Annotated in this window: 199 protein-coding genes, 1 tRNA gene, 1 pseudogene and 2 riboswitches (2 of these 203 cut by a window edge); of the genes and pseudogenes, 134 read left to right on the top strand and 67 right to left on the bottom strand. The window is 46.8% G+C overall.

The genetic code is table 11. The features are described from left to right. The 7 genes from ACZ5NB_RS12430 to ACZ5NB_RS12400 form a co-directional block, all read right to left on the bottom strand. Positions 1-461, bottom strand: partial view of an RNA polymerase factor sigma-54 gene (locus ACZ5NB_RS12430; RefSeq protein WP_460233941.1) — the 5' end (the start) only. It extends 1,096 nt beyond the left edge of the window; only the first 461 of its 1,557 coding nucleotides appear in the window; the start codon lies at positions 459-461; its stop codon lies beyond the left edge, outside the window. Between the two features lie 309 nt (positions 462-770). Next, entirely contained in the window at positions 771-1,496 is a 726-nt protein-coding gene (gene lptB / locus ACZ5NB_RS12425; protein ID WP_460233939.1) for an LPS export ABC transporter ATP-binding protein, read from the bottom strand. A 3-nt stretch (positions 1,497-1,499) separates the two neighbouring features. After that, on the bottom strand, positions 1,500-2,033 hold the full coding sequence (lptA, locus tag ACZ5NB_RS12420; RefSeq protein ID WP_460233937.1) for a lipopolysaccharide transport periplasmic protein LptA: 534 nt from the start codon (positions 2,031-2,033) through the stop codon (positions 1,500-1,502). A gap of 11 nt (positions 2,034-2,044) precedes the next feature. Continuing rightward, the gene (lptC, locus tag ACZ5NB_RS12415; RefSeq protein WP_460233936.1) at positions 2,045-2,713 is read right to left on the bottom strand and encodes an LPS export ABC transporter periplasmic protein LptC; all 669 of its coding nucleotides are present in this window, start codon (positions 2,711-2,713) and stop codon (positions 2,045-2,047) included. Between the two features lie 29 nt (positions 2,714-2,742). Continuing rightward, a complete protein-coding gene (locus ACZ5NB_RS12410; protein ID WP_460233935.1) occupies positions 2,743-3,285 on the bottom strand; it encodes a KdsC family phosphatase in 543 nt (180 codons plus the stop codon). A 3-nt stretch (positions 3,286-3,288) separates the two neighbouring features. Continuing rightward, entirely contained in the window at positions 3,289-4,257 is a 969-nt protein-coding gene (locus ACZ5NB_RS12405) for a KpsF/GutQ family sugar-phosphate isomerase (RefSeq protein WP_460233934.1), read from the bottom strand. A gap of 153 nt (positions 4,258-4,410) precedes the next feature. Next, positions 4,411-5,379, bottom strand: a complete 969-nt coding sequence (locus ACZ5NB_RS12400; protein ID WP_460233933.1) for a calcium/sodium antiporter — start codon at positions 5,377-5,379, stop codon at positions 4,411-4,413. A 223-nt stretch (positions 5,380-5,602) separates the two neighbouring features. Between ACZ5NB_RS12400 and ACZ5NB_RS12395 the strand changes: the two genes are divergently transcribed. From ACZ5NB_RS12395 to hisD, 5 genes are all read left to right on the top strand, one after another. Further along, positions 5,603-6,262 carry an MlaC/ttg2D family ABC transporter substrate-binding protein gene (locus ACZ5NB_RS12395; protein ID WP_460233932.1) on the top strand — a complete coding sequence of 220 codons (660 nt, stop codon included), beginning with the start codon at positions 5,603-5,605 and terminating at the stop codon, positions 6,260-6,262. A gap of 125 nt (positions 6,263-6,387) precedes the next feature. Continuing rightward, the gene (locus ACZ5NB_RS12390; RefSeq protein WP_460233931.1) at positions 6,388-6,630 is read left to right on the top strand and encodes a BolA family protein; all 243 of its coding nucleotides are present in this window, start codon (positions 6,388-6,390) and stop codon (positions 6,628-6,630) included. Positions 6,631-6,746: 116 nt separating this feature from the next. Beyond that, on the top strand, positions 6,747-8,009 hold the full coding sequence (gene murA, locus ACZ5NB_RS12385; RefSeq protein WP_460233930.1) for a UDP-N-acetylglucosamine 1-carboxyvinyltransferase: 1,263 nt from the start codon (positions 6,747-6,749) through the stop codon (positions 8,007-8,009). Between the two features lie 26 nt (positions 8,010-8,035). Next, on the top strand, positions 8,036-8,671 hold the full coding sequence (gene hisG / locus ACZ5NB_RS12380) for an ATP phosphoribosyltransferase (protein WP_460233929.1): 636 nt from the start codon (positions 8,036-8,038) through the stop codon (positions 8,669-8,671). A 33-nt stretch (positions 8,672-8,704) separates the two neighbouring features. Next, on the top strand, positions 8,705-10,015 hold the full coding sequence (hisD, locus tag ACZ5NB_RS12375) for a histidinol dehydrogenase (RefSeq protein ID WP_460239080.1): 1,311 nt from the start codon (positions 8,705-8,707) through the stop codon (positions 10,013-10,015). 14 nt (positions 10,016-10,029) lie between these two features. Here hisD and ACZ5NB_RS12370 read toward each other — a convergent pair whose 3' ends face one another. Both ACZ5NB_RS12370 and ACZ5NB_RS12365 read right to left on the bottom strand, forming a co-directional pair. Continuing rightward, the gene (locus tag ACZ5NB_RS12370) at positions 10,030-11,241 is read right to left on the bottom strand and encodes a S1C family serine protease (RefSeq protein ID WP_460239079.1); all 1,212 of its coding nucleotides are present in this window, start codon (positions 11,239-11,241) and stop codon (positions 10,030-10,032) included. 45 nt (positions 11,242-11,286) lie between these two features. Continuing rightward, positions 11,287-11,823, bottom strand: coding sequence for a Z-ring associated ZapG family protein (locus ACZ5NB_RS12365; protein ID WP_460239078.1), 537 nt, complete (start codon positions 11,821-11,823; stop codon positions 11,287-11,289). Positions 11,824-12,089: 266 nt separating this feature from the next. Between ACZ5NB_RS12365 and zapE the strand changes: the two genes are divergently transcribed. The 7 genes from zapE (at position 12,090) to ACZ5NB_RS12330 (ending at position 18,397) form a co-directional block, all read left to right on the top strand. Next, on the top strand, positions 12,090-13,199 hold the full coding sequence (gene zapE / locus ACZ5NB_RS12360; RefSeq protein ID WP_460239077.1) for a cell division protein ZapE: 1,110 nt from the start codon (positions 12,090-12,092) through the stop codon (positions 13,197-13,199). A gap of 151 nt (positions 13,200-13,350) precedes the next feature. After that, positions 13,351-13,779 carry a 50S ribosomal protein L13 gene (rplM, locus tag ACZ5NB_RS12355; RefSeq protein ID WP_460239076.1) on the top strand — a complete coding sequence of 143 codons (429 nt, stop codon included), beginning with the start codon at positions 13,351-13,353 and terminating at the stop codon, positions 13,777-13,779. Positions 13,780-13,802: 23 nt separating this feature from the next. Then, positions 13,803-14,192 carry a 30S ribosomal protein S9 gene (gene rpsI, locus ACZ5NB_RS12350; RefSeq protein ID WP_460233923.1) on the top strand — a complete coding sequence of 130 codons (390 nt, stop codon included), beginning with the start codon at positions 13,803-13,805 and terminating at the stop codon, positions 14,190-14,192. A gap of 254 nt (positions 14,193-14,446) precedes the next feature. Continuing rightward, entirely contained in the window at positions 14,447-15,049 is a 603-nt protein-coding gene (petA, locus tag ACZ5NB_RS12345) for a ubiquinol-cytochrome c reductase iron-sulfur subunit (protein ID WP_460233922.1), read from the top strand. Next, the gene (locus ACZ5NB_RS12340) at positions 15,046-17,118 is read left to right on the top strand and encodes a ubiquinol-cytochrome c reductase (protein ID WP_460239075.1); all 2,073 of its coding nucleotides are present in this window, start codon (positions 15,046-15,048) and stop codon (positions 17,116-17,118) included. The genes petA and ACZ5NB_RS12340 overlap by 4 nt, the downstream gene beginning before the upstream one ends. A 135-nt stretch (positions 17,119-17,253) precedes the next feature. After that, positions 17,254-17,892 (top strand): stringent starvation protein SspA, encoded by a 639-nt coding sequence (sspA, locus tag ACZ5NB_RS12335; RefSeq protein WP_460233920.1) that lies wholly within the window; start codon positions 17,254-17,256, stop codon positions 17,890-17,892. A 94-nt stretch (positions 17,893-17,986) separates the two neighbouring features. Further along, positions 17,987-18,397 carry a ClpXP protease specificity-enhancing factor gene (locus ACZ5NB_RS12330; RefSeq protein ID WP_460233919.1) on the top strand — a complete coding sequence of 137 codons (411 nt, stop codon included), beginning with the start codon at positions 17,987-17,989 and terminating at the stop codon, positions 18,395-18,397. Between the two features lie 164 nt (positions 18,398-18,561). Here ACZ5NB_RS12330 and ACZ5NB_RS12325 read toward each other — a convergent pair whose 3' ends face one another. From ACZ5NB_RS12325 to ACZ5NB_RS12295, 7 genes are all read right to left on the bottom strand, one after another. After that, positions 18,562-20,517 (bottom strand): M48 family metallopeptidase, encoded by a 1,956-nt coding sequence (locus ACZ5NB_RS12325; protein ID WP_460239074.1) that lies wholly within the window; start codon positions 20,515-20,517, stop codon positions 18,562-18,564. 13 nt (positions 20,518-20,530) lie between these two features. Then, a complete protein-coding gene (locus tag ACZ5NB_RS12320; protein ID WP_460239073.1) occupies positions 20,531-21,127 on the bottom strand; it encodes a LemA family protein in 597 nt (198 codons plus the stop codon). Positions 21,128-21,246: 119 nt separating this feature from the next. Next, the gene (ppc, locus tag ACZ5NB_RS12315; RefSeq protein WP_460239072.1) at positions 21,247-23,916 is read right to left on the bottom strand and encodes a phosphoenolpyruvate carboxylase; all 2,670 of its coding nucleotides are present in this window, start codon (positions 23,914-23,916) and stop codon (positions 21,247-21,249) included. A 139-nt stretch (positions 23,917-24,055) separates the two neighbouring features. Further along, positions 24,056-24,631 carry a BON domain-containing protein gene (locus tag ACZ5NB_RS12310; RefSeq protein WP_460239071.1) on the bottom strand — a complete coding sequence of 192 codons (576 nt, stop codon included), beginning with the start codon at positions 24,629-24,631 and terminating at the stop codon, positions 24,056-24,058. Beyond that, complete coding sequence (locus ACZ5NB_RS12305; RefSeq protein WP_460233914.1) at positions 24,628-25,218, bottom strand: SIS domain-containing protein; 591 nt, start codon at positions 25,216-25,218, stop codon at positions 24,628-24,630. The genes ACZ5NB_RS12310 and ACZ5NB_RS12305 overlap by 4 nt, the downstream gene beginning before the upstream one ends. Before the next feature lie 60 nt (positions 25,219-25,278). Then, on the bottom strand, positions 25,279-25,701 hold the full coding sequence (locus ACZ5NB_RS12300; protein WP_460239070.1) for a YraN family protein: 423 nt from the start codon (positions 25,699-25,701) through the stop codon (positions 25,279-25,281). After that, on the bottom strand, positions 25,685-27,571 hold the full coding sequence (locus ACZ5NB_RS12295; RefSeq protein WP_460239069.1) for a penicillin-binding protein activator: 1,887 nt from the start codon (positions 27,569-27,571) through the stop codon (positions 25,685-25,687). Before ACZ5NB_RS12295 ends, ACZ5NB_RS12300 begins: the two co-directional genes overlap by 17 nt. A gap of 37 nt (positions 27,572-27,608) precedes the next feature. Here ACZ5NB_RS12295 and rsmI point away from each other — a divergent pair, with 37 nt between their 5' ends. Both rsmI and ACZ5NB_RS12285 read left to right on the top strand, forming a co-directional pair. Beyond that, positions 27,609-28,457: a 16S rRNA (cytidine(1402)-2'-O)-methyltransferase gene (gene rsmI, locus ACZ5NB_RS12290; protein WP_460239068.1), complete on the top strand. Its 849-nt coding sequence runs from the start codon at positions 27,609-27,611 to the stop codon at positions 28,455-28,457. A gap of 24 nt (positions 28,458-28,481) precedes the next feature. Next, complete coding sequence (locus tag ACZ5NB_RS12285; protein WP_460233910.1) at positions 28,482-29,273, top strand: SDR family NAD(P)-dependent oxidoreductase; 792 nt, start codon at positions 28,482-28,484, stop codon at positions 29,271-29,273. 85 nt (positions 29,274-29,358) lie between these two features. Here the strand turns inward: ACZ5NB_RS12285 and ACZ5NB_RS12280 are convergent, their stop codons facing one another. After that, positions 29,359-30,273 carry a DMT family transporter gene (locus tag ACZ5NB_RS12280; RefSeq protein WP_460239067.1) on the bottom strand — a complete coding sequence of 305 codons (915 nt, stop codon included), beginning with the start codon at positions 30,271-30,273 and terminating at the stop codon, positions 29,359-29,361. Between the two features lie 274 nt (positions 30,274-30,547). On the opposite strand from ACZ5NB_RS12280, the gene ACZ5NB_RS12275 reads away from it, so the two are divergent. The 4 genes from ACZ5NB_RS12275 to ACZ5NB_RS12260 all read left to right on the top strand — a co-directional run bounded on the left by ACZ5NB_RS12275 (position 30,548) and on the right by ACZ5NB_RS12260 (position 35,495). Further along, on the top strand, positions 30,548-31,453 hold the full coding sequence (locus ACZ5NB_RS12275; protein WP_460239066.1) for a phosphoribulokinase: 906 nt from the start codon (positions 30,548-30,550) through the stop codon (positions 31,451-31,453). Positions 31,454-31,456: 3 nt separating this feature from the next. Continuing rightward, positions 31,457-32,389: an HAD-IIB family hydrolase gene (locus ACZ5NB_RS12270; protein ID WP_460239065.1), complete on the top strand. Its 933-nt coding sequence runs from the start codon at positions 31,457-31,459 to the stop codon at positions 32,387-32,389. 84 nt (positions 32,390-32,473) lie between these two features. Beyond that, a complete protein-coding gene (locus tag ACZ5NB_RS12265; RefSeq protein ID WP_460239064.1) occupies positions 32,474-33,700 on the top strand; it encodes a glycosyltransferase family protein in 1,227 nt (408 codons plus the stop codon). A gap of 52 nt (positions 33,701-33,752) precedes the next feature. Continuing rightward, positions 33,753-35,495: a sugar phosphorylase gene (locus ACZ5NB_RS12260; protein ID WP_460239063.1), complete on the top strand. Its 1,743-nt coding sequence runs from the start codon at positions 33,753-33,755 to the stop codon at positions 35,493-35,495. Between the two features lie 43 nt (positions 35,496-35,538). Here the strand turns inward: ACZ5NB_RS12260 and ACZ5NB_RS12255 are convergent, their stop codons facing one another. Next, positions 35,539-36,798, bottom strand: coding sequence for an acyl-CoA dehydrogenase family protein (locus tag ACZ5NB_RS12255; protein ID WP_460233904.1), 1,260 nt, complete (start codon positions 36,796-36,798; stop codon positions 35,539-35,541). A 237-nt stretch (positions 36,799-37,035) separates the two neighbouring features. Here ACZ5NB_RS12255 and ACZ5NB_RS12250 point away from each other — a divergent pair, with 237 nt between their 5' ends. Next, on the top strand, positions 37,036-37,524 hold the full coding sequence (locus tag ACZ5NB_RS12250) for a PGPGW domain-containing protein (protein WP_460233903.1): 489 nt from the start codon (positions 37,036-37,038) through the stop codon (positions 37,522-37,524). On the opposite strand, the gene ACZ5NB_RS12245 is transcribed toward ACZ5NB_RS12250, so the two are convergent. The 6 genes from ACZ5NB_RS12245 to xseA all read right to left on the bottom strand — a co-directional run bounded on the left by ACZ5NB_RS12245 (position 37,499) and on the right by xseA (position 42,947). Further along, entirely contained in the window at positions 37,499-38,629 is a 1,131-nt protein-coding gene (locus tag ACZ5NB_RS12245; RefSeq protein WP_460233902.1) for a tRNA-queuosine alpha-mannosyltransferase domain-containing protein, read from the bottom strand. The genes ACZ5NB_RS12250 and ACZ5NB_RS12245 overlap by 26 nt on opposite strands. A gap of 26 nt (positions 38,630-38,655) precedes the next feature. Then, the gene (locus ACZ5NB_RS12240) at positions 38,656-39,063 is read right to left on the bottom strand and encodes a hypothetical protein (RefSeq protein ID WP_460233901.1); all 408 of its coding nucleotides are present in this window, start codon (positions 39,061-39,063) and stop codon (positions 38,656-38,658) included. A 26-nt stretch (positions 39,064-39,089) separates the two neighbouring features. Then, the gene (locus ACZ5NB_RS12235; protein ID WP_460233900.1) at positions 39,090-39,899 is read right to left on the bottom strand and encodes a thiazole synthase; all 810 of its coding nucleotides are present in this window, start codon (positions 39,897-39,899) and stop codon (positions 39,090-39,092) included. 42 nt (positions 39,900-39,941) lie between these two features. Next, positions 39,942-40,145, bottom strand: coding sequence for a sulfur carrier protein ThiS (gene thiS / locus ACZ5NB_RS12230; RefSeq protein ID WP_460233899.1), 204 nt, complete (start codon positions 40,143-40,145; stop codon positions 39,942-39,944). Between the two features lie 9 nt (positions 40,146-40,154). After that, entirely contained in the window at positions 40,155-41,279 is a 1,125-nt protein-coding gene (thiO, locus tag ACZ5NB_RS12225) for a glycine oxidase ThiO (protein ID WP_460233898.1), read from the bottom strand. Further along, positions 41,268-41,391: riboswitch (TPP riboswitch) on the bottom strand. It overlaps the preceding gene by 12 nt. Before the next feature lie 146 nt (positions 41,392-41,537). Then, complete coding sequence (gene xseA, locus ACZ5NB_RS12220) at positions 41,538-42,947, bottom strand: exodeoxyribonuclease VII large subunit (RefSeq protein ID WP_460233897.1); 1,410 nt, start codon at positions 42,945-42,947, stop codon at positions 41,538-41,540. Between the two features lie 122 nt (positions 42,948-43,069). Here xseA and ACZ5NB_RS12215 point away from each other — a divergent pair, with 122 nt between their 5' ends. Next, positions 43,070-43,492 (top strand): TM2 domain-containing protein, encoded by a 423-nt coding sequence (locus tag ACZ5NB_RS12215; protein ID WP_460233896.1) that lies wholly within the window; start codon positions 43,070-43,072, stop codon positions 43,490-43,492. A 148-nt stretch (positions 43,493-43,640) separates the two neighbouring features. Next, positions 43,641-44,819 carry a DUF3089 domain-containing protein gene (locus ACZ5NB_RS12210; RefSeq protein ID WP_460233895.1) on the top strand — a complete coding sequence of 393 codons (1,179 nt, stop codon included), beginning with the start codon at positions 43,641-43,643 and terminating at the stop codon, positions 44,817-44,819. 129 nt (positions 44,820-44,948) lie between these two features. On the opposite strand, the gene ACZ5NB_RS12205 is transcribed toward ACZ5NB_RS12210, so the two are convergent. The 4 genes from ACZ5NB_RS12205 to ACZ5NB_RS12190 all read right to left on the bottom strand — a co-directional run bounded on the left by ACZ5NB_RS12205 (position 44,949) and on the right by ACZ5NB_RS12190 (position 49,537). After that, positions 44,949-46,160 carry an alginate export family protein gene (locus ACZ5NB_RS12205; RefSeq protein WP_460233894.1) on the bottom strand — a complete coding sequence of 404 codons (1,212 nt, stop codon included), beginning with the start codon at positions 46,158-46,160 and terminating at the stop codon, positions 44,949-44,951. 30 nt (positions 46,161-46,190) lie between these two features. After that, positions 46,191-47,045 (bottom strand): ABC transporter ATP-binding protein, encoded by an 855-nt coding sequence (locus tag ACZ5NB_RS12200; protein WP_460234012.1) that lies wholly within the window; start codon positions 47,043-47,045, stop codon positions 46,191-46,193. 46 nt (positions 47,046-47,091) lie between these two features. Next, positions 47,092-48,087 carry an ABC transporter permease gene (locus ACZ5NB_RS12195; protein ID WP_460233893.1) on the bottom strand — a complete coding sequence of 332 codons (996 nt, stop codon included), beginning with the start codon at positions 48,085-48,087 and terminating at the stop codon, positions 47,092-47,094. Between the two features lie 79 nt (positions 48,088-48,166). Then, positions 48,167-49,537: a CmpA/NrtA family ABC transporter substrate-binding protein gene (locus ACZ5NB_RS12190; protein WP_460234011.1), complete on the bottom strand. Its 1,371-nt coding sequence runs from the start codon at positions 49,535-49,537 to the stop codon at positions 48,167-48,169. 556 nt (positions 49,538-50,093) lie between these two features. Here ACZ5NB_RS12190 and ACZ5NB_RS12185 point away from each other — a divergent pair. Together ACZ5NB_RS12185 and ACZ5NB_RS12180 are read left to right on the top strand one after the other, a co-directional pair. Beyond that, a complete protein-coding gene (locus tag ACZ5NB_RS12185; protein WP_460233892.1) occupies positions 50,094-50,960 on the top strand; it encodes a class I SAM-dependent methyltransferase in 867 nt (288 codons plus the stop codon). A gap of 205 nt (positions 50,961-51,165) precedes the next feature. After that, on the top strand, positions 51,166-52,776 hold the full coding sequence (locus ACZ5NB_RS12180) for an ABC-F family ATPase (protein ID WP_460233891.1): 1,611 nt from the start codon (positions 51,166-51,168) through the stop codon (positions 52,774-52,776). Between the two features lie 746 nt (positions 52,777-53,522). On the opposite strand, the gene ACZ5NB_RS12175 is transcribed toward ACZ5NB_RS12180, so the two are convergent. Together ACZ5NB_RS12175 and ACZ5NB_RS12170 are read right to left on the bottom strand one after the other, a co-directional pair. Then, positions 53,523-53,828, bottom strand: a complete 306-nt coding sequence (locus tag ACZ5NB_RS12175) for a chaperone modulator CbpM (RefSeq protein WP_460233890.1) — start codon at positions 53,826-53,828, stop codon at positions 53,523-53,525. 14 nt (positions 53,829-53,842) lie between these two features. Beyond that, the gene (locus tag ACZ5NB_RS12170) at positions 53,843-54,823 is read right to left on the bottom strand and encodes a DnaJ C-terminal domain-containing protein (protein ID WP_460233889.1); all 981 of its coding nucleotides are present in this window, start codon (positions 54,821-54,823) and stop codon (positions 53,843-53,845) included. A gap of 181 nt (positions 54,824-55,004) precedes the next feature. On the opposite strand from ACZ5NB_RS12170, the gene ACZ5NB_RS12165 reads away from it, so the two are divergent. Further along, entirely contained in the window at positions 55,005-55,460 is a 456-nt protein-coding gene (locus ACZ5NB_RS12165) for a CopD family protein (protein ID WP_460233888.1), read from the top strand. Positions 55,461-55,852: 392 nt separating this feature from the next. Here the strand turns inward: ACZ5NB_RS12165 and ACZ5NB_RS12160 are convergent, their stop codons facing one another. Genes ACZ5NB_RS12160 through ACZ5NB_RS12150 form a run of 3 tightly spaced genes read right to left on the bottom strand, consistent with a single transcriptional unit; the run spans position 55,853 to position 57,658 of the window. Next, positions 55,853-56,200: a hypothetical protein gene (locus ACZ5NB_RS12160; RefSeq protein WP_460233887.1), complete on the bottom strand. Its 348-nt coding sequence runs from the start codon at positions 56,198-56,200 to the stop codon at positions 55,853-55,855. A 5-nt stretch (positions 56,201-56,205) separates the two neighbouring features. Further along, positions 56,206-56,568, bottom strand: a complete 363-nt coding sequence (locus tag ACZ5NB_RS12155; protein ID WP_460233886.1) for a hypothetical protein — start codon at positions 56,566-56,568, stop codon at positions 56,206-56,208. A gap of 4 nt (positions 56,569-56,572) precedes the next feature. Continuing rightward, complete coding sequence (locus ACZ5NB_RS12150; RefSeq protein WP_460233885.1) at positions 56,573-57,658, bottom strand: hypothetical protein; 1,086 nt, start codon at positions 57,656-57,658, stop codon at positions 56,573-56,575. Positions 57,659-58,034: 376 nt separating this feature from the next. Between ACZ5NB_RS12150 and ACZ5NB_RS12145 the strand changes: the two genes are divergently transcribed. The 8 genes from ACZ5NB_RS12145 to ACZ5NB_RS12110 all read left to right on the top strand — a co-directional run bounded on the left by ACZ5NB_RS12145 (position 58,035) and on the right by ACZ5NB_RS12110 (position 72,714). Continuing rightward, a complete protein-coding gene (locus tag ACZ5NB_RS12145; RefSeq protein ID WP_460233884.1) occupies positions 58,035-58,943 on the top strand; it encodes a restriction endonuclease in 909 nt (302 codons plus the stop codon). Positions 58,944-59,031: 88 nt separating this feature from the next. Then, the gene (locus ACZ5NB_RS12140) at positions 59,032-61,617 is read left to right on the top strand and encodes a type I restriction-modification system subunit M (protein ID WP_460233883.1); all 2,586 of its coding nucleotides are present in this window, start codon (positions 59,032-59,034) and stop codon (positions 61,615-61,617) included. Further along, entirely contained in the window at positions 61,610-62,947 is a 1,338-nt protein-coding gene (locus ACZ5NB_RS12135) for a restriction endonuclease subunit S (protein ID WP_460233882.1), read from the top strand. Before ACZ5NB_RS12140 ends, ACZ5NB_RS12135 begins: the two co-directional genes overlap by 8 nt. An 11-nt stretch (positions 62,948-62,958) precedes the next feature. Further along, entirely contained in the window at positions 62,959-65,319 is a 2,361-nt protein-coding gene (locus tag ACZ5NB_RS12130) for an AAA family ATPase (RefSeq protein WP_460233881.1), read from the top strand. Positions 65,320-65,331: 12 nt separating this feature from the next. Further along, positions 65,332-68,682: a type I restriction endonuclease subunit R gene (locus ACZ5NB_RS12125; protein ID WP_464107550.1), complete on the top strand. Its 3,351-nt coding sequence runs from the start codon at positions 65,332-65,334 to the stop codon at positions 68,680-68,682. Further along, a complete protein-coding gene (locus ACZ5NB_RS12120; RefSeq protein WP_460233879.1) occupies positions 68,679-69,374 on the top strand; it encodes a M48 family metallopeptidase in 696 nt (231 codons plus the stop codon). Before ACZ5NB_RS12125 ends, ACZ5NB_RS12120 begins: the two co-directional genes overlap by 4 nt. Before the next feature lie 1,192 nt (positions 69,375-70,566). Then, positions 70,567-71,775: a Fic family protein gene (locus tag ACZ5NB_RS12115; protein ID WP_460233878.1), complete on the top strand. Its 1,209-nt coding sequence runs from the start codon at positions 70,567-70,569 to the stop codon at positions 71,773-71,775. A gap of 183 nt (positions 71,776-71,958) precedes the next feature. Beyond that, complete coding sequence (locus ACZ5NB_RS12110) at positions 71,959-72,714, top strand: class I SAM-dependent DNA methyltransferase (RefSeq protein WP_460233877.1); 756 nt, start codon at positions 71,959-71,961, stop codon at positions 72,712-72,714. A 95-nt stretch (positions 72,715-72,809) separates the two neighbouring features. Here ACZ5NB_RS12110 and ACZ5NB_RS12105 read toward each other — a convergent pair whose 3' ends face one another. Next, the gene (locus ACZ5NB_RS12105; RefSeq protein WP_460233876.1) at positions 72,810-73,220 is read right to left on the bottom strand and encodes a hypothetical protein; all 411 of its coding nucleotides are present in this window, start codon (positions 73,218-73,220) and stop codon (positions 72,810-72,812) included. A gap of 252 nt (positions 73,221-73,472) precedes the next feature. Here ACZ5NB_RS12105 and ACZ5NB_RS12100 point away from each other — a divergent pair, with 252 nt between their 5' ends. The 5 genes from ACZ5NB_RS12100 to ACZ5NB_RS12080 all read left to right on the top strand — a co-directional run bounded on the left by ACZ5NB_RS12100 (position 73,473) and on the right by ACZ5NB_RS12080 (position 78,297). Beyond that, complete coding sequence (locus ACZ5NB_RS12100) at positions 73,473-74,009, top strand: hypothetical protein (RefSeq protein ID WP_460233875.1); 537 nt, start codon at positions 73,473-73,475, stop codon at positions 74,007-74,009. Between the two features lie 127 nt (positions 74,010-74,136). Beyond that, on the top strand, positions 74,137-74,412 hold the full coding sequence (locus tag ACZ5NB_RS12095) for a hypothetical protein (RefSeq protein ID WP_460233874.1): 276 nt from the start codon (positions 74,137-74,139) through the stop codon (positions 74,410-74,412). Between the two features lie 306 nt (positions 74,413-74,718). Further along, positions 74,719-75,483, top strand: a complete 765-nt coding sequence (locus tag ACZ5NB_RS12090) for a hypothetical protein (RefSeq protein ID WP_460233873.1) — start codon at positions 74,719-74,721, stop codon at positions 75,481-75,483. A 90-nt stretch (positions 75,484-75,573) separates the two neighbouring features. Continuing rightward, entirely contained in the window at positions 75,574-76,368 is a 795-nt protein-coding gene (locus tag ACZ5NB_RS12085) for an SDR family NAD(P)-dependent oxidoreductase (RefSeq protein WP_460233872.1), read from the top strand. A gap of 24 nt (positions 76,369-76,392) precedes the next feature. Further along, complete coding sequence (locus ACZ5NB_RS12080) at positions 76,393-78,297, top strand: alpha/beta hydrolase family protein (protein WP_464107549.1); 1,905 nt, start codon at positions 76,393-76,395, stop codon at positions 78,295-78,297. A 117-nt stretch (positions 78,298-78,414) separates the two neighbouring features. On the opposite strand, the gene ACZ5NB_RS12075 is transcribed toward ACZ5NB_RS12080, so the two are convergent. Beyond that, entirely contained in the window at positions 78,415-80,274 is a 1,860-nt protein-coding gene (locus tag ACZ5NB_RS12075; protein WP_460233870.1) for a carboxylesterase/lipase family protein, read from the bottom strand. Between the two features lie 300 nt (positions 80,275-80,574). On the opposite strand from ACZ5NB_RS12075, the gene ACZ5NB_RS12070 reads away from it, so the two are divergent. The 6 genes and pseudogenes from ACZ5NB_RS12070 to ACZ5NB_RS12045 all read left to right on the top strand — a co-directional run. Next, positions 80,575-80,733 (top strand): hypothetical protein, encoded by a 159-nt coding sequence (locus tag ACZ5NB_RS12070; RefSeq protein ID WP_460233869.1) that lies wholly within the window; start codon positions 80,575-80,577, stop codon positions 80,731-80,733. A gap of 29 nt (positions 80,734-80,762) precedes the next feature. Continuing rightward, positions 80,763-81,371, top strand: coding sequence for a hypothetical protein (locus ACZ5NB_RS12065; protein ID WP_460233868.1), 609 nt, complete (start codon positions 80,763-80,765; stop codon positions 81,369-81,371). A 373-nt stretch (positions 81,372-81,744) separates the two neighbouring features. Then, the gene (locus tag ACZ5NB_RS12060) at positions 81,745-82,761 is read left to right on the top strand and encodes an NADP-dependent oxidoreductase (protein WP_460233867.1); all 1,017 of its coding nucleotides are present in this window, start codon (positions 81,745-81,747) and stop codon (positions 82,759-82,761) included. Positions 82,762-82,903: 142 nt separating this feature from the next. Then, positions 82,904-83,743: a VOC family protein gene (locus ACZ5NB_RS12055; RefSeq protein WP_460233866.1), complete on the top strand. Its 840-nt coding sequence runs from the start codon at positions 82,904-82,906 to the stop codon at positions 83,741-83,743. Positions 83,744-84,225: 482 nt separating this feature from the next. Next, a complete protein-coding gene (locus tag ACZ5NB_RS12050) occupies positions 84,226-84,768 on the top strand; it encodes a PAS domain-containing protein (protein ID WP_460233865.1) in 543 nt (180 codons plus the stop codon). Positions 84,769-85,457: 689 nt separating this feature from the next. Then, positions 85,458-86,105: pseudogene (locus ACZ5NB_RS12045) on the top strand (methyl-accepting chemotaxis protein); the annotation flags it as partial. A gap of 341 nt (positions 86,106-86,446) precedes the next feature. Here the strand turns inward: ACZ5NB_RS12045 and fusA are convergent. Further along, positions 86,447-88,531, bottom strand: a complete 2,085-nt coding sequence (fusA, locus tag ACZ5NB_RS12040) for an elongation factor G (RefSeq protein WP_460233864.1) — start codon at positions 88,529-88,531, stop codon at positions 86,447-86,449. 635 nt (positions 88,532-89,166) lie between these two features. Here fusA and ACZ5NB_RS12035 point away from each other — a divergent pair. Continuing rightward, positions 89,167-89,781: a peroxiredoxin family protein gene (locus ACZ5NB_RS12035; RefSeq protein WP_460233863.1), complete on the top strand. Its 615-nt coding sequence runs from the start codon at positions 89,167-89,169 to the stop codon at positions 89,779-89,781. A 42-nt stretch (positions 89,782-89,823) separates the two neighbouring features. Next, a riboswitch (SAM riboswitch) is annotated at positions 89,824-89,899 on the top strand. Between the two features lie 101 nt (positions 89,900-90,000). Next, positions 90,001-90,924, top strand: a complete 924-nt coding sequence (locus ACZ5NB_RS12030; RefSeq protein ID WP_460233862.1) for a homoserine O-succinyltransferase — start codon at positions 90,001-90,003, stop codon at positions 90,922-90,924. A 57-nt stretch (positions 90,925-90,981) separates the two neighbouring features. Here ACZ5NB_RS12030 and ACZ5NB_RS12025 read toward each other — a convergent pair whose 3' ends face one another. Then, positions 90,982-93,240, bottom strand: a complete 2,259-nt coding sequence (locus ACZ5NB_RS12025) for a TonB-dependent receptor (RefSeq protein WP_460233861.1) — start codon at positions 93,238-93,240, stop codon at positions 90,982-90,984. 149 nt (positions 93,241-93,389) lie between these two features. On the opposite strand from ACZ5NB_RS12025, the gene ACZ5NB_RS12020 reads away from it, so the two are divergent. The 6 genes from ACZ5NB_RS12020 (at position 93,390) to ACZ5NB_RS11995 (ending at position 100,601) form a co-directional block, all read left to right on the top strand. Beyond that, positions 93,390-93,671: a hypothetical protein gene (locus ACZ5NB_RS12020; protein ID WP_460233860.1), complete on the top strand. Its 282-nt coding sequence runs from the start codon at positions 93,390-93,392 to the stop codon at positions 93,669-93,671. Between the two features lie 4 nt (positions 93,672-93,675). Further along, positions 93,676-95,346, top strand: coding sequence for a PepSY-associated TM helix domain-containing protein (locus ACZ5NB_RS12015; RefSeq protein ID WP_460233859.1), 1,671 nt, complete (start codon positions 93,676-93,678; stop codon positions 95,344-95,346). Further along, complete coding sequence (locus ACZ5NB_RS12010; RefSeq protein ID WP_460233858.1) at positions 95,343-95,600, top strand: hypothetical protein; 258 nt, start codon at positions 95,343-95,345, stop codon at positions 95,598-95,600. Before ACZ5NB_RS12015 ends, ACZ5NB_RS12010 begins: the two co-directional genes overlap by 4 nt. 118 nt (positions 95,601-95,718) lie before the next feature. After that, on the top strand, positions 95,719-96,813 hold the full coding sequence (locus tag ACZ5NB_RS12005) for an AraC family transcriptional regulator (protein WP_460233857.1): 1,095 nt from the start codon (positions 95,719-95,721) through the stop codon (positions 96,811-96,813). A 164-nt stretch (positions 96,814-96,977) separates the two neighbouring features. After that, entirely contained in the window at positions 96,978-99,326 is a 2,349-nt protein-coding gene (locus tag ACZ5NB_RS12000; protein WP_460233856.1) for a TonB-dependent receptor, read from the top strand. A gap of 105 nt (positions 99,327-99,431) precedes the next feature. Further along, positions 99,432-100,601: an alpha/beta fold hydrolase gene (locus tag ACZ5NB_RS11995; RefSeq protein ID WP_460233855.1), complete on the top strand. Its 1,170-nt coding sequence runs from the start codon at positions 99,432-99,434 to the stop codon at positions 100,599-100,601. Between the two features lie 482 nt (positions 100,602-101,083). Here the strand turns inward: ACZ5NB_RS11995 and ACZ5NB_RS11990 are convergent, their stop codons facing one another. From ACZ5NB_RS11990 to ACZ5NB_RS11975, 4 genes are all read right to left on the bottom strand, one after another. Continuing rightward, entirely contained in the window at positions 101,084-102,439 is a 1,356-nt protein-coding gene (locus tag ACZ5NB_RS11990) for an NAD(P)(+) transhydrogenase (Re/Si-specific) subunit beta (protein ID WP_460233854.1), read from the bottom strand. Beyond that, positions 102,439-102,732 carry an NAD(P) transhydrogenase subunit alpha part 2 gene (locus ACZ5NB_RS11985; protein ID WP_460233853.1) on the bottom strand — a complete coding sequence of 98 codons (294 nt, stop codon included), beginning with the start codon at positions 102,730-102,732 and terminating at the stop codon, positions 102,439-102,441. Before ACZ5NB_RS11985 ends, ACZ5NB_RS11990 begins: the two co-directional genes overlap by 1 nt. After that, positions 102,732-103,880, bottom strand: coding sequence for a Re/Si-specific NAD(P)(+) transhydrogenase subunit alpha (locus ACZ5NB_RS11980; protein WP_460234010.1), 1,149 nt, complete (start codon positions 103,878-103,880; stop codon positions 102,732-102,734). Before ACZ5NB_RS11980 ends, ACZ5NB_RS11985 begins: the two co-directional genes overlap by 1 nt. 488 nt (positions 103,881-104,368) lie before the next feature. Continuing rightward, a complete protein-coding gene (locus tag ACZ5NB_RS11975) occupies positions 104,369-107,848 on the bottom strand; it encodes an acyl-[ACP]--phospholipid O-acyltransferase (RefSeq protein WP_464107548.1) in 3,480 nt (1,159 codons plus the stop codon). 155 nt (positions 107,849-108,003) lie between these two features. On the opposite strand from ACZ5NB_RS11975, the gene ACZ5NB_RS11970 reads away from it, so the two are divergent. From ACZ5NB_RS11970 to ACZ5NB_RS11930, 9 genes are all read left to right on the top strand, one after another. Continuing rightward, positions 108,004-108,741, top strand: a complete 738-nt coding sequence (locus ACZ5NB_RS11970) for a helix-turn-helix domain-containing protein (RefSeq protein WP_460233851.1) — start codon at positions 108,004-108,006, stop codon at positions 108,739-108,741. A 252-nt stretch (positions 108,742-108,993) separates the two neighbouring features. Next, on the top strand, positions 108,994-110,355 hold the full coding sequence (locus ACZ5NB_RS11965; RefSeq protein WP_460233850.1) for an acyltransferase family protein: 1,362 nt from the start codon (positions 108,994-108,996) through the stop codon (positions 110,353-110,355). 55 nt (positions 110,356-110,410) lie between these two features. Continuing rightward, positions 110,411-110,908 carry a PaaI family thioesterase gene (locus tag ACZ5NB_RS11960; RefSeq protein ID WP_460233849.1) on the top strand — a complete coding sequence of 166 codons (498 nt, stop codon included), beginning with the start codon at positions 110,411-110,413 and terminating at the stop codon, positions 110,906-110,908. Continuing rightward, entirely contained in the window at positions 110,905-111,375 is a 471-nt protein-coding gene (locus ACZ5NB_RS11955) for a PaaI family thioesterase (protein WP_460233848.1), read from the top strand. Before ACZ5NB_RS11960 ends, ACZ5NB_RS11955 begins: the two co-directional genes overlap by 4 nt. 196 nt (positions 111,376-111,571) lie before the next feature. Beyond that, entirely contained in the window at positions 111,572-113,488 is a 1,917-nt protein-coding gene (gene htpG / locus ACZ5NB_RS11950) for a molecular chaperone HtpG (protein ID WP_460233847.1), read from the top strand. A 156-nt stretch (positions 113,489-113,644) separates the two neighbouring features. Then, positions 113,645-114,664 carry an NAD(P)H-dependent glycerol-3-phosphate dehydrogenase gene (locus ACZ5NB_RS11945; RefSeq protein ID WP_460233846.1) on the top strand — a complete coding sequence of 340 codons (1,020 nt, stop codon included), beginning with the start codon at positions 113,645-113,647 and terminating at the stop codon, positions 114,662-114,664. Between the two features lie 12 nt (positions 114,665-114,676). Further along, positions 114,677-115,126: a phosphohistidine phosphatase SixA gene (gene sixA / locus ACZ5NB_RS11940; protein WP_460233845.1), complete on the top strand. Its 450-nt coding sequence runs from the start codon at positions 114,677-114,679 to the stop codon at positions 115,124-115,126. Between the two features lie 44 nt (positions 115,127-115,170). Then, positions 115,171-116,031, top strand: coding sequence for an alpha/beta fold hydrolase (locus ACZ5NB_RS11935; protein WP_460233844.1), 861 nt, complete (start codon positions 115,171-115,173; stop codon positions 116,029-116,031). A gap of 28 nt (positions 116,032-116,059) precedes the next feature. Beyond that, positions 116,060-117,019, top strand: a complete 960-nt coding sequence (locus tag ACZ5NB_RS11930) for a DUF4892 domain-containing protein (RefSeq protein WP_460233843.1) — start codon at positions 116,060-116,062, stop codon at positions 117,017-117,019. A 64-nt stretch (positions 117,020-117,083) separates the two neighbouring features. Here the strand turns inward: ACZ5NB_RS11930 and folE are convergent, their stop codons facing one another. Continuing rightward, complete coding sequence (folE, locus tag ACZ5NB_RS11925) at positions 117,084-117,626, bottom strand: GTP cyclohydrolase I FolE (protein ID WP_460233842.1); 543 nt, start codon at positions 117,624-117,626, stop codon at positions 117,084-117,086. Positions 117,627-117,780: 154 nt separating this feature from the next. Here folE and prmB point away from each other — a divergent pair, with 154 nt between their 5' ends. Together prmB and aroC are read left to right on the top strand one after the other, a co-directional pair. Further along, positions 117,781-118,680 carry a 50S ribosomal protein L3 N(5)-glutamine methyltransferase gene (gene prmB / locus ACZ5NB_RS11920; RefSeq protein WP_460233841.1) on the top strand — a complete coding sequence of 300 codons (900 nt, stop codon included), beginning with the start codon at positions 117,781-117,783 and terminating at the stop codon, positions 118,678-118,680. Between the two features lie 142 nt (positions 118,681-118,822). Then, complete coding sequence (aroC, locus tag ACZ5NB_RS11915) at positions 118,823-119,920, top strand: chorismate synthase (protein ID WP_460233840.1); 1,098 nt, start codon at positions 118,823-118,825, stop codon at positions 119,918-119,920. 207 nt (positions 119,921-120,127) lie between these two features. Here aroC and ACZ5NB_RS11910 read toward each other — a convergent pair whose 3' ends face one another. Continuing rightward, positions 120,128-120,760 carry a flavin reductase family protein gene (locus ACZ5NB_RS11910; RefSeq protein WP_464107547.1) on the bottom strand — a complete coding sequence of 211 codons (633 nt, stop codon included), beginning with the start codon at positions 120,758-120,760 and terminating at the stop codon, positions 120,128-120,130. A gap of 124 nt (positions 120,761-120,884) precedes the next feature. Continuing rightward, a complete protein-coding gene (locus tag ACZ5NB_RS11905) occupies positions 120,885-121,244 on the bottom strand; it encodes a c-type cytochrome (protein ID WP_460233837.1) in 360 nt (119 codons plus the stop codon). A gap of 305 nt (positions 121,245-121,549) precedes the next feature. On the opposite strand from ACZ5NB_RS11905, the gene ACZ5NB_RS11900 reads away from it, so the two are divergent. From ACZ5NB_RS11900 to ACZ5NB_RS11860, 9 genes are all read left to right on the top strand, one after another. After that, the gene (locus ACZ5NB_RS11900; RefSeq protein ID WP_460233836.1) at positions 121,550-122,047 is read left to right on the top strand and encodes a thiol-disulfide oxidoreductase DCC family protein; all 498 of its coding nucleotides are present in this window, start codon (positions 121,550-121,552) and stop codon (positions 122,045-122,047) included. Continuing rightward, complete coding sequence (locus ACZ5NB_RS11895; RefSeq protein ID WP_460233835.1) at positions 122,044-122,775, top strand: SDR family NAD(P)-dependent oxidoreductase; 732 nt, start codon at positions 122,044-122,046, stop codon at positions 122,773-122,775. Before ACZ5NB_RS11900 ends, ACZ5NB_RS11895 begins: the two co-directional genes overlap by 4 nt. Before the next feature lie 673 nt (positions 122,776-123,448). Further along, positions 123,449-124,795, top strand: coding sequence for a CE1 family esterase (locus ACZ5NB_RS11890; RefSeq protein WP_460233834.1), 1,347 nt, complete (start codon positions 123,449-123,451; stop codon positions 124,793-124,795). Between the two features lie 82 nt (positions 124,796-124,877). Continuing rightward, a complete protein-coding gene (locus ACZ5NB_RS11885) occupies positions 124,878-126,572 on the top strand; it encodes a carboxypeptidase-like regulatory domain-containing protein (RefSeq protein WP_460233833.1) in 1,695 nt (564 codons plus the stop codon). 263 nt (positions 126,573-126,835) lie between these two features. Beyond that, positions 126,836-127,516 (top strand): response regulator transcription factor, encoded by a 681-nt coding sequence (locus ACZ5NB_RS11880; protein ID WP_460233832.1) that lies wholly within the window; start codon positions 126,836-126,838, stop codon positions 127,514-127,516. Further along, positions 127,491-128,945 carry a FecR family protein gene (locus ACZ5NB_RS11875; protein ID WP_460233831.1) on the top strand — a complete coding sequence of 485 codons (1,455 nt, stop codon included), beginning with the start codon at positions 127,491-127,493 and terminating at the stop codon, positions 128,943-128,945. Before ACZ5NB_RS11880 ends, ACZ5NB_RS11875 begins: the two co-directional genes overlap by 26 nt. A gap of 106 nt (positions 128,946-129,051) precedes the next feature. After that, positions 129,052-131,817 (top strand): CHASE2 domain-containing protein, encoded by a 2,766-nt coding sequence (locus ACZ5NB_RS11870; protein ID WP_460233830.1) that lies wholly within the window; start codon positions 129,052-129,054, stop codon positions 131,815-131,817. A 283-nt stretch (positions 131,818-132,100) separates the two neighbouring features. Further along, the gene (locus ACZ5NB_RS11865) at positions 132,101-133,258 is read left to right on the top strand and encodes an OmpA family protein (RefSeq protein ID WP_460233829.1); all 1,158 of its coding nucleotides are present in this window, start codon (positions 132,101-132,103) and stop codon (positions 133,256-133,258) included. Positions 133,259-133,291: 33 nt separating this feature from the next. Then, positions 133,292-134,113, top strand: a complete 822-nt coding sequence (locus ACZ5NB_RS11860) for a mechanosensitive ion channel family protein (protein ID WP_460233828.1) — start codon at positions 133,292-133,294, stop codon at positions 134,111-134,113. 158 nt (positions 134,114-134,271) lie between these two features. Here the strand turns inward: ACZ5NB_RS11860 and ACZ5NB_RS11855 are convergent, their stop codons facing one another. After that, on the bottom strand, positions 134,272-135,684 hold the full coding sequence (locus tag ACZ5NB_RS11855; protein WP_460233827.1) for an aldehyde dehydrogenase family protein: 1,413 nt from the start codon (positions 135,682-135,684) through the stop codon (positions 134,272-134,274). A gap of 188 nt (positions 135,685-135,872) precedes the next feature. Further along, a complete protein-coding gene (locus ACZ5NB_RS11850; protein ID WP_460233826.1) occupies positions 135,873-136,598 on the bottom strand; it encodes a hypothetical protein in 726 nt (241 codons plus the stop codon). A 435-nt stretch (positions 136,599-137,033) separates the two neighbouring features. Between ACZ5NB_RS11850 and ACZ5NB_RS11845 the strand changes: the two genes are divergently transcribed. Beyond that, positions 137,034-138,320: a poly(ethylene terephthalate) hydrolase family protein gene (locus ACZ5NB_RS11845; protein WP_460233825.1), complete on the top strand. Its 1,287-nt coding sequence runs from the start codon at positions 137,034-137,036 to the stop codon at positions 138,318-138,320. Positions 138,321-138,375: 55 nt separating this feature from the next. On the opposite strand, the gene ACZ5NB_RS11840 is transcribed toward ACZ5NB_RS11845, so the two are convergent. Continuing rightward, complete coding sequence (locus tag ACZ5NB_RS11840; protein WP_460233824.1) at positions 138,376-139,101, bottom strand: helix-turn-helix domain-containing protein; 726 nt, start codon at positions 139,099-139,101, stop codon at positions 138,376-138,378. Between the two features lie 141 nt (positions 139,102-139,242). On the opposite strand from ACZ5NB_RS11840, the gene ACZ5NB_RS11835 reads away from it, so the two are divergent. Together ACZ5NB_RS11835 and ACZ5NB_RS11830 are read left to right on the top strand one after the other, a co-directional pair. After that, positions 139,243-139,902: a PspA/IM30 family protein gene (locus ACZ5NB_RS11835; RefSeq protein WP_460233823.1), complete on the top strand. Its 660-nt coding sequence runs from the start codon at positions 139,243-139,245 to the stop codon at positions 139,900-139,902. Between the two features lie 2 nt (positions 139,903-139,904). Next, positions 139,905-141,230, top strand: a complete 1,326-nt coding sequence (locus tag ACZ5NB_RS11830; protein ID WP_460233822.1) for a hypothetical protein — start codon at positions 139,905-139,907, stop codon at positions 141,228-141,230. A 77-nt stretch (positions 141,231-141,307) separates the two neighbouring features. Here the strand turns inward: ACZ5NB_RS11830 and ACZ5NB_RS11825 are convergent, their stop codons facing one another. After that, complete coding sequence (locus ACZ5NB_RS11825) at positions 141,308-142,078, bottom strand: TIGR04219 family outer membrane beta-barrel protein (RefSeq protein ID WP_460233821.1); 771 nt, start codon at positions 142,076-142,078, stop codon at positions 141,308-141,310. Positions 142,079-142,216: 138 nt separating this feature from the next. Continuing rightward, positions 142,217-143,104 carry a LysR family transcriptional regulator gene (locus tag ACZ5NB_RS11820; RefSeq protein ID WP_460233820.1) on the bottom strand — a complete coding sequence of 296 codons (888 nt, stop codon included), beginning with the start codon at positions 143,102-143,104 and terminating at the stop codon, positions 142,217-142,219. Between the two features lie 168 nt (positions 143,105-143,272). Here ACZ5NB_RS11820 and leuC point away from each other — a divergent pair, with 168 nt between their 5' ends. Together leuC and leuD are read left to right on the top strand one after the other, a co-directional pair. After that, positions 143,273-144,694 carry a 3-isopropylmalate dehydratase large subunit gene (gene leuC / locus ACZ5NB_RS11815; RefSeq protein WP_460233819.1) on the top strand — a complete coding sequence of 474 codons (1,422 nt, stop codon included), beginning with the start codon at positions 143,273-143,275 and terminating at the stop codon, positions 144,692-144,694. A gap of 27 nt (positions 144,695-144,721) precedes the next feature. Continuing rightward, positions 144,722-145,360 carry a 3-isopropylmalate dehydratase small subunit gene (gene leuD / locus ACZ5NB_RS11810; RefSeq protein ID WP_460233818.1) on the top strand — a complete coding sequence of 213 codons (639 nt, stop codon included), beginning with the start codon at positions 144,722-144,724 and terminating at the stop codon, positions 145,358-145,360. Positions 145,361-145,420: 60 nt separating this feature from the next. Here the strand turns inward: leuD and ACZ5NB_RS11805 are convergent, their stop codons facing one another. Continuing rightward, positions 145,421-149,464: a response regulator gene (locus ACZ5NB_RS11805; protein WP_460233817.1), complete on the bottom strand. Its 4,044-nt coding sequence runs from the start codon at positions 149,462-149,464 to the stop codon at positions 145,421-145,423. A gap of 59 nt (positions 149,465-149,523) precedes the next feature. Here ACZ5NB_RS11805 and ACZ5NB_RS11800 point away from each other — a divergent pair, with 59 nt between their 5' ends. Next, positions 149,524-150,051 (top strand): GFA family protein, encoded by a 528-nt coding sequence (locus ACZ5NB_RS11800; RefSeq protein WP_460233816.1) that lies wholly within the window; start codon positions 149,524-149,526, stop codon positions 150,049-150,051. Between the two features lie 10 nt (positions 150,052-150,061). Here the strand turns inward: ACZ5NB_RS11800 and ACZ5NB_RS11795 are convergent, their stop codons facing one another. Next, positions 150,062-150,658: a response regulator gene (locus ACZ5NB_RS11795; protein ID WP_460233815.1), complete on the bottom strand. Its 597-nt coding sequence runs from the start codon at positions 150,656-150,658 to the stop codon at positions 150,062-150,064. A gap of 182 nt (positions 150,659-150,840) precedes the next feature. Between ACZ5NB_RS11795 and arfB the strand changes: the two genes are divergently transcribed. After that, the gene (gene arfB, locus ACZ5NB_RS11790; protein ID WP_460233814.1) at positions 150,841-151,257 is read left to right on the top strand and encodes an alternative ribosome rescue aminoacyl-tRNA hydrolase ArfB; all 417 of its coding nucleotides are present in this window, start codon (positions 150,841-150,843) and stop codon (positions 151,255-151,257) included. Positions 151,258-151,335: 78 nt separating this feature from the next. Here arfB and ACZ5NB_RS11785 read toward each other — a convergent pair whose 3' ends face one another. Beyond that, complete coding sequence (locus tag ACZ5NB_RS11785; protein ID WP_460233813.1) at positions 151,336-153,009, bottom strand: CocE/NonD family hydrolase; 1,674 nt, start codon at positions 153,007-153,009, stop codon at positions 151,336-151,338. Positions 153,010-153,444: 435 nt separating this feature from the next. Here ACZ5NB_RS11785 and ACZ5NB_RS11780 point away from each other — a divergent pair, with 435 nt between their 5' ends. Next, positions 153,445-154,665, top strand: coding sequence for a lytic murein transglycosylase (locus ACZ5NB_RS11780; protein WP_460233812.1), 1,221 nt, complete (start codon positions 153,445-153,447; stop codon positions 154,663-154,665). Here ACZ5NB_RS11780 and ACZ5NB_RS11775 read toward each other — a convergent pair. After that, complete coding sequence (locus tag ACZ5NB_RS11775; protein ID WP_464107945.1) at positions 154,662-155,195, bottom strand: NUDIX domain-containing protein; 534 nt, start codon at positions 155,193-155,195, stop codon at positions 154,662-154,664. The genes ACZ5NB_RS11780 and ACZ5NB_RS11775 overlap by 4 nt on opposite strands. A gap of 194 nt (positions 155,196-155,389) precedes the next feature. Between ACZ5NB_RS11775 and ACZ5NB_RS11770 the strand changes: the two genes are divergently transcribed. Next, complete coding sequence (locus ACZ5NB_RS11770) at positions 155,390-157,585, top strand: YgiQ family radical SAM protein (protein ID WP_460233811.1); 2,196 nt, start codon at positions 155,390-155,392, stop codon at positions 157,583-157,585. Between the two features lie 32 nt (positions 157,586-157,617). Here ACZ5NB_RS11770 and ACZ5NB_RS11765 read toward each other — a convergent pair whose 3' ends face one another. Then, the gene (locus tag ACZ5NB_RS11765) at positions 157,618-159,090 is read right to left on the bottom strand and encodes a DEAD/DEAH box helicase (protein WP_460233810.1); all 1,473 of its coding nucleotides are present in this window, start codon (positions 159,088-159,090) and stop codon (positions 157,618-157,620) included. Between the two features lie 292 nt (positions 159,091-159,382). Next, positions 159,383-160,849 carry a MocR-like pyridoxine biosynthesis transcription factor PdxR gene (pdxR, locus tag ACZ5NB_RS11760; protein WP_460233809.1) on the bottom strand — a complete coding sequence of 489 codons (1,467 nt, stop codon included), beginning with the start codon at positions 160,847-160,849 and terminating at the stop codon, positions 159,383-159,385. 121 nt (positions 160,850-160,970) lie between these two features. Between pdxR and ACZ5NB_RS11755 the strand changes: the two genes are divergently transcribed. Further along, entirely contained in the window at positions 160,971-161,615 is a 645-nt protein-coding gene (locus ACZ5NB_RS11755) for a pyridoxamine 5'-phosphate oxidase family protein (protein WP_460233808.1), read from the top strand. A gap of 93 nt (positions 161,616-161,708) precedes the next feature. Here ACZ5NB_RS11755 and ACZ5NB_RS11750 read toward each other — a convergent pair whose 3' ends face one another. Further along, positions 161,709-162,149: a VOC family protein gene (locus tag ACZ5NB_RS11750; RefSeq protein WP_460233807.1), complete on the bottom strand. Its 441-nt coding sequence runs from the start codon at positions 162,147-162,149 to the stop codon at positions 161,709-161,711. Positions 162,150-162,231: 82 nt separating this feature from the next. After that, positions 162,232-163,683, bottom strand: a complete 1,452-nt coding sequence (locus ACZ5NB_RS11745; RefSeq protein ID WP_460233806.1) for a hypothetical protein — start codon at positions 163,681-163,683, stop codon at positions 162,232-162,234. A 266-nt stretch (positions 163,684-163,949) separates the two neighbouring features. Between ACZ5NB_RS11745 and prfB the strand changes: the two genes are divergently transcribed. The 3 genes from prfB (at position 163,950) to ung (ending at position 167,318) form a co-directional block, all read left to right on the top strand. Beyond that, positions 163,950-165,045, top strand: a protein-coding gene (prfB, locus tag ACZ5NB_RS11740; protein WP_460233805.1) for a peptide chain release factor 2 whose coding sequence is annotated in 2 segments (ribosomal slippage) — positions 163,950-164,021 and positions 164,023-165,045 — 1,095 coding nt in all. Because the reading frame shifts where the segments join, the coding sequence is not laid out codon by codon here. Positions 165,046-165,084: 39 nt separating this feature from the next. Next, entirely contained in the window at positions 165,085-166,587 is a 1,503-nt protein-coding gene (gene lysS / locus ACZ5NB_RS11735; RefSeq protein WP_460233804.1) for a lysine--tRNA ligase, read from the top strand. A gap of 17 nt (positions 166,588-166,604) precedes the next feature. Continuing rightward, a complete protein-coding gene (ung, locus tag ACZ5NB_RS11730) occupies positions 166,605-167,318 on the top strand; it encodes a uracil-DNA glycosylase (RefSeq protein ID WP_460233803.1) in 714 nt (237 codons plus the stop codon). Between the two features lie 24 nt (positions 167,319-167,342). On the opposite strand, the gene ACZ5NB_RS11725 is transcribed toward ung, so the two are convergent. Beyond that, a complete protein-coding gene (locus tag ACZ5NB_RS11725) occupies positions 167,343-168,182 on the bottom strand; it encodes an HDOD domain-containing protein (protein WP_460233802.1) in 840 nt (279 codons plus the stop codon). Between the two features lie 125 nt (positions 168,183-168,307). Next, a complete protein-coding gene (ygfZ, locus tag ACZ5NB_RS11720) occupies positions 168,308-169,348 on the bottom strand; it encodes a CAF17-like 4Fe-4S cluster assembly/insertion protein YgfZ (protein ID WP_460233801.1) in 1,041 nt (346 codons plus the stop codon). A gap of 142 nt (positions 169,349-169,490) precedes the next feature. Between ygfZ and ACZ5NB_RS11715 the strand changes: the two genes are divergently transcribed. Together ACZ5NB_RS11715 and ACZ5NB_RS11710 are read left to right on the top strand one after the other, a co-directional pair. After that, entirely contained in the window at positions 169,491-169,757 is a 267-nt protein-coding gene (locus ACZ5NB_RS11715) for an FAD assembly factor SdhE (protein WP_460233800.1), read from the top strand. Beyond that, positions 169,735-170,136, top strand: a complete 402-nt coding sequence (locus tag ACZ5NB_RS11710; protein WP_460233799.1) for a protein YgfX — start codon at positions 169,735-169,737, stop codon at positions 170,134-170,136. The genes ACZ5NB_RS11715 and ACZ5NB_RS11710 overlap by 23 nt, the downstream gene beginning before the upstream one ends. A 14-nt stretch (positions 170,137-170,150) precedes the next feature. On the opposite strand, the gene nadB is transcribed toward ACZ5NB_RS11710, so the two are convergent. Continuing rightward, positions 170,151-171,767, bottom strand: a complete 1,617-nt coding sequence (gene nadB, locus ACZ5NB_RS11705; RefSeq protein WP_460233798.1) for an L-aspartate oxidase — start codon at positions 171,765-171,767, stop codon at positions 170,151-170,153. 452 nt (positions 171,768-172,219) lie between these two features. On the opposite strand from nadB, the gene rpoE reads away from it, so the two are divergent. The 11 genes from rpoE to recO all read left to right on the top strand — a co-directional run bounded on the left by rpoE (position 172,220) and on the right by recO (position 182,415). Continuing rightward, positions 172,220-172,822 carry an RNA polymerase sigma factor RpoE gene (rpoE, locus tag ACZ5NB_RS11700; protein WP_460234008.1) on the top strand — a complete coding sequence of 201 codons (603 nt, stop codon included), beginning with the start codon at positions 172,220-172,222 and terminating at the stop codon, positions 172,820-172,822. Between the two features lie 198 nt (positions 172,823-173,020). Then, on the top strand, positions 173,021-173,767 hold the full coding sequence (locus tag ACZ5NB_RS11695) for a sigma-E factor negative regulatory protein (RefSeq protein ID WP_460233797.1): 747 nt from the start codon (positions 173,021-173,023) through the stop codon (positions 173,765-173,767). 52 nt (positions 173,768-173,819) lie between these two features. Next, positions 173,820-174,776 carry a MucB/RseB C-terminal domain-containing protein gene (locus ACZ5NB_RS11690; RefSeq protein ID WP_460233796.1) on the top strand — a complete coding sequence of 319 codons (957 nt, stop codon included), beginning with the start codon at positions 173,820-173,822 and terminating at the stop codon, positions 174,774-174,776. Between the two features lie 22 nt (positions 174,777-174,798). Beyond that, entirely contained in the window at positions 174,799-175,266 is a 468-nt protein-coding gene (locus ACZ5NB_RS11685) for a SoxR reducing system RseC family protein (RefSeq protein ID WP_460233795.1), read from the top strand. Positions 175,267-175,380: 114 nt separating this feature from the next. Continuing rightward, the gene (locus ACZ5NB_RS11680; protein ID WP_460233794.1) at positions 175,381-176,769 is read left to right on the top strand and encodes a DegQ family serine endoprotease; all 1,389 of its coding nucleotides are present in this window, start codon (positions 175,381-175,383) and stop codon (positions 176,767-176,769) included. Positions 176,770-176,936: 167 nt separating this feature from the next. After that, the gene (gene lepA / locus ACZ5NB_RS11675; protein WP_460233793.1) at positions 176,937-178,736 is read left to right on the top strand and encodes a translation elongation factor 4; all 1,800 of its coding nucleotides are present in this window, start codon (positions 176,937-176,939) and stop codon (positions 178,734-178,736) included. Positions 178,737-178,771: 35 nt separating this feature from the next. Further along, positions 178,772-179,641, top strand: a complete 870-nt coding sequence (gene lepB / locus ACZ5NB_RS11670; protein ID WP_460233792.1) for a signal peptidase I — start codon at positions 178,772-178,774, stop codon at positions 179,639-179,641. A gap of 17 nt (positions 179,642-179,658) precedes the next feature. Further along, positions 179,659-180,096 carry a DUF4845 domain-containing protein gene (locus ACZ5NB_RS11665; RefSeq protein WP_460233791.1) on the top strand — a complete coding sequence of 146 codons (438 nt, stop codon included), beginning with the start codon at positions 179,659-179,661 and terminating at the stop codon, positions 180,094-180,096. After that, entirely contained in the window at positions 180,089-180,766 is a 678-nt protein-coding gene (gene rnc / locus ACZ5NB_RS11660) for a ribonuclease III (protein WP_460233790.1), read from the top strand. Before ACZ5NB_RS11665 ends, rnc begins: the two co-directional genes overlap by 8 nt. Continuing rightward, positions 180,763-181,662 (top strand): GTPase Era, encoded by a 900-nt coding sequence (gene era, locus ACZ5NB_RS11655; RefSeq protein WP_460233789.1) that lies wholly within the window; start codon positions 180,763-180,765, stop codon positions 181,660-181,662. The genes rnc and era overlap by 4 nt, the downstream gene beginning before the upstream one ends. 39 nt (positions 181,663-181,701) lie before the next feature. Then, positions 181,702-182,415 carry a DNA repair protein RecO gene (recO, locus tag ACZ5NB_RS11650; RefSeq protein WP_460233788.1) on the top strand — a complete coding sequence of 238 codons (714 nt, stop codon included), beginning with the start codon at positions 181,702-181,704 and terminating at the stop codon, positions 182,413-182,415. Between the two features lie 10 nt (positions 182,416-182,425). Here recO and ACZ5NB_RS11645 read toward each other — a convergent pair whose 3' ends face one another. After that, entirely contained in the window at positions 182,426-185,239 is a 2,814-nt protein-coding gene (locus tag ACZ5NB_RS11645) for a response regulator (RefSeq protein ID WP_460233787.1), read from the bottom strand. 353 nt (positions 185,240-185,592) lie between these two features. Between ACZ5NB_RS11645 and cysM the strand changes: the two genes are divergently transcribed. Genes cysM through mazG form a run of 3 tightly spaced genes read left to right on the top strand, consistent with a single transcriptional unit; the run spans position 185,593 to position 189,592 of the window. Further along, positions 185,593-186,483 (top strand): cysteine synthase CysM, encoded by an 891-nt coding sequence (cysM, locus tag ACZ5NB_RS11640; protein WP_460233786.1) that lies wholly within the window; start codon positions 185,593-185,595, stop codon positions 186,481-186,483. Positions 186,484-186,503: 20 nt separating this feature from the next. Next, positions 186,504-188,741, top strand: a complete 2,238-nt coding sequence (relA, locus tag ACZ5NB_RS11635; protein ID WP_460233785.1) for a GTP diphosphokinase — start codon at positions 186,504-186,506, stop codon at positions 188,739-188,741. A 35-nt stretch (positions 188,742-188,776) separates the two neighbouring features. Further along, positions 188,777-189,592, top strand: coding sequence for a nucleoside triphosphate pyrophosphohydrolase (mazG, locus tag ACZ5NB_RS11630; RefSeq protein ID WP_460233784.1), 816 nt, complete (start codon positions 188,777-188,779; stop codon positions 189,590-189,592). Positions 189,593-189,714: 122 nt separating this feature from the next. On the opposite strand, the gene ACZ5NB_RS11625 is transcribed toward mazG, so the two are convergent. Further along, positions 189,715-190,575 carry a coiled-coil domain-containing protein gene (locus tag ACZ5NB_RS11625; protein WP_460233783.1) on the bottom strand — a complete coding sequence of 287 codons (861 nt, stop codon included), beginning with the start codon at positions 190,573-190,575 and terminating at the stop codon, positions 189,715-189,717. A gap of 208 nt (positions 190,576-190,783) precedes the next feature. On the opposite strand from ACZ5NB_RS11625, the gene adk reads away from it, so the two are divergent. From adk to ACZ5NB_RS11570, 11 genes are all read left to right on the top strand, one after another. Next, positions 190,784-191,437 carry an adenylate kinase gene (adk, locus tag ACZ5NB_RS11620; protein ID WP_460233782.1) on the top strand — a complete coding sequence of 218 codons (654 nt, stop codon included), beginning with the start codon at positions 190,784-190,786 and terminating at the stop codon, positions 191,435-191,437. 1,182 nt (positions 191,438-192,619) lie between these two features. Further along, complete coding sequence (locus tag ACZ5NB_RS11615) at positions 192,620-193,546, top strand: hypothetical protein (protein WP_460233781.1); 927 nt, start codon at positions 192,620-192,622, stop codon at positions 193,544-193,546. Between the two features lie 189 nt (positions 193,547-193,735). Continuing rightward, complete coding sequence (gene tsaB / locus ACZ5NB_RS11610; RefSeq protein WP_460233780.1) at positions 193,736-194,473, top strand: tRNA (adenosine(37)-N6)-threonylcarbamoyltransferase complex dimerization subunit type 1 TsaB; 738 nt, start codon at positions 193,736-193,738, stop codon at positions 194,471-194,473. A gap of 66 nt (positions 194,474-194,539) precedes the next feature. After that, positions 194,540-195,343 (top strand): undecaprenyl-diphosphate phosphatase, encoded by an 804-nt coding sequence (locus ACZ5NB_RS11605; RefSeq protein ID WP_460233779.1) that lies wholly within the window; start codon positions 194,540-194,542, stop codon positions 195,341-195,343. 12 nt (positions 195,344-195,355) lie between these two features. After that, positions 195,356-196,228 carry an NAD(P)-dependent oxidoreductase gene (locus tag ACZ5NB_RS11600; protein WP_460233778.1) on the top strand — a complete coding sequence of 291 codons (873 nt, stop codon included), beginning with the start codon at positions 195,356-195,358 and terminating at the stop codon, positions 196,226-196,228. A gap of 6 nt (positions 196,229-196,234) precedes the next feature. Beyond that, positions 196,235-197,551, top strand: a complete 1,317-nt coding sequence (locus tag ACZ5NB_RS11595; RefSeq protein ID WP_460233777.1) for a M18 family aminopeptidase — start codon at positions 196,235-196,237, stop codon at positions 197,549-197,551. A gap of 89 nt (positions 197,552-197,640) precedes the next feature. After that, on the top strand, positions 197,641-198,693 hold the full coding sequence (locus ACZ5NB_RS11590) for a cyclic nucleotide-binding domain-containing protein (protein ID WP_460233776.1): 1,053 nt from the start codon (positions 197,641-197,643) through the stop codon (positions 198,691-198,693). Positions 198,694-198,837: 144 nt separating this feature from the next. Continuing rightward, the gene (locus ACZ5NB_RS11585; protein ID WP_460233775.1) at positions 198,838-199,842 is read left to right on the top strand and encodes a tryptophan--tRNA ligase; all 1,005 of its coding nucleotides are present in this window, start codon (positions 198,838-198,840) and stop codon (positions 199,840-199,842) included. 196 nt (positions 199,843-200,038) lie between these two features. Further along, a complete protein-coding gene (locus tag ACZ5NB_RS11580; RefSeq protein ID WP_460233774.1) occupies positions 200,039-201,202 on the top strand; it encodes a methyl-accepting chemotaxis protein in 1,164 nt (387 codons plus the stop codon). 59 nt (positions 201,203-201,261) lie between these two features. Beyond that, positions 201,262-201,567, top strand: coding sequence for an STAS domain-containing protein (locus tag ACZ5NB_RS11575; RefSeq protein ID WP_460233773.1), 306 nt, complete (start codon positions 201,262-201,264; stop codon positions 201,565-201,567). Between the two features lie 53 nt (positions 201,568-201,620). Then, the gene (locus ACZ5NB_RS11570; RefSeq protein ID WP_460233772.1) at positions 201,621-203,285 is read left to right on the top strand and encodes a SpoIIE family protein phosphatase; all 1,665 of its coding nucleotides are present in this window, start codon (positions 201,621-201,623) and stop codon (positions 203,283-203,285) included. Here the strand turns inward: ACZ5NB_RS11570 and ACZ5NB_RS11565 are convergent. Beyond that, positions 203,260-203,913, bottom strand: coding sequence for a flagellar brake protein (locus tag ACZ5NB_RS11565; RefSeq protein WP_460233771.1), 654 nt, complete (start codon positions 203,911-203,913; stop codon positions 203,260-203,262). The two genes, ACZ5NB_RS11570 and ACZ5NB_RS11565, sit on opposite strands and share 26 nt — an antisense overlap. Positions 203,914-204,429: 516 nt before the next feature. Between ACZ5NB_RS11565 and ttcA the strand changes: the two genes are divergently transcribed. From ttcA to ACZ5NB_RS11530, 7 genes are all read left to right on the top strand, one after another. Continuing rightward, entirely contained in the window at positions 204,430-205,377 is a 948-nt protein-coding gene (ttcA, locus tag ACZ5NB_RS11560; RefSeq protein WP_460233770.1) for a tRNA 2-thiocytidine(32) synthetase TtcA, read from the top strand. A gap of 43 nt (positions 205,378-205,420) precedes the next feature. Then, positions 205,421-205,789 carry a hypothetical protein gene (locus ACZ5NB_RS11555; RefSeq protein ID WP_460233769.1) on the top strand — a complete coding sequence of 123 codons (369 nt, stop codon included), beginning with the start codon at positions 205,421-205,423 and terminating at the stop codon, positions 205,787-205,789. A gap of 161 nt (positions 205,790-205,950) precedes the next feature. After that, positions 205,951-206,328: a hypothetical protein gene (locus ACZ5NB_RS11550; RefSeq protein WP_460233768.1), complete on the top strand. Its 378-nt coding sequence runs from the start codon at positions 205,951-205,953 to the stop codon at positions 206,326-206,328. 197 nt (positions 206,329-206,525) lie between these two features. After that, positions 206,526-207,068 (top strand): O-acetyl-ADP-ribose deacetylase, encoded by a 543-nt coding sequence (locus tag ACZ5NB_RS11545; protein WP_460233767.1) that lies wholly within the window; start codon positions 206,526-206,528, stop codon positions 207,066-207,068. Then, positions 207,041-208,135, top strand: a complete 1,095-nt coding sequence (ald, locus tag ACZ5NB_RS11540; protein WP_460233766.1) for an alanine dehydrogenase — start codon at positions 207,041-207,043, stop codon at positions 208,133-208,135. Before ACZ5NB_RS11545 ends, ald begins: the two co-directional genes overlap by 28 nt. Before the next feature lie 93 nt (positions 208,136-208,228). Next, positions 208,229-209,473 (top strand): MFS transporter, encoded by a 1,245-nt coding sequence (locus ACZ5NB_RS11535; RefSeq protein ID WP_460233765.1) that lies wholly within the window; start codon positions 208,229-208,231, stop codon positions 209,471-209,473. A gap of 185 nt (positions 209,474-209,658) precedes the next feature. Further along, on the top strand, positions 209,659-211,239 hold the full coding sequence (locus ACZ5NB_RS11530) for an AMP-binding protein (protein ID WP_460233764.1): 1,581 nt from the start codon (positions 209,659-209,661) through the stop codon (positions 211,237-211,239). A gap of 137 nt (positions 211,240-211,376) precedes the next feature. Here the strand turns inward: ACZ5NB_RS11530 and ACZ5NB_RS11525 are convergent. Beyond that, positions 211,377-211,453, bottom strand: a tRNA-Arg gene (locus ACZ5NB_RS11525). Positions 211,454-211,685: 232 nt separating this feature from the next. Between ACZ5NB_RS11525 and arsS the strand changes: the two genes are divergently transcribed. From arsS to ACZ5NB_RS11510, 3 genes are all read left to right on the top strand, one after another. Continuing rightward, on the top strand, positions 211,686-212,699 hold the full coding sequence (arsS, locus tag ACZ5NB_RS11520; RefSeq protein ID WP_460233763.1) for an arsenosugar biosynthesis radical SAM (seleno)protein ArsS: 1,014 nt from the start codon (positions 211,686-211,688) through the stop codon (positions 212,697-212,699). Between the two features lie 62 nt (positions 212,700-212,761). Next, positions 212,762-213,454 (top strand): TIGR04283 family arsenosugar biosynthesis glycosyltransferase, encoded by a 693-nt coding sequence (locus tag ACZ5NB_RS11515; RefSeq protein ID WP_460233762.1) that lies wholly within the window; start codon positions 212,762-212,764, stop codon positions 213,452-213,454. Then, a complete protein-coding gene (locus ACZ5NB_RS11510; protein WP_464107546.1) occupies positions 213,455-214,123 on the top strand; it encodes a TIGR04282 family arsenosugar biosynthesis glycosyltransferase in 669 nt (222 codons plus the stop codon). Between the two features lie 91 nt (positions 214,124-214,214). On the opposite strand, the gene ACZ5NB_RS11505 is transcribed toward ACZ5NB_RS11510, so the two are convergent. From ACZ5NB_RS11505 to flgA, 3 genes are all read right to left on the bottom strand, one after another. After that, positions 214,215-214,703 (bottom strand): flagella synthesis protein FlgN, encoded by a 489-nt coding sequence (locus ACZ5NB_RS11505; RefSeq protein ID WP_460233760.1) that lies wholly within the window; start codon positions 214,701-214,703, stop codon positions 214,215-214,217. A 120-nt stretch (positions 214,704-214,823) separates the two neighbouring features. Continuing rightward, positions 214,824-215,138, bottom strand: a complete 315-nt coding sequence (gene flgM, locus ACZ5NB_RS11500; protein ID WP_460233759.1) for a flagellar biosynthesis anti-sigma factor FlgM — start codon at positions 215,136-215,138, stop codon at positions 214,824-214,826. 145 nt (positions 215,139-215,283) lie between these two features. Then, positions 215,284-216,066 carry a flagellar basal body P-ring formation chaperone FlgA gene (gene flgA, locus ACZ5NB_RS11495; RefSeq protein ID WP_460233758.1) on the bottom strand — a complete coding sequence of 261 codons (783 nt, stop codon included), beginning with the start codon at positions 216,064-216,066 and terminating at the stop codon, positions 215,284-215,286. Between the two features lie 200 nt (positions 216,067-216,266). On the opposite strand from flgA, the gene ACZ5NB_RS11490 reads away from it, so the two are divergent. The 13 genes from ACZ5NB_RS11490 to flgL all read left to right on the top strand — a co-directional run. Next, positions 216,267-217,226, top strand: a complete 960-nt coding sequence (locus ACZ5NB_RS11490) for a chemotaxis protein CheV (RefSeq protein WP_460233757.1) — start codon at positions 216,267-216,269, stop codon at positions 217,224-217,226. Positions 217,227-217,263: 37 nt separating this feature from the next. Then, positions 217,264-218,115 (top strand): CheR family methyltransferase, encoded by an 852-nt coding sequence (locus tag ACZ5NB_RS11485; protein WP_460233756.1) that lies wholly within the window; start codon positions 217,264-217,266, stop codon positions 218,113-218,115. A gap of 259 nt (positions 218,116-218,374) precedes the next feature. Then, positions 218,375-218,782 carry a flagellar basal body rod protein FlgB gene (gene flgB / locus ACZ5NB_RS11480; protein ID WP_460233755.1) on the top strand — a complete coding sequence of 136 codons (408 nt, stop codon included), beginning with the start codon at positions 218,375-218,377 and terminating at the stop codon, positions 218,780-218,782. 2 nt (positions 218,783-218,784) lie between these two features. Beyond that, the gene (flgC, locus tag ACZ5NB_RS11475; protein ID WP_460233754.1) at positions 218,785-219,216 is read left to right on the top strand and encodes a flagellar basal body rod protein FlgC; all 432 of its coding nucleotides are present in this window, start codon (positions 218,785-218,787) and stop codon (positions 219,214-219,216) included. 57 nt (positions 219,217-219,273) lie between these two features. After that, a complete protein-coding gene (locus ACZ5NB_RS11470) occupies positions 219,274-219,984 on the top strand; it encodes a flagellar hook assembly protein FlgD (RefSeq protein ID WP_460233753.1) in 711 nt (236 codons plus the stop codon). Positions 219,985-220,033: 49 nt separating this feature from the next. Beyond that, entirely contained in the window at positions 220,034-222,382 is a 2,349-nt protein-coding gene (locus ACZ5NB_RS11465; protein WP_464107545.1) for a flagellar hook-basal body complex protein, read from the top strand. Positions 222,383-222,551: 169 nt separating this feature from the next. Next, entirely contained in the window at positions 222,552-223,295 is a 744-nt protein-coding gene (locus ACZ5NB_RS11460; RefSeq protein ID WP_460233751.1) for a flagellar basal body rod protein FlgF, read from the top strand. A 79-nt stretch (positions 223,296-223,374) separates the two neighbouring features. After that, on the top strand, positions 223,375-224,160 hold the full coding sequence (gene flgG, locus ACZ5NB_RS11455) for a flagellar basal-body rod protein FlgG (protein ID WP_460233750.1): 786 nt from the start codon (positions 223,375-223,377) through the stop codon (positions 224,158-224,160). An 80-nt stretch (positions 224,161-224,240) separates the two neighbouring features. Further along, positions 224,241-224,912, top strand: coding sequence for a flagellar basal body L-ring protein FlgH (gene flgH / locus ACZ5NB_RS11450; RefSeq protein WP_460233749.1), 672 nt, complete (start codon positions 224,241-224,243; stop codon positions 224,910-224,912). 11 nt (positions 224,913-224,923) lie between these two features. Continuing rightward, positions 224,924-226,060, top strand: a complete 1,137-nt coding sequence (locus tag ACZ5NB_RS11445) for a flagellar basal body P-ring protein FlgI (RefSeq protein WP_460233748.1) — start codon at positions 224,924-224,926, stop codon at positions 226,058-226,060. Between the two features lie 17 nt (positions 226,061-226,077). Beyond that, positions 226,078-227,079, top strand: coding sequence for a flagellar assembly peptidoglycan hydrolase FlgJ (flgJ, locus tag ACZ5NB_RS11440; protein WP_460233747.1), 1,002 nt, complete (start codon positions 226,078-226,080; stop codon positions 227,077-227,079). A gap of 5 nt (positions 227,080-227,084) precedes the next feature. Next, on the top strand, positions 227,085-229,820 hold the full coding sequence (flgK, locus tag ACZ5NB_RS11435; RefSeq protein ID WP_464107544.1) for a flagellar hook-associated protein FlgK: 2,736 nt from the start codon (positions 227,085-227,087) through the stop codon (positions 229,818-229,820). Between the two features lie 10 nt (positions 229,821-229,830). After that, on the top strand, positions 229,831-230,686 hold the 5' portion of the coding sequence (flgL, locus tag ACZ5NB_RS11430; RefSeq protein WP_460233745.1) for a flagellar hook-associated protein FlgL. 749 nt of this gene lie beyond the right edge of the window; 856 of the gene's 1,605 nt are visible here — the first part of the coding sequence; it begins with the start codon at positions 229,831-229,833; its stop codon lies off the right edge, out of view.

The raw sequence follows: 230,686 nt of genomic DNA, 5'->3' as shown, positions 1-230,686 counted from the left end.
GTACGCCGGGAGTCGTAATCGTAGTCTTCGTCTTCAGGGCCACTAGCGACAGGGCCTGTTGACGGTTGGTAGATATCGTCCCAACTGGTATCGACTGGAAGTTCATTGGGGATTTCATTATTCCAGTCTGACTCAGGGTAATCTTGCGAGTCATCACTTGAATTGGGTGCGCTATTCTCGAAATTATCGTTGTTATAAAGGTCTTGAGGGTCATTGGCGGAGTCGCCATCGGATGTACTGGTTGCTTCGCTGGTATTCTCCGAATTTGAATCAGTATCACCGCTGCCTCCATCCGAACCTGAATCATCTTCAGATATCTCCAACATTGGATTGGAATCTAGCGCATCTTGGATCTCTTGCTGTAAATCCAAGGTGGACAGTTGCAGAAGCTTAATTGCTTGCTGCAATTGCGGTGTCATTGTGAGCTGTTGGCCCAGCTTAAGTTGAAGCGATTGTTTCATAGATGACGGCGACTGCGTTGCACTTTAACTTGCCAAGCACAACTTCGGTTTGATAGTGCGAGCGTTGACAAGATCTTGTTGCTCAACCGTGAGACTTGGCTTTCCCTTAATTTACATCAGCTAAATTGTCTAGAAAGGATGTGCCAATTTGGAACCCCTGACTAAGTGTAGACAGGCTACCGCGACGCGGCAATCTTGACAAGCAATGTTTATGCCTGTGGTCAAAAAATCGCTTATTTAATGAAAATTGGTTTGTAAAAAACGCGGTTAATAGCGAATTAGACGTTGACTTGAGGCGTGTCGATAGGCCTATAGACGAAAATGTTCGCCCAGATAAACTTTGCGAACTTTCTGGTTGTTCAGAACTTGTTCGGGGCTACCCGACTCGATGATATGACCTTCACTAACAATGAAAGCGCGCTCGCAAATATCGAGCGTTTCTCTTACATTGTGATCGGTAATGAGCACGCCGATACCGCGTTCTTTTAGGTGAGTGATGATGCCTTTGATGTCGTTAACGGATATTGGGTCAACGCCCGCGAAGGGTTCGTCCAACAAAATAAAGGCAGGATCAGTGGCTAACGCTCGCGCAATTTCCACTCGACGGCGTTCGCCGCCTGATAACGCCATGCCTAGGCTGTCGCGTAAGTGGGTGATATTGAACTCGACTAACAATTCCTCCATTTTGTGGAGGCGCTGTTTACGATTGAGTTGGGGGCGCGTCTCGAGAATACTGAGAATATTGTCAGCGACCGATAACTTGCGAAAAACCGAAGCCTCTTGAGGTAAATAGCCTATGCCCGCTTTAGCGCGATCATGCATAGCAAATTGAGTAATATTGAGGTCGTCGATGAAGATCTCGCCACGCAAAGGTTTAATCAGGCCTGCGATCATATAAAAACAGGTTGTTTTCCCTGCACCGTTTGGGCCGAGTAAGCCGACTACCTCTCGAGCAGATACAGACACCGAAACATCTGAAACCACATCTCTCCCTTTATAGCGCTTAGCAAGGTTTTCGGCACGAAGAGTGGACATTGGCTACTCCGCTTTATTGTTAGATGGCGGTTGTTCGTCACTCGCGCCACGGTTGCGCGGAGGGCTAACCAGTTTGATAGTGTCGTCGCCGGCTTCTGCTTCTACCAGGGAGCTACTGACATCGTAGAACAGCTTGGCTGCGGTGATGGTTGTACCGCTTTGCTCAAATACAGCGTTACCTGAAATTAAAACTTGCTCGCTGCCCACTCGGTACTCAATGTGGTTACCCTTAACCGTTATTACGCCTTGATCGCTTGATGGCTGCTGTTGCAGTGTGGCAGGTTCGCCAATGGCAATAATTTTGTTGGGGTTATTGATGTTGCCGTGCGCGGTCAATTCGTCTGACATGATTTTCAGTGAGCCCTGAGTGACGACGACGTTCTTAGAATAAGTGGCGACCTCATTCGCAGTATCAATGCGCATACGGCCTTGCATTTCGATATCAATCTCTTGGTCTTTATCTGTTGGTAGCGCCAGCACTGGCTGGGCGATGAGCCAAAGGCTCAGTGCCATAAATGTTTGATGAAGACGGCACATTAGGTCAATCCTTACTCAGTTTCGGGTGACTGTGATGGGGTCACAGCCTCGTTTGGTTGGCCTGGCATGGTGGGCGTTGATTGTAACAGTTCACCGTGTGTTGGTGGCTCATGCTTCCCCTTAACCTTGGATAAGAGCGTGAACACTTGTTGTTTGAAATCAACTTCCATTCCTAGGCCACTGTAAACGGCTCTGGGGTAGCGGATGATAACAGTTTTATCCGATTCGGCTAATTGGCGATTTGGAAAAAGCGATATGCTCGGTGCGGTAATACGAGTTTCACCGTCTTCCAGAGATTGCCACGCGTTGACATTGGTACTTAGCTCAAGCTTTTCGCCGTTTTCAGTGGCCCTACCTTGCTCAGCGCTCAAGTGCCATGGAGTGGCATCGGCCTTATAAAAATAAAATCGCGGATTTTGAATGGCAGTGAAATCTTTCGGGCTAGGTTTATTGAGGTTTGCTTGGAAATGTTGAGCTTCGCTGGCCTCGAATTTGTGAGCGAGTTTGCCGCTATCATCAAATTGCAGTGTTTCGATCCCACTTATAAAAAACGTCGGGAATTGCTGCGCTTTTTCGCTACTCGCTAGTGGGGTTGGCAGCTTTTTGGGTGTGTATTCGACGACGAATACGACAAAAGCAATTGATATAAAGAGCGCAACCGGGATCCAATTTTTTTTCATAGCAAGCTGTTTATTTTGTGGTCGCTAAGTTATTGGAGGAACTTGTTGAGTGCATCTTCATAGGTTCCTTGCGCTTTCATAATGATGTCGCAAGCTTCTCGCACCGCGCCGTCACCACCTCGGTATTGGCTCTGCCAATCAACGCGTTGTTTAATTTCTTCATGGGCATTAGTGACCGTAAAACTCAAGCCGACCGCTTGCATAGCAATCAAATCCGGATAGTCGTCACCCATAAAGGCGATGTTGTCTAAAGCGATGTTGGCTTCTTGTGCGATTTTTGTGACCGATTCGCGCTTGTTTTTGGATCCCTGGATGACAAAAGCAATGTCTAAGTCCCTAGCGCGACGCGCAACTAATTCGCTCTTGCGACCGGTCACTATGCCTACTTTGACTCCGCTGTCTTGTAGTAGGCGAATGCCTTGGCCGTCTAGAATATTAAACGCTTTGAGCTCTTCGCCTTGGTTGCCGAAATACAGTTTGCCATCGGTAAGAATGCCATCGACGTCCAGAAGCAGCAATTTGATTTGTCGTAGTTTTTCAGTTGTTTGAGCAGGTAGTGCAGAAGAATTCATAGGTCAAATGACGCCCGCGCGCAGAATATCGTGTAGGTGAATGATGCCAACTGGGTGTTGATTTTCCTCGACCACCAGCGCAGTAATTTTTTTGTCTTCCATTATGCCAAGTGCTTCTGCCGCGAGCATATGGCGTTCAACGGTTTTCGGTGAACTGTTCATAATGTCGCATATTGCCAGTCTGTTAATATCTTGTTTTTTATCGACAGCGCGGCGTAAATCGCCATCGGTGAAAATACCAAGAAGATCGCCTTCATCATCGACGATGGTAGTCAGTCCTAGGCCTTTTTCGGTCATGACAACCAAAGCCTCCGGAACAGAAACCCCACGGTGAACTTGGGGAATTTGTTCGCCGCTGTGCATTAAGTCTTCAACCATCACCAATAGCTTGCGGCCTAGAGCGCCGCCAGGGTGCGAGAATGCAAAATCTTCGGCCGTAAACCCGCGGGCCTCGAGCAGCGCGATAGCTAATGCATCACCCATGACCAATGTTGCAGTGGTGCTCGAAGTCGGGGCTAAATCTAAAGGGCAAGCTTCTGATGCTACGCTGATATCGAGATGATAGTTTGCTGCCTTTCCCAGAGGGGAGTCGGCTTTGCCGGACATGCTTATTAAAGGCACACCCATTCGTTTTAATAGTGGCAGTAGCGTGACTATTTCTGCAGAGCTACCTGAATTTGAAATTGCTATCACGACATCGTTTTTAGTGATCATGCCCAGGTCACCATGGCTGGCTTCTCCTGGGTGGACAAAAAAAGCGGGTGTGCCAGTGCTGGCTAAGGTTGCGGCGATTTTGCTGCCGATGTGGTGAGACTTGCCCATTCCTGTAACAACGACCCGGCCTTGGCAATCTAGTATTGCATTGCAAGCGTGATAAAACTGCTCGTCAATTCGATCGGCTAGAGCAGCAATGGCTTTGGTTTCGATGTCGATAGTGCGTTTAGCGACGCTTATGCAATCTAGTTTATCCATTCGGATTCCGTTGAGTGATTGGCTTTGCAATACCTGTTAGGTAAGCAGCTTGGGCCTTTGTTCCGGGTCGCGATAGGTTACCCGCTAGCGACCCTTGATCGTGGCGCATGCTATAACGTTAGGCGGTAAAAGTCAGCACAGCGCCAAGACTTGTTAAGAGTTGAAAAGCAACACGTAGTATCCGATGTAACTCAACAGTAATAGTGATCCAATCAATTTACCCAGATGGCCGTGCTCACGTTTGCCTTTGAGCTTGAAGTCGATGACTACCGCTACAAACAGGAAAAGTGTTAGGCCTAGCATCATCAGGTAGTCGCGAGTGAATACAGAGGCTTCCATTGCTTCCAAGCCAACAATCCCTGGGATCGACATCACCGTCAGAATATTGAATAGATTAGAGCCGACAATGTTGCCGAGCGCGATGTCATGATGGCCCTTGATCGCGCTCACTACTGATGCGGCTAATTCTGGCAGGCTGGTACCCACAGCGACGACGGTCAAGCCTATCACCAGCGAACTTACCCCGAAGTGGGTGGCGATGCGCGTTGCCCCGTAAACAAGCGCATCTGAACTAGCGATTAGCAGCACCAGCCCGATGACAAACCATATGGCGGCTGCCGCATTATTCATGTTGGGGATGTCTTCATCCTCTGCGTCTTCTGGATGAGACTTTTTGTAACGGATCATTGCGTAGATGATAGGAATGATGAGCACGATCAACACCGCGCCTTCCCATAGTACTAATTGCCGATCATAAAGAAATACACCGGCTAGCAAGGTCACAAGCAGCAGCGCTGGAAACTCTTGGGTAAGAATGTGCTTTTGAATGGGGATGGCTGCGATTAGCGCGGTAATTGATAGAACCAGCCCGATATTGGCGATGTTTGAGCCGAGAGCATTTCCGACAGCCAGGGCTCCTTCGCCGTCCAGCGATGCGTTGACAGAGACCAAAATCTCTGGCGCAGAGGTTCCAAGGGATACGATCGTCAAGCCAATCACGAGCTTGGATATTCCGAAATTCGAGGCGATGGCGGCGCTACCTGCAACAAAGCGGTCTGCACTCCAAACTAAGCCTGCGATACCAAGAATGACTGCTAGCCAAGCGTAGACTAGTTCGCTCATAGAGTAACCCGTGATGATTTTGTGAATGGTGAAGCGGCTTCGTTCCGCAAAGGGGGCGCAAATGGTATAGTGCGGCCCGCAAAAAGTCAGCAATATCTCGATAAATGCGCGTTGGTGGGTAAAACTTATCCCGAGCAGAAGCCTCTAAAGCGACTAATGAGAGACGAGCTATAGAGGTCTGCACTCGCACTGGAAATTCGTGAGCTAATCAAAGGAGCCACACATGATATTACTTGAAGCTAAAAAATCATTACGTGCTGATATGTACGTCAACCGAGTTGCGTCTCTACTCAGTGCAGTTATGGCCGTGTTTATGCTGGCATTGGGCGCAGCAACAGTCCATGCGGAGAGTGCATCAACGGCGCATGTTCTAGCGGAAGATGTCAAAAATGACCTTATTGCCGTGATCAAGAAGAAAGAATCGTTAGAGCAAGAAGGTGGCCCAGAAAAATACTACGCCGAGATCGAGGCTGTGTTAGTGCCAGTGGTTGATTTTGGCTACATCTCGCGAGGGGTGATGGGGAAATACGTCAAATCGGCCTCGGATTCGCAAAAAGCCTCGTTTGCTAAGACCTTTCAGCAGGGTTTGGTGACAACTTATGGTAAAGGGTTGGCCGGATATGCTGACCATGACATCCAGGTATTACCCCCGGAAGGTGATGTGACAGGCAAGCGCTCTTTAAGCGTCGTATTGCGTGTACAAGGTGGTGATACCACGAATATTCTGTCGTTCTCTATGAAGCAAAACCGCGATAAAGAATGGAAGATTACCAATATGATTCTTAATGGAATTAATTTGGGTAAAACGTTCCGCAATCAGTTTGATCAGGCAATGCAAAAATCCGGTAATCTCGATCAAGTGATTGCTGATTGGCGGGTATAAGCTGCTGCAATGGCAGTCGCACATAGGCGCATGGCGTTCACTAGGGTAAAATACCGCGACTGCCAGCATTGGCTTCAACCGTAGTCGAGAGACAACTTAATAGATTTAATTAATGAGGCCCAATTGTGGAATCTTCTGAAATACAAGAATTGTTGGAAAATCAAATACCTGGCTGTCGCGCACAGGTGGAGACAGACGGCTCCCATGTGAACGTGATGATTGTCAGCACGGCATTTGAGGGCCTAAATACGCTCAAAAAGCAGCAGTTAGTCTACGGTGCGTTTGGTGATTTAATCTCCAATGGCACTATCCATGCCGTTCATATGAAGACCTATACCCCCGCCGAATGGCAAGCCGAACACGCATAACTCCGCGTGACATCAAGTATTAGTTCACCTAGCTGATCCCACAGATATTTGCACCCAGCGTCTTTTTTCATGGACGATATTGGCTAGTGGCATAGTAAACGCAAAATAGGATTTCAATGGATAAGTTAATTATTACCGGCGGCGGCCCTTTAAACGGCGAAGTATGGATTTCCGGCGCTAAAAACTCGGGCCTCCCCATTTTGGCTGCGAGCTTGTTGGCCGATGGTCCAATGCACGTCTGCAACCTGCCTCATCTCAATGACATCACCACGATGCTAGCGCTGCTGCGCTGCATGGGTGTTAGCGTGACGATTCACGAAAAAATGCGTGTAGAAATTGACCCTACGACGATCACCGATTTTTCGGCACCGTACGATCTTGTAAAAACAATGCGTGCGTCGATCTTGGTTTTGGGACCGCTATTGTCGAGGTTTGGGACTGCCAATGTGTCATTCCCTGGTGGTTGTGCGATTGGTAGCCGCCCGGTAGATATTCACCTTCGCGGATTGGAAGCGATGGGCGCAACTATCGAAGTTGATTCCGGCTATATACGAGCAACCAGTAAAGGTCGTTTAAAAGGTGCCCATATATTTATGGATACCGTCACGGTTGGCGGCACCGAAAACCTAATGATGGCTGCTGTGTTAGCTGAAGGGAAAACGACACTTGAAAATGCCGCGCGAGAGCCGGAAGTCGTTGATTTGGCAAACTGCCTAGTGGCCATGGGAGCCAATATCGAAGGTATCGGTAGTGCGACGCTGGTAATTCATGGCGTAGAGCGACTTCACGCTACGGAATACGCGGTGATGTCTGACCGGATTGAGACGGGTACGTTTCTTACTGCCGCCGCAGCCTCACGCGGGCGCGTTATGCTAAAGGGCACACGAGAAGATATTCTGGAAGCGGTTTTGTTAAAGCTTGAAGAAGCCGGAGCCCATATTAATACTGGGCCTGATTGGATTGAGCTTGATATGAAGGGAAACCGTCCTAAAGCGGTAAACCTTAAAACAGCACCGTATCCTGCGTTCCCCACCGATATGCAAGCTCAGTTTACTGCAATGAACGCGGTGGCCGAAGGCACCGGTGCTGTGACTGAAACGATTTTCGAAAATCGCCTAATCCAGGTTAACGAGCTGAACCGGATGGGTGCAAATATTACGCTGGAAGGCAATACGGCAATTGTTAAAGGTGTTGAGTCGTTAAAGGGTGCGCCGGTTATGGCAACGGATCTGCGTGCGTCAGCTAGTCTTGTGATTGCTGGTATGATCGCACAAGGTGAAACCATCGTTGATCGTATCTATCATATTGATCGCGGTTACGAATGTATTGAAGAGAAATTACAATTGTTGGGTGCGAACATTCGTCGCGTTCCAGACTAATCTCAGCAAAAACTTACGAAGAAGAGATGGAAAAGTTAATCATCGCGCTCACTAAGGGGCGCATTCTTAAAGAGACCTTGCCGATTCTTGCCAAAGCAGGTATCGAGCCGGTCGAAGATATTTCTAAAAGTCGCAAATTAATTTTTCCGACTAACCTGCCGCACGTCAGCCTGGTTGTTTTGCGCGGTAGTGATGTAGCTACCTATGTTGAATTTGGTGCGGCTGATATAGGCGTTTCCGGCAAGGACACATTATTAGAGCATGGTGCTAACGGTATTTATGAGCCCTTAGATTTGGGTATCGCAAAATGCCGCTTGATGACAGCGGGCATAAAAGGTAAGTCGTTACCGCACGGACGAATCAAAGTGGCGACTAAGTATGTCAATGTGGCTAAGCAATACTACGCTGCTCAAGGTCGTCAAGCCGATATTATTAAGCTCTATGGCGCGATGGAGCTGGCTCCGATCATGCATTTGGCTGATGAAATTGTCGACATTGTTGATACTGGAAACACGCTAAAAGCGAATGGTTTGGAGCCGCGAGATCATATAGCGGATATTAGTTCGAGAATTATCGTCAACAAGGCATCCATGAAAACCAAGCACAGCCAAATTCAAACGTTACTTGAGGCGTTTGAGTCTGCCGTTGGGTCAAATGCCTAGCTAGGTTGTCTATATCCTTTGCTGGAAAACTTTATGTCACCATCTTCCATGATTAAGCGCCTCTCCACGGCCGACGCGGATTTCGATTCGCAATTATCAGAACTAGTTTCATTCGACGACAGCGTTGCGGATGAGGTAGAGCAGACGGTAAAAAATATTATTGCCGATGTTAAAACACGTGGCGACCAAGCCGTCGTTGAATACACCAATCGTTTTGATCGTATGAGTGCAACGTCTGTCGCCGATTTAGTGATCGGATCTGCAGAGCTGCAGGCTGCCTTATCTCGAATCCCCGCGGATATGCGCTCCGCCTTAGAACAGGCAGCTGCCAGAATAGAAACCTACCATCAACACCAAGTCGCCAGTACGTGGCAGTACACAGAAGATGATGGAACTATTCTCGGCCAAAAAGTAACGCCGATGGATCGCGTAGGTTTGTACGTTCCCGGGGGTAAGGCTGCATATCCATCATCGGTTCTAATGAACGCAATGCCTGCTAAAGTTGCCGGAGTAAAAGAAGTCGTCTTAGTTTCACCGACACCAGATGATGTCATTAACGACGCTGTGCTTGCGGCGGCCGCGATTGCTGGTATTGATAAGGTGGTCCGTGTTGGTGGTGCGCAGGCGGTTGCCGCATTGGCTTATGGGACAGAAACAATTCCGCGAGTAGATAAAATTGTTGGCCCAGGAAATATTTTTGTGGCGACAGCGAAGCGTCAGGTGTTTGGCCAAGTAGCGATCGACATGATTGCCGGTCCGTCAGAAATATTAGTGATTTGCGACGGAAATACCGATCCTGACTGGATAGCGATGGATCTTTGTTCGCAAGCTGAGCATGATGAAATCGCCCAAGCAATATTAATTTCTCCCGATGCGGGCTATCTCGATCGTGTCCAGGCCAGCCTAGAAAAACTAATTCCGGACTTGCAGCGCAGTACTATCGCCGCACAGTCGTTAGCTGCTCGTGGTGCACTCATTAAAGTTGCGGATTTGGACGAAGCGATTCAACTGAGTAATCGCATTGCGCCGGAGCATTTAGAATTGTCGATAGAAAATCCGGACGCGGCCTTAGAAAAAATCACCCATGCTGGCGCCATTTTTATGGGACGTTATACACCGGAAGCTTTAGGTGACTACTGCGCTGGGCCGAACCACGTGCTGCCGACCTCAGGTACGGCACGATTTAGCTCGCCGCTAGGGGTTTACGATTTTCAAAAGCGTTCTTCAATTATTAATTGCTCACCGGCCGGAGCATCAGAGTTAGCTAAAGTAGCCTCTGTGCTTGCAAGGGGGGAGTCGCTTGAGGCGCACGCTCGCTCGGCGGAATATCGGATTAAAAGCTAGTTGCTTTCAATTAATTATTTGGCGTTTGCGGCTTGGTCGCTCGACTCTCGGGTTGTGGTCAAATTGGCAACGCCAAGTGTTACAAGTACAACCCCTGGCTGGCCATTTCTCCATACTTCAATTTCAACTGAATCCCCAGGCTTGCCTTTAGCAATCTCTCTTGCCATTAAGCTGCCATCTTCCTCAAACGGCTGACTATTTACGCGTGTTATTACATCACCAGGCAGAATCCCGGCGATGTGAGCGGGTGATTCTTGGTCGATTCGCGTTACGATCAATCCATTGGTAAAGCTTAACCCTAGAGAGCGCGCCATTTTGGGGGTGAGTGGTCTGGCGCGGACACCTAAGTAGCCATGCACAGATTTGTTGAACTCGATAATATCGTTGAGAATCTCGACGGCTGTATTGGCAGGAATGGCAAATCCGATACCAATAGACTCACCGGACTGGCTACCGATAATCGCAGTGTTGATACCAAGCAAGTTCCCGTAGACGTCTACCAATGCACCGCCTGAGTTTCCAGGATTAATGGCCGCGTCAGTTTGGATGTAAGATTGAACACCGTCGCGCGTTTTGCCTAAGCGTCCGGTTGCACTAATAATGCCTTGCGTCACTGATTGGCCGAAACCAAATGGATTGCCAATCGCGAGCACGACATCGCCCACCTGGATCTGCTCTGGGTAACCAATGTTGATCGGGGTGAGGTCCTCCAAGTCTATTTTTAACACCGCTAGATCGGTATCGGTGTCCGCACCGATTGCGGTGGCGGCTACTTGGCGGCCATCTTGAAGAAAGACAAAATATTCATCTGCGCCACTGATAACGTGGTGGTTAGTGAGAATGTATCCCTCATTGCTCACAATAACGCCAGAGCCCATAGACGATAATATCCGGCGCTGCTCGGGTGGCTCGGAGAAATTGAAGTACTGACGGAAAATTGGGTCATCCAACAGTGGGTGGCGTGGTCTTGGCTTGGTTGTGTAGATGTTCACTACAGCCGGCGCTGCGCGGTTTACGGCGTCAGCATAGCTAACAGGGCCTGTAACGCCATAGGAGGGCGTGAGGGGTTGCTGAGGAGTTAGAGTCGCTGCAGGCTGGCTTGCGTCGTTGTGTTGGTGCGTGAAAAACCAGTCCGGTTTTGCCAATATGATGAAAATAGCGACTAACAATCCGCCAGCAACAGGCCAAGCGGAAAACTCGACGAAGCGCTTAAGAAACTTAGGCATAGTGTTGCTCTGATGCAGGGAAATAGAATGTGCTCAACAATTTAGCTATGCCTTCTCTGTTTCGTTGCTTTTAGTTTCTTCATTGTCAGTTGAGGAAGTGTGCGCACTGGCGACATCTTTTTCCTGCTCTGATGGCTCGGCCTCAGCGGTTGCTTCTGCATCATCTGCAGCGCGACTTAGGTCTCTGCTGGGGTCGCTACTGGGGCCGCTATTTGGGTTGGAGGCTTCATCGCCAGATGGGGCCGGTGGTGGGCTGTCAGCTGAGGCAGGTTCATTGTTGTTGGTCTCTAAAAATTGCTGTCCTACAGCGGGAGACGTCAGCTTAATGGCGCTCTGTGCTAGGTGGTCGTGCACGTCTTTATAGCTTGCTGTGAGTTTGTTGACTCGTTTTGCCGTTTCAGCAAAAGTGTCGGTGACTTCTGCCTGGTAGTCTTTGAGTTCCTGTTGTGCTTGTTTGAGCTGTTCCTCCAATAGTTTTCGCTGAGTACTGGATGGCCCAACTCGCTGGCTTAACAGCGCGCCGACAACCCCGCCAGCGATGAAGGCGAATAGCAGTAAAAACACAACAGTTCCTATACTCACAAGGTGCTCCTTAATTGACTGCGATAGGTGGCGTTACGGGTAGATTGTCATTGCAATGCCGTGGGTTGTTGGACCGTATTATACGAGATCTGGGGTAACTCTAAACCATTCGTCGTCGCAGATTGGTGAATTTTCCTGTTGCCACAAGTCTTGCTCAAAAATCAGCGAGCAGCTAAAGTGCGCGCCGTCTGCAGGCAACAAGACGGGCGTGAGCTGACTAGTTTGCCGTTCCCTTTTTGATCGCTCAGAAATAGATGGTTCCACTTATGTCACAATCACCGCTTGAACGCTACCACGAGGACTTAGCGCGGCCTGGCTTTCAGCGTGACCCTGTTCAAGCAATGGTGGTGGAGCATCTGCAAGATCTTTATGACAGGCTATTGCAAGCGCCACCTCCGGTGACAGGCTTTCGCCGTTGGTTGGGTAATTGGTCGGGGCGAAATGTCTCATCTCCTGTGCAAGGGTTGTATTTGTGGGGAGGGGTAGGTCGAGGCAAGACCTATTTAATGGACACCTTTTACGACAGTTTGCCGTTTGAAGACAAAATGCGAGCGCACTTTCACCGGTTTATGCGGCGTGTGCACCAGGAGCTGAAGTCGTTAGCGGGAGAGCAGGACCCGTTAAAGCAAGTGGCGGAACGCCTTAGTCGGGAAACGCGTATCATTTGTTTCGACGAATTCTTTGTCTCGGATATAACTGATGCAATGTTGCTGGCGACCTTGTTGCAGGAGCTCTTTGCAAGAGGTGTGGCGCTGGTTGCAACCTCAAATATAGCGCCAGAAGGGCTCTATAAAGATGGCTTGCAGCGTGTGCGCTTTTTACCGGCAATTGATTTGCTTCAGCAGCACACCAAAGTTGTACATGTCGATAGTGCGACAGATTATCGCTTGCGCGCCCTTGAACAGGCCGAGTTGTATCATGCGCCTTTGGATGAAGATGCAGATCAGAGCTTGATGCGGAGCTTCGTTAGCCTGGTACCAGAGCATGCTGATATCGCTGAGCATACGTCTCTGGATGTTGAGGGGCGGCCCATTGTGGCTCGACAGGAGGCCGAGGATGTCGTTTGGTTCGACTTTCTGGCGATTTGCGACGGCCCTCGCTCGCAAAACGACTATATTGAGATAGCGCGGGAGTATCACGCAGTGGTTGTCTCTGGCGTCCCTCAGTTCAGTGCAAAGATCGATGATCAGGCGCGGCGGTTTATCAATCTTGTCGATGAATTCTATGATCGCAACGTCAAGCTAGTGCTTTCTGCTGCTGTACCATTAGCGGATTTGTATCAAGGAGGCAGATTGGCTTTTGAGTTTGAGCGTACGGTGAGTCGCTTGCTAGAGATGCAGAGTCATGAGTATCTGGCACGACCACATAGACCCTAATAATTTATAGGCTTGTCCCCAGACGTGAGTGCGTTGAGCGTGTTCCCTAAATACCTGTGAAATAACGTATTTAGTCCTTGAAAACCATGAACCGCTTATGTAGTATTCGCGCTCTTTTGTGGGAAGGCCCCATTCGTAAGGCAGAATTATCATGAAAACCATCAGTGCTAAGCCTGAAACCGTCAAACGAGACTGGTTCATAGTCGATGCCGCAGGTAAAACTCTCGGCCGTATGGCTGCAGAAATTGCAAGCCGTTTACGTGGCAAGCATAAGCCTGAATATACGCCGCACGTAGACACTGGCGATTACATCGTTGTAATCAACGCCAAGCAAGTCCGTGTGACTGGTAATAAGGCAAATGACAAAATGTATCACCGCCACACTGGTTACCCAGGTGGTTTGAAATCGATTAACTTTAACGACTTGGTTGATAAAGCGCCTGAGCGTGTTATCCAATCAGCGGTAAAAGGCATGCTTCCGAAAGGACCGCTTGGCCGCGCGATGTTCAAGAAGTTAAAAATTTATGCTGGTAGCGAGCATCCGCATGCTGCGCAGCAACCACAAGAACTCAACATCTAGTCACTGACAGCGAAAGGGTCACCATGGCAGATCAACATTACGGCACTGGCCGTCGCAAAACGTCGACAGCTCGTGTATTCATCCAGCAAGGTGCTGGTGCAATTAGCATTAACGGTCGTTCACTAGACGATTACTTCGGTCGTGAAGTAGCGCGTATGATCGTTCGTCAACCACTTGAACTGCTCGATATGACTGAGAAGTTCGACATCAAAGTGACGGTTAAAGGTGGCGGTAGCTTCGGTCAAGCCGGTGCAATTCGTCATGGTTTGACGCGTGCATTGATGGCATACGACGAAAGCTTGCGCCCAGAGTTGCGTCAGGCTGGTTACGTGACTCGTGACGCTCGTGAAGTTGAGCGTAAGAAAGTGGGTCTTCGTAAAGCACGTAAGCGTCCACAGTTCTCAAAACGTTAATACGTTATTTACCCTATTGGTATGCAAAAGCTTCAAGCGCCCAGGCCTATGTCAGGCTGGGCGCTTTTTTGTGCCTAAAATTTGTGCCGCAGAGATAAAAAACTGACTACTGACAAGGGTTTACCTTGTCTCTTGGTGTCATTTTCTTTAACATGTTGCGGCTTTTTTTGGGGATATTTCCGTATTTCGGCAAGTTTCCGAAAGTCGGATGTTAGGTTATCTATATTTCATCGCTGTAATGGGAGAGCAACGTCATGAGTAATGACGGCATCAACAACCAGCGCCGCCGCTTCCTTACCGTGGGTACCTCAGTTGTAGGTGCTGCCGGTGTAGTTGGGGTCGCTGTGCCATTTGTGGGTTCTTGGAACCCAAGCGCGAAGGCGCGAGCTGCTGGTGCGCCAGTAAAAGTTAATATCAGCAAACTTGAGGCCGATTCGATGATGACGGTCGAATGGCGGGGTTTCCCGGTATTTATCGTTCGACGTTCGGCGGCAGCACTTGAAAACATTACAAAAATGAATGAACAAGTCGCTGATCCACAGTCCGCTGCAGCTGATAGTAAGCAGCCAACCTACGCGACCAACGAATATCGCTCTACCAAACCTGAAATCATGGTGTTTAAGGCCATCTGTACTCACCTTGGGTGTGTGCCTCAGTACTGGGATATCAACTTCCCAGGTGCTGGTGATGATTGGCTTGGTGGTTTCTTCTGCCCATGTCACGGTTCGAAGTTTGATTTAGCCGGACGTGTATTCAAAAGCGTACCTGCGCCTTCTAACCTAGAAGTCCCTCCTTATCGTTACGAAAGCGACAACGTGATTGTCATTGGTGAAGATCCAGAGGGGGCAAGCGCATGAGTAAGTGGCTTTTAGATTTATGGGGTTGGGTGGATGCCCGTTTACCTGTGCAACGTGCATGGGATACCCACATGGCGAAATACTACGCTCCGAAGAACTTTAATTTCTGGTATCTCTTCGGCGTTCTTTCTCTTCTTGTTCTTGTAAACCAACTACTGACTGGTATTTGGTTGACCATGAACTTCGAACCTTCAGCTGAAGGCGCGTTTGCTTCTGTTGAATACATCATGCGTGATGTGCCTTATGGTGACATCTTGCGCTATATGCATTCCACGGGAGCCTCGGCGTTCTTCATTGTTGTCTACATGCATATGTTCCGCGGCCTAATGTACGGTTCGTACCGTGCGCCACGTGAATTGCTGTGGATCTTCGGTATGTTCATTTATGTTGCGCTGATGGCCGAAGCCTTCTTCGGTTACGTATTGCCTTGGGGCAACATGTCATACTGGGGTGCACAGGTAATTGTGAACTTGCTAGCAGCGATTCCTGTTGTCGGTGAAGATTTAGCGATCTGGTTCCGTGGAGACTTCTTGATCTCTGGTGCGACCCTTAACCGCTTCTTCGCGCTTCACGTTGTGGCTCTGCCAATCGTGTTGATCATCCTTGTGTTCTTGCACATCTTGGCATTGCACGAAGTGGGTTCAAATAACCCAGACGGTATCGAAATTAAGAAGAACAAAGACGAAAACGGTATTCCTAAAGATGGTATTCCGTTCTTCCCATACTACTTGCCAGTACATGACTTGGTAGGTGTTGCGGTCTTCTTGTTGGCGTTCTCCTATGTGATGTTCTTCGTGCCTGAATTCGGTGGTTTCTTCATTGAGTACGCTAACTTCGAGCAAGCGAACCCGCTTAAAACGCCTGAGCACATTGCACCGGTTTGGTATTTCACACCGTTCTACTCGATGTTGCGTGCAGTAACTTTTGACATCGGTCCTTTGAACTCTAAGTTCCTAGGTTTCGTTGTTATGGGTGCCGCCATTGCTATCTTGTTCGTATTGCCATGGCTAGATCGCAGTAAAGTGAAATCAATCCGTTACAAAGGTTGGTTCAGCCGAATTGCTCTGATCGTATTTGCATCTGCTTTCGTTATTTTGGGCGTGCTAGGTGTGAAGTCACCCACTGCAGAGCGTTCAGCGTTAGCGCAGATTTGTACCGTGATTTACTTTGCTTACTTCATTGGTATGCCATTCTGGACAAGTCGTGAGAAGACATTGCCTGAGCCAGAGCGCGTGCGCATGAAAGGATTGCCTCTGCCCATCGTGTGGGCTGGCGTAGCGCTCTTCGCTGTATTGGTGTTCTTACCATTGAAAGCTGTAGGCGCGGAAAGTGCTTACGCGTGTGGCACCATTCCTTGTGATGAGTTTGAAGCAAACTTCGATGATAAAGCGTCATTGCAGCGAGGTGCTAAGTGGTACGACAACTACTGCTTTGGTTGCCACTCATTGAAGTACTCTCGTTACGAGCGTGTCGCGGATGATTTAGAGATTCCACATGAAATCATGATGGATACGTTGGTTCCTGACGACCTGAGCACTAACGAAACAGGTAAAATTGGTAACTTGATGGACATAGCCATGCCTGCTGATAAAGCGAAAGCATGGTTTGGTGCAACACCACCCGATTTAACCCTAGAAGCTCGTCTACGTCGCCCTGAGTGGTTGTATACTTACCTTCGTAACTTTTACAAGGACGACAGCCGAGCGACTGGTGTAAATAATCGTGTTTTTGACAAGGTTGCTATGCCTCATGTCATGGTCGAATTGCAGGGCCTCCTAGAGTGCGCTCCTGGTCCCCAAGTGGATTCTCATGGCAAACCTGTGCGTGATGAGAATGGTGAGCCAGTCACTACATCTTGTGGAACCTTGGCGGCTGGCGGGGAAAAAGGCTCGTTAAGCACTGAAGAATTTGATCAAGCGATATATGACCTTGTGAACTACATGGTCTACGTCGCCGAGCCAGGTGCAGCAAACCGTAAGCATACTGGTGTTTACGTCCTGCTCTTCTTGGGCGTATTTCTAATATTCACGTTGTTGCTTAATCGTGAATACTGGCGCGATCTTCACTAAGTTTTGTCGACCAAATATAGCGAAATAGCGAAAGTGGAAAAATAGTTACCCACTTGAACCAAGGCGGCCTCCAGTGATGGAGTGTCGCCTTTTGTCTCTCAACTCTCCATTGGTTTTTGTTAAAAGGTGATCTACATGAGTGGTGCCGTCACTAAGCGCTCTTCAATGACTTATTTTTCAGATGGACGCGATCATTACAGTCATCGCGTCCGAATAGTGCTAGCGGAAAAAGGCGTCTCGGTCGATATTATCGATGTAGATCCTAAAGATACGCCAGAAGAGTTATCGGAGTTGAATCCGTATAATTCGCTGCCAACGCTAGTTGATCGTGAGTTGGTGCTTTATGAGTCGAAGGTAATGATGGAGTACTTGGACGAACGCTTTCCGCACCCTCCATTACTTCCCGTTTACCCTGTAGCCCGTGCTCAAAGCCGTTTGTGGATGCACCGTATCGAAAAGGATTGGTGCCCATTGGTTGATATTATCATTAACGGTAAAAGCAAAGAGGCCGTCGATAAAGCGCGCAAAGAACTCCAGGATAGCCTGGTTACTATCGCGCCAATTTTCCAAGAAATGCCTTATTTCATGAGCGAAGAATTTACCATTGTGGATTGTTGCTTAGCACCGATTTTGTGGCGCTTAGAAAGCCTGGGAATTCGTTTGCCCTCTAGCAAACAGACCAAGCCGCTAGAAGCATACATGGAGCGCATGTTTGCGAGAGAGGCTTTTCAAGAGAGCCTAACGGAATATGAAAGAGAGATGCGTTTAGTTTAAATAATTGAACTAATGGCATAAAACGTAGGGTAGTGCGGTTTTAGCGCTACTCTACTCCTCCCACCGTCTGATGTTACTTTGGGTACCTCTTAACATGTCAATGACTTCCAGTCGCCCCTACATGATCCGCGCGCTTTACGAGTGGATAGTCGACAACAAAAACACCCCGTATTTGTTGGTTGATGCAATGGCTGATGGAGTGGCTGTTCCGCAAGATTTCGTCAATAAAGACGGTCAAATTGTTCTCAATATCGCACCGAGTGCAGTTCGTGATTTGTTGTTAAGCAACGAAAGCGTCACGTTTAATGCAAGATTTGGTGGTGTACCTACCGATATTTTTGTTCCTTGCCATGCCGTGCTGGGCATCTACGCGCGTGAAAACGGTCAAGGTATGATCTTTGAGCCAGAAACCAACCCCGCTCCCGAACCTCCCAATAATGATAATGATCCAGGGCCGACTAGACCGCTAACTAGCAAGCGTCCATCGTTAAAAGTAGTGAAGTAACTTTCGCTGCGCTCAATTCAAAGTTAGATCCCACGGAAACTGCCAATAAATGGTTGGCTGTTCGGAATGGCTGTGGCCTGTTGATTAAAGCAAGCCATGTGTTAGAGCTGTCCGCTTCGGGTGAAGCAGTGCCCAATAGGCGAATGACGACCTGGTGCATTTCGCTATGCGAGTCTTTGCCCTTCAAGAATTGGCGGAATAGGGCAGTCTAAGCTATCGGCGATTGCGCGGAATAGTTCTGCTTCGGTGGCCGTGACTGATTTATCGTGACTGATGCATGCCGCAAGTGCTTTCAGTAATAATGGTTTATGTAACGGCTTGAGTTGGCTCAAGTCGCCTAGAACGCGGTCCAAATATGATAGTTTGATGAAGTCTTTGGACATCATCGTACGCTTACCGAAGGACAATTCCTGCATCGCTGAACTGAAGGCTGCATCTGCAGTTTCTTTGCTGTCATGGCCGGCTTGGGCAACCAGAGACAATAATATTCGAATTTCTTCGTCCATTTGATGGATGGCTTTACTTCCCGTTTTTCGTGACACTTCTTCCACATTGTGCGTTACGATGCGATACAAACTCCACTCAAATAAGTCGACCTTTTTGTCACTGCGAATCAGCCTCACAAGGTTTTCTTTAAAGGTTTTATATTGCGCGTCACTCAGTTGTTTAAGTGCTGGCAAGCACAAATCTAAAAGTGGCAACCAATGTTCTTTTGACAACCTACCAATGGACTCCGCCATGTGACGGATTAGCTTAAAGACATCGCGGTCGGCGTGCTGGCTTATTTCGCTCAACTGTTGTTGCATCATGAGCATGTCGCTCTTATCGAGCAGTAAGCAATACACAATGGCTCGGGCTGAATAGGGATCGTGCGTGGCGGCGTGCAAATCTTCTGGGATACTGTTCAGTAAGTCCCGCGCATAATCGAAGTGGGCTTCACTGGGTTGACCTATGGATTCTAAAGCGCTGGGGTTAATGGCTGGGGTGTCTGTCTGTAACGTAGTGGTTTGCGGTGTTGTCTCTCCTGCAAATTGGCTAGTAGCTGCGTTGCTTGTATGCGACTGATCGATCTCGACTCTGGGAAAGCGACCAGGCCAATTTGGCTCGATGCGTTTTATGCGATCTGACAAGGGGGGGTGAGTCGCCATTAGGGCGTTGAAACCGGTTTTGATCCCTTGCCCAAATAGCATGTGACTAAATTCGGAGGCGTGGGCGGAATGCAGTTGTGAGCCTGCTGAATAGCCGCCGATCTTTTTCAGCGCGCCCGCAATACCTTGTGGGTTACGAGTGAATTGGACGGCGGAGGCATCGGCTAAATATTCTCGCTGACGACTAACCGCGGCTTTAATAATGTTGCCAAAAAAAGTGCCCGCATATCCAAGAACAATTAAGGCGAGACCTACGAACATGAGCCCGCCTGCACCTTTATTGCGAGAGCTGCGCATCGAGCTATAGGCAGTGCTGCGCATTAAAAAATAGCCTATTAAACCAATCACCAAAATACCGTGGAGCAGCCCTACTAACCGGATATTTAAGCGCATGTCGCCATGAAGAACGTGACTAAATTCATGAGCGATCACCCCTTGTAACTCATCGCGACTGAGTAACTGGATACAGCCTCTAGTCACACCAATAACGGCATCCTGGGGTTTAAACCCTGCTGCAAAAGCATTGATGGCATCTTCTTCTAGTAAATAAACGGGTGGCACTGGTGTGCCAGATGCTATCGCCATTTCCTCGACAACGTTTAACACTTTGCGTTCGTCAGCATCTCGCGTATTGATATTGAGCAAGCGGCCGCCCATGGCTTCCGCCACTTTTTTTCCACCACCACTTAACTGAGCAATTTTATACAGTGAGCCAAGCGCTACAACGCTACCAACACCGAATGTAATATAGGCGAGTAATTCTACCGAAAGGATTTGCTGGGCAATGGAAAAAATACTGGCGTTTTGTTCAAAGGCAACGATGGCTGTATCGGAGCGAAACTGGAAGTAGTAAATGAGAACCACAAAAACGGCCGTGGTCAGTAGAATTAAGCCAATGATCGCGAGACCGAGCCCACCGACCAACAGCAACGTATTGCGCTTGGCAGTATCCTGGTGTTGAAAGAAGTTCATGGACGATCAATCGTTAAAAGCTAATTTTAGGAGCGGCCTGAATTTCTTTGCTGTCTTCAAATTCCAATAGGCTAGCATCTTCACTGTGGCCAAAAATACCGGCGAACATGACGGGCGGGAACGTTTGTTTATAGGTGTTGTAGGCAGTCACAGCGTCGTTAAAAGCTTGTCTAGAAAACGCGACTTTGTTTTCAGCTGATGTGAGCTCTTCCGAGAGCTGCATCATGTTTTGATTGGCTTTGAGGTCAGGATAGGCTTCCATGACTACGTTCAGCCGACCTAATGCATTGGACAATACGCTTTCGGCCCCAGCTAATAAGTCCATCGCTGGTTTACTACCAGGCTCCGCCGAGGCCGCCTTTAATCCATCGGATGCGGCATTGCGCGCATTTATGACGGCTTCCAGGGTTTCACGTTCATGGGAGAGGTAGCCTTTTGCGGTTTCGACCAAATTGGGAATAAGGTCGTAACGTCGTTTGAGTTGCACTTCGATTTGTGCGAACGCATTTTGAAAACGATTCTTTAAGCTGACCAATTGGTTGTAAATCGCAATGACATAGAAAATGATGGCTGCAATGATTACCAATGTCACAATTGTCGATATATCCATTCTTCACTCCCAGCAAGCAGGCACAAGACCCCGCGCAGTAAGATTATTATAATTTGCCACCCGTGTGTCACATCTAGGAGCAGCTCTGAGTGTACCTCAAAATTCGTCTATCGTCTGGCTTAGCCGGTATTTCTGAGACCTGCAGCGATACCGGCAATGGTAACCATGAGTGCTTTTTCCACATCGGAACTGGTTTGATTTCGGTCGCGCTCAAGGAGCTCAACTTGCAATAAGTTGAGCGGATCAATATACGTGTTGCGTAATTTTAGCGACTCTTTTAACCAAGGTAGGTCTTGGAGTAGGTTTTCGTCGTTAGCAATAGATAGGGTTAACTCAATATCCCGTTGCAGTCTCGCGCGAAGCGTTTCGCCCAGCGGCTGCAACTCTTTGCTGACTAATAGCGCGTCGTAATAGGCTGCGAGCGCCGAATCCGTTTTCGCGTACACCATTTCGAGCATACTAATGCGCGTAGAGAAAAACGGCCATTGCTGACACATGGCTTCTAGCTGTGGCTTTTGACCATCGCTAATGAGCTGTTCTAACGCTTCTCCCGCGCCTAGCCATGCAGGAAGCATCAAGCGATTTTGCGACCAGGCGAAACTCCAGGGGATCGCACGTAAGCTTTCGACGCCGCCATCGGCTCGACGTTTGGCAGGGCGGGAGCCTAACGGAAGCTTACTGAGTTCTTGGATGGGCGTAGCGGAACGGAAGTAATCTAAGAACTCCGGTGTATCGAAGACCAATTGCCGATACTGTTTAGCTGAAAGCTCGGCTAGCTGATCAACGATGTCACGCCAGTCTTGTTGCGGCTCTGGCGGTGGGTTGAGATTGGATTCAAGAATAGCGTTGGTATAGAGGTTAAACGTGGTCATGGCCTTTTGAGGCAGACCAAGCTTGAACCGAATCATCTCACCTTGCTCGGTGACCCTTAACCCATTTTCCAAAGACCCTGGTGGCTGCGATAGCAATGCGGCGTGAGCGGGAGCGCCACCGCGGCCCGTTGTGCCGCCGCGGCCATGGAACAGCATCGGTTGGACACCCTCCTCGCGGCAGACGCTAATAATGGCTTCCTGGGCACGATATTGCGCCCAGGAAGCGGCCATGACGCCAGCATCTTTGGAGGAATCCGAATAGCCGATCATAATCATGTGTTTGTTGTCGATAGCATCGCGATAGACCGGTATCGACAGGATTTCCCGCATCGTATCCGCCGCATTGTTTAAGTCGTCTAAGGTTTCGAAGAGCGGGGCGATGGGTAATGCCGGGCACTCAAACTCTTTCAGTAATAGTTGTACTGCGAGGACATCTGAGCCGCGCTTTGCCATCGAAATAATGTACGCACCCAGGGCTTCTTGCGGCTGCTTGGCGATAGTGGCAAAGGTGTCGAGTACTTCTTGCACATCGGCTGAGGGTCGCCAATGGCGTGGAATGAGCGGGCGTTTGTTATTTAATTCTTGAGTTAAAAATTTAACACGCTCTGTTTCTTGCCAATCGCCGTAGTCTCCCAGCTCCAAATATCGAGTAAGTTCAGCGAATACTTGGCTGTGCCTGCTACTTTCTTGGCGAATATCTAAGCGAACTAGATGGCTTCCAAAACACTTCACACGACGTAATGTATCGCGGAGTGAGCCATCGGCAATATTGCCCATATTGCATTGTTGCAGCGACTGATAGCATAAGTGCAAGGGCTGCCAAAGTTCGTCGCTTGATTCAATAATGGGAAGACCTGATGCCTCTCGACCTTTTATTAAGTCGTCCATTGTACCGAGAGTATTTTGTAATTTTCCTCGAAGTTCGCGCAAGGCAGCGCGATACGGTTCTTTTACATCGCCGACGATAGCACGCAGCTCGGCTGAACACTGATGCATGGAAAGCTCTGACATTAATAGATTGATATCGGACAAGAATAAGTCTGCTGACTTCCAGCGCGCGAGGCGGATGACTTCTTCTGTGACGACGGCTGTAACGTTTGGATTTCCGTCGCGGTCGCCGCCCATCCATGAGGTAATACCAATAGGCGCATAATCGATCGGTAATTGATAATTGAGCTGTTGTGCAACGACTCCGCTTATGTGATTGATAAAAGTTGGAATGGCTTCCCACAAACTATTTTCAATTACCGCGAAGCCCCATACGGCTTCATCGACAGGTGTCGGCTTCTCTGTGCGGATTTCGTCGGTGTGCCACCATTGTGCGATGAGTTGCTCAATTTGGCTGTACAATTTTTGGCGAGCACTATCATCCAGTTTGCGGGTTTCTAGCTCGTGAAGACAATGATAAATACGGTTTTGCTTTTCAATAAGCGTTCGTCGAGTTACTTCCGTTGGGTGCGCGGTCAAGACAAGTTCGAGCCAGAGTTTATCGATTGCCGCACTAATATTTGCGGTGGCAACGCCGCTTTCCTTTAATTGGATAATTTGTTCGCTGATGGAGCTAAAGTCTTTGCTGTCGCTGGTGACGGTATTGCTGGAATAAAGTTGCTCAGCGATATTGGCAAGGTTGAGAAATTGGTTAAAGGCACGAGCAACAAGAATGAGTTTTTCTTGAGGAAGGCCGTGTAGATAGGCGATTAATTCTTGACGCTTATTTTTTTCGCTGTCGTCAGATTCGGCGAGGCGAGAGGATTTTGCGAGTTGACGGATGTGCTCCACACAATCCAATAAATCCTGGCCATGTGCATTCCCGATCACTCTGCCAAGCACTCGGCCAAGTAAGTCTATACAGGATTTTAAAGCGGAGTCATGTGATTGATCTGCGTCGGTAGATAAGCGGCTATTGCTATTTTGCACGTTAAGCTCCCATCAATGGTGATGCGCTCCTATAGTAACTGCCAGCAAAGAGGCTGGCTATAGAGGCAGGGTAGATAAAGATGGGATGCAAAGATGTTGCCACCCAGTCGTGAGTGGCAAGAAATTAGAGGGATAGGCCCTAGTCTGTGTATTCGATAGCCAGAACAACCTTTTGTACGCCGCCTGTTTCGCTTGCAATGCGTGCAGCGTGCTCCGCTTCGGCGCGTGGCAGCATGCCCATGAAATAGACCTTGGAATTTTCGGTAATGACTTCCACACGGTTAGAGCGAACATCATCACTGGCGGCGAGTTTGGTTTTGACCTTACTTGTAATCCAAGCGTCATTCACCGTAGAGAAAAAGCCAACGGGGGCTGCGATTTCAAGCTCGTTGTGTACTTGCCGAACAGTGGTCATCTTAGCGACCGTTTTACCCGCAAGCTCTCGCATTTCAGTGTTTTTAACCTGGCCTGTGAGCAAAACCACACGATTATAGCTGTGAACACTAATGGGTGAATCTTCAAGTAAGGGGTGTACGTTGTTTAGGTTTACGGCGGCAATCGTCTCGATCTGAGAATCGTCAATGGACGTGCCAAAGGTTCGGCGGTCTGGGTCTAAATCAATAGGTTCATCAGTGGTCGCACTAATAATAGATGTGCAGCCTGTGACACCTAAAAGGGCGCTTAACAGCAAAACGTAAGTAAATTTGCTTTTCATTCGTGTGAAGTTCCAAATAATTGATAATCGATTAAGTCACAAAGGCACAGTAAGCACAGAAGATGAATTTCCAAAATTTGGAATATGGCCTCTGCCGGTGCACGCAACTCAATGTCGTTAACATCCAAGAGCGTCGCAATGTCTCCACCTTCTTCGGCAGTCAGTGCAATAACCGCCATTTCACGATCATGTGCTGCGGCGACTGCTTGAATTAAATTGCTCGCATTGCCATTGTTAGAGACGAGTAACAGTACGTCCCCAGGTTGACCGATTGCACGAACCTGTTTTGCAAACACATCGTTATAGCTACTGTCACTAGCGATGGCTGATACAACTGCACTATCGCCCATTAAATTGATGGCGGGTAGCGCAGGGCGCTCATGTTGAAACCGGTTGAGCAAATTTCCAACAAATATATCGCCTAACGCTGCACAATTACCGTTACCGGCGACGAGTATCTTTCGCTCGTTAAGCAATGCACTTACCAACAGTTCACTGGCATCGACAATAAAAGGCGTTAAGAGTTCACCGGCCTGCATCTTACTTTCGATACTTTGGTGAATTATTTGAATAATTCTTTCTTGCATGATGGGGACAACGATTACCTATTGAGAATGTCGGTGCGAGAGGTGGTCCTCACTGAGACATTAAAATGCATTTTTAATCCAATCAATTTCGTGCTTGCTTCTTCCTTGTGATTCGTTAGTGAGTTGATTAATTCCTACCACGTCGAATCGGCAAGGGACTTTATCTGTGATTTGATGTTGCTGCAAATACTGCTGAGCGGCTTTGATCAATTTATTCTGTTTCCGAAAATCAACCGTCTCACTGGCCGAACCAAAGCCATGCTGTTTGCGAAAGCGCACTTCAACAAACACTAGGCACTCGGCGTCTTGCATAATCAAGTCTATCTCGCCGCCTTGTGCGCGATAATTTTTTTCGACTAGTTTAAGTCCGTGCGAAAGCAAATACTTAGCCGCTTGCTGTTCTGCATGCTCTCCTTTAATAAGGTGACCTTGCTTGACTGGTTTAGATCCAGAGAGTTTAAAGCGCTCAGTCCACGTAGGCATCGGATACAACTTTGGGTAGTGGTGTGGCTACACCATTGACGATTTGAACCCATTCTTGTTCTCGAGCGATTTGCCTTTCTGGGTTTAAGCGTAGTACACCCGTTGCGCCGTAAAAGCGTGCGCTCTCTACCTCTTCAAGTTGCTTAACTCGCGGCGATAGTCGGTAGGCGTCGACGCCGATAGCATAAAATTGTTGATACGCAGGGCTTGGGTTCACCGAAGACTTGACGCTTCGTGCAACGGCGCTGTAGTTGTCGAAAAACCAGGGTAGGGTAGTAAAACGAATCCCGTTGAGGTCATTATTGTGTTCTTTATCTTGTGTGCCGCTGAATATGTGGCGAGTTGCGTAGACTGGAACGTTAGAGGCAAAGTGAAAGTTTAGCGTAGGCTTCAATAGTTGGGCTTCACTCGGGCGCGCCATCATAAAAATTAAATCGATGTCTTGGCGGCGGCGAGGCTCTTCGAACTTTATATTGCCCCCCAATAAGCGGCGGATATCACGAGCGCGGCGTTCGCTATCCGACACCAGCAAAGAATCTTTAACAACGTCTTGATAATCGGCTTGATCCGCAAAGTAACTGCGCTGCACGACCTGCCCACCTAACTGGTTCCACTGGTAGGCAAATGTGTCCGCAGCACGCTGTCCGGTTTCGGTTTGTTGTACCAACACCATGGCATTGCGGTGGCCCTCAACCCAAGCGCGCTGTGCAATTTGTCGGGCTTCGTCTTCCACCGGTAAGCCAAACTGGTATAGCTTGGTAGGAAATCCATAGGCGCTATCAACAACGTTCAGTGCAAGTGTGGGCACGGGTAAATCAAGGCGAAGATTGAGCTCTTGAACATTCTCTTTCAGCAGAGGCCCGATGATTAACTCAGCACCGTCTTGCACTGCCAGGTCGTAGATGTCGTTGATCGGTTGAGCGTGAGTATCAAAAATCCGTACCTCTGGAGTAAAGCTCGAACGGCCGTTGGCTGTGTAGTAGGCGGCCATAAATCCATCGCGTACGGCTTGCCCTGTGTTCCCATACGGACCACTGAGCGGTAACAGAAGGCCAATGACTTTAGGGCGCTCGGCAACGAGCTGCTTGAGGAGATTCAAATCGCTAGGCAGTGACTGGCTGGCGGGATGGTTGGGCCACTGCTGCTCCCAGCGTTGGATAGTGTGCAGTTGTGCACTGATATCATCATCGTTGTTTTTACTGATGGCCGCTAGGGTGTACCAACCCTGTGCAATGGGGTCGGTGGACTCCAGACTGAGGCGCTCTAGTTCGTCTTGTGGTACCGCCATCAAACTTTGCCAAATTGCATTTTGATTAGCGACCCGCTCTTCATCACTTAGTGCTAAGAGACTGAGGTTGATACGTTCATTGACACTATCGGTCGAATCCCCCAGCAGAGCGAACAACTCGGCTCTGCGTTCGCGTAATGTCTGTACAAACTCAGGGTTGAGGTTAACCCACTGTTGTTCGATGCGAGGGTTGGTTAAAATGCGTTGAGCTAAAAAGTACGCCGCGTCGTCGATGGTAATGCGGCTATACATCAGGGTGTAATCGACGAAGTCAGCATCAAAAAGAATATCTGAGTCGATGGAGCCTAGGATATTGCGAGCCCAGTCATCTTCTCCGGCGTCAACGAGTAACCTAGCGGCCTGTAAATAACGTTGATCGCGTTCGGGTGAGTCGAGCGATTGGGCCTCCGTCATCAGTTGGCCGACCTTCTCGCTGACCTCTGCAGTTAAGGCTTGGTCTTTCCCGTCTTGCGGTCGAACCTGGGACGACCCGCATCCCCACAGTCCAAACAGAGTACAGGTGGTAATTAGGGTGAGAATAACAGAACGCATGAAAATCGGAGAACGGTGACCACTTGGCATGATGTACAACAATCCGCGCTATATAAGATGATTTGATATGAATAAGCAAAAACTTGGCACGCTCTATGTCGTTGCCACGCCTATCGGTAACTTGGCCGATATGGTACCTCGAGCGGTAGAAACTCTACAACTGGTGCAATTAATAGCTGCCGAGGATACGCGGCACAGCAAACGATTAATGGAACACTTTCACATTTCTACGCCGATGGTTGCCTATCACGACCATAATGAGCAGGAGAGTACTAAAGGCTTATTAAAGCGTCTCGCTGAGGGTGATAGCATTGCGTTGATCTCTGATGCAGGGACGCCACTAGTCTCCGATCCTGGGTATCGATTAGTACGCGCGGCGCGGCAAGCAGGCATCCCCGTTGTCCCCATTCCTGGTGCTTGTGCGGCGATTACAGCACTATCGGTTGCGGGTGTTCCATCAGACAAATTCAGCTTTGAAGGCTTCTTGCCCAACAAGTCAACTCAACGTATTGCGGTATTTGAGGCGCTGGTTAATCACACCCATACATTAATTTTTTATGAGGCGCCGCACCGTTTGCTCGATTGTCTGCGTGATCTACAGACAGTGTTTGGTGAGGAGCGCGAAATAGTGTTAGCGCGTGAACTAACCAAAACCTATGAGACGGTTGTCGATGGTTCTGTAGCGGACTTAATTGACTTTGTAAGCCAAGACAATAACCAGCAAAAGGGTGAAATCGTGCTGGTTGTGCGTGGGTCGTCCCGTGAAAAACAAGACGATGTTTCGATTGAAGCTCAACGGGTGCTTAATATCCTCGGTGACTTACCACCAAAGAAAGCAGCGGCTTATACGGCAGAGATAACGGGTGTTAACAAAAAGATGTTGTATCAATGGTTGGTCGACAATAAAAATGCGTGAAAATAAATTGATTAGGAGTCACAGATGGGCAGACTAAACAGCAAGGTAGCCGTGATTACCGGAGGCACGAGTGGTATCGGTGAGGCGACTGCAGAATTGTTTGTAAAAGAAGGTTGCAAGGTTGTCTTAACCGGTCGATCGCGAGAAAAAGGCGAAGCGCTTGCGAATAAGCTAGGTGAGAATGCGCGTTACTACGCCATGGACGTCACCAAAGAAGAAGAGATCGCTTCAGCATTTCAATTTGCCTGCGATACATTCGGGCAGTTGGATATAGTCTTCAACAATGCCGGTGCTTCTCGTGCGTCAACGCTCGAGACCATCACCAAGGACGATATTCAATTTGGAGTCGATACCTTGTTATCCAGCGTTATTCTTGGGATTAAGCATGCTATCCCTTATTTAAAAGACAACGGTGGGAGCATTATTAACAATGCGAGTATCGCGGGACACCGCTATCGGCAAGGTAACCTTTTGTATTCGGGGTTGAAAGCTGCGGTAGCGCATTACTCACGTTTGGCCGGCGTTGAACTAGGCCCACTCAATATTCGGGTCAATTGTATTTCTCCTGGCGCAATCGCGACGCCAATTTTTTGGGGCGGTTCGCAACGGGCGAACACCATGAGCGAAGAAGAAAACGCAACTAAGTTGAAAAAGTTACAAGATAATTTAGCGAATGCTACACCCTTGCCAAGTGCTGGTTTGGCAATTGATATTGCCAATGGCGCATTATTTTTAGCGAGCGAAGAAGGACGTTTTATTAACAGCCACGATTTAGTCATTGATGGTGGGCGGATTGCCATGTTTAACGAAGGCTAAGCTTAACGAGGGCTAAATTTAACGAAGGCTAATTTTTTTGGAATTAGTCGAGAGAGGCGAATAACGAATAGGCGGTGGGGTTGCTCTATTTTCTAAACAGAGCCGTCGACATAGAGCCAAACACCACCATCGCTGCGCCGAGAAGCGCGATGAAATTCAGTGGCTCAACAGGAAGGTATCCCGGCGCCCACCGTTCTAACAGCCACATAAACGAGATCGTAAAGATCGGTTGCAATGCCAATATAGCGCTAACACGAGATGCCTCCCAATGGTTTAGGGCTTCGGCAAAACAGCCATAGGCGATAAGGGTGTTGGCGCAGCTGAGCACCAGTAAAGTGAGGCCCAATGCGCTAAGGGAACTCACTGAGCCAGGTGCCGCAAACGGCAAGAGCACAGCGGTACCTGCAAGGTAGATAAATAAATTGATGTTCGCGGAGGGTAAACTTTGTAGTGCTCGTTTTTGCGCTAGTGCATAGATTGCCCAAGTAATAGACGCAACCAGTATCCACAACATGCCAAGACCGTAGCTACTTATTCCTCCCCATAACTCTCCTAAGCGCTGGTTGAAAAATAATAGTATTCCTGCGACAAACACTAATACCCCCAGCCACTGCATGCCGCTAAGGCGTTCACGATAAATAACTACGCCGCCCAAGAGTAGTAGCATCGGCGCGCACTGAATCAATACCTGAGAGCTGCTTGCAGTTATCCTATCAAGCCCAAAAATGTAGGACACATAGTTTGATAGCAGGCCAAAGATGCAAAGTGCAACCAGTGCGAGCGGCAACCGTCGTAGCAAGAGAGGGTTCACAAGGCGTCGTTTGTGGCTGAGGAAGAGTGCGAGAAGCAGGCCGGCTAGTGAGAAGCGAAACCAGGTGGTGGTGATAGGGTCAAGCTCGTCGAGCAAGCCTTTTAAAATCAGTGGCAGTGTTGCCCAGGTGACACTAGCAATCAGAGACAACAGCAGCCCATATTGCCACCGCTTCGAGTCATTTTGCATGGTTTAGCGCTCCCCTTAAAAGGCGATTCTAGCGGTATTTTTCAGCTAACAACAAGCGCCGCAAGCATAGAAGCAGAAAACGGCCCCCAATTTGCAACGCTCTAACTCGGGACTTGGCGACCCGGCCGGCGCACGCCAAATGGCGGCTGCGCGAGGTCTCTATATTTCTGGCTTCGCGCTATATTGGCGAGTAGTGGGATGAGAAGTAATCAGTGCTGCGCTATAGTGGTGCGCAATGGCGAGGCACTTAGAATCGAAAACATAGGATTTTTACATGGGTGACGTTAATGAACAGGCGGTGATTCGTTCATTCATTGCGCAGGAGAAAGTGCCCGATAGCTTTCACGACACTATTCGCCAGTGGTATCTCCCTCTAGTTAATGACCTCGTTGGAAAAGTGAGGTCGGGGCACTTGTCCTGCATCGGCGTGAGTGGCTGCCAAGGGAGCGGCAAATCGACTCTGGCAGGATTCATGTCGACGATGCTAGCGGATGTTCATCAGCTACGTGTTGTCTCTATATCCATGGATGATGTTTATCTAACGCGAGCCGAGCGGCAAGCGCTGGGTTCACGCGTACACCCACTGTTAGCCACGCGCGGAGTCCCTGGAACTCACGATGTGGCATTAGCGTTAGCGACCCTCAACGCATTGCAGCAGAGTGGCGAAGTAAAAATCCCTCGTTTTGATAAATCGAGTGATGACCGTGTGGCTGAGGCGCAATGGGATAGGGTGAGAGCGCCAGTAGATTTAGTCATTTTTGAAGGGTGGTGCCTCGGCACTCCAGCCCAACCTGAGGAGGCGCTGAGTCACCCGGTGAACCCGTTAGAACAGGTTGAAGATCAAGACGGCACCTGGCGAGGTTACGTCAATCGATGTTTGAGCGATGAATATGCGGAATGGTTTAATGCATTGCAGTACTTAATATTCTTAAAGGCACCCAATTTCGACGCGGTTTATCGTTGGCGAGGTCGTCAAGAAGATAAATTACGGCAAAAGCTAGTCGAGCAATCGGTTGATTCAAAATCAACCAAGGTAATGGATGAATCGCAACTATCGCGCTTCATTCAACATTACGAGCGTCTAACATGCCATAGTTTGCAGGAGCTACCGAGTATTGCCGATGTCATTTTTGAATTGAATGAAGAACAAATGATCGAACGTTGCCTGCGAAAGCAGTAGCGTATGATGGTATGCTCTATACCCATAACGACAACATACTCGATCAACACCATAGGCAAGTTAGTGGAAGTAAAAAACCAATCCAACGCTGGAAATAATAATGGGACGACAAGTCCCTTGTCTGGAGACTGGGTAATTGTCTCAGACCTGGACGGTACTCTCCTGGATCACCACACATACTCACATGCGGCGATAGATAACCTATTAAAGCGATTAGATACGGCACATGTGCCTGTTGTATTCAACAGCAGCAAGACGCGACCTGAAATGCTGGTGCTACGCGAAGCCATGCATAATCAGCACCCATTCATTGTTGAAAATGGTTCAGCTATTTTTTTTCCCGAAGATTACTTTTCTACCGATTTACCCAGCACGAGCCTTGTCGATGGTTACCGTTGCTTGGTACTAGGTGCAACACGCAATGATGTTTTAGCCTTCCTCGAAAACGATGCAAATCAATATGGGCAAGCCTATCTAAGTTTCGCGAAAGCCAGTGTCGCAGATATTGTTGAGGCCACTGGGTTGTCAGAACAGCAAGCCTCGCAAGCGAAACAGCGAGAGTTTTCAGAGCCTTTGCTTTGGCAGGGAAGCGATGAAGAAAAACAAGCGTTTATAAAACGTGCCGAAGACGCGGGATTTAATACTTTGCAAGGAGGGCGTTTTTTGCATGTGATTGGACAGACCGACAAAGGCAAAGCAACACAGCGTTTAGTCCTTGAATATCAGCAACAAGCCAAAAAAGAATACAGGCTGTTAGCATCTGGTGATAGCCCTAATGATATTGACATGCTTGCTGTAGCGGATATTGCTGTTGTCGTAAAATCCCCGGTTCAAAAAGCGCCAACCTTTGAATGCAAAGGCGAAATCCTATACAGCGATGCTGAAGGGCCGGAGGGTTGGCGAGAAGTTGTTGAGCCACTATTTCAAGAGAGATGAGGCATGCGAGCTGTCATCAAGGTGATACAGACCCACTGTACGCTGGCGACGCATGAATAATATAACGACGAAGAGGACCTCAAAGTGACTGATTTTTTTCAAAATGGCGATGTGACAACATTGCACAATTTATCCAACAGACCTCTAGAAGACTTAGAAAGTGAATTGCTAGGCTTTTCTAAAAAACGCACTATGTCATTGCTGCTTCCGTCTCTGTATTCAGAGCTACAGGGAGAGGCAATGCCCAAAATCATCGGTGAATTAAAGCAGGTTCCCTATCTTAATGAGATAGTGATTGGTCTGGATCGAGCCGATGAATCGGAGTATCGACGTGCACTGCAATACTTCAAAGAGTTGCCGCAACATCATCGAGTCCTATGGAACGATGGACCGCGTTTACGCGCGCTCGATCAAAAACTTAAAGATCTGGGCCTTGAGCCCAAGCAGATGGGAAAGGGGCGAAACGTTTGGTATTGCCTCGGTTATATTTTAGCTTCTGGTCGTGGAGAAGCTGTTGCCTTACACGACTGCGATATTGTTACCTATAATCGCGAGCTATTAGCGCGTCTTATTTATCCTGTGGCTAACCCCAATTTTAACTATGAATTTTGTAAAGGCTATTACTCACGTGTAGCCGATGGCAAAATTAATGGTCGCGTTTGCCGTCTGCTTGTATCGCCTCTCATTAGAACCTTAAAGAAAATCTACGGTTCTAGTGACTATTTGGATTATATGGATAGTTTTCGCTATGCGCTTGCGGGCGAATTTTCTTTTAGACGCGATGTGATTAACGACCTAAGAATACCCAGTGATTGGGGATTGGAAATTGGTGTGCTTTCTGAAATGCATCGCAATTATTCCACGAATAGACTTTGCCAAGTGGATATCGCTCACACCTATGATCACAAACACCAGGATATTTCATTGGGCGATGACAGTGGTGGTTTATCGAAAATGTCCATTGATATCGCGAAGTCATTCTTCAGAAAGCTGGCGACACAAGGTGTGGTATTTTCGTCGGAAACATTTAGAAGTATAAAAGCAACTTATTTTCGAGTGGCGTTGGACTTTGTAGAAACGTATCGAAACGATGCGCAAATTAATGGTTTGGCGTTTGATATACACAAAGAAGAGCAAGCGGTTGAATTATTTGCTAGCAATTTGGTGAAAGCAGGGCAGGCGTTCCTCGATAACCCAATGGAAACGCCGTTTATCCCACACTGGAACCGAATACAGAGCGCAATACCTACCTTTTTGGATGATTTATATGAGGCGGTAGAACTAGATTACCAAGAGTTTAGTCAGGGCTAGGCTGCTTGTAAGCCAAGCTAACGTGTTATGACGGTTTAACGAGGTAAACGTAGTGTCAGAACTTTCTCCCTTAGATTTGCTCAAGCAACGTATTGTCGATCATTTGGTGTCGGTTTATCCAGACGAAAATATCGATGAGATTGCTGAACGCCTTATTGCAACCATGCGTCTTGATCAGGCAGTTGAAACCGTATCGCCATTCAAAAATTTATGGGATGAGTCTGATATTTTTGTTATCACCTACGGCAATAGTATTGTCCGCGAAGGTGAGTACCCGCTACATACCTTGCACCATTTTTTAAAAACCCATTTCACTATGCTTGTTAATAGCGTGCATATCTTGCCGTTCTTTCCCTACTCAAGCGATGATGGGTTTGCGGTGATTGATTATAAACAGGTTGATAAGCAACTAGGTGATTGGAATGATATTCTAAAAATTAGTACGGATTTTCATTTGATGGCGGATCTTGTCATCAATCATTGTTCCAGTGAGCACGAATGGTTCAAAAACTTTAAGGCTGGAAGCGCTCCAGGGAAAGAGTATTTTTATACGGCGGAGCCCTGTGCTGAATTGCAAGACGTGGTTAGGCCACGGACCAGCCCGTTACTGCTTCCGGTCGAAACGCCCGATGGAGTGCAATTTGTTTGGTGTACATTTGGGCATGATCAAGTCGATTTAGACTTCACAAATCCCGACGTACTGCTAGAAATTGTGGATATTATTCGGCTGTACCTGGATATGGGGGTGAGAATATTTAGGCTTGATGCGGTGGCGTTTTTATGGAAAACGATTGGTACAAATTGCATTAATCTGCCGCAAACTCATGAAATAATCCGACTTTTACGCACGTTAATCGAGCACGCTAAACCGAATACCGTCATCATTACGGAAACCAATATTCCCAATCGCGAGAATTTGTCCTACTTTGGCAACGCCAACGAAGCTCACTGTATTTATAATTTTTCACTGCCACCACTGCTTGTTAATGCGTTGGTGTCGGGTGATTGCCGCCATCTAAAAAATTGGTTGATGAGCATGCCGCCAGCACAAAACGGCACGACCTATTTCAACTTCATTGCATCCCACGACGGCATCGGGCTGAGACCCGCAGAAGGTGTACTGGGTGATGAAGAACTGAATACGCTCATCGATTGTATGCAGAATTTCGGCGGAAAAATTTCTTGGCGCGCTTTAGATGACAACACCAAGAAACCGTATGAAATTAATATTTCTCTGTTTGATGCCATGAAGGGTACATTAGCCGGGCCGGATGAGTATCAGCTGGTTCGCTACATTTGTGCCCACGCAATTATGTTGGCGTTGGAAGGGATTCCTGCGTTTTATATTCACAGCCTAGTGGGCTCTACAAACGATGATGAGCGGGTCAACGAGCACGGTCACAATAGAGCTATCAATCGTCGTCAGTGGCGTGAAGAAGAGTTAAATGATGCGCTAGCTGACCAAGAGTCGCACCATCATCAAGTATTCAATCGTTTGAAGCGACTGATTAAAATCCGTCGAGGCCAACCCGCTTTTCATCCCAATGCGACTCAATTTACCCTGCATTTGGGTGATGAGATTTTCGCGTTTTGGCGTCAGAGCATGGATCGTCGTCAAAGTATTTTTTGTCTAAACAATGTCAGTGATAAAACCCAAAAGGTGATGTTGTCTGCGATCAATTTAATTGGCACAGACGATTGGAAAGATATCATCAGTGATACCACCTTTGATGACATGACAGGGTCCATTGAGCTAGCACCTTATCAAACCATGTGGATTACCAACCGTTGGTAAGTAAGCTTTAGCATGTGTTTTACGGCGATACAGGAAATATTACTTATTCGAAGTCGGCGTCAAATGTAAAATAGTGGGAAAGTTGCCCATGATTGTCTTTTGCCCGCTTTATTTCCTGTCGCGCAATGACCTTGAGGTGTGTTTCATCTGGACCATCGAGAAATTGCAAAGCGCGTCCCCAGGTCCACAGAGAGCTCAACGGCGTATCATTAGATAACCCCATCGCGCCAAATACTTGCATAGCTCTATCAACGATACGTGTTTGCATTTGCGCGACCACAACTTTAATTGCCGAGACATCCACACGAGCTTCTTTATTCCCGTAGGTATCTAACTTCCAGGCAGCTTGGAGTACCAATAAGCGCGCTTGATCAATCTCGAGGCGGGCATGAGCAATCCAATCAGCAACGTTCGCATTTTCGTAAAGATATTTTCCAAACGAACGACGTTCTATGGCTCTTTCGGCCATCAATTCGAGTGCAAGCTCACACTGTCCTATTGAACGCATACAGTGATGGATTCGACCTGGGCCCAAACGTGCTTGGGCCATAGCAAACCCTTCACCTTCTTCGCCAATTAAATGGCTGGCGGGCACACGCACATTTCGAAACAGTAGCTCACAATGCCCCTCTGGTGAGTGCTGATGCATGATCGGGATGTTACGAACCACTTTGAGACCTTCGGCGTCCATGGGCACAATGATCATACTGTGTTTGTGGTGTTTATCAGCGTCGATGCTGTCGTCCGATACACCCAGTACAATGGCGAATTTACACAATGGGTGATTTGGCCCAGTGATAAACCACTTGCGGCCATTGATGACGTAGTCGTCTCCGTCGCGTTGGATTAAGGTTTGGATATTCGTTGCATCTGACGAGGCAACATCCGGTTCACTCATGGCGAAACAGGAGCGAATTTCGCCTTCGAGTAAAGGATTCAAGTACTGCTCTTTTTGGTCGGCACTGCCAAACTTATGCAGTAATTCCATATTGCCGGTATCAGGAGCAGAACAGTTAAAAACCTCAGACGCCCAGTGCACTCGCCCCATTGTTTCCGCCAGAGGGGCATAATCGAGGTTACTCAATCGTGTGCCCGGTTGATCATCCTGGAGTTCCGGTAGGAACATATTCCACAAGCCTTCCCACTTAGCCAGTGCCTTCAAATCATTGATTAGCGTGAGTGGGTATTGTCCGTCGTTAACCTCTCTGTGCCACTGTTGATTATGTGGCAGCACATAATCATCCATGAATTGGCGTACTTTGTTGCGAAGCTCGTTTACTTCGGGTGATACAGCGAAATCCATTACTTCTCCTTGAAAAAACGCCGTGAGATGAGGCTAACTATCGGAATGTATACCAGTGCATCATCATAACCCAACACCATTTGACTGTACTGATTTATATCAAGGGCTGATAACTATAAAGATAGTTTATTTCTCAAGCATATTTTTACCCCTTGCGCTCCATGGCGCTAATGGGCCCAGGTGGTCGGTTTCCCAATGGTATACTGGCCGTTTAGATTACAGTGTAACGATCTGCGTATGCCTACCCCATTGTTTTCATCGTTTAGGCAGTCTGCCGTGGCTCTATGGCAGTCGATCTATGATGCGCAAGTTGCAGACCCTGACGTGTTTCTATTAGTAGGCGCTGTGCTTGGCGGAGTCTCCATAGCGTTGTTCGTTGTTACATTACTGCTAGTACCCTGGTTGATCATCCGAATCCCTGCTGACTACTTTATGTTGCCCGGAGCTTCAAGATCTGCATTGGTCGGAAACCATCCGTTGCTCCAACTTCTCTTTAAGCTGCTGCGCAATTTATTGGGGCTGTGCCTCGTGTTAGTCGGGGCCGTGCTGCTATTTTTACCGGGGCAGGGTTTGCTGACCATCTTGCTTGGTATTGTGGTCAGTGATTTTCCTGGAAAGCATCGCTTCGTGACGTGGTTGGTAAAAAAACCATCGGTTCGGCGACCAATGAATTGGTTACGACAGCGGGCTGACAAAGAACCTATCGTGTTTGAAGACACGCACTAAAAAGCGCTTTATATTGAGGCGTCAAGGTATCGACCAACACAGCGTTGCATTGAGGGCTAGAAAACCGCGGCAGCTCGTTGCGATGCCACTGTGCATAAATTGATGTCATTAACTCAGCAGCGGACTCAGCCTCTTGTATTTTCGCGCGGCCTATCTTGCCGAATCCATCAAAATAGCGATTGCTCTCTGGAATAAACTCTCTATAGGCTAAGCGATTAGGTACGATTGGCCAGCAGCCACTGAGGCACGCTTCTAAAACCGATAATCCCTGAAAATCATGCAGGGCCGTTGATAAAACGGCATGTGTTTTTTGCAAAAGTGATAGATAGCCATGACGATTTTCAATATAGCCACATTGTCCCAGCCAATCACGTTCTTTTAAACATTCTAAAACATTCGTCATAGACTTCGGGGTTTGCCGAAACGCTTGGCCAACAATATGAAACGTTAGGTCAAGTTCAGATGGCAGCTTTTGTAAGCAAGCCAATAGCTGATCAACGCCTTTGTCATATTCCCAGCGGTGGTTCCAAACAATACTAAAACGCGTGGCGCTAGAGCATTGCGGTGAATCCGGGTGAGTGATATCGCGGATTGGAACCGCAACAACATGCGATTTATCACGGATTAATGGAACGAGATTATTTGGTACATGATCGGGGAGCTTCTTTAAGAGCTGTGTGGCACCGTCGAGAAAACTAGCTCGATTGTATTCACTATTAAATACAACGCAGTCAGCGGCGAGGGCGGTATACAGGTTTAAGATTTGCGGTTCAACTTGCTGTCCCTGCTGATTACTGGAAAGAGGGTAGGCAAACTGGTTTTCATGAAAGTAAACCAATGTCGGTATGCGAGCGATGGCGGGCACCAAACCGCGAAGAGCGCTTAAGTCTACCATCGAGGTGGCCACGATTAAGTCATAGTGTTGCTCGAGGGTATCACGTTCGTTATAGGCCCAACTCAAACTATTACCGCGAATTCGCCAACTAAAATAGCGTGGCGGTAAACTCAACACAGTCCAATGGTCGTTTGGAAACATGTTTAGAAGAGAGTCAATCCAATACTGATGGCTGCGTGCGGTATACGCGGAAAGTAAGAGGATTTTCATAGCGATGTGTTTAGCATGCTCTACGCTTAGAGTGCACCACAGGCCCAACCCAACTCTTCTAATCGTTCTGCCATCTCATTCGCCTTTTTCTCGCAGTAGCCGATGGTGTTAATGGCAGACCACAAAGTCTGTTCCGTACCAGGGGCTTCTGTGTCTTTGTAATATTTTACTGAGCAAGGAAGCGGTGATGGTGTATTGGAGTATTCAACTTCAACCCGTCGTTCTAAATTACGGAGATGACACTGATAGCGGACAGGAGCTGATACTGGCTGATCAGCTCGTGTTCTTGCGGTTAGCGCGTCGTTGCTTGCTGATTGCTCAGCAGAAATAATCGCCTCCGGTGTTGCTAGCTTTTCTTCATCAGAAAGTTGTGCGATAGCTAATGGGCAAAAGATATAAAGAGGGCACAGAAAAACATACATTATTTTGCGCATGGCTACCTTCCATAACAGAGTGAGCGTTATTTTTTATGATGCCAAAAAGGTTGGCCAATGGTTGGTGTTGATGCAACCGCCGTCTGCCGAGTGAGCATCAAACCTGAGCGATATGCGGCTCTGCCCGCTTCAATAGCTTGCGCAAAAGCCACAGCCATTTTTGCCGGTTGATGTGATTTTGCTACAGCGGTATTTAATAGCACGGCATCGAATCCCATTTCCATCGCCTCACACGCTTGCGACGGCGCACCAATACCCGCATCCACAATCAGTGGGACATCCGCTAATCGCTCGCGTAGTGTGCGTAAATTATATTTATTGGCTAGACCCAGCCCCGTACCAATCGGCGCACCCCAGGGCATAATCACTTCGCAACCCGTATCGATCAATCGTTGGCACAGCACTAAATCGTCGGTGCAATAAGGCAGTACTTTAAATCCTCGCTTGATAAGGTCAGAGGCCGCTTCCACCAAATTAAATGGATCCGGCTGGAGGTTGTAATCGTCACCAATCACTTCTAACTTGAGCCAGTCCGTTTCAAACAGTTCGCGTGACATTTCTGCTGTGGTGATTGCTTCCTTGGCGGACTTACATCCCGCCGTGTTGGGCAACAACTTTTTTCCCGTGTCGCGAATCATTTGCCAGAATTGATCACCGCTATTGGACCCGGGTGATTGTCGCCTTAGGCCGAGAGTGATGATGTTGCAATTAGAATCGTGAATTGCATCGAGTAACGATTGTGGCGAAGGGTATTGCGCGGTGCCGAGTAGCAAGCGGCTAGAAAACGTTTCGCCATAGAGCGAAAGGGGATCGGCAGCCGGTTCAATGTGCGTCATAGTTAGACCGTTTTTAAAGGGTTCAGTTAACAGAAGTGCTGTTTAGCCACCACCGACGGCGGCGACGATATCAACTTCATCTTGGTGTTGTAAGGTGACGTTAGCGTATTCAGAACGAGGAACAAATTCGCCATTAATGGCCACTGCACATTTTTTTTGCTCGTATCCCCATTGCTCTAGCGCTTGCTGTAAAACAGTTGCAGGCGCAAGGGTAATGCAGTCGTTGTTCAAGCTAATTTCAATCATAGTAAGATGTCACGCTGCTTTAGTATTAGCAAACTCGGCGATTTCTTTTAATACCTGTTGGACTATGACCGGCGCGAGTAGATATCCGTGTCGGTAGAGACCATTGGCGCTGATCATATTACCTTTTCGCTCAACGCGAGGCAGGTTGTCCCGGTAAGCCGGGCGCAAGTTTACATCGGTTTTTATGACCCGCGCTTCCGCAAAGGCTGGATGGATCGTATAAAGCGCACTGGAAAGTTCTAATGTGGATTGCAAGCTGATCGGCGAAGTATCTTCACTCTCAATTTCAGTCGCGCCGATAATAAATTGATGATTAGGTTTTGGGACAACATACAATTTATAGCGGGGGTGGCATAATCGCACGGCATGGGTTAGAGAAATCTCATCAGTCTCGACCCACATGACTTCACCGCGCACTCCACGAATGCTTTGGGAATCAGTGGTGTGTGTGCGAGCGCCTGTGCCACGGCAATCGATAATGACGCTAAAATTATCCACCTGAAAGGGTGACGTGTTATTTGGGCCTGATACATCGATAGCACAGTTCTCTATGCATTCACCGCCGAGCGATTGAATGCGATCCAACAATGCATCGAGTAAATGGTGATTGTCGAGAAACGCTTCATCAGGTAGCAGCAAGCCTTGCTGAAAATGGTTGAGCTGAGGTTCACATTGCTCAATAGCCTGGTGGTCTAGCCATTGGCTGTGATCGTCCTCGCCTAAGTGAAAGCCGAGGTCTCGTTTAAATTGCTGAAGTTCATTGATATCAGCCGGATGCGCTACAACTAAACTACCCGTGGCGTGATAAGCAATTGGGTTTTTAGTTGTGTCGTTCAAGGATTCAATCCATCGTGGCCAAAGCAGTAGCGATGTCATCCCGGCGTCGTAAATCGATCGTTCTGATACAACGACTTCACTCAGCGGTGAAATCATCGCGGCAGCGGTGAACGCGGCAGCACGCGGTTGACTAGATGAGGTGGTGAAACGATCACGATCGAACAGTGTAACCTTGTGGCCCGCCTCCAATAATTGCCAGGCAAGTAAACGGCCAAGCAAACCTGCGCCGACAATTGCAATAGGCTTTGAAAACGCTAAGTCAGTGGGTAAGGTTGAGTCAATCGACACGTGTGTCATCTTGTTTCCTACGCAGGTACTAGCCTGATCAGGTGCGACGGGTTCGCTCGGTTGCGATCTCAGCCCTTTCTGGTCTCGACTAGCGATATGAAGGGCGCCCCGACAAGAATAATAAATTAATCGTTTGCTTAAAAAGATTCCGTGTTGCTGGCGTCGCGGCCAAAAGCCCAATACCGCAACAGTTGGATATTACAAGCAGACGGCTAGTCTACTCAGGAACCTACTTGCCATCAATATGCTCACTGAGAGGCAAATAGCCTACGGTTTTTCTTCAAAGGGTGCCGTTAGCGATTCATAGTGGTGCTTTACGGCGTCGACGGTCATTGAGACTTCGCCTTTCGCGAGCTTGGCTTCTACACGATGCCCTGGTTTGAGTGTTGTGGCATCTTTTACGATGCTACCTTTCTGGTTGCGTAATACGCTGTAACCTCGGTGCATCGTATTCAGGGGGCTCACCAGGTGAAGTAATTCTGCTTGTTGCGTAAAACGGTGCTGAGCACTCTCCACATGATGGCTGATCTGGCGCTGTGCTCTCCTGTTTAATTGACTAAGCAAGGTTTGCATCTCTCTAACTCGCGCTGTGGGGTTTAAATGCCGTTGCCGAGTATGCAATGCCGCGAAGCGCGACTGAGCACGATGTTGTTGAAACAGCATCGCTTTTTTCAAACGCATTTCGAGGTTATCGAGATGTTGCGCGCGGGACTGAATACGCTCACCCGGATGCCGCAGCCGCTTACGCAAGCTGCTAATTTTATCCTTCGCGCGAGCAAATTGACGCTGAGCCGCTTGGCCTAATACGATGCTATAGCCAACAAATGTTCGCTGTAACTCCAGTCGGTCAGGAGACAGTAATTCGGCGGCAGCTGATGGAGTCGCCGCGCGCGCATCGGCGACAAAGTCACTAATCGTGACGTCTACTTCATGTCCAACGGCACTCACGATGGGGATATAGCTGTCGAAAACCGCGCGAGCGACAATTTCTTCGTTAAAAGGCCAGAGGTCTTCTAAGGACCCGCCGCCGCGAGTCAGGAGTAACACATCGAACATGTCCGCACGATTGGCTAATGCAATAGCGTTGGCAATGAGTTGCGCGGCGCCTTCTCCTTGGACAGGCACAGGGATCACAGTCACAGGAATCGCAGGAAAGCGCCGTTTCAGTACACTCAACACGTCACGTATAGCGGCGCCGGTGGGTGATGTGATGACGCCGATATGTCGGGGCAGGTCTGGTAGAGGCTGTTTATACTCTTCATCAAATAGACCTTCTTTGCTGAGCTTGGCTTTCAGCGCCTCAAATGCGCGCTGCAAAACACCGAAGCCCGCTTCCTCGATGTGTTCAACGATTAATTGGTAGTCACCACGCCCTTCATAAAGGCTGACTCTCGCCCGCAACACAACTTGTTGGCCCTGTTCGGGTTTAAATCGCACCAAACCATTGCGGTTGCGGAACATGGCACAGCGCACCTGCGCATTCTGGTCTTTAAGCGTGAAATACCAGTGTCCTGAGGAGGGGCGCGCGAAATTAGAAATTTCACCTTCCACCCACAACAGAGATAAGTGGGTTTCCAGCAACTGGCGCGCTTTGCGATTGAGCTGGGTGACACTCAGAACATCGCGGTCATTGCTATTAGTTGTCGAAGGCGAAGTATTGGCGTAAGGCTTTGTCATGGCCTGCATTCTAAGAGTGTGCTTTCAGAGATGAAAGGGCAGCGGCGGGAAATTTTTACAGTTGCTTACGTGGCATACCCGTATACTCTCGTCAATTCGTTCCCAAATAAGGAGAGATGAGCATGTCAGGCGTTACGCAGCAACAGTATCAACGAGAAACACACTCAGTTCTATTGGGGTATATCGCTTGGATCTTCGGCTTTATGGGGTGCCACCGCTTTTATTTTGGCAAGCCTGTAACCGGGACGATATGGTTTTTTACCTTTGGGTTGCTGGGTATAGGGTGGATTATCGATTTATTTTTAGTACCCGGTATGGCGAATGATGCAGATCGCCGATTTGTCGATGGCAAATTGGATTACAACATTGCCTGGCTTTTGCTCATTTTTCTTGGGGTGTTTGGGGTTCATCGGTTATATATGGGCAAATGGGTAACAGGCATCATCTATTTCTTTACGCTGGGGCTGTTTGGTATCGGCTGGTTATGGGACTTGTGGACGCTTAACAGCCAAATTGATGACATTAACTACTGTAGCGCCCATTAATTAGACAGTGAGGCGCTCTAGCTGAGCCAAACTCGTTAATTAATGTTTGGATTTCCCGCCGCCGGGCCGCTTGGGTTAATCTATGCCCCGCTCAAAAATCAATGCGACAATATGTTTGCAAATAATATAAAACCTCAGGGGGATCACTATGCTACGCCAACTTAAGCAATGGACACCAATACTTGCGGCGGGCTTAACCGCCACTTTTCTGAGTCAATCGACCATGTCGGCACAGTCTGCTGAAGCGACGGATTACAGTAAAGTGGACAACTGGCTTTGTCACCCAGAAAACAATGCCGATGCCTGCGATAGAGACTTAACCACTACCGTCATCGCGGCTGACGGTTCGACGAGCATTGAAAAATTTACTGAGAATGCGTCACCCGAGATCGACTGTTTCTACGTTTACCCAACAACCTCTATGGATGAGACTGGAAACAGCGACCTAATTCCTGGCGAAAAAGCGGAAATTATCACTGCCTATCTTCAAGTGTCTCGTTTGCGCGCTCAGTGCCGAATTTTTGCGCCCATGTATCGGCAGATCACGGTGCCGGGACTGCGTGGCATGATGAGCGGAAAACCAATTCCCATGGATCGCTCTCTGACTTACAAAGACGTGCTTGGTGCTTGGCAACATTACCTTGAGAACGAAAACAACGGCCGAGGCTTTATCATTATTGGTCACTCCCAAGGTGCTGGCTTATTAAACCGATTAATTGCCGCTGAGATAGATGGTAAGCCGATTCAAAAACAATTGGTTAGTGCCGTATTAGCAGGGCAGTCAATTACAGTGCCTGAAGGTAAAAAAGTGGGTGGGGCGTTCAAACACATTCCCGTTTGCGAAAGCCAAGATCAAATTGGATGTGTTGTCGCCATCCAAAGTTATCGTAATCGAATTCCCCCGCCCGCCAATGGCATGTTCGGCCGTGGCGGCAATGGTCGCGAAGCACTGTGTGTAAATCCTGCGGCGCCCGCTGGTGGCAAAACCGAGTTGCACGCCTACCTTTCTACCTTCGGTGAAATCACTGAAAGTTTCGCGCCATACAAACCTTGGACATCAACAGGTACTGAAATTACCACACCGTTTGTGAGCTTGCCCGGTAAACTATTTGGCGAATGCGTGAAACGCGGTGATTTCTCATACCTCGAGCTGACGATTGAAAATGAAGACGGCGATGTTCGCACGAGCGATATCACCGGTGACCTCATTAGTGGTATAGACAATAAATTAAACCCAGCCTGGGGTTTACACTTGATCGATATGAGCTTAGTCATGGGTGATTTAATGGAGATGGTTGATCAACAAATTGAGTCTTACAAAAAATAGCCTCAGTTGATTTAAACCTAAAAGCCCGCCATCAACAATGGCGGGCTTTTTTATTGCGAGGGTTTTTGATGGTCGAAAAAAAAAGCGCCATGCGGCGCTTTTTCATTAGAGAGAATCCGGGATCAAGGATTACCACTTCATGTTGAACCAAACCCAGATTTTGTCCGCGTCAACCTTTCCTGCGGCGGCATCACCTGCATCATAGGCTGCATACTTAAAGCCTAATACATAGTTTTTGTTGATTGCCCAAACAGCACTGGCATTGAGTTCGTCACCGAGATCGTCAATAGCTGGTGTGGCATCGTCTGCTTCGTAGTCGTGCAAAGCTAAGGTTAAAGCAACTGGACCTGCCTTGCCGCCAACACTGAGATAAGTATCAACCAAGCCTTGCGCAGGAGTTCCCAAGAATTGGTCTGCCCAACCGTTGAACTTGTGCAAAGTCGCTAACGGAGTAGAAAAACCGTACATACCATCGTCACTACCCAAGGTCTCTTGGCCTAGTTTCACTGTGACGGGCATGATCTTTGCGCCAAACTCAATTTTGCTGTAGTCCGCTTCATAGTCTACAGCGGCTTCAGAATCTTGAGTGGCTAATTCTAAAGAGTACAAGAATTTGATATCTCCACCGACAGCGCCGTCAAAACTTACACCCAAAGTGTCAAGCGCATTATCAGTATCGTTATCGACTTCAAGCATGTAGTTGTAAACAACGACTTTACCGATTGGCGTTTTGTAAGAAACATTGAGCAAAATATCTTTTGCGTCAACATCAGCCGCTTCAGCAAAAATACGATTTCGTTGTGTGATGTATCCAGCTTTGATGGACAGGTCGTCGATAGGGGTAATGTCAACAGTTAAACCATCGAATGTCTGGCGATCTTGTCTCCAGCCAACGTGGCCCACATGGCGCTGACCATCTAAGGCGATAACTTGGCGACCGCCTTTAACTGCAACGATATCGTTCTTGTATTGAATAAACGCTTGGTCAAGCTCAGTCGTTTGTGGGTCTGCAATGACAGAGTATTGGCCTGGTTTAAAACCGGTTGGTCCGACGGTGTAATCATCAATGGCCGCAACCGAGCGAGAATCTTCCATTTCTAATAGGCCTGAGAATCCACCTAGCGAACCACTCTTGTAGGTCAGGCGAGTGCGAACAGTTAATGCATCTGCATCATCCGTTGGGTTGTCTTGTTCTACGGTTTCGTAACGTAAACGGATGTCACCTGTTGTCGTGCCAGCCTTTAGCGCATCAATTAAAGAATCGGCCATGACTGGTTGCGCAACAAGCCCTGCTGCGATTAACAAAGGGCTTCCCCAAGTGGTGAGTGTTTTCGCTTTCATAGTTGGATTACTCCTAATGGTTCAAAATAATTATGCAGCGTTGTTCGCCTGCACAGGTTTTGACTGACTTGATTGTGAAGATTTAGTGGAAATGTTTTCGACTTTGCGTTGTTTTTCGTACAAAAACTTAAGCACGCAAGAACGGTAATGGTTGTAGGTTGGATCTTGAGCTAACTCTAGTCGATCACGAGGACGCTCTAATTCAATATCCAAGATCTCGCCGATGGTAGCGGCAGGGCCGTTCGTCATCATGACAATACGATCAGATAGCAAGACAGCCTCGTCAACATCATGCGTAATCATGATGACGGTGTTGTTGAGCTCTGCTTGTATTTCCATCAATGAATCTTGCATATGTGCCCGAGTTAACGCGTCCAGTGCCCCAAATGGTTCGTCCATTAATAAAATTTCTGGTTGCATTGATAGAGCGCGGGCGATGCCAACACGTTGTTTCATACCACCTGATATTTCATCAGGTCGCTTGTGCATAGCATGATCCATATGAACCAGTTTTAAGTTATGTTCAACCCACTCTTTAATTTCAGCTTTTGATTTAGATTTCCCAAATACCTGCTTAACCGCTAGCTCAACGTTTTCATAGGCACTTAACCAAGGTAATAGCGAGTGGTTTTGGAAAACGACGGCTCTTTCTGGACCCGGTTCAGTTACCTCTTTACCGTTGAGGATAACGCCGCCACGTGACGCCTGGTACAGTCCAGCGACAATATTCAAAACGGTCGATTTACCACAGCCTGAGTGTCCAATCAGTGAAACGAATTCACCCTCAGAAATTTTTAGATCCACTTCCTTTAAGGCTGTAAATTCGCCTTTAGGGGTAGGGAATACCATATCAACTTGACTAATATTTAATTTTGCTTCGCTCATCATTCTTCTCCGGTCTAAATACGTATTGGTTTATTTCGTGAGTTGATTAGTTTGCTGTCGATTTATCCCAGGAGAAAAATCGTTGTAGCAACAACATACCTCTATCGAGCAAGAAACCAATAAGGCCGATGACGATAACGGCAGCCATAATTCTTGCTAAAGAATCGGAGCTACCATTTTGGAACTCATCCCAGACGAATTTTCCGAGGCCTGGGTTTTGTGCGAGCATTTCTGCCGCGATTAATACCATCCATGCGATACCTAGTGATAAGCGCATACCGGTGAAAATCATGGGTACAGATGCAGGGAGTACAATTTTTTGGACATGCTTTAGCGCTGGAAGGCGAAGTACTCGGCTAACGTTAACCAGGTCTGAATCAATGCCAGCGACGCCCACCGACGTGTTGATAACCATTGGCCACAAGCAACATAGAGTTACGGTAATCATTGAGTTAATAAATGATTTCGCAACAATTGGGTCCGCCGACGTATAAAGCGCGCTCACTACCATGGTGACCAGAGGTAACCACGCTAAAGGAGAAACTGGTTTGAATGTTTGGATGATTGGATTGATCGCGCTATTGATGGTTTTGCTTAAACCAACAACGATGCCTAGCGGAATACCTAAAATGGCAGCCAGTATAAAGCCGCTCATAACCGTCACTAAGCTGGTAATGATTTGGTCGAGAAAGGTTTCTTTACCTGTGTAGTCTCGAATCCTTGGTTCATAGCTGGGATCTTTTGCTGCACGCGCTGCGTTGCGTTTCTCTTGGCGTTCGTAGAACTTGTCTGCTTTTTCTCGTTCTGCAACGTGTTCATCGTACAGTGAGCCAAATTGTTCTGACACTGCAGCAGGCCCTGGGAACTTACCAAGTGATGTGTCAATGTTTTGAGCCACCGCAGCCCAAAGCAATAAAAACAGAGAAATACCGATAATAGGAAGAGTGATTGCTTTGAGGGGGCCGATTGCCGTCCCCAGAAAGTTAGTCACAGATTCCGCAATAACCGACTCCGATTTAGCCGCTGTTGCAGATTGACTCATGTGATACTCCAAATTTTACAAACGTTTTTACAATATGAGTGGAAGACAATTCTACGAATTGTCTTCCTTTGACTATGGATTAAAGCTTGTCGCCTTCTTTCAAACCAATTTTCATTGAGTTGATGTAAGCGTTTGGCTTGGTACCGTCGTAAGTGATGCCATCGATGAATTCAGTTTGTGGTGCTTTGAATCCGTCTTCGGTTGCAAAGTTAGGGAACTCGTCAGCGCTAAACGTTAGGTCTAGGTCGTAGCCAAGCTCATCTGAATCACCTTTGATTAAAGATTTAGCAGCAACTTCATAGATATCTGGGCGATAAATTTTCTTCGCAGTCTCTTTGTACCAAGCATCTGACTTGTCTTCAGAGATTTGGCCCCAGCGACGCATTTGAGTGAGGTACCAAATGGCATCCGAGTAGAAGGGGTAAGTTGCGTTGTAGCGGAAGAACACGTTGAAGTCGGGGACTTCACGCTTGTCGCCTTTCTCGTACTCGAAAGTACCGGTCATGCTGTTTGCGATAACATCGTAGTCAGCACCAACATAGTTAGGTTGTGAAAGGAATTTCACAGCCGCAGGGCGGTTAGCGTTGTTGTTGTCATCCAGCCATTTAGCAGCACGAATTAATGCACGCGTTAAGCGGATAGTAGTATTTGGATATTTTTCAGCGAATTCAGCCGTAATACCGAATACTTTCTCTGGGTTGTTTTTCCAGATTTCGTAGTCAGTAATCACTGGAACACCGATACCTTTAAATACTGCTTGTTGGTTCCATGGCTCACCTACGCAGTAACCGTAAATCGTACCTGCTTCTAACGTTGCTGGCATTTGTGGTGGAGGAGTAACCGAAAGAAGCGCTTCTGCATCGATCAAACCAGACGTATCACCTTTGTGTGGTGCGTAGTAACCGGGGTGAATACCGCCAGCCGCTAACCAGTAACGCAACTCATAGTTATGCGTTGAAACCGGGAATACCATACCCATGTTGAAAGGCTTACCTTCAGCCTTGTATTTTTCAACAACAGGCTTTAAGTAATCAGCTTTAATTGGGTGAACAGGCTTGCCGTCGGGTTGTTTAGGGATGTGAGCTTTCATTTGCTCCCACACTTCATTTGAAACCGTGATGCCGTTGCCGTTCAGGTCCATAGAGAAAGGGGTGATAATGTGTGCTTCTGTCCCGAAACCGATCGTTGCGGCGATAGGTTGACCGGCAAGCATATGTGCACCGTCCAGTGTGCCGTCGATGACACCGTTTAATAGAACCTTCCAGTTGGCTTGTGCTTCGATCGTTACATAAAGGCCTTCGTCTTCGAAGTAACCGTTTTCATAGGCAATGGCAATAGGTGCCATATCGGTCAATTTAATAAAACCGAACTTGAGCTCTTCCTTTTCTGGATAACCCAATTCTTCCGCTGCGGATGAAGTTGCGAATCCAAAAACAGCGGCTGTTGCCATTGCAGTAGAGATAGCCGTTTTTCGAATTCGACTAAGTGTTGATTGTTTCTTCATTGGTTCCCCCAATAATTGGTTCGGAATTAACAGAGCAAGTCGCGATAACTTGCAGGGTTAATAGCAACCGGTGTGCCAACTGAAGAAAAAAAATATCAACCCCGCCATTTCTCTACTTTTTGTTTTTATCTGGTGCAAAAATGATTTGATCGCACCAATAACGATGGTTTATTGGTCGTTTATCTGTCCCCAAAGAGTGCAAAAAGGGGGTGTGTAAAAATTTGGTGCAGCGGCGATTTAGCAAAAACGATTATTGTGGCGTCCAAGATGTGGCAGGAGAAATATTTTTGGTTCGATTGCGGTGCATTACGCTCATATGCAGTGCATATCTGGGTGAATTTAGGCGGTAAGGGAGCGTGGAGCAATGAAGCGCTCCTCAAGCGACTTCAGACTATCCGTGGTATGCTGGCGACCTTTTGAGTCCTTCATGCTTAGCCCTCTCTCCAGCGAATCGCCCCCCATTCAATGCTGCTTGCGATACTTCGCCAGCCTGGACGGGCTGATGAGTCAAGTGCCGAGCCGCCGAATTTTCCATGGCCGCGGTGGCTGCTACCCCGGTTGGGAGGGCTTGGTGATCGACAACTTTCACCCCCTAATATTGGTTACGCTGTTTGACGATACGCCTACGGGATTTGATCAAACACTAATGGATGCCATCGTAGGAGAGGCGCAGAGGTCCGGCTTCACATCGATACTCGTGCAGCGCAGGCACATAAAAGGTAGCCCGATTGCCTGCATATGGGGAGAGAAACCCACCAGTGGCTTCGCTATCCGAGGGGAACAGCTTTACGGGTTGAACTTTGAACAGCAAAACGTCGGGTTTTTCTTGGATATGGAGCCAGGGCGGCAATGGCTCGAGTCCCGCGCCGAAGGGGAGCGGGTACTGAACCTCTTCTCATACACCTGTGCGTTTTCTGTTGTGGCGGCCGCCGCAGGAGCCCAAAGCGTCTTGAACGTCGATATGAGTAGTCGTGCGTTATCCATCGGTCGGGAGAACCATCGCGTGAATAACCTGGCGTCGGCAGATATTCGCTACCAAGCGCTGGATATTCTTAAATCGTGGGGCCGGATCCGTAAGGCAGGCCCCTATGATCTGATCGTCGTCGACCCGCCGAGCAACCAAAAAGGCAGTTTCAAGGCAGAACGAGACTATATAAAGGTAGTAAGACGATTAGATGAGTTGAGTGCGCCAGGCGCAAAGGCTTTACTCTGCCTCAATGCTCCTCACTTGGGGCCACAATTTCTTCTCGACATCGTTGCTGAGGCCGCACCGAATTGGCGATTTGTGGAAAGGTTAGCCAACAGCCCGGATTTTCCAGATGTATCGGAAGAGGGGAGTTTGAAAGTGATGGTGTTTGAGAGGGGGTAGTGTTTGGTAGGGGATAGTAAAGCGTTTTGAAACCTATTAGCCCTAGTTGCATCTGATACTCGCTCGGTAAATCTCACTCCGAAGAGGCTGTAGTAAATGTCCACGTTAGCTCGACCTCAAGACCTAGAGTCCGTATAGTACGCGGCCCCGCGTCTAGCGTTCTGTTCTTTATTCTTCCCTATTGATTTAACTCATTTGGTGCACCTTGATTACAACCGCAAACATTACCATGCAATTTGGCGCGAAGCCGCTGTTCGAAAATATTTCCGTTAAGTTTGGCGGAGGCAACCGCTACGGCTTAATTGGCGCCAATGGCTGCGGTAAATCCACGTTCATGAAAATACTCGATGGCTCTTTAACGCCGTCGGCAGGCAATGTCTCTATCACGCCCAATGAGCGAATCGGCAAATTGAGCCAGGACCAATTCGCGTTTGAAGAATTCAGCGTGATTGATACCGTCATCATGGGCCACACCGAATTATGGGCCGTGAAGCAAGAGCGTGACCGCATCTATTCATTGCCGGAAATGTCCGAAGAAGACGGCATGAAAGTCGCTGACCTGGAAGTCCAGTTCGCTGAAATGGATGGCTACACCGCAGAAAACCGCGCTGGGGAAATTCTTATTGGTGCCGGTATTGAAGTAGATTGCCATTTCGGCCCCATGAGTGAAATCGCTCCCGGCCGCAAGCTACGTGTATTGTTAGCCCAAGCGCTGTTTTCAGACCCCGATATTCTGCTGTTGGATGAACCGACCAACAACCTCGACATCAACACCATTCGCTGGTTGGAAACGGTACTCAACGAACGTAAAAGCACCATGGTGATTATTTCCCATGACCGCCACTTCCTAAATGCCGTCTGTACGCACATGGCTGATATCGACTACGGCGAGCTTCGTGTGTATCCCGGCAATTACGACGACTTTATGCGCGCTGCGACACAAGCCCAAGAAAGGCTGCACAGCGAGAACGCGAAAAAATCGGCCCAAATAGCCGACTTGCAACAATTTGTCAGCCGCTTCTCGGCAAACGCATCCAAAGCAAAACAGGCCACATCGCGAGCCAAACAACTCGAAAAAATCAAACTCGAAGACATTAAAGCCTCTAGCCGACAATCGCCCTATATTCGTTTTAAGCAAGATAAAAAACTGCATCGCCAAGCGCTAATTCTCGAAAACGTCGGCCACGGTTTTGAAGGCGAAAGCTTGTTTGCCAAAGGCAACCTGATTCTCGATGCTGGGTCACGCTTAGCAATACTCGGCGAGAACGGTGCCGGTAAAACAACTCTATTGCGCTGTTTGATGGATCAGCTTGCGATTAACGAAGGCGTTATTAAATGGTCAGAAAACGCAACCCTCGGTTATTGCCCGCAAGACAGTACCCAAGATTTTAACGTCGACCTCACCTTATTTGAATGGATGAGCCAATGGCGCAAACCCAATCACGATGATCAAATCGTCCGCGCGACGCTAGGCCGTTTATTATTTTCTTCCGATGACTTTTTGAAAAAAGTGAAAGTTTGCTCCGGTGGGGAGAAAAACCGATTGTTATTCGGCAAGCTCATGATGCAAGACACCAACGTACTCATCATGGACGAACCCACCAACCACCTAGACATGGAATCCATCGAAGCACTTAACCTCGCACTAGAGCATTACGAAGGCACACTCATCTTCGTCTCCCACGATCGTGAATTCGTCTCATCGCTAGCCAATAATATTATTGAAATTAAAGATAAAACCCTGATTAATTTCCAAGGTACTTACGACGAATATCTGTCGAGCCAGGAAATGGCGGCGGCCAGTGCGAGAAATTAGTTGATAGCGTTTGGCAGGGTGGGTTAAAGTTTTGGGTTTAGCATTAAGCTCAAAAAAATTTGCGGCGGTTGGCCGCAACAAGTCACTTTTTTCACTTCTCAGAGTGTTTTTCCAGTGATTGACTGGGGCAACCGACTTCTTTTTGCTTGTCCAAAAAGAAGTAGGCAAGAAAAACGACATCCCACATTGGGTCGATTTTAAAAACAATCGACTTCCCTCACTTCGCAAAAATTATTCAAGGTCGCTATGACGCTACGTCCTGTAGCGGCATAGCTACAAATTTGAACGGATCAAATTTGGGCAACTTCGTTGGTCGAAGGCCGAGGTACACGACGTACCGAGTCAAATCGTACATCGTGTACGATTTACCTAAATAATTGTTGCTGCATTCGGCCTACTGTAAGGGAAAATAAGGGCAAACCAAGTGGAACTCATAGGGAAATTAGGCTCTGTTGCCTTTTAATCTGTTCTTTTGTTTCCCCTTGGAAACCGCTGAATGGGAATGAATTTATTCAGGTAAATTGCGTAGGACGTGCAATCTAGCTCTGAAGGTACAGGAAGTATCATCAGAGCGGCCTCAATCAATTTATTGCAATGAAGGAAGCACAGCTTGTTTGCTGGGCCGGTTTATGGGGCACCCTTCTTTTTGCTTCCTTTTACTTGGGTGAGCAAGAAAAAGGAAGTTGTTTCGGTCAACACCGACACAAATAAACTCACCATCGGCGGATGCCGATTCATTCCGACTCTCATTCAACTTCAAATCTTGAAAGCCTTTGCTTCAGCATTGCAATTTCCTCTCGTAATTGGTCGCGTTCTTCTAATAACTGCAAAACAAACCCTATCGTCTGCCATTCAATATCTAGGTCGCGATGTAGTCGCACGGCGCGACGGGTGAGGCTGACGTGGTGTGCCGAGAACAACCAATTGTCGGGCGTAGTACCGTGTGGCTGAATGACGCCATGCTCGATCAAATCTATCAGCATCTCTCGAGTAAGGTCCGCCGTATCGCAGAGCTCATGAATCGTAATATCTAAATGAATGTGATCAGTCATGGTTAGCTCCGCGTTTAATTCCAATCGGCTCGTGGGTTTTCTGTATTGTGTTTAGCCAGCGCTTCCCACGCTTCTTTTGTGGCATCACTGGTGGTTTTCGGCATAACAACATTCAACACAGCAATCAAATCTCCACGGCCCGTTTTGTGGGGTAAGCCTTTCCCTTTAATGCGTAAACGCTGACCCGACTGGCTATTGGCAGCGACGGTTAACTGAATTTTCCCTTCAAGTGTGGGTACAGTAACCTTCGCTCCCAGGGCTGCTTCCCACGGCAAAAGCGGCACGGTAATAATCAGATTGTGTCCTTCCACGTCGAACTGTGGGTGGGGGACCAAGCGAATTTTTAAAAACAAATCACCACTGGGCCCGTCGCCAACACCTTGTGCGCCTTGGCCCTTGAGCCGAATCACTTCACCATCGGCTACACCGGTTGGGATTTTCACGTTTAACGTTTTCTTCACATCCTCCAAGCGCTGGCCGTCGACACTGTAATGCGGAAGTTTGTAAGAAATCTGCTGCGCGCCTTCCTTAAGAGTATCCTCCAAGAATATCGGCATTTCTAACTCGATATCGCGCCCACGACTACTATAACGACTTCGATTGGGCCCTTGCTGGCCCCCTTGCTGCCTAAAGCCGCCGCCAAAAATGTTCTCGAAAAACTCTGAAAAATCACCTTCGTAATAATTGCCGCCGCCAGCACCAGCGCCGCTAAAGTCAAAGCCACCAGCACCGCCACCGGGCTGCCAACCAGGAGGGGGTTGAAAACCACCACCTTGGGTACCGTACTGGCGAATTTCATCATACTCGGCGCGCTTCTTAGCATCACCCAGTACCTCGTAGGCTTCGGTAACTTCTTTAAACTTATCCTCAGCGTCGTGTTCTTCGCTCACGTCTGGGTGATACTTACGTGCCAGCTTACGATAAGCTGTCTTGATCGCTTTCGTATCCGCATTGTCATCAACACCAAGGGTCTTGTAATAGTCTTTAAATTCCATAGGTTTCCCCACGATCAGTCGGAATCTAGCCGCATTCACCACGCGCTAGATAGGTTACTCCAAGTTAAAGATGCGGACTAGCGAGAGAGAATCAAGAGAATGATTCAAATCAATAGAAAAGAATGGGACACTGCGTTTAACTATCGTGAACGTCAAAGACTAGCCACTACCAGGAGGCTACATGCCTATAGCTCTCACTCTCCACTTACTAAGCGCCGTCGTCTGGGTGGGCGGCATGTTCTTCGCGTATATGGCACTGCGCCCAGTCGCTGCCGAACTGTTAGAGCCACCCATACGCCTCCAGTTATGGAGCAAGGTATTCAGTAAATTCTTTTTCTGGGTAACCATTGCCGTCGTCGTACTGCTAGCCACCGGCTTCTGGATGATATTCGGCTTTTACGGCGGCATGGCAAACACGCGGCCGTACGTCCATATCATGATGCTGCTTGGTTTATTCATGATGGCCATCTACGGTCATGTGTTTTTTGCACACTACAAACGGCTAAGCAAAGCCGTCGCCGAAGAGAACTGGCCAGAAGGTGGCAAGCAACTGGGGAAAATTCGTATTTTAATTGCGGTGAATTTGGTGTTGGGGTTGGTTGTGGTGGCAGTCGCTGGGGGAGGGAGGTTTTTTTAAGCAGTCTTGACTGCTAGCAAGTTCATTTTTCTTGCTCGCCCAAGAAAAACAGAACCAAAAAGACAAATCTGTCAGGAACAAGATTTGGGCAGCCGCGTTTTGTGCTGGTCGAAGACTGAGCTACACGGATGTAGCGAATCCATGGCGCCTCACAAACCGGCCTTCGGCTTCCCTCACTTCAGATTAATTTTCCCTAGGTCGTTCTGAATCGACGTCATGTCTCATCATCGCTACAAATTTGATTGGATCAAATTTGGGCAGCTGTGTTTCAAGCTGGTCGAAGACCGAACCACAGGATGTGGTGAGTCCATTTTTACGTCCTGTAAAAATGCCTTAGAAATTAATCCTCCGCGCGGCGGTTTGTAAGGGGGGTAAAATGCCGCTAAAAAATCTCAAATGAGTTTTGTTGTCACTAAATAGAGGTAAGCGATATAGGCCAATAAGCCTAGAACAATGAGGCTTGCTAAGAATAAGCCAATAGCCCAGTTTCGTCTCTTATTGGAATAGAAAGAAAAAACTGCACAGCCAGCGGTAGCAAGTGCAGCAATAGAGCTTGATGCAGGTGTAAAGAGAAAATCTAAAAACTTCGAACCAAGAATAGGGCTCTGCTCACCAAGGTATGCTTCCGTTGCTGCTTCGAATACTGCTGAGAATTGAAGCCCGGTCGCCAGTAACAGACCTGATAAAACAAAACTAACGATTAATAGATAAAATAAAATATTTTTAGCGAATGAAGTCATACCTACTATTTAGAATACTTTGCCAGCTCTTCGTAATATACTTTCAAGTCAGGGCATAAAAAAGGGCTGCCAATTACCGCAGAAATATTTTCCACCAAGGTCGAATACATGGTGTCAACATCAACGCCGACCTTAGTGGTGCTGTGTATGGCCTCATAAAGGCTTTCGTCACTAACCGCATTACTCAGTTGGTTAGTGAACTTTCTTTGCATCTCATCGAATGCTAGGCCTTCCTGCCTCATTTTTTCCCAATTTGATGGGGAAAATACCTCGCAGTAGGAAGTAGCTTGTTGTTCTAAAGTATTTTGGTCTGCAAATACGTTAATATGAACTGCTAATATCAGTATTCCAAATAGAAATTTTCTCAAAATATTACCCTCCTGCATTGGCAATTGTGCCGAATCCATCTTGCATTTTAGCAAGAGCGTTAAATATTTCAGTTGGATGTGTTTTTATCTCGGAAATAATCACTGCGGCTTCTTGAGGTTGTACCTCAACGCCTAGCTCTTTAAACCGAGCAGTTAATTCATTTACCACAAGCGCCATTTGCTGTGGGTTGTTGGGGTCAATATTTTCAATATTAGGTACAAGCGCTTTGAATTTATCCTTTAGCGCGCCAGAAGCTGCTGGTATAGCCTTAGTGGCTGATTTGGTTGCGACCTGCATGAGAACAGTGCTCAGAATGAAAAAGGCGGTTAGCTTCTTGTTTTTTGGATTTACCAAAAATTTGGCAGCAATTGCACCTGCCGCTCTACCTGTGACTTTTTCATCTTTGAGCGCCTCGACGAGGTAATTTTCGCCGAAGTCCGCGGCCAATTGACCCGGCTCTGACGCTGCGTGTGAAAATATTGTTTGGTAGATCTTTTTTCTAAGAGTAGGGGAGTATTTGTATAGTTCAGAATCAGCGGCGAAGATATCCTTCAAGCCAGCCTTGTAATCACTATTTCTTTTTCGTTCACCCATCGTTTGAACAACAATGTCACTTCCAAAGACTAGCGCAAATCCTGCCCAACTAGATGCACCAATAAAACCTACAATAAAGTGTACTTCCCACTCTGCAAGCTGCGCAGCGGCAGCGGTTCTTTGAGCTGATTTCGCGGCCCAATCGCCTAGCGTTACTTCGGTGATGAAGCTGCTTGGGGCTTGCAGATAGACACCTGAAGGAAAACCAGGAGAACCCTGGATTTTATGGAAAATGACTCGCTTCGCGCTAGCCTCGATGACGATTACTTGCCCTACCTCAAGGTTGAACAGCTGCCCCGAAAATAACTTAATATTCCCCCACATGAGACCGCGGTATTCTTGATACGTTGAATGTAAATTAACAGGTTGGTATTGCGCGAAATTTGTTGAGATATTCAGCGGTTTTGATGGAGGGGTTATGAGCTTTTGCGCCGGAGATGATTTTTGGTCGGCAAGTTTAACCCTAAAAGTGGTAGGTGCAGCGTATTCAGGCATCTGAATTCCTTATCAATGTTAGTTTCCAATCCGGCAATTCTACCTGGAGATTGTAAGGCGGCAATAGCAAAGGAAAGTACTGCGTCACAAATAACTCTGACTCAGAAAATAGCATGAACTGGGTGGTGGAAATTTGAGCGGAAGGACAGGGGGAACTGTTATGTTGGTGAGATCAGCGAGTAGAGGTTTGTAAGGGGGAATTTGACTGATCAAAAATTAACCAGAAAAACAATTACTTAGAAACGTTAAAAGGCCCTAATCCCAGATCAAAATGCTAGCTCCATCACACTTCGCCCGGTAAGCTGTGGGGTTTATGTGAGCAGTAGCTTTGGTGTTGAATTTGGCGCCAGATAAGTATTTTGGGGAGTAGAGCTAGATGCCAGTGCCAAACTATCGGCAGATTTTAAGACCATTCCTTGCAGAGCTTGAAGATGGGGAGACCAAGAGCATGCAGCACATGCGGGAGGCTATGGCTGTATACTTCAACTTAACTCCTGAAGATCTAGCGATAAAAATACCAAGTGGCCAAACGACGTTGCTTCGTAGCCGTGTAGGTTGGAGCCGAACCTACTTGCATAAAGCTAAACTTATCACTCTACCTAAAAGAGCTCATTGCCAAATTACTGATAGAGGGCGGCAAGCGCTAATTGATTGTCCCGAACAAATAAACGGTGATTACCTCAAAACCTTTCCAGAATATTTAGAGTTTGTGAACTCCGGCAAGAAGAAATCTCAATCAGATGAAGCTTCAGATGAAAGCGAACCATTAACCCCAGACGAGCAAATTGGCCAGGCCTACCAAACTATTAAGAACGCCTTGGCTTCACAAATACTAGATTCCATCAAATCCAATACCCCCGGTTTTTTCGAGGACCTAGTTGTCGATCTCATGTTAGCTATGGGATACGGAGGGGCAAATGCAGAATCAGGGCGGGCGACTCAACAAACCAATGACAACGGAATAGATGGCGTAATTAACGAAGATAAACTGGGTCTAGACACCATCTACCTACAAGCTAAACGGTGGGAAAATACAGTACACCGCCCAGAAATCGATAAATTCATCGGTGCACTTACGCGTCAAGGAGCTCGCAAAGGGGTATTTATTACCACCAGTGATTTCTCCGAAGGAGCAAGAGAAGCAGCAACCGGACTAAATATCAGCATTGTCTTAATCGACGGCCAGCAGCTAGCCAAGTTAATGATTGATAACGATATCGGTGTAAATATTACAAAGACGTACAACATCAGAAGCATCGACACCGACTATTTCATACAAGACTAAAAATAATCGCCCAATTTTGTTGAAGATCCTCTGCCCATCGCAATAGCATTGCCAATAACCGAATAGCAGTAACCAACAGAAGCACTAAATGAACGAAAAACTAACCCTAGCTAAACTCGAATCGCTCCTCTTCAAAGCCTGCGATATTCTGCGCGGCAAGATGGATGCATCCGAATACAAAGAATACATCTTCGGCATGCTGTTCCTAAAACGCATGTCCGATCAATTCGAAGCCGATCAAGCGGCAAAACGGAAAAAGCTCGAAAGGGAAGGGCATGACGCCAAAGCCATAGAAACCCTGCTCAACAGTAAGCGTCAGTACGACTACTTTGTGCCCGAAAGCGCCCGCTGGAGCAAAATTAAACACATTAAGGAAAACGTCGGCACCGAGCTGAATAAAGCCCTTGCAGCGCTAGAAGACAACAACACCGACAAAGGCCTGCAAGATGTGCTCAAGCACATCAACTTCAACCGCAAGGTCGGGCAAAAGCCAATGTCGGATCAAGTGCTGGTGTCTTTTATCCAGCACTTCAACACCATTCCACTGGCAAACGATCATTTTGAATTTCCCGATCTGCTCGGTGCTGCATACGAATACCTCATCAAATACTTCGCGGATAGCGCCGGTAAAAAAGGTGGCGAATTCTATACGCCAGCCGAAGTGGTGCGCTTATTGGTGGAATTGATCGAACCCGCTGAAGGCCACGAAATCTACGACCCCACTTGTGGCTCCGGCGGTATGTTGATTCAAAGCAAACAATACGTCGAAGAAATCGGTGGTAACGCTCGCAACGTTGCACTGTTTGGGCAAGAGAGTAACGACGGCACCTGGTCTATCTGCAAAATGAACATGATTTTGCATGGCGCAGGCGGTGCCGATATTCAAAACGACGATACGCTCGCCAAACCGCAACACCACACCGAAAACGGTGAACTACGCACCTTCGACCGCGTCATTGCCAACCCACCGTTCTCGCAAAACTACGATAAAAGCGACATGACCGATAAAAGCCGCTTTCATACCTGGATGCCAGAAAGCGGTAAAAAAGCAGACCTCATGTTTGTGCAACACATGGTCGCAAGCCTTAAACAAAATGGCCGTATGGCCGTCGTTATGCCCCACGGCGTATTATTTCGCAGCGGCGAAGAGCGCGCCTGCCGACAAAAAATGATTGAGCAAGGCATTCTCGAAGCTGTGATTGGTCTACCGCAAGGTCTGTTTTATGGTACCGGCATTCCCGCCTGTGTATTAGTCATCAATAAAAATCACGCGGCAGATCGCAAACACGTTATTTTTATCAATGCCGACCGCGAATACAAAGAAGGCAAAAACCAAAATAGTCTCCGCCCCGAAGATATCGAAAAAATTACCCACGTCTATCACTTCCTCTCAAGGGAAGCATTTGCCGGTAACGACGATGCCGAGGTAGAAAAATACGCACGCATCGTGTCGAAAGCAGAGCTGGTCGCCGAAGAGTTCAACCTCAACATCCGCCGCTATGTCGACAATAGCCCGCCACCAGAGCCGCACGATGTCCGCGCCCATTTAAACGGGGGCGTGCCTCTCGCTGAAATCGAAGCTCTAAACGCACATTGGAGTAATTACCCAGGCCTCAAAGAAGCACTATTTACCCCACGGCAAGCAACTGCTGAGCATTCGCAACACTATGCCGACTTCAGCGCAACCATTACCGATAAATCAGCCATTAAGCCCTTAATCGAAAACCATCCACAGTTGTTAGAAAAACACCAAGCATTCTTTAATCAACTTAATACCTGGTGGCAAACTACGTTTGCACCAGAGTTTTATGCGCTGGGTGATGAGCTGGCGGGCTCCAAAGGCGTATTTGCATTGCGTCGCGATGCGTTAGATAGCATTGTCGAAGCACTACTACCCGAACAGCTCCTATCGCTATATCAAATTCGCGGCGTCATGGCCAACAACATCAAAAAGCAAGAGGCAGACCTTAAATCCATTGCCAACAGCGGCTGGAATGCCGAGCTCATTCCTGAGGATGAAATCCTGCAATCACAATTCCCGGAAATGCTCGAAGGCATTAAAAAGGATCAAGCAAGAATCAACGACCTGGAAGCGCTATTTAATGCCTCAGACAGTAGCGAAGAAGACGACGAAAATGCTGACAGTGAAAGCAGTGAAGAAGATTCAAGCGGCGTGCTACCAAAAGCTCAGGTTAAGCAACTGAAAGCAGATAAAAAAGAATTCAATGGTCAATTGAAGGATCTAAAAAAGCAACTAAAGTTTGCCAAAGAAGAAGATTCGGCACGAGCAACTTTGCTGGAGCAAGACATTGAAAACATAACAGCGCAAATTAGAGCTATCGATGAAAAGTTGAGTAATCACGTCAAGCTAGAAGCAGAACTCAAGGAACTCAAAGCGGGTCTAAAAGCGGGCGAGAAAAAGAGTGAAGCAAGTATTGCAAAAGCCCGTGAAAGTATAAGCGATACCGATGCCAAGGCTCTGATCGAGGCAGGTTTTAAACAGGAGTTGGAAGCAGAATACGCGACCTACGTAAGGGCAATTACAAGTAGCCTAGTTAATGCGGTCGAGAATCTGCACAACAAGTATGCGGTGACAGTTAAAGAGGTTGTGGCAGAGCGAGATAGAGAAGCGGAGTTGCTGGCTGAGTTTATGAAGGAGTTGGGGTATGAGTAAACTTTACCCCATTTCTATAAAAGGCTGGGATGAGGTCACGCTAGGCAATCTTATAGAAGTTTTAACGGACTATACGGCCAACGGAAGTTTCGAAGCCCTGAAAACCAATGTCACTTATTACTCAGAAGATAATTACGCTGCGCTAGTAAGGACGACAGATTTAGAGAAGTCTGATTTTTCACCTCAACGGTTTACTGATAAAAAAGGTTATGAGTTTCAGAGAAAAACGGCTTTGTTTGGGGGGGAAATAGTCCTCGCAAATGTCGGAAGTGTCGGAAAAGTTTATAGAGTTCCTGTCTATTGTGGAAGGATGACTCTAGCGCCGAATACATATCTTGTTAAATTTAAAAGTGAATATGATGAAGGCTTTCTATTTCAGTTTTTATTAAGTGAATTCTATATTGCAGAGCTATATAAGAATATATCATCTACAACTTTGGCGGCTATTAACAAAGATAACTTTCGATCTATCCGATTGTTACTTCCAAATAGTATTCAAGAACAACAAAAAATCGCCAAAATCCTAACCACTGTCGATAACCTAATCGAAAAAACACAAGCTCTAATCGACAAATACACCGCTATCAAACAGGGCATGATGGCTGACCTCTTCACCCGCGGCATCGACCTCACCGGCACACCCGAAACCAACCCTAGCTACGGCCAACTCCGTTCCCCCGTCGAACAAGCCCCAGAACTTTACAAAGAAACTGAATTGGGCTGGGTACCGAAGGGGTGGGAGGTTGTTGATTTTGGGGAGGTAGTAGATGTTATAGATCCTAACCCTAGCCACAGGTATCCCGATGCTTCGAATGACGGGATTCCTCTTTGTTCAACTGAAAACTTTTATGGCGAGAATGACTACCTATTTAAAAATCCTAAGTTTGTTCCATTAGAAACCTTTATAGAACAGCATCAGCGATGCAGATTTGCAGAGACAGATGTGGTTTTTGCTCGTAAAGGACGAATTGGCCTGGCTCGCCGATATGGGCATGAATCAAAGGCATTTAGTCACACTGTAGTTGTAATAAAATCAGCATCAAAACGAATTGATGAACATTGGTTGGTATGGATATCAAGATCATACAGATTTCTCCACTTCATAGAAAATACTATGAACACAAATTTGGGAGTTCCGACTCTTGGAGTTGATTTCATAAAGAAAGTACCGATTCCGTTACCTAAGATAGATGAGCAAAGAATCGTAGCAAACCGATTAGACAGTATTACTGCACTCATTAATATGCAGGAGCGAGAGAATTCAAAATACCGATCTATTAAAAATGGGTTAATGCAAGACCTTTTAACAGGAAAGGTAAAAGTTAACTAAATGGGTAAGTCATGCTAAAACGGATATCGCTGATCAACAATGTTGGTTCTTTCAAAAGGTGTAATGCCGGAGCGATCGATTTTTCAAAGATTACGTTGATTTATGGCAAAAACACCTACGGAAAAACGACGTTGGGAGATATATTTTCATCCCTAAAATCGAATGATGCTCAAGGTGTTGTTGCCAGGCGAACAATTCCGCATGACGAAGATCCACAAAAAATAAAGATCAATTTCGCAGCTGCTGGTGAAAATGAGAACCAAGGTACAGCGAAATTTCGCAATGGTGTTTGGCTAAATGGGCTACGTGAGTCTCACCATTTAGCTATTTATGATGACGGTTTTTATCATTCACATGTTTTCTCGGCTCGAAAACTGAGTCGTGAAACCAAAGAAAATTTCAGTGATTTCGTACTTGGCGAGCACGGTGTGGAGAGAGCGCAAGAACTCGCGAGTAAAATTGAAGAAAGAAAAGGAGCCACTAAAGCTAAGTCTGATTTGGAAAAACAAGCGTTTTCTGGTGTTCAGGATGTCCTCGCTTTTGTTAAGCGCACTGTGGTAGAAGACATTGATGCCGCAAAAGAAGCTTTAGATAGAGCCCGTTCTGACTATGGCGCTCTTAACAAGCAGAGGAAAGAATCGGCAGCAATTAGAGCGAGATCGGCATTACTACCCATGCAATTTCCCTCTACTTTTATTGATAGTGCTGCAAAGCTAAACGAAATTTTTGTGTCCATGCTTGAAAATCAGCATGAAGCTGCCAAACAAGAATTATCTAATCATATCGAACGCTGTTTCACAAAGGCAGACGGAGCTGAACATTGGATTCAGCAAGGTTTAGGATATTTGAAAGGTGACAGCTGTGGTTTCTGCGGCCAATCCATCACTCCGCAAGTAAATGAACTGTTAGATATATACCGGCAATGCTTTGATGACCAGTTCTCACGCCATGCGGGCTACGTGAATAGTGGTATCAAAAGATATCAAACTGGCTTATCTGCTTTAACGCTAGACCAATTTTTGAATTCGCTCGACCATGCCGAGTTGATTCTTCAAGCGTACCCTGAATTGAGTTCTGAGGAAAAATCAGATGGCATAGTGTCCGCTTTGCGAGTCCACTTTCAAAGCCTGCGCGAAAAGATTGAGAATGTTCGTTTAGAGCTGGCAGAGTTTATCCCTCAGTTCGAGAATCTGATTAAGGCTAAACTCGCCGCGCCTGATAAGCCAGTAGGGCAGGTGGATATTTCAAAAATTGAGGGATTGTTTGGCGATATTTCGGCGTTAGTCGAACAGGTAAATCCATTGGTTAACAGTTTTAACCATAACGCAGATATATTGAAAAATAGCTTAAATGAGGAAAATGTAGCAGCTGAATTGACCAGATTGAAGCAGCTTGGTGAAGGTTTGGCTGCTGATGTGAAACGGTTCGAGCAAAATGATAATTGTTTCGAGTATCAACGGTTGACTGAAGTGTTGTCGAGTCTGGAAGAAGATATTCCTCGTTTACGCCAAGCGTTACAAGATGAGCAAGCAGCTTATTTGCAAACCTACTTTGAACGTATCAATACTTTTTTTCAAAAACTTGGCAGTAGAGATTTCACTTTAAAACCAGGAGTAAGTAACCAAGGCAATAAAACAGTTAACTACTTTAAGGTACTTTTCAAGGGCCAAAGTATTAATGAAGCTCAACTCGATAAGGTGTTTAGTGAATCTGACAGAAGGGCGCTTAGTTTAGCTATCTTTTTCTCCTCACTTGAAGGTATGGATGTAAACCAACTATCTCGAACTGTGGTTATTTTAGATGACCCCGTAACGTCATTTGATAATGAGCGAGTTGGGAGAATACACAGCGAGATTGAAGGCCTGGCAGATCGATGCGAACAGATAATAGTACTTAGCCACTTTAAGGAAGGTATCGCGAATTTTCTCAATGTGCAGGGTTTTCATCGTAGTGATGTAAAGGTGCTTGAAATCACGCGTGACCACAATAGTTCTAGCCTGAGAGAAGTTGGCCCAGATGTATTCACGAAAAATATACATCACAAGCATGCCGATACTTTGATAGATTTCGTTGAGCGGCGCACCGATAATATACATCCGCTACCAAGAGTATTCCTCGAGGAGGCTGTGAGGCTACGGTTTTCTAAACAGCTACGTGATAGTCAAATAGACGAGCGTTTGTTTAGCGATCAAATCGATAAGATGCTCGAATCCGGAATCATTTCCCAGCCTACCGCAGAAAGCCTGCATCGATGGCGCAATGAATTAAATCCAGAGCACCATATTAATCTAGCGGATGACATTGAAGATAGAAGAAATACAGTCGCACAACTTTTGGATTTTATTTACAACCAATTGGTGTCGGCGTCCTGAGGTGGGTGGAAAATGTCTGAATATCAATTCGTAGAAAAGCCACTCCTTAACCAACTTGAAAGTATGGGCTGGCAAGTCATCGAACAAGGTTCTGGTATTCCCCAGAATCCAGGCGTGAGTCTGCGAAACAACTTCCGTGAAGTTTTACTAAAGTGCGATTTTTTTGAGTCAGTCAAAAGTATCAATCGCACCGAATCAGGCGAGCCCTGGCTGACTGAGAATCAGCTCGAAGCGTTATTCAATGACTTCTCACGATTTGATACGTCGGATTTATTAGCGGCCAATGAAACTTTTCTGGAGCGGTTATATAAGTGGCAGCTAGATCGCAATGAGTTAACCGGCGAGGTCGACCCAACGGTAAAAATTATTGATTTCGATAATTGGCAAAACAATCGATTTTTGGCGATTAACCAATTTCGCATTGATACACCTGGAGGCGTAAAAGATTTCATCATTCCTGATGTGGTGCTATTTGTGAATAGTCTGCCGCTGGTGGTGATTGAGTGTAAGGATGTCAATAGCTTTACCTCGGATGCGATGAGCGAGGCGATTAAACAATTACAGCGCTACGCGGATTTACGGGAGGACACCATTGCGGCGGGTTTATCCGAGGGTGAACAAAAATTATTTTGGACCAATCAGCTGATGATCGCCACGCACGGCGACAATGCTAAATTCGGCACGATTACCTCGACAGAAGAATACTACTTTAACTGGAAAACCATTCACCCCGATACCACGCCTTACATGGACGGTAATTTACACGTACACCGCCCACAAGAGCAGCTTGTGCAAGGTATGTTGCATCCCGCGCGGTTGTTGGAAATTACCCGCAGCTTTACGTTGATTATGGATGCGGGTAAACAACGGATTAAAGTGGTTTGTCGCTACCAGCAGTATCGGGCCGTTCAGAAAACCATCGCGGGGATGCTGAGCGGCAATACCGGGCTGGATCGCTCGGGCGTTATTTGGCATACCCAAGGTAGCGGTAAATCCCTCACCATGGTGTTTTTAGTCCGGCAGCTACGGCGTGACCCGGTATTAAAAGAATATAAAGTCTTAATGGTGAATGACCGTAAAGATTTAGATAAACAGCTGGGTGAGACCGCGGCGTTAACTGGAGATACTGTGCAATTTATCGGTAGTGTCTCTGCGGCTAAAACGGGTTTAGCCGATGATTCATCAACAACCAATATGGTGATGATTCATAAATTTCGTGAGGAAGATGACAGCAATACACCCGAGTATTTTAAGAATGTACTAAGCGATGACCGTGGCGGCTATTATCAGCCGAAAGAAGAGCACACCCAACAACACGAATACCATTCTCGCGCTGCGGCGCCACCGGTTTATGAAGCCTTCGGCACCATTAATGGGTCCGAAAAAGTTTTAATACTTATCGACGAGGCTCATCGCACCCAACGCAGCGGAAGGGATCGCGCCAGCTTATCGGATAACCTATTTGATGCCTTCCCAAATGCCACGCGTATCGCATTTACGGGTACACCGTTAATTGCAGACCACCATACCGACCCCACGTGGAAGCGTTTCGGTAATGACCCGAATAAGCCTTATATCGATACTTACAAACTGCAGGATGCCGTGGAAGATGGCGCGACGTTACAAATACTCTATGAAGGGAAAACGGCTGACACCGCGATTTACGACAAGCACGGGTTTGATACGAAGTTCGAAAACTTATTTAAAGAACGTAGCGAAGAAGAGTTGCGCGCAATTCGCAAAAAATACGGTGCTACTGGCGATATTCTGGAAGCCGAAGCGCGTATCGAAGAAATCGCTCAGGATTTAGTGAGCCATTACATTAGCAACATCCTACCTAGCGGTTTTAAAGCACAAGTCGTGTGTTCGTCCAAGCAGGCGGCGATTCACTACCAAACCTATATCCGCAAGGCGCTGGAAAGCTGGATAACCGCAGAAGAAGAAAAACCGGCCGACTCACAGGATGCCAACCTACTTGCACGAGTACGATTCCTCAAAGCCGCAGTAGTTATCTCATCGGATGGCACGAACGAAAAAGCGGTATTTGTAGCGGCACGCAAAGAAGCGCGTGCGCTGGATGCTGTTAAAAGCTTCAAGAACAAGTTCGATACTGAAAAGCCTGAAACTGGCGTAGCCTTCCTAATCGTCTGCGATATGTTACTAACTGGTTTTGATGCGCCTATTGAACAAGTGATGTATATCGATAAAAAGCTCAAGGAACACAACCTGTTACAAACGATTGCCCGCGTTAACCGCACCTATCCAAATAAAACAGTGGGTTATGTGGTGGATTACATTGGCCTCACCGAAAACCTCAAAACAGCGTTGTCGCTGTATTCGGGAGATGACCAAGCCGATATTCTCGATAGCTTCAAGAGCATTGAGTCGGAAGTGCCGGTACTGGAAAGCCGCTATCAACGCTTAATTCAGCTGTTCGAAGACAAAGGTGTTAGCAATATTGAAGCATTGGTAACCCAAAAGCTGGGTAGCGATGCTGAGCGTTTCCAGGTGATAGAAAAGGCGGTGCAGATTCTAGAAGACATTAAAACTCGCGACAGCTTTAACGTCTACTTGAAGAAGTTTATGCAGAGTATGGATATTATCCTGCCCAATCGATTGGCAGACCGATTCAAGATTCCAATGTACCAGTTCGCTCACCTGCAAGCCAAAGCGCGTGAACGCTATAAAGATGATTCCATTAATGTCAGTGGTGCGGGCGAGAAGGTACGTAAGCTGGTGAATGAGCATTTGCTGAGTTTGGGCATCAACCCAAAAGTTCCACCTGTGGAGTTGTTTTCTCCGCATTTCGTGCAGCAAGTGAAACAGCAGCAAGACCCCAGGGCGGCAGCGAGTGAAATGGAGCATGCCATTCGTAAGCACTGTAAAGTGCACGAAGGCGAAGACCCAGTGATGTATAAGCGTTTCAGTGAGAAGCTGGAAAACGTGTTAAAGAAATACAATGAAACCTGGGATCAGTTGGTGTTAGCGCTTGAAGAGTTACGGGTTGAAATAGACCGCGGTCGCGCAAAAGAGGAGGGTGACCTCGGCCCATTCTATGATCTTATTGTCGATATTGCTTTTGCTGGAACCGTCTCTGAAAGCCAACAGAAGTCTATCTTGGCATTGGTTGACGATATTATCCGTGTATTGAGTGAAGAAATCCGTACGCTGAATTTCTGGCAAAGGCCAGCGCAGGTATCGGCTTTAGAAGGTAAGCTTGAAGAAGCATTTATTTTGAGTGGGATTGATGAGTTAGCTAGCTGCCAAGAACAGCTTGTTACTGATGTAGTCGCCTTAGCCAAACGGCGGGAGCAATCGTTACTGAACGGTAGCCACAAAAGAGATGATGAGGGCGATGCATGATGAACGCCCAGTGTACCTACAAAGATATTGAGTACTCGCTCAAAAAGAGCGATCGCAAAACGACGTCGATCTATATTGAGCGAGACGGTAGTGTTTCCGTGCTAGCGCCTAAACCCTTCGATATGCCGCGCATTGAAAACTTGCTAGAGAAAAAGCGCAGCTGGATCTACCGCAACCTAGCCGAATGGGAAGATCTCAACCGCACTCGTGTTCACCGCGAATACGTGAATGGTGAAAGCTTTTTATATCTGGGCCGACGCTATCGCTTGCAGCTGGTCGAGAAGCAAGGCGTACCTCTAAAACTTAATGCCGGGCAATTCCTGCTCCGCATAGATGCTATTAAGAATGCACGTAAGCATTTCCGAGACTTCTACAAAGAAAAGCTGACCAAAAAGGTCGCTGAAAGAGCCGCAAACTATAGTAGTCGAATGGGCAAAAAGGTCACTTCAATAAAAGTGATGGAGCTACAAAACCGCTGGGGCTCTTGCACCGCAAATGGCGAATTAAATTTTCACTGGAAATGCGCCATGCTGCCGCTTTCCGCATTAGATTACGTTATAGCCCACGAAGTCGCCCACATCAAATACCCCAATCATACACCCGCATTCTGGCGTGCCGTTGAAAAAATACTGCCAGGATATGAAGCCCAGAAAAAATGGCTGCGGTTTAATGGGGCGGGAATGGATCTTTAGCAGTCAGCTAATTAGGGATCGATTTATGAGCGCCAAGGATGACGATAAGCAACTACCTCTTTTTAGATATGATAAAGAGGTAGTCAAACAGTTAAAGGGGACGGAGGGATTATTTATTAACCGGCGGTCGTCCCCGTTGTTGTTGAATGGTTTTACCCGACAATGAAGCAATCTGATTTACAAACCGATCATTAACTATCGGCGCGCTGTAATGCGCTGCTTTCCTAAACGCGTGTGGATCTTCCTCAGATAAATGTGTTTTGAATAATTCGCGATTCTTTAAATAGCACGAAAAGGGGACAGATTTGTTTTTCTCGGTGTTGCTTTATTTGCGAAAAAGGGGACAGATTTGTTTTTCTCGGTGTTGCTTTATTTGCGAAAAAGGGGACGGATCTATTTCTTCTCGCTACATTGATGATCTGTTGTTTTGCGTTCCCCTTGCAGCAGGCTGAGTGAAGTGAAAATTATTTTGGGAAATCGTATAGGACATACTATTTAGCTTTGCTGATACAGGAAGTGGCATCAAAGCGACCATTAATGGTTTGAACGGAGGGAGGGGAGTCGAAGACCCAATGCGGGGTACGTGGACTCACTACATCCATGTAGCTCGGTCTTCGACCAGCACAAAAAGCGGCTGCCCAACTCTTGTTCCGGACAGATTTGTCTTTTTGCATCCTTTTACTTGGGGGAGCAAGAAAAAGGATGTCGCCCGCCGTCAACCACGGCAAATACCAAGAAATCACTCGTATTCGGTAAACACCGACACCCAACAAAATATCTCCACCAAAACACACCCTTTTATTTCACCGCAGGGCTTGCGGCTATTGACTGATAAGGGACTGTAGGAAATTAGCCAAAGTTCTTGTGTGAGATGGCAATTTTCGTCCTCTATGTTTCTCCCTAAATTTCTATACGGCAATATTTAAAAGACCAAGAGAAGGGCCTGTCGTACCCAATTTGGGTCTTTCTCCACCTTCGAGTGGCTTTTGATCGGTTTTTGGCTTATTCTTACGAAATCGGCCATTTATCCGGCCAAAAAAAGCTTTTACCTGACTTTATATTCATTTATTTATAATAAAAACAATAGGTTGCAGAATTTTAATTCGGCCAAATAACCGGCCAAATATTTGGCAGGGTTAGTGGCGATAAGCGTGATAGCTGACACAACCTCTTTAACAGGGTCGCTCGTTAAATGACTACTTCGATAGCCGACATAGCGCCATTTATTCCTAGTGAGCAGGCAATGGAAAAGTCCAGCTTACCTGATAAGGCGATGGCGCTGATCCAAAAATCATCGAAGCTATCGGGCTTGTTAGCGCCAGATACGCTCGCCGTACTTGAGATCCATATGCGGGTGATCAATTCCTATTACTCGAACCTGATTGAAGGTAATGCAACGCGGCCACATGAAATAAGGGCGGCACAGCGCGGCGATTATTCGGTCGATCCGGCAAAACGTGATTTACAAAAGGAATCCCTCGGGCATATGGCCGTTCAGCAATGGTTGCAAGAACGGGCACCGAGTTTGGATGATCTGTTTAACCCCGAGTTTATTCAGGAAATCCATCATCAGTTTTATCATCACATTCCAGAAAGTTTGTGGGTAATACAAGACAATGCCGACAAAATAACGGATAGGGTTGAGCCGGGAGAGTGGCGTAAAAGGCGAGTGGAGGTAGGGCAGCATATCCCACCTGAGCCAGAGAGCTTACCGGTACTCATGGAAAGGTTTTGTGAGACATTCCATCCCAATCGTTTTCAAGGCGATAAAAAAATAATTGCCATTATGGCCGCCCACCATCGTTTTGCCTGGATTCATCCTTTTCTCGATGGCAATGGCAGAGTTGGTCGTCTAATTACTGACGCCGCATTGAAAGCAGTGGGTTTGGAAAGCTACGGCGCTTGGTGCTTAAGCCGTGGGTTGGCGAATAGAAACGGAAACTATAAAAGATATTTAGCCATGGCCGATCAACCGCGCCAAGGCGATTATGACGGTCGAGGCCAGTTAACCGAAAAAGGTTTAATGGAGTTTTGCGACTATATGCTCGATACCGCTATTGATCAGGTAGATTATATCAGCGGTTTGTTAAATCTAACCGAATTACGCAAACGTATTAAAAGCTACATTGAGGCACGCAACGATTATCGCGTACTGGGTGTTACTGGGTCCCTTAAACATGAAGCCGCTATGGTGCTGTATAACGCTTTTATTAGTGGTAAATTAGAACGCGCCGAGGCGTTACAGTCGTGTGCAATGCCAGAACGTAGTGCCAGACGTTTGTTGAGCCAATTAAAAGATGAGGGGTTGCTCAGCGAAACGAGCAGTAAGTCACCGCTGCGATGGGAAATCCCCGAACATGCTGAACCGTGGTATTTCCCCCAACTTGCACCTCAAATGTAGGCGCTCAAATCAAATCAATCCAAACGAATGAATAAACAGGGGCACCCATTAGCCAATAGGTGTCAACAGGCTTTGTGTACCCCAAAACAACTACCATCCTATTTGCTTGAAAAGCTTGCAGCAATTAACACACTCCCCCTATGATGCGCCTCCTTTTTCTGTAGCGGTAAATTCAGGCCTGCCATGCACACTCCCGAAAACCTTTACGCCGATCTGGCGGGTTATTACGACCAGTTCTGCCACGAGGTTGATTACGCAGAACAGTGTGCCTTTTTAAAGCGAGCGTTTGATTGCTTGGCGTTGTCTGATGGGCGCCAGTATCTGGATCTGGCGTGTGGGACTGGCCAGCATCTGGCGCATATGATTAAGCAGGGGTTTGTTGCTACTGGCCTCGATAACAGTGCCGATATGCTCCAACAAGCGAAGGCTCGGTGCCCGCAAGCGGACATGCTGCTTTGTGATCTGGCGGAGTTTGATTATCACGCTACGTTTGATTTGATCTCCTGCTTTTTGTATTCCATTCATTACAGTTACCCTGTTTCTCGGCTAAATGAAACGCTACGTCGTGCGTGGAGTGCCTTAAAGCCGGGCGGTGTGTTTGTGTTTAATGCGGTGGATGCGCGGGGAATTGACAGCAATCGCATGATTACCACACGAACACAGGAGGGTGGTAACCAGTTGGAGTTTTGTTCGGGATGGCAATATGCCGGGCAAGGTGACGCCATGACGTTGCAGTTGACGATCTGTTGTCATACGCCCAACGGTGTTCAGCAATGGCAGGATGCTCACACCATGACGGCCATCTCGCTACCGCAGTTACAACACATGCTGGCTGATATTGGCTTTGATGTGTTGCTGTTTGAGCATGATTACAACGCCCTGATCCCGTGGGCGGGGAAGAGCTTCAACGTGATTGTGGCTGCGCGTAAGCCACTGTAAAAATGCGGGTGTTTAAGTTACTTTTAAGAGTTTGGATGCAAGAGCTTGGAATACGGATAATCAATGACGCATGCGATGCTAAATCAATCGCCACTCTAAATCACCTTCACTTGTTTCACTTCGGATTGTTTCTGCCCCAACCATTCTCTGGCTTCTTCTAGGCTATAAAAGAATTTGGCGTTGTTTTCTGGCATGTTGACGTAGACTTCCCACATGCGGGTAATACCAGACATGGAATCTGAGGCGAGGATAATGGCTAGTTGGAAATCTGGGCGTTTGAGGTGAGCAATGCTGCGATCAATGTCGGCGACTTGCTGTAGTTGTTCAGTTGTGAGTTCTAACCGGTCCAAGTGTCTGAAATCTACTATCTGGTAGCGGAGCTTGCGAAAGTCGATTTGACGATTGTGTAGTTTCATTTTCTCCACTAGCCACGCGCCTTGTAGTACATCGCGGTGGATGTAGTAGATGCCTTCTCCATCATTTTCGTATATGACTTCAGTTGTCATAGGCGCTCCTAAATGTCATTAGGGGTTACAACATAATAAACAAGATAGTCACGATTCCGAACAATATGAAATAAATTTACAGAAGTTGATGTCGATAAAACCCCAAAATGTAAACATGACCTTTCCTAGGGTGAGAGCTATCCCTGCCCAAGTGTCGCTCGTTAAGTCCAGGCATTCTCTCAATATCCCCAGGTTGACTCACACTTTCCCTATGTTATTCTTTATTCGCGAATTGCGAATAGAAAACACATTATGAACCTGAAACCTCAAGACATTGTATTTCTGCTCAAGCTGGTTGCTAATAGCAAAAAAACGTGGACTTTCAATAAGTTAGCGGTTGAGTTAGGGATGAGCCCCTCTGAAGTTCATGCGGCTGCGCAACGTGCGGTTGCGTCTGGGTTGGCGTATAAGCTGGAAGGGGAGATCCACCCAAACATTCGTAACCTTGGAGAATTTCTCGAACATGGTATTCGCTATGTGTTTGTACCCAAGCGTGGGGCGATGGAGCGGGGCATGGCGACTTCTTATGTGGCTGCACCATTGGCTCAATATTTTCCTGACGATTATGACTCGACACTGGTGTGGCCTGATCCGCAAGGGGAAATACGAGGTGAGGCATTTTCTCCTCTCTACAAGTCTGTGCCTGAGGCCGCTAAACGAGATGCTGTACTTTACCAATTACTTGCATTAGTAGATGCTTTACGTGGTGGTAGAGCGAGAGAAAGGGAATTGGCAATCACAGAACTTAAAAGGATGTTTGATCAGTATGAAGAGGGCGAGAAACCCTAACCTTGCCTTACTCGAAGAAATTATTGCTCAACTTGAAGAGCGCGTGAGAAAAGGGACGAGGTTTTGAATCAAAAATGAGTTCTCTATCCACCGACACCGAAAAGATCACTATATAAAAATACTTAAAATGAAATCAGATCCAAAAAAGTTAACCGAAAAAAATAAAAACCTGATCCATTCTGAAATGATGAAAGTGGTATCGCATGTTCAACGCGATCAAGATAATTGGGTTGTACATACCATCATGCTAGAGGGCTACGATGTGCCCTTTAAATTCAAGCGAAAAGAGAACTACCAAAGCTTAAAGGGTGCGAGAGTCAATGTAACCTATTACCCCGATGAAGAAACCGTTGCAGGCATGCCGTTTGAAATCATGAAAGTGGTGCGCATCAAACGAGGTTAATCAATGCGAGTGAGGCGATATAAAAGAATAATATTCCTTCACAAACTGCCAACAAATTTATGTGGAATGCATTGGGGCATAGGTTAGGTTTTGTCGAGTATAACTAAGATTGGGGCCGACGAGCGCTGGATGATTTAGGCGACAAAGGCAATTTTATCATTGCATAGTTACGCTGGATCTCTTGATAGTGGCTTATCTAAATTATAAATAACATATCGTTAAGACGTGGTATATTGGCGTATGCGAATGGGCTTTATCCCTCTGTTTCAAAAGCCCTCTCTTACAAATAACAAAAAGGGACTTAGTATGACTGTAATACCTTGCTTAAAAAACGCTGCCTTGGTGCTTCTCGTTTTAATGCTATCTTCTTGCGGTGGCGATTCTGAAACAGAATCAACCAACATTCATACCTCGGGCGTCTATGCGGCTTACTCGTTGCAGGCGAACGGTACGGGTACTACAGAAATCAGCGCTAGTTTGTATGTAGGAGCGCCGAGGGTGATTGGTAACAATGTTGTACTGGAATTGCAGCCAGAAGATCAATTAGTGGCGACGGTGAATGGGGTGGACTACCAGTTATCGAAGGTAGTCGCCTATGGTGATTTTTCTTACAGAACGACCGTGCCCACGGATATGGGAGGAACCACATTTACCATAGCATTACTTCGTGACACAGAAGTTGATGCGCCGAATTCTCAACTTGATTTGCCTTTTGCGCCTGAATTTGTCCTACCTGCAGCCAATACTGCTCTCAACTTCGGCGACACTTTAGACATTACATGGCAACCCGCAAACCCCGGCGGGCGCGATATACTTGCTACTTACCAAACGAACTGCGGGTCGCGGTTAGGCATCGGAGCTGATTCATTTCCTGATACGGGTGCTGCGACTGTAACTATTAATTCCCGACTATTAGGCGATGCCAATTTCGGTATGAACCCTGGTGTAAATTGCACCCTGACGATTACGTTAGATAGGTCAGTGAGTGGAGAGGTGGATCCTGCCTTTGGTGAGGGTGGTGAATTTCGGGCTAGCCAAGAGCGCACCCGAGCTATTACTGTTCGTCTTTAAAAGTAGCGGTCAAGCCCAAACTTAGAAACCGGTGAAGTTATTCTTCATTCGGTGAACAAAGCTAAAAATAATAAAACTAAAACCTTCTTTATGAATTACCCAAACTTATTCTACCTAAAAGACAAAGTTGCCATCGTTACGGGTGCAGCCCGTGGCATAGGCGCTGAGATTGGCAATGCCTTAGGCCAAATGGGTGCTACCGTTGTGTTGACTGACCTCCTAGTTGAAGAAGGTAATGCAGCGGTTTCTGCCCTCCGAGAAGCTGGAATTGAGGCGGCCTTTATTGAGCACGATGTTACGGACGAATCTCAATGGGAATCCATACTTGCGCATATTATCCAGCAATATGGTCGTCTCGATATCGTGGTTAATAACGCAGGTATTGAGGTTCCTCATTTGTTGGCGGAATGTGATGTGCAGGAGTTCCGTCATATCATGGATGTGAATGTCACGGGTGTTATGCTGGGCCACAAACACGCGCTGCGCGTGATGAAAGATGGGGGCTCAATTATCAATTTGTCGTCGGTCGCGGGCATAGTCGGTTCGCCAGGACATATTGCTTACAACACCTCGAAAGGCGCGGTTCGCGCGATGACTAAGTCAGCGGCAATTGAATGCGCACGGTTAAAATTAGATGTGCGAGTCAATTCGGTTCACCCAGGGATGGTGGAGACCAATATGGGCGATCATTTTTTGACGGGTATGGTCGACATCGGCTTGGCAAAAAATATTGACCGCGTTGTTGCGGCAAATAAAGTGGCTCATCCTCTCGGGTTTGGTGCGCCGAGTGATATTGCAAGCGCGGTGGTATTTCTCGCCTCCGATGCAGCGCGATGGATGACCGGCGCCGAGTTAGTGGTTGATGGTGGTTTTACCGCGTTGTGAATAAGTAAAGGTAGGTGGAATGGAGTGCATGAAATGAAATGTAGAAAATCTACATTGAACGTGGGTTGTTTTTTAAAAACTGCTGTCATTGCTATCTGTTGGTTGATGACGTGCTCAAAAGCAGTTGCTGTCGAACTTCCCGAATTAACTAGGCAGCTATTCTCACTTCCTGATGCGCAACATATTAGTTTATCTCCTGGCGGCCGGTATATAGCTTCAATTGCACGAATTGGGCGTTTCGCTGAGAGAGTTTCGTATATTGAAATTTTGGATACTGAAACTGGCGAGCGCGAAAATGTATTTGAAATTGACGCGAATGTTCTGGAAGTAGGGCTATTACGCTGGTTGAATAATGAGTCCCTATTAATTGAAGCTAAAAATATTGGAGATTTAACTGATTATAAAGAATTGATATATAACAGAAAAAAGAGAGAATTCAAAGTTTTACAAGAAAAGGGTGTTTTCTTCGAGAGCCACATCAGTGGTGACATAATTTCTATATTGCCAGAAGAGCCAGATCATATACTGGTTCGAGATGGGAGCGATTTTTATAAAATTAATATCAATACTGGCGGCAAAGATAGTTTCGAAGTATTGAGTACGAGGTTTCGTTTTAGTCACGTTATTCTCGATAATCGCTCTTGGCCTCGACTTTTGATTAAAACTGGTAAACAGGCCACTACAGTTTATATTAACGATAAAGAAAGCGGTGCTGATTCGCTTTGGAAATTTAGCAACAAAAATAATGAGCTCATAGAACCATTAGGTTTTGATTCGAGTGGTTGGTTATACGCCGCTAGTTACCAAGCTGGGCGACCATTAATTAGAAAGTATGATGTTGCTAATCGTGATCGTGAAGGTGTCGTTGTCGCACAAGACAAAATTAGCCATGCGCTTGGGAAAAAGATTGTAGACAAAAAAGGAAATATTATAGGTCTACGGGCTGCCTCTTCAGAAGGAGACTACTACTTTTCACGTATTGTAAGAAAGCTTCATAAACAGTGGAACACAGCTCTTTCTGATCTTGATAACACCTTGGTCGATATTAGCATTGACAATACCAAATACATTATCTTATCTAGTGGTCTAAATGATCCAGGTACCTATTACTTTGGAGATTCAAAAACTAATAGTCTTGTGCCCTTTGCTAAAGTTAGAGAAAATTTGGATGCTGATTCTTTACCTCAATCTACGCAGTATTTATTCGATGAAGAGGATCTCCAGTTTGTAATAACACGGCCAGTGCAAACTGATAAACAGGTGCCCTTGGTGGTGTTGCTAGATGGTCGTGTAGTAGGTAGTGATACTGTGTTTAGTAATAACGCAAAGGTCTATGCTAGTGCAGGGTATGCTGTGCTCGAAGTTGCAGCTCCTATCGAACTAGGGAGTCACCGTTACGCAATGTGGCTTTCCGATGTTGACTTCGATGAGTCATATTTTCGATTGATTAAATCCGCAGTTGAAAAAACGTTAGGATTCGATTATGTCGACGCAAATAATTCATGTGTTGTTGGTTTTAACTATGATAGTTACTTCGCTTTGAGAGTTGCACTTGACGACGTTTACGCCTTCAAATGTATCGCAGTCTATAATGCAATTACCGATCCGCATAGGCTCTATAGAAACCTGAATCGAAGAAGCTTTGTGTTATCAGGTTTATTTCGTTCTGATGACAACGAAATAAAAAATAGAAGTCCGATTAACAATGTATATGGCTTAAAGACCCCTATCTTAATGCTAAATCATCCATATCTTTCTTTTTATAGAAAGAAGCAAACCTCAAGATTTTACAAGAAAGCTTCCAAATACGGCGATGAAGTTGATAAGCGAGTAGTCGACTTTGGTTTTGAAAATGGGCGATTTACTTCTCTCTATGAAAGTCTTAACACAGATATTTTAGAGTATCTTTCAAAGCACTTAGACATGTAAGTTCCTGCCTGCTTCCTGGTATGTCGATTTGCATTGGATAACTTAATAGCTAATAAAAAGGCAGATAGCAAGCGCTATCTGCCTTGAATTAACCAGCTTTTACCTGGTGTTTTCGATTTACAGCTCACAGCCTAACGCAAAAAATTCTTCTTCATCAAAGCTAGATAATGCTGTGTAGGTGCTGCGATAGACCGCACAACGGTTTGCTTCGTCTGAAAATTCTTCTGCCATAAATGCGGCGCGAATGGAGTCTGCCGTCATTTCTTCATTTGACATGCGGATGCCTCCGTCGGCGTCTGAATCGAAGATGATCATTTTCGGTTTATTTTCGCCCGCTTGCCAGGGTTGCCATTCCACTTGTTGACCATCACGACCTTTACCTGGGTTGCCGGTGTAGGCAAAGTTTGCCCAGTAAGACATCATCGATTGAGAGAGTTTGTTTCGCGCAGGGATTGTTTCTGGGTCGTAGAGTATGTCTTTGTTGACAAAGCCAATATCCCAATCGCCAAACACTAAGGCCATTTCGGTTGCGTGTGCAGCACCAATGGCGATGGATAGGTCCATACCTTTGTAGGTCGCTTGTTCATCCCAGTCGTAACGATAAGTAAATACGGAGCCACTTTGGTGTGGAACCGCCGAGCGTGCAATGGCGTCAACCGCGCGGAGTTTCCAGAGGTCGGATGAGTATTTTGCAACGCGAATATATTCTTCGGGATCGGTTTTTAACACAGCTTGCCATTTAGGCTCACGGTACATGTAGATGCGTCGCTCGTCGCGGTTTGTGCCAAAGATAATCGGCACTTGATGGTAGTTTCCCTTGGCGAGCGACTCCATAGGGGATTCATGTAAAAGCACAGTACCATCCATGGTTTTCTTGGGGGATGCGTAGTTGCGCGCACTATTGGGGTTATAAAGTTTCAAAAAACTGGCGGCAGGTTCACTATACAGTAGCTCGCGAATGTCGTTTTTTGATAAAGAGGCTTGTACCGCTTTGGCTCCTTCTCGAGTGCTTGCCTTGCCATCACGAATAAGGATTTTGTTAATGATTTCTTTGGAGCTTAGCGCGACGCCAGCAGGGCTTTCGTCGGTAAAGTTAATGGCGCGACTCATTGGCATTGCACTACCGCCGCCACTTTCGGAAATGGCGCGATGGAATAGCCCTTTGGCCATGGGGGAGACCATCAAGGTTAATACGTTACTGGCACCGGCACTTTCTCCAAAAATGGTGACATTGTTTGGGTCGCCTCCGAATGCGGCGATATTATCGCGTACCCACTCGAGACCGCGGATGGTGTCTACCGTGGCCCAATTCCCGCTAGCGTCAGCGCCTGTTGCGCCTTCGTCTAAGATGGCGTCATGGATAAACCAGCCCAATGCACCTAGGCGGTAGTTAACTGCAACCACGATGACATCTTCCTGCTCAGCAAGAAAGCCACCGTTGTAATCCCCCGCGTAACCACTGTTATTGCCGCCGCCGAAAATCCAATACATGACGGGGAGTGGTTTGTCTGGCGATGCATCACTGGGTGCGTAGACGCTAAGGTATAAGCAGTCTTCCGTACCTACCACGCCATCGTTGTCTGGGTCTGCTATGCCCTCGGATAGGACGGATGCAAATTGTGGGCAGGGCTCAATATTTTTGGATGCATCGAAGGTGCCCTCCCAGGGAGTAACGGGCTGTGGCGTCTTCCAGCGTAGATCTCCAACCGGTGGCTGGGCATAGGGAATACCAAGCCATGCACGCGAGCCATTCTCCTGAACGATGCCTTTGATTGTGCCGTCATTGATGGTGACTACAGTCGTGTCTTCAGTCGAATTCAATTGTGTGGGGGCGTTTTGCTCAGCTGAAGCGGCTGTATTATCCGAGATAGTGTGTTCCGGTGTATTGTCACTACAAGCGATGAGGCCTAAAGCTAAAGCGGTCAGAGTGCAATGAGTGACCCGGCGCTTGAGTGTGCATTGTATTGAGAAAGCCATGGCGTTTACCCGTTATGGATTATTATTTGGTTGGTATTCGCAGATTGTACTTCTGCAAATCCCAGATTGAAACGGATCACTGTTCTCGCTAGACGCGTACCATGCCGTTTTAAGTGCGGGTTGCGCCGGGTGATGGAGTTTATTAACCGTCAGTTTGTCTGGTTTGATTATGTGTTGTTGTAGGTGTTTATGTCCCAGTAACTACGGTATTCTGGGCACTTTTGAGGTTTTAAGTTTGCCGAACAGGTAACTTAGTTGAGTGAGGTGATTCTGGTTAGAGTCATCGAAAGGAGACTGTCTATGAAATTAGGTGTTATCGGATGCTTTACGATTCTATTGCTCGCGTTGTCAGCCTGTGGCGGGGGTAGCTCTAGCAGTAGCGGCGCTAGTACTCCATCAGGTACACCCGCCGAAAGTTCGTGGGATACGATGGTTTGGGGTGAAGGTACATGGCAATAATAAAGTCAGTTAAATATAGGGGGGAGGTTATGAGAATTTTAAATTGTTTGGGGCTAATCTTATTGCTTAGTCCAAATGTGCTACACGCCAGCGAAGTTGATGTGCCGAATTCATTTTCGGCTGGCACTGCGGCTGTTGCGGACGATGTCAATGAAAACTTTTCAGCCATAGAAACTGCTGTGGATGATAATCATCAGCTGATTGTTGATCTGCAAGCCCGTATCGAGGCGCTTGAAAATGCGCTGCCAACGGCCGTGGCTATGCCCACATTTCCGTGGGCAACTGAGGGCAGTAATTTTGTTGATATTCAGCTTGATGGGACTAAAGCCGTGTTAACAGTGCGTTTTAATATTGCGATGGACCCTTCATCGTTTGTGTTAGGAGACAACGTCACGGTTACTGGCGCGGGTGGTAACGGTACCGGCACCATGAGTTGGTCTCACGGCAATCGACAATTAATTTTTACAACCGTAGAAGACTTTACTACCTTAAGTCCCTGTTTTTCGGGCGGGTTGGAATACACGATCATGGGGGACGGTGACAACCCGGTATTGGATAATCAAGGCAATCCTCTGGATGGCGATAGAAATGGATTGCCGGGGGGTGATTTTCAGATAACCTACGATATTGTTTGTTAATTATTACCTTAGGTTGCCATTGCCTCTGCTCGCGTAGTGCAGGGGCGGCGGCAACTGACCACGAACAATATTTTTAATGTCATTTTTGCTAAACCAATCAGTGATTTAGTCTAAGCCCTTTCCTGTTGTTAAAAACGAACGTCTCTTTCTTTTGAATCGCCTTTTCGCGCGACATTGTGTTTTCCGTCGGGTTGAACATTCCTATCGATGGGGTTTATGTCTTTAAACAAATCTAGTTGATTGCATTGTAATTGATGGGTTGTTTATAAATTCTAAATAGCCTTGGTGCTATGCGATGCTATAAAGTACTCCGTGATTCCGTTAGTATCGATGACTAAAAATAGTTATTTATCCTCCAGAAGGTAGTGAGAAGATGAAGTCTAAACAAGTGGTATTGGCTAAACGCCCCGACGGTGAGCCAGATGATAGTTGTTTCCGTTTTCAAGAGAGTGAATTACCTGAGTTGAAAGATAATCAGGTGCTCATTAAGGTACTTTGGCTTTCTCTTGATCCGTACATGCGCGGTCGCATGAATGATGCGAAATCTTATGTGGATCCTTTGCAAATTGGCGACGTGATTACCGCTGAGTCAGCAGGCGTTATCGTAGAATCTAAATCCGACAAGTATATAGTAGGGGACTACGTCACTGCTTATACTGGCTGGCAGACGCATTTTGTGATTGATGCTGATGAGCCCCGGTTACGCCCCATTGACTTAAACAATGGCAGTCTGAGTATGCACCTAGGTGTCGTTGGGATGCCGGGTCGCACTGCCTATTGGGGGTTTACCGAAGTTGGTAAACCTAAAGCCGGCGAAACCTTGGTGGTTGCCGCCGCGTCGGGCGCAGTGGGTTCTGTTGTGGGGCAAATGGCAAAAATTCTGGGTTTGCGCGCAGTCGGCGTTGCTGGCGGAGCAGAGAAGTGTGCCTATGTAAAAGATGAGTTGGGTTTCGATGACTGTGTTGATTACAAAGCACCGGATTTTGAAGCAAAACTAGCCGCCGCATGCCCCGATGGTATCGATGTGTATTTCGAAAATGTCGGTGGTGACGTTAGCGAGGCGGTTGCTAAGTTACTGAATACGGGTGGTCGTGTTCCAATTTGTGGTTATGTCTCTGCGTACAATTCCAAGCAGGGCACGAAGGTGCGTACACCCTTTGATATTTTTGGCGAGGCTCAGCATGTGCCGGAACATCGTTTCTTTGTCGTCACAGAGTGGGATGATCGCTGGCTAGAAGCGTCTACTCAACTAGGTCAATGGGTGAACGAAGGCAATATCAAGTTCAAGGAATGTGTTGGTGAAGGCCTTGAAAATGCCCCAGAATTATTCCGAGGTTTACTGAAAGGTAAAAACTTTGGTAAGCAATTAGTGAAAATTGCTGAAGAGTAATATCTCGCATCGCAGGGCCTTCGCTAAGGCTCTACTTTCCTTCCTCCAGTCAAACCCTTTTTTACACTAAATGCCAGGCGAATGGGCGTCTAGCATGGTAGCCTCTCGATCTTCTAATCACATTTGATGATCGAGTATGGGTATGCGACTTTCAATTTCTCTATCGGCTTTATTCTTGTCTCTGAGTATGACGGCTTTTGCCGAACGGGTGGTAGAGCAAGGTCACTTCCACCACGTGCGGCTCAATGTTCAGGATGTGGAAGAAACGCGCACTTTCTATCAACAATTTTTAGGTGCGACCGCTGTTAACTTCAACAATAAAACGCCTGGCCTATTTACTGAGCGATCGTTTATTTTGATGAACAAGGTTGATAAACCTGCGATATCAAATCTGAAAACATCGCTTTGGCATATTGGCTGGAGTGGAGTCGATGGTCCGAATGAGTACGCGTGGTTGAAAAGTCAGGGTGTTAATTTTTATACGCCTTTAACCCCGTTGGGCAAAAATCATTTTATGTATTTATTTGGTCCAGATGAAGAAGTTGTCGAAATCTATACTGGTGACAAACATCATCGTTTTAATCATGTGCATATTTTGGCTAGTGATGTCCAAAAAACCACGGATTGGTTGAAGTCGGCTCTCGCGCTGTCCGAAATCCAGATACGAAAATTACCGAGTGCCTTCATCGTCACGGTTGATAATGTGCAAATTATTGTCTCACTCAATTCCGATCGTTTGCGGCCACCCGAACAAGGACCCGAATTGCTGCCGACTGATGAGAGTACTATCGCTCATATTGCGTTCTCCTTTCGCGATATTCAAGCCGCTTATGAGCGAGTGAAGTCATCGGGTTTAGCCATCGAATCTGATATTTCCGTTAGCGCTTTGCATGGTTTGCCCAGTTTTTTTGCTCGTGCAACGGACGGCATTTTAGTGGAGTTTGTTCAAGCTAAACCCATTCCCGATGGTATTTGGGAGTAGTTCTGCAAATCGATTAACCTAAACTACGGGTTCTCTACTCAGGTTCTATACTCGAGTTCGCTTTAATCTCTCGCCTCTAGCCGAGAGTCTATTTGGTGCCATTGGTGTGATGTTCTTTGGTTCTTGATAGCTCTTCCTGCGCTTTAATGACCGTTGTTGTAGCCCATTCCTTTCTGATATGCCTGGGTCTGCTGAGCGTTGACGGCGCTCAAGGTAGAGGCGGGGCGCTTTTGATCTCTTGTACGCCTTTTCGGGTGTTTAAATAATTTAAATGTGGCCTCTGTTTAATATACGTTATTCGGGCGATTATAATAATTTTGCGGTATTAAAAATAATCCGCTAAGCTCTCTTTGTTTGTTTTAGATTGGCTTTTGTCATAATCCCGCCTGTTGCACCTCCAATATCGCGATAACTCGTCAGTAGTGTCTAAACTTAAAGGCAAATGTTGTGAAAGCGCTTTGGTGCATAGAAGGGAGGTGGGAATGCAATTGCAATCAGCAACGGCTGATGATCAAGAGGTTTCTCTCGCGGAAGAAGAGTTTATTGTGAGTAAAACCGATACCAAAGGTAGGATAATCTATGTTAATCGCACGTTCATGAGGATTTCAGGGTTCAGTGAGAGCGAGCTGCTTGGTAAACCGCATAACGTGATTAGACATAGCGATATGCCTCGCGCGGTCTTTCGTGTCATGTGGAATACACTACAACAAGGTGAGGAGTTTTTTGGCTATGTTAAAAACCGCTGTAAAAACGGAGGCTACTACTGGGTATTTGCCAACGTAACGCCAGTACATTCAATTTCTAACGAGTTGATAGGCTATTACTCTGTACGTAGACAGCCCACTCGATCAGCGATCAATAAGGTCATTCCTCTTTATCAATCCATGTGTGAAATCGAACAGCGTTACAGTGGGCAGCAAGCGATCGACGCTTCACTTAAATATTTTCAAGGCGAAATGGATAAAAGGCATACGGACTATCTTTCGCTAATACTCAGCATTGAAAATCAGGAGCCGACATCATGACGATAAAGGCACGCCAAAACCAAGGGGTAAGCGCTAGGTTTTTCTTTCTCAGTACATTGCTGACTGTGTTTATTGCCTTTGTGTCGCTTTCCAGCCTTTTGTTCGCGGGCATTGTTTATTTCTCGGGCGCATTTGGTGTATGGGTCTGGCTTTTTCCCGCGTTTACTCTGGCTCTTGCTACTTATGTTTTTAGGTTGTTTTCGAGAGTGCTATTTAGTTGTAATGAAATATTTTCAACACTAAAAGAGGCTAATCGAGGTGAGTTCAGTCAGCGTATTGTTAACTTACGGAAGATGGGTGAGATTGGAAAGATCGGTTGGGAGGTTAACGAGTTTTTAGATATCGTTGAGTCTTATTTCAAAGAAGTTGATGCATGCTTTCGAAATGTGTCAAAGGGTGATTATCGTCGCAAGGCTTTGTATCGAGGCCTACCCGGTCAGCTCAAAACATCGCTTTTACACATAAACGATTCCATTTGTAAAATGCAACACAACTCCGAGTTAGTCACGACGAATGAACTTCATTCACAGTTGCACTCAAATAATATTAATAACTTGATACTGAATATGCGAGAAACACAAAAAGATATTGCTGATATCGGTGAGAGAATGACGGGGATTGAGGAGATTGCCAAAAGGACTGATACGGCGGCTACAGAAGGGCAATCTGACGTTGTTTCGATGGCTTCAGCCATTTCTGATGTGAACAAAATTATTCAAGAGGTGGCCGATGTTATTGCTGCCTTAGGCGCGGATAGCGAAAAAGTAAAGGAGTCTATTTCGTTTATCACTGATATTGCGGATCAAACCAACTTGCTCGCTTTAAATGCGGCAATCGAGGCTGCTAGAGCAGGAGAGCAAGGTCGCGGTTTTGCGGTCGTTGCCGATGAGGTGAAGGCGTTATCGAAGCGTACTATTACTGCGGCTATTGATATTACCGACACGATTGGTTCCTTCACAAAAATTGTGAACTCAACCATCGATAAAGCCAATACGTCCGCTGAAGTCGCGCAAGAGATCGATAGCAAAATGGGAAGCTTCAAGACGCAAATCGACTGTTTTTCAGAGGGTGCACGCAATACCTTGGATTCAGTGAACTTAGCGAAAGATAAGTCTTTAAGCGCCTTGATCAAGGTCGATCATATAATATTTAAGCAAAATGGTTATATCGCATTAAATGATGCTGCAAACGAAGACGCGAAATCGGCTGTTAACGTTAGTCACCGAGATTGTCGACTGGGTAAATGGTATTACGAGGGTGAGGGTAAATCTCTCTTCAGTAGCACTCAGGGTTACAAAGCATTGAAAGCACCTCATGCGCTGGTACATGAATCTGTTCAAGAGGCTATTGCACTTGCACAGGAAAACTGGCGGGAAAATAATGAAATTAAAGCCAGGATTGTGCAAGCTATGTTGAATGCTGAAGTTGAGAGTCAGTCGATTCTTCGGTTTCTAAACCAAATGGTGGAAGAAAAACACCGCTAAATATTACCAAGCAGTTTCGAGGGGTACTGTTATCATAGAGGCCCTTAAAAGAACCTATCACTCAAATCGCCCAAGCTAGTTGAAAGAACATTACATAGTGCCAATAAACCCAGTGCCAATAAACCTAGTGCCAATAAAAAAGCCCCGCTGATTTTCACCAGCGGGGCTTTTTGTTTGTCAGCTATGTAATGAAATTACTTAGCTTCGCGTTTTGCTTTCTCAGCCGCAATCACTTCTTCAGCTACGTTTTGTGGGCACGCTGAGTAGTGAGAGAATTCCATTGAGAATTGGCCACGACCAGAAGTCATAGTACGCAAGCTTGAGATGTAACCGAACATTTCTGAAAGTGGTACATCAGCTTTAACGCGAACACCGGTTGAGGCAGGCTCTTGGTTAGAGATCATGCCGCGACGACGGTTAAGGTCACCAATCACATCACCTACGTTGTCTTCTGGGCTGAATACGTCAACTTTCATTATTGGCTCGAGTAGTTGCGCACCCGCTTTTGGCATGGATTGACGGAAAGCACCTTTCGCTGCAATTTCAAACGCTACCGCTGAGGAGTCAACGGCGTGGAAGCCACCATCATGCAGGTTGATAGCAACGTCCAATACAGGGAAGCCCGCCAATGGACCGGTTTCCATCATTGATGCGAAACCTTTTTCAATCGCTGGGAAGAATTCCTTCGGTACGTTACCGCCCACAACCGTAGTGGTGAAGGTGAAGCCAGAGTTTGGCTCGCCTGGTTCCATGGTGTAGTCGATCTTACCGAACTGACCAGAACCACCCGATTGTTTCTTATGGGTGTAGCTATCTTCGATCTTCTGCGTAATGGTTTCGCGGTAAGCTACTTGTGGTGCACCTACTTCAAGCTCAACGCCGTAAGTACGCATCAAGATGTCTACTTTAATATCCAAGTGAAGTTCACCCATACCTTTAAGAATGGTTTCACCTGAATCGGGATCAGTTTCAACACGGAAGCTTGGATCTTCAGCAACCATTTTACCGATCGCGATACCCATTTTTTCAGTTGAGCCTTTGTCTTTCGGCGTTACCGCGATAGAGATTACAGGCTCTGGGAAGACCATGGCTTCAAGCGTACATGGGTTGTTTTGATCACATAGGGTGTGACCAGTTTGCACGTTCTTCATGCCCACGATCGCGATGATGTCACCCGCTTGAGCACTGTCTAGCTCGTTACGCTCATCAGCTTGCATTTCTACCATACGGCCAACACGCTCGGTTTTACCAGTGAACGAGTTAAGGATGGTGTCACCTTTCTTTAATTTACCGGAGTAAATACGAACGAAGGTGAGGGCACCGAAACGGTCATCCATAATTTTGAACGCTAGAGCACGGAAAGGCTCATCGGCAGATACGGTAGCAAAGTCACCAGTAGGTTCACCTTCTTCGTCAGTCAACGGTTGTGGGTTAACTTCGGTTGGGGAAGGCAGGTAGTCAACAACTGCGTCTAGCAATAGCTGCATACCTTTGTTCTTGAACGCTGAACCACAGTAAGTTGGGAAGAATTCAAGCTCAAGGGTACCTTTACGAATGCACTTCTTGATGTCATCGATTGAAGGCTCTTCACCTTCCATGTACGCCATCAATAAGTCGTCGTCCATTTCAAGCGCGGTTTCGATCAACTCTTCGCGGTATTTCGCTACGTCATCTGCCATGTCAGCAGGTACGTCAGTGACTTCGTAATTTTCTGGTTGTCCAGTTTCGTCCCAAACGTAGGCTTTGTTGCTCAACAGGTCAACAACACCAGTGAAGGTATCTTCACGACCGATTGGCAAGGTCATAACCAAAGGCTTGGCACCAAGCACTTTCTTGATTTGGCCTACAACTTTTAGAAAGTCTGCACCTACACGGTCAAGCTTGTTGACGAAGATGATACGAGAAACTTTTGACTCGTTCGCATAGCGCCAGTTAGTTTCTGACTGGGGCTCAACACCACCAGAGCCACAGAATACGCCGATGCCGCCATCGAGTACTTTAAGTGAGCGGTAAACTTCAACGGTGAAGTCAACGTGCCCGGGGGTGTCGATGACGTTGAAGCGGTGGTTGTTCCAGAAGCAACTAACGGCTGCCGACTGAATGGTAATGCCGCGCTCGGCTTCTTGGTCCATAAAGTCAGTGGTAGATTCGCCTTCGTGAACCTCACCGATCTTATGGATCTTACCGGTCAACTTCAGGATACGTTCAGTGGTAGTGGTTTTACCGGCATCAACGTGGGCGAAGATACCAATATTTCGGTATAACGATAGGTCTGTCATGGTGTTCTCTACAATCCGGGTTGAAAAATTGGGCGCTAATATACATGAACTTTAACCATCTTGCGCGCCTAGATGAGCAAGAATCGCATTTGGTTTACCTAGAATTGGCTATTTGCCCTAAATCCTTCCGAATTTAAGGCGAATCGGGGTCTAAAAGCTTCGATTTCTGGCGAGCTGTCGCGAGGCCAAACCATACAATTTGCATAAAGCGCCCTGGTTTTCCCGCTCTAGGGGGGGAGGAAGCAGTACGAAGAGACAGGTTGACCAGGTGACCACGCACTTTTTGGGGTGCCTTACAGGCCGCACTAAAGACCGCAGTGCCTATAGCTGTATGCTGCCACCCGCCAATTACCTCAGTGAGCCAGAAAATCACCGCATAAAATATTGGTTTAGCGGTTTGTGCAGTGACATGTTCCAGCAACTAGACCGGTCTATCTACTCTCAGAGGCCTCTGCAAATTGGCGTTTTTGAACCTCTCATCTGCCTTTTATGGCCAATTGTTCCGCTGAGTCATCCACTACGGGGTTCAACGCGTATCACTTAGGCAGCAGCACCCATGGCCTGGGTGTTGTTGGGGCGTGTTGAGCGAAGGCTGGTTTAGCACACAACTAGAGCGATTGTATGTAGGGGGCCATATGCGGCTGAAAGCACCCTGTCAGGGGATTGATTTCCACACCACGGATATTTATGGAAATCCATTTAAGCTAAGTGATCATTTGGGTAAACGGATTATGCTGTCCTTTTTCCGCGATGCGGCTTGTCCCTTTTGTCACTACCGAGTTTATGAGTTGACTCATAACTACCAGCTTTGGAAAGAGCAAAACTTGGAAATTATCGCTGTTTTCAGCGATACCCCTGAGCAAGTGCGGCGTTACGTTGCGAATCATCCGCGCCCCTTTACCATGCTGGCTGATCCAGACCTCGACATCTATAACCATTACGGAATTGAGCATTCTTCGAGTGCTTTATTCAAAGCTATGTTATTCAAGATGCCTCGTATTATTAAAGGGATTTTGAAAGGAGGGCGTCCCAGCAACAATCCTCACGTTCGCTTGGTTCCAGCAGATTTTTTGTTTACCGAGGACGGTCGTATTTCGCAGGTCTGGTATGGGCGCGACACGGCGGATCACATTCCGATACCGCATATTCAGGCGTTTATTCGTGAAGGAGATGCCAAAAATGCTGTTCGATATGGTGTTCAGCAGCGTAGGGCAGCCTTTTCTACTCGCGGAAAAACAGTCGGCACATAAAGGGGTGATTGCGCGAGACGAGTGAACGCAGTAGAATTCCATCATTACAACGGCGCCGATTTGAATCAGCTTGCGGGCGCGTTAAAAATACCGCTAAACAGATGATAAGACGAATTTATCAAAACCTGCTTAGCGACCGAGTCCAAGCAGGTTTTTTTATGCCTGCGATTTGAGTATTAGTCATACTGTTCAATGGCTTATTAATAGTAGGAGGGAGTCATGCCTATTCGTTTACCCGATACCTTGCCGGCGGTGTCTGTACTGCAGAGGGAAAACGTATTTGTTATGTCTGATCAGCAGGCAGAGACGCAAGATATACGTCCGCTCAATATCTTATTATTGAACTTGATGCCTAAAAAAATTGAGACGGAGATTCATATTCTGAGAATGCTCTCGAATACGCCGCTGCAACTCAATGTCGATCTAATGCGTATCCACGACAAACCGTCAAAGCATACCTCCATCGAGCATATGGAAACCTATTATAAAGATTTCGATGCGGTTAAGGACAACTTTTACGACGGCATGATTATTACGGGTGCTCCGCTCGGTGCGGTCCCATTTGAAGATGTTATTTTCTGGAAAGAAATGCAGCAGGTAATGGACTGGAGTAAATCACATGTTACCTCGACGATGTTTTTGTGTTGGGCTGTTCAAGCGGCGATGTACCACCATTACGGTATAGAGAAACGCGTAATGGATAAAAAGGTGTCAGGCGTCTATCGACACCACCTAACGGCTCCGCTAAGCCCAATCGTGAGAGGGTTTGATGATGTTTTTGATGCGCCGCATTCCCGCTACGCGGAAATCCCACTGGAGGATATTGCTAAACACTCCGAACTTGAGCTAGTCGCTGTGTCTGACCAAGTCGGTGCGTACGTCATGACACGTTTGGATGGGCGGCAAGTTTTTGTGGTCGGCCATTCGGAGTATGAACCGCAGTGCCTAAAGGATGAATATGAGCGTGATTTGGACGCGGGGATTAATCCGTCAATTCCAGAAAATTATTTTCCGGATAATGACCCATCGAAAGATCCCATTGTCACCTGGAAAAGCCACGGTAATTTATTGTTTGCGAATTGGCTCAATTACTACGTGTATCAATTGACACCGTTTGATGTGACAAAAATAAAGTCATTTTAGTAAAACAAAAAGAGGAGCAGGTTGCTCCTCTTTTTTTATCTGGGTATTGCAAATTTATTAGAAGCTGGCTTCCAACGAAATTGACCACTGGCGAGGATCGCCATAGGTTTGCACACCTTGATCACGAATGTCTGCGCGCGAGATATATTCTTCGTCAAAGATGTTGCTGCCAATAACGTAAACGCCAAAGTGCTCGGTTTTATAGCCAAGCTTTGCGTTCACCAGTGTGCGTCGGTCATTAATCGGCGACGTTTGTCCCACCGCGGCGAGCGATGAATCGGCGTAGTTGGCATTGGCATTGGCAAAGATACCTGTACCTTGGTCGTAAGTGATACCTAAATTACCTGTCCACTCTGGTGCATTCGCAAAAGCAGTTCCGGCAACGTCTTCGTCAACAAATTTATCAAATTCTGTTTTTGCATAACCTAAACCACCGTAGAGAGATAATGATTCGGTGGCGGCAAATTGTAGATCGATTTCAATTCCTTGCACATGGGATTCACCCGCGTTTTCTGTCTTGACATCAAACTGGCCTTGATCCCCGTAGACTTCAACTTGCTGATCTTTCCAATCACTGTAATAAATATTAGCGTTGGCAACGAGGGTATTGTCTAGCCAGGCAGAGCGTAGCGAAAATTCGTAGTTATTTAAGTACTCTGCGTCGTAAACATAAATTTGATTTCGAGCGACGTTTCGGCCAACGCCGCCAGAGCGGTAGCCCTGTTGAGCGACAAAGCTTGTGGTGATGTCATCATTCCAGTGGTAACTCACGCCCACTTTAGGGAGGAATTCATTAAAGTCGTCACTGACTTTTAGTGATTCGCCCGAGGCATCATCTACTAATCCAAGCAAGTAATTGTTTAGAGCAAATACAGCACTATCAAACGGAGCAGGGTACAGAACAGGGTTAGGTAAGTCTGCTGCATTGTCCAGGGTGTATAGAGAGTTGGCGCTATTTTCTTGCTCTTCGTAATCCCAACGTGCTCCGAGAAGAAGATCCCAGTTGTCGCTTAGTGTTACAGTCGCATCCGAAAATAGAGCATAGTTCTTAACAGCGGTATCAAACTGGCTGTCGACGCCAAGGATAATGGGGTCGGCCGCACTATAAAATGACAGTAATTGTTGCGCTGTGGTTACAGGTACAGAGAAAAATGCGGCCACTCTATCGGGAGTAACGCCTGCTTCGGCAAAGGTGAGACGACGTTGACCAACAGCATCGTCATCGACGGAGTTATCTGAATAATAGATGCCAACAACGCCGTTAACACGTTCGTAATTAAATGTGGCTCTAAACTCTTGGGTAAAGGTTTCTTCGTTGCGATCATCAACCTGAACCAAACTGGGTGGGGTACTGGTACCATCACCGTCCCATTCGTAACCATAATCGATATCGGAATAGCTGGTAATCGACATTAATGACCAGTTATCTAAGTCGTAGGAAATTTCTTGGTTGGCAATATAACCATCGTTAAATTCCAATGTGGGTGAATCGAAGTCGAGGTAACGATAGCCGTACTGATTGTCTGCAGCGGGGTCCTCAGAGGTAAACTTTACGCCGCGTTCATTATTGAGCGCCGTATACCCCCATTTAAGTTCGAGGTTATCAGTGGGTGCCAGCAGTAGCTTGCCACGCACGTTTTGTTCGTCGATGTAGTCGCTGTTTTTACCGGTCGATAGAAATTCGTTGAAACCATCGAGTTTGTTTTGTTCCGCACTAATACGAAAGGCCAATAAATCGTCCACAATAGCGCCACCAAAGGCCGCAGCCACTTCTTGCTGACCATAATCACCCAGTGCTACACGCGCTTTACCATCCCATTCAAAGCCAGGATCTTGGGTGTTAACAACGATAGCACCGGCTAGCGCATTACGGCCCTGTAGTGTCGACTGCGGGCCGCGCAACACTTCCACCTGATTGACGTCCCAGGTGCTAAAACCGCCTTTTTGGACAACACGGTAGGGCAGTGGTGCGTTGTCTTGGTAGACCGTCGCGAGATAGCTGTTGCCGCCACCCGATACGTTGAACACATCAATACCGCGAATGGTGAAGCCATTGTTAGGCTGGCTATGGACGTTAGGGGTTTGTTGAAGTACGTCGTCCATGTTGAGAATTTGCTGGTCAATCATCATTTGTTCAGTGATAACCGCGACGCTAGAGGGGGTATCCTGCACAGACCGGCCGACTTTTTCACCGATCACAATGATTTCATCCATGGTATTGGTGGCCAGGGCACCATGGACCGTGATGCTGCTCGCAAGTGATACCGCTATGGCGATTGAGCGTCGCTTGGTTTGAAGGGTTACGGGGAGGTACATAGTTGGCGTCCTATAAAAATCAGAGATGTTTGAATTAGATGCAAATGATAATGATTAGTATTACAATAATCCAGAAGATCATCATTTAAATTTAACTATTGCAGGTGGCGGTATAGACTTCCGTCCCTCTATCTCTTGGTTATCGTGCTATGCAAGATTCCCCTCTCTTTAGCGCCCCTGTCCCTCGGGTGGTGGCGTGCGTTTTTGGTGTATTCGTCACCACCATCTTTGTGACGGCCGGTGCAACGGTGTACATCCCGACTAACGAGATTGATCGAATTGGGGTCCCAGCTTTGCTGTTTCCGGTCGTTTGGCTGCTATTGCTTGTGGCTTCGGTACTTATAAAAAAGATCTGGGCGGTCTGGGGGCTGCTAGGTGGGATATCGGCGGTTCACGCTTTCATCATCTTTTCATACCTTGTTGGGGGCTAAACGAATGCAGCGTGATACCACCAAAAAATACTACGTCTTGCATAGCTGGGTTGGGGCTCTGACGGCGATACTCTTGTTTGTCATCGCGTTTACCGGTGCTGTCTCAGTGTTTGGGCGCGGTGAGTTGAAAGTCTGGGCGAACCCAGAGATTCGTGATTATCAGCAGCACGATTTTGCGGCGATAGAACAGTTGGTTAAGAAGCACGCTGAAAAGGTTGGTCCAGAATATTGGGACCACATTGAGGTATTTTTGCCGGGTCCACACGGGAATAGTCAGCTAGCGATTATTTTTGAAAATGAAATCATCGAAGATGGGGTTCACCGACATGATGTTGTTTGGTTTGATCATCACCCTACCAATTTAAGCCTTCTCAAAGAGCGACAGGGCGACTTCAGGGAGCTGCTCGATACTCGTCGAACTGACATGGCCGATTTTATTGTCGGATTTCATGCCGATCTACATCTTGGCTCGCCTTTGGGATTGATCTTAACCGGTCTCTTGGGTCTCACTTTGTTTGCGTCGGTCATCACCGGCCTATTTATTCATCCCAAAATATTAAAAGATTTATTTGTGTTTCGCCCATGGCGTAGCTTGCGCTTGCTGTTTACCGATACACATAAAGTGCTCGGTGTTTGGGGGCTATTGTTTCACGGCGTTATTGGGTTTACCGGAGCTTTCTTGGGGTTGGCGACGGTCGTTCTTATTCCTGTCGCAGCCTTGGTCAGTTTTGAAGGTGATCAAGAGCGTTTGGTGGAGACATTTCTTCCCGAAGTTGAACCGGTCATTACGGAAGTATCCACGGATATGCGTTTTGCAGACACATTGTCGCAACTCGAAATGAATGAGCCAGAGCTCATCATCGGTCGATTCACGCTCTATGGTTGGGGTGACGAAGGTGCGGTAATGGCGCTATCGACACTGGGTAGCGGTAAGCTCAGTGGAGAAACTTTGGAGTTTAGTGCCGTTACTGGCGATTTTATCAATCGTTACACGAACTTTGGTCGACTTGAAGGCGTATCTAAATATGTGCTGGATGCTATGGCGCCGCTGCACTTCGGCAACTTCGCGGGTGTGTGGGTCAAGGGTTTGTGGTTCTTCTTAGGTTTGAGCACTGCATTAGTCGCTGCAACCGGAATGATGATTTGGATTGAGCGGCGCGCTTTTGGCGCGGAGGGTTCTCTATCGTTAAAAAGTTATCAATGGATTAGCCGTTTAACCGCGGGAGCGTGTGGCGGCATTGTTGCTGCCACATCTAGCTTGTTTAGCGCGCAACTTATTTTATACGTATTAGGTATGCACTATGGTAATTTAACGAGCGTGATAGGCCTAATATTTTTTGGTGTTTTTTCTGTGTCACTTGTGTGGTCAGTTTTCCGTGGCAACGCCTACCAAGTTACTAAAGACTTATTAATCGTGAGTGGCCTGCTGTTGTTATTCGCATTGGTGTTTAATGGCGTTGCCACGGGTGACTGGATTGTCAATTCAATAAGTGACAGTCGCTGGATAACCGTAGGTGTTGATATTGCGTTGTTGGTTTTTGGCGTCGGGTTGATTGTTGCTGGGCTGTATTTGCCTGCCCAGCGACCGCAGCGTGAGCGTATGAGCCAAGATAAAAAAATATTTCTTGCGAAGGAAAAACCTAAACACGCTGAATCCGAGGTTGAGTTGGTATGAGTATCACTTTAGGTGTAATTGCTATATTACTGGCAGTTACGGGCCTGCTCGCATTTATAAGCACTAGGTCAAATACGCTTAGACAACAGCTCGTACGACGCGTCGGTGGTGTTCTAGGGTTAGTGATTAGTTTGCTAATTTTGTCGCGGCTCAGTGGTTTGCAGCAAGCACCATTTATTTGGGTAGGGATAATTAGCTTAGTGGGCATGCTAACGGTACTCGTACAAGGGCTTAATCAAGGGCTTAAAAGGTAGCTTTAGTGACGGGCCGATTCGTATATGCGTTCTCATTGCTCTGCTTATTGCAGATGTAGTTCTTGCGACGTGTATTTTTGGTAGACTAGACTTGTGAATAAAGGAGGGCTATCCTTCTTTGAATTACCAGTTTAGGCAGCTACACAATAACAATATGCCAACGGCCAGGACGTTAGATCTTAATATCGATAATTACCGCGTTAGCGCTCAAGAAGTTTTGAGTTTGCTTTCTGCGTCGATTGACGCTGGTATGGATTTGCAGACCTTGTTACTTGAGTTAAAGCTACCAGGTGACTATATCGACGACCAATCTAGCACTATCAGCATCAATGATTGCTGGCGCATTTTTAATGCTCAGTACAATCTAGACTCAGAAGAGTCCCACCATTTATCCCAAAGGCCATTAACGCGAGGAACTACGCGTTTAGTGTTTAACAATTTAGTTCATTGTGGAAGCCTACAAGAAGCGCTGAATACTATAGCAAATACTTATAATGTGGTTCACGGCGGTGAATTTAATTTTGTTAAAAAACATGGCCAGACACTTCGGTATGTGGTTGATGACCGGAACTTTCACTATGCGGGAACACCACAAATATTTGCGATCGAGTTCGCACTGCTTCGAATACATTGTGCTGTAAGTATTTTAGCTAACAAAGTTTTGAGACTTAAAAATGTATCTACCATTCGCCGTGAACTTCCTTCTTACCATAATCACTTGGCACTTTTCGGTTGTAAGTTGTCTACGGGGGAAAGTGTTTATGAATTGGTATACGACATTGAGGATGCCGACCAATCACTTTCAAATTCCTTAAATGTTGATATTAATGGCAACTTGTTTGGGCCTTACCTCCATTTTTTAAATGATAAAAACCAAAGCCCGCTAGACGGTGATTTTGCGTTACAAGCAAGGCACGTTCTGGATGAGCACTTTGCTTTGCACCAACAGTGCGATCAAAGTAGTGTCGCGACAGCGCTGCATGTTAGCGTCGCGACCTTGCGTAGACGATTGCAAGCGGAAGGCCTGACTTTTAGAGCGCTGATAGATGAAGCGAAGGCGGAACAGGCAGCGAGCGCACTTTACGAGTTCAAATCGAGTGAAACTGCTGCGCAAATGTTGGGGTATTGCGATAGTCGTAGTTTTAAAAGGGCATTTCGTCGGTGGCATGGAGTGAGTCCTGCTGAGTACATGAGATCCCACCATATTCGCTAAATTACGTTAACCAACCGCACTTGTTTGAGAATTATCGACTCTAGCAGTGTGAGCGAAAATGACCCCTAAAAGTCGATCTTAGCTGTCATATCGCAGTACTCCCTACCTCATTACAGTAGATGCTAACCCTAATGCTTATTTTTAGTGTCTAACTGGAGGGTGTCATGCCAAATTATTTAAAAAATATAACAAAAGGTTTCTCCCGAAATTGCGCCAATTCATCACGTCGCTTGCCACTAATGTTGCGTAATTGCGTGATCCTTCAAGTCCTATTGTTACCCCATATTACGTCCGCTCAATCGAGTGATACGGTGTTAGACGAGGTAATCGTTACTGCCGAAAGAAGGGAAGGCAACCTGCAAGATGTTGCCATCGCCGTGAGTGCGTTATCAAGCGAAGAACTCTCGATCAAGCAGGTGGATAATATTGGAGATTTGCAGTCATTGGTTCCCAATTTAAGTGTCCATGTGGGTGACGCCAACAATGCCGTTGTATACATCCGAGGTATTGGGCAAATTGATTCAATTGCCTTTTTCGAACCTGGTGTGGGTATCTATCTAGACGATGTCTATTTAGGCCGTGCGCAGGGAGCTTTTTTGGATGTCATTGATGTAGAACGAGTCGAGGTATTAAGAGGCCCGCAAGGTAGCCTTTATGGCCGAAACACTATTGGTGGCGCAATCAAGTATGTATCTACGTTACCTACAGATGAATTTAGTGGTAACGCATTGTTTACCTCTGGCGACTATGGTCGACGAGATTTCAAAGCAACGGTTGCAGGCCCGCTTGCTAGTGATAGAGTTCGAGGACGTTTCACCGTTGCTCATATGGAGCTAGAAGGCTACGCAAGAAATACATTCGATGGTGGGAGAGATGGTGATCGTGATACGGACTTTGCTCGCGGAGTATTGGAATTTGATATTACCGATAATCTAAATCTAGTACTTGCTGCGGACTATTCCGATAATGATCCGCAACACTCTCGCACGCCATCAAAAGAAACGCCGATTACCATTCCTATTGTTGATCCATACACGTTTGGTGTTTCGGTACAAACCTATCAAGCGGATGAAGACCCTTTTACCGTTAACGCTGATTTTAATACCACCGAGTTTACTGAAACAAAAGGCTTCAATGCGAATGCGACTTGGGATATTTCCGATACGTTAAGCCTTAAATCTATTAGCGCCTATCGTAATTTAGATTACGGTACAGAACTCGATCTTGACGCAACGCCTATTAATGCCTTCAGTATTTTTTATTTTAATGAGCAGGAGCAAATTTCTCAGGAATTCCAATTAAACTACATTAGCGACTCCGCTTCGCTTGTAACAGGCGCCTACCTTTTTCAAGAGGACGGTTCGACATTTGATGGTGGAGCATTTGGTAACTTCCTTATAGGTTTTGCTGGGGAGGCGGAATTCAAAACCACTAGTTATGCACTGTTTGGGCAGCTAGATTTTGATTTTACTGAAAATCTGACCGGTATCATTGGTTTTCGCTATACAGAAGAAGAGAAAGAATACTATCGAATCATTGAGGATTTTGATTTAACGGCGTTGGCTGGAATTTCCATTGATGGGGTGACCGGTGACGTTAGTTATGCAGATGAATCATTGTTAACACCTCGAGCAATGGATCTCCAGCTGGGCGGCCCGATAGGTATTGCTAGGCCAGCCGCCGAACCAGACCCGGCTAGCTTCGATAACTTTTCACCAAAATTCGGTATTAAATACTCGCTAAGTGATGATACTAATCTTTACGCGACTTTTTCTACTAGCTTTAAAAGCGGCGGGTTTAACGGCAGGTTGGCTGATGGTCAACTGGAACCCTATGACGAGGAAACCCTCACTAGCTACGAGGCCGGTATAAAAACCACGCTCGCAAATAATCGAGTGCGCCTAAATACAGCGATTTTCTACAACGACTATAAAGATCTCCAGGTTAGTAGCTTTAAAGCGACCGAAGACGGCAGCTCTTTACTTCCCGTGTTTACTAACGCGGGGGAAGCGGTTATGCAAGGTTTAGAAATCGAGATGACTACACGGATAACCGAAGAAATCACCTTAAACGCAAATTTGGGATACTTGGATGCCGAATACAAAGAATTTTTTGCTGGCTCCGATCCAGTGACCAACACCGCCATTGATGTTAGCGATGACCGAGAAATTGTAAACGCGCCTAAGTGGGATGCTTTGCTTGGTATTACCTACTACAAACAAGTGGGAGAACTGGGGTATATGACCTTATCGGGTGATCTCAGTTACCGAAGCAAAACTTACTTGGAAGTTAACAGTAGTGAAAATCTCGCTCAAGATGCTTACTCGGTCTTCAATGCACTGCTTTCTTTCGAAACTATGAATGAATCCTGGCGCTTCACACTTGCAGGTAAAAACTTAACTGACGAAGAGTATCGAACCCACGCATTCGACCTGTCTGCTTTTCCTGGGGTTGAGTTGGGTTACTACAATGCACCACGTACTTACAGTGTGAATGTCCTTTATAAATTCTAGTAGCTGACTGCTGGCGCTATTGCGCAATACAGGGATGTATTCTTTTTGGCTTTCGGTTTTATTTGCTAATACCTTCAGTTTCTTTAACCAAGAGTGGATCTTGCTTTGTCTACCCAGGCACAATCATCAAACAATGAAAGAATACTGTTGCGAGAGCTTCCTGCGTACTCGGCGATCAAGGTCTCTGGGTGTGAGGATGGCTCGCCTAGTGAAACTATATTTATTCGCAAGGCGGGGTTTGGCAAGACGCTAATTGTATTCCTGTCTGGGAATAATACTTCTAGTGAAATGTTTGAAGGGGTGCTCAATCGGTTTCGATCTAATAATTCTTTAAAAGAAAAATACACGGCTTTGGCGGTAGATTATCGTGGCAGTGGTTCGTCTTCTTACAACCAAGCGATATCTTCATTAAAAGACTTTGCAGTGGATGTTTGTAAGGTGATTAATAGCTTCGAGGATTTAGCGGACTACGCGATTCATCTTGTAGGCTATTCGATGGGTTTCCCTATCGCCTTAGAACTCTTTAATTTGCATCCGCATTTTGAGTCGCTTGTTGGCATAGCACCGGTCAGTACTCGCGGCATTCGTGTTGCGTTTAATGAAAGTAATACTGGCGTAGATCAGTTGGGAAAACGCTGGCAAGCTGGAGACTGGGTCCCTCTGCAAGATGTGAAAAAGGGTATTGAAGCTACTGCATTCCACCAGCGGCAATGGCAGGGGAGCGCACGTACATTTGAGAACGTGCAAGCTGTTTGGGATTCTATAGTATTTAATGATTGGCTTGGTTTTAATTTTGCTGATGGCTCAATCCAGAATGTTTCGAACAAATTGCTACCGAATTACCAAAATGCCTTAACGGATAGTTTACGTATTCAGTATATGCCAGAGTCACTTTACTTTTCCCATGCATATAATGGCAGTGGTGTTGATATACCGGGTTATAAAAATAGCGATGGCTCTGAAGTAAAGATTCCTACTTATAATTCTGTGAACTGCCTTGAGGGGAAGCGAGTGCTTTTGCTTAAGGCTAAGTCGGATTACGCGCAATGGCGCGGGGATGTGGTGATTTCTGACGAAGATTTCGAACTGAGTGTAGGAGATTTAAAGAGAGTAGGTGCGGATTTATCATCGTATTTAATTGAATCTGGTAATGGGTTTGATCATGGTTTGGTGATTGCCAAGCCAGAATGTATTGCTTCGGTTATCGTTAATTTTATTGAAGGTGATTTAGAAGCAAATTTGGCGAGTGAGCTTTTGGGGGCACCGGTATCCTAGAGTCATGTAGTATTTTAGTCGGTTCAAAGTCAGGGGGTGCCTTTCAAGACACGCATGAATATGTCCATATAGCTCTCTTCGGCGTCCTGCCTCAGAAGGTCTTGAAAGACACCCCCTGACTTTGAACCTACTATGGAGTGAACATCAAGTATGTGGAAGGAAGGGGAGAGCATTGCAGTAGTTTGCATTTGCAACTGCTGAATATTTTGTTCAGCATTCGCGAGGCGATCTGCAGCAACAACCACTCCCTACCTCCCCAAAAGTTTGCAGCGACTTCAATGTGAGGTATCAGAGTCGGGTAGCCTTTGTCTGACCTTCTGAGGCACGGATGCCGAAGAGAGCTATATGGACATATTTACGCGTGTCAGACAAAGGCTACCCGGCTCAGAGACTGAATTAAGAACGTTAAACTCAGAAAAACTTCAGATATAAAAAAACCCAGGCAAGCCTGGGTTTTTAGTTTGAAACTCTTGCTTAGTGAATTATTCACCAAATGCGCGAATGACCGAGTTCAACGTTTCTTTCGCATCACCAAAGATCATACGCGTGTTGTCTTTGAAGAACAGTGGGTTATCAACACCGGCGAAACCAGACGCCATAGAACGTTTCAATACGAATACTGTGCGTGCTTGGTCAACGTTGATAACAGGCATACCATAGATTGGGCTGCCTTCCATCTCTCGTGCTGCTGGGTTAACTACGTCGTTCGCACCGATAACGATAGCAACGTCGTAAGTTTCCATACGTGGATTCACTTCGTCCATCTCAAGCAATAAGTCGTATGGCACATCAGCTTCTGCCAACAATACGTTCATGTGACCAGGCATACGACCCGCAACTGGGTGAATACCGTAGTGAACGTCTGCGCCGTTTTCTTCGAGTAATTCTTGTAACTCTTTAACCGCATGTTGAGCTTGCGCAACCGCCATACCGTAACCAGGTACAACCAACACGCTGGTCGCTGCTTCAAGCACATAGTAAGCATCGTCAGCAGACAATGGTTTGATTTCGCCTTCGATGACTTGATCAGACTTAGCGACTTTACCGAAGCCAGAGAACAATACGTTCGACAGCGAACGGTTCATTGCCTTACACATGATGTTAGTCAAGATAATGCCTGACGCGCCCACGAGTGAACCGGCAACGATCAAAATGTTGTTGTTAATCGCGAAACCAGCCGCACATGCTGCTAGGCCTGAGTAACTGTTCAGTAGCGAGATAACGACTGGCATATCTGCACCACCGATGGGTAGCACCGCCAAAATACCGAGTAGGGCAGACAAACCTACAGCGATGTATAACCAGTTGTGGTTCTCTGGTTCCATCACAAACATGACACCGCAAGCTACGATAGCGATTAAAATTGCAGCGTTAACAAAGCGTTGACCCGAAAATTGTACTGGGCGACCAGTAACGCGTTCGCTCAGTTTGCCCCACGCGAGAATAGATCCTGTAAAGGTTACACCGCCAATCAAGATGGATAAGAAAATGGTAATTAGCACAAACGCTGAAGAGTCGGTTGTAAATGCCGCCCAGCCAACTAATAAGCTCGCTAAACCACCGAAACCATTAAAGATCGCTACCATTTCTGGCATTGACGTCATAGCAACCATACGCGCAGCAAGTGCACCAATAATTGCACCAACGACTAGGCCAATGGCAATCCACTGAAAATCAACGATAGCTTGGTCAGTTAAAGTCACTACAACCGCAATCAACATGCCGAGTGAAGATAACAAGTTACCGCGGCGTGCAGTGCCTGGATGGCCTAGCAGTTTTAAACCAAAGATAAAAAGTACAGTCGCAACGACGTAAGAAAGATTTATTAACATTTCCATTACTTATTACCACCTTCTTTCTTCTTAAACATCGCGAGCATGCGGTCTGTCACCATGTAACCGCCGACAACGTTAATGGTTGCCATGGCTACGGCAGCTGTACCTAGATATTTTGACAGTGTTGGGTCGTTAGTCGCACCAGCCGCGACCAATGCGCCGACAAGAGTAATACCTGAAATTGCGTTAGCACCTGACATTAACGGAGTATGTAAGGTGGCAGGAACGCGGCGAATTAATTCAAATCCCAAAAAGATTGAGAGGATAAGAACAAAGGATTGATAGACGAGTTCCATTAGTTATTACCTCCGGCATAGTGGTTTTTGATCATCTCGTTGACGAGTTCACCGTTGTGAGTGATCACAGCGCCTTGAAGAATGTCGTCTTCGAAATTTAATTCGAGCGCTTTGCTTTCGTCATTCCAGAAATCGCTGATTAAGTTGAATAGGTTGCTGGCATACATTTCTGATGCATCTTTAGGTACCGCACTTGGCCAGTCGCCAGTACCGACGATTTTGACACCGTTCATTTCAACGACTTCGCCGGCCACAGTCCCTTCAACGTTGCCGCCATTTTCTGCGGCCATGTCGACGATGACGCTGCCTGCTTTCATTCCCGCGACCATGTCTTTGGTCACGAGTACAGGAGGCTTACGACCAAACAGTTGAGCTGTTGTTATAACAACGTCTGAATCAGCGATTTCCGCTTTCTGGCCTTCTTTTTGAAGTTCCATTTGCTCAGGCGTCAATGCGTTTGCATAGCCATCTTTAGTTTGACCTGATTCACCAAGGTCAATTTTTAAGAATTTACCGCCAAGTGACTCAACTTGTTCTGCCACAACATCACGAGTATCGAAAGCAGTCACTTTAGCGCCAAGGCGTTTTGCTGTTGCAATCGCTTGCAAACCGGCTACACCTGCACCAATAACGAAAACTTTTGCTGGCTTAATAGTGCCTGCTGGCGTCATCATCATCGGGAGAATACGATTAAGTTCATTGGCCGCTTTCATCACCATCACATAACCGGCAAGGTTAGCTTGTGAACTGAGGGCGTCCATTTTTTGAGCGCGAGTAGAACGTGGAATCATTTCCATACTCAGCGCAGTAATATTTTTCTCTTTAAACGCTTCAATCAGAGATTGCTCGTTGAAGGGGTCCAAGAAGCTGATATGAACAGAGCCGGACTTGAGTAAGCTCACCTCATCGATTGATGGTTTGCGCACGCGCAATACAACATCAGCATTTTGTAACATTGCTGTGCGGTCGTTCGCGATTTCACATTCTGAATCGATGTAGTCTTGGTCGGCGTAGCCGCTGCTAATTCCAGCGCCTGTTTCAATTTGAACACTCGCCCCAGATCGCACCAGTTTTTTTGCAACGGCTGGTGTAATGGGTGTTCGCTGTTCGCCGGTAGTAAGTTCCTTTGGTATAGCAATAACAGTCATAAGTTCGTCACACAGTTTGAGTACTTGGTAATCCTGAGGTAAAGCGACCACTGCACTGAGCCGCATGGTGGCGGTAAATCAATGAAAGTGGGTGAGCGCTAGGGTGTAGCGAGATTAAGGTGGAACGGTGCCTAACCACAGGGATTATTGTCTAAATGCTTAATAGCATTTTGATGGCTACTGGTCTCCAATTTAGACGTGCAGATTCGAGCCGATCAGGCATCTATCTGCTTATTAATTTATTTGCCGTGATCCTAGGTGGCGTCACGACCTGCTCTCTTGAGTGTTTTTTGATCAAAAACACCGCTTTTTGTACATTTCAAAACGCCTTGGAAAGAGTGTTTTTTAAGGAATATTCCTTGAAAAACAATAAGTTAAGGCGTTTTTGGGCTTCTGAGCCAGGGCGCTATCTTAAAAAATTAGCATAGCGGACGCAAATAAAAATATCGTATGGCCGGTATTTCTGGTTTTAAAGAGCCGCTTAAAAATCAAACGGCGTTGATGGGTTTTTGTGTATCGGCTGTCAGCGACAAGGCTAATTTTTTTGCGGCTGAAAAGTCAGTTTTTCCAGAACCGAGTTTGGGGAGCTCTGGTACAACGATCCAGCGATTGGGGATGGCGAGAGGGCTGACTCCTCGTCCCTTCAATTTTTCTGCGAAGTCTTTCGCATCTAGCTCTTGCTCACACAGCACAGCAATCTGCTCACCTTTTTTTTCGTCTGGCAGGCTAACTGCTACGACATCAAACTCGTCGTCATCGGCTGCTGCACGCACGTCTTCTTCGACCTGGCCCAAGCTGACCATCTCTCCACCAATCTTTGCAAATCGAGAATAGCGATCGACGATGGTGAGGAAGCCGTCATTGTCTAAATAGCCCTTGTCGCCTGTGATGTACCAGCGTGTGTTATTACTGTGGTGGATAACAGCGGCGGTTTTCTCTGGGGCATTCAGATAGCCCTGCATCACTTGCGCGCCGCCAATCAAAATCAAACCCGCTTCGCCTGCGGGAAGCTCCGAAAAGGTGTCGGGCTCAACAATCTTGAAACTGCTTCCGGGTAGCGCCATGCCAACGGTTCCCGGTTTACCGCCTTTTTGTACTTGCCACCAGTTCATATCGAGTGCATCGGGTAAATTGACGCTGGCAACTGGCGTAGTCTCAGTAGCGCCGTAGCCTTCTAGGATGTCGCGCTGAAATTTCAATTTGAATTGATCGCGCACGTCACTGCGTAATTTTTCAGCCCCGGCGATTACCAGGCGCAAACTAGACAACATTAAAGGGTGAACCTTTTTATCGCGGACAAACAGCCTTAAAAAGGTGGAGGCCCCACAGAGTAACGTAGCCCGATATTTGGCCAGCGTTTTTGATATGCCTAGGGCATCGGTTGGGTCTGGGTGGCACGCGACAGGTATTCCTTCGATTAAGGGCATAAATAAAGTGACTGTTAATCCGAATGCGTGGAAGTAGGGCAATGACGCCATTACAACATCGCTGTCTTCGGTATTAAGTACGTCTTTTATTTGCTTGAGGTTGGCCATGATATTGCGGTGCGACAACATGATTCCTTTCGGTTGGCCCTCGCTGCCACTAGAAAAAAGAATAGCGGCTGTACTTTCTGCATCATGATTTCGGCAAAATATACGCTTTAAAATCGGAGTCGGTAAAAAGGTGGTCAACCAATATCGAGCTAGCTCTGCGCGCGAGATATCGGCTTTCACTTCTTCCAGAAAAACCACACGGCAAGATTTGAATGCGTCGTCGAGCGAGTGTCCACGCTTTTCTAAGCGCTGTAAGAACATTTTGGAGGTAAATACCGTTTCGATCTCAGCTTGCTGAATGGCGGAGCTTATAACGTCGGCACTTGCTGAATAATTAAGGTTTACAATCGTTTTACCTGCCAATATCGTGCCCATATTCACGATCGCACTCGCGACGCTAGTGGGCATTAGCAGCCCAATATTCTGTTCTGGCAGCGCCGCAATGCGCTTGGCAAAGGGTAGAGTAGCCGCCAGCAGCTGACGGGAATTGATAGGGTCCGACCCAGTTTCAACAATTGCGAAGGGATTATTCGCTTGTTTACAACTGTCGATAAATGCATCGCCAATACTGGGAAGGCTTTCTGCATACAGTTGCCATGACTGGATGGATAGATCGAATACACGTTGTTTTACAACATCGGCTGTCGCATCCTTCGATAGTGTTTCGCCAAAGGCGACGACGAGATCACGCTGTATCCCGTTAGCGGACGATTTTTTTAATCGCTCCGATGATCTTGACCAATGACTGCCCCACAATCCGCGCAAATAAAATGGTTGTATAACCACTGAATCGTTGACGTTTGCGCAGGCTCGCTCGAAACCACTGCGGAAAGTGCCTAGGTGCCCGGTGCGACTAATTGCGCCCTCTGGGAACAGGCATACAACATGTCCTTGATTTAAAAGCTCTGCCACCACAGCCAGTGAATCGCTGCTGGATTTCCCCTGTGCAATGGGTACGCATCCGGCTAGCTTTAAAAACCACTTTAAATACCAACGCTCATAGATGCTGGCCAGCATGACAAATCGAATCGAACGAGGGCAGGCTAATTGAACGATGGCCCAATCGATCCAGCTGATGTGATTCCCTAGTAGCAATACGCCACCTTTCGATGGAATATTTTTCATGCCTTGTGCTCGGATCCGGTAGCGGCTGCTAAGCAGCATCCCAACGACAATGCGGAGCAAGCTTTGTGGCAACTTGTATACCGTAAACACACCACCGGCGACTGCCACTATGGCGATGAGATACAGCATATAGATGCTTTTAAAGCCCGCAGAAGCGGCAAGCGCTGTGATGATGAGAAAGGTCAGCATGCCGATGTTTTGAATGAGGTTATTGCCTGCCAGAACCTTTCCTAGCTCGTGCTCGCCAGCGTTAAATTGAATTAACGAATTGAGTGGCACAATAAAAAGCCCACCCATGGTACCAATGAACAGATAATTGACCGCGTGTGCTCCAGCGCTGGCCAGGTTAGGCGTCAGCCATAGGCCTAAGGCAATACCGGCTGCGCCCACTGGGATAAGCCCCATTTCTATGTGATTTCGCGATATTTTCCCGGCGATAAAAGAGCCAAATGCGATGCCTATTCCACTTGCTGCAATGATCCCTTGAATCGCTAGCGTATTGGTGATGTTAAGTGTTTCTTTTGCGAAGGCTGGAAACACAGCGAGCATGACTTGCCCCACGGACCAAAACATTGCTAAGCCAATGATCGATAAACGGATGACTTCACGTTTTCGGATGGGATCGAGGTTACGAATTGCCGAGCGCCCCGTGAGGTACTCTTTCATTGAAAAGGTTTCTTCGGGAAACGGTGCTTCAATGCGGGGGACTTTGTACATCATGAAAACTTCGAGCACGGCGTTGGCGATTAATAGCCAGCCCAGTGGAGCGATGGCTTGAACAATCTCTTCCGTCGTCGCATTGTCGCCTGGGTACCACAATTCAAATACAGATGAGTAGGCCACAGTGCCTGCCAAAATAGCGACAATCGAGATTGACTGCACCGCACCATTTCCTTCCGGCAAGCGGTTTTTGCCAAAAAGGCTTTTTATGTAACCGTATTTTGCTGGAGAGTAGAAAGCCGATTGCACGGCCATCAAAAAGGTCATAGCGAAAGCGGCCCAAAAATAACCGAGGTAGTAAAACAAAGTGATCATGCAGGTAAGGACAACAGACCCAATAGCGGATGCGCGCATGACACTGCTTTTGGGGTATTTGTCAGAGACGAACCCTGCAGGGCTGAAGAGAAGAATAAATGGAAGCAATATCAGCCCGTTGACTACGGCGATTAATGCAACCTGCGCGGTACCGTCATACGCCTTAAACACAGTGTTTTGAATGACGATCTTATGCCCTAAGTCGACAAAGGCGTTAAGGAACACCGCAACAAAGAATGGAATGGCGCCTGTGAATTGATAAAGCTTTTTCATGTGTCGTCCCTTAACCCGTTGCTCGAAGGTGGTGATCATGCAACCTTGGTATTATTTAGCCAATACATAAAGTAAATGTGTTGTCGTGTTGGACTAAAAGTATTGTTAGATGATACTTTTGGCGGGTTGTTTTGTCCTATAGATGGGGGTGCATCATGCCACAGTCACAGCTGCTAATCAGTACCTTAAAGCGCGAGTTGAAGGCTGAGGGAAAAACGTACGCTGATGTCGCCGAGTGCTTGGAGATCAGTGAGGCGTCGGTTAAGCGGCTCTTTACCAAAGGGCAATTTACCTTGGAGCGACTTGATACGCTGTGCGAGTGGCTGGGGACTGATTTGACTTCTCTGGCGAGGAGAGCAGAGGCTAGCCAAAGCCAATTGACACAGCTGACCGTTGACCAAGAGAAGGAGATAGCGTCGGATGAATTAGTACTGCTGGTGGCTGTGTGCTTGCTCAACCATTATCAGTTTGACGATATTCTGGCGCAATTTGCGGTCCGTGAGCACCAGCTCATACAGGTGTTAGCAAAGCTAGATAGGCTCAAATTCATCACCTTGCTGCCGGAAAATCGCGTGAAACTACGGGTATCCCGAGATTTCTCCTGGCTACCTGGTGGTCCAATTCAGACCCTTTTTCTTGAAAAGATCGCAGCGGAGTTTTTTCAATCGCCCTTTACCCAGAAAACTGAACAGCTTTTAGTCAGCAATGGACTGCTTAGCCAGGATGCGAACCGTCAATTTCAGGAGAAGATGCAGCGCTTGCTACAAGAGTTCAATCAGCTAGCTCAAGATCAACAAGCGCTGCCGATGGATGACAAGCGGGGTTTTACGCTGGTGGTGGCCATGCGGCACTGGAAGTACAGTTTGTTTGAGCAAATATCGCGCGATGGATAGCAGATTGTTGATTTTCTAGCGGCGTCACCTACGTGGCGCTAACAACTGGCTCAATCGGCCAGAATATTCACCGCAGTCTGGCTCATTTCACCCTTTATCCCCTTGCACAAGAACGCTAGAAAACGAAAATCAACCGACTGCTAGATCTCTATGGCATAATATCGCGCCGATGAGCCAGAGGGCTCACGTTATCGTTATTATGCGTCCCTGAAGCTGGGTGCAGCTAGTTGATACCAAGGTTGTGATTGCATTATGTCTGATTCTTTCTGGTCACGGTACCGCGAAGCGCTTAATCCAGCGCAAGATGCTAAAGAAGTCCTCATGCGAATGCACGATCGCCACGCGACATTGGATGGTGTGCGAGCGATTACTGTGTTGCTGATGGTCATGTTTCATGTGTTATTCGGCATCGTCGTGTTGTTTGATAAAAACGAAGCGCTAATTGACAAATTTATTACTGAATTTCCGCGTTATTTGGGCTGGATGTGGCAGTCGCAGGGCTCTGATCCGCTATTTGTTATGTGTGGCTTGCTGGTGAGCTACACATTCTTTCGGGAGTTTGATCGCACTGGCACGTTGCAAATAAAGCAGTTTTATATAAAACGCCTCAAACGCGTTATGCCGCTTTTTATTATCGCGCTTCTAATATATTTACCAACCGACAAAGACAACTTAGGCCATCTTTGGTCGAACCTCATTTTTATGAGTAACTACATTCCTGGAGAGCGCCATGTCATTCCTGTGGGTTGGTCTCTTGATGTGCAAATGCATTTTTATTTTGTACTGCCGTTTTTGGTCTTGGCAATGTACAAGTTTAAACATCACTTAGCATTTTTGATTGGTTTGTGCGTCATTGCGTTTGTGTGGCGGTACTGGGTTGTAGCTCATGACCCGGAAGTGTACGAAACGCCTTTTTATCAAATTATTTACGATAGCGACTTTGGATCGAAGCTAGCTAATCTGCTGTATTATGATATCGATGTGAGAATGGGCACGTTTTTCTTAGGAATGGTTGTCGCGTACATCTATCACTATTACGGCCATGAACTAAAGATATATTTTAGGCGTCACGTAGCATTAAGTGCGTTTTTAACCCTATTAGGCACGGTATTGTTAGTTGGATCCATGGCATTGCCGATGGACAACAAATACCATCCATTCTTCGATGACTTTAGTGTATCTATTAATTTTTGGTTCCTGGTAGCTGATCGCTACGTCTATTCATTGGGGCTTTCCATTCTTATTGTGATGGCGCTAGTGGGGAGTGGCCCTGCACGTTGGCTCGACTGGATGCTGTCTTGGAAAATTTGGCACCCTGTGGCGCAATTAATTTTTCCGATCTACTTGTTTCATTTTCCCTTCATTGTTATCGCAGCCGTGTTGACCTTCTGGACAACCGACCGCCATGCGATCGTAGAAGTTCAGACGTATGAGGTGTTCCTTCTCTTCTTTTGGACGGTTGCATTAACTTTGCCTTTCTCGTTATTCACTCACATCTTTGTTGAAAAGCCATTTATCAACATGCGTTCTCGAGGAGAAATACCCAAAGTAGAAAAACAGCAATCTCTCCAGGTAGCTCCGTCAACACTGGAAGTGGCAGAGGAAAAAGCCTAACCCTGGTCTACTCTTTATAGAGCAGTGTTTGTTGTCGTTATAGTTGAGGTTCTGCGTGTCTATCACCATTGACGAATTCCGGCAGTTTTTTGCCAAAAGAATGGAAAACAAAGAAGAAAACCATTTCAATTTGCTCGGCTTTACCAATTTGCAGCTGGACTACGGCACTGCCAAGATGGAGATGCCGTACAACGAATTGTTAATCGGCAACCCTGATACCGGGATTGTGGCCGATGGTGCAATGATGGCACTTCTGGATACTTGTTGTGCGTTAGCCTCGGCCACAGTCAAAGAAAATATTTCCTTTAGCCCCACGCTAGACCTACGTGTTGACCATATGGGGTTGCCCGAGGCCAACTTGCCACTGATTTGTGAAGCAGAAGTCTACCGCCACACTGATACAGTCATCTTTACCCGCTGCTCTGTTCACCAAGGTGATACCGAGCGGCCGGTTGCGCGAGCGTTGGTAAATTTTACGCCAATCGATAAACCGATTATCGATACCTCCCCTGATAATGTTAAACGCGTTGTCGAGCACGGAGGCCAGGCGTGAGCGAGATTAAGCCACAGACGCAATTTGATTTGCTGTACCAGCAGTCGCGCGAGCAGAACAATGCGCAGATACTCGTCTCCGCCTTACCCTACGCTCAACAGCTTGGCATGGTGGTTGAACGGGTAGAAGGTGACTGGCAATTTAAACTGCCCCCGGTTAAAACCAATATCGGCAACCCATCGCTGCCGGCGATTCATGGCGGCGCTATCGCCGGTTTTATGAGTATGTCGGCTATCATCTATTTGCTGATGTCCTACGACCAAAAGTGTACGACTCAGCCTCCCAAGGTGCCGAAAGTTGTCGATTTTTCCGTCGACTACGTTCGGGCCTGTCGTTATGTCGACACATTCGCGACTTGCGAAGTGGTTAGGCAAGGTCGAAAAATGGCCAATGTTGGTGTTCGTGTATGGCAGCAAAACTCGTCGAATGTAACGGCTACCGCAAGAGCACACTATCTGTTGTCGTGATTCCTCCTTCTCCGGTCAATTCTTTGATTAACGGCTGTTGAAATTTTTCAACTTGGCCCCATCTTTCCAAGCACTTTATTTGTTCACTCAGCTGGCGTAGCGGCGTTACCGCTCCATCAGCTGCGTGGTGTCATTGTATCCACCTGTGCTGAGTGCTAAATCTAGCCATCGGTGCAGCAGCTTTCAGGAGAATTCTATGGGTGCCGAAGCTCTTAAGGAAACTCGCGGCTTTGAAACAGAGGCCAAACAACTACTGCAATTGATGATTCACTCTTTGTATTCGAACAAAGAGATATTTCTTCGTGAGCTTGTCTCAAACGCATCAGATGCGGCGGATAAGCTGCGATTTGAAGCGCTCGAGAATGGCGCTCTTTATGAATCAGCCCCAGAGCTAAAAATCCGTATTGAATTTGATAAGGATGCCAAAACGGTTTCTATTAGCGACAACGGCATTGGTATGACACGAGATGAAGTGATTACCAATCTAGGCACCATCGCCAAATCTGGCACTGCCGATTTTCTTGGTAAGCTGACCGGCGATCAAAAGAAAGACTCCAATTTAATCGGCCAGTTTGGCGTAGGCTTTTACTCGGCATTTATTGTTGCTGATCGTGTTGAAGTGTTTACGCGTAAGGCTGGTGTTGATGTATCAGAAGGTGTTCATTGGGAAAGTGAGGGCGATGCGGAATACTCTATCGAAAACATCACTCGGGAAGAGCGTGGTACATCAATCGTCTTGCATTTAAAGGCCGGTGAAGAGGAATTTGCTGATGGTTGGCGTTTACGCTCCATTATCAAAAAATATTCTGATCATATTTCGTTACCAATTGAGATGAAAAAAGACCCGCTACCTACTCCTGAAGGTGAAGAGCCCAAGGAAGATGCGGAGCCAGAAATCGAGACGGTTAACAAAGCGACCGCGCTGTGGACTCGCTCTCGTAGTGACGTCAAAGATGACGAGTACAAAGAATTTTATAAGCACATTTCGCATGATTTTAGTGACCCGCTGACTTGGAGCCATAATCGAGTCGAAGGTAAGCTCGACTACACCAGCCTGTTATTTATACCTGAACGTGCTCCCTTTGATCTCTATAATCGAGATGGCGCTAGAGGTCTAAAACTTTACGTGCAGCGTACGTTTATCATGGATGAAGCTGAACAGTTTCTACCACTGTATTTACGCTTCGTTAAAGGTGTCGTTGACTCGAACGATTTATCGCTAAATGTCTCCCGCGAAATTCTACAAAAAGACCCCAATATCGACTCCATGCGCTCAGCGCTTACAAAGCGTGTCTTGGATATGCTTGAGAAGTTGGCTAAGAAGGAGCCAGAGCAGTATCAAGCATTTTGGAAGCAATTCGGCCAAGTGTTGAAAGAGGGACCAGCAGAAGATTTTAGTAATCGAGAAAAAATTGCAAAACTACTACGCTTTTCGACGACTCACACCAATAAAGCGGATCAGGATCAATCGCTTGATGACTACATTGGTCGTATGCAAGAAGGGCAGGACAAAATTTATTACGTCGCTGCGGAAAATTTCAACACTGCTAAAAATAGCCCTCATCTTGAGGTATTCCGCAAAAAAGGCATTGAAGTGCTGTTGCTAGCGGACCGGGTAGACGAATGGATGTTTGGTAGCTTACATGAGTATGAAGGCAAAGCATTCCAGGATGTCAGTAAAGGTGAGCTTGACCTCGGTGATTTGGATAGCGAAGAAGACAAGAAAAAGCAGGAGGAAGTTGAAAAGCAACTTGAGGGACTTATTGAACGCGCGCAAAAAGCGTTGGATGATCGCGTTGAGAAAGTACGTTTAACACATCGTCTCACCGAATCACCTGCGTGTTTGGCACTTGCAGAAGGTGACATGGGTTTGCAAATGCGTAAGATCATGGAAGCTGCTGGTCAAGCAGTGCCCGAAAGTAAACCGACGCTGGAGCTAAACCCTGAACACCCGTTGGTGACTAAACTTGACCAAGAGCCGGATGAAGATCGTTTCAAGGATTTAGCCAACATTTTATTCGACCAAGCTCAGCTTGCCGAAGGTGGCCAGCTCGAAGACCCCGGCACTTATGTGCAACGATTGAACAAATTGTTGTTAGAGCTAGCAAATTAGGCATTGGTTGATCGACGTGCAGGAATGAAAAGGCCAGGCATCCGCCTGGCCTTTTTTGTTGTTTGGTCGCGGATTGTATTGTTGTGTTAGTAGTTTTGCGTTTAGAGTATCTGCGGTTTATCCTACCCCAACTGGAGCCTCTAATAAGGAATAATAATGAATATCCCCCATACAGTTGCAGTACTCGGTGGTGGAAGCTTTGGTACGGCTATTGCCAATATTATTGCCACGAATGGCTACAAAACCTATTTGTGGATGCGAGATATAGAGAGGGCGGCAAATTGTCAGGCAAATCGGGAAAACCCCGAGTACCTCCCTGGCTATAAGCTACATCCCAACTTGATGGTGACCTCTAACTTCAATGAAGTAGTCTCGCAAAGCGATGTTGTTTTTATCAGTGTGCCCAGTAGCTCTTTTAGAGAGATTGCTCAACGGGTCGCGCCATTGTTGTGCAACGGCGCTAAAGTCATTAGTACGACTAAGGGTATTGAGGCGGCTAGTTTCAAGTTGATGAGTCAAATCCTTGAAGAAGAAATGCCTGGTGTCCCCATTGGTGTGCTGAGCGGGCCAAACTTCGCTAAGGAGATTATTCAAAAGCACCTCACGGGGACAGTAATCGCCAGTGAGTATGATGATATTACCAGTATGGTGCCGACGATCCTTAGTTCGGATACGTTCAAGGTCTACATAAACGATGACCGTTATGGTGTTGAGCTGGGTGGCGCAATGAAAAATATGTATGCGATCGTGGCGGGCATGGCGGTCGCACTTGGTGTTGGGCAAAACAGTATCGCGATGCTATTGACTCGCAGTCTCGCGGAAATGAGTCGTATGGCAGTCAAGCTCGGCGCAAACCCGATGACTTTTCTTGGCTTATCGGGTGTTGGGGATTTAATTTTAACCTGTACCTCCGATCTCAGCCGTAACTACCGACTTGGCTATGCGGTTGGTAATGGGGATGATGTCGACCACGCAATGCAGTCTATTGGTCAAGCGGTTGAAGGCGTCAATACGGTTAAATTGGTAAAAGATAAAGCTGATGAGTTGTCCGTTTATATGCCTTTAGTGTCGGGGCTTTATGCAGTTTTATTTGACAAGCGCTCAATTCGTGAAGTGATGGGCCAGCTGATGCTGGGTGATCAGAATCACGATGTTGAATTTAATAGCGCGATTTAAAGAGGTGTTCGCGTGAATTTATTTATTCTGCGCCACGGGGAGGCGGAAGCGAGTGCAGCGACTGACGCCGCTAGACGCTTAACACCACGTGGTGAAGCTGAAGTTGCGGCGGTTGTTCGAAAGTCTGCCAAAGAACTCCAAGCGGTGAGACAAGTGTACGTCAGCCCCTATGTTCGTGCTCAACAAACCGCAAAAATCGCATTAGAAGTACTGGGTGATCGACCTATCGAAACCACCGAGCTAATCACGCCTGACGGCAATGTGGATGGAGTTATCCGTTTATTGGAGTCACGCGATCTAAGTAATGTCCTTTTAGTCAGCCATCAACCGTTAGTGGGTGAACTCGTCAATGGTTTTACAGGGCAGCCTCCAGGCTATTATTCAATGGCTACAGCTGCTCTGGCCAGTATCGATCTTGATCCTATCGCTATGGGTTTGGGCGACCTGAATTGGTTGCGCTAATCCATTCCTGCTCTTTTTTCGTATTTATTTAAGTCACGTTATTTATGGCCGTATCAGATGCACAAGAAATTTCCTTTGACTTAGGCGGTATTACCATCGCCGCCAAAGAGTGGGGGCAGCCGGGTGACCTACCGGTATTAGCTTTGCACGGTTGGCTCGATAACTGTGCGAGTTTTAATAAATTGGCACCGATGTTAAAAGGTGTTCACTTTATCGCGATTGATATGGCTGGGCATGGTCTGAGTGGACATCGTCAAGTAGGAATGTCATACCCCATTGTCCAAGACGTCACAGAAGTTTTTCAGATTGCGGATCAGCTCCACTGGCAAGAGTTTGCGCTGATGGGACATTCTCGCGGGGCTATTATTAGTGCGCTTGCTGCGGGTACGTTTCCGGAGCGTATTAGCCATCTAGCATTGATTGATGGTTTTAAACCGTCGACCACAAAGATGGAAGATTCCCCGACCCAGTTGGCGCAATCAATTATTGATTTACAGCGTCACCGAAGTCGAGGGTTTGCTGTATACCCGGACATTGAAACGGCCGTTGTTGTCCGTCAACGTGGGCAAATCCCGTTGAGTTATGAAGCGGCTAAACAGTTGGTAGAGCACGGCCTTCGCGAGGTCGAAGGCGGCTACACATGGAGCAATGACCCTCAGCTTAAAGGGGCGTCCTGCGTACGTTTATCTGAAGAAGCAGCACATGCGTTTTATCAACGTATTACGGCAAAAACGCGTTTGATTATTGCTGAAAATGGTATGCCTATGCTGCGCGACCGCCTAGAGGGTATCGCTGAGCAATACCCGTTCATCGAAGCAACACACATACCGGGATCTCACCATTTACATATGGAAGACGCAGCGCCCGCTGTCGCAGACTGTTTTAATCAACTGTTCTCTCAATAGGCTTAAGAAAAGCTAGAGTGACACTATTATGAAAATCGCTCAGCATATTACATTAATTACTCCCAAGCTTTTGCTTGGCTTTGCAATCATGCTCCTATGGTGTGGCATTGCACAGGCTGAGCAGAGTCGTGATGACATTTTGTCAGCCGTTGATTTGTTCCCCCGTGCCGAGGTGACCAATGAACAGGAACGGGAGGTTGTCGATTATTCGGTTGCACTAGGTAAAGTCAAAAAAATCAGAGGTTTCTGGTCGCCTGATCGAGAAATTCGAGTTGAAGGTGAACTACTCCGCCGGACTGCGCAGGTTCCTTCTGGCCACTCTGCGAAAGAGGTATTTAACTTCTATCGTAAAAGTTTATTGAATATCAATGCTCGAGCATTGTACTTATGTGAGGCGAGAGATTGCGGCACCAGCAACGCCTGGGCGAACCAGGTTTTTTCTATCAAAGAATTATATGGTTTAGATAGCAATCAATATTATGGAGTCTATGAGATTGTTGATGTTGATCAGCATTTAAATTACGTCATAGTCTATGCGGTTGCTCGAGGGAATAAACGCGTATTTGCACACCTCGAGCTGGTGATGACAAATAAATCAGCGAATGAAGCATTAGCGCCGGACCCTAAAACCATCAGTCAACAACTCTTGGAGGATGGCTTTTATATTGTTTCTGGTCTTACGGCAAATAACGGTGAGCTAGCGGTCGAGCCCGCCCACCTTGATGCGTTGGTTGCGGCGCTGCGTATACAGCGTTTTATGAAGGTTCGTATTGTGGGCCACGTATATAGTGATGATCCACATGTCGCGCAGTTGTCTGAGTCGTTGGGTTACGCGAAACAGCTTCGCGAGCTGCTGCACGAGAAGGGTATCTCGGGTGATAGGCTAGACCCACATGGTATCGGCAGCTTAGCGCCAATGCGTAAAGGCTATGATAGTGATGCCACGGGCCGTCGCAGTGTGCGAATTGAAATTGTGCGTGGTGAATAGAAATAACAAACGAAAAAGGCGCTAATTAAGCGCCTTTTTCATGTCGGACAATAGGGATGAAGCGTTAGTTTTTCAACAATGATAAGAACTCGGTACGCGTACTTGGATTGGTCTGGAACGCGCCTAGCATTGCCGACGTAGACATCTGAGAGTTTTGTTTTTCAACGCCGCGCATCATCATACACATATGCTTGGCTTCAATTATTACACCAACGCCAGTGGCGCCCGTCACAGATTCGATGGTTTTGGCAATGTCCATTGTCAGCTGTTCTTGGATTTGTAATCGACGCGCAAACATATCAACGATTCGCGCAATTTTAGACAGCCCTAGGACCTTGCCGTTAGGTAAGTAAGCGACATGGGCCTTGCCAATAAAAGGCAGTAAATGATGCTCACACAGTGAGTACAACTCGATGTCTTTAACCAGTACCATTTCGTTGGACTCTGATGGGAAAAGGGCATCGTTGACGACTTCATCGATCGTTTGGTTGTAGCCTCGGGTCAAGTATTTCATCGCCTCTGCTGCACGTGTAGGTGTGTCGGCCAAGCCAGGGCGTGTTAAATCTTCGCCGATGGCATCGATAATCTTGGCGTACTCGTCTTTCATTCACAATTCCTCTTCTAACAGGTCGCGCAGTTTACCATGCTCGCTACTCGAATGGCTAAAGCGTTGCGCCTTGTAAAAACCCTTTGACTTTGCAGCCGTGGGTGATAGTTTGCCCACCTCGCGTGAGATATCGACTTAAATACGGGGTTGTTTTATGCCGTCACATACTCCTTGGCCCAAATCGGCCACCTTAGGGGAACTGCTCAATGCGGCAGTTGAGCACTTCGATGCGGCTGAACTTTATTATGGACACGGTACCGATAATGCCTGGGATGAGGCAGTGTATCTGGCGCTGTGGTATTTGAAGTTGCCTTGGGATGTGGATGAAGGCGTGTTAAATAACGCGTTAACTGATGAGCAGGTATCGGGGTTGATAGCCATATTTCAGCGTCGTATCAATGAGCGTATTCCGGCCGCCTACATTACTGGCAAGGCCTATTTCGCTGGTTTGCCGTTTACGGTTAATAGCGACGTTCTGGTTCCTCGCTCACCTATTGCGGAATTGATCGCTCAATATTTTGCTCCCTGGCTGCTGGACGAGCCACAGCGAATTTTGGATCTATGCACTGGCAGTGGCTGCATAGGTATATGTTGTGCGTTGGCGTTTCCTGACGCTGAGGTGGATCTATCTGATATTTCCCGTGCTGCCTTGGGTGTGGCGGAACACAATATGTACGCTCATGGTGTTCAGGACCGGGTGCGGGTGGTTGAAGGCGATTTATTTTCGGGTGTCGAAGGTGAGGTCTATGACTTAATTGTTGCGAACCCACCGTATGTTGATGCTAGTGACCTCGCAAGCATGCCCGCGGAATACCATGCGGAGCCTGAGTTGGGCTTGGCTAGCGGATTTGATGGTTTAGATTTTACTCGACGATTGTTGACGGAAGCGCCGAACCATCTCTCAGAAAATGGACTATTGGTGGTTGAAGTAGGGAATAGTTGGGAGGCATTAGAAAATGCTTATCCACACATCCCTTTTACTTGGGTCGAATTCGAGAACGGTGGTCACGGGGTGTTTGTCCTCAGCGCTGCGGAACTGCGGGGCAGGGTTTAGCAAGGTCGGTATAGCGGTATTGCCTTTGGTTGAGGGAACTCGATCAAAATACTGCCTATAAATAGTGGTATACTTGCTGATCGCATAGAGCGCTTATTGGCGCTAAAAAATTGAAAAAATATAGAATTAGGTATTCGTCGGTATGTCTGGAAACACCATTGGGAAACTCTTCACTGTCACCACCTTCGGCGAGAGCCATGGCTTGGCATTAGGCTGTATCGTGGATGGCTGTCCTCCGGGAATGGCGCTTTGCGAAGAAGACTTGCAACGCGATCTCGACCGTCGCAAGCCGGGACAATCACGCTTTACCACGCAGCGTCGTGAAGAGGATCAGGTACGAATTTTGTCGGGGGTGTTTGAAGGCAAAACGACAGGCACTCCGATTGGTTTGTTAATTGAAAATACCGATCAGCGTTCAAAAGACTACAGTAATATCAAAGATACATTTCGTCCCGCCCACGCTGATTACACCTACCAACATAAATACGGGATCCGCGACTACCGTGGTGGTGGTCGATCGTCAGCTCGCGAAACGGCAATGCGTGTAGCGGCTGGGGCCATTGCAAAAAAATATTTACAGCAAAGCTATGGCATTGAAGTACGTGGCTATCTATCGCAACTAGGGCCTATCGCTATAGATCATATCGATTGGGATGAGATTGAGAACAATCCGTTCTTTTGCCCAGATCAGTCAAAAGTGGCCGAGATGGAAGAGTTCATGGCGGCGTTGAATAAAGAGGGTAATTCTATTGGCGCTAAGATCAGCGTGGTTGCCAAAGGTGTGCCCGTTGGCTTAGGTGAACCAATTTTTGATCGCCTCGATGCAGATCTTGCTCACGCGCTAATGAGTATTAATGCGGTCAAAGGTATCGAGATCGGTGCTGGATTTGAGTCAGTTGTACAGAAAGGCACTGAGCATCGCGATGAAATTACGCCGCAAGGTTTTTTAAGCAACAATGCAGGCGGTATTCTTGGTGGAATCTCCAGCGGCCAAGACATCGTTGCGCATATTGCGATGAAGCCTACGTCAAGTATTCGCCTCCCGGGTAAAAGTATTAACAGCCAAGGTGAATCGATAGATGTTATTACCAAAGGGCGTCATGATCCTTGCGTGGGTATTCGCGCAACGCCGATTGCAGAAGCTATGATGGCCATTGTATTACTGGATCATGTTCTACGTCACCGGGGTCAAAATGCTGGCGTGGACAGTGGCGTTCCTGTTGTACCGGCTAATAATTAATTCTGATAGCGTAGTCGTGCGACAGACTGTTGTTATGTCTGTTGTTATGTCTATTGTTACGTCCGAAGTTATGTCTTCTATTGCTACGTATCGCGTCTAATACTCTTGGTCTGTTGATTTAGTGCTTTCTATATTGAAAGCACCTGGGTCGTTGCATCTCCCCGTTGCTAGTTTTATCTCGACGAGATTACAACACTGATGCAATGCTCATTGAATTTCCTCCGGCCAACGATCTACCTTCGCGTAACTTAATCGTTTTAGTGATGTCGGTTGTACATAGTGATCTAAACCAGTAACGGCAACGGTACCCGTTGCAATGATATCGACAAAGCCGTCGTGATTGACGGCGTTTTCTGGTACATCCAGTAGCTGTATCTCGCCGATTATCAAATGCGTTTTATTCACTGCGAGCAATTGATGTTCGACCAACGTTACCCCCAGTTTTATCGGCGCTTGAGCAACGAAAGGCGCTGTAAATCCATCTAGGAATTCTTTTTCTAAGCCGACTGCGTCGAATTCGCATTCCCCCTCAGGATAGCGGGCAGACGTTTGGTGCGCCGCCTCCACGATATCAGCGGTGATATGGTTAAGTGTAAAACATCCCGTTTCCAGAATATTGTTAAACGTATGTCGCGGGCTTTCGCTGGGACGAATGATCAATCCAATTAACGCTGGGTCCGCACCTAAATGAAACGCCGAAGACATGATGGCTAAATTACTTTGGCCATGAGCGTTTTGGCTGCCAACCATGAGAGCGGGCTTTGTGCCGATAACGCTATTGATAAATCGCGCCCGATGACGCTTGTCCATTTGCTTGAGAGAATCTTGATCGTATTTCACATTATGCTCGATAAAAATAGAAGTGTAGATAGCGACAGTACAGCAACCAGCAACTTGTCCCGTTGAGTATACTATCTAAGTTTCCATCTAAGGTTTCAGAATGCGGAAGCAGCGCTGTCGCGCGCTATTGTGCTGCATAATATTCTGCTAGTGCTTTAATTTCCTCTTCGCTGAGCATCGCCGCTTGGCCCGACATAATGGCGGCTAAAGGGCCGGATCTCTTTCCATTTTTATAGTCATTTAACGCTTGAACCAGGTAGGCTTGGTTTTGTCCGTTAAGCTTTGGGTATGACTCCATGATTGGCGCAGCACCCTTTGCGCCGTGGCATGCTTGGCAAGTACTTTCTTTTTGCGGTGGGTCTATAGCGAAGGTCGGTGCCGCAAAGGTCAATGCGGAAACGATGCTTACAGGTAAGCAAATGGTTGCGTTGAGTGTTGAGTGAGCTACCTGTTTTAGTCCTGATTTAGTTGTCTTTGAAGGCATATGATTGCTCCAGTTTTCTAGATGAAGGCGGTGTCGTTGAATGAATTACTTGTGCGGTGGTACGCAAGCGTTAGCATTTTGGATTGCTGTGCGAGAAGACAGGATGGCTAGCTCCAGCTACTTGAAACCTTTGTCTCTCGCTTGCGACGAAAGTATTGATCCCATATGGCGTACGTGACGTATGACAGAGACTAGAGCCAAGGTTGCCTTGGCGGCGTCATTAAGCAGGCCCTCATTAAGTAGAAGGTTGCTTAGACGATAGAAATGTAGGCAGAATCAAACGATGGAATTCCTAGAGAGCATCTATGACAAACCACCCGGATAATAGGCGACATACTTTTCAAATGTTTTTCGATGGGGCCTGCCCGCTATGCGCGAGAGAGATTAGCCTGTTGGCAAAATGGGATACGCGAAAGGTAATACACTTTATCGATCTAAACGATACTGTTCAGATGCGAGCATTTCCCAGTATCGAAATGAACGATGCGATGGCGTCGCTATATGTCAAAATAAGTGATGGCGAGGTGTTTCGAGGAGTCGATGCTACCTATGTTATATGGGAATCTGTCGGGAAGGGGCGGTGGGTTAAACCGTTAACATGGAAATGGTTTCGTCCGATTGCTTTGGCAGCATATGCAGTATTTGCCCGACATAGACATACCATCGCGCTAATATTGACCGGTAAATCTCGTCTTGAAAATGAGCGTTCAGATCATTGCATCGATTGTTCTCAGGCTATTGATCTCAACCCTCAATCTTCCGAGCAGAGTGAGCCCCAAAAAACACAGGGCTCGTTGAAATGAACGCAATTGTGATCGGTGCTTCTGGCGCTATTGCCAGTGCTATTATTCAACACTATTTGGAATTATCAGAAAAACACCGTGTCATTGCGGTTTCTCGTAAGAAATTCAAAGAAACTAGTATTCCGCAGGAATATCAACAACGCATCGAGTGGCTTCACTGTGATTACACGGAGAATGCCATTCAGGCATTGACGGCCGATCTTGCGTACCGATCTATAGAGTTAACCGACGTTTTTATCACTAATGGCATTCTTCATGCTGAAGATATCAATCCTGAAAAACGCGTCCAAGCTCTTCAGCGAGCGTCACTATTGTCCGTTATGGAGGTGAACGCGTTTATTCCACTGCTTTGGGTGAAATATCTACAACCGCTATTGAAGCGTGGCACAGATTGTATCGTGACTATCCTAAGCGCTCGTATTGGTAGTATTGCAGATAATGAGTTAGGCGGGTGGTATAGCTATCGAATGTCTAAAGCGGCGTTAAATATGGGGATTAAGACGGCGTCTATTGAGTTTGCTCGTATCGCGCCTAACACAACGTTTTTGTTGTACCATCCGGGAACCACAGACTCATTCTTGTCAAAACCTTTTCAGAAAAACGTCCCTGATGGCAAACTCTTTTCGCCACGCTTTACCGCGGAAAGACTTTTTTCTGTCATTGCTCAGTTACCAAACAGTACTAACCTATTTTTTAAGGATTGGCAGGGTAATTCTGTCGAGTGGTAATCAGCGTTTCAACACTGCAGTCGAATACTCACCGCGTCTAACTTTCTTCGAATATTACCTACGCTTCAGATTGAAAACCCAAGTTTCCTGGTGAGCGAAAGTTGGTGATTATATCTGATATATTTTGAACGCTTTCGCCTAGTCGTCTCTGGCTATCCCGCCGCAAACTTGCAATGGCTATATAAGTAAAACGTTATAAGCGCTACTGATCGAGTGGTTAGCGTTGCAATTTATTCTGATGAGGGCTGCTTGTTAGGGGGGGTTATCACAACATCGTTTTCAGTTCAGATGTTGTTCGAAAAAATTATGCCCATTCACTATTTTCGAATGGGGAAAATGTCTAAGTCGATTTCATTTTTTTGATTAAAAAGTTAGTTGGCGCGGGGTAGCTTAGAGATTTTCTGACCAAACGAAACATGAATCATGTGTCATGAAAAACACATGAAATACTAATTTGGTTTCTGGTGTTCTCCTTATAATTTAATTACAAATATTCACTTAAAAATAGCTATTCGATCTTCAAAAATGTTCTGAATGAATGTCGTCTAAATATATTTTCTACGTTGTTAAGAATATATGTAAGACATACAATCTAAAAATCGTAGGTGTTTGATATAACACTCTAAGCGCTGTTCCTACGATTGTATAAAAAATAAAAACAAGGATTTGATCTATGAAATTATTACCATTTAATTTGCAAATAGGGCATGGACTACATGTCTTGCTCGAAAATATATCTCTCCACGTCGTTCAATCTCTCAAAACGGTGGTGCTTGCTACAGTTGGATTTGCATCAATCTCCGTCGTCGCGCAGGAGGTTGTGTATGAGCATGATTTTTCTTCGGGTTTAGGCATTTTTTCTGATGCCGGTCGAGTGACGACGGGTAGTTATGGCGTTCGCTTGCGTGGAGGGGCGTCTAGCTCGATAGTATCTTCAGCCATTACTATTGGCGACGTCGATGCAGTGACAATAAGTTATAGTCGCTCAATGTCTGGGCTGGATGCAGGCGAAACTGCTGTAGCGCGTTACTCTTTTAATGGTGTTAACTTTACCGATCTAGAATCGGTGCGAAGTGGATCCGGCGCTGTCAGTTATGACATTCCGGCAAATGGCTCGCAACTGTATTTACAGTTTTCATTAAATGCGAGTAGCTATTTTGAGTCTTACACTATCTCAAACGTCACGATAGAAAGCGAGAATGGAGACCCGGGTGATCCTGGAGACCCCGGTAATTGTAGTGCAAATAGCCTTTCACCAGGTGAGACGAATAGGACACTGTATGTGGATGGTACTCGTCGTTCTTATATATTGAATGTGCCTCGTTCTTACAATGGACAAACGCCTGTTCCATTAGTTTTGGACTTTCATCCGCTCTCTGCTGATGCAGATTATCAGCGCGATAATTCGGGGACCAACAGCTTATCAGAGCAAGAGGGTTTCATTGTTGCTTACCCTGATGGCATCGATAACGCGTGGAATTTCGGTCCTTGCTGTACAGAATCGCGATCTGTCGATGATGTGGGTTTTGCCCGCCAAGTGGTTGAGGATATTTCTGCAAACGGTTGTATCGATGAATCCCGTGTGTATGCTATGGGGTACTCGAATGGCGGAGGCTTATCGCATTATTTGGCCTGTGACGCGGCTGATATGGTTGCCGCCGTAGCGCCAGCCGCATTCGATCTCGTTGAAGAAGCGGCATGTAATCCAATTCGGCCAATCTCGGTGTATATGTCGCGAGGCCGATTCGATTTTATTGTGCCTTTTGATGGCGGAAGATCGACGCCACCGACAGGTTACAATTTAGATCCTATTCATTTTTTGGGTGCTGAAGAGACTTTTAATGAATGGGGTGATATTAATAACTGTAGTTCAACAACAAGTATGTCTTCTTCGTGCGACCTTCATCATAACTGCGATGGTGGTGTTGAGGTAGTCTTGTGTACTGAGCGTTTTGGTGGACACTCGGGCTGGGATGCCGGGGAGGCCTGGGATTTCTTAAAAACGCAGTCACTCGAATAATATTTGATTTAACCGCCTCGAATGTAGTGCTCTACCCTATCGGGTAGGGCGCTATATGTTTAATAGCATTCACGTTTCGTCTATGAAGAGTAATCATACGTTCTTAGTTGCTACCGCCGTGTCCTTGGCTCTTACGCTCGGAGGGGTGTTTTACCTTTTTTCTGAGCCAGTAAATGTCGTCGTTGACGCCGAACTGGGCGATAAAAAAAATATTAACAAACATCGCATAAAAGAAACAATCTCCTCAGTTAGTCCGCAGTTTGTTAGCGATACTTTTCAGCATACTTTGCCCCAACCGAGTAGTGATTTATTGGCGGGTGACGGCCGTTGGCAAATCAAGGGAACATTAGTAGACGACAAACAAACGCCTGTATCCGGTGGTGAGTTACTGTACCGTTTTATTTCGACATTGAACGCTGAAGAATGTGATGCGCGAATGTCTGAAGAATTTATGCTGTCGGAAAAGACACAGTTTACCCATAGCGACCATCGAGGAGAATTCTATATAGAGACTCCACAAACAAGTGTGAATGAGGTGGGGTGCGTTGTAATTAACGCTAGTAAAAATGGATTTGCTACGGAATTGGTTTCCTTCTCCAGCGAAGTAGATAGTGAAGTTATTGAAATTGAATTACAGCCCTATCAGCAAGTGATTGGAAAAGTACTTAAACCGGATAGCGAACCGATTACTAACGCTGATATTGCGGTATGGCCTGTCGACACCGGTGTGAATGATTGTCATAGCGTACCCAATAATTTACGTGTAGTTGGTAGAACCTCAGAACATGGTGACTTCACGATTGATCTTATGCAGGGAGGCTATTGTGTTGTTGCCCAACACTCGCAGTGGGCGAGTAGCTTGCCACAGTTTTTTATAGATGGGCAGCGAGGAGTGATGCTCAATCTAAGGCAGGGTGTGACTGTTCGCGGGCAAATTACTGATCAGTTTGAGATGCCTGTTTCAACCGACTTATTTCTACGCCACGTACATAATGCGCAGCATTCAGCAACAATACGATCTGATAGTAGTGGGTATTTTAATGTAGTCGGGTTAGATTATGGCCGTTACACGATTGAAGTGCCTGACGTCGGCCTGAGTGTATATAAACCTCAAGCATTAGATGTCGATAGCCAAGTTACTGAAAATATTTCGATTCAACTTGATAAAGTATCACTCATCTCAGGAAGAGTGTTGTTGCCAACTGGAGAGCCTGCAGGTCGAGCGTCAATTTCTCTTTATAGTCCAACACTGTTAAGTGTTCAGGAGAATGTGACAGCGGCAGTAGATGGGCGGTTTACCTTGGTCAGTAATCATCGAGGTAAACAAGCGCTATATCAGCACGCAATTCAGCAGGGGTATTCCACCGAGCCCGAGCAATCATCAGCGACCCCGAGTGACTTATGCATTAGCGCTCAACATCCTAACGGAGTATTGAGTGGATACGTAGTGATGACTAAAGATGAAGGGGTTGATATTGGCGATTTGCACCTATCTACTATTGCTCACCGATACACCGGCCGGGTCGTCAATTTTGAGGGTAAACCTATACTGGCGACGATCAAGGTGACTCCGAATCAACATACGGGTGCAGCTGATAGCTGCACAGAGAATCAGCCTCCGTTGACTGTTGAAACAACGGTAAACGGTGAGTTTAGATTCGCCCTCGCCAAGCCGAGCGCCGTCTCGATTGAAGTCGCTACGGAGCGGTACAAACCCCGCTATTTTGAAATGGATTTAAATCAAGCTACACAACCACTAGAGTTGTCGCTGCGCTGATTTTCAGGCTGGGTTTAGAAATCAACCAATTCCATTGGTATCCAACCTCAGGTTGTGAGCCTGCGTCGTTTCGTTTCTGCCAATCTCTTTCTTTGCGCACCGTCCTTCAGTTGCTCAAACCCAACGCTAGTATAGTGAACGGCATCTTAGTATTATGCTGAAAACCCGATGAATACTACCCACTAGTGGCCGCTACGTGTAAATTTTAGCGTGTTTTATGGTGTGTTCTGGTCTGCTTTGTTTTGTCTACGTTGTGTGAAACCATGCGCATATGTCTTCTTGAAGATGATCTAGCCCAGTCAGAGACGGTTAAATCCTGGTTGCTGAAGCAAGGGTACGAGGTTGTTACCTACAATCTCGCTCGTCAACTGATAGATGTTTTAGCTGGCGAAGTGTTCGATCTGATGATTTTGGATTGGGAGTTACCTGATACCCCTGGTATCGATGTGTTAACGATGATTAGAAGCGAGTACGACAGTAGCGTCCCGATACTTTTTACGACTCAACGAGACGACGAAGCTGATATCGTCGATGCCTTGAATAAAGGCGCAGATGACTATTTAACCAAGCCGCTTCGTGAGGCAGAGCTCAATGCGAGAGTCGCTGCTTTACTCCGCCGGTTTGATCGTCATCAGGTTGCTCAGGTGATTGATGTCGGTGAGATCAAGTTGAACCCAACCACCGGCGCTGCAACTGTTGCCGGGGAATCGGTTAAATTGACAGACAAAGAACACCGCTTAGCCTGCTTGTTTTTACAAAATGAGGGGCGGCTATTTTCTCGAGACAGCTTACTAAAGCGTATTTGGGGAGTCGATGCTTCGCTCAACACACGAACTGTGGACAGCCATGTCAGTAAAGTACGTCGTGTCTTAAACATTCAACCTGAAAATGGTTATAGAATTAAAACGGTTTATCATCATGGATACCGCTTTGAACGTTGTTAATGTCTTATTACTTCACTTGCGCTTACAAAATCAGAAGTATTCAATAAATTTGGTGATTCGCTATGTACTAGCGGTAGGCCTATTGATGTCTACCTGTATTCATTCTCATGCACAGGACATAGCCGCCGACGCAAACACAGCCGCAGATGACGATTGGTTATATAGTTTTCGCCCTGGTGACACCTTATGGGCCGTTTGTAAACGCTATACCGTCAAGAGTGATTGTTGGTTAACCATTGGCGACTATAACCAAGTTAATTATCCGAGAAAAATTCCACCCGGAACGGTTATTCGTTTTCCTGTTAGTTGGTTAAAGCACCCACCAGTACCTGCAACACTTAGCTATGTCAGTGGTGAGGTTACGTTACGTTTACGTGGAGCAACACAATATCGTGCGGCCCAAGCAGGCGATTTGCTCCAATTGGGGACACGCATAAGAACAAGTGATAAGAGTCACGCGACAATTCGTTTCGCCGATGGCTCGTTGTTGATACTAGAACCACAAAGCGACGTGCAACTTGATCGATTAACGAATAATGGTGAAAGCGGGATGGTGGATACCCGTGTACGCCTCTTTAGTGGTGGCGCCACAAGTAAGGTGCCGAAACGTCAACCGCCCGTTAAATTCAATGTCGAGACACCGGCCGCGATTGCTGCGGTTCGTGGAACTGAATTTCGAGTATCTGTTGATCCCGCCTCGCCATCTGAAATGCGTAGCGAGGTTCTTGAAGGTCTAGTTGGCGTATCGAATGAGCAATCGACCGAGGATGTGCCAAAAGGCTTTGGCTTGCTTGCAAAGAAAGATGAAGCACTGTCTCCACCTGTTGAATTATTAGCAGCACCTCAACTTCTTCCAGTTTTAAGTCCACAATCCGGCGGCATTTCGATGCGTTGGCAGCCCAATGAAAACGTAAGTGGCTATAAAGTCGTGATATCGCAGGCCGAAAATCCTGAGTCTGTTGTCTTCACAGGTGATGTAGCGGTGCCAGAAATCGTGACGCCAGCTCTTGCTGAAGGGTGCTACATCGTAGCTGTTTTCGCTATTTCTGAAGCGCAGTTGTTGGGACTGCCAGCGAAAGATACTGCCTGTGTTACAAGCACTCTAGCCACGCCGAGTCCCTCCACGTTAAAGATAAGCCACAATGATTCTGAATTAACTTGGCCAGCGATTGAGGGCGCAGCCATGTATCGCATAGAGCTATCCGAGGTTGAAACATTTGATAGCCCAGAAACGGAACTGTTGAGTGAGACAGCCTGGCAACCAATTCCTGAATCTCTTCAGACGTATCGCTATTTACGTATTGTTGCGGTGGGTCAGCATGGTATCGAATCCCCGCCTAGTGACGTTGTTGTGCTCACTCAGACGCAATGGGAAAAGTGGATGGCTATCGGTATAAGCGTCATTGTTATCGTGGTTGGAATATTGTAGTGCCGCATTAGAACGGGTCTTTAGTAACCAAAGGGTGGAAGTAACCAAAGGGTGGAAGTAACTAAAGGGTGGAAACAATTAGTGTAATGAAGAATGGAATCGGCTATTGTCACAGCGATATAGTTCAACGCGGGATCCATTATTGATTATGGGCTCTACCTCTATTTCAGGCCCTGCGAGCAAGCCTCCTGCCTATAAATGGTATATGGATGCTAGAACAATTCGTTCGATAATCGTATTTCTGGTAGCGTTGCTCGTTGTTCTCGCAGCGATCAACCGATGGGTTATCAGTGTTGATCGATGGTTGTACGATCAAGTCGTAAGCCACATGCCGATGACTGCTGACCCAAGCGTTGTCCTAATAGCAATAGATGAAAAAAGTTTACGTAGCTTAGGCCGCTGGCCGTGGCCGCGTCACCATCATGCGACACTAGTGGACAAGCTCACTGAGGCCGGTGCGGCGAGCATCGTATTTGATATTGTATTCGCGGACGCTAACACTTTAGATCCTCAAAGTGACCAAGCGTTTATCGACGCAGTGGCTAATTCTCAGCGTGTGGTTCTTCCCGTCATTTTCGAGCCTACCATGGCAGGCGGGCAGTTGCTCGAACGCCCACCTTTTCCCGCACTGTCTGACAATACAGATTTTATCGGCCATGTTCATGTGGGAATGGAAGACGACGGTGTTGTGCGGGGTGTTTACCTGCAAGAGGGTATCGGTGACGCGTTTTGGCCTCACTTAAGCTTAGCGATGCAAAAAAGCCTTGGCATTCGCGAACAATCGTTACCAGGGTTACGGCAAACTTCGCCTGGCGCTGACGATGCGCGACCGATGCAGTACGTGCGAGACTATTTTAATTGGGTGCCGGTTCGTTCAGGGGCTAGCGATTACTTAGAAGTGTCTTACATTGATGTCTTAAATCAAACCATTCCAGATGCGGTTTTTAGCAACAAAATTGTATTAGTTGGAATGATGGCGAGTGGTTTGACTGATACTTTTTATACCCCCACGGGTGTGATGCCTGGTGTAAAGTTTAATGCAAATGTTTTTTCAGCCGTATCAAAAAATCAACTGATTGTTCCTCTAACCCCAGTATTCGTCGCTATTTATAGCGGAGTAGTGATGTTGCTTGCGGGTGCCTATTTTAGCGTTTTGGCCGCAAGACGTTTTTTATTAGTGACGGCGGTTGCTGTGGCGGCAGTGATTGCGATAAGTGTCGCACTACTTTGGGTAGGGAATATCTGGGTTATGCCTGGTGCCTTGCTTTGTGGATTATTACTCTTTTACCCGATCTGGAATTTACGCAAACTTGAATTAACATCGCACTACTTACAAGCGTCTCTGGATGCACTTGAGCCAGAACTCATTGTGAGTCGCGAACGATTTCCAAGCACCATTGAATATTATCAGCACAGTTTTAACTATCTCAATGGTTTAGGGGTGGTAGGGCGCTGGCGTTTGGCAAAAATCGAAAAGGGCGAAGCTACATCGAGCAAAACGACGGAGGATGGCAGTGATCTTACACAATCGTCGTTTTCGGATAGTGACGATCTTGAGTACCCTGAGTTAGTTGGAGAAGCGACAACCTTCGAAGTCGATGGGGCAGAGTATCGAATTAAGTTTCATTGGAATACCGATGACAAGGTGCTTCAATCGGCTGTATTGAAAAGGATCATCACAAACAAACCACAATTTAACACCCGTACTATTCAGCACCCCTCGACGCAGCCCGTGGTCGAACAAACACTCCGTAAATTACGAAATGCCAATAAAGTTGCGGCCTACAACCGGTCCTTGATTGAAGGAAGTATTCAACAATTGCCCGATGCTGTGGTCATCGCTGATGCGATGGGGCGGATTCTCCACGTGAACAACCAAGCCTCACAGCTTTGGCAGAAGACGCCTAGTGAGGACGATTTATTGGAGATCGCCAATGAGTTTGAATACTTAGAGGAATTCTCGTGGCCAAATGTGCTTACAGAACTCGCTTTTTTAGATAAGCCGTTTATCCAAGAGTTAATACATACGCGTTTGAATCGCTACTACATTGGCCAGGGGCAAAAAGTCGATCTTGGACAAAAGAATGCGCCCGTTATTATGCTGACTTTCACTGATATCACTGCGTTGCGACAAAGTGAGCAAGCTCGTATGGAGGCCTTGCACTTCTTATCGCATGACTTGCGTTCGCCAATGACATCAGTGCTGGCATTGATTGATCAAGAGCGGAATGTACTTACTGATTCACTGGATGAGTCGAGATCTCCATCTTCGGCAATCAAGCGTCAAGTCCAGCTACTGAATAGTATTGAAAGTTATGTGCAGAAAAATTTGGGATACGCTCAGCAGTTTTTACAAATTGCGAAAGCCAAGGAAATCAAACCGTCAGATTTCGTGTTGTGTGACCTTCGAGATATCCTCGACAATGCTATAGACGAAGTCTTCCCGCGAGCACAACTTAAGGGCGTTAAGCTTGAGCGCCAATTAGGCGCTGACAGTGTTAACGTGAGTGTTGTCCCTACACTGCTGGAAAGAGTCATTATCAATTTACTTGATAACGCTATAAAACATAGTGAGGGCGGTTCAATCACTCGCATCGATGTTGACCTTAGCGAGAAACAAGGCCGAGGAGAGCCTGGTGTGAGGTATGCCCTTGTGTCTATCCAAGATCATGGCAGTGGTATGTCCCAGGAGCTAACGTCAAAGATTTTTGAGCGTTTTCGCAGTGAAGAATATCAAAGCCATAAAGGTATTGGTTTGGGTTTACATTTCGTCCAAGTGGTTTGTCGCCAACATAACATTGATATTCACGTTGAGAGCACTCCTGGTGTTGGCACCACCTTTACTCTTCAAGTGCCATATTCTACCTCCTGAACTTTCCTTTTTGGTGGCGCCTATTTTCCTGTTTTTTGCCGATTTCTATTGCGCTTAACAGCACGCGCTTTACTCCTTCTTTTCGCTGGTTCCCAGTGTATTTCCGATTGCAGAACTAGCCCGTCACGTCTAACTGGATAGCCGTAGGGGGTGATGATTTGACATTGTTTGACAGATTTATTTCTTTTGCGAATGCACAATAGCCGGGCTTTCAGAGGGTAGTCGTTTTATCGAGGCACTCTGAATATCTAAGGACGTAATCAGGCATTTGAGAGGATGATTTATGTTGGAAGCCCGATTTGGAATGATGCTTAGCGGTATCTTACTTGCGAGCGGTGCAATAAATGTCGCTGCAGAAACGCCCAAAACCGGTGTTTTTGTGAACCCGCAGGTCGGATATCTGATTTTTGATGGAAAACGGAATCTAGACGACTCGTTAGTGTATGGGCTGGGTCTCGGTTACCAATTCGATAACCCATGGGCAATGGAGCTCAATTATCTAGTAGCCGATCCTGATTCAGAGATCAGTGGTGCGAGTGATGTTGACTATCGTCAGCTACGTTTGGATGGTCTTTACACTTTTAACCGCGAACAAAACCTCCAACCCTATTTGGCTATCGGCATAGGGCATGGCGATTACGAAGCAGATTTCCAGGATGCAAAAGAAACACTAGTTAATTTCGGTGGAGGCCTTAAATATTATCTAACCGAGAACTTAACCATTCGTTCCGATGCACGTCTATTTCATAGTTTTGATGAAGAATCTCAAGATTTCACATTGTCACTGGGCCTTAACTACCTCTTTGGTAGCGTAGCGCAAACAAGTAAACGAGCCGATAGCTCGGTTGAAAGCGCAGCCATTGTCGAGCGTGATAGTGACAAACTTGATAGAGACCATGACGGCGTTCCCGATGCAAATGATGCCTGTCCGAATACACTGGCAGGTGTGCGGGTGAACGGTTCGGGCTGTGCCTTGGATTCGGATAATGACGGTGTTGCGGACGCAATAGATCAGTGCCCGGGATCAGAGGCTGGAGCAAAAGTCGATGATAAAGGCTGCTACGAGCTTCTAACTGAAGCAAAGCAAATTGATTTACAGGTTAACTTCGGGAACGACTCTTCTGAAATTGATGCGACCTTCGATACAGAAATTTCTAAAGTCGCCGAGTTTATGCGCTCCTATCCTAAAAGCGAAGTGACTATTGAAGGTCATACAGATGATCGTGGTGATGCCGGTTATAACCAGCAATTATCCGAGCGGCGAGCAAAGGCTGTTGCTGAGCGTCTCATTTCTCAATTCTCTATAGATCGTGACAGGGTATCGGCCATTGGGATGGGAGAGCTCGTACCAATCGCAGACAACAATACAGCTGAAGGGCGAGCAAAAAACCGTCGTGTGGTTGGAGTTGTAAAAGCCACTGTCGAAAAACGTGCGAAATAAACTGGAAAGTTAATTTAGTAGGAGGTTAAAACCATGGAATTCAATTTAGATAAAATGCTTGAACAAGGACCAGAGATCGCTATTGCCTATGGCACAAAAATAGCGCTCGCCCTAGCCATATTTATTGTCGGTAAATGGATAAGTAATGCGTTAGCAACGCTGTTGGAAAAAGGCCTTACTGCGAGAGCATTCGACAAAACAATCACCGTATTTGTTCGCAATTTGACATACTACATTATGCTAGTGGTCGTCATTATTGCCGCACTGGGTCAACTCGGTGTGCAAACCGCTTCATTTGTCGCCATTGTTGGTGCTGCGGGTTTGGCCGTTGGCTTGGCGCTCCAGGGGTCGTTGGCCAATTTTGCCGCTGGCGTCATGTTAATTTTATTTCGTCCCTGCAGAGTGGGAGACTTTGTTGAAGCGGGTGGTGCAACGGGGGTTGTATCCGATATCTCGATTTTCGCTACGACTATCATGACAGGTGACAACAAAACTGTTGTCGTTGCAAACGCCTCTATCATGGGCGGCAACATAGTTAATTATTCCACTCAGCCTGAACGTCGTGTCGATATGGTGATTGGTGTGAGCTACAACGCCAATATTCAACAGGTGAAAGAAGAGTTGGCGGCGATCGCCAATGCCGATCCACGCGTATTAAAAACCCGTGATGTCACTATTGGCCTAACTGAGCTGGCAGACTCATCGGTAAACTTTGTATTTAGGCCTTGGGTGAAAAGTGCCGACTATTGGCCGGTACTATTTGATATGAACGAGAAAATTAAAAACAGATTTACCGAAATAGGCATCGAGATTCCTTATCCGCAATTGGATGTACACGTACAGAAAAATATTTAAGCAGTAGCACAAGTTTGTACAGGAAGGTCCTCTCCTGCGCCTACATTGTAGGCGCTTTTTTGTTTTTCAGCATACAGCTATCGGTGCGGCTAATACGTCGCCAATAAAGCTAGCGCTAATCAACCCCAGTTCATTTACGAGGCGGGGAGGGGTGAAGACTAGGCTTTTTTGATATTTAAGACCTGCAGTTGGCAAAACTCTTGTAACCCTTCGATACCCGACTCCATTCCAAAGCCAGAATGTTTCGCGCCCGCCAAGGGGACCAATGGGTTTAAGGCTGGGTGTTGATTAACCCAGGCCGTGCCGGACTGTAGTTGAAGAGCAATGTCAGTTGCTCGTTTAATATCAGTCCCCCATACTGAGCCGCCTAAACCGTATTCAGTGTTGTTGGCTCGTTGAATAACGTCCTCAATATTGTCGTATTTAATGACCGGAACCACCGGGCCAAAAGTTTCCTCGTCAACCAATTTACAGCCTTCTGTCACATCGGCTACGACGGTTGGTTCGATAAAGTAACCTTTCCCCTCCATAGGTTTTCCACCGCAAACAATACGACCCCCGCTATCGGTTATTGATGCGAGTACATCGAGTACACGTTGGTATTGCAGTTTATTTTGTACGGGCCCCATGGTGGATTCAGGGTCAGAGCCAGGGCCAACCTTAATTTGTTGCGCAATGGTTGCCATTGCCTGTACGACCTGCTCATAAATTGCCGCGGGAGCGTAGATACGTTTAATGGCTACGCAGGTTTGGCCTCCGTTAATAAATGCCCCAAGGAAAAGTGGCAGGGCGGCTTTTTCTAAATCAATATCGTCGAGAATAATTGCTGCGTCGTTGCCACCGAGTTCCAATGTGACGCGTTTTAGATCGCTAGCCGCAGAAGCCATCACTTTTTTACCCGTGGCGGTGGAACCGGTAAACGAAATCTTTTTAACCCCAGGGTGGGATGTTAACCGCGGGCCGAAACTATCATCACCTGAAAGGATGTTGAGCACTCCTGCAGGCACAATGTCTTTAATTATCTCTCCGAGTCGTAGCGTCGATAGCGGGGTAAATGGAGACGGTTTTAAAATGAGTGTACAACCGGCAAGTAGTGCGGAGGTTAATTTACCCATTGCAATACCAAATGGGTAATTCCACGGCACGATCGCTGCGGCAACACCTAGCGGGGAATAACGCACTTCAATCTTTGCGTTATCGTCGTCCTGAACTAGCTTGGGTTTCAGTTCTAGTGCAGTGCGCGCAACTATTCCACCAGCGCCCATCTGTAGTACTTCACGTTCCGCTTGCGCTCGTGACTTCCCTTGTTCGGACACGAGTAGAGTGATGAGTTCTTCGCTGTGTTCTTTAATTGCAGCTGCAATACCAAGTAACACTTCGCTGCGTTGCGCGTGGGAGAGGTTCTTCCAGCTATCGAACGCTTTTTCAGCCGCGGCAATGGCTTGGTCTAATTGTTTGTCCGTGGCATTGGGTGCATGGGCGAGAATTGATTCATCGGCCGGATTAATGACGGGAAATGTGTCCTCGGATGACACGAGGTTTCCATCAATCAACATAGAAAATGTGTGCATAGTATTGATCCCTTACAGAGAGCAAAAGATTGTAATGGCCGCTAAAAGCCAATAGCAAGTTAATAAGTGATATTGAATTAGGTGGGGTAAGGCAGGGAAGAAGTGCCCGATCAAATCGGGCACGTTGACAACAGTCAATCTGAGCTAGTTAGGTAAATAAAGACCAAAAACTGTGAACAGGAAAATACTTACGGATAGCCTGTTTCCGATGGGTTAACGATCACCTCTAACACCTTCATGTTATTTGAGTATTGGTTGTCGTTACTGAACACGATTCTGCCTTGCCCCTTATAGAGTGCGGCGGTTCTATAATTGTCAGCGCCTTTAAAGTTGAATGGCCGCCACGCTTTTCCCGTTTGGTAGGTTGTGGTGTTGTCGGGTACGCCAGCTAGGTTGTAGGCTTGCTCCATGCTCATGCCCACTTGCACATCTGTAATGGGAGACTTGCCTTCCTTTGGCTCTGCTTTAGGCATATTTTTAGCTGCTTTTTGGGTCGCTTTTTGAAGCGAAACTTTACCTGCCGAGTATTGCTCACCGCTGGCCGCGCCTATTTGTTTAGCCGCTTTACTGCAATGTTTACGCGTGTTTCGCCCCCAAGCGTCATTAGCCGCTTGCTCAATGGCAGAGTAATAACGGCCATTGCCGGATGCCGCTAGACCTTTACATGACCAAGCCACGGCGTCGGCGTAGGCTTTGTCTTCATTTTTATAGTGAACCAGCATTGCTTCGGCCAATACATCCAGTACGGCTACTTCACTATTTCTCGAGCTTGCAATGGATCGCGCGGCATCACGCATTGACGTGGCTCCACCTTGCGTAATTTGAGTGATATACATACTGCCGGCCGGGGAAACATCGTTGGCTAATGAGTAACCCGCAAAGGCAAGCAATGCGACTGAGACAGTGAATTTCATAAGCAAGTATCCTTGTAATGTAAGCGAAACGTAGGTGTGTATAGTCATCAGCTAGTCAGGCACGAACAGGTTTCATCGTGACACGTTATCGAGGCCTATTGTAGTAGGTATTGAGTAGATCGTTAAGGTCCTTCCGTGCAGTTGCGATAAGGTTATTACCCGGTAGGTTCTGCAAAAAACTGCGGATAAAATGCTTTCTAATGTGGTGTCCCGTGCATGAGATATCACCTTGGAAGTCCATTCCCATTTCCTCCTCATATATCCAAGAATGTCGATAGCGTCGTGCCGTAGTGTTTGAGTGGGCAAGTAAAGAACCGGTTTTTGAAAGACCGTGCTTGGCAAAACATTACGATTGGCATGTTTGTTGACTCGATTAGTTTTATAAACAAACTAAAAATAACCCATAAACAAAGGACATTCTAATAGGACAATAACATGCAATATTTACATAGTAGATTTATGAAGCTAGTGACACATACCTTGCCTCGGCATACTGCTCAGCTAGCAGCAGTGGGTGCTGCTAGTTTGGCGCTAGGTTTGAGCGGACAAGTTTATGCTGAAACGCTATATGACCACGATTTTCGCTCCGGTTTAGGAGGTTTTACGACATCTGGTGATGTGAGAACGTCATCGTATTCGGGTATGCGTTTGGTTGGGGGTACGTCAAATACTCGGGCAACATCACAGGCCATTAACGTGGCAGGTTACACCAATTTGTCCGTTGCGGTTGATCAGAGCTCACGAGGGTTAGATTACGGCGAAAGCGGCAGCTTGCTGTACTCAGTTGACGGGTTCAATTATACATCTCTGTTTTCTAGTAATTCCATCAGCAGTGGAAGTTACGCCTTGCCTGAAGGTGTGGAGACTATTTATCTGCAGTTTCGCGTGCAGGCTAGCAGTCGATTTGAAAACTATCAGGTCCGTAGCGTTACCGTGGCGGGTGATGCAGATGGTGGCTGCACAGGCAGCGAATGTTGTGAGCCAAACTGTGGTGGTGGTGGATCTCTACCCCCAGTAAGTTCAGTGGAGCGCAATGGACCTTTCGCAACCACCATGGATCGTAGCACTGGCCCAGGTCGCGACGGTTGGGTAGGGCGTCCGACAAATATTGGGCAGGATGGTATAAAGCATCCGGTTTTGATCTGGGGGCCTGGTGCGGGCACCGGTCCAGAAGATTATGAATTTTTTCTCGACCGAATGGCATCTCATGGTTTTGTTGTTTATAGCGAAGTATCGACGAGTAGCGGCGGAGAAATGACTGACGCGATCGATTGGTTGATTTCTCAAAACAGTGATTCGCGTAGCCCGTATTACCAAAAGCTCGACCTCAATAACATCGCCGCAGGTGGTCATTCTCGAGGTTCTATTGCTACCTTTGGTATCGGTGACGATCCTCGACTTGTGACAACTGTCCACGTTGCGGGTGGTTCATTTGATGGTGAAGGTTCAGAAAGTTTACGTAATCCAACGCTCTATGTTGGTGGTACGGAAGATTTTGCTACATCGAACATTGAGCGTGATTATGCTGTTACCACTGTTCCCGTGTTTTTCACGATCTTGGATCGAGTGGATCATATTGCTGCAACAAGGGAAGGTATGCCGGTTATTACCGCGTGGTTACGCTGGCATTTGGCGGGTGAAACCGAGCGCCGCGAGCAATTTATTGATCGACTCTGCGATTTCTGTTCTGGAATCTACGACTCACAATATAAAAACTGGTAAGTAAGTGGTGCGCAGTAATGCCTAGTTCGCGAGAGCGGACTGGGCATTGCTGAGATTATTTTACATAAGGCTTTAAGATAGAAAACTCGAAATGGCGACATGCTAGTAGCATCCCTATGCTACTCTTTTGGTCCCATGGCAAGCTTCGATCTTGATGTTGTAGTTGAATGAATTCATGGCTGAGTGCTTGCATCTTTGCGCGCACAATCGCTTTGGATTTTTCGCTAAGTAAACCAAACACGAATAAACGACTGTCAGGTTCAAACTTCGATAACGTAAACTCTTTTAGAATCGCTTTTTCAAAAAACTGCTCAATGGGTCCACCAGGTAACCAGCTGAAATTAGGCGCAACCAACAGTTTTATTTTGTTGTTGGGTAGCAAGTCAATAATTTTTAGTCTGTCGAGCTTCGCAAGTGCACGAATCAAATCTGTCTCGCTGATGTGGTGATAGCCTAGAATCTCTTCAAATTGAAGTTCATTGCGAACACACACAGCAACGAGCAATAATTGTGTGTCATTCACCAGTTCTTTTTCTTGCTCGATGCTAAGCGACTTAATTCGCTGTCGGCTCTCTTCAAATTGGCTGAAGAAGTCAGTCATACTCATCGAAAGTAAGCGGCAAATAGCTTCGAGTCGGTCTAGCGATATCCTTTCCTCCGCGAACATCCGCTTTATGTTGGCTTCGCTCATGCTCAGCGTATTGGCAATATCCGCGTAGGTGATGTTTTGTTGTCTAAGCAACCTCTTAAGGGACTGAACTATCGCGCTCGTTTCTGACATCCCAGCTTCCTCCTAAAGACTAAAAGTATACACATGATATCCTTTGCGTATACGAATGGTACTCATTTTTTGTAAAGGTATATATTTGGTGGTCATCTAACCATACTCCACTCCGTCTTCGAACCAACGAATGGAGTCAAAATGATGAGTTTATTTAAACGTACTTTTACCAGCCTCTACGCCAAGATAGATCACATGGTGGGAGAGATCGAAAACCATGAAGCGCTAATACAAGCCGCAATTCGTGAACAGAAAAAAAAGATCGCCACAGCAAAAATTCAGTTAAGGCGCATAGATGCCAGCGCAAAAGAAGTCCGTGAAAAAATTGCACAGGCCAATATCGACGAGCGGCGCTGGAATCAGCGAGCAGTGAGCGAAGCAGCAGAAAACGAATCGAGGGCTTTGCAATGCCTGCAGCGACGTAAGGAGGTGCAGGCGAAACGCACACAATTGGAAAAGATGCATCAACAGTATGCGCTCAGTAGCGATCAAATTAAAAATAGTATCGATCGATGTGAAAAAGACCTGAGTGAAATGATTCAGAAACACCAAATTTTACGTGCACGGCAAAGTACTGCGGAAGCCGTCAGCGTGGTCGACCAAAACGATGCTTATTACGTAAGTGATATTGATGAGAGTTTTGATCGTTGGGAGGTCAAAATTGCTCAGTCAGAACATAGTGTTGATGTATCAAGCGAGATTGATAGTTTGGAACAGGAATATTTGGAAGAGGAAAGTGAACATGATTTGCGTAATGAACTCGCCGAGCTTCTAAAAGATACGCGAATGGAGGAGGGCTAGTCATGTCGCATTCAATGGAATTAGATGGTCGTCAGCAATTCAATCAGGCCCGTCGCTGGAGCGAAAAACTTCCGTCCATACTACGAGGATTCGGCGCAGCGGCCGTTATTTTTTCACTGTATAGTTTTATGTTTAAGGGATGGGAAGGCAGTGGTGATTTAGCTCGTTACTTAATTTTACTCGGGCATACTGGTTTACTCGCGGTGTTAGCGTTATTTGCCGGACATTTCCTAAAAGAAGGTAAAAGCCCACGTGTATTGTTGATGCTTTCTCTTGCTTCGGTACCCGTTAATTTCGCTGTTTTGGGGGCCTTAGTCTTTGCGGCAAACGCTCTAACGATATCATCCGTTTACCCTTCTTATTTTGCGTGGTCAGTCGGTGATTGGTCGACTGTTATACCGTTGGTGTCAAGCGCACTGTTGGTGCTAATGGCCGTTATTTTTATCGGTTTTCAGACGCTGGTACGAGGTATGAGTAAACCGATGATGGGTTTGTTCGCGCTGAGTAATCTTGCGTTACTGTTGCCGATTCGCGACCCTGTGTTGGTTACGGCGTTGGCTATAGGCCTGGGATTGTTGACCTTTATTATTTCAACCAACACCGCAAGGCGGCGAACTGAAGCGAGAACGTTTGAAGGCACCATTGCGCTTTTACTGCAATTCGTTCCGCCATCAATAATGTTGGTGAGAAATGTTTGGGTGTATCAACCTGATGCGTTAGCAGTACTTGGTTTAGTGATAGTTTGTTTTATTGCAATACGCCACTTTACCGGCATTATGAACCGTGATTCGTTTGCGCGAGTCTTTCTCGAAATACTGTCGGCTGTTTTCGCATTTGCTGCCGGTGTGCTATGCGCGATAACGTTAGTTGAATGGTGGTACTTCAGTACTTTCTCAATTATTTTATTCTTGTCCTCTTTATTAATGGCTGGGATGTTATATGAATTAGCTCAACGCGCGGGTTTGGGGAGTATGGTTTATCGAATTTTGGCCGTGGTCTCATTTGTTGGCTTCCAACTACTGAACGTTATCGCTCAAATTGATTCGCTAAGCCTCTTGTGTGGACTGATGGGTGGCGGTTTGTTGCTCGGTGTGGGTAGCTATGCCAAGCAGCAGTCGCTTTTGATTGGCGGTTCTTTGTTAATAGCCGTGGCGTTGATTGTTGAAACTGTGCTTGCGTTGCGCTCTTTTGACCTCAATTATTGGGTCACATTATCCGCAACAGGTGTTGTAGCGATTGTGCTTGCATCACTGATGGAATCGAAAGCAATTGGTATTAGACGCTATATAGGCCTGTACAAAAACCGGTTTAAAGAGTGGGAGATTTAGTTACTTTTGGGGAAACAATAAAAGAGCCCAGCGATACGCTGGGCTTTTTTATGAGAGGTATTCACGCTACCGGGTGGTTAGAAGTGGATGTTCAGTGACGCGTAGGCACCATCTAATTCAAGGTCAGCATCTAGATCTGCAACATCATCCAGGGTGAGGCTAAACGTGCGATAGCCTACCTCAACGCCAAGGTCGAAGACCCAGCCGTCGGACATCCAACCCGCGAAGAGTTGATAATCTGTCATATCGTTGCCGTCGTAACCAATATAGTTGCCAGCCGCACCCGCGTAAAAACCCGTTAATGGCAGGTCAAATTGGCCTTTTAAATAAACCAGAGGCAAAGTCTCATCAAACTCTTCAGAGACAGAAGTTCCAGCCTGAGGACCGCTCACGGCTGCCACATCGATACTGCCATCGAACTGACGAAAGGTGAGACCAAAGTCTAACGTAATCCAGTTGTCCAATAGCTCATAGTAGAGCGTTGCGTCCGTGTGGCTGAGGTCGATGTCAGAGTTTACGTCTGAACTAGCTGAAAATGTTTGGCCATCCAGGGTAAAGTCGGTGGTCAGTGCGCCCGAACCGTCAACGGCCAGGTCCGTCATTTGGAGGCGAATGTTGGGGATGACGGGTACAGGGTGCTCAAGCGCGATATAGACGAAATTGACGTCTTGATCCTGAATGCCTAGGTCTCGGAGGTCTGCTTCGATGGTACCGGTTTCTGCGATTGAGCCGCTGAGGTCCGATTGCCAAACGCCTGCGCCCGCATAAATCCCTAGTATCGTATCAGCGTTTGCCAGGGGGGCGGCAAAACAACCGGATATTCCTAAAGCGATCAGCGTCTTTTTCATAATCTCTCTCTCTTATTTAATCTCTTTTGTCTGGATGCTCACGTAAAGATCTTGGCCGCAACAAATATTAGCTGTAGCAAACATTAGTTATAGCAAACAATTGATGAACAAGATGTTAATCGTACCGAAATCAACGGTTTAGTTAACGGCTTTTGGATTGAGTGTCTCGATAAAGGCGCGAGCGGCGTTACTCATTGTTCGGTTTTGGTGATAGATGAGACCCAGTTCACGAGAGAGTGCAATGCCGGGGAGGTCTAGGGCGACGAGGCTGTCGTCGATTAACGAACTGGGTAACACACTCCAGCCAAGATTGACCGAGACCATCATTTTAATTGTATCGAGGTAATTGGTGCTCATGTTTAAGTTAAGCACCAGACCTTTTGCATCAAATAATCCCTTCACAATTTGTGTGGTGTAAGTGTTTAGATCGGGCAATATGGCTGAGTACGCCAGCAATTGGTGAAGTTCTAGTGGCTGTTTTGAGGCATTTTTGAGGGCCAGCGGATGTTGCGGCGATGCGACGAAGGCTAACGGATCATGCCACACATTCTGGGTAATGATCGAAGTGACAGGGCTGGGGGCCAGCGTAATCAGCGCCAACTCAACATCAGTGCTCTGTACCGCTTGATAAGCCTTTTCTGAATCCATAAACGACAGGTGAAGCTCAACCTGTGGGTATTGCTGTGCAAAAGCTCTCAGTGTGGGCGGAAGGCGGTGTAGTCCCACATGATGACTGGTGGCGATATGCAATGGCCCGCTGACGTCTCCAGATAGGTCTGCGAGTTGTTGCTGGGCATCTTTAAGCGATTGGATGATATGCCGCGCCTTGGGTAATAGCACACGGCCGGCTTCAGTTAGGCTGACACGCCGACCGATTCGGTCAAATAACCTGCAGTTGAGCTGGTCTTCCAAGGTCGCTACCCGCTTGCTGACGGCGGGCTGTGTCAAGAACAAGCGCTCGGCAGCGAGAGAGAAAGACTCGGCTTCTGAGACCTGTATAAAGGCGTTGAGGGTTTGGCTGTCCATGTCGAATGACGTCGTATGTTGGTATTGAGGTCTATCTTAACCATTCCAAAATGGAATGCAAAATATTATAAATATGAATTTGTTTTATTTTGGCGCTGACACTAAGCTGCACGCTATTCATTGTTGATTAGAAGACACTTACTTTAGAGAGACATTCGGGAGCACGTTATGGCTGGCAAGACGTTATACGACAAGTTGTGGGATGCCCACCTTGTGAAGCAGCGCGATGATGGGTCTGCATTGATTTATATCGATCGTCACATCATTCATGAAGTTACCTCACCGCAGGCGTTTGAAGGGCTTCGTATGGCCAACCGAAAGCCATGGCGAATCGGGGCGAACATCGCAACGCCGGATCACAACGTGCCAACCACATCTGAGGAACGTAAATCAGGTGTCGATGGTATAGCGGACCCCGTATCGCGAATCCAAGTGAAAACCCTGGATGACAACTGCGATGAGTTCGGTATTCAAGAATTTAAGATCAACGATTCGCGACAAGGCATCGTGCATGTTGTTGGCCCAGAGAGTGGGGCGTGTTTACCGGGTATGACCATTGTGTGCGGCGATTCCCATACGGCCACTAACGGCGCATTGGGGGCCTTGGCTCACGGAATCGGTACCTCAGAGGTTGAACATGTGTTGGCAACACAATGCTTAGTTGCCAAAAAAATGAAAAACATGTTGATCAAAGTCGATGGGCATCTAGCACCAGGCGTCACGCCAAAGGATGTTGTCTTGGCGATTATCGGCAAAATTGGCACGGCGGGTGGCACCGGCTATGCGATGGAATTTGGCGGCCAAGTGTTCCGAGATATGTCGATGGAAGGACGTATGACAGTGTGCAATATGGCGATTGAAGGGGGTGCCCGCGCCGGTATGGTCGCTGTTGATGAGAAAACCATTGAGTACGTTAAAGGCCGGAGCTTTGCGCCCAGCGCCGAGCAGTGGGATCAAGCCGTCGCGCAGTGGCAGACGTTACACAGCGATGAGGACGCCGTATTCGATACGGTAGTCGAGATGCGCGGTGAAGATATCGAACCCCAAGTTAGCTGGGGTACGTCGCCCGAAATGGTCTTACCCATCAGCGGTGTTGTACCGGCGCCAGAATCCGAAAGCGATGCAACTAAGCGCGAGAGTATTGTCAGTGCGTTGTCTTACATGGGCTTAAGCGCCGGGCAAAAAATTGACGATATTCCTGTCGACGTGGTGTTTATTGGCTCTTGTACCAACTCCCGTATCGAAGATATTCGCGCCGCCGCGGCAGTGGTAAAAGGCCGAAAGAAAGCTGACTCAGTCAAACGCGCGATGGTGGTACCAGGTTCTGGTCAGGTCAAAGCGCAAGCAGAAGCAGAAGGCCTCGATAAAGTATTTGTTGAAGCGGGCATCGAGTGGCGAGAGCCGGGGTGTTCAATGTGTTTGGCGATGAATGCTGACAAATTAAACCCAGGAGAGCACTGCGCTTCGACATCTAATCGAAACTTTGAAAGCCGCCAAGGATACGGAGGTCGCACCCATTTAGTTAGCCCTGCAATGGCAGCGGCAGCGGCGGTCTTCGGCAAGTTTGTTGACGTCCGCACCATCAATTAAGCCCACGCTTTAAACTGGAGATACGATATGAAAAAGTTTACTGAAGTTACTGGCATCGTGGCGCCAATGGATCGCGCCAACGTCGATACTGATTTGATTATTCCAAAGCAATTTTTGAAGTCAATTAAACGCACTGGGTTTGGACCTAACTTATTCGATGGCTTGCGTTACCTCGATGAGGGGCAGCCAGATCAAGACAACAGTGGTCGACCGGTAAACCCAGAATTTCCATTAAACTTCCCTCGCTACCAAGGAGCGGAAATTCTTTTGGCGCGCAAAAATTTTGGTTGCGGTTCTAGCCGCGAGCACGCGCCCTGGGCGTTGGACGACTACGGTTTTCGTTGTGTGATTGCGCCAAGCTTCGCTGATATCTTTTTTAATAACTGCTTTAAAAACGGTTTGTTGCCCATCGTGCTGAGTGAGGGTGAAGTCGATCAGTTGTTCAACGAGTTATATGACAATGAAGGTTACCAGTTAACAGTAGACCTCAGTGCCCAAACGGTCACAACGCCAGCCGGAACAACATTTAATTTCGACATCGACGAATTTCGTAAACATTGTTTGCTCAATGGATTGGATGATATTGGTATTACGTTACAAGACGCTGATGCAATTACGGATTACGAACAAAAACGCAAGCAACAGAGCCCTTGGCTTTTTAACTAGAGCGTTGCCAGCTAGCGATGCTGGGTCGTTAGCTGGCTTACTTGAGGGGATGCAAGCGTATTACTGAATGCGGTCATTACCCATATAGTGCTTTAGCGCTGACTCGACGTCGTCATAATTGGATGCAAAGGTTGGCCATAGTGCGTCTAAATCGGTACTGTCCTTTTGATTCCCTAGCTGCTCGATGTCACTTGCGATAGATGCAAGCTGTTCGGCACTTAAGTTCCCTGCGACACCTTTAATCGTATGCGCAGTCATTTTAACGGCATCAAAATCACGTTGCTTAATGCTTTCGTTAAGTTGTACCACGCGTTGTGGCATATCGTCCAAAAACATCTTAACAAGCGTCTGAAGACGATTATCTTTCCCTTTTACGCGCTTCAAAGCAGATGACCGATTCCACGTCATCAATGCGGTGTCTTTGGGTAGACTATCTTCCGTATAGGTTTTGCCTAACAACCACTTTTCCAAAATATGTAGTAAGGTTTCTGAGTCAATGGGTTTAGGGATGTAGTCCGACATGCCCGCGTTAATACATCGCTCGCGATCACCCGCCATGGCATTAGCTGTCATGGCCACAATAGGCACGCTTTTATAATAATGGCCGGCCTTACCGGCGCGAATGGCTCGTGTCGCATCGAAACCATCCATTTCTGGCATCTGGCAATCCATTAATATCAGTGAGTAAGGGTTGCTACGCTGTGATGTTTCCAATGCCTTGAGTGCTTCAATACCGTTACCCGCAATATCACACGATAAGTTTAAATCTTCTAATTCTCCGCGGGCTACGGCTTGGTTGATGTGGTTATCCTCAACCAACAAAATTCGGCAGTCTTTAGGCCAAGCATGTGTGCAATCAAATTTTTCTTCCCCTATATGCAGGTACTTTTTAAGATAGTTGCTGGTAATAAAACCACTTTCACCGTCTAAAATAAGCGAGAGGGCACCGCGGAAGTCTTCAGTGGTGGCGGGCTTGGGGAACGAAGCGTTAAACCCGAGAGAAGCTAGATCTTCCCCGCTTTGGGTGGTGTGCGCAGACGTCATTAAAATCAGCTTTAAGTTATTGAGCTCAGGCTTGCAGCGAATGGCTTCGGCCAGTTGGTAGCCATCCATTTCTGGCATCGCCATGTCGAGAACAGCAATGCGAAAATGATCTTGCTCGTCGCTAAGTTGATTTTCCGTAATGAGTGCCAATGCACGACTAGCAGAGGCCGCTTCGGAGACGTTCGCGCCCCAGTGTTCGAGTTGACCTCGCAACACTCGGCGGTTGGTAGAGTTGTCATCGACTACCAGTACGGGTACCTGGTTTAGCTGAAGTGGTGGTAGTGGTTGTTGCTTAACCGTGCTTTTTGCCAGATTGACCGTGAAGGTAAAGCAACTGCCGATACCTTCCTCACTTTTAGCCGTTAAAGAACCTCCCATGAGTTCGCATAAGCTTTTGGCGATGGTTAAGCCGAGTCCGCTACCACCATATCGGCGTGTCGTAGATGCATCGGCTTGGGTGAAAGATTCAAATAATGAGCCCATTGATTTCTCAGAAATGCCAATACCTGTATCGTGAATCTCGCAGCGAAGTATCCATCCTTGGTAGGCATCTTCAAACATGCGAGCTTTAACCTCGATCTCGCCTTTTTCGGTAAACTTGATAGCATTGCCGACAAGATTGGTAAGTACTTGCCTTAACCTGCCTGGGTCGCCTACGACCATGTGGTTGGGAACATCTCTAACGTCGAGAATGAATTCGACATTTTTTTCTTGTGCTCGATAGGCGATTGACTTGGCAAACTCACTGAACTGAGCATGAATATTAAAATCGATTTTCTCTAACTCAATTTTGCCTGATTCAATTTTAGAAAAATCCAAAATTTCATTGATAATAGTGAGCAGGCTTTCTGCACTGGATTTCGCGAGATGGACAAAATTGTATTGTTCACGATTGAGATGCTGTTTTTCAAGCAAGCTTAGCATTCCAAGTACGCCGTTCATTGGTGTGCGTATTTCGTGACTCATCGTGGCCAAGAAATTAGATTTAACCTCAAGCGCTTCCAAAGCTTCATTTTTAGCTTTAATTAAGTCTTCTTCTGCTCGTTTAATGCGCGTGATGTCACGATAACTCCAAACCCGGCCATTGACATCATTTTGGCTATGCATCGGCCAGGAAAAACGTTCGATAATACGACCATCCAGAAGTTCTATTATGTCTTGTGAGTCGGTCTCAGGGTTGTCGCGGATGGCCTCAAATCGTGCTTTGTAGGCTTTTACATCGGAAACTTGAGACAGGATATGGCTAACCAAGCTTTCATAAACTTGATTGTCGACCTCGTTGAGAATGCTTCGTGTAATGCCCCAGATTTTTGCAAACTGCGAGTTATAGTGGAGTACAAGGCCATTATTGTCGGAGACCATAATGCCATCTTCAGTGGACTCAAGCGTTGCTTCTAACAGCGCGAGATTTTCTGCTTGTTTGGATTCAAATTCTTTATTTAAACTAATGTCGCGTACAAATCCTGTAAAAATAATTCCTCTGTCAGTATTAATTTTTGAGATTGCTAAGTGAATGGGAAATTCGGATCCATCACGACGGGAAGCAATAAGCTCTCGTCCTTTTCCCATTATTTGGCTCTCACCCGTATTTAAATAGTTTTGTATGTATTGGTCGTGCTCTTCTGAAAAGACTTTGGGCATTAACATATTTACGTTTTTTCCGACGACTTCTTTTTCCGTGTAACCAAATAGGTGTTGAGCGGATCGGTTAAAACTAAGCATGGTGCCTTTAACATCGATACTGATGATGCCTTCTTCTGCCTCATCAAGGATGGTTTGCATGTGTTCACTAAACTCTTTCGCATCTTTGGCGGCTTGGAGATGTGCTTTGCCTAGAGAGTCTTGGCGCAACATGGCATTGTGAAAGGTTCTTGCGAGAACGCCCACTTCGTCTTTTGCATCAAGTGGGAGTTGACCAACGACACCGTTATGCTCGAAGTCTTGTATTGCATCAGTAATTTGGTGCAGCGGTCTCACTAGCCGCTCAGACGCGAGAAAGGTAATGAGAAGGATAAGGGTCGCCATGATTGCGCTGGCTACCAACACCCGATTTCGAAATGCTAGTAGGCTCTCGAGCTGATCTTGACTGGCGTGGCGGGTAAAAAGATACACTGTTTGCTTAAAGGGCCCGCTCAATAGGTTGAGTTCTTTTACATTGAAAATGGCATTCTTTTCTTGGTTGAGAAAATGACTAAAGCTAGCTTTATCCAATTGACTTCCGTTGGATGAAAACACGTTGAGCAGCTGAGAAAATAATGCCGTCTTGAGAATCACTCGGTTGTCATCCGTGAAAATAAGCGCTTCTAATTGGCTCTTTTCTTTTGATGTGATGCGCTGATAGCTTTCATATATTTGCAGGTTGATTTCCAGGTAGCCCCAGAGTGATTGTTTACCCGCGTCAACAACCGGGGTCACGATACGAATTGGTGTTGCTTCTCTGTCACTGCGATTCTGATCGATGTAGAAAATGACTTGGCCGGGTGGCGTGCCGGCGAGTTCTCCAATATAGCTGCTTTGACGCAAGGCACGCAGTTGATTATCAAGCGTGTTAAACACTTCGTTATCGCTATTAATTAATCGTACAACCTCTTTCAGTCGGTCAATACTGATCAGACGAATAGATTCATAATGTCTGTTTTGCTGCATCATCTGCGTCGCAATATCGACAAACTCTTTGCGCGCCGTGGCGCGTTCTTCTGACTGTCCGTTGCTAGATGGCACGCTGCTAGAAGACCCGCTGCTAGATGAGAGCGTCATTCGGACGGTGGCAGGAAGAGTCGACAAAAGTTTTAAATCGGCAACAGATTGTCGAGTGAGTGCTTCTAAAGCGTTTGAGAGAATGGTCGATTCTGTTTCTAAATCTTTATTCGCTTGCTGGACAATCAGTTGCTTAGATTCATTGAAGAAAATCAGCGCTATTGGGGTGCATGTCAGCACTATGAGAAGTGCAGCAACGCAGGCGAGTTTGATCCTCAACGGCCAGCGCACGAGTCCGGTGCTGACCATTTGACCTACTGTGTCATCAGCTCGGTTGTTGAGATCGCTTAATTCTTGAGTCATCAGGTTATCAATACATTTCTACTCGTTCCTCTATATACCCTAGTCTAACTGGACGAGGTGTGGAAAAAATACAATGGGGTCTGGTATTCTTGACGGCTGACCAAGAGGATAAAAATATGCAAAAACAAGGTGGTTGTACCTGCGGTGCGGTGCGCTTTTCAATCAAACAGTCGCCAATGATCGTGCATGCATGCCATTGTCTTGATTGCCAAAAAGCTTCTGGCGCGCCCTTTGTTGTGAATATGTGGATTGAGGATGAGCATGTCGAGCTAAGTGGTGATGCCCCTAAGTGTTATGAAACTAGTGGAGGCAGTGGCAAGGCTGTCGAGTTTTATTTTTGCGAGCAGTGTGGCACGACAGTATGGAATCGCTATCACGCAGCGCCGCTCAATACCATTTGGTTACGCGCCAGCTGCCTCGATGAGTTGGGCGATATTCGGCCAGACATGCATATCCATACGCGGCAAATGCAACCGTGGCTAACGTTGTCCGATGGGGCTCCGCAGTTTGAAGGCTACTACGATATGGGCACTGAATGGCCCGCTGAGAGCTTAGAACGCTTCCAGAAAGTACTGGCTGCGGTCTAGATAAGACGACTTACTGTTCTGCTGGCTGAGCGAAGGCGCGAGAAATTTTCTTCTTCAATATATCTTCGTCAACAGGTTTAACAACGTAATCGTTTACTCCCTGTTGAATAGCGGTGCGAATTTGTTCGCCTTCCGACACGGCCGATACCAGCATAAAGATGGTCTTGGCGTAGCGAGCATCCGCGCGCATGAGTTGATGAACTTCCAGACCTGTCTTGCCCGGCATATTCCAGTCGCACAAAACCAGGTCAAACCCTTCTTCAGCCTGGAATATTTTTGCCAGTGCTTGGTTGCCATCACTCGCGAGTTCTAAGTTTGTGATTTTGAGGTCGGTCAGAATCTCTTTAAGTAAATCTGCTGAATAGTTGTCGTCTTCTGCGATTAAAACTCGCAGGTGAGAAAAATCAATAGAATCGGATCCAGATGACGATGCATCGGTGCACGCGGCCTCGATTTTGTTCAGCGCATCGCTGAGTAGTTGAGCCGATGCTTTGTACTGTTCAATTTCGTTGTAGCCAATCTCGTTACTACGAGAATTTTTGATAAGCCAAGCACGACGTTTACTGAGTGTTTCGGTAACAATTTTGAGTTCTGGCGCTGTGAGCATAGTTTCTAGAATCGTTTATCAACCCATGTCTGTTTAAGATTAGCAGGATCTTTCCTGACAGCTAGCGAATATTGAGCCTTTGCTGTATTTTCTTACCTGGCTTTTTTAAAGCGACCAATCAGTGCGTGAATCTCTCTAGCACTCCGAATGATAAGTAAATTGACATAACCATAAGCCACATCATGTTAGACATTACTCCCAATATCGCCATCAACGATGATGAATTCACTATGGTTGCTGTTCGCTCTCAAGGCGCTGGTGGTCAAAACGTCAATAAAGTGTCGACTGCGGTGCAGATTCGTTTCGACATTCATCAATCGAGCCTGCCGGGCTGGGTGAAAGCTCGACTGTTGGGGATCCGTGATCAACGTTTGTCGAAAGCCGGTGTTTGGGTGTGTAAGGTACAGGAGGCGAGGACGCAAGAGCGGAATCGCCAAATTGCGCTGCAACGTCTGCAAGCGTTTGTCCGACAGGGAACCTTTATTCCCAAACGAAGAGTCCCGACAAAGCCGAGTAAGGCAGCGAAAAAGGCGAGGGTAGATAGTAAGACTCGCCGTGGACAAATAAAGCAACGTCGGGGGCGAGTTTCGGATTACTAGATAGATTCTGTTTTCCAGATCGGCGGGTCCACAGCCGCGTTAAATATGGCTGTGAACCGCTGTGTGGCGTTTACTGATTTACTCTTCGGTATATATTTTGGTAATCGGTAAGGTGACCGCTGAGGGGTGACGGTCGGTGTGGTGAATGGTGTTGGTGGCGACAACGGCGTCTTTACTGAAGTCCAGTACAGGTTCCCAAGTGTTGGAGTGGTTGTCAAAGCGGTTGAAGTTACTGCTTTGAATGTGAACCGCAATTTTGTGCCCTTTGTTAAAAATGATCCCAGTCGACCATAAGTCAATATCCAACTCATAGATTTCGCCAGGTTTAGCCTTTAGCATTTTATCAACGCCATCACGAAATCGAAGTCGTGTGCCCTGGTCCATGATTAGCGCCTCATAGCCATTGGGGTAAACATCGACGAGTTTGACATAAAAATCGGTGTCTTCTGCACTGCTGCTGACATAAAGCTTGGCGCTGAGATTGCCAATTACTTCGACAGGGTTGTCGAGCACGTCGGTTTCGAATTTAAGGACATCGTTACGGCCGCTGACTTCTCGCTGGTCCATCGGCCCCAACGCGATGGTCAAGTTATTTCCGCCAACGCTTGGGATAGGGTTATTAGGATCGTGTTTATATTGACTCTGTTTACCCGCGATTATGGATTTTTCCCAGGCTAGCTTGCCATTGCCCGATAGGTATAGCTGTGTCGATGTTGACTTCGGTGGCCAGCTATCACTGGTGCGCCACTCATTACCAGGTACATCGTCGGCGTCGCTCATGGCGTCTCCCATGACGTAGTACCTAACGGCAGGCTCGTCATAGAAGCCGGTGTCTTTACCCTTTAGCCAGTGATCGAAAAAGCGTGTGACTTCACGGCGATCTCCGCGCAACTGTCCAGCATCTTTCGGGTATTGCAGGTCACCCTTTAACGCACCGTGTCCAAAAGCGCCCAGGACTAACTTTTGGTTGCCTTTAGCGCCTTTGCTTCCGTGATACTGCAAGCCCATGAAATTATCGATATTGCCTTGTAGAAAAATGTCATACCAACCCCCTTTATTGAGCATAGGGACCTTAATCTTGTCGTAGTAGTTGGCCATATTGCGTAATTCGTCGCCTTCGTTGATGGTGCGCATAATCGGGCGTGGCACTTGAGGGCGTGCAACGCCTCTCCCAGCGCTCCAGTCTTCGACCATGGCTCTCAGATATGCTCCGTTAGGATAGGTTGAATAGTGGTAGGCGCTACCATGGGCAACGATGGCGTAACCGGCCTTGATGGCTGGATGTAAGCTCATTACCGCGAGATTGGCCGTAATACCGGTCGCGCTCGCGCCATACACCGCGACTTTTCCATCACTGAAGGGCTGTTGTGTCAGCCACTCGATGGTGTCGTAACCATCATTCATATCGTGAACCCAGGCTTGGTACTCGCCCTCGCTTTTAAATTGCCCTCGGACGTCTTGAATAACATAGACATAACCCGCATCGAGAAAGTCTTGCCCTTGTTCCTGCGGGCGACCTTCAGGTCGAGCACCTCGGCCATCTTTATTGTATGGCGTGCGAGTTAAAATGATCGGCCATGGCCCTTGACCTTCGGGAATAGAAATATTGGTCGCGAGTTTTGTGCCGTCGCGCATAGGGATCATGACTTCCCGAAACTCGGCGAAACCGGGCAATGCGATGGTGAGTAGTAGCAGCGAAAGAATAAAGTGCATTAGCCGTTTCGGTCGATGGTTAAGCGTTTGAAGGTCCATGGTTGTTGCTCCGGTGAGTGTTGTCTGCCAATTACGTTGGCTAATTATTGTGTAGGTGGATCATAAACAGAGCACAAAGCAGGCGCATAAAAACTGAGTAAATAATTGTTAGGCTGCAGAATTCTATGCCAGGGAAGGGGCGTACATAGGGAGCGTTAATAGATAAAACTAGTTACGGTTGATTGTGTCGCGAAGCAAAACTAATCTCAAAGTCTAGAGTCAATAAATTGAGAGGCTGTCAGGATTTCTGATGTTTCGCGCTGGGTGAAAGGTGTTATTCTGTGACTTCTGTGTACACCAGCGTCGCAATTTTTGGCTAGTATGGCACCCTACGAGGGTTAATTGTTTAGCTCGCGAACAAATTTTTAATCGTTGTATTCCGGCTCTGCTAATTGGGCCGACTTTCGTATATTTTCCTATCGGCAGTTGTTTTTCATGAAGATATTTCATTGCACTAAACCGGCCATGCTTGCGATCCTGTGCTTGCTTATGCTGCGACCTATTACAGCGGTCTCTGAAGGGGTTGAGGTTAATCAACCGGACAGTTTTGAGGCGTGTATTCTTCGGCTGCAAGCCGAGGGAAGAGAACTAGGAATCAACAGCGCTATGTTGTCGCTGCTCTCGAACGTGCAACAAATTAAGCGAACCATCACGTTAGATAGAAATCAGCCAGAGTTTGTTCAAACGTTTTCGGGTTATTATCTGCAACGCGTAAACACTATTCGAATCAGAAAAGGGCGCGACATGCTTCAAAAGCACCGTGCCTTTCTGGGTGAGTTATTGAGAGAATACGGTGTTCCACCGCAGTATCTGGTATCGTTTTGGGCGCTTGAAAGTAATTTTGGTCGCAATGTAGGCAATATGCCGACGCTCGATACCTTGGCGACCTTGGCCTGTGATCAACGGCGCAGTGATTACTTTTCTACGGAGTTGTTTGCGGCGCTTCGTGTTATGGAGCAACACCAAATTAAACCTGAATTGATGCAGGGGTCTTGGGCTGGCGCTGTGGGCCAAACGCAGTTTATGCCGTCGGTTTTTCTTCAACACGGCGTTGACGGCGATGATGATGGGGCTGTGGATTTATGGCGCAGTGAAAAAGATGCATTGCGTTCAGCAGCCAATTATCTGAGCCATATTGGTTGGCAGCGAGAATTACGTTGGGGGAGAGAGGTTCGTTTGCCTCGCGATTTCCAATATCATCTTGCAGGAATCAATAATCCACAGACTCTTTCCTATTGGCGTGACTTAGGTATAACCAAGGTCGACGGAAAGCCGGTCGAGGGCGATGGCATTGTGGCATCACTTATAATTCCCAGTGGTGAAGAGGGGCCAAAGTTTTTGGTTTACGATAATTTTCATGTGATTATGAAATGGAATCGTTCTCAGTTTTACGCCTTGGCAGTCGGAATTTTGGCTGACCGAATCAATGGTGCGGGAACACTGTATGCAGAGCCGCCGAAATCTGAAGCCATGACCAAACAGCAAGTGTTGGCCGTACAACAAAAGTTAAAAGATTTAGGCTTTGACCCGGGTGATGTGGATGGAGTGCTGGGGCCAGCGACTGCGATGGCAGTTCGTCAGTATCAATATTCTATTAGCCATGTCGCCGATGGGTTTGTCGACTACGGGCTGATGAGTCAGCTTGGGTTGCGTTAAGCGATATCGATTTGATTGAGCACGGCGACCTTCAGTAAGGCCGCGACTGACATGGCGTCGGTTATTTCACCATCTAGCGCCATCTTTATCGCACTAGATAACGGTAGCTGACGCAGTTCGATGTCCTCAGTATCTTCGAGCGCTTGTTTGCCTGCCGTAAGCTCTGTCGCGATAAAAATAGTCCCAGCTTGATCTGTCACGGAATTTGATGGGTGAATGCTCATGAGCTTTTCCCACCGATGTGCGACCAACCCTGTTTCCTCCAGCAATTCACGTTGAGCCGCTTCGAGAGTGTCTTCGTTTAATTCTGCGCCGCCTTCAGGAATTTCCCAAGTCGTTTGATTTAACGCATATCGACTTTGTTTAACCAGCCAGGTGTTGCCCTCACTGTCTATAGGGATTACACCCACGGCGTGGTGTTTAAAGCAGACCAAGCCGTAAATGCCCGGTGTATTCTTGGGGGTGATTACCTCATGGTGTTCAAGTTTAATCCACGGGTTTTCGTAAACCGCTGAGATTTCTTGGGTGATCCATCCGCCGGTGCGTGTGTCTAAACCCTGTTGTTTGTGGCTTTCTTCGTGTCGGTCTTGTTGGTTCTGAGGGTCGTCGCCTGATCCAATTGTCACTGTGTAGTCCCCGGTCGAAGTCAAATTATTAAGATTTGTGCAAGCGCAGATTAACCTCTGTATCATACGCGTTTTCGCGACAATCTGTGTGACACCCAATGAGTAATACCACCCCTTTGTTTTCTTACCCCAAATACTGGGCAGAGTGCTATGGCACAGCGCCATACCTGCCTATGTCACGTCGAGAAATGGACGAGCTGGGGTGGGATAGCTGTGACATTATTTTGGTGACTGGCGATGCCTATGTTGATCATCCCAGCTTTGGCATGGCGGTGATGGGACGGTTTTTGGAATCTCAAGGTTTTCGTGTGGGTATTATTGCGCAACCGGATTGGCGAAACACTCGAGATTTCATGCGTCTCGGCAAACCAAATTTATTTTTTGGCGTCACGGCCGGCAATATGGATTCTCTTATTAATCGCTACACGGCGGATTTAAGAATTCGTAGTGACGATGCCTACACGCCAAACGGAGAGGCGGGTAAGCGCCCTGACAGAGCGGTAATTGTATACAGCCAACGCTGCCGTGAAGCCTTTAAAGAAGCCCCTATTGTGATTGGTGGTATTGAAGCCAGTCTACGCCGCATCGCGCAGTATGATTACTGGAGTGATGAAGTGAGGCGTTCTGTGTTGATTGACTCTGGGGCTGATATTTTATTGTATGGGAATGCGGAGCGGGCCATTGCCGAAGTCGCGGACAGACTATCTCGAGGCGATAATATCGAAGCCATGCTCGATGTGCGAGGGACTACCGTTGTTCGCGATGCAACACCAGCAGGCTGGGTGGAGGTAGATTCAACACGTATTGACTGGCCGAGCCAGATCGATCAGCTGCCAAACCCTTACGAGTATGAACAAAAAACGGCGGAAGCAGGGTGCCAAAATAGCGCTAATTCTCAGGCGGAGAATGACTACAACGATGACATTCAGGCTGTAAAGATTATTCCGCTACCTTTACTCCACGACGCCAAGAAAAGAGACGACTTCAATATTGAAAAGACGGTGATACGTTTGCCGTCCTTTGAAAAGGTTCGCAATGACTCGGCGCTCTATGCGCATGCGTCGCGCGTTTTGCACCAAGAAGCGAATCCGTTTAATGCAAAACCGCTGGTACAAAAACACGGCACCAAAGAAATTTGGGTCAACCCGCCGCCAATTCCCCTAGAAACAGATGAATTGGATGGTGTGTTTGATTTGGCTTATCAACGAAGGCCACACCCAAGTTATGGTGATGCGAGAATTCCCGCCTATGAAATGATTCAGACCTCCGTCAATATCATGCGCGGCTGTTTTGGTGGTTGTACCTTTTGTTCTATCACGGAACATGAAGGACGAATTATTCAAAGCCGCTCGCAAGAATCGATATTGAAAGAGATCGAAAATATTCGAGATCAAGTGCCGGGTTTTGCTGGCAATATTTCTGATTTGGGTGGTCCCACCGCAAATATGTACCGCTTGCGCTGTAAAAGTGAAGAGATTCTAAAGAGCTGTAAGCGCTTGAGCTGTGTTTACCCCAATATATGTAAAAATTTAGAAACTAGTCATAAACATACTACTGAGCTGTACCGCGCAGCGCGAGACATTCCTGGCGTTAAGTTTATTGCGATTGCGTCTGGGTTGCGCTATGACCTGGCAGTGGAGGATCCCGAGTATGTGAAAGAGCTGGTGACGCATCATGTTGGCGGTTACCTTAAGATTGCGCCGGAACACAGCGAGCACAATGTGCTGTCGAAAATGATGAAACCTGGGATGGGAACTTACGATGCATTTAAAAAGATGTTTGAAAAGTTCTCAAAAGAGGCCGGTAAAAAGCAATATCTAATTCCATATTTTATCGCCGCTCACCCAGGGTGTGACGACGAGGATATGCTGAATTTGGCTTTGTGGTTAAAAGAAAATAACTTCCGGGTCGATCAGGTCCAAACGTTTTACCCCTCGCCGATGGCACTCGCCACGGCAATGTATTATTCCGAGCGCGATCCGTTACATAAGCTCAGCTACAAAAGTAAAAAAATCCCGGTACCTAAAGACATCAAGCAACGTCGTTTACAGAAAGCCTTCTTGCGTTATCACGACGAAAAAGGTTGGGATGATTTACGGGATGCTTTGAAAAGAATGGGGCGCGAAGATCTCATCGGTAGCAGTCCTCATGCGCTAATTCCTCCTGCAGCCCAAGCAAGGCACTTGAAAAAAGGAGTGGCATTGAATAATGCTGGTAAATCGAGAGCTTCTAAGTCGAGGGCAAATAAGTCTAGGCCAGCTAAACCTGGCCGCCGTCCCAATAGACGGCGATAGGTTTTATTGGCTCTGCTAGCGTCTAGACAGCCTTAACCGGCGCGACGATTAGCGGAATTGCCTGCGTTACCCTGAGTGGATGCTCGCTTGCGCTTTGGCGGGCTCATGCCACCCATTTTGTTGGGCTTGGCACTTTTTGGCTTGCTTCCCGTTGGTCTATTCCCTGAAGACTTGTCGCCAGACGATTGTTTGCCCAACGAATTAGCCCCTGAGGTTTTATTACCTTGCGGCTTGCGACCATTATGGGTTTTACCGGGTTTACCCGTTCCTGATTTGGCACCACTCGAACCGCGAGAGTTGTTTCGCCCCGCTGCGCCTTTTCTTTTGGCGTTAGTTGGTTTGTGAGCAAACTTACTTAAAGTAAACGGCACTTCGTAATCCTCTACCACTTCTTTCTTGATAGAGCGTGTGAGCAACCTCTCAATGGCATGAAGAAGATTTTCATCGTCTTTAGTGACCAAAGAAATAGCCACTCCCGAGTTGCCAGCGCGACCTGTGCGACCGATGCGGTGGATATAATCTTCAGCAACCATGGGGAGATCGAAGTTAATGACATGGGAGAGTTGGTCGATATCAATTCCGCGTGCGGCAATATCGGTTGCGACTAAAACACGAATTTTACCATGCTTGAAATCCGCCAATGCTTTTGATCGAGCCCCTTGAGTTTTATCGCCATGGATGGAGTCAGCACGCAGTCCGTCACTAGTCAATTGTCGTGCGACGCGATCGGCACCACGTTTGGTTTTGGTAAACACTAGAACCTGTTGCCAGTTTTTCATGCCAATTAAATGAGAAAGTAGTTCGCGTTTACGATGCTGCTCAACGGGGTGAACAATGTGGCGAATTTTTTCGGCGACGCTATTGCGGCTTGCGACTTCAATAACTTCTGGGGTATTGAGTATGCTGTTGGCCAAGTCGCGAATACTTTGCGAATAAGTTGCCGAGAATAAAAGGTTCTGCCTCGACTCTGGCAATTCTGCCAAAATGCGCCGAATGTCAGGTAGGAAGCCCATATCCAGCATACGATCTGCTTCATCAAGAACCAGCGTTTCAACGCGTGATAGATCTAGAACGTTTTGATTGACGAGGTCTAGTAGACGACCGGGTGTGGCCACCAGAATGTCGCAGCCGCGACGCAATTTAAAAATTTGCGGTGATATTTTTACACCGCCAAAAACCACGTTGGTGCGTACGGATAGGTATTTCCCGTAGGTCTCAACGCTATCAGACACTTGGCTTGCCAATTCGCGCGTAGGTACAACAATCAACACTTTGACATGACGAAACTTTTTCGCCGGTAGGGGTGGGCGTTGGCTTAAACGGTGAAGTATAGGTAGGGTGAAGCCCGCTGTTTTTCCCGTACCGGTTTGTGCACCAGCTAATACATCGCGTCCGTTAATAATTACGGGGATCGACTTTTCTTGAATAGGCGTAGGGTTTGTATAATTTTGCTCGCGCACAGCACGCAGCAGTTCTTCGGCAAGGCCGAGATCTTCAAATAACATAATAATTTCTCAGTTGACCGGCCAACTGGCTTTACCCTTTGAATTCAATGGGTTGCCGTGTCGGTCTAGGCAGGTAGTGCAGGTTGAGGTGTACAATAAATCGGTAGATCTAATCTAAAGTACCAGTAACCGCTGTAAGCGGTGTTATCGGGAGCTGTTGTTGACATCATGCCATACAGCTAGTTGGCGTGGACCGAAAAACGCCAGGTGCGCGCACTGTATAGTAATTTCCAATAAACTGTTAGCATTTTCTTTGATTTTTTCGGAATACTAAGTCGTTAGTACATGGTCGTTAGTACATGGATTTGCTTAGGATGCTCTGTAGTTTAGCAAGTTGCTTAGGGATGTCAGCTATGGGAATCCCTGCATATCCAAGGTACAACCCCTCGCGCTTTCGTTTACTTAGATACATTCGTTCAAGCGGTGGAAGTATCAGCGACTTCTCTTTGGCGAGTCTTTGGAGTTTTTCTCTATTGATAGCCTGCTTATAAAAACACGTGGACTGCATCCCCGCGCCGCTTTCGACCACTTCTAACCAATCTGTCATGTTTTCTTTGACGAGCCTCGAAAATAACGCCTGCTTTTCTCCATAGAGTTTTCGCATCCGACGAATATGGGAATCAAAATACCCGCGCTGCATAAAGAGAGCCACAGCTGTTTGCATTGTCAGTGAAGCATCTTGCCCTGTTTTCCGCAGTGCTTGCGCGAACGCTGATTTTAAATGAGGCGGCACGACGAGATAACCCAGCCGTAAACCGGGAAACAACACCTTTGAAAACGTGCCCATGTAGATGACGCGTTGATGAGCGTCCAATCCTTGGAGGCTATTGATTGGCCGTTGGTGGTAACGAAATTCGCTATCGTAATCATCCTCTAAGATAAAGAAATTTTCTTTTTCGGCTAGCTCCAGCAATGCCATTCGCCGGGGCAACGATAGCGTCGTGCCAAGTGGAAACTGATTTGACGGCGTGGTGTAGAGCAATTTTATTGGTGAGCGATTGCTGGCAATTTTTTTCGCTAGTTGGTCGACTTGCAGGCCTTCGGCATCGATATCAATACCAATGACCTTTGCATTGGCACCAAGAAAGGCCTCCCGGGCACCGAGGTAGCCCGGGTTTTCTATCGCAACGGTGTCATTGATGTCGAGTAGTAATCGCGTGGTGAGGTCGAGGGCGGCTTGGCTACCACCTAGCACAATCAGTTGTTCTTCGTCACAGCGGACGCCACGGGACATAGTGAGATAGCGAGCTAGCGATTGTTTCAATGTCGTTAGGCCACCTTGATCGCTATAGCGAAGTACATCATTCTGAGTGTTTTGGGAAGCGCTATGAACACATTGAGACCAACGCTTAAACGGGAAGTGTTCCAGATCTGGGAGGCCCGGAACAAATGAGGTGGTTTGTAACGTTGGTATAGCGCGGGAAGGGTTTGCCAAAATGCTTCCGCGCTTTGATAACGAGATTGGACTTGTTTTGAATGAGGGTTGATTGGGGGTGAGGCGCGTTACCTCAGTTTCAGGTAGTTGAGAACAGACGTATAAGCCGCTTCCTGCCACCGACTCAATATAGCCTTCGGCCTTGAGCATATCGAGCGCGGTGAGGACCGTATTACGCGATAGCGAGAGTTGTTGGCTGAGTTCTCGGCTAGTCGGTAGTTGTTGGCTGGGCCTAAATAGTCCTTCCAATATGGCTCGGCGTAAGCTTTCAAATAACTGGTTATATAGCGCTCCCGGAAGGTCGGGTAGTAATTGAAAGGTCATATAATTGCTGAATTTAGTAAACTTAATTGGTACTAATTTTATTGCAATAATTGGATCTTTAGTAGTACCAATATTTGCAACATGCTAGCCGAACATTTTTAAGCAATATAGAGGGGCTAGCATGAGTGAGACAGTGTCCGACAGAGCAAGAGTTTTACGAGGGGCGAAACGTGCCGTGTACGATAAACGGAGCATATACCAAAGTTTAGATGCGACATTCTTGTGTCATGTCGGTTATGTATTCCGTGGTGAAGCACGCATCATCCCCACTGCCTTTGTGCGAGTCGGTGATGCGATTTATATTCACGGCAATCGTAAAAACGGTGCGATGAACTCGATACTCGATGGTCAAGTGGTTTGCACCGAAGTCACTATTGTGGATGGTTTAGTGCTATCTAGATCAGCATTTTCGCATTCAGTGAATTATCGTTCCGTCATTTGCTATGGAATAGCTGAAGAGGTTGAAGGCAAAGATAAAGTCAGTGTGCTTGATGCCTTGATTGAGCATTATGTGCCGGGTCGAATGACTGATTTACGGCCCCATTACGACGAAGAGTTGGCGGCAACCTTGGTGATCAAACTACCGATTACGGAGGCCGCGGCAAAGGTCCGCGCAGGCCCGCCAATGGACAGGCCTGAAGATTATGATGGCACGACGTGGGCTGGTGTTATTCCGACTGAGACTGCCTACGGGAAGCCGATACCGTGTGAAAAATTGCGCAATGATCAAGTCGTGCCAACATACCTCGCAAACTTTTATGAGTGAGGCTTGATTTGGCTTGGAAGACGGAGAGTCTCCCGGGAATGAAAGGCCAACGGGCGGCGCTCATTGGCTTTTCTAGGGTACCGATATGGCCTCTCACCAATGTCCAATATTCTCCATTGATGCCCAAGGCTCACAAGGTTCTAAAGCGTTCCCTTTTTGCAGTAACTCGATGGAAATATTATCGGGCGATCGGACAAATGCCATGTGGCCATCCCGAGGTGGGCGATTGATTGTAACCCCGCCATCTTGAAGCTTCTGGCAGAGTTCATAGATGTCGTCGACGCGAAATGCGAGATGGCCAAAATTTCGGCCTTCATCGTAGCCGCTTTCATCCCAATTGTAGGTAAGCTCTATCGCGGGCGCTTTGTTGGCCTTGAAGTTCTCAACATCCTCTGGCGCGGTGAGAAATACTAGCGTGAACTTACCTTGCGGTACTTCTTTCCGATAGACTTCGACAAGGCCTAATAGGACGCAAAAAAAATGCAGTGTTTTATCCAGATCGCTAACGCGGATCATTGTGTGCAGATATTGCATAGTGCCCTTCTTAAACTACAGTTCGATTAAAAGCAAAAAGCCTCCACGAAGGAGGCTTTTAATGTTAGCTGAGCGATAAGACTTAGTCCGCTTTTTGTGTTGCAGGTTCAGCTTCGCCATGTTCGTCGATTGGACCGAAGTCATCGATGGCGTGGCCAGGTATGAATACGCTTGGGCCGCACAGCGTGATAATAGAGACGATACCGACAACCACGCCAATCCACGGTTCATCAAAAATACCGAAAGCCATGGCGGTAATCATCATCGCACCCCGTTCGGTGGCGTCTTTGACCATTGAAAGCGCGAGCGTCGCACAGGCAAAACCGGTCAAAATCAGCGTTACCGCCAATGCCAACGGCAATAGAGGTTCTAGCAGGGTTACGATAGGCAGTACTAAAAATAGAACCGGAAGCCCAAATACGTAATAGCTGCTAATGCTGTCATAAAGGGAATCCACTTTGTCGCGTCCAGTTGCCCAACGTTTTAGCAGGATCACTTGAATCCCGGTCCACAGTACACCTTGAGTACTGAAGAAAGGGGCAACGATCGACATGGCAATGTTACGACAGCCGGTGGCCAAGTGAGCGCGACTGTTATTAATTTCGAGTTTTTCATCAGGTCGTGCGGGCTGTGTATGAGCGATTAACTCGTCACCGGTGACCATGTCGCCGAAAAACAAAATGTAGGTGATAAACGCAAGTGGCAGGGCTTTTAAGAACGTTTCTGCAGAAGGCCAGCCGATAACGAAGGGCGAGGTTTTATCCCACAGAGCTGCAGAGTTGGTGGCGACATCGAGAATTTCCCAGCGGATGTTGAACTCAAATTCACCCGTGAAGAAACCAATAAACCCAGCAATAACAAACCCAGGTAGCAAGCCAAGCCCAACAATTTTGGCGAGCCATGCTTTTTTCTCAGCCTGCATCTGCACAATTTTTGAAAAAGCGAAGATAACGCATATCGAAACGCCAATGATGCCGGCAATCGGCGCGCTTTCAAACACATTGGCGCTGTCGCCTGGCTTAGTGACGCGGATAAATGCGGCAACGGCTGCACCTAGGATAATGCCGCCCTTGAATACATCGGGAACCCATTTCACCAACTTGTCACCAAACCCAGTTAACCCCAGGACGATCAGGATGGCGGAGAAGTTGAGGGTCATCGCGGTCATCGCTTGGATTCGCAATGTGAAATCCGGCGTTCCGCCCTCGGTCATAAAATAACCGGTGGACAAGAACCCTAGAATGAGAGGAATCGCTGGTGTTAGCCAACCGGGGGCATAGGGGTCGCCAAACAGTAACCATGATGCCGAGATGAGCATGCTGTGGTACATCGCCATGGTGACCGCTTCTTCGAAATTGAGCCCTAAAAAGCCCATAAATACTGGGACAAGTGCTAGCCCAGTCGCGCCCGCAACGGCGATCCCTTGGAGCATATCGGGTATCGAAAGGCGAAGATGAACAAATGGAATACGAGCTTTAAATGGTCCCCACTTAATCCCAGGCTGTATTTCACCTGGCTGGCGTTTGGTCAGCATAATGGTCTTCTCTTAGGTCTTAGTCGTTAGAGGTCAATGTTCGGCATTTATTATGTGTACTGTTGGTGCACTCTGTGGCGAGTCCACAGCCGAATATTGGCCACGTAGTTTACAGAAATCTCGGCTCGGTGGAATCTAAGAATGTTTAAAAGTTGTTAGGCGGCCTAACTTTATCCGCTGGGATGGGGGTGTTTCTAGCACTTGTCCCACTGCTTAGGTACAATCTGCGCCTTTTCTCGACCGCTGTTATAGGTAGCACGAGCTCAATGGAAATCGCACCCCTAGTAAATGCCCTTAAAGACCTCCAATCGCGTACTGATACGCTTCGGGGGTACCTTTGACTACGCTCATAAGAAAGAGCGTCTAGCGGAGGTTGAGCTTGAATTAGCTGAGCCATCGGTATGGGACAATGCTCAGCGCGCGCAGGATTTGGGTCGGGAACGATCAGCGTTAGAGGCGGTTGTATCTACCATTGATACATTAGATGAGGGTGTGGCGGACAATACCGAATTATTGGAAATGGCCGCAGAAGAGGGCGATGAGTCCGCTGTCGTCGAAATTGAAGCTGAAATTCAAAAGCTCGAAGAGCATTTAGCGGTATTGGAGTTCCGCCGTATGTTTTCGGGGGAGATGGATCCCAATAATGCCTTTCTTGATATCCAATCAGGCTCGGGTGGCACAGAAGCTCAAGATTGGGCGGAAATGGTGTTGCGCATGTATTTACGCTGGGGTGAAGATAAGGGCTTCAAAACAACTCTAGAAGAAGCGTCTGCAGGTGATGTTGCTGGCATTAAGAGTGCAACTATACGATTCGAGGGCGAATATGCTTTCGGCTGGTTGCGAACAGAGACCGGTGTCCATCGCTTAGTAAGAAAGTCCCCCTTTGATTCCGGAAACCGTCGTCATACATCTTTCTGTTCGGTATTTGTATCGCCTGAAATTGATGATGATATCGAGATTGATATTAACCCTGCTGATTTGCGCACTGATACCTACCGTGCCAGTGGCGCGGGTGGGCAGCACGTCAACAAAACTGATTCCGCTGTACGTATTACGCATGAGCCATCAGGAATTGTGGTTCAATGTCAAAGTGAACGATCCCAGCATCAAAACCGTGATAAAGCCATGAAAATGCTTCGCGCGCGTTTGTATGAGCAAGAGATTTTAAAACGTTCGGCTGAGAAGCAGGCAATGGAAGATAGCAAAGCCGATATTGGCTGGGGGAGTCAAATCCGCTCCTACGTATTGGACGATCAACGAATTAAAGACTTACGCACGAATGTGCAAACCAGTAATTGTAACGCCGTTTTAGATGGCAACTTAGATCAGTTTATCGAAGCTAGCTTAAAGGCTGGTCTCTAACCCCATTTTTTGTTAATCCCCGAAAGAGATAGATCACGAATGAATGATAAAACGCCACAGCAAGAGCAACAGGACGAAAACAAACTGATTGCCGAACGTCGTGAGAAATTAGCCGCGTTGCGTGAAAAGGGGAATGCATTTCCCAATGCATTCCGTCGTGACGACTATGCCAGCAAATTACAAGATGCCTTTGGCGATCATTCCAAGGAAGAATTAGAGCATTTAAACCAAGTGGTGAGTGTCGCAGGACGTATCATGGCAAAGCGAGGCCCTTTTATGGTGTTGCAGGATATGTCTGGCCAGATTCAGCTTTATGCGGACAAAGCGACGCAAAAAGATATTAAAGAGCAGTGGGGAACGTGGGATATCGGCGATATTGTCGGTGTGAAAGGTGCTCTGCATAAGTCGGGCAAAGGGGATCTCTATGTCAACCTCGAAGAGTATGACTTGTTGGTTAAGTCTTTGCGCCCACTACCTGAAAAATATCACGGTTTACAAGACACAGAAACTCGTTATCGTCAGCGATATGTAGATTTAATTATTAATCCAGAAGCGCGCGACGTATTTCGAATCCGTTCTAAATCCATTGATTTTATTCGCCATTATTTGAACAACCATGACTTTATGGAAGTGGAAACACCTATGATGCAGGTGATTCCCGGTGGCGCTACTGCAAAGCCATTCGTCACGCATCATCATGCGCTGGATCAAGAAATGTTCTTACGCATCGCGCCGGAGCTTTATTTAAAGCGTTTGGTTGTGGGTGGGTTTGAACGCGTGTATGAAATCAATCGCAATTTCCGTAACGAAGGCTTATCAACACGACATAATCCAGAATTTACCATGCTAGAGTTTTATCAGGCGTATGCTGACTATCACGACTTGATGAACCTCACTGAAGATATGTTGCGTTCTCTTTGTGAGGAGGTTTTAGGTAGTGCCGTTGTTACGTATCAGGGCAGCGAATATGATTTCTCAAAGCCTTTTAATCGCATGAGCGTTTTTGATTCAATTCTACACTTCAATGGTGATATTAAAGCTGAAGCGCTAGCTGACTTAGAGGGGGCGCGATCAATAGCGAAAGACTTGGGTATTCCTCTGAAAGACTCGTATGGTTTGGGTAAAGTGCAAATCGAAATTTTCGAGAAAACGGTGGAGCATCGACTCGATCAGCCAACGTTTATTACAGAATATCCGACGGAAGTGTCACCATTAGCGCGCCGTAGCGATAGTAACCCCTTTGTTACAGATCGGTTTGAATTTTTCGTAGGTGGTCGTGAAATTGCGAATGGCTTCTCCGAGTTGAATGACGCAGAAGATCAGGCAGAACGGTTTAAAGCTCAAGTCGCAGAAAAAGACGCTGGTGACGATGAAGCAATGCATTATGACGATGACTATGTAAGAGCGTTAGAGCATGGCTTGCCGCCCACGGCAGGGGAAGGTATTGGTATCGACCGTTTAGTGATGCTGTTGACGGATTCGCCAAGCATTCGCGATGTTTTATTGTTCCCGCATATGCGTCGTCAAAACGCTAACGATTAAATTTAGGCTTAGCATAAATGACACAATCTTCCGCAAGCACTGTTGCTTCCGAGGCTGAGATCAAACTCGATCCGACATGGTTGGCAGTGCTTGAAGAAGAGTTTAAAAAGCCTTACATGCAAGCATTAAAAACGTTTTTGCAGCAAGAAAAACAACAAGGCAAAATTATTTATCCTCCAGGGGATGTTATTTTCAATGCCCTCGACTCCACACCGTTTGATCAAGTCAAGGTCGTCATTATTGGGCAAGATCCTTATCATGGCCCGGGTCAGGCACACGGTTTATGCTTTTCAGTTTTGCCTGGTGTTAAATTTCCGCCGAGTTTGCGCAACATTTATAAAGAACTAGCGAGCGATGTTGGCGTAACACCACCTTCTCATGGCTGCTTGCAGGAATGGGCTGAGCAGGGCGTGTTGTTGTTAAACGCGACCTTGACCGTTGAACATAGCAAAGCCGGGTCTCATCAAGGTAAAGGGTGGGAAACGTTTACCGATGCGATTATTCACCGATTGAACGAACAGCGAGAAGGTTTGGTTTTTCTATTGTGGGGCAGCTACGCGCAGCGGAAAGGGGAGTTTTTAAACCGCGATAAGCATTTGGTGTTGGAGGCGCCGCATCCCTCACCATTTTCTGCAAATCGCGGTTTTTTTGGTTGCAAACACTTCTCCAAAGCCAATCAATACTTGCTTGAGCAGGGTAAGCAACCCGTTCACTGGCAGGTGTCTGACTAACGCACCCGCCGCTCAGGCACCTTTCTAGCCATTTAATAACGCCATCGCGGCTTCCATTTCTTCGGATAGATCTTCTGCTTCCGCATGCTGCATATCGGGGTCGAGTCCAAGTCGTTCGAACGCAGTGACGCTGTGATAGTCGACTTGCGCCAACGATGATTCGGAGCCCATATAACTTTGTAACATAGCAATTGTGACAAGGTCAGCGTAGTCGGCAGATTCGATTTGCCGTCCAAAATTCATGTGTTGGCTGGGGACGTTTCGTAACTCTTCTGGAAACTCCCAGGCTATTAAAATCTTCTCGCCGATAGCCGGATGAATTTCGTCAATCACCGTATCTAGGGTGATGCTGTCTTTTAATAAGCTGGGGTGATCTTCAGCGTAGGTTAAAATTGGTAAAACGCCTATGCGGTGAACTAACCCTGCAAGCGTCGCTTTGTCTGCTTTTAAGTTGGTGTAATTACGACATAAGACGTGGCAGATGCCGGCAATTTCGCTTGATCGGCTCCACACTTCGCGCAGACGTTTATCGACTAAATCGGACGTAGCCTGAAACATTTGCTCCATGGCTAGACCCGTGGCCAAGTTGCAGGTGTATTCCATGCCTAGGCGCATGAGAGCCATTTTTAAATCATCAATTTGCCGCGACGCACGTAAAAGTGGGCTGTTCGCCACTTTGATAATACGCGCTGTAAGTGCTGCATCATTACCGATGACGGCGACCAATTTATTGATATCCGCATTGGGGTCATCCGCGACTTCTCGTACCTGAAGCGCGACCTCAGGTAAGGTAGGTAAAACTAATTTGTCATTGTCAATGGCGTCGATTATCTCGCCGCGCACATTTTCCGCGAGCTGGCTCATGAAGGTGGGTCCCTACAACAATTGTCCAATCATTGGTCACCTGACCGACCTAAATTCAAGGCGGAATTTGCTTAATGAGCGGTCAGGTGCTTTACCAGAACCCTTTAGATACGATCAAAGGTTCCTTAATAAGGTATAGCATAGGGAAGTGGAACTAACTGAAGATTTGTCGGTGAATCACCTGTCAAATTGATGCAGTTCTCCTCTACAGCCTCATCGGTGAGCACAGCTAAGGTCTCGAACTCTACTGAGTGTGGAGGGGCGCTAGAGTTTGTTGCGGCGGCGACCACAATATTGCCAATGGCCTTCGTTGACGATTGTAAAAACAGCGGCTGGCCTGGGGTGGGCAAGACTTCGGATTGGCCCGACAACCTTTGTAGGTGTCGCTTCATTTTGCCGCGGTATTGCATACGGGCAACGATTTCTTGGCCAAGATAACACCCTTTGGTAAAACTTACGCCGCCGGAAAGTAAATCATAGTTGAGCATCTGTGGAATAAATTCATCTTCAGCGCCAGGAAGAACTTCTGGTCGTCCACTTTTGATGGTAGCTAGGCGCCAGCCATTCAGGTCAGTACTTGAAGAGATGTTTACCAGCTTGCCCCATAGTACTTTTGCGGACTCAATGGGGGTGATAACTAACCATTGGTTTTCCGAGTGTTTGCTTATTATCGCGCCTTCATTTTCGACTGTCTGATCAACGTCGTTGGGAAAAAAGGTTAGATTTGTCTTGGCTTGGTCATCGAATTGCAGGGTGCCAAACACGATATCAGATTCTTCGACCAATTCGGCCTTAGAGAAGACAATATACTTGTTGAGAGTCTGTACAGCGGTGTCGGCAAATTCGGCCGGTATCAATAGCAGAAAACGATCATTGTGATTAGGGCTCCGTAGTATGCGAAATGTAAATTCAACTCGGCCCTTATTGTTACAACGAGCGCCTAGCTGGCTTTGAGTCGTTGTGACATTGTTGATGTCACAGGTTACTTGTCCCTGTAAAAATTTTGCCGCATCGGGGCCTGTTATAGAAAGCACAGTGTAGTGCTTGCTGAGGTCTACGATGCGTTGCTTGGCATTGGTCGTTTCGGCTGGATTCTCAATGATGAATGTTTGCCACTGATTGTAGGACATAGTTAGGATACCGATCTTTGAGTGCTTTTCAGTCATAGTTGGCTTTGCACTAGGCACAAAATGCTAATGCATAGGATCATCCATTGGGCCTTTGCAGGCAAGCCCTATATAATGTCTCGCTCCACTTAATCTGCGACAGAGTTATCTTCGCTTTCAATTTTTAGAGACCGTAATTTAAATGGATAAAAACCGCATTTTTTGGGCCAGTCGTCGCGGCATGTTAGAGCTTGACCTGGTGTTGCTGCCTTTTCTCGAAAACGTATATGACGGGCTGCCCCAAGAAGATAAAGAGCGTTACTGGAAGTTGTTAGACGAAGAAGATCAGGATTTGTTCGTTTGGTTTATGCGCCGATCGGACCCAGAGGACAAAGATTTGTTGCGAATTGTTGAAATAGTACGCGCAAACACCGGCATGCAGCCCGATGAGTACGAAACCCCCACTTGATATTCCCCTCAAACCATCCGTGGTTATGCTTTGGGTTGTGTTGATCATGCACTGCTTGGCCGTCCTTGCGTTGAGTCTGGCTGATGTGCCTATTATATTAAAGGTTGTTGGGGGAGTTGGTATTGCTGGCGCATTAATAGTTTGGTTGATGCGCCGTAAAGATTTTCCAAACCGTCTACTCATAAACGACATGGCCGTGAGGTTAGTCGATGGTGAGCATGTTCACGAGGTAGAGTTCGCGGGAAAGGTGTTTCTCTCCGCCTGGCTAGTTATGTTGCCATTTAAAACGAGGGGCAAAAGGCGAGACGTGTTGCTGCTATGGGATAGCCTTTGCTCTGATGACTTCCGTCGTTTACGTGCACTGTTGAATAGAGCTTGATTGTTTTCAGTACTTTAACCGACGATAATCTGCTGTCTGGCAAAATTTGTGGGGACCAGAATCGTATCTTTGGCAATCGCGGATGTTTCCGGGTAGTCCGCCGAGTGGTGTAGACCGCGACTTTCTTTTCGTGAGGATGCCGAACGGATAATGAGTTCGGCTACCATGGCTAAATTGCGTAGTTCAATCCAATCATTACCGATCTTGTAGTTACTGTAGTATTCGGCAATTTCTTTCTGAAGCAATTTGATTCGGTGAGTTGCCCTCTCGAGACGCTTCTGCGTTCGTACAATACCGACGTAGTCCCACATAAAACGGCGCAGCTCATCCCAGTTATGAGAGATCACCACATTTTCGTCTGAGTCAGTAACACGCGATTCATCCCAATCAGGTGCCGGTGAAGGTGGAGCAATACTGGCGATGTGTTGGCTGATATGATTCGCCGCCGATTGCGCGTAAACAATACATTCCAGCAGCGAGTTGCTGGCGATGCGGTTTGCACCGTGCAATCCTGTCGACGTTGTCTCTCCTATTGCGTAGAGGTTGAGCAAATCTGTACGACCATTCTCATCTACCAGGATCCCGCCACAGGTATAGTGAGCGGCAGGCACCACGGGGATTGGCTCTTGGGTTATATCAATGCCATATTCGAGGCAGCGTGCTTTAACGGTGGGGAAGTGTTCAGCAATAAAAGCGGGCTCACGATGACTAATGTCTAAATAGATACAGTCGCAGCCGAGCCGTTTCATTTCGTGGTCGATCGCGCGCGCGACGATATCCCGAGGCGCCAGCTCTTCGCGCTCATCAAAATTTTTCATAAATCGCGTGCCGTCAGGTAGCTTTAAATGTGCACCTTCGCCGCGCAGAGCCTCGGTAAGCAAGAACGATTTTGCTTTTGGATGGTACAGGCACGTTGGGTGGAACTGGTTAAACTCCATGTTGGCAATGCGGCACCCGGCTCGCCAAGCCATCGCGATGCCGTCACCGCTCGCGCCATCTGGGTTGCTGGTGTATAGATATACCTTGCTAGCTCCGCCGGTCGCCAAAACGACGGTTTTGGCTTGAAATACTTCGACCCGATCGGCTTGTCGGTTAAATACGTAGGCTCCCGTACAGCGCATGCGACGCGTCTTAGGGTCAGGCTGCGAAATTAAATCAACGGCGATATGGTGTTCGTAGAGATCGATTTGCGCTTCTTTCACGCGTTCGATCAATGTAGAAGAGACTGCTTTGCCTGTTGCGTCCGCGCTATGGATTATTCGTCTGTGGCTATGACCACCTTCTTTGGTCAAGTGATAATCGCTATCACTGTTTTCATCGCGAGAAAACTCAACACCTTGATCGATTAGCCACTGAATAGCACCTTTGCCGCGCTCAACGGTGAAACGTACGGCATCTTCGTGGCATAGACCTCGACCAGCTTCCAGAGTGTCTGCAACATGCTCTTCAGTGGTGTCTGCTTCGTCCAGAACGGCTGCAATTCCCCCTTGAGCAAACCAGGTAGCACCCTCTTGAAGTTTGCCCTTGCTTAACACAGCCACTTTACAGGTTTTGGCCAAGCTAAGAGCCAAAGTAAGGCCGGCAGCGCCGCTACCGATGATTAAAACATCGTGATCTAAGTGCTCAGTCATGTGTTGTGTCAATAGATAGGCTAATCAAGGGGTTACAAGGGCCGGGTAGTATATACAAGGCTGTGAATGTCGTCTCTCCCTTAATATCCGTACGATCTTCGTTACTTTAGGTTGATATTGAAAATGGTTAAATAATCGTCGATTTCGTGACCCTTTGTTAAATTTGTTCATAAAAGCGTGAACTTGAGACGTAGTCAGTAGTCTATTCAGGCGTATATAACGAGAAAAGTGAGGCAAGGGTGCGAAACGATTCAGTCTGTCTTATTATCGACAATACATTTGCAGAGAGTCGCGCTGGGGCTAAGCAACAACAGGCGCGATCATCGTCTGTGGTTGCTGGCAGCGTTCAGAACTCGGTGTTGCATGACTCGGTCGTGCAAAGCAAATCTCGAGGTGCACACGCGCCATTGTTGAAAGGCGCCGAGACAGCGGCCGCCGTGGGGAGTAAATCCATGACAGCGCCAACAGCGCAGGATACTGATAAGCAACTAGTAGAACGTGTTCAGAAAGGGGACAAGCGAGCCTTCGATTTGCTAGTTGTAAAATATCAGCACAAAATTTTGTCCATTATCAGCCGTTTCGTCAGAGATTCTGCGGAAGTGCAGGACGTCGCACAGGAAGCGTTCATTAAAGCCTATCGTGCCTTGGGGAATTTCCGAGGAGACAGTGCTTTCTATACGTGGCTATATCGTATTGCTATCAATACCGCCAAAAACCACTTGGTAGCGAGAGGTCGCCGTCCTCCATCTAGCGATGTCGATATGAACGATGCTGAATTCTATAGCGGCAGCGAAATCCTCAAAGACCAAGAAACCCCCGAGAACTTGTTGTTTAGGGATGAGCTACAAGCGGTTGTAAACGAAACCATAGATAGTCTGCCAGAAGACTTGAAAACGGCGGTTACCTTGCGTGAATTTGAAGGTATGAGTTACGAAGAGATTGCTGAAGTGATGGACTGCCCAATGGGTACGGTTCGTTCAAGAATCTTCCGTGCTCGTGAAGCTATCGATAAGCAGGTTCAAAACATAATGGATGGCGAGCTGTCGATTAAGTAACTCATCTGACTGGAAAGACCGGCACGTGATGCAGGTCTCGCTTGATCAGAGTCAAACCTTGAGTCGAGTCAAACAAGGTAAGAAAGTAAAAGCGCAATTAAAGAAAATCAAAGCGCTGTGAACCAGCAGTTTTCAACGTTGTCTCACTGTGTAACAGCGCATGTCCAATAATCATTCAGTGGTAGGTAAAGAGAGAGTATGTCTGACGGAGTAAAACAAACCAGCTTATACGAGTCCTTATCCGCGTTAATTGACAACGAGGCGTCTGAACTAGAAGTTCATCGCGTGCTCGCGGAATCTGAAAAGGACGAGGCTATACGCACTCGCTGGCATCGTTACCAGCTTGCTCGCACCGCTCTCCACGGAGAAAAACTCTCTAACCTTGATATTGATATCGCTGACTCGGTTCGCAATGCTATTGCAGGTGAAGCATTGATCGACCAAGCTGAGACAGACGTGTCTCGACCAGGAGAGGTAGAGGTTGCATCTTCTAGCCGTTTGACATCATCTCGATTTGCCAACCTCGGACGTTTTGCGATTGCTGCTGGTGTTGCTTGCGTTGCACTTGTCGGCGTGCAGCAGTTTGGCGGTGATAGCGGTTTTGTCCCTGGTACGGCCCCGGCGTTAGTGAGTGAGGCTCCTTCCAACGCCAGTGACGCTTCGGCTAAACCGGCGCGCGTTATTGATTCGCCATTTCCAGCGGTCAATCTCCAGGCGGTTAGTCAGCCAATTGGCTCTAGCTTGGGGCAGGGGACTGCTTACCAAAGCCCTGTTCGGTTGGCCGACCCTTCATTGTCACTGGCGGCCCAGCCGAGTATCGATGATGAAGAGCGTATTCGTCTGTATTTGCAAGAGTTAATGATGCAGCACGCAGAGCATTCTGCACAAAATAGCAATTCAGGATTGATGCCTTTCGTTAGGGTCTCCACAGAATTTGAACGCTAGTCCTTGTTTACACCTGTGTGCTTTAAGCTAGCGCGTTAAAACTACGGACTCAATGATGAAACGTATTCAGCTAGCCATAATTGTCCCGTTATCTTTTCTTATGTTGTCGGCTTCCTCTGCGGTTTTTGCGGATGAAAGTCGGCAGCTCGTCGCTCAATGGTTTGAAAAAATGTCTGCTGCCTTGCGTGAGCAGAATTACAGCGGCTTATTTACCTATGAGATAGGTGGTGGCTTAGACACCTATGAAGTAGCTCACTTTGTGGAAGAAGGGATTGAGCACGAGAGACTGCATAAGCTCAACGGTGCCCCGAGAGAAGTGTTGCGAAAAGGTCAGCGCACACGTTGTTTAAGCCGGGGTGATCAAATGCTGCGGCGCCTATCAATAAACTTCGAAAACCAGCTTCCACCTCATTACTTCTTTTCAATTAGTGAGAACCATCGCGTAGCCGGGCGAGAGGCGATCCATATAGAGGTCAAGTCACAAGACGCTAGTCGCTACAGCTATATTTTTGCGCTGGATAAAGAATCTGCACTTCCTGTTCAAATGCTAGTGATTACACCGGAAAGCAAAGTTATTGAACGCATCCAATTTGCGAAGCTCGATTTATCGACACAAGCGGCTAAAGAATTGGTGAACGCAGAATATCGCGATCACCACACTGCACGTGATGACAGGGGAAAGTGTGACAGCGAGCTGCACCTGCAACCAGCGGGCTGGCAAGCTACCTGGCTACCAAGTGGCTTTGAGTACGGCGGATACCGTATTACCTCGCGTGGTGACAGAATGCTAGCTTTTACCGATGGTTTCGCTAGCATATCGGTTTTCATCGTTCACGATGGTGAACGAGTACCAATCAAAAAAGGGCGAGCGCAATTGGGTGCGACTAATGCAGCCTTAAGTCAACGTGTGTGGGATAATCAGCTTTACAGTATTTCTGTTGTCGGCGAAGTTCCTTACGCAACAGCTCAACAGGTAGCAGAGCGAATTGAAAAGTCGGTAGCACAGTGACTTTTTTCTGGGAATTACTACAGTGTTAAAAGAAAATGGCAGAGTTGTAGCGGTCGATGGTGAGAGTGTTTGGGTTGAAACTATCTCTAGATCAGCTTGTGGCAGTTGCTCTGCGAAAGCGGGTTGCGGACAAAGTGTCCTTGCCAAATGGGCTGAAAAGCACAGCTACTTACAACTCTCTCTCGATGGACGGGCTTCAGATTCGATCCGTGTTAATGACCAAATTACTATTGGTATTCCTGATGACAGTGTCGTGAAGAGCGCGCTACTTCTTTATTGCGTTCCACTGATTACGTTAGTGCTTGGTGCATCGCTGGGTAGCTCACTCATCGGTGGAGATGTCGCTTCAGTTTTGGGGGCGCTAATGGGTGTCGCAATGGGTGGACTATTTATTGCGTTATTTTCTCGTCTAATACAGCATCGTTCGAGTTTTAGCCCTGTTATTCTGGATGTTCATCCCTCGCCGAGTTGCGCTTTCCATGCAACCTAGCTGCACCGAAAATCATTGTCTTTGAGACCCGCCCAGAAACTTTTTTGGACTTTCAGTGATCCAAATTGCAGGTTGGTCAAAGCTCAGTTATTAACAAATAGGAGGTCCGTTCCCTTGAAGCGGTTTGTTTTTGTCTTAGTTGTATTAAGCGTTATCTTCCCTGCCTTGGCACAAGCGCGCGGAGCGTTGCCTGATTTCGCAGATTTAATCGAAAAGAAAACCCCGGCTGTCGTAAAGATAACCACAATGACCACTGTTGCTGGTCGTGGTAACCCTTATCAAGGTCAAGAGTTGCCCGAGTTTTTCAAACGATTCTTAGACCCAAGACAAATGCCGGAGAGGAATGTCGGCGGTATGGGGTCTGGTTTCATTATTTCTGAAGATGGTTATGTCTTGACCAATAATCATGTTGTAGAAGGCGCATCGGAAATTAATGTTCGCTTGCTCGATAACCGAGAATTTGACGCCGAGGTGATTGGTGCGGACCCGCGATCAGATTTGGCCCTGCTAAAAATAGACGCGGATGATTTGCCTTATTTAGCTTTTGCGAATGACGAAGAGCTTCGAGTTGGCGACTGGGTGCTGGCTATCGGCTCCCCGTTTGGGCTGGATTTTTCAGCGAGCCAGGGCATCGTTAGTGCGATAGGCCGCAGTATTCGTGGTGACACTAATGGCTCTTACGTGCCGTTCATTCAAACGGACGTCGCCATTAACCCAGGTAATTCCGGCGGGCCATTATTCAATCTGGATGGAGAGGTCGTTGGCATTAACTCGCAAATTTACACGCGCTCAGGTGGTTACATGGGGTTGTCTTTTGCTATCCCGTCGTCACTTGCCCAATCCGTTGTTGCGCAATTGAAGGACAAAGGACATGTTGATCGCGGTTGGTTAGGGGTATCAATAAGCGATATGTCTCGTGACCTGGCTGAGGCGTTCGGTTTGAAGAAGCCCGCTGGCGCATTGGTTGAAATGGTTGTGCCGGGAGGTCCTGCTGAGGGCTCTGGACTCAGGGCGGGTGATGTAATCTTAAAGTTCGACGGCGAAAAAATTGCGAAATCTTCTGATTTACCCCCGGTTGTTGGTGCCACTGAGCCTGACACGAAAGTCGACGTTGAGATTATGCGAGAAGGTAAGGCGAAGACATTAGAGGTGGTAGTTGGTACTTTAGATAGTAATGTTGTTCAAGCGGCGGGATCTGCAACGGCTCCTCCCACTCAAGACTCTGGCCGTTTAGGTGTTGTAGTCGAAGAGGCATCTCCGGATCTGCTGAGTAGCAATCAGGTCAGCGGTGGTGTTGTTGTCAATCGCGTTGAGCCCGATAGTCCAGCAGCGGCTTCTGGATTACAGCCGGGCGATGTGATCGTGCAGATTGGCTTCAAAGACGTCACCAATATTGAAAGCTTCCAAACTGTGGAGGCCACACTACCGAGCAATAGCTTGCTTCCAATACGCTTTTTTAGGCGAGGTCAACCAGCTTTCCGGACAATAGTTATCAAAGATTAAGTACGTATAAGAGGGGGCTTCGGCCCCCTTTTTTTGTAGGTCTTCTTCACACGGAACACCGCTAAAAAATAACTCTGCAAAGGTAGTGGTAAATGCGGTAGACTGTGCGCCGGTTGGGCCCTGTGCTGGGTCCGTAACATTATGATTTTTAAGTAGTTTATCCCTTTGTGACTGATCTTAGCCATATTCGCAACTTCTCTATCATCGCCCATATCGATCACGGCAAATCCACTATTGCTGATCGTTTTATCCAATTGTGTGGCGGGCTTACCGACCGTGAGATGACGGAGCAGGTGCTTGACTCGATGGACATCGAGCGTGAACGCGGTATCACCATTAAGGCGCAGAGTGTGCACTTGCCTTATAAAGCTCGCGATGGAAAAACCTACGAGTTAAATTTTATTGATACCCCAGGGCACGTAGACTTTTCCTATGAAGTCTCTCGGTCGTTAGCGGCCTGCGAAGGTGCGCTGTTGGTAGTCGACGCCGCGCAAGGTGTTGAAGCGCAGTCGGTTGCGAACTGTTACACCGCTATTGAGCAGGGCTTAGAGGTTATCCCTGTGCTTAATAAAATGGATTTGCCGCAGGCAGAGCCAGACCGAGTCGCTCAAGAAATAGAAGATATTATTGGGATAGATGCGACAGACGCCGTGCGCTGTAGCGCAAAGTCTGGCCTGGGGCTCGAAGATGTATTGGAACAGCTTGTGGAGCTTATTCCTCCTCCTGAGGGAGATGCTGACGGGCCCCTGCAGGCGTTAATTATCGACTCCTGGTTCGATAATTATCTTGGAGTGGTATCGTTGGTGCGGGTCAAAAACGGCACCTTAAACGTTAAAGATAAGATTATTACTAAATCTATTGGTAAAGCACACGTTGTCGATAGCGTTGGTGTGTTTACACCGAAATTAGAAAAACTCAAAGCGCTAAAGGCTGGCGAAGTGGGCTTTGTTGTTGCCGGTATTAAGGATATCCACGGCGCGCCTGTTGGCGACACGATTACTCATAGTAAAACCCCAGACGTCGAAGCGTTACCAGGCTTTCAAAAAGTGAAGCCCCAAGTCTATTCGGGCATGTTTCCCGTATCGTCTGATGATTACGAATCGTTTCGTGAAGCATTGGCCAAATTAACGTTAAACGATGCATCTTTATTCTTCGAGCCAGAAAGCTCGGATGCTCTCGGGTTTGGTTTTCGCTGCGGATTCTTGGGTATGCTCCATATGGAGATCATTCAAGAACGTCTCGAGCGTGAATATGACCTAGATCTCATCACCACCGCTCCAACAGTTGTTTATGAGGTCAAAAAGAATGATGGCGAGATTGTCTACGTGGATAACCCTTCTAAGTTGCCTGACCCTGGTAACTTAGAGGAAATGCGAGAGCCCATTGTCGAAGCGAATATTTTAGTCCCTTCAGATTATCTGGGAGCGGTTATTACACTCTGTGTTGAAAAACGCGGTGTGCAAAAAGATATGCAGTACATTGGAAATCAAGTATCTGTCAGTTATTACTTGCCAATGAATGAAGTCGTGATGGATTTCTTTGATCGCCTAAAATCGGTAAGCCGTGGATTTGCGTCGCTGGATTACAATTTCGTAAAATTTGAAGCAGCGAAACTGGTGCGCTTAGACGTGCTGATTAATGGCGAAAAGGTTGATGCGCTTGCGTTGATTGTGCACCGTGATAACGCTCAATATAAAGGGCGCCAGCTCGTCGAAAAAATGAAGGAACTTATTCCTAGGCAAATGTTTGATGTTGCTATCCAGGCTGCGATTGGCGGTCAGATTGTTGCACGTTCGACGGTTAAAGCGCTACGTAAAAACGTTACCGCTAAATGCTATGGCGGTGATGTCACGCGTAAGAAAAAGCTTTTAGAAAAACAGAAAGCCGGTAAACGCCGTATGAAGCAAGTGGGTCGCGTTGAAATTCCCCAGGATGCTTTTTTGGCCGTTCTCAAGGTCGATAACTAAACCTAAGCCAGCTGTATTCGGAGAGACCTCTACAAATGGATATTAATTTCCCGCTCATATTAGTCATTGCCGTGTTCGTGACAGGCGGTGTGTGGCTATTTGATTGGCTTGTGCTATCGAAGCAACGTAAAGCGGCCGTTAAAGAAGTCGAAAATCAATTCCAGCGAGAAGGCATTTCTCGTGGAGACGACGATGAACACTACCTCATCGCGAGAGAAGCGGCCGAGCAAGAGCCCGTGCTGGTGGAGTATTCTAAGTCATTTTTCCCAATCTTAGCGTTGGTATTGGTTCTGCGTTCGTTCGTGATCGAACCGTTTCAAATCCCATCTGAATCTATGGTTCCAACCCTAGAGGTCGGAGACTTCATTTTAGTTAATAAATTCACCTACGGTTTGCGACTGCCGGTTGCTCGTACGAAAGTAGTGAATATTAGCGACCCTAGACGTGGCGATGTCATGGTGTTTTTCCCGCCTCATGAAAGCCGCTATTTCATCAAGCGTGTTATAGGGCTGCCAGGCGATACGATCACCTATAATAACCATGAGCTAACTATTAACGGAGAGGTAATAGAGCAGACATTCGTCAAGTCAGAGGGTGCGACCAGTAGCCGCGAACATTGCGCTCGAGCGAACTCCAATTACCACCTAATGGAAGAAACCTTGGGTGAGACCACCCATATTCTTCGCAAGTGCGTTGTGCCGGGAAGTTTAAGCCGAAAAGGCACCTATGTGGTTCCAGAGGGGCACTATTTCATGATGGGCGACAACCGGGATAATAGCTCCGATAGCCGGGATTGGGGGGTTGTGCCCGAAGAGCGTATAGTGGGCAAGGCTTTTGCTATATGGATGCACTGGGAAAATCGATTGAGTTTGCCTAGCTTTGATCGCGTGGGTGGCATTGACTAGGTAGAAAGGGGACTGCCATGACTTTCAAAATGAAATCTATGAATTGCTTACGCTCTCAACGAGGGTTGTCCTCTATTGCCTGGTTGGCGATTATTTCTGCTGCTGGTTTTATTGGCTTGTGTGCTTTCAAGGTTGGGCCACAGTATTTTGATAACATGTACATCACCAGTACATTGAAGGATTTACCCGAACTTATTCGAGACGAAGGTGATGTGAGTAAAGTTTCCAAGGATGATATCAGCAGTTTTATTAGTAATCGGTTTACTATCAACAACATTCGAAATATTTCTAAGAAAGAAATAGATATTAAGATATCAAAAGACAAATTTATTGTAGATATTAACTATGAGCGCCGCATACCACTCTTCTATAATGTCGATGTGGTAGTGGCCTTTAAAAACCAATTCGATAGCTCTCGTCCGACAGAGTGCTGCACTCCACTCGACGATGAATGATCTATCAAGAGAGCGTCTCCTGCGCTCTCTCAGCTACCAATTTGGTAATCCTCAGCTATTTATTCAAGCACTCACCCACCGCAGTGCGGCGCCGCAACATAATGAGCGTCTGGAGTTCCTAGGCGATTCACTTTTAGGAGTTTTCATTGCGGAATACCTGTATACCAAGTTTCCTAAAGCCAAAGAAGGCCAATTAAGTCGTTTGCGCTCGCAACTAGTCAAAGGTGAAACGTTAGCCGAGATTGCGCGAGAATTCGAGCTGGGTGAATCAATTATCCTTGGTGAGGGTGAATTGAAAAGTGGTGGCCACCGTCGCGCATCCATACTTGCAGATTGTACCGAAGCGATTATTGGCGCAATTTACTTAGACTCTGACTTTGAAACCTGCAAGCGGGTGGTGCTTCCCTGGTTTGCTTCACGCCTAGAGTCAATTGTTATTGATAAAGTGGCAAAAGATCCCAAGTCTACTCTGCAGGAGCTATTACAAAGTAAAGGTCAACCATTGCCCGAGTACGAAGTGATTAATGTAGATGGCAAGTCTCACGAACAGGTATTTACGGTGAGTTGTAAAATACAGCTATTAAATCAGCCGAAAGTGGTATCCGCGTCAAGCCGTAAACAAGCGGAAAAACTAGCCGCCGAAGCGATACTGCAAGAGTTAAATTCATGAACGATTCCCCAGTAAGCAAGTGTGGCTATGTTGCAATTGTTGGACGACCGAATGTTGGTAAGTCGACGCTGCTCAATCATATTCTCGGTCAGAAGCTTTGCATTACATCAAGGAAGCCCCAAACAACTCGACACAATGTGCTTGGAATTAAAACTGAAGGGGCTACTCAGGCAATTTATGTAGATACCCCGGGGCAGCATAGCGGCCAAAATCGAGCCATTAATCGGTATATGAATCGGGTCGCGGTTTCCGCCATGCTGGATGTTGATGTGGTGGTGTTTTTGGTAGAAAAAACTCAATGGACTGATCAAGAAGAGGCGATAGCCGCAGCGCTTAGAAAATCGGATGTGCCGGTGATCCTTGTCGTTAATAAAATCGATCAGCTCGACAAGAAAGAGGTGCTGCTACCGCATTTACAGACCCTTGCAAGCAAGCTCGATGCATCGGATATCGTGCCTATATCGGCTCTCAGAAATGATAACTTATCGCGTTTAGAGGAAGTGATCGAGCAGCATTTGCCGGAGAATGAACACGTTTTTGATGATGAGCAAATTACCGATAAAAGTATACGGTTTTTGGCTGCCGAGATTATACGAGAGAAAATAATGCGGCAGCTGGGAGATGAGTTGCCTTATCAAACCACCGTTGAAATTGAAGAGTTTGATGAAACTCAACCGACTGTTCACATAAGTGCCGTGATACTAGTCGAGCGTGAAGGCCAGAAAACCATTCTCATTGGCCAGAAAGGTTCTCGCATAAAGCTTATTGGTCAAGAAGCTAGAGAAGAGATTGAAGGGCTTATTGAGAGACAGGTTATGCTTAAACTTTGGGTGAAAGTAAAATCTGGCTGGTCGGACGATGACAGGGCACTCCGAAGCCTCGGATACAACGATTAACATATAGCTATCTTAATATGCCGTCAGTGGAATTTCTGTATGGCCTCAGTTTACTTACAGTCTGTCTATATTCTTCATAGTCGACCCTTTCAAGATTCTAGTTTACTCGTCGATGTGCTTAGTGAGGACCATGGACGTTTAACCGTCGTTGCCAAAGGCGCTCGATCCGCTAGAGGCCGCCATCGTTTTCCCGTTTATCCATTTACAAAACTAGTGGCTAGCTGGCAGGGAAAAAGCGATTTAAAAACGTTAACTGAGCTAGAACAGCAGGGACAATTACGGCAATTAATGGGTCGTAGAATGTTCTGCGGCTTGTATGTGAACGAATTAGTTATTCGCCTTTTGCCCAGTCATGATGACTGTAGTGAAGTATTCCGTCGTTACGATCAAGTAATGACTTCGCTGGAAACTCTTGAGGGAGATAGCAATGACTACCTTGAACCGCTACTCAGAGCGTTTGAATTTGAACTGCTTGAGCTGATGGGTTACGGACTCACATTTAGTGATATCTCTACCGGTGATGAGCTTGAGCCGAATTCGCAATACCGTATCGCCGAAATGATGGGTTTTGTTAAAATCGACGGTAACCTTGAGAAGCAGCAAGGCAGTTATCTGGGAAGTGAATTGCTCTCTGTTATTAATAACGATTTTTCAGATGTATCGGTTCGGCGCGCAGCAAAAAGGCTAGTACGAGAACTGCTTGCGCCCCATATTGGCAATAAACCGCTCAAAAGCAGAGAGTTATTCAGGTAGTGTTTCGACGTTACGCGGGCTGTTCATCTTCAAAAAGTGCGTCTAAATCGAATTCATCATGCCATTTCAGCAGTTGGTGGATCGCGTCCAATAGCATCGTGAAGGGATGGTGGATACTCTCATACTGTTTTTGTTCAAGTAGGCCTTCTAGTTTTACACAGCTCGATTTTAATTTTGGAACGCCGCAATAACTCGCACCGCCGTTAAGTTTATGTACAATCGTTGCTAACAAGTCAAAGTCTTCAACTTGATAAGTGTTTGTAATTTTTTCTAATTCAGCGGGTAGGCTATTTAATAACATACTCAACATATCGCGAGCCAAGCTTGGTTTGTTGTTGGCGAGCTCTAAGCTCAGCTTTAAGTCCACCACATCGGCAATTGAGCGCCCGGAAGCATTTGCAAAATGCATCCGAGGCTTTGTTGGAATCGTATTGTTTGCGCGCAGAGAAACATTGGTCCATCGCTGAATAACGTGGCGTAATTGCTGTTCTGTCACTGGTTTACTTAAGTAATCGTCCATTCCTGCTAGCAATAATTTTGCTTTCTGATCACCCATTGCGTGGGCAGTCAATGCAACTACAGGTGTTCGTCGGTCTGTTTCAATTTGACGGATACGTTGGGTCGCCTCTAGCCCGTCTATGCCTGGCATTTGTATATCCATAAATACTAGGTCAAAGTCTACTTGCTGGAATAGGGCTAATGCTTGCTCGCCACTGTCGGCTAGAGTGACTTCGGTGTTTAGATCTTTCAGTAGTTCCCCCAACAACTGCAAGTTGGCGCTGTTATCGTCAACAGCCAATATTCGTACGCTAGGATAGTTGACAATGGTTTCTTCGTGATCTGTTTTTACTACAGGTGCGTGCTGTTGAGGTTCAGAAGTGGTTGATGCGCTGCGTATTGCGTCATAGAGCAAGTCATAGGACAGTGGTTTTTGTAATACGCGGACGTTAACTTGAGTCTCGTCAGGTTCGAGTTCTAGTCGGCTACCGAAGGGGGCCAAGGCGATAAGGACAGTAGAATTGTCGGTGTCACATAGCTCACACACCTTTTGCTCTTCAAGCCAAAGTGCGACATCGTCTTGTTCGTTTGTGTCCCAGATAACACACGAATAGGAAAGTGCTTTGGGTTTTCGTTTGATTTCCACTAGTCCTTGGCGATCGTCAACGAATTGATACTGCACTTCCATACTCGTTAGGTAAGCAGCGAGTTGTTTTTTTCTTTCTTCGTCTGACTCACAGACGAGTACACGCGTCCCTTTGGCTAAATTGTTCGCTTTGCGAGCGGCCCCATGTCGATCTAAACCAAACTGGGCTGTAAACCAGAATGTAGAGCCTTTTCCTGCTTCGCTGGATAAACTAATTGTGCCTTGCATCTTTTCTACCAGCGCTTTGGCGACGGTAAGCCCTAGACCTACGCCGCCTTCACGTCGACTGTCAGATGCATCTGCTTGAGAAAACGCGTTGAACAAATGTTGTTGCTGGTTCGGTGAAATACCGATGCCTTGGTCTATGATGCTGAATTTAACTTTGGCGTAACTATCACTGCTTGAGTCTTCTTCAACTTTAAGAATGATGGGGCAGTGATCTGAAAACTTGATTGCATTATTGACTAGATTGATTAGCACTTGCTTGAGGCGCAGTGAGTCCCCGAGTAAATGCACTGGCAGCTTAGGATCGATAATAGCGATTAGCTCACAACGTTTTTCTTGCGCTTGAGGTGCGAGGGCCTGCAGGGTACCCTCAGTGACATCGCGTAAATTAAAGGGCGTGTAATCGAGTACGAGCTGCCCGGTTTCAAGCTTGGATACGTCGAGCACATCGTTCAGCAGTGCCAGCAGCCCTTGTGAAGATTTTTGTATGGTATTTAAGTATTCTTTTTGCTGCGTGGTTAGACTGGTTTTTTGCATTAAGCTAGTGAAGCCAAGAATCCCATTAATTGGGGTCCGGATCTCGTGGCTTGTATTTGCTAAAAAAGCGGACTTCGCTTGATTAGCTTCAATAGCTTCTTTGCGGGCCATGTTTAGCTTAACGTTTTGTATCTCTACTGTATCTAAGCTCTCTCGTAATTCTTCGGTTGCTTGCTCCGATTGTTGTAGAAGCTCCTCTTGTGCCTCTCGAAGGTTTTTCGCCGCATTGTTAATCAGTTCACCTAAGTGCTGATATGCCCAACGGGTATCAAACCTGAGGTCAATGTCAAAATCGTTGTTCGCTAACTTTTCAATAGCGCTTTCAATTTGTCGCAAGGGGCGTGATACGCGACGGACTGCAATTACATTGAGCCCAATACCGATAAACAATGCGCCAAAAGAAATGAGAGCGGTGACAAGCAGCATTTGGTAGCGCTTTATTAAGAATGGAACGTGGGTAATCTCTGCGACCACCCAACCTAGCACAGCTGGATTGTTACGCTCTTTCACGGACTGAATAAAAATCGATGATTCGCTCGTCTCAATGACGACGGGTTCGTCGTTGGCGCGTCGTAGGATGTCTAAAGTGATGGGCTGCAAAAACTTAGGTCCACTATGTTTCACGATATGGCCGTCGGCTTTGTAAACGCTGATAGCCCGAGTCGAGCTGTCTTCTAACGCGGTTGGCAAAGTATAGGCAATTGATTGATTCAGGTAGGTTTCGGGGATTTCACGAGTCAGCAATGGTGCAAGTATGCGTGCTACCTGAAATGTGATTGTGTACCCGCGATCTCGGATTTGGTGATTGAGTTCTTGCGCAAAAAAGAAATTCAGCGCAACTGAAAGCGTAATCACAGTGAGAGCGATTGGAATCAGGGTGAGTTGCAGTACTCTATTACGCAATGGGGAACGATTCATAAGCTTATGTCAAAATAGTCTGTTAAAGCTGAATTGTGCTGGGTAGCCAATAATTATATTGTTTTATTCTGTTTTTATGAATAAAAAGCGAATAAAAACAAAGGGTTATGCTGTGTTTGCTGGTCTGTTATGGTGTGTTTGACGTTTATCATACCGGTGAATAGTTGAAAGTCTAGGCGTTGGTGCTCAGCGCTACGAGAAAAGGCTTGGCGGCAAAATGGCGTGTTAAAACCATCATGCTAGAATAGCGCGCACTTGGATACCGTCTTTGATATGGCGATTTGTTGCGCTGCCAGATGCTTGTTTACTTTGTTGGTTGTCGTGATGCAGTGCTTTGAGGTTAATCTATTACTATGAGTTTTCCGACATTAGAGTCTTTCGTTGGCAATACACCGTTGGTTCGATTGCAACGGATGTCACCCAACAGCAGTAATCAAATACTCGTTAAGTTAGAGGGTAATAACCCAGCAGGCTCGGTAAAAGACCGACCAGCGCTGTCGATGATTCAGCGTGCCGAGCAGCGTGGTGATATTCAACCAGGGGATACATTAATTGAAGCAACCAGCGGAAATACCGGTATTGCGTTAGCCCTGGTTGCGGCTATCAAGGGCTATAAGATGAAGTTAATCATGCCCGAGCACATGACGCAGGAAAGAAAGGCGGCAATGGCTGCATACGGTGCTGAGTTGATTGAGGTGTCGAAAGAAGACGGCATGGAAGGCGCTAGAGATCTTGCGTTGTCAATGGAAGCGAAAGGTGAAGGAAAGGTGTTAAACCAGTTCTCGAATGCTGATAACCCGCTCGCTCATTATGAAAATACCGGGCCCGAGATTTGGCAGCAGACGGATGGAAAAGTAACCCATTTTGTAAGTTCGATGGGGACCACAGGGACTATCATGGGTGTTTCACGTTTTCTCAAAGAGCAAAACCCAGCGATACAAATTATTGGATTGCAGCCGGAAGAAGGCGCTAGCATCCCTGGTATTCGACGCTGGCCGAAGGAATATTTACCTAGCATTTTTGACGAAACACGAGTTGATCAAGTGATCAATATGGATCAAGAACGCGCAGAGCAAACAATGCTGCGACTTGCGCGGGAAGAAGGTATTTTTTGTGGGGTGTCGTCAGGCGGTGCAGTAGCTGGCGCCCTGCAGCTTGCAGAGCAGGTTGAAAATGCGGTGATCGTCGCCATTATTTGTGATCGAGGAGATCGCTACTTGTCATCAGGCCTCTTCAATTTATAAACGAATAAACAGATTTTATTATGGTAAAGGTGAGAGAGGATTATCCGTTAACCGCTGAGGGTGAAGTTGATCTCGATGCGTGGATTGCTCGACTAGCTGGCGTGCTTACACTTGAAGCTAAGGATAAGGCTGTACTCAAAAAAGCGTTGGTTGTAAGCCAGAACGCCGTCAATAACCAGCCTGATACAAAATCTCGTTGGGAGCATGGCCCAAATAGCTTCCTAACCGGGTTAGAGATGGCGGAAATTCTCGCGGAATTACATCTCGATACAGATACCTTAGTCGCGGCGATACTTTATCGTGCTGTGCGCGAAAACCGACTGACGTTGACCGATGTGTCGTCTTCGTTTGATGAGGCAGTCTCCAGCATCATCAAAGGTGTCATTCGTATGGCAGCGATTAGCCAGCGGCGCAACGACTCTGATGATGAAGTATTTGGAAAAGAGTCCGATATACAATCCGGTAATGTGCGCAAAATGCTGGTGGCGATGGTCGACGATGTACGCGTTGCTCTCGTAAAGTTGGCAGAACGCACGTGTGCAATTCGTGCAGTAAAAAATTCAGATGAAGCTCGTCGTCGTCGAGTGGCTCGTGAAGTTGCCGATGTTTATGCTCCGTTGGCCCATCGTCTGGGTATTGGTCATATTAAATGGGAGCTAGAAGACTTATCGTTTCGGTATCTAGAGCCCGACGACTACAAGCAAATTGCTAAATTACTCGATGAAAAGCGTTTAGATCGCCAAGACTACATCGAAAATGTCATCACTACTCTCGATCGCGAACTAGACCATGCCAATATTGGTGCCGAGGTTACTGGGCGCGCGAAGCATATTTATAGCATTTGGCGAAAAATGCGCCGTAAAGGCATTGGTTTTTCGCAAGTGTATGACATTCGCGCAGTACGAATTCTCGTGAATACTGTGAGAGATTGTTATGGCGTTCTAGGTGTTGTTCACAGTTTATGGCGTAACATCCCTAACGAATTTGATGACTATATTGCTTCGCCGAAAGAGAACGGTTATCGCTCATTGCATACCGCCGTGATTGGGCCTGCCGGCAAGGTGCTTGAAGTTCAAATTCGCACGCATGCCATGCATGAAGAAGCCGAATATGGTGTGTGCTCTCATTGGCGCTACAAAGGAACGGATAAAGACGAGCCGGAAAACAGCTACGAAGAAAAAATTGCCTGGCTGAGGCAAGTGCTTGAGTGGCACGATGAGTTGGGCGGTTCTGTAAAAGAAAATATCTCCAGCTCATTTGTCGCGCAAGACTCAATTTATGTGTTTACTCCAGACGGCCATATAGTCGATTTGCCTGACGGTTCAACCCCTGTTGATTTCGCATACCGTATTCACACGGATGTTGGACACCGCTGCAGTGGAGCCAAGATTAATGGCCGTATCGTGCCTTTGAATCATGGCCTAAAAACGGCAGATCAAGTGGAAATTCTTACGAGTAAACGCGAATCACCTAGCCGCGATTGGTTATCGCCAGCCTTGGGCTATATTCAGACGTCGAGAGCTCGTGCAAAAGTGCAGCAATGGTTTAAATTGCAGGCAAGAGATCAGAATATTGCTGATGGTCGAGCACTACTAGACAAAGAATTTAAGCGATTAGCACTCGTGGATTTCGATTTTGAAGCGTTGGCTAAGCGCCTCAACTTGAATGATTTAGAGGGGCTTTACGCAGCTGTTGGAGCTCATGATATTGGGGTAGGGCAGGTGCTTAACGCGGCTCAACGCATGATGCCTGTCGACGATACAACCGTTGCTGTGCCGTTAACTGGTCGCGCTACCATTCCAGAAAATAATTCTGATGTGTATATCGAAGGTGTGGGTAATTTATTAACGCACATTGCACGCTGCTGTAACCCAGTGCCGGGTGATTCAATCATGGGGTACATTACTTTGGGGCGAGGTGTGTCCATTCACCGCCAAGATTGCGCCAATGTATTAAAGCTTCAGGAAAGAGAGACCGACCGTATTCTCCAAGTGGCCTGGGGTGAAGCACCTGAAAATGCCTATTCTACTGTTATCCATATCGAAGCTTACGACCGTTATGGGTTATTGAGAGATATCACTTCGCTGCTGGATCGTGAACACATCAATGTCAGCTCGCTACAATCACTTTCGAACAAAGCAAAAAATACTGTAGAGATGTCGATTACAGTAGAAGTGCGTAATTTTAGTGAATTAAGTACGATCTTGGCCCGCCTCAACCAATTGCCTAACGTTGTTTCAGTGCAGCGTAAAATGTAGTTTTGCTTGTTAATGGATAACCAAGGGAGCATGTCGTGTCCTCAGCTATCACACGTCTTATTGAATTAATGTCGCGATTGCGAGACCCCGAAACTGGTTGCCCTTGGGATCTAAAACAAAACTACAAAACCATCGCGCCCTCAACTATTGAAGAGGCTTATGAAGTCGTTGATGCAATAGAGCGTGAGTCTTATTCGGAGTTGCAAGAAGAGCTGGGTGATTTACTGTTTCAAGTTGTTTTTTATGCGCAACTTGGCCAAGAAGAAGGGCGCTTTGACTTCGAGGATATTGCATCGAGTATCACCGCAAAGTTGTTGCGACGGCATCCACATGTTTTTCCAGATGGTACTTTAGAAAGCCGTGTTGATGGTAATGAAGGAATCGACGAGACCCAGGTAAAAAAACAGTGGGAACAAATTAAACAGCAAGAAAGACATCAAAAGGGTAAGTGCGGGTTGCTCGACGATGTGCCGGTTGGAATGCCTGCTTTGAGTCGAGCGGTTAAGTTACAAAAGCGTGCTAGCCAAGTAGGTTTTGATTGGAACGATGTTGATCAGGTTTTCCTCAAGTTAGATGAAGAGGTCCAGGAGTTGAAGCAGGCAATTACGTCTGACGATCAGCTTGCTATTACGGATGAGTTAGGCGATGTACTTTTTGTAGCGGCGAACTTAGCTCGGCATTTGAAAGTTGATCCAGAGCTAGCCGCTCGCCAAGCAAACCAAAAATTTGAACGGCGTTTTGGCTATATGGAGTCGACTGTGTCAGGGAGAGGCGAAGAAATGGGGGATGTGCCTTTAGAACAGTTAGAGAATTTATGGCAAGAGGCAAAGATACTGGAGAAGTCTCAGTAACGTCGGTGTAATCGTCTTACCAATTTGCACCACGGTTTTACACTCACCCCAATCGAAAAAAGGGGGCGCTCGATAATCCCGAGCGGCCCCTTTTTTCTTAGGCTCTAAGCGATGGTGTTAGATCAGTGTTGTCGGTTTTGCGTTGAATTGCTCCGTTCGCTGCTCTGACGACGTCGTGCAGCCTGTTGAGCAACTGGGTCAGCGCGACGATTTTGTGGCTGAGCTTGAGTGTCACTGCTTGCTTGAGGGCGTTGAGCATGCGAAGTATCCGACTCTGCGGACATATTTTTACTATCGGTGGGAGCTTCCGGCTTTGCCTCTTCTGGCGCAGCACGTTTGGGCGCGGACTTTTTATCGAGGTTTAGCGCCAACTCGAGGCGCTGTCGCACATCGGTTGTCTCTTTCAGGTCTTGCAGCAGCTCGCTGATTTGTTGATTTCGTTGCGCAATTTGCTGCTCTAGCTGCTTAATTTCTTCTTCAAGAGATTTGTGTTTGGTGCGAATTCTATCTTCTTTGCTGTTAGCATCTTCTATAATGTGCTCAACTTGAATATTGGTAGACTCCAAGGTCTTTTTAACCACGGTGACAACCACTTCATTGTTGTCTCTGGGGAGAGCCTTCATTAGGCCTATGGCGTCTTCGATGCCGTATCCTAACTTAGATTGCTGGGTTTTGACTGAGGGCGGAGCGACGGGGAGATCTAGCTTACTATCATCTTCATTGAACACGTTGTCTTGAATATCGTTACTACTAGGTAATTCAATTTCTTCGAACTGATCTGATGAATCATCATCGATTGGGTTGCTGCGAGAGAAGAGTCCCATGGTGTTAACTCCTGATTGTTTGTCGCCGTTGAGTATAGCAGTCGGGATCTCTTGATGATTGGAACGAGTTATCAACCCCGATAGGCGGATGGGTAACAAGATTAAGTGATCTTTGTATACAATAGGTCGGGATACACGAGAACGCCAGGAATGCGCCATGTGTCGCGCTTCTTTAGTCGTGTTCAGCCTAGTTGTTCGAATTAAGCCCTTTTATATCAATGGGTTAGAGTGGGTCTCGGTTTTCTAAGCGTAGCTGGTTGTCTAACCACCGTGGTCCGTGTAAGGTAACCGCCTTTTTGAATAGCCCAAATCCCTTTCGGGGGACTTATAAGTGTTATGGGCGTCCTATATAGATGAGGAAAAGTCGATGCGAGTTATTTTGTTGGGAGCTCCAGGTGCTGGTAAGGGCACTCAGGCGCAGCTGATTATGGGTCAGTACGGTATTCCACAAATATCGACAGGTGATATGTTGCGTGCAGCGGTCAAAGCAGGCACACCACTAGGCCAGAAAGCGAAAGGTATTATGGAATCTGGACAGCTAATGCCTGACGATTTGATTATTGATATTGTTAAGTCGCGCATTCAAGAAGCTGATTGTGCCAACGGCTTCTTGTTTGATGGATTCCCTCGCACCATACCTCAAGCACAAGCATTGCTCGATGAAGGTATCGCAATCGACCATGTGATAGAAATTCACGTCGACGATGAAGAAATTGTCTCTCGTCTCAGCGGACGACGAGTTCATGAAGCATCAGGCCGTGTTTACCATGTTGTTCATCAACCACCGAAAGAGGAAGGTAAAGATGATGAAACAGGTGAACCTTTAGTTCAGCGAAAAGATGACACAGAAGAGACAGTTAGGCATCGCCTAAGCGTTTACCACGAACAAACAGAGCCGCTGGTAGACTTTTACAAGCAATTAACCACAGATGGTAACCCGAATGCGCCGCATTACACCCAGATTAATGGTGTTGGTGATGTAGAAGACATTAAAAAGCAATTATTTGCGGTCTTTAGCTAAGACCAAGCTGGCATAAGTGCCAAAACTTTAAAAAGACCCCCGTTGAAGTTCTTCTCGGGGGTTTTTTTATGCCTGGCTCTCAAGGTTCACCGCTGTTTAGATAATAATTCAATCGCTAAGCTGTAAAGTCACTTACCGATATCAATGCCATGTGAGTGCCATTGAATTTCGGAGAGGGGCTTACCTCAGTACCCTGCAACAACCCCAGAGATCATTACAAAAAACACCAATACCTTGGCCGGAAACAATATCATTGGTTCTTGTATCGCTATTGGACGGAGGGAATTCGGTCAGTTGTACAAAATCATGAACATCATGCACGGCCAATGATGTGAAAGAGTTTACTAGGCTAATATTTACCGAGAAAAAAGCCTGTTTCGATAGATCTAATCAGTAACAATGCGTTCCAAGGGGTGCGACGTTCAACATAAAAGACACCATTCACACGCGACAATACATCGCCGCTATCGATAGCAATTACAACATAGCGGTCAATTCAAACTTTCGGTGTGCTCATACTCGCACATGCGAGAAGCATCATTACGTGAATGCTACGTTATTCGGCAGAGTGGAATTCTTAGATTCATAGCCTTCAGGCTAGCTTCTAATATTTAATTAATCGCTGTTACGTAAATACGCGAATATCACTAACGATGTAAAAACCGTATAGCGCTGTAGTAAGTTGCTAGATCGTCTAATCCTAACGTTTAAATTGACGATTTTTGTCAGTTGAAGCGACATTTATCCTTGATTTCGTACCGTTGAGTATTTGCTGGCTGACAAACAAAATGAAAATCACCCTTTAGATCCCTCGAAATCAATACATCCCTTAAACACGATAATTAAGTTTGTTGTTTGGATTACCGCGCTCTTATCCATCATCCAAGTTGTTTTGTAACTTTGAATTTGTCTTTTCTTATTAAAAGGAACAGGTAATAAAGTTGATATTAAAATAGCTGGAAGCATCTTCATTTATTTGAAGAAATGGGAAATTAGGCAATTTAAATTGAATTTTCTTAAAAATATTCAATAAAAACGTGTTTTTAGCTAAAAAAAATGGCGAAATGCGTGCAAAACGGTTAATTTTTAAATAATATTCGCCCCGACGTCATTGACGATCACAATTTGTGCTATTGTTTTAGTTGTTTAGTCGATCGGCTTTCATTGTTGAGGAGAAAAGAAATGGCTAGAGTGGCAAAAAAGAGAAAAGCAAAAAAAGCGCCTGCTAAGGGTCGCGTAGCTGCAAAGCGTACTACCAAACCAGCTTCACCAGCGGTAGTTAAAGCTCAAGCAGCTGTGGCTAAGTTGCAAAAGGAAATCGCAGGAACTGCGAAAACCCAAGCAGCGGCCAAGAAGAAAGCAGCTGCTGCTAAGAAGAAAGCAGCTAAGTCTAAAAAAGCTGTTGATAAGCGCGCTGCGGCGGCTGCCACTAAGGCTGCTACCAAAGCTAGCACTGCAGTTAAAGGCTTGCGTGAAAAGGCTGCGAAAGCAAAACAAGTACTAGCGAAGGCGAAAGCTGTAGCGGCTGCACAAGCTGCTCAAGAAGCAGTAAAAGCGAAATTAGCTGATATGGAAGCTAAATTGGCTGCTAAAGCTGATTCTGATTTAGCTGCTGCTCTTAAGAGCTTTGAAGCTAAGTGGAAGAAGAAGCGCACTGCTGCTAATACCAAGAAAGTTAAGGCTGCTGCTAAGAAGCTAGCTGCTAAAGCCAAGGCTGCAGAGAAGAAAGCGGCTGCTAAGGTAAAAGCTGCAGAGAAGAAAGCGGCTGCCAAAGCTAAAGCGGTTGCTAAGAAAGCGGCTGCCAAAGCTAAAGTAGCTGAGCGCAAAGCGGCTGTTAAAGCTAAAGCTGCTGCTAAGAAAGCGGCTGCTAAAGCCAAAGCTGCTGAGCGTAAAGCGGCTGCTAAAGCGAAAGCTACTGCTAAGAAAGCGGCTGCGAAAGCTAAAAAAGCTACCAAGAAGCGTCCAGCGAAGAAGGCAACTGCCAAAAAAGCAACTGCCAAGAAAGCAGCTGGTCGTCCTAAGAAGTCTGCGGGTCGTCCTAAAAAGGCCGGTCGTCCAAAGGCGAAAGCTGGTGCTAAGCGTCGCGGTCGTCCAGCGAAGAAGAAGTAATTCTTCGTTAGATCAGCGAAAGCTCATAAAAACCCCTGTTGCGATGCAGCAGGGGTTTTTTGGGTTATGGCACCAGCGATTTTTAATCACCAAAGAGCGCGTTTCGCCAACCGATACTTTATAATATTGCGGATTCACCAAGCTTTTTAAGAGCCGCCAGCGACAATAACGTTTGAATTAACCCACCGTATGAATAAGCTGCTAGCCATCGATACTTCATCTTCCGCCTGTTCTGTTGCGGTCAGAAACTACAACCAAATCGTAGACGAGTTTATTTTAGCCCCTCAAGACCATATTAGACGTCTACTGTCAATGATTGACCGGTTACTCGTCAGCAGCGGCCTTCATGTCGGCGCTTTAGACGGTATTATATTCAGCGCCGGTCCGGGTTCATTTACAGGGCTAAGAATATGTTTGGGTACTGTCCAAGGTCTAGCTTTTGGTTCTGATATCCCTGTCATCCCCATTTCTACTATGCTGGCGTGTGCGCAAACTGGTGTTCGGACGAAGAACATTGCTGCTCAGTCGTTAGTTGTTCCTTGTTTTGATGCACGTATGGGAGAGGTTTATTGGTCTACTTTTGAAAACCAGCAAAATCAAACACTATTGCGCCAGGACAGTGACAAAGTGACTTCGATGGGCGCTGTTATTGTTCGAGTCGAGCAGCTGATCGAAACAGGTTCTTTTCAACAGGTTCATTTGATCGGGGATGGATGGGGGTTGTTAGATGACGAAGCTCTATCGTCTCTCAATAGAAAGCACGAAAACTTAACTATTGACGCGGCTGTTTATCCTCAAGCGCGGGACTTATTGATTTTGGCTGAGGAATACCTGAAGTATAACGAGCCAGTTTCTGCATTAGAGGCAGAACCTCATTACGTTCGCAATGAAGTTAGCTGGAAAAAAAGAGAAAAAATACGATCGTGACATTGTTTGGGCAGTACTTCTATCAAGCTGTCAAATTGCATCATCTTATTCTGGGGAGTCAAATAGTTGGACTATATACAAGTCATTGTATTGGCCTTGATCCAAGGCATTACAGAATTTCTACCCATTTCTAGTTCCGCACACTTAATACTGCCTAAAGAGGTCTTAGGGTGGCCTGATCAAGGCTTAGCGTTTGATGTAGCCGTTCATGTTGGTTCACTGGCGGCAGTAATGATTTATTTTCGCAAAGATATTTGGCAGGTGTTGCTGGCCTGGAGCGTTAGTTTTGTGCAGAGGCAGCAAACCGATGATAGTCGACTTGGCTGGTATATTATCATTGCGACCATCCCAGCGGGGCTATGCGGGGTCCTATTCAACGACTTTATCGAACTGCATTTTCGCACGACGTTCGTTATCATGCTGACAACTATCGTATTTGCGTTTGTGCTTTGGTGGGGTGATATCCGCGGAAAAAAAACCATTGAGCTCGCACAGATGACGCTTGGCCTCGCGATTGTTATCGGGTGTTCGCAAGCGTTAGCACTAATTCCGGGTACCTCACGCTCCGGAATTACTATTTCTGTGGCATTGTTGCTAGGTTTACAGCGTGATGCCGCTGCTCGATTCTCATTTTTATTGTCTATCCCAATCATTGCCGCAGGCGGTCTATTAATGGCGATCAAGCTCGCCAACGGTATAGATACGCAATGGAGCTTTGTTTTATTGGGGGTTGTGCTATCCGGTATAAGCGCTTATTGCTGTATCGCCGTATTTTTGAACGTCATTAACCGTATCGGCATGTTACCTTTTGTCGTTTATCGGCTCCTATTGGGCGTAGGCCTAGGAATCCTTTTACTGACTAACCTTTAAATGGAAACGAAAATGCTGTCTGTAGCGTTTATAGGCATGGGTGTCATGGGGGCGCCTATGGCTGGTCACCTTAAAAATGCAGGTTATGCGGTCACGGTATACAATCGAACGCATTCCAAAGCGGTTTCTTGGGTTGAGCAATACGGTGGTCAGCACGCCCCAACGCCTGCCTCGGCGGCGCAAGACAAAGATGTAGTGATCACCTGTGTGGGTAATGATGATGACTTGCGTGACGTATTGTTGGGAGAGCAGGGTGCAGTGACAGCAATGCAAGCAGGCAGTTTATTGATTGATCATACAACGGCCTCGGCTAATATTGCTCGCGAGTTGAGTGAAACATTAAAAACGTGCTCAATAGAGTTCTTAGATGCACCTGTTTCGGGTGGCGAAGCGGGCGCAAGGAATGGTCAGCTAACCATAATGGCAGGTGGAGAACGTAGTGCGTTCGAAAAGGCCGCTCCGATTTTTGATGTATACAGCAAAATGGCTCGCTTACTCGGCCCCGCAGGAAGCGGCCAACTGTGTAAAATGGTTAATCAAATATGCATAGGTGGGCTGCTTCAGGCTTTGTCAGAAGCGATCAATTTTGCAGATAACGCGGGCTTAGACCTCGAAGCGGTAATGTCTGTCATTACGAAAGGCGCAGCACAATCCTGGCAAATGGAAAATCGCTGGCAAACCATGCAACAAGGGAGTTATGAGCACGGGTTTGCTGTTGACTGGATGCGCAAAGATTTTGCTTTGGTGCTAGACGAAGCTGCGCGTAACGGGTCTACATTACCTGTTACAGCCTTGGTTGATCAGTTTTATGCCGACGTCCAATCACTTGGAGGCGGGCGTTGGGATACATCTAGTTTGCTTGCCCGAATTAAAAAACTGAAATAGGTTGTTATGAATAATCAAGAGACGGCGGTTGTTTCATTTAATCAGCAATTGCTGAAATTTCTACAGCAGTCACCAACTCCTTTCCATGCGACACAGGCGATGGTTGATCGCTTCCGTAGTTCAGGGTTTAAGGTACTTGATGAGGCAGAGAGTTGGGCGCTAACTCCTGGCGAAAAGTATCTTTTCGTGCGTAATGATTCCAGTGTGATCGCCTTCATTTACGGTAAGCAACCGTTGTTGCAAAGTGGTGTTCGCATGGTGGGGGCCCATACTGATAGTCCCTGTCTGCGCGTTAAACCGAACCCCCAATATACTCGGCAGGGCCTAATGCAGCTTGGTATTGAAGTATACGGAGGTGCTTTACTTAACCCTTGGTTTGACCGCGACCTGTCGCTAGCCGGTAGGGTAACGTTCGTTGATGAGTCTGGTGTGATTGGCAGTTGCTTGATCGACTTTAAACGCCCGATCGCGATCATTCCTAGCTTGGCAATTCACCTCGATCGAGAGGCTAACAATAGTCGTTCAATTAACGCGCAAAAAGATATCCCACCTGTTCTGGCCATTGTCAACGATGATAACGAAGTGCAGTTTTCAGATCTGTTGATTGAACAAATTCGTCATCAGCAGCCTGAGAGCAAGGTCAGTAAAATATTAAGTCACGAGCTTAGCTTTTATGACTTTCAACCACCTCAGCTAGTCGGGTTACGTCAAGATTTCATTGCGAGTGCGCGATTAGATAATTTATTAAGCTGTTTTGTCGGTATGGAAGCCATGTTAGAGGCCGATGGTGAACAAAGCTGCTTGCTCGTCTGCAATGACCACGAAGAAGTGGGTAGCCAGTCAACGAGCGGTGCTGCTGGGCCAATGCTTGCCGATTTCATTGCGCGTCTGGTATCGAATGAAAGTGAGCGCCAGCAAATTATTGCAAAAAGTTTACTTGTGTCAGCCGATAATGCGCATGCCATCCACCCAAATTTCGCGGATAAACATGATCAACACCACGGGCCATTATTAAATAAGGGGCCTGTCGTAAAAGTAAATGCGAATCAGCGCTATGCCACTAATAGTAATACACATGGCCAGTTTAACTATCTCGCTGAACAAGTTGATGTGCCGGTACAAACCTTTGTAACCAGAACGGATATGGCCTGCGGAAGTACAATTGGCCCCATTACTGCGACCGCGATTGGCGTCCCAACCTTGGATGTGGGTATCCCTACATTTGGCATGCACTCTATTCGTGAATTGGCGGGTACATTGGATGCATTTTATTTATTTAAGGTGCTAAAGCAGTTCCATGCCTCACCAATAGTTAAAAACTAGGTCTAGCTCACAACTGTCAAAAATACCCGATTTAACCTTTTACCTTCTTCGGTTAAAGTTAGCGATACGCATTTTAGCAGGAGAAAAGTGTGATCGATTTGGCAGTTTTACGGCACTTTAGTGCATTTGATGATGTTAACCCCCAACAAGTTGAACGGATTCAAGAGTACCTGACTCTGTCTACCCTCCCAAAAGGTACCTTTATACATAAACGCGGTAAGTCGATAGAAAGTTATTGCTATCTGATATCTGGGCATGTTGACTTGGTCGATAGCCAATTCAATTGTGAAAGTGTCGAAGCCGGCAGTGATCGGCAGAAGTTGGTACTGGTTGAGGGTTCTCCGTCACCGGTTTCTGCTCAGGCGAAATCCGAGGTTGAATTATTAGTCGTCGACCCTGCAGCCTTCAAAGCGCTTGCTGAGGGCGATAGTTATATTACCGACTTGAGTCACATCAATACCACGCAGCCTGGAGAGGAACTCAAAGTTCCAGGTATGGATGATGATACTGACTGGATGAGTAGCTTATTAGAAGCTCCGCTATTTACTCAAATTTCACCAGCTCAATTACAGCAAATATTCCATCGCTTTGAACCGATCGAGTGTGAGTCCGGGGATACTATCGTTAGGGAGGGTGAATCTGGAGACTACTTTTATGTCATCGAGCGAGGCGTGGTTGATGTGACAACACGCATAAAAGGATTGGTGGCGACTCTAGAAAGTGGCGATTATTTCGGTGAAGAGGCGTTGGTCGGTGAGTGTGTGCGTAATGCGACTGTTATGATGACGCAACCTGGCGTAGTCATGCGTTTGGGGCGCGATGATTTTAAAGACCTGTTACATGATCCTCTAATTCGTCATATTAACGTCTCTGCCTTTAATCAATTTGCACGTGATGGCGCGGCGTACCAGTTGGTTGATGTTCGGCTTCCCGTCGAGTATCGGGTTAGTCATGTCGAAGGGGCGATAAACATCCCATTATCTAAGCTACGCGAGCGGGTTGGAAGTTTGGATCATGGAACAACCTATATAGTTACCGACGACGGAGAGAAACGCAGCGAGGTAGCGGCTCACCTAATTGGCCAGGCGGGATATACCGCTGTTATTTTGCAGGAGGCCAACAAACACCATATCCATAGCTGAAGGGCAAGCGCTCAATAGCTTTCACCGATATAATTCTAGTATCATTACGCCCCAATTTGAGATCTATACCCGTGTAAATGTCGTTATACGTCAACTTTTAGGCGAGAGCGTAAACAAGCACGGGTTGAAGTAGGGCGTTTTCGCATGACTAAACCAAGAGTTTTAACCGGCATTACAACCACAGGTACACCCCACCTAGGCAATTATGTGGGCGCAATTCGCCCCGCGATTCAAGCCTCGCAAACAGGTGAGTATGAAGCTTTTTTCTTTTTGGCTGACTATCACGCTCTGATCAAATGTCAGACCCCCGAGTTGATTCATCAATCTACTCGCGAAATTGCAGCAACTTGGCTTGCACTAGGTTTAGACCCAGATGCGGTAACCTTCTATCGACAGTCGGATGTTCCAGAAATCACAGAGTTATGTTGGTTTCTCAACTGCATGGCCGCAAAGGGGTTAATGAATCGGGCCCACGCCTACAAGGCAGCAGTGGACGCTAATGAAAAAGCAGGTGAGGACCCAGACGCTGCGGTTACCATGGGGCTGTACGATTACCCTGTGCTAATGGCAGCGGATATTCTTATGTTCAATGCGCATCAAGTGCCTGTCGGTAAAGACCAAATTCAACATGTTGAAATGGCACGTGATATCGCGGCTCGTTTTAATCATCATTTTGGCGAACATTTCGTACTACCAAAAGCCGTAGTTGACGAAAGTGTCGCAGTACTCAGCGGCCTGGATGGTCGAAAAATGAGTAAGAGTTATAACAACACGATTCCGCTGTTTTTAGAGGAAAAGCCCTTAAAAAAACATATCAATAAAATTAAGACAAATCTTCTTGAGCCGGGTGACCCCAAAGATCCAGATGATTCAACTGTATTTGAAGTTTGGCGCGCCTTTGCGACCCCACAACAGATCGACGACATGAAACAAGCATTTGCCGATGGTATCGCTTGGGGAGAAGCAAAGAAACAGTTGTTTGAGTTGATTAATAATCAGTTGGCGGAACCTCGGGAGAGGTATAAAGAGTTGTTAGCGAACCCCGCTCAAATTGAATCGGCTCTTCAAGCCGGGGCGGAGAAAGCGCGTTTTATTAGTAGCCCATTTATGAAGGAGCTACGTAAAGCCATTGGCATCCGTCCCCTTTGATCATCCAGAGTAGACGACCTTACAATCTAAATTAAATCCCCACTTTTTATTTCAAAACTGTCAGCGCCTTTTGGTTGGCAGGCCCGCCATTCCAGGTCTAACCTTAAAGAGTAGGTCGTGCCGTAACGCATTACGGTACGACCTTTGATTTTTTCATGTAAATCAAGTAGATAGAGCTATCTGGAACTTCGGCTTCATGATGTCAGTCGCAGCGCGTTATTATTTTTTGTTGGTTATGTGGATCACTTGTCTATTGGGGGTGTATTTCGCAGATTCAAATCATGTACTAGCAGGCATTCTCACAGCTGGGTTTGTTGCTATAGCGGTCTTGATAAAAGTGGGTAATGCCGCTGATGTCACCACGGATCAAACTGCCAACCTCGAAACGTACTCATCGGTTCATCAATTCCAGAAAGTAAACAGCGGCTACGTGAAATCCTTAAACCAAGAAACTTCGCAAATGGCCGAAGAGACCTACCGCATTGTTAACACCTCCGTTAGTGCGTTGTACGAAAGTTTTCAAGGTATGTCTGAAAAGACAGCACGTGAAAATAGTTTGATGGTCCAGGTTATGGAGCGCGTAGCGGGTAGTAAGCACGACGATGGCGAAGAAGACGTCACGTTAAAATATTTTGCAAGAGAAGTAGGCAGAATATTGGATGACTATGTGCAGTTGTTTGTTGATGTTAGTGATCGCAGCGTGCAAGCCGTTCACAACATTCAAGATATGGTTCGCCAGCTGGATGGAATGTTTGTGTTAATTGCTGATATCCGAGGAATTGCCGATCAAACCAACCTGCTCGCACTCAATGCGGCAATTGAGGCTGCACGGGCAGGCGAAGCAGGGCGAGGGTTCGCGGTGGTTGCAGACGAAGTGAGAAAGCTATCGCAAGACTCCAATAACCTAAGTGCAGAAATTAGAAATAGGGCTGAGGGAGCGAAAGAAACAATTACCAAAGTGGAAGCGGTGGTTGGACAGATAGCATCCCTAGATATGAATATAGCAATCGACGCAAAAGGCCATTTGGATAGCATGCTAGCAGAGCTAGAAGAGGTCAATGCAAGTATTGCGGAGGGTGTTAAAGAGGTTTCTAGCCTTAGCGAAGGGATTGGTCGGGATGTGAATAGCGCTATTACGGCGCTACAGTTTGCAGATTTGGTAGGGCAAAAAACAGGCCGAATAAAGCAACGTATTGATCAATATTGCAATGCACTAGACATGGCAACTAAAGTAAATCCACACGGAAAGAGTTTGGATGAATTGTTCTCAGAGTCTTTGGCATTAGTAGAGAATCACATGGCTGAAAATGGAAACAATACGACAGAAGGTGATGATTCGAGTGATGCGGAATTGTTTTAATGTAGGCGATGAAAGTCGGGATAAAAGTTGGTGGTAAGAATGTATAGGACGGTGAAAGCATGACAATTCGTACAAGTAACAATGAGCGAGGAGAGTTTCTCATTACGCTTGATGAAACGTTTGATTTTAATTGTGTGGAAGATTTCAGGAGAGCATACGAGCAGTTTACGCCAAAGCCCGACGAAAATATTGTTGTGGACTTTAGAGATGCTCGGTACATTGATAGTTCCGCGTTAGGAATGCTTATAAACTTACAAAAGCATGTCCAGAATAGTCAGTGTAAGATTAAATTAATTAACCCTAACAACGACATAAGAAAAATATTCATGATCTCTCGGTTTGATAAAAAGTTTGATATTAGTTAACACATCATAAACTCATTATTTAAAGCTTCTGTAGTTAGAGTTAAGAGTAGATTGTGAAAATATTGATTGTAGATGATCACCGATACAACCGGGAGCTTTTAGCGTTTATGCTGGATGACCATGGATATCGGTATGCGCAAGCCGAAAATGGTCAGGTCGCTGTCGACACCTATCGCGATGACCCCGATATTGACTTGATATTGATGGATATCAACATGCCTGTCATGGACGGTTACGCCGCTGCCATGGCAATTAAAGATATAGCAAAAGATAACCTAATTCCCATACTATTCGTTACGGCACTTGATGATGAGGAGACGTTGGCCCGTTGCTTAGAAATAGGCGGTGATGATTTTGTGCCAAAACCTGTGAATGAAAACGTATTGCTCGCGAAGATACGTGCTCATCAGAGGTCCGTCAAATTACACAATCAACTTAAGGCCAGCAACGAATCGTTAAGTTATCACCGCCGTGTAATGGATCGAGAGCACAAAATTGTTGAAACCGTGTTTAGCAATGGAATGCAGCGCATGGAGCAACATTGTAATAATGTTAATTTCCATGTTTCGCCAATGTCCATGTTCAACGGAGACCTGTTGTTGATTTCTCGCAGTCCTCTCGGTGGCGTGTATGTGCTTCTTGGGGACTTTACTGGGCATGGTTTATCTGCCGCAATAGGGTGCCTTCCTGTATCCGATATTTTTTATGCTATGGCGCAAAAGAAAGCCGGAATAGGTCATATAGCTCGAGAAATTAATAGAAAGCTGCAAAATATTTTGCCTCCGAACATGTTTTTCTGTGCCAGCATTTTGGAACTGGATAGGTCCGGTGATCGCCTTACGGCCTGGTGTGGTGGAATGAATGATATGTTGTTGTTAAATCAGCGAGGAAAAATAGTTCGTAAAGTTCAATCACAACATATGCCACTAGGCGTATTGTCCGATAGTGAATTTGAAGATTCGGTAGAGCTCATTACCCCCGTCTCAGGTTTGAGAATATACTCCTATACCGATGGTATTGTGGAAGCGGTCAATGGGGCTGGCGAAATGTATGGTGAACAGCGTTTCATTAGCTTTTTGGAAACAACACGTGGACCATCCGTCGATGCAATCTCTGACGAAATAGAGCGCTACCATGAAGGTACCGCCCAAACCGATGATATTTCCTTGGTTGAGATTATTGGTAAACCCGTAACTTTCGGTGGTGAAATTCAGGGCGATAATGAAAAAAGTAAGCCCATATGCCTGCCTTGGAATATAGTCCTTAAATTAACCGCTGAACAGCTCCGCAACACGAATACTATTGAGCAAATCGTTAGGCTCATTAGTAGTGTGCAGTTTGCTAAAGATCATAGAGACGTTTTGTTTACAATTATCAGTGAACTTTATAACAACTCCTTAGAGCATGGCCTATTAAAGCTAGATTCGGCGATCAAAAATGAAGAAGATGGTTTTTCTCGGTACTATCAGATGCGTAAAGCATTGCTCGACGGGCTATCCGATGGGGAATTAGAGATTAAGGTTTGGGTGGCCGAGAATGAATGCCTTAATATTCAATTGACTGATAGCGGAGACGGGTTCGATTATTCGGTGATGAGTAATGGCGCAGGAGATCAGCTCGCTCATTCCCGCGGCTTAAACTTACTCATGTCTCTGTGCGAGAACATCTACTATTCGAATGGTGGCCGGACCGTTACCGTATCTTATCCGCTGCATTGATGAGCGTTGTATTTCCAGCTTCGAGTTGATAGCAGACATAATTTTGTATTTTTATCTTATCACTGACCGCAATGTTTCTCAGTGAAATGCTCAGTAGGGTGTGTTCGTAGGGCCGTCTAGCGAAGCGCGATGTCTTAAGCTCGGCGGCGCATTCAAGACGGACTGCGTTATCTAAATTAAACTGTAACTTGTTAAAGTAGCAACCGCGTGACAGTTGGGACGCCAAATTGCCTGCAATCGCGAGCCGTGCTCCTCCTGCTGATAAATTGATAATTTTTGCACTCCAAGGAATACCTATCGGAGAGGTTACGCGACAGATCGCATTATGGCCTGCGTCGGGCTGCCACCTGGGATATAAGCGTCGGGATCGATAACCAATCTCGGCAGGGAGTGTGATACCAACAAGGGGGTATCGGTCGTCGGTAATGATTTTTACGTGGCCCTGAAAGTTTAGAATCTGGCCGTGTTGACGATGCTGTATCGTCAGTTTGTCGCCAATTTTGACTGGCTCATAGATGTTCTCTGGGGTAAAGCTATCTAGCCACAGTGTATCGTCCCATACATCGATGCCGACAATCATGCTCTGGTAGCTGTTGGGGTGAAAACCATCTAGGATGTCTACGGCCAAGAGTTGTCTAGTTTGCTGGAGTTGGAACAATGGAGCAAGTCGCTCCTGAACTGATTCTCGCTCGAGAGCTCGATGCTGACTTGACTGTGTGGAGTGCTGCCTGTCTTTTTGAAAAAGACTCATTAACGATGATGCCTGACGATACATAAAGAATGATGCTCCAAAATATCCGCTGCTATTAAGCGAGACTCAAAAAGTGTTGCCTAAGTTCGTTAGAGCAATCAATATGCCAATGCAAGGCGCTGTCACGGCCATGGTTGCCGGAGTATAGGTTGACTCGAAGCGGCAGAGGTTTGCCTCAATCTGGCTAGGTTGGGTCCGTCTCTACTGATAGCGACTAATATTCACCGCCAACGGTGCCGGAATGTTGTCACGGGCTAAATAGCGCGTGCCGAAAATGCGACACTGAGTGATTCGCGTATTTAACCATTCAAACTCTCGTCAATTACCCCTACAATACACGCCATTCTTAAGTTCTGCCTTTTGGTTGCATAATTAACTTTTTAATTGGACATTATGGTTAATACAGAGTTATTGTCGGGGGTCTCAAGCGCAAAGGAACGCTTGGAGTTCAATAAACTGCAAAAGCGTTTACGCCGCCATGTGGGCACCGCTATTGTCGATTTTAAAATGATCGAAGATGGCGATAAGGTCATGGTGTGTTTGTCTGGAGGGAAAGACTCTTTCTGCATGCTTGACATCTTACTCAATCTGCAGAAAACCGCGCCGATTGAGTTCGACGTTGTTGCGGTGAACATGGATCAAAAGCAGCCGGGTTTTCCTGAGCATGTACTTCCAGAATACCTCGATCGTCTAGGCGTTCCCTACCATATCGTTGAGCGTGATACCTACAGCGTGGTCAAAGAAGTTGTACCTGAAGGTAAGACGACATGTGGCCTGTGTTCTAGGCTTCGCCGTGGGACGCTATATGGTTTTGCTGAAAAAATTGGGGCGACCAAAGTTGCGTTAGGGCACCATAAAGATGATATTGTTGAGACCTTGTTTCTCAATTTGTTTTATGGCGGTCGTTTAAAAGCCATGCCACCTAAACTGCTGTCGGATGACAAACGTAACATTGTCATTCGCCCTTTAGCGTACTGTCGCGAGAAAGATTTGATTCGCTACGCCGACGCTAAACAGTTCCCAATAATTCCCTGTAATTTGTGCGGATCTCAAGAGAATCTACAGCGGCAAAACATTAAACATATGTTGATGGGCTGGGAAAAAGAGTTTCCAGGGCGCACAGAAACGATATTCTCTGCCTTGCAAAAGGTGTCTCCATCGCAATTGGCTGACAGAGAGTTGTTTAATTTCGCTGACCTTATGATCGATCGCAGTACTGAACCTAACTATGACTTATCCTTAATCGAAAGCTTTGAAGGTGCGGAGGCGCAACGAGTACCAGAGGGTGGTCGGTCCGACAGCACCGGTGTTGAAGAATTTATTCCGCACGTGCGACTTTAATGTTACAGTCCGCGTTGCAACTGATTCAGCCAAAAGTAAGTCAATGAAGTCTCCGTTATTCGACGTAATCTACATCGATAAATTTCGCGACCCCAGTGAGGTCTCTCGCTTTAATCGTCAAGCTAAACAGCGTTTTAATTTGTCTGATGGTGCGCTCCATATGCTCAGTGCGGGTGACCCAATCCTAATCAAAAAACGCCAAGGCAAAAAACAGGCAGAGTCTTATAGGCAAGTGATTGAAAGTATTGGCGGCGTATGTTGGTACCAACCGGCGGCAGATGATGGCAAGTACCATGATCGTCGACACGTTCAGCGCCGCGGGCTTTTAGATCGGCGCAAATGCTATCGTGCCAGCAGCGTGCTGTCTGATCGCCGTTGTAACCGCGGCCGCAGATCATCGGATCGTAGTTAGCTTGTCGTTTCTCGGTTGTAATACAGCTTGTCATCCCTTCTTAAAGTAACGTCTCTACTCTCTCATTTCTTAATCGTAATTTTTAGTTTTCCGGGACTGCAAACTCGCTGATAGCCAGCTATATTGATTAAAGCGGTGGATTTAACACAGGAGAACTATGCATGTTAAAGCAAAATTACGAAGTGCTTTACGTCGATAAATTTAACAGCGCCCAGGAAGCGGCAGCCACGCGAGCAAGTTTATGTAAAACATTCGGGCTTAAACCGCACCAGTGGGACCGTATGTCGTCTGGTGACCCCGTGGTAATTAAGAAGGGTGTCGCTTACGATGAAGCCGAGCGGTACCTTAAAGCAATAGCTCAAGCCGGGGGGACGGCCTGGGTGCAAGAGCTGGATGCCGATGGCAATCATATTGAGCGACGCACGATGAAGCGTCGGCAGCTCTTTGATCGCCGCGCGGTCTACAGAGCCTCATCCATTCAGCCTGACCGGCGCCAATCTAGGGGACGCCGCAGTACAGATAAGGTACTTATCCACTAAGCGCTGGGGTTGTAGTTTGGAGAAGTCGAGCTTCAACCGCGTTTAACTACTCCAATAGGCCTCTCTAGCCGTTAAATGTCTATCTCCGGCTTTATTCGATCTTGTATTAATATATGGTCTAGTTTTTGCCATACTCCTTTATAGTCTTTGTCTTCGATATTTGGGTGTGGGTTGTGAACCACATAAACAGGGGGCGTATGGCGAGATTGCAGGTTGTAAAAGGGGATATCACGCAGCTAGATGTTGATGCCATAGTCAATGCTGCGAATGCGCGGTTGGCTGGTGGCGGCGGTGTTGATGGCGCGATTCATCGAGCGGCCGGCAATGAATTATATTCAGCGTGCCGACGGCTAGGGGGGTGCGACACTGGCAGTGCCAAGCTGACGCCTGGCTTTAACCTACCGGCTAGAGCCATTATTCACGCTGTGGGTCCTATTTGGCGAGGTGGCAACGAAGGCGAACGAGAACTTCTCGCGCGCTGTTATCAAACGTGCATCACCATCGCTGAAGAGAACAACTTTCACTCGATTGCATTTCCTGCGATTAGCTGCGGTGTTTATGGTTTTCCCATTAAGTTAGCCGTGCCGATTGCTGTTGGAGCTGTGCGCGATGCGCTATCGAAAGATTCCTCGCTACAAACCGTCATCTTTTGTTGTTTTGATTCCGACATTTTGGCTCTTTACCAACAACAACTCTCTCAAGCGGGGTCCCTATGCGCATCGGTATTCCCAAGGAAATAAAAAGCCACGAATATAGAGTCGGCCTAACGCCAGACAACGTTAGGCAGTTATGTGAATGTGGACACAAAGTACTCGTGCAGCAAAATGCGGGGGCTGCAATTGGCTTTAACGATGAAATGTATCACCGCGCTGGCGCTGAGATTATTCTCACAGCAGAAGGTGTATACAGAGGTGCAGAGCTCATCGTCAAAGTAAAAGAGCCGCAACCTGAAGAGATTCCGCTCATTAATGACCAGCACTTAGTCTTCGGCTACCTGCATCTTGCTGCCTGTAAATCATTGACAACAGACTTAATGGCCACTGGCGCTAGCTGCGTCGCTTACGAAACTATTGTTGGAGAAAACGGTGGGTTTCCTTTGCTTGCGCCAATGTCCCAGGTGGCAGGGCGGTATGCGGTTCAGGCGGCGTCCCAATACTTGGCAAACCCCTATGGTGGCAACGGCATTTTAATGGGAGGGGTTACTGGCGTTCCTGCTGCAGAAGTACTCATTATCGGTGCAGGGATGGTTGGCACTGAAGCTGCGAAGATTGCACTCGGATTGGGTGGTCGAGTGACGTTAATCGACCGTTCTATTGATGCACTACGTAAAGCGGAAAATTTTTTTGGCAGTCAAGTGATTACTCAAGTATCGAGCCAAAGCGCGCTTTTGAATCATGCGAAAAAGTCGCAAGTGATCGTTGGTGCTGTACTCGTTTCTGGTGCCAAGGCTCCACATGTGCTGACGCGTGAGAACCTTAAGCTCTTGCAGCAAGGCACTGTTTTAGTTGATGTAGCCATCGACCAAGGTGGGTGTTTTGAAAGCTCTAGACCAACAACCCATGATGAACCAACATTTTTGGAGGATGGCATCATTCACTATTGCGTTGCCAATATCCCCGGTGCTGTGGCTAGAACATCAACGCTAGCGTTAAGTAATGCAACACTACCGTACGTGATGCGGCTCGCAGACAAAGGTAAGTCAGCGCTTAAAGAGAGAATGTTTCTTGGTGGAGAAAATATTAAAGAAGGGCATCTTGTCAATGAAGCGGTGGCGAAGGCGCACGACTTACATTTATTTACAAGCTAACTTCTTCGAAATTTTTCTTTAGTCTCTGTGCTAAACTGCGACCCTCATTCGTGTATGCGATGACATTACGTTGTCGTTTCAAAACAGGTCGTTATGCTCCGCGTCATTCAATTTATCACCCGCAGTGGCTTTGGTCGCGCACTCCGTCATCGAATCTTCGCCATTTATATTTGTGCTCACGCGGCATCTGTCTTAGGGCTCTGGATACAACGTATTGCTATCCAATGGTTGGCTTGGAGCTTGACGGAGTCTTATGCTTGGCTCGGAGCTGTTGCGTTAGCTGAAGCATTAGCCAATATGACGTTTAGTATTGTCTCCGGCCCCCTCGCCGATAAATTCGACAGAGTTCGTATAGCTAATATTACGCAAGGCTTGTTGCTCATTGTTGCGCTTCTGCTTGCTCTGGTGACATACATGGGGTGGATCAGTATTCCAATCCTGACCGGGTTTGTCATTGTAATGGGAATTTTAGAAGGTGTCTGGGCTCCCGTGCGATTGTCTATTATGCCGAACTTGGTGCCGAAAGAGGATATGTCAGCAGCTGTGGCGATCACTTCGATGATGTTCACGTCAGCAATTTTTATCGGTCCAGCACTTGGCGGCGTCATCATTACATTCGCCAGCGTTGAGGGCGCCTTTGTGGCAAACGCGATAAGCTACCTTGGGCTGCTGCTTGTCTTCGTCAGTATTAAAATGCCACCAACAACGCCTATCGAACGAAAACCGCAAAGCTTCTTGTATGACCTTCGCGATGGATTCGGCACCATCATACGCTCTAGTGGCTTACGCAGTATTGTTTTATTTGCCGCGTTCTATTCATTCTTGATTCGTCCTTACCGAGAGCTGTTTGCAGGCATGGCGGACGAAGTATTTAATATGGGGGCAGAAGGGTTGGCTGCACTTGCGTCTGCGGCGGGGTTTGGTGCGTTAGTCGGTGCCATTTTGATTGCTTTGCATGGTAGAACTCAAGGGTTAGTTACTGCGCTTTACGTCGTAAGTGCAATTTCAGGTATAGCGCTTGCGGTTTTCACCTATGTAGATAATTTATATGTTGCCTTGTCTTGTGTTGCGATTTTATCTGCTTGTGTCACTGTATTTGGTACTGGAGCACAAATGCTAATTCAGACTTACGTCAGTGATAACTTTCGCGGTCGAGTGATGAGTGTTTGGTCCGCGCAGTTTCGCGGAATTCCAGCGGTTGGTGCTTGGTGTATTGGGCTTTTGGAAGTGTCAGCAAGTCTACAGTCTGTTTTACTAAGCGCAGCGCTGGGATTTTTGTTGGTGATGGCAATACTATTGCTAGCTAAACAAGGGTTTGCGAAGTTGGAAACCCAGTAGTCAACTTTTTCAAAAAATCTTCTTGATCTATATCTAGTATTCCGTCTTTTGCTTGTGTACTTTAAGAACCTGTGAACCATTCGGGTTAAGCTACGTCGAAGCCTGTAGGCTTGAATCCTCCAGCTTAGAAATAATAATCGACGTTATAGCTATTAATAAATATAAGTGCAATGTCCGAGGCGAATATGAATAATCCTGCGTTTGATGAAGCGGTTGCTGAACGTTTAACCGAGCTAGGAATGGGCATGGCCGTACTAGCCGCGACCCTTGGTGATACTCCAGCAATCATTACTGCTGAAGGTACAAGAAGTTTTAACGAGTTAAATGCGAACGCAAATAGAGTTGCGCGGTTATTTAGAGAACATGGGTTACAACCTGATGATGGCGTCGCCGTACTGACGGGTAATTCAATCGAAATGATGGAAACCTTATACGCGTGCTATCGCGCTGGTTTCCGTATGACGCCCATCAACTGGCATCTCACCGATGATGAGATCGCGTATATTGTAAATAACTGTGAAGCCAAAGCATTGGTGGTTGATGCTTCGCGTTTCGGTACTGCGGCCATCACATCAGTAAAAGAAAGTAACCACCTCGCGCTTTGTTTATCAACGTCAGGTGAGCTACAAGGTTTTTCAGACTACAACACCAAAATAAAACACTATAGCGGGGAAAATATCGAAGACCCCGTTAGTGGCAATATTATGTTGTACACATCGGGTACCACTGGGCGGCCCAAAGGGGTTTATCGAAAAAAACGCCCCATGGCATCACCGTTGAGTGAAGCAATTAATGAGACAAGCGCGTTTCAGCCTGGTGTCGATGTGTCACTTGTTACCGGCCCCCTTTACCATTCCGCTCCATTAAGCATTAATTTAGGCTTGCCTTTAGCAAAGGGCGTCACGTGTGTATTTATGGATAAGTGGGACGCTGAAGAAACATTACGACTTATTGAAAAATACAAAGTCACATTCAGTCATATGGTGCCTACCATGATTCAGCGAATTTTAGCGCTACCGGATGACGTTAAACAACAGTATGACCTATCGAGCTTTCGTTATTTAATTCATGGTGCCGCGCCGTGTCCAGTGGTAGTAAAACAAGCAGCCATGGAATTCTTCGGTCCAATTATTCACGAATATTATGCGGCAACTGAAGGCGGCTATGTTTTTTCAACCCCGCAAGATTGGCTGGCGCATCCAGGCACAGTGGGTAAGCCGGCTCAAGATGCTGAGATAAAAATACTCGATGATGATAAGCAACCGGTTCCCGTTGGCTCTGATGGTACGGTTTATTTTGTCGCACCGGAAGATAAAGAAACGCAGTTTGAATATTTTCGAGATTCAGAGAAAACCGCTAAAACTTATGTCGACAACCTATTTACAATGGGTGATATTGGTCATGTCGATGAAGAAGGGTTTTTGTACTTAACAGGACGCTCCGCAGAGCTAGTGATATGTGGTGGAGTTAACGTATATCCCGCACAAATTGATGAGGTCTTATCCCGTCACTCAGCGATTGCCGATGTCGCCACCTTTGGCGTTGACAATGAAGAGTTTGGCGAAGAAATTAAAGCGGTTATCGAATTAAATGAAGGTGAACAGCCCACGGAAGAAATCCGAGATTCAATCACAGCGTTTATTCAAGAAAAGTTGCAAGGCTTTATGCGGCCACGAAGTATCGAGTTTATCGATGAGGTACCGCGATCCGCTGGCGGAAAAATTAAGCGCCGCCAATTGCGAGAGAAGTTCAACGGCAAACACTAGAATACCAAAGCGTTGACTATTGCATTACAAGCCTGCAATAACACTTTTTCTGTTGCAGTAGGCGCTATAAATCTAAGGGTGCTAGGGGGCGTTTTGGGGAAGGTAACATGCGATAGGTGAGGGCCATCATAGGGTTATGGCGTCCCCGGCAGGAATCGAACCTGCAACCTGCCCCTTAGGAGGGGGCTGCGCTATCCAGTTGTGCCACGGGGACGTGGGGGACAATTATAGCAAGCCTTCACATCCAGATGGAAATCTGTAACTATCCTGCAGTCCTCGTCGTTTAGATGTAGCAGAAATCGATGGCAATCCCCGGTGGATAAATAGTAACCACTCTGCTGTCTATATGAACTTAATCGAACCCTGATAGCCTGCGCGATATGAGCCATATATTATATCTCGATGCAGGCTACTGAGATCATCATACGGGCTGTTGGCCAATACCCATGCTAGATACCGAACCACTACTCAAACAAACAGATTTTCCCACCATCCAACGTCATACAGTCGATACCCTGCAAGTTAATCTCGGCTACTTGTGCAATTTAAGCTGTACGCATTGCCATGTTAATGCCGGTCCCAAGCGAACCGAGCTGATGACTCAAGATGTTATTGATCAGCTGTTACAGCTGGTTGACCGACTAAATGTCAAAACACTTGATGTCACGGGTGGTGCACCGGAAATGAATCCTCATTTCCGCTATTTGGTGTCGGCTGCTCGTGAACGAGGGCTTGATGTCATTGACCGATGCAACCTAACGATTCTGTGCGAACCTGGTTATGAAGATCTTGCTGAGTTTTTGGCGAAAGAAAAAGTCATTGTCACGGCTTCCCTCCCTTGTTATTCCGAACAAAATGTCGCTGAACAACGTGGTAAAGGCGTATTTGAACAGTCAATTGAAGCGCTACAAAAACTTAATGCGTTAGGTTACGGGCGTGATTCAGAGCTGCAGTTACATCTTGTATACAATCCTAACGGTACCTTTTTACCACCGCCACAGGAAAGCCTAGAGGCCGATTACAAGCGTGAATTGTTTGACAATTACGGCATTCACTTCCATTCGTTGCTGACGATAACCAATATGCCTATTAGTCGATTTGGAGGCATGTTGCTCGCCAAAGGTCTGTACGAAGAGTATATGCAACTACTTAAGAGTAGTTACAGTGACGAAAACCTAAATAATGTCATGTGCAAAAGTTTGTTGAGTATTGATTGGCAGGGCTATGTATACGATTGCGACTTTAATCAAATGCTCGACTGGCCGATCATGCCATTTAAACAACAATGCTCCTCAAAAAATACAAGTACATCCGTTGAAGTGATTGGTTCCGACCGTTCTCGTTTACATATTGAAGATCTGCTCACTGATGGGAAAATGCCTAATGAGATAATTATTGGTGAGCATTGCTACGGTTGTACTGCGGGGCAGGGTAGCAGCTGCAGTGGTGCGTTAAGTTAAATTATATTCAATTGCGTTGAATGCACCTTGCATTCTTGTAGCTTAAGTAAGTGGCCAAATTAATGCTTGCTTCCATAATTATACCGGTTCTTAACGAAGCACCAGCTATCGAGGGGTTTCTCCAGCGTCTCCAGCCCCTCAGAGAATTCAGCGAGGTTATTGTTGTTGATGGCGGTAGTTTGGATGATACTCCGATGCTTGCACGACCTTATGCAGATAAAGTAATAACGAGTAGAAGAGGGCGCTCAACGCAGATGAACCTTGGTGCAGAGAATGCCCAAGGCGATTGGTTGGTATTCTTGCATGCCGATACATACCTACCTGACACTTTTATGGCTGGTTCTTTGGCGACCCTCAATGAGCATGTTGGCTGGGGATTTTTCCGCGTGCGATTGAGCGGCTCACACCGACTACTGCGCGTCGTTGAAACATTCATGAATTGGCGATCACGCCTCAGTCAAATTGCAACGGGTGATCAAGTTATTTTCGTTCAGTCACGCTTGTTTTATGAGCTTGGCGGATTTCCAGATCTTCCATTAATGGAAGATGTAGCCTTTTCGAGCATACTAAAAAATCATTCGGCACCTCACGTAATGAAAACGCGTGTCACTACCTCGAGTAGGCGTTGGGAAGACAGAGGTATCTTGAAAACCATTCTTCTTATGTGGTGGTTGCGCTTTCGTTTTTATTGCGGAGCCGAACCGGTAGAACTCGCTAAAGCCTATTATCCCAATGTTAAATTAGACTCTAAGTAAATGTACTCACCGTCAGTAACCGTTGTTCAAATGCTGAAATCACCAGCATCTACTAATGTAAAAACGCGTTTGTCATCAGTGTTATCACTCGGTGACCGGCAGCGGTTACATTGGCAAATGGTTGAATCTATGGCGATGACGATACATGAGTTCTGCCAGCTTAGTAGCCATGATCGTCGCAAACATACGGGTTTACTCGCTGTAGCGGGGGACATAGAAGATCATCGCTTGGTACAGTTGTCAGATAGGTTGTCTTTACCTCTAATTCCTCAGCAGGGTGAGGATTTGGGTCAACGCATGTGGAATGCGTTGAATCTGGGTTTAACACAGTCTGACTTGGCTATTGTTGTCGGTAGTGATTGCCCGTTTATTAATCTTGTTTATTTACATGCCGCAACGGATGCGCTGTCGAGTCACGACGTCGTTTTGGGGCCTGCGACTGATGGTGGTTATGTTTTGTTAGGCGTGAGTCAATATGCCCCAATATTTTCAGACATTGCGTGGGGCACCGACAACGTTCTGGCGCAAACCCTTGAACGTCTTCAACAGAAAGACATTAGCCATACGTTATTAGCTGACTTAGATGACATTGATCGGCCAGATGATCTTAGGCGTCTCAGTAGTGAAAAATTACCTGCTTGTTTTCATCAGTGGGAAGATTACATCTAGCCTGTCGCGATAAGGCAACCTGGTTGCGATGGAGAGCGACTCCACATGCTAGGTGCCGACAGGCGACTTGTCTTGCGCCCTGTATAAATACTTACGCTTGAATAGACGTGCTAGAGTCGCATTGTCCTCGAGTGTCGCCTTTCGCGGTGTATAGCTCTGGCGCTTCCACCTGACCACGCAATAGGTTGAGTAACCGTCCCATGCTTGCGCGGCTGCGAGCTAGCATTTTTCCGTTGACTGCATTCGCATGCTGACAGTCAGCCAGGGTGGTTTTTAGCTTTTCCCAAGCATCGGCTATGTTATCCGCAGTTAAACTTTCAACCAGGTTTTTCCAAGCTGCTTCGGATGCGTCGAGTCCCATTTCCGTCAATAAAACATGACGTTCCATGCGAGTTTGATCTAACTGGCTAAGGCACTGATTTTTTTGCTCGACAACGTCCAGCAATGCACTTCGCTGTCGCGTAATCATTAATTCTCGCTCTTGCTGAAGTAGGGATATCAGTGCCGTACTAGACTTCAGGTCGCGCTCAATAAGTGCGGATATTTTTTTCAAATGTGCCATATCTGTTTGAATTTGCATAATCATCCTCCGTATGCCACAAAGCTAGGAAAGCTAAGAGCTGACATGTTCTAAATGCAATGTGAGGTACACCGAGGACGTTAGGCAGCCAAGCAGGGCTGACTAGTCGGGTGGAATAAACTAACCGAGGAAGTTGTCGTTTTGCAGCATTTTTTCTGCAATGCGTTCAACATTGATCTCGAAACTACCTTCAGCAATTGCACGTTTGATCGCGGCTACTCGGGCGGTATCGATATCGGGGGAAGCGTTAATTTGCGCTTCGAGGCGTTTTAATGCCATTGCTTCAGGGCTTAGCTGCACACTATCAGTTTCTGGCGAGACGCTTTTCTCTGACGAGGCTTTACTGTTCGCCGATGGATTGACGCCAGTCGCAGCCTTATTGCGAGCGCTCTGTGAGCCACCTGCGTTAAGCCGGTTGTTAGGATCAATTACCATGGTTTGTTACCTGTTTAATGAGAACAATAATGCCTCGGTCGGGAGGCGAAACAGCCAAAAACATTGGCCCTCAACTGGGTTATCGACCGAGTAAAACAAAGCTTTAGAAAAAAATACAATTTTTTTTCAAAGCGATGGTTATTCATTAATGACCAACTCCCGCAAGCGAGTCATTACCTTGAGAAGAGTTACCAAACCGTGATGCCCTAGTTCGGCCAGCTCGTACGCGGCCCGTTCCGACTATTTGACCGCTAACAATTTGCTTAGAGGATTGATTCTTTACCTGAATACGGTCTCCCATGCTGCCGGACTGCATGGCTATAGCCTCCGTCGCAACTGAAATACCGGATCCAGCCGCTTCGAGAATAATCAGATCTCCGCGTTTGATGGCTATTGGTTCCTCAATGTAACTGTATCGAATGGGTTTGCCCCGTTGGATATTGCGGCTGGCTTCTTTCCCGACGAGACTGTCACTATCGATTGCGAAGCCTGGTGTAAGGCGGCTTGTATCCACAGAGACTTTAGTTAAATGCCTAGGCTCGATAATCGTTCCGCGTACTAGGTTCTCGGCAGCCACCATAATGAACTCTTCAATAGCGACTGTTGCTTGCACATAGATAGTCCATGAAACGCTACCTTGGCAGCGAGCTTTGACCGATACCCGTCCTCCTCGTTGGCCCGAATCCCTTAACTCGAACGTCAACGGTCTGTCACATTGCAATAGTTTTAGGCGGTTATCCAAAGGTTTGACGTCAATATTGATCTCGCGACTACTCTGTTCTGGTTCATCTAGCGCAATACTATATTCGGCGTTCAAAAAGCTTAGCGCCTGGCTATTAATTCCCTCTAAGTTCTCGAAATTACCCCCGTTGGCACTCGCATGAGCTAACATCAAGGTTAATAGGTGATAAACATTTCGCAGTCTCATTTTCTAGCCTATGCTCAGTAATAGTGGCACCACAATCTTGTTAGAGTCGGGTCTGTAGTGTTGTTGCTAGCGTCAAAAATTCGTTGGAATTTGAAGCTACTTAGTACTATGACAGGGTTCTGCAAACACTGTGCCGAATAGCGTGGCCACCAAAGTCCGCTACAGTGCGTTTGAATTCAGGTTAATGTAAGGGGTTATCGATGGCAGGGGTTTTAGAGAGCGTTAATTCTCGTACCCAGCTGGTTGGTGAAAACCGGTTAGAGCTATTGTTGTTTCGGTTAGCAACAGACCAGATTTACGGCATCAACGTATTTAAGGTAAAAGAGGTACTGCAATGCCCCCACCTATACGAATTACCTAAACGTAATCCAGTGGTTCGTGGCGTCGCGCATATTCGGGGCGGCACGGTCTCTATTTTGGATATGAACCACGCGACTGGGCACGCGCCACTTGACGACATTGACAATAGCTTCGTCATCATTGCGGAATATAACCGCACCATTCAAGGCTTTTTAGTACGCTCGGTCGAACGTATCGTCAATCTCAATTGGGAAGATGTGCATCCACCACCCAAGGGTGCGGGTAATGCAAATTATCTGACCGCAGTTACGGAAGTAGAAGGTAAATTAGTTGAGATCATTGATGTAGAAAAAATTCTGGCTGAAATCTCTCCGTTGCCCGAAGACGTCAGCGAAGATTTCATGGTTGATGATGATCTTGCATCGCAATGTATGAATCGGCATATCTTGATTGTGGATGATTCAACCATTGCTCGGAAGCAAGTCCAACGGGTTGTCGAGTCTCTTGGTGTGACGACCACCACGTTAAAAGACGGCCGAGAAGCCTTCAATTACCTCAAGCAAATGATTGAGGATGGTAAAGACCCTAACAAGGAGTTAATACTCATCATTTCCGATATCGAAATGCCGGAGATGGATGGCTATACCTTTACGGCGGCTGTTCGGAATACCCCAGAACTGAAAGATTTGCATATTATCTTGCATACTTCACTCAGTGGCGTCTTTAACGAGGCTATGGTGTCGAAGGTCGGAGCGGATGATTTTATCGCTAAATTTTATCCTGATGACATTGCGTCTCGTGTCAACCAGCGAATTCAATATTTAGTCTCGCAGGGGCTTTTGGAAAGTGATGGTGAGTAATCTTTGCCTAATTGGGCAGAGTTTTTAGGACAGCTGCATGAGTGCTAATAGAAGCAGCGGCGCGGACTCAATCGCGCCCGAGGACTTTGAGACATTTGCTCATTACTTAGAAGAGGCTTGCGGGATAGCCTTGGCCCCTAACAAGCAGTACCTCGTCTCCACGCGGGTCCGTAAAATATTATCTGACCACCATATCGATTCCATAGGGGCTCTCGTTCGAAAGCTTACCGAAACTAGGCAATCTTCCCTGAAGCAAGATGTCATCGACGCGATGACAACAAACGAAACCTATTGGTTTAGAGATGCTTATCCTTTTGAATACCTAAAAGACTCCATCCTGCCAGAATTAATGTCGCAACCTGGCGGTGACATAAAGTTATGGAGTGCCGCCTGTTCATCTGGTCAGGAGCCGTACTCCCTGAGTATGGAGGTCGAAGAATTTAAACATCGAAACCCCGGGTTGGCTAAGCGGCAAGTCAGGATATTGGCAACGGATGTGTCTAGCGGCATGCTTAATTACGCACGTTCAGGGACTTACGATCGGTTATCAATGGCGCGAGGTATGACTAATGCGCGTACCGAGCGATTCTTCGAAGTGATGGATGAAAACAATTGGCGGCTTAAGGCGAATATCCGCTCAAGGGTTGAATTTAAGTCACTTAATTTACTCGAAAGCTATTCTTACCTGGGTAAGTTTGACGTTATATTCTGTCGCAATGTTCTGATTTACTTTACAAACGAATTAAAGCGCGAAATTATTACTAAAATGCACGGCGCTTTAAAGCCCAACGGCATATTGTGTCTAGGTTCCTCTGAAGGGCTTTCTGGAGTGGCAAACCTCTTCGAAATGATTCAGTGCAAACCAGGAATCATGTATCGCGCTAAATAGTGTCATTGCCTCCCTCGGCTAAACCGCACTATCTTTTGATTCTCCCGTCATTTTATCGACACGTGTCATCGGCTAATCAAAACAGCTGTTACCGCATGCGGCAAAGCTCAATACAGTAAGCGGCAAAGCCTTGCCACACTCTCATTCATTTCATCTGATAATGACCTGAATCGCGCTTGTTTTGGGGTTTTCCGGCCTTTGGCATAGCCATTGCTATAAAGATCATGATTATTTATTTCGAGTAGGTTTGGAAAGCATTATGGCTATCTCGTTCGAATCGGCCTTGGGTATTCACGAAAAAGCGTTTGGTGTTCGCGCTAAGCGAGCAGAGTTGATAGCTAGCAACTTGGCGAATAGTGATACGCCTAATTTTAAGGCACGCGATATTGATTTTCGCGCAGCACTACAAGATCAGGTAAATAATAGTGGTCAAGGGAATTTAAAGATGCGCAGTACGCGTGAGGGCCATATCACTGAGTCTTCCACTGAACACTTTGATCAACCACTCCTATACCGAGTGCCAATGCAGCCGTCGATTGATGGAAACACGGTAGATGAACATGTTGAGCACGCGCAATTTATGGAAAATGCGCTGGCTTATCAATCAACATTCACCTTTTTAAATAGTAAGTTTAAAGGCCTAACTAGCGCCATTCGAGGAGAATAACTATGTCGATTAGTGCAGTGTTTGATATCGCGGGGTCTGCGATGACAGCGCAAAGTCTACGACTCAATACCACCGCGAGTAACATGGCTAATGCGCAATCGGCAGCGAGTAGTGTTGATGAAGTCTATCGGGCTCGTCATCCTGTATTCGCTGCAGTACAACAGCAAGCGATGGAAAATGCATTAGGCAGCGAGACAAGTGAAAGTGCGGGGGTCAGTGTGTTAGGTATTGTTGAAAGTGACGCACCGCTGGAAAAACGATTTGAACCAGGCCATCCAATGGCCGATGACGAAGGCTATGTGCTCTATCCAAACGTGAATGTAGTAGAAGAAATGACAAACATGATTTCTGCCTCTCGCGGTTTTCAAATGAATGTAGAAGTTATGAACTCAGCAAAACAAATGTTGCAACGCGTGCTGACCCTTGGTCAGTAATATTCGACAAAGTATCAAAACTTACGAAAAAGTAGCAAACGACAGTAGGTACATCGTATGAGCAGTGTAGATGGCATTAGCGGTACTCTCGATCATTTAGGTATCTCCTCAAAAACCAAAGATGATCCAAAGAGTAATGAGCTTGGTCAAACAGCATTTCTAGAATTGATGATTACTCAATTGAATAATCAGGACCCACTCAATCCTCAAGAAAACAGCGAATTTATTGCACAGCTTGCGCAATTTAGTTCGGTCGAAGGTATCGAACGACTTAATTCAAACTTTGAAACTTTTGCAGGATCCTTCAGCTCGAATCGTGCTCTAGAGGCTTCGTCACTTGTGGGTCGGCAAGTGAGTGTACCTGGTAACGAAACTTATTTATTAGATGGACAGCTAGTTTCTGCAACGGCCACTATTCCGGCGACGACCACTGACCTCAATGTCAATATATACAGCGAATCCGGCGAATTAATACAGAGCTTCCCGTTGGGTGCTCAGGAGTCAGGTGACGTGGCTATACGCTGGGACGGACTGTATTTAGAGAAAAATGGCGAAATTGTAGATCATAACGGTGGTCGCAGTGAGCCAGTTGGCCCAGGTGTTTATCGTGTTGAGGTGCTTGCGTCGCAAGATGGCAAGATGGAAGAGATGGATACCGCAGTGAGTGCCAATGTAAACAGTGTGACAGTCGACCCGAGTGGTGCCATCACGCTAAACCTCGCTGGCATCGGTGCTGTTAGCTTAAGCGATGTTAGACAGTTTAATTAATGTATTGTGTAAAAACGAAATAGCCGTATAAGAGAAGTAGGAGAGGACTATGCCATTTAATACTGCACTCAGTGGCATTCGCGCAGCGAATAGTGATTTAAGGATTACAGGTAACAATATTGCTAACGCGAGCACAGTGGGGTTTAAGTCCTCTCGTGCTGAGTTTGGTGATGTATACGCAACAACCTTGCTTGGTGGTGGCGCAAATAGCATCGGTAGTGGTGTTCAGCTCCAGGCTGTCTCGCAACAATTTGGTCAGGGAAATTTAAACTTCACGGAAAATGAACTGGATTTATCTATTAGTGGTGGAGGATTTTTCATTGTTAGCCAAGCGGGCGACCGACTATTTACGCGAGCAGGAACACTAGGTTTGGACTCGCAAGGTTATATTGTCACCAATACTAGCGCGCGATTACAGGGTTTTGCAGCCGACTCCGCCGGTAATATTGGCGGTGTATTAGGGGACCTCCAGATCTTAGCGAATACCCAGCCACCCGCGCAAACAACGTTAGTAAATTCGCAAGTTAACTTAGATTCAAACGAAGCTGTTTTACAAAGTACCGGTTCAACATTTTCTACGGATGGGAGTGTGATCGGCGTTGCTCAGACCGGGCAAAGTTTTGCAACAACCACGACCCTGGATGTGGGTGCCGTTGCGACACCTATAGATTTTACGGCTAACCCCACAACCTTTGATTTGCAATTAACGGGGTCCACTCCCGCCACGGGTAATGGCACGGTTTCTCTCAACCTCAACGGAACAACCGCTAATAGCTTACAAGATATTGCCAACCTCATTAACAACGCTATTTTCAGTTCACCAAGTCCCATTAATGTTCAAGCCATTGCCAATGGCGGCAGTTTAGAACTACAAGATCTAAATTCCGGTGTGAGTTCTAATATTAACTTGAGCAATATTACTGGTGTAAACGCATTGACCACCGCCTTAGGCGCAGCGCCAGCTTCAACTGCGGGTGTAGCCGCAGCTGACAATGGGTACGGTATTCAAACCTTAGAAATCGTAAACCCAGACGGTCAAATCATTACCTATAACAGCAACGATGGTGTATCCGCGGCACAAACAGCCAGTGAGTTGAACGCACTCGCCGGTATTACGGCATCAGCTACAACCACGGGTACCATTGCTTCTGGGACGTTTGATAACTCTAACAGTAATTTAGTCTTGAATGGTGTTACGTTATTGAGCACCACACTGGCTGGGTTAGCGACTGAAATCAATAGCTTATCGAGCACAACGTTACCCGGTGTTTCAGCGTTGATTAATGGTTCTGGAGACTTAGAGCTCACATCATCAGTGGGTGATGATCTTATCTTCTCTTTTAGTGGTGCAGGGGTAGGTCAGGTCGATATTCTCGGGCGACCTGGTACTGGTACACAGACAGTTACTAACACGCCAACCAACCAATCAGGTGTGGTCGGCGGTAGCATTAATATTGTACTGCAAGAAAACTACACCATCGCCTCGAGTACACCAACGGTAGGAAATTTATTCGCACCGTTTAACTCAACAACTTTCCAGCCATTAACCATCAATGCCTTTAGCCCAACAGATCAAGCTACCTATAATCACGCAACGTCGGTAACGATCTACGATAGCTTGGGTAATCCTCATATCATGACGCAATACTTTGTTAAACAACCGTATGATGTGAATGATCCAACTACACAACCGAATCACTGGCGAATGCATATACAAATTGATGGGCAAGACGTTGGCGATCCTAATACCGCTTTGCCTCCACCTCAAAATACGGTCCCGACACCGGCTAGCTACGATTTATATTTTAATCCCGATGGCTCCTTGAATACGCTGCTGACACCACAGATGTTGGTATCAAACTGGACGCCACTTGATTCAGACGGCAACCCGAACGGAGCGCTGCAGCCGCTCAACGTATTACAGGGTGGCTCTATTCCTGTTCCCACGCCAGCGCTAAGTTCGAATTTTCAAATCGATATGCTCGGCACAACTCAATTTGGTAGTGTCTTCGCTGTGAACTCGGTGGAACAAACGGGTTACACCACGGGACGCTTGTCCGGCTTAGATGTTGATGAAACAGGTATTATCTTTGCTCGATTCACTAACGGTGAGGCGCAGGTGCTAGGACAAATTGCGCTAGCGGATTTCAACAATGTGCAAGGGCTCCAACCGACAGGAAACACTATGTGGGCTGAAACCTTTGAAACAGGTGCAGCGAATATTGGTACGCCAGGCTCGTCCTCTCTCGGTGGTATTACTTCGGGTGCTTTGGAAGAGTCAAACGTTGATCTATCTGCACAGTTAGTGAATCTCATTATTGCACAACGAAATTTCCAGGCTAGCGCCAAAACAATCGAAACCGCTAACCAAACAACGCAAACTATCATCAATATCTAATTAACTTTTTAAAATCCTACGAAATTGATACGGCGCTTTAAGCGCCGTTTTTTTTGGCACCAATTCTGCAACCATAATACAAATATTCGAAAAAGCGTCAGAAATATAGTCTCGCTGAAGGCTTGTCTGATACATCGATTGAAACATTTGACAAGATGAAATTTGGATTATGGATAGAGCACTTTATATCGGTATGACGGCCGCAAAGCACAATATGTTGGCACAAGATGTACATGCCAATAACCTGGCTAATGTAAATACACAAGGTTTTAAAGCTGACTTTGCTCAAGCACGATCAATGGGTGTTTATTACGGTGATGGGTTTCCTTCACGCGCTTTTGCTTTAACCGAAAGCCCAGCGATTGATTTTTCACAGGGCACAGCCATAAGTACCGAGCGCGACTTGGATATTTCTCTCGAAAATCGTGGCTTTATCGCTGTGCAGCAAGAAGATGGTAGCGAAGCGTATACGCGCAATGGCCGACTTTTTGTTGATACGGCAGGGATTGTGCGCACCGGCAGCGGCTTGCCGGTTTTAGGTGACGGTGGACCGATTACGTTGCCGGAGTTCGACCAAATAGAACTTGCTGTAGACGGCACGATTTCAGTCGTGATTCGCGGGGAGTCTCCCGATGCAATGGCTGCGGTAAATCGCATCAAACTGGTGGACCCAGACCCACAACAACTCGTCAAAAATGATATGGGTTTGCTAGAGCTCAAGGATGGCGGGGAGGTGGACGCAGATGTCGATGTTCGAATCCTGCGAGGTTTTCTCGAGTCGAGTAACGTTAATCCGGTTGGCGAGTTGACGGATATTCTTGCGCTGTCGAGACAATATGAAATGTCAATTAAGTTAATGCAAACCATCGACGAAAATTCACAAGCTTCGGCACGGCTATTGCAAATTACTTAGTGGCAATAATGTCAGTTAATAGGTGCGTTCCGAAGTTAGATTCTAAATAGTTTTAAAGCATGTTGTTTTTGGAGTATTTATGCACGCAGCACTTTATATCAGTAAAACAGGTTTGGCAGCACAAGACCGTCAACTATCGACCATCTCAAATAACCTCGCGAACGTATCGACTATCGGATTTAAGCGCGATCGCGCGACGTTTGAAGACTTGCTGTATCAGATTAAGCGCCAACCCGGTGCTCAATCTACAGCCGATACCCAGTTGCCTTCCGGCCTGCAAATTGGTTCCGGTGTGCGAGTCGTGAGTACGCAGAAAGAATTTGCAGAAGGCAACCTGCAAGTGACTGAACAAGAGTTGGATATAGCGATTATTGGTCGAGGATTTTTACAAGTCGAAATGCCTGATGGCACGATTTCATATACTCGCAATGGTCAGCTTCACTTGAATTCCGAAGGTACATTGGTTAACGCGAGTGGTTTAACAATTTCTCCGGCGATTAGCGTTCCTGATGGTGCCACAGGATTTTCGATCGGCCGTGATGGTACCGTATCCGTTCGTGTCGCAGGGACTGCCACTCCACAACAAATTGGTTCTCTAGAGCTTGTAGACTTCATTAATCCTGCAGGGCTCCAAGCGATTGGCGCAAACCAATTTCTTGAAACGGCCGCAAGCGGAAACCCTCAAGCGGGTACGCCAGGCCAAAATGGTCTCGGTGAGTTTATGCAAGGGGCGCTTGAAAACTCCAACGTTGATATTGTCGAAGAGATGGTCAATCTAATTACCACCCAGCGCGCCTACGAACTGAATTCGAAAGTAGTAACGAGTGCCGATCAAATGTTGCAGTTTGTAACACAGAATTTATAGCAGGTAGTGTCATGAGTATGTTGTGTAGGTCACTGAGTTTAATCGATTGGAAAAATACTTCGCGGTGGATAACTCGAGGCATGATATTGCTAGCAATGTCTGTATTACAAGCTTGTGTTATTGCACCGCCCCCTGAACCCGACGACCCATATTATGCGCCTGTCGTTCATGCCTCGGCGGGTATACCAAAGAGCAGTGAGGGTTCTCTATTCCAAGATGGTTTAGCGATCCAGCTATACAACGATCAAAAGGCACATCGAGTCGGCGATATCATTACGGTCATGTTAGATGAGCGTACCGTTTCCTCAAAATCATCAACAACATCGGTAACTAAAGATAACAGTGCTCAGTTCAACGAAGATGCAGATCAAGGCATATTGTTAGGCACTAACCCGACATTTAAAAACTTAAGCATGTTAACCAACATTGAGCAAAGCCGGGAATTTGAGGGTGAAGCTGAATCTGATCAAAGCAATCGCTTGATGGGAAATATCACTGTCACAGTGGCCGATATTTTACCCAATGGTAACTTGGTGGTACGTGGTGAAAAATGGATGACGCTTAACCAAGGCGAAGAATTTATACGCGTCAGCGGCATAATTCGTCCACAAGATGTGAGTGCCGCTAATACAGTACTTTCTACCAAGTTAGCAAATGCTCGAATCGCATACAGTGGTACGGGCACTTTGGCTAACTCTCAAACTATGGGTTGGCTTGGCAAAGTATTTAATAGCGTATTTTGGCCTTTTTAATGGATAAGAATATGGCTTTTTTGTCTTTTTCCAAATGGTTTAGCGTCTCTCGCTTGATGCTATGCGGTGTGACGATGATTGTATCGTCGTTCAGTTTTGCAGAGCGAATTAAAGATATTTCGTCGATTGCCGGTGTGCGTCCAAATCAGCTAATTGGTTATGGCCTGGTGGTGGGATTAGATGGTACTGGTGACCAAACTAACCAAACTCCGTTTACGACTCAATCGTTCATGAGCATGATGGAATCATTTGGCGTGACAGTTCCGTCTGGAATCAGAATGCAACTAAAAAATGTCGCGGCCGTGACAATACACGCTGAGCTACCAGCATTTTCTAAACAAGGGCAAACCATCGATGTCACCGTTTCATCTATAGGCAACGCGAAAAGTCTACGTGGTGGAACCTTATTGATGGCCCCTCTAAAAGGCATTGATGGCAATGTCTACGCTATTGCGCAGGGGAGTCTAGTTGTTGGCGGGTTAGGTGTAGAAGGGGCTGACGGCTCGAAAGTCACCATTAATGTACCGAGCGTAGGGCGAATTCCAAATGGTGCGATTGTTGAACGTGTTGTTGGTAATGCTTTTAACTCCGGAAAACCTGTGGTGTTCAATTTACATCGTCCTGATTTCACCACAGCCAAACGTGTAGCCGATAGTATTAACCGCACGCTTGGTCCGGATGTGGCTCGCTCTATTGACGCGGTATCGATAAAAGTCGATGCCCCGGTTAACCCTGATGAGCGAGTAGGTTTTTTGTCACTTCTGGAAAATATCGAAGTGACACCCGGCGAAGAAGCTGCTCGTGTTGTTATTAACTCACGAACAGGGACCATCGTGGTTGGGCAGCATGTTCGAGTGTCTCCAGTGGCCGTTACCCATGGCAATTTAACCGTGACTGTGTCAGAGGAATATGAGGTAAGCCAACCGGGTGGTGATTTCAACCGAGTAGGTGAGACGGTAACTGTCCCGCGTAGTGACATTACTGTAGATGGTGGTGCTAGTCCGATGTTTAAGCTCAATGGCGCAACAACCCTCGATGATATCGTCAAGGCGGTCAATACAGTCGGCGCAGCACCTGGTGACTTAATGGCAATTATCGAGGCGCTGAAGCAGTCAGGCGCGTTGCGCGCCGAGCTCGTGGTTCTATAGGGTAGAGGGACAAGGGTATGCTTGTAAATCCTGCGACAACCACCATGGAGATGACTAGCATTCAGCAGGATGCCTATACGGACCTGCACGCCTTAAACAAAATCAACCAGCTTGGACGCGATGATCAATCGGCTGCATTAAAAGCGTTGTCCGAACAATTTGAATCCATCTTCATGTCACTCATGTTGAAATCCATGAGGCAGGCGAGCGTACCCTTTGAAGAAGGTGGCTTATTTAATAGTGAAGATGTGAAATTTTATCGGGATATGTACGACCAACAACTGACATTGAATTTGTCTAATAGCGGTGGCATTGGCTTAGCTGAAGCATTTTATAATCAAATGCAAAATCAGTTTGCCGATACGCAGCCACAAAGGAGTCGACACCTAGATACTGTACTGTCTACGCCAGCGAAAGCAACATCAACACTAGGCGGAGATCAACTCTCATCAGCTAAGTCGCAACCGCTGGCTTCCGATATAACTAATGCTCCTTTACCGTCCGCTCGCTTTGAAAACTATTCCGGCCAACCTGAAGACTTCGTCACAAGTATCTATCCATTCATGCAGCAAGCAGCGAAGCAACTTGGTGTTGAGCCTGATGTTTTAGTTGCGCAGTCGGCGTTAGAAACTGGTTGGGGAAAGTATATCGCAACAGATGGCAACGGGTTTTCCAGTAATAACTTGTTTAACATCAAAGCTGATCAAAGGTGGAACGGGAATGTTGTTAACGTTTCAACCATCGAGTTTCGCCATGGTGTCGCCGAACGGGAGAGAGCGTCGTTCCGTCAATATGAATCAATCCAGGACAGTGTTCGAGATTATGTGGATTTTATCCGTAATAATCCGCGTTACGATTCGGCGCTAAAGGCAACCAATAGTGAAGAGTATATCCAATCGCTTCAAGAATCAGGGTATGCAACAGACCCAGAGTATGCAGACAAGATACTGAAGTTACTGAATAGCGACGTGTTTAATAACGCTACTTTATCCATTCGTCACGCGGCTTTTAGGGGTTAACGGCGATGAGTATTCTAGGAAATGCCATATCCGGGCTTCAAGCAAGTCAAACTGCATTGCGAACTGCAGGGCATAATATTTCCAATGCGAATACAGAAGGGTATAGCCGTCAGCGAGTCGATTATGTCGCGCGGACGCCTCAAAGTGCGGGCGTTGGATACTTAGGTAGTGGTGTTCTTGTAAGTTCGGTAGAACGGATTGTCAGCGAGTATTTAATCGGTCAGCTGCGAACAGATATCAATAATTTCGAAGAGCTCAATACGTTTAACGATCAGATTGGCAATATCGACAAATTGTTGGCGGATTCTGGTACCGGTTTGGCAGAAGGTTTACAGACGTTCTTTGCTTCGCTGCAATCAGGAGCAGATGACCCGTCTTCAACACCTGCGAGACAGCTCATCATCGCACAATCTGAAAGTTTAACCGCCCGTTTTAATTTGTTGTATGGCCGCATGGAGAGTATCAATAATGGTATTGCCTCAGAATCGCGCGTCATTATATCGGAAATCAATTCCTTAGCGAGATCAATTGGCGAGCTTAATTTAACGATTCAACAGCAGCTCGCGCTGGGCCAGGGGGCACAGCCAAATGATCTACTGGACCAAAGGGATGAAGCGTTAAAACGTCTCTCGGAATTGGTGACGATTCAAGTCATCGAGCAGGATGCTGGTGATGTCAACGTCATGATTGGCAGCGGTCAACCGTTAGTTGTTGGTCAAGCAGTGAGCCAATTTACGTTAACCAATGGCAATGAAATTGTCCTCAGTAACGCTATCGGTAGCGTAGATGTCACTGATGCTATTAGCGGTGGTCAGCTGGGCGGGTTAGTCCGTTTTCGAGAAGAGTTGTTAGATCCTGCGTTTAACGAGCTAGGCCGGGTTGCGTTAGTGATGTCGGAAGTATTCAACGATATTCAACAACAAGGTTTGGATCTCGATGGCGATTTCGGCACACCTTTTTTTACGGATATCAACGATGCTGTCGTCATGACCAGCCGCGTAACGGGGGCTGGTACGAATCAACCACCGAATGATCGAAGTATTTACGTAGAGATTGCAGATACAGGCAGTCTCACAATCGACGATTACACACTGCGCTTAATTCCTAACACTCAGAATTATATTGTTACCCGAAATGCTGATGGCAGTGAGGTTACTCAAGGAATATTATCGGGAGCTTATCCTGCTGAAATTGCATTCGAAGGGTTGGTGGTGCACTTAGAATCTGGGTCATTCCAGGGTGGCGACGAGTTTCTTATTCAGCCGACTCGGCGCGGAGCGGTCGACATAGAATCGCTAATTGAGCGACCGGAAGATATTGCTTTTGCACTACCGATTCGAACTCAGATAGGGGATGGCAATATCGGTGCTGGTAGAATTAGCGCAGGGGAAATTTTAAGTATTGTTGATCAACAAGGTAATGTCTTACCAGCGTTTTCTGCTCCTGGGCAATTGAGTCCTCCCGTCGTGGTTATATTTACCTCCCCAACAACCTATGACGTATTAGACAACTCAGATCCGGGCAAACCTGTGGACCTTGTTCCGCCTTTGAGAAACCAATCCTTCATCCCGAATCAAGATAATACTCTGTTTAGCACTGACCCGGGTGTGACGATTGTAACGGGTACAGGCTCCAGTATGGGGCTACCTCCTGGTCGCATTTCAAATCTACAAGCGGCGGGTGGTAGTGCGGTACCTAATGGCTATCCAGTTGAACAACTTACGTTCACAACGACCAATCCCACAACCGGTGCGACGACGACACAAAGTTTAACAACGACGTTTAATTCCAGTGCGGGAAACACAGCCTCGTTGTTATCGAATCTGGATGGCGTTAGCGCAAATGCGTTCACCGAAGCGGTTATCACTGATATCAATATCAACAATCTAACATCTCCTGTGCAAATTCGTTTGAGTGGCCAGGATCTAATTGGCTATTCAACCGGACAGGTTGCCAGCGATGTGCCTGACCCATCAGTTGATGAGGCTGCGTTTAATACCTACCTCGCGGAAAGAATTAATGAAAACCAAGTTCTACGTAGCCAGGGTATTTATGCGACCAGCACTAGCGATCCCATTACGGGTAACCCAGAGCTGCGTATTCTGGCTTCAACAGGCATTGACCTTGATATTCGCATCGAAGGTGTAGCGGGAGACAACATATCGGTTCACGATGGCGTTAATCCCAATGTGCGTTTGACCGCGGCAGGTGGTGGCCAGGAAGCGTTGGTCACGGTGGGCGGAAGAATTGATCTCACCTTAGCAGATAATGTGGTATTGACCACTGCACCGAGTGTTAGCCAATTTTTTGGGGATAGTTCAGCTGCCGACTTTGCTCAATCCGCATTCATGGGATATCAAGCCGTAGTGTCTGGTCAACCTAGCGTGGATGATCGATTTCATATTCAGTTTAACGATAACGCTAGTGTCGATAACCGTAATGCGTTGCGATTTGTAGACTTAGAAACGGAACAAGTTGTAGAACAGGGAACTTTAACGCTATCGGAAAGTTACGGCCAATTAGTTGAGCGAGTAGGCACTGAAAGTAATTTGTCGCAGATTAATACTGAGGCTGCTGAATTACTATTGCGTGAAACACAAGCGACAAGGGACGCTATATCCGCTGTTAATCTTGATGAGGAGGCTGCAAACCTTGTCCGTTTTGAACAGGTCTATAACGCAAATGCTCGTGTGATTGCGATTTCACGAGATACATTCGACACGCTGTTGAATTCGTTTTAGGTAAACTGAGATGCGTATATCAACAACACAAATATATGATATTGCTAATGTCGGCATGGCAGATGCTCAGCGGGCAATTGTTAAAACCGAGTCTCAAATCTCTTCCGGTAAGCGGGTGGTGAACCCCGCTGACGATCCGGTAGCTTCTACCGTGATTTTACAGGTTAAAGACTTCCTGGCCCGCGGTGAACAATATGTCAAAAATATTGATATCGCCGAGAACTTGCTGGAGTTAGAAGAAGTGGCTTTGAACGGAGTGGTTAGCTTAATGCAACGTATGCGAGAGCTTTCTGTTCAAGCGGGTAATACAGCTGTATTGACAAAAAGTGATTATTTGGCAATCGCTGCGGAAGTGGATTCTCGTTTAGAGGAGTTGCTGAATTTAGCGAATACGCGCAGTGCGGGTGGAGAATATATTTTTGCTGGTTACCAAGGTTCGGTTGAACCTTTCGTTGCTGACGGCGGTGGTGGCTATCGATATGTGGGTGATGAGGGTTCAATTTCTATCAAAGTATCGAATATCGCCAAGATTCAAGTCAGCGATTCGGGAAAGAATATATTCGAAAATATTCCTTCACCGGTTAATACCGTACGTACATCGGTCAATCCCGCCAATCAATCATCGCCACCTATATCGATATCCGTTGGCCAAGTCGTCGACCAGTTGGCGTTTGATGATTTTTATCCAGAAGATATGGTGATTACTTTCAATGCGCAAGGCACTGTTGTTCCACCAACGACCAATTACACCATTACAGAAAGATCCAGTGGTCGAGTCATCGTGCAAAATCAATTGTATCAACCGGGTGAAGATATCGAAGTCAATGGTGTGAGCTTTCGCATTGGCGGCGTGCCTTATCCAGGTA

This window comes from Aurantivibrio plasticivorans (assembly GCF_055392955.1).
The sequence above is the reverse complement of the archived record's forward strand: the minus strand, read 5'-3'. Positions and strand labels throughout refer to the sequence as shown.

Coding starts and splice junctions, on each gene's coding strand:
- ACZ5NB_RS11715 (WP_460233800.1), top strand. CDS start 169,491: ATGGATAAAAACCGCATTTTTTGGGCCAGTCGTCGCGGCATGTTAGAG.
- ACZ5NB_RS11890 (WP_460233834.1), top strand. CDS start 123,449: ATGAAATTATTACCATTTAATTTGCAAATAGGGCATGGACTACATGTC.
- ACZ5NB_RS12115 (WP_460233878.1), top strand. CDS start 70,567: ATGACTACTTCGATAGCCGACATAGCGCCATTTATTCCTAGTGAGCAG.
- era (WP_460233789.1), top strand. CDS start 180,763: ATGAACGATTCCCCAGTAAGCAAGTGTGGCTATGTTGCAATTGTTGGA.
- ACZ5NB_RS11690 (WP_460233796.1), top strand. CDS start 173,820: ATGATGAAACGTATTCAGCTAGCCATAATTGTCCCGTTATCTTTTCTT.
- ACZ5NB_RS12095 (WP_460233874.1), top strand. CDS start 74,137: ATGAAATCAGATCCAAAAAAGTTAACCGAAAAAAATAAAAACCTGATC.
- adk (WP_460233782.1), top strand. CDS start 190,784: ATGCGAGTTATTTTGTTGGGAGCTCCAGGTGCTGGTAAGGGCACTCAG.
- ACZ5NB_RS11460 (WP_460233751.1), top strand. CDS start 222,552: ATGGATAGAGCACTTTATATCGGTATGACGGCCGCAAAGCACAATATG.
- ACZ5NB_RS12085 (WP_460233872.1), top strand. CDS start 75,574: ATGAATTACCCAAACTTATTCTACCTAAAAGACAAAGTTGCCATCGTT.
- ACZ5NB_RS11805 (WP_460233817.1), bottom strand. CDS start 149,464: ATGACTCAAGAATTAAGCGATCTCAACAACCGAGCTGATGACACAGTA.
- ACZ5NB_RS11780 (WP_460233812.1), top strand. CDS start 153,445: ATGAAGATATTTCATTGCACTAAACCGGCCATGCTTGCGATCCTGTGC.
- ACZ5NB_RS11465 (WP_464107545.1), top strand. CDS start 220,034: ATGCCATTTAATACTGCACTCAGTGGCATTCGCGCAGCGAATAGTGAT.
- ACZ5NB_RS12130 (WP_460233881.1), top strand. CDS start 62,959: ATGCTAAAACGGATATCGCTGATCAACAATGTTGGTTCTTTCAAAAGG.
- leuD (WP_460233818.1), top strand. CDS start 144,722: ATGAAAAAGTTTACTGAAGTTACTGGCATCGTGGCGCCAATGGATCGC.
- ACZ5NB_RS11975 (WP_464107548.1), bottom strand. CDS start 107,848: ATGAAAAAGCTTTATCAATTCACAGGCGCCATTCCATTCTTTGTTGCG.
- ACZ5NB_RS11985 (WP_460233853.1), bottom strand. CDS start 102,732: ATGGAACTCGTCTATCAATCCTTTGTTCTTATCCTCTCAATCTTTTTG.
- ACZ5NB_RS11445 (WP_460233748.1), top strand. CDS start 224,924: ATGGCTTTTTTGTCTTTTTCCAAATGGTTTAGCGTCTCTCGCTTGATG.
- ACZ5NB_RS12055 (WP_460233866.1), top strand. CDS start 82,904: ATGCGACTTTCAATTTCTCTATCGGCTTTATTCTTGTCTCTGAGTATG.
- ACZ5NB_RS11470 (WP_460233753.1), top strand. CDS start 219,274: ATGAGCAGTGTAGATGGCATTAGCGGTACTCTCGATCATTTAGGTATC.
- arsS (WP_460233763.1), top strand. CDS start 211,686: ATGCTAGATACCGAACCACTACTCAAACAAACAGATTTTCCCACCATC.
- flgJ (WP_460233747.1), top strand. CDS start 226,078: ATGCTTGTAAATCCTGCGACAACCACCATGGAGATGACTAGCATTCAG.
- ACZ5NB_RS11825 (WP_460233821.1), bottom strand. CDS start 142,078: ATGAAAAAGACGCTGATCGCTTTAGGAATATCCGGTTGTTTTGCCGCC.
- ACZ5NB_RS11830 (WP_460233822.1), top strand. CDS start 139,905: ATGTCGCATTCAATGGAATTAGATGGTCGTCAGCAATTCAATCAGGCC.
- pdxR (WP_460233809.1), bottom strand. CDS start 160,849: ATGACCTTTCAATTACTACCCGACCTTCCGGGAGCGCTATATAACCAG.
- ACZ5NB_RS11835 (WP_460233823.1), top strand. CDS start 139,243: ATGATGAGTTTATTTAAACGTACTTTTACCAGCCTCTACGCCAAGATA.
- ACZ5NB_RS11625 (WP_460233783.1), bottom strand. CDS start 190,575: ATGGCGCATTCCTGGCGTTCTCGTGTATCCCGACCTATTGTATACAAA.
- rpsI (WP_460233923.1), top strand. CDS start 13,803: ATGGCAGATCAACATTACGGCACTGGCCGTCGCAAAACGTCGACAGCT.
- hisG (WP_460233929.1), top strand. CDS start 8,036: ATGGAAAAGTTAATCATCGCGCTCACTAAGGGGCGCATTCTTAAAGAG.
- ACZ5NB_RS12035 (WP_460233863.1), top strand. CDS start 89,167: ATGCGGCTGAAAGCACCCTGTCAGGGGATTGATTTCCACACCACGGAT.
- ACZ5NB_RS11795 (WP_460233815.1), bottom strand. CDS start 150,658: ATGCTCACAGCGCCAGAACTCAAAATTGTTACCGAAACACTCAGTAAA.
- ACZ5NB_RS12395 (WP_460233932.1), top strand. CDS start 5,603: ATGATATTACTTGAAGCTAAAAAATCATTACGTGCTGATATGTACGTC.
- ACZ5NB_RS12280 (WP_460239067.1), bottom strand. CDS start 30,273: ATGCAAAATGACTCGAAGCGGTGGCAATATGGGCTGCTGTTGTCTCTG.
- ACZ5NB_RS11485 (WP_460233756.1), top strand. CDS start 217,264: ATGAGTGCTAATAGAAGCAGCGGCGCGGACTCAATCGCGCCCGAGGAC.
- ACZ5NB_RS12325 (WP_460239074.1), bottom strand. CDS start 20,517: ATGAACTTCTTTCAACACCAGGATACTGCCAAGCGCAATACGTTGCTG.
- rsmI (WP_460239068.1), top strand. CDS start 27,609: ATGAATAAGCAAAAACTTGGCACGCTCTATGTCGTTGCCACGCCTATC.
- ald (WP_460233766.1), top strand. CDS start 207,041: ATGCGCATCGGTATTCCCAAGGAAATAAAAAGCCACGAATATAGAGTC.
- ACZ5NB_RS11550 (WP_460233768.1), top strand. CDS start 205,951: ATGTTAAAGCAAAATTACGAAGTGCTTTACGTCGATAAATTTAACAGC.
- ACZ5NB_RS11555 (WP_460233769.1), top strand. CDS start 205,421: ATGAAGTCTCCGTTATTCGACGTAATCTACATCGATAAATTTCGCGAC.
- ACZ5NB_RS12110 (WP_460233877.1), top strand. CDS start 71,959: ATGCACACTCCCGAAAACCTTTACGCCGATCTGGCGGGTTATTACGAC.
- ACZ5NB_RS12200 (WP_460234012.1), bottom strand. CDS start 47,045: ATGAGCGAAGCAAAATTAAATATTAGTCAAGTTGATATGGTATTCCCT.
- ACZ5NB_RS11965 (WP_460233850.1), top strand. CDS start 108,994: ATGTCTGATTCTTTCTGGTCACGGTACCGCGAAGCGCTTAATCCAGCG.
- ACZ5NB_RS12090 (WP_460233873.1), top strand. CDS start 74,719: ATGACTGTAATACCTTGCTTAAAAAACGCTGCCTTGGTGCTTCTCGTT.
- recO (WP_460233788.1), top strand. CDS start 181,702: ATGGCCTCAGTTTACTTACAGTCTGTCTATATTCTTCATAGTCGACCC.
- ACZ5NB_RS12310 (WP_460239071.1), bottom strand. CDS start 24,631: ATGAAAAGCAAATTTACTTACGTTTTGCTGTTAAGCGCCCTTTTAGGT.
- ACZ5NB_RS12145 (WP_460233884.1), top strand. CDS start 58,035: ATGCCAGTGCCAAACTATCGGCAGATTTTAAGACCATTCCTTGCAGAG.
- ACZ5NB_RS11710 (WP_460233799.1), top strand. CDS start 169,735: ATGAGTACGAAACCCCCACTTGATATTCCCCTCAAACCATCCGTGGTT.
- ACZ5NB_RS11875 (WP_460233831.1), top strand. CDS start 127,491: ATGGATACCGCTTTGAACGTTGTTAATGTCTTATTACTTCACTTGCGC.
- ACZ5NB_RS11490 (WP_460233757.1), top strand. CDS start 216,267: ATGGCAGGGGTTTTAGAGAGCGTTAATTCTCGTACCCAGCTGGTTGGT.
- ACZ5NB_RS11755 (WP_460233808.1), top strand. CDS start 160,971: ATGAGTGAGACAGTGTCCGACAGAGCAAGAGTTTTACGAGGGGCGAAA.
- rplM (WP_460239076.1), top strand. CDS start 13,351: ATGAAAACCATCAGTGCTAAGCCTGAAACCGTCAAACGAGACTGGTTC.
- ACZ5NB_RS12150 (WP_460233885.1), bottom strand. CDS start 57,658: ATGCCTGAATACGCTGCACCTACCACTTTTAGGGTTAAACTTGCCGAC.
- ACZ5NB_RS11855 (WP_460233827.1), bottom strand. CDS start 135,684: ATGCACACATTTTCTATGTTGATTGATGGAAACCTCGTGTCATCCGAG.
- ygfZ (WP_460233801.1), bottom strand. CDS start 169,348: ATGACTGAAAAGCACTCAAAGATCGGTATCCTAACTATGTCCTACAAT.
- ACZ5NB_RS11820 (WP_460233820.1), bottom strand. CDS start 143,104: ATGGACAGCCAAACCCTCAACGCCTTTATACAGGTCTCAGAAGCCGAG.
- ACZ5NB_RS11840 (WP_460233824.1), bottom strand. CDS start 139,101: ATGTCAGAAACGAGCGCGATAGTTCAGTCCCTTAAGAGGTTGCTTAGA.
- ACZ5NB_RS12075 (WP_460233870.1), bottom strand. CDS start 80,274: ATGGCTTTCTCAATACAATGCACACTCAAGCGCCGGGTCACTCATTGC.
- zapE (WP_460239077.1), top strand. CDS start 12,090: ATGTCACAATCACCGCTTGAACGCTACCACGAGGACTTAGCGCGGCCT.
- flgB (WP_460233755.1), top strand. CDS start 218,375: ATGGCTATCTCGTTCGAATCGGCCTTGGGTATTCACGAAAAAGCGTTT.
- ttcA (WP_460233770.1), top strand. CDS start 204,430: ATGGTTAATACAGAGTTATTGTCGGGGGTCTCAAGCGCAAAGGAACGC.
- ACZ5NB_RS11505 (WP_460233760.1), bottom strand. CDS start 214,703: ATGCAAATTCAAACAGATATGGCACATTTGAAAAAAATATCCGCACTT.
- ACZ5NB_RS11645 (WP_460233787.1), bottom strand. CDS start 185,239: ATGAATCGTTCCCCATTGCGTAATAGAGTACTGCAACTCACCCTGATT.
- ACZ5NB_RS12235 (WP_460233900.1), bottom strand. CDS start 39,899: ATGACGCACATTGAACCGGCTGCCGATCCCCTTTCGCTCTATGGCGAA.
- ACZ5NB_RS12015 (WP_460233859.1), top strand. CDS start 93,676: ATGCAGCGTGATACCACCAAAAAATACTACGTCTTGCATAGCTGGGTT.
- ACZ5NB_RS11935 (WP_460233844.1), top strand. CDS start 115,171: ATGGCCGTATCAGATGCACAAGAAATTTCCTTTGACTTAGGCGGTATT.
- ACZ5NB_RS11860 (WP_460233828.1), top strand. CDS start 133,292: ATGGAATTCAATTTAGATAAAATGCTTGAACAAGGACCAGAGATCGCT.
- prmB (WP_460233841.1), top strand. CDS start 117,781: ATGCCGTCACATACTCCTTGGCCCAAATCGGCCACCTTAGGGGAACTG.
- lepB (WP_460233792.1), top strand. CDS start 178,772: ATGGATATTAATTTCCCGCTCATATTAGTCATTGCCGTGTTCGTGACA.
- ACZ5NB_RS11595 (WP_460233777.1), top strand. CDS start 196,235: ATGAATAATCAAGAGACGGCGGTTGTTTCATTTAATCAGCAATTGCTG.
- ACZ5NB_RS12190 (WP_460234011.1), bottom strand. CDS start 49,537: ATGGCAACAGCCGCTGTTTTTGGATTCGCAACTTCATCCGCAGCGGAA.
- ACZ5NB_RS12275 (WP_460239066.1), top strand. CDS start 30,548: ATGGGTGACGTTAATGAACAGGCGGTGATTCGTTCATTCATTGCGCAG.
- nadB (WP_460233798.1), bottom strand. CDS start 171,767: ATGACTGAGCACTTAGATCACGATGTTTTAATCATCGGTAGCGGCGCT.
- ACZ5NB_RS11600 (WP_460233778.1), top strand. CDS start 195,356: ATGCTGTCTGTAGCGTTTATAGGCATGGGTGTCATGGGGGCGCCTATG.
- ACZ5NB_RS12185 (WP_460233892.1), top strand. CDS start 50,094: ATGAGTCAAGTGCCGAGCCGCCGAATTTTCCATGGCCGCGGTGGCTGC.
- ACZ5NB_RS11530 (WP_460233764.1), top strand. CDS start 209,659: ATGAATAATCCTGCGTTTGATGAAGCGGTTGCTGAACGTTTAACCGAG.
- ACZ5NB_RS12245 (WP_460233902.1), bottom strand. CDS start 38,629: ATGAAAATCCTCTTACTTTCCGCGTATACCGCACGCAGCCATCAGTAT.
- lptA (WP_460233937.1), bottom strand. CDS start 2,033: ATGTGCCGTCTTCATCAAACATTTATGGCACTGAGCCTTTGGCTCATC.
- ACZ5NB_RS12400 (WP_460233933.1), bottom strand. CDS start 5,379: ATGAGCGAACTAGTCTACGCTTGGCTAGCAGTCATTCTTGGTATCGCA.
- ACZ5NB_RS12125 (WP_464107550.1), top strand. CDS start 65,332: ATGTCTGAATATCAATTCGTAGAAAAGCCACTCCTTAACCAACTTGAA.
- ACZ5NB_RS12405 (WP_460233934.1), bottom strand. CDS start 4,257: ATGGATAAACTAGATTGCATAAGCGTCGCTAAACGCACTATCGACATC.
- arfB (WP_460233814.1), top strand. CDS start 150,841: ATGTTAGACATTACTCCCAATATCGCCATCAACGATGATGAATTCACT.
- ACZ5NB_RS12320 (WP_460239073.1), bottom strand. CDS start 21,127: ATGGATATATCGACAATTGTGACATTGGTAATCATTGCAGCCATCATT.
- flgK (WP_464107544.1), top strand. CDS start 227,085: ATGAGTATTCTAGGAAATGCCATATCCGGGCTTCAAGCAAGTCAAACT.
- ACZ5NB_RS12250 (WP_460233903.1), top strand. CDS start 37,036: ATGCCTACCCCATTGTTTTCATCGTTTAGGCAGTCTGCCGTGGCTCTA.
- flgC (WP_460233754.1), top strand. CDS start 218,785: ATGTCGATTAGTGCAGTGTTTGATATCGCGGGGTCTGCGATGACAGCG.
- ACZ5NB_RS11770 (WP_460233811.1), top strand. CDS start 155,390: ATGAGTAATACCACCCCTTTGTTTTCTTACCCCAAATACTGGGCAGAG.
- ACZ5NB_RS11785 (WP_460233813.1), bottom strand. CDS start 153,009: ATGGACCTTCAAACGCTTAACCATCGACCGAAACGGCTAATGCACTTT.
- lptB (WP_460233939.1), bottom strand. CDS start 1,496: ATGTCCACTCTTCGTGCCGAAAACCTTGCTAAGCGCTATAAAGGGAGA.
- ACZ5NB_RS11665 (WP_460233791.1), top strand. CDS start 179,659: ATGACTTTCAAAATGAAATCTATGAATTGCTTACGCTCTCAACGAGGG.
- ACZ5NB_RS11545 (WP_460233767.1), top strand. CDS start 206,526: ATGGCGAGATTGCAGGTTGTAAAAGGGGATATCACGCAGCTAGATGTT.
- xseA (WP_460233897.1), bottom strand. CDS start 42,947: ATGACAAAGCCTTACGCCAATACTTCGCCTTCGACAACTAATAGCAAT.
- ACZ5NB_RS12205 (WP_460233894.1), bottom strand. CDS start 46,160: ATGAAAGCGAAAACACTCACCACTTGGGGAAGCCCTTTGTTAATCGCA.
- ACZ5NB_RS11980 (WP_460234010.1), bottom strand. CDS start 103,880: ATGACTGTTATTGCTATACCAAAGGAACTTACTACCGGCGAACAGCGA.
- ACZ5NB_RS11515 (WP_460233762.1), top strand. CDS start 212,762: ATGCTTGCTTCCATAATTATACCGGTTCTTAACGAAGCACCAGCTATC.
- folE (WP_460233842.1), bottom strand. CDS start 117,626: ATGAAAGACGAGTACGCCAAGATTATCGATGCCATCGGCGAAGATTTA.
- htpG (WP_460233847.1), top strand. CDS start 111,572: ATGGGTGCCGAAGCTCTTAAGGAAACTCGCGGCTTTGAAACAGAGGCC.
- ACZ5NB_RS12000 (WP_460233856.1), top strand. CDS start 96,978: ATGCCAAATTATTTAAAAAATATAACAAAAGGTTTCTCCCGAAATTGC.
- ACZ5NB_RS12300 (WP_460239070.1), bottom strand. CDS start 25,701: ATGCCTACGTGGACTGAGCGCTTTAAACTCTCTGGATCTAAACCAGTC.
- rpoE (WP_460234008.1), top strand. CDS start 172,220: ATGACAGCGCCAACAGCGCAGGATACTGATAAGCAACTAGTAGAACGT.
- ACZ5NB_RS12255 (WP_460233904.1), bottom strand. CDS start 36,798: ATGGATTTCGCTGTATCACCCGAAGTAAACGAGCTTCGCAACAAAGTA.
- ACZ5NB_RS11765 (WP_460233810.1), bottom strand. CDS start 159,090: ATGTTATTTGAAGATCTCGGCCTTGCCGAAGAACTGCTGCGTGCTGTG.
- flgH (WP_460233749.1), top strand. CDS start 224,241: ATGATATTGCTAGCAATGTCTGTATTACAAGCTTGTGTTATTGCACCG.
- ACZ5NB_RS11585 (WP_460233775.1), top strand. CDS start 198,838: ATGACTAAACCAAGAGTTTTAACCGGCATTACAACCACAGGTACACCC.
- ACZ5NB_RS12370 (WP_460239079.1), bottom strand. CDS start 11,241: ATGCCTAAGTTTCTTAAGCGCTTCGTCGAGTTTTCCGCTTGGCCTGTT.
- ACZ5NB_RS12410 (WP_460233935.1), bottom strand. CDS start 3,285: ATGAATTCTTCTGCACTACCTGCTCAAACAACTGAAAAACTACGACAA.
- relA (WP_460233785.1), top strand. CDS start 186,504: ATGGTAAAGGTGAGAGAGGATTATCCGTTAACCGCTGAGGGTGAAGTT.
- rnc (WP_460233790.1), top strand. CDS start 180,089: ATGAATGATCTATCAAGAGAGCGTCTCCTGCGCTCTCTCAGCTACCAA.
- ACZ5NB_RS12305 (WP_460233914.1), bottom strand. CDS start 25,218: ATGCAAGAAAGAATTATTCAAATAATTCACCAAAGTATCGAAAGTAAG.
- lptC (WP_460233936.1), bottom strand. CDS start 2,713: ATGAAAAAAAATTGGATCCCGGTTGCGCTCTTTATATCAATTGCTTTT.
- ACZ5NB_RS12025 (WP_460233861.1), bottom strand. CDS start 93,240: ATGTACCTCCCCGTAACCCTTCAAACCAAGCGACGCTCAATCGCCATA.
- ACZ5NB_RS11580 (WP_460233774.1), top strand. CDS start 200,039: ATGATGTCAGTCGCAGCGCGTTATTATTTTTTGTTGGTTATGTGGATC.
- cysM (WP_460233786.1), top strand. CDS start 185,593: ATGAGTTTTCCGACATTAGAGTCTTTCGTTGGCAATACACCGTTGGTT.
- sspA (WP_460233920.1), top strand. CDS start 17,254: ATGAGTGGTGCCGTCACTAAGCGCTCTTCAATGACTTATTTTTCAGAT.
- ACZ5NB_RS11745 (WP_460233806.1), bottom strand. CDS start 163,683: ATGCTGACCAAACGCCAGCCAGGTGAAATACAGCCTGGGATTAAGTGG.
- ACZ5NB_RS12160 (WP_460233887.1), bottom strand. CDS start 56,200: ATGACTTCATTCGCTAAAAATATTTTATTTTATCTATTAATCGTTAGT.
- flgM (WP_460233759.1), bottom strand. CDS start 215,138: ATGGTAATTGATCCTAACAACCGGCTTAACGCAGGTGGCTCACAGAGC.
- ACZ5NB_RS12060 (WP_460233867.1), top strand. CDS start 81,745: ATGAAGTCTAAACAAGTGGTATTGGCTAAACGCCCCGACGGTGAGCCA.
- ACZ5NB_RS12030 (WP_460233862.1), top strand. CDS start 90,001: ATGCCTATTCGTTTACCCGATACCTTGCCGGCGGTGTCTGTACTGCAG.
- ACZ5NB_RS11945 (WP_460233846.1), top strand. CDS start 113,645: ATGAATATCCCCCATACAGTTGCAGTACTCGGTGGTGGAAGCTTTGGT.
- ACZ5NB_RS12175 (WP_460233890.1), bottom strand. CDS start 53,828: ATGACTGATCACATTCATTTAGATATTACGATTCATGAGCTCTGCGAT.
- ACZ5NB_RS12210 (WP_460233895.1), top strand. CDS start 43,641: ATGCTACGCCAACTTAAGCAATGGACACCAATACTTGCGGCGGGCTTA.
- murA (WP_460233930.1), top strand. CDS start 6,747: ATGGATAAGTTAATTATTACCGGCGGCGGCCCTTTAAACGGCGAAGTA.
- ACZ5NB_RS12285 (WP_460233910.1), top strand. CDS start 28,482: ATGGGCAGACTAAACAGCAAGGTAGCCGTGATTACCGGAGGCACGAGT.
- ACZ5NB_RS12340 (WP_460239075.1), top strand. CDS start 15,046: ATGAGTAAGTGGCTTTTAGATTTATGGGGTTGGGTGGATGCCCGTTTA.
- ACZ5NB_RS12135 (WP_460233882.1), top strand. CDS start 61,610: ATGAGTAAACTTTACCCCATTTCTATAAAAGGCTGGGATGAGGTCACG.
- ACZ5NB_RS12240 (WP_460233901.1), bottom strand. CDS start 39,063: ATGCGCAAAATAATGTATGTTTTTCTGTGCCCTCTTTATATCTTTTGC.
- ACZ5NB_RS11990 (WP_460233854.1), bottom strand. CDS start 102,439: ATGGAAATGTTAATAAATCTTTCTTACGTCGTTGCGACTGTACTTTTT.
- ACZ5NB_RS12120 (WP_460233879.1), top strand. CDS start 68,679: ATGATGAACGCCCAGTGTACCTACAAAGATATTGAGTACTCGCTCAAA.
- flgG (WP_460233750.1), top strand. CDS start 223,375: ATGCACGCAGCACTTTATATCAGTAAAACAGGTTTGGCAGCACAAGAC.
- ACZ5NB_RS11865 (WP_460233829.1), top strand. CDS start 132,101: ATGTTGGAAGCCCGATTTGGAATGATGCTTAGCGGTATCTTACTTGCG.
- ACZ5NB_RS12020 (WP_460233860.1), top strand. CDS start 93,390: ATGCAAGATTCCCCTCTCTTTAGCGCCCCTGTCCCTCGGGTGGTGGCG.
- ACZ5NB_RS12330 (WP_460233919.1), top strand. CDS start 17,987: ATGTCAATGACTTCCAGTCGCCCCTACATGATCCGCGCGCTTTACGAG.
- ACZ5NB_RS11880 (WP_460233832.1), top strand. CDS start 126,836: ATGCGCATATGTCTTCTTGAAGATGATCTAGCCCAGTCAGAGACGGTT.
- leuC (WP_460233819.1), top strand. CDS start 143,273: ATGGCTGGCAAGACGTTATACGACAAGTTGTGGGATGCCCACCTTGTG.
- ACZ5NB_RS12295 (WP_460239069.1), bottom strand. CDS start 27,571: ATGCCAAGTGGTCACCGTTCTCCGATTTTCATGCGTTCTGTTATTCTC.
- ACZ5NB_RS11575 (WP_460233773.1), top strand. CDS start 201,262: ATGACAATTCGTACAAGTAACAATGAGCGAGGAGAGTTTCTCATTACG.
- ACZ5NB_RS11850 (WP_460233826.1), bottom strand. CDS start 136,598: ATGAAATTCACTGTCTCAGTCGCATTGCTTGCCTTTGCGGGTTACTCA.
- ACZ5NB_RS12070 (WP_460233869.1), top strand. CDS start 80,575: ATGAAATTAGGTGTTATCGGATGCTTTACGATTCTATTGCTCGCGTTG.
- ACZ5NB_RS12170 (WP_460233889.1), bottom strand. CDS start 54,823: ATGGAATTTAAAGACTATTACAAGACCCTTGGTGTTGATGACAATGCG.
- fusA (WP_460233864.1), bottom strand. CDS start 88,531: ATGACAGACCTATCGTTATACCGAAATATTGGTATCTTCGCCCACGTT.
- thiS (WP_460233899.1), bottom strand. CDS start 40,145: ATGATTGAAATTAGCTTGAACAACGACTGCATTACCCTTGCGCCTGCA.
- ACZ5NB_RS12065 (WP_460233868.1), top strand. CDS start 80,763: ATGAGAATTTTAAATTGTTTGGGGCTAATCTTATTGCTTAGTCCAAAT.
- ACZ5NB_RS11615 (WP_460233781.1), top strand. CDS start 192,620: ATGGCTAGAGTGGCAAAAAAGAGAAAAGCAAAAAAAGCGCCTGCTAAG.
- ACZ5NB_RS11510 (WP_464107546.1), top strand. CDS start 213,455: ATGTACTCACCGTCAGTAACCGTTGTTCAAATGCTGAAATCACCAGCA.
- ACZ5NB_RS11845 (WP_460233825.1), top strand. CDS start 137,034: ATGCAATATTTACATAGTAGATTTATGAAGCTAGTGACACATACCTTG.
- ACZ5NB_RS11535 (WP_460233765.1), top strand. CDS start 208,229: ATGCTCCGCGTCATTCAATTTATCACCCGCAGTGGCTTTGGTCGCGCA.
- ACZ5NB_RS11725 (WP_460233802.1), bottom strand. CDS start 168,182: ATGAGCCAGCTCGCGGAAAATGTGCGCGGCGAGATAATCGACGCCATT.
- ACZ5NB_RS12165 (WP_460233888.1), top strand. CDS start 55,005: ATGCCTATAGCTCTCACTCTCCACTTACTAAGCGCCGTCGTCTGGGTG.
- ACZ5NB_RS11895 (WP_460233835.1), top strand. CDS start 122,044: ATGAACGCAATTGTGATCGGTGCTTCTGGCGCTATTGCCAGTGCTATT.
- ACZ5NB_RS11905 (WP_460233837.1), bottom strand. CDS start 121,244: ATGCCTTCAAAGACAACTAAATCAGGACTAAAACAGGTAGCTCACTCA.
- ACZ5NB_RS12270 (WP_460239065.1), top strand. CDS start 31,457: ATGATGGTATGCTCTATACCCATAACGACAACATACTCGATCAACACC.
- ACZ5NB_RS12215 (WP_460233896.1), top strand. CDS start 43,070: ATGTCAGGCGTTACGCAGCAACAGTATCAACGAGAAACACACTCAGTT.
- ACZ5NB_RS12050 (WP_460233865.1), top strand. CDS start 84,226: ATGCAATTGCAATCAGCAACGGCTGATGATCAAGAGGTTTCTCTCGCG.
- ACZ5NB_RS11930 (WP_460233843.1), top strand. CDS start 116,060: ATGAAAATCGCTCAGCATATTACATTAATTACTCCCAAGCTTTTGCTT.
- ACZ5NB_RS12195 (WP_460233893.1), bottom strand. CDS start 48,087: ATGAGTCAATCTGCAACAGCGGCTAAATCGGAGTCGGTTATTGCGGAA.
- ACZ5NB_RS12010 (WP_460233858.1), top strand. CDS start 95,343: ATGAGTATCACTTTAGGTGTAATTGCTATATTACTGGCAGTTACGGGC.
- ung (WP_460233803.1), top strand. CDS start 166,605: ATGACACAATCTTCCGCAAGCACTGTTGCTTCCGAGGCTGAGATCAAA.
- ACZ5NB_RS11900 (WP_460233836.1), top strand. CDS start 121,550: ATGACAAACCACCCGGATAATAGGCGACATACTTTTCAAATGTTTTTC.
- ACZ5NB_RS11885 (WP_460233833.1), top strand. CDS start 124,878: ATGAAGAGTAATCATACGTTCTTAGTTGCTACCGCCGTGTCCTTGGCT.
- ACZ5NB_RS11970 (WP_460233851.1), top strand. CDS start 108,004: ATGCCACAGTCACAGCTGCTAATCAGTACCTTAAAGCGCGAGTTGAAG.
- ACZ5NB_RS12105 (WP_460233876.1), bottom strand. CDS start 73,220: ATGACAACTGAAGTCATATACGAAAATGATGGAGAAGGCATCTACTAC.
- ACZ5NB_RS11750 (WP_460233807.1), bottom strand. CDS start 162,149: ATGCAATATCTGCACACAATGATCCGCGTTAGCGATCTGGATAAAACA.
- ACZ5NB_RS11695 (WP_460233797.1), top strand. CDS start 173,021: ATGTCTGACGGAGTAAAACAAACCAGCTTATACGAGTCCTTATCCGCG.
- tsaB (WP_460233780.1), top strand. CDS start 193,736: ATGAATAAGCTGCTAGCCATCGATACTTCATCTTCCGCCTGTTCTGTT.
- ACZ5NB_RS12140 (WP_460233883.1), top strand. CDS start 59,032: ATGAACGAAAAACTAACCCTAGCTAAACTCGAATCGCTCCTCTTCAAA.
- thiO (WP_460233898.1), bottom strand. CDS start 41,279: ATGACACACGTGTCGATTGACTCAACCTTACCCACTGACTTAGCGTTT.
- hisD (WP_460239080.1), top strand. CDS start 8,705: ATGTCACCATCTTCCATGATTAAGCGCCTCTCCACGGCCGACGCGGAT.
- petA (WP_460233922.1), top strand. CDS start 14,447: ATGAGTAATGACGGCATCAACAACCAGCGCCGCCGCTTCCTTACCGTG.
- flgA (WP_460233758.1), bottom strand. CDS start 216,066: ATGAGACTGCGAAATGTTTATCACCTATTAACCTTGATGTTAGCTCAT.
- lysS (WP_460233804.1), top strand. CDS start 165,085: ATGAATGATAAAACGCCACAGCAAGAGCAACAGGACGAAAACAAACTG.
- ACZ5NB_RS12100 (WP_460233875.1), top strand. CDS start 73,473: ATGAACCTGAAACCTCAAGACATTGTATTTCTGCTCAAGCTGGTTGCT.
- aroC (WP_460233840.1), top strand. CDS start 118,823: ATGTCTGGAAACACCATTGGGAAACTCTTCACTGTCACCACCTTCGGC.